Here is a 223,225-nt window from a genome sequence, read left to right as displayed (position 1 = left end):
GATGTCGACCCGACGGCGCTCACCGCTCGGGATGTCGAGGGTCTGCCGTGCGGTTCCCGCGCCCGCCGTCGGTTGCCAGGCGTCGCGGAGAAGCGCGTGCAGTTCGCGGGACCCGTGATTGTGCACGGCGACGCTGACCGGCACCGCCTCGCCCAGCCGTGCACGAGCGGGCACGCGCCGGGTCACGGTCACCGACCGCGGACTCGCGCTGAAGACGACGTCGATGACGACCAGAACCACGCAGAGGCCCAGCCACGCGCCGAGCACCGCGTACGGCGGAAAACCCGCGAGCCCGGCGATGACCAGCGGCACGACGCCCGCAGCCACGGCGAGCGCGAGGCGACCCGTGACGAACACTTAGATCGGTACCCGGGTCTGCTGCACCACGGAGGTCAGCACGGCATCCGCCGAGACGCCCTCCATCTGCGCGTCCGGGCGCAACTGCAGACGGTGGCGCCAGACCGGTACGAGCATCGTCTGCACGTGATCGGGCGTGACCGCCGTCGAGCCGTTGAGCCAGGCCCAGGCCTTCGCCGCCGCGAGGAGGCCCGTCGAGGCGCGCGGGCTGGCCCCGAGCTCGACCGATGGGGACTGCCGCGTGGCGCGGGCGAGGTCGACGACGTAGGCGAGGACGTCGTCCGTCACCTCGACGCGTCCCGCGGCGACTTGCGCTGCGCGGATCTCGTCGGCGGTGACGACGGCTTCGACGCCGGTGAGCTCGCGTGGCGAGAAGCCGGAGGCGTGCTTGCGCAGCACGGCCACCTCGGCGTCGCGCTCGGGCATCCCGACCACGAGCTTCATGAGGAACCGGTCGAGTTGAGCCTCGGGAAGCGAGTACGTGCCCTCGTGCTCGATGGGGTTCTGGGTCGCCGCGACGAGGAACGGGTCGGGGAGGGCGCGGCTCGTGCCGTCGGCCGACACCTGGCGCTCCTCCATCGCCTCGAGGAGCGCCGCCTGCGTCTTCGGGGGCGTGCGGTTGATCTCGTCGGCCAGCAGGATGTTCGTGAACACCGGGCCGGCGCGGAAGTCGAACTCTCCCGTGCGCGCGTCGTACACGAGCGATCCGGTCACGTCACCGGGCATCAGGTCGGGAGTGAACTGCACGCGCTTGGTGTCGAGGCCGAGGGCCCGGGCGAACGAGCGCACGACCAGGGTCTTCGCGACGCCCGGGACGCCCTCGAGCAGCACGTGTCCCCGGGCGAGCAGAGAGACCAGCAGGCCGGTCACCGTGCCGGCCTGTCCGACCACGGCCTTGTCGACCTCGCTGCGCACGCGGTGCATCGCCCCGCGCAGGGCCGTGTCATCGGCGGGATTGTACTCAGCGGTCACGGGTGTCCTCGGCTTCCGTCGTGGATGGAGTGTGTGCGGATGGTGCGTCCGTCGCGCGGGCGGTTCGATGCGTCTTCTCGACGGCCTCTTCGAGGTCGGCGAGGCGCCGAGCGAGCTCGACGAGTGCGGCGTCGTCGGTGGGCAGCGGGCCGGCGAGGAGCGCCTGGAGCGTGCCCCGGGGAATGCGCAGACGATCGGATGCCGCATCGGCGACCTCGTCGGATGTCGCGCGTGCCGTCAGCCCGAGTCGCCGGGCCAGGCGCCGCTGCGCGCCGTCGCGGATCGCGAGCGCTGCGTGCGGGGCATCCGCCGCCTTCGCCGTCAGACGTGCGCGACCGTGCATCGTCTCGGAAGCGCGGACCGTGACCGGCAGCGTCTCGGCGACCAGCGGACCGAACCGTCTGCCGCGCCACAGGGCGGCGGCAGCCCCGGACAGCATCAGCAGGATGATTGCCGGGGTGACCCACGGTGGCGTCAGAGTGCCCAGCGTCTCGGGAGACGTCGCCTCGAGGTCGGAATCGCCGAGCGAGGGGACGTACCAGACCACGCGATCGGTCTGGCCGAGCAGGGCGAGCCCGAGCGCGGCGTTGCCGTTCTCGGCGAGATAGGCGTTGCTGAACAAACGGGAGCCGTCGACGATCGAGGTGCGTCGACCATCGCTGTCGTTGATGAGCACGGCCGCGCCCTCTTCGTCTCCGAAGCACCACTCCACGCCGGAGTCAGGAGTCATCAGTCGATCGGGTTCGATCGTGCCGACCTCGGCGAACTCGCCGGCGGTGCACTGCGCGTCGACCTCGGCGAGCGGCGCCGAGGAGTAGGCACCGAGATCGAGGTCGTCGAGCAGGTGAGCTCCCACCGAGAGGAAGACGACACGGTCGGCCGGCCCCATCAGCTCGGCGAGACCCTCATCGCTGAGTGTGTACGGATTGGTCATGACGAGCGTCGTGCTCTCGTCCAGAGCGTCACGCGCCTCGACGTGCGAGCGATACACGTCGACCTCGACCCCCTGGTCCCGCAGGATCTCGGCGAGCGCCAGCGCGCCCGCATCTCCACGGCCCTCGGGGTCGAGTGAACGGCGCTCACTCGGGGCGGTCGCGGCGATCTGGAGCCCCACCCACGCCACACCGACGACGAGGGCGGCGACGACCACCCAACCGATGATCGAGCGCAGGCGTCTCGTCGGTTCCGCGGTGTGAGGGGTGATCCGCTCCTCGGTGACGGTCATGCGGTCACCACCGCCGGCCTGCGGGACCGCAGGCGCTCGTCGGTGGCGGCCAGGGCGGCGTACGACTCGGGCGTCGCGGGGTGGCGCAGATAGCGGACGTCGTCGAACGCTGTCGCGGCGCTGCGCATCGGTGCCGACTCGTCGGGGAAGACCGCGCTGGCCTCTCGGGCGATGGCCTGGGCGGTGGCGCCCGGAGCAGGGTCGATGATGTCGCGCTCGAGGAGGTCACGGGCGATCGCGCGGAACCTCAGGACGGTGGCGGCATCCCAGTCCTCGGCACGGGCGCTGCGTTCCGCCTCGGCGCGCAACTGGGCCGCCGAGCGGTCGTCATCGACACCGAGGAGGTCGGTGCGGGCCCGGGCGACGGAGCGGGAGCGTCGCGGGCGCCCCCAGACGATCAGAGCGACGATCAGCGCGGCACCGATCAGGACGCAGACGATGACGAGGGCGGAGGGACCGACGGCTGCGCCGTTGTCGGAGCTGAAGAGGTTGTCGATGAATCGGCCGATGTCCCGCGCGAGGTAGTCGAACCACGAGGGCTCGGCATCGGCGTAGCGCGGATTGCTCAACTCTTCTTCGGCCCAGCGGCGTGCGTCGTCGCCGTCCGGGACGAACAGGTCGTCGAACGGTCGGATCATGCCCGGGGGTCACCGTCGCCCGGAGCGGTCCACGGTGCCGCCGCCGCGGGTGGTGTCGCGGGAGCGGGCGGTGCGCTGTACGCCGGGGGTGCGGGCGGTGCGGTGTACACGGGGGGAGTGGGCGGGGCGCCGTAGGCCTGCGGTGCGGGCGCGTACCCGTACTGCGGGGGCTGCGGCGGGGAGGAGGGCTGGCCCGGCTGCTGCTGCGCGTATCCGTACGGTCCGGGATACCCGGGCTGTTGCGGCGCACCCGTGGGTGCCGGGTAGGCGTACGACTGCGAGAGGAGGACGTAGTCGGGGACGGCCTTGGGCGGGGGTGCGCTCGAGACGGCCCGCGCCGGGTCGACCGCGTAGGGGTCCCCGAGCTGCTCCTCGGTCCACCCCATGTCGCTGCGCTCCACGTAGGAGACGAGAGTCTGGTCGAGCCCCTCGTACCGCATGCGGGAGTCGAGGTAGATGAGAGCCGCGCTCGTGCTCTGCACGACCAGAGTGATCGCCTGGAGCACGAGGGTGAGGATCTGCGGTGCGAGGAGCAGGAGGATCATCCCGATGATCGCGCTGGGCTCGGGGTCGCCGGTGGGCACGAGCACCGTGCCAAACATCTGGGCGAACAGCTGCGCGGGCACGGCCACCACGTTCATCGCGATGCCCATGATGAAGCTGATGAGGAAGCTCACACCGAAGGCGACCCAGAAACGGCCGCGGATCAGCCGCCACGAGCGCACGATCGCGTCCTTGAGCCGCGCGCGCTCGAACACCAGGATCGAGGGCACGAGCATCAGCTTGGTGCTGAGCCAGACGTAGAGGGGGATGCAGGCGAGGAAGAAGAGGACCACGACCAGCACGATGAGGCCGACCGTCTCGGGGGAGGCTCCCATCCCGCCCGCGATGCCACCGGCGATGATCCCGAACAGGATGAGCGCGACCACGATGACGAGGCCGAACACGGCGACGATGACGAGCGCCGAGTATGCGACGAGACGCCAGAAGGCCGGAGTCATCCGGCGCCACAGCATTCGCAGCGTGGCCTTCTTGCCGATCGTGGCGTAGCTGACGTCGGCGGCGATCACGCCCTGCATGATCGCGGTGACGGCGACCGAAGCGAGACCGACCAGGATGCCGGCGATGATGTTGATCGCGATGGTTCCGGCAGCGATCGCCTCGAAGTCGGGGCTCGCGGTCGACACGGTCTCGAGTCGTGAGAAGGTCGTGAAGAGGACGAGCCCCATCGCGAGCGCCGCGAGGATGAGGACGGCGAGCTGGAGGATGACGGCGAAGCCGAACAGAACCTTGGGGTTGTGTCGCAGCGCGGCGAACGCCTTCCCGAGCAGCATTCCGAACGTCATCGGATGCAGGGGGATGATGCCCTTCTTCCGGGCAGGGGTCCAGGTCTGGGCGCTCACAGCACTTCCCTCCGTCGTGCGCCTCCATCGTGCCATATCCCCGGTGTTGGCGCGCAGACCTGGGGAACGTGAGACCGAGTGCCATAAGGTAACAGTTATGACCTCACGCATCCTTGTGGTCGATGACGACACCGCGCTCGCCGAGATGATCGGCATCGTGCTGCGCACCGAAGGATTCGAGCCCGTGTTCTGCGCCGACGGAGCACGTGCCGTCGACGAGTGGCGCGCACAGCGCCCGGACCTCGTCCTCCTCGATCTGATGCTCCCCGGCATGGACGGGATCGAGATCTGCACGCGCATCCGCGCCGAGTCCGGTGTGCCCGTCATCATGCTCACGGCTCGCACCGACACCGCTGACGTCGTGCGGGGTCTCGAGGTGGGCGCAGACGACTACATGGTCAAGCCGTTCAACCCGAAGGAATTGGTCGCCCGCATCCGCACGCGGCTCCGTCCCGTGCCGCAGACGACCAGCGAGCAGCTCCGCGTCGGCGATCTGACCGTCGACGTCGATGCGCACGAGGTGCGCCGCGGCACGGACCCGATCGCCCTCACCCCTCTCGAGTTCCAGCTGCTCGTCGCTCTCGCCTCCAAGCCGCAGCAGGTGTTCTCCCGCGAGATGCTGCTCGAGCAGGTCTGGGGCTACCACTACAAGGCCGACACGCGTCTCGTGAACGTGCACGTGCAGCGACTGCGCGCGAAGGTCGAACTCGATCCCGACAACCCGCGGATCGTGATGACGGTCCGCGGAGTCGGCTATCGCGCCGGGAGCGCTGTCTGACACGCCCATGGCCGTGACGACAGCCACCACCACGGCGGTCGCCGTCCTGCGCGATTGGCGCGGCTGGCCGACGGTTCTGGGATCCCTGTGGCGCAGATCGCTGCGGTTCCGCACCCTTGCGGTGACCCTGCTCGCGACCTCCCTCGCGATCCTCATCACCTGCGTCACCATGGCGCTCGTGATCCAGAACGACCTCTTCGTCTCACGCAAGAACCAAGCGCTCGAAGACGCCCGACGCGCGGTCGACGTCGCCCAGAGCACGCTCGACGTCGCCGAGGTCGGAGACGACCCGGCAGCCCTCGCCGACCTGTGGAACACGATCCAGGCCGGATTCGCGCAGAACTCGAACGCCGATCAGCTCACCGGCATCCGGATCGACGCCGATGCGAACGGCGTCCGCCTCAACGGCTTCACGGCCGGACTCAGCGCGAGCCTGCTCAGCGACGGCCTCCGCGCACGCGTCGTGGAATTCGACGACCGCCAGGCCTGGCAGTCGGTCGCCCTCCCCGTCGAAGGCGGGGGAGAGGTGCCGGGCATCATCGTCGGGCAGCAGGTCGTCGTACCCGAGGCGGGCCCCTTCGAGATCTATTTCGCATACGACCTCTCGGATGCCGACCAGACCCTCGTGTTCGTGCAGCGGACTCTCTGGATCGCGGGGATCGGCCTGGTCGCCATCGTCGCGGCCATCTCGTGGATCGTCCTGCGCACGGTCTCGACGCCGATCATCCAGGCGGCGGAGACGAGTGCGCGACTCGCCTCGGGCGATCTGGCCGTGCGCCTGGAAGTGCACGGTGAGGACGAACTCGCGACGCTGGGCCGCTCGTTCAATGCGATGGCCGACAGCATCGAGGCGCAGATCAAGGAGCTCGGGGAGCTGTCGATGGTGCAGCAGCGGTTCGTGTCCGACGTCTCGCACGAGCTTCGCACGCCGCTGACGACGATCCGTCTCGCCGCCGACATGCTCAACGATCAGCGTGCGGACTTCGACCCGGTCACGGCGCGGGCGGCCGAGCTCATGCACGCCCAGGTGCAGCGCTTCGAGACATTGCTGTCGGACCTCCTCGAGATCAGCCGATACGACGCAGGGTCGGTGCAGCTCGAGCTGGAGGCGACGAGTCTCGCGCACGTCGCCGAGGACGTCATCGAGCAGATGCGTCCTCTCGCCGACGGTCACGGCACGGAGCTGCGGCTCGTCGCTCCGGGGGGATATTCCCCGGTCGACATGGATCCGCGTCGGGTGCGCCGCGTGCTCCGCAACCTCATCGGCAACGCGATCGAACACGGCGAGGGGCGTCCTATCGTCGTCACCGTCGACAGCAACCAGCACGCGGTCGCCGCCGGGGTGCGCGACTTCGGGTTGGGGATGGACCCGACCGATGCCGAACGCGTGTTCGACCGGTTCTGGCGCGCCGATCCGTCGCGTCAGCGCACCATCGGGGGCACCGGACTCGGGCTGTCGATCGCGCTCGGCGATGCCACGCTCCACGGGGGCACCCTGTCGGTGTGGTCGGAGCTCGGCGCCGGCACCAACTTCGTGCTCACCCTTCCTCGCCACGGCACGACGCTCGACGGGCCGAGCCCTGTTTCCGTCGAACCCCAGGACTCCCTCGCCGAACTCGGCGATGCCACGCAGCCTCTCTCGCTCACGGACGTGCGACGCGAGATGCTCGACGGGGGTGAGGCCCCGTGAGTACTGCACGGATGAGGAACCTCCTGCGGGGCATCGCGCTCGCCGCAGCGAGCCTGGTGCTGCTCACCGCGTGCACCGGTCTGCCGACTTCCGGTGACGTGAACGTGGGCCTGGAGCTGGGCGAGTCGCCCGACGACGCGGACTTCCTCCCTCTCGCCTCCGGCCCCGCGCCGGGCGCGGGCCCCCGGGAGATCGTCGAGGGCTTCATGGAGGCGGCGATCACACCGGCCGAGAACTGGGAGATCGCCCGCCGGTTCCTCACTCCCGACATGCAGCGGTCCTGGCGCCCCAGCACGGGTGTGGCCGTCGACGCCTCCGCCACGGACCGGGCCGTATCCTCCTCGGTGCTGGACGAGGACGTCGACGACGCGGATGCCGCAGACGTGCAGGTGCAGCTCGACCAGGTGGCGAGCGTCGACTCCTCCGGGGAGTACTCCTCGGCGGCGGGGCCGGCGAACCTCGCGTTCGCCCTGGAGCGCACCGATGCGGGGGAGTGGCGCATCTCGCAGGCGCCCGATGGCATCGTCATCGATGAAGAGCGCTTCTCGACGGTGTTCGAGGGGTATCCCCTCCAGTACTTCGACCGCACCTGGTCGCGACTCGTGCCGGATGTGCGCTGGTTCCCGCGTCGCACGAGCATCGCGACGACCGTGGTGCAGGCTCTGATCAGCGGGTCGCCGAGTTCGTGGCTCGAGCCCGCCGTGCAGACGGCCTTCCCCGCCGATGTGCAGCTCGCGCAGGATGCCGTGCCGATCAACGCCAATCAGGTGGCGGAAGTCGCCCTGACCCGCCCGGCCGCGGCTCTCGAGACGCAGACGCTCGCCCGGATGCGCACGCAACTGCAGGAGACCCTGCGCGCATCGGGGGTGCACGTGTCGCAGGTGCGGTTCACGGTCGACGGTCGCACGCTCGACGCGGGGGTCGTGAACGTCGTCGTGCCCCCGCAGGAATCCGGGCCGCTCGTGCTCACCGACAGCGCATTCGGCACCATCGTGGGAGACGAGGTCTCCCCGATCGACGGACTCAGCGACGAGATCCTGAGCATCCCGGAGCCGATCGCCGCGATCGACGTCGCGGCGGACGACGGGATGGCGGTGGTCCAGCTCGTCGATGGACGCGCGTATCTGGTCGGCGACGGCCGACTCGATGAACCCGATGTGCGGGGCGGTCTCATCGCTCCGTCGCTCGATCCGTACGGCTACACCTGGACGGTGCCGACGGCGAGTCCCACCGACGTGCTCGTCTGGGGCAGCGACCGGATGTCGCATCCCGTGGCGAACGCGTGGCCCGACGCCTCGGCCGTGCTGCAGATGCGGGTATCGGCGGACGGCTCGAGGATCGCCGCGGTGATCGAGGTGGGCAGTCAGCGCTGGGTCGTGGTCGCCGCGGTCGTGCGTGATGAGAGCGGTCTTCCGACCGAGCTGGGACCGATGAAGCAGCAGACCCGTGTCGACGGCGATGTGCAGGGACTGGTCTGGGTCGGCGACTACCGCCTGGCGGTGCTGGCGGACTCGCCGAGTCCCGACCTGCTCACCCAGGTGGTCGGCGGGACCGCGACGGTCGAATCCGCCCCGACCGGCGCGACCGCGCTCTCCGGCGCCAGGACCGTATCGGGCGTGCGGGTGCTGTCGACAGACGGCGCCCTCCTCGCGCACGCCGGATCGGCGTGGCGAGAGGTCGCGACCGGCGTACGCGTGCTGGCCACGCGCGCGGGGCAGTGACGCCCCTCTCTTCCTGCACCGGCGTGGGACAGCCCTGTCCTGTTCCGAAACGTGGGCGTCCGGGAGGACGATCCGCCGTCGGCGCGTGAAGATCGACGGATGCCTGCGATCTCGAACCTCGCATCCCTCGGGGATGAACTGCTCGCCTTCCTCCTTGCCGCATCGTGTGCGGGCTGCAGTGCAGGAGGGACGGTGCTCTGCGCAGGGTGCCGTGCCGAGCTGCGCCCCGTGCCCCGGACGGTGCGCACGCCGGGCGGACTCGAGGTGCGGGCGGCTCTGGATTTCACGGGTGTCGCCGCACGGTGCATCCGGCGGCTGAAAGGCGAGGGCGAGACTCTGCTCGCGGCCCCGCTCGGCGCCGCGCTCGCCGGGGTGCTGGCGCCGCTGGTGGCGGACGTGCGTCATGTCGTGCCGGTGCCTACGTCGGGGTCGGCCTTCCGGAGACGGGGCTATCGGGTGCCGGAGCTGCTGCTGCGCAGAGCCGGTGCCGCTCCGGCCTCGTTGCTGCGGGCAGTCGCACGTCGGGCGGATCAGCGCGGCCTCGATGCCCGGGCGCGAGCCGCGAACGTCCGGCGCAGCATGACCGCCCGTCGGCGTGGCGGCGGTGCTCCCGTGCTGGTGGTGGACGATGTCGTGACCACCGGGGCGACGCTCGACGAGGCCGCGCGAGCGCTCACCGAGGCGGGCTATAAGGTCGTCGGTGCCGTCGCGCTCGCCGCCACGCCGCGTCACGGGAGACTCATCGGAGACTCTTCCACGACACGGAGGAAGTGACCCGTGACATCCGCTCCCAAGCGGACTAGCGTGGGGGGTCACAAGGCGACCACGGTCCGCCCTTGGCCGGGAGGACCGGGACAAGGAGGCAGCAATGGAAACGAGCATCGTTGGCGTCGGAGTGGGTATCACCGATCGCTTCCGAACCGTTGTCGAAGAGAAGATCGCCAGGATCCAGACATTCGCGGCTCGCGCGCAACGACTGGATGTGAAGGTCACCCACCGGGTCTACCGCAACGGTCAGGTGCCGGAGGAGACCGTCGAGCTCACGCTGGTGAGCAAGGGCCCGGTCGTCCGTGCCGAGGCGACCGACGGCGACAAGTTCGTCGCACTCGACCTCGCGGTTGACAAGATGGCCGAGCAGTTGCGCCGTGCCAAGGAGAAGCGAGTCGATGGGCGGCAGCACCCTCGCGGCGCGCACTTCGAGAAGGGCAGCGGCGCCCTCGAGGGGATCGATGTCGAGCCGGCATCCGTCGACGTCCTGCGGGCCGTGGCCACCGGCAACATCCCGGTGCAGAACGACGAGGAGGAGGCCTACTCGCCCGTCGTCATCCGCACGAAGAACTTCGATGCCGAGTGGATGACGGTCGAAGAGGCCGTCGACCGGATGGAACTGGTCGGACACGACTTCTTCCTGTTCGTCGACGCTCGTACCGATCACCCGAGCGTGGTCTACCGCCGCAAGGGCTGGGACTACGGTGTCATCGCGTTGAGCGCGCAGGCCCCGCCTGCTGAGGCTCTCGCCTCCTGATAGCACGGAAGCGGCCCGGCCCCGAGAGGGGACCGGGCCGCTTTTCTCGTGTGCGGAGCGTCAGTCGAAGATGCCGTCGAGGAGACTGCCGATGACGAGGCCGCCGAGGATGCCGGAGGCGATGTCGCCGCCCCCTCCGCGTCGGCCGCCGCCGCCCCAACCGCCGCCGCCCCATCCGCCGTCGCCGCCCCAGCCCTGATCCTGCGGGCGGGAGGAGTCGATATCGCGCTGCGCGAGCTGGAGCGCCTCGGACGCGAGGTGCGCCACGCGTCGCGCGACGAGGAGCGCCTGCTCGCGCGTCTCTTCGGCGGGCAGGAGGTCGTTCAGATCCACCCGCAGCCGCTCGGATTCGGCAAGGCGCGTGCGGGCGTCGGCGCCGATCCACCCGCGGTGGCCGGAGATCAGACCGCGGGCGACTCCGAGCTGGCGGTCGGCGTCATCGATGGCGTGCTGCACCTGGGCGACAGAGGGGAGCGGGTTGGCGGCACGGTGCTCGGCGGTCGCGATCGCCTCGTCGAGGCCGGTGTTCGCGTCGCGCAGGCGAGAGAGTTCGGCGAACGGATCGTTCGGAGTTCCCGAGGGGGTGAGAGCGCTCAGCGCTTCCTGGAGGGCGGAGACCGCGGCGGCGACCGCGGGAACCTGCGGTGCGTTGCGCGCGGCGATCAGGTCGCCGCGTGAGTCGGCGATGACCTCGGCCAGAGTGGACTCCGCGCGCAGCGCTTCGATCTCGAAATCCTCGACGGCGTCGAGCAGGGTGGCGGCGCGTCGGGTCGCCTCGGTGGCGGTCTCGAGCGCGAGATTCGCCTCCTCGTTCTGCTTGGCGGCGCGGCGACGCTCCGAGACCGATGCCCCGTGCACAGCGAAGGCGATGAGCTGCTCGGCCTCGCGCGCGCTCGCGGTGATCTGCGTCATCGCCGAGGGGGCGTAGCGGGAGGAAAGACGCTCGATCGTGGCGGTCGTCGCCGGGATGCGCGCACTGAGAGTCTCGGCATCCGCCCGCACCTTGGCGATCACCTCGGGTGCCCGCCGCACCTTCGCGACCGACTCGGCGAGGACGGTGGTCTTCTCGTCGAGGAGATCCTGCGCCCAGTCGCACAGTTGGATGATGCGCGCGTTGCGCGTGCGCAGCTCCTCCGGGGTGTCGGGGATCTCGTCGTGGTTGAGCTGGTGCAACTGGAACGCTTCGCGCAGGTGGGTGCGGACGGCGGCGAGTGCCTTCTTCAGATCGCCGGTCAGGGATTCCCCGAGCTCGGCTTCGGCGAACGCCAGCTCGTCGGATGTCGATCGAATCCGCTCATCGGCGGAGACGAGTGCCTGCTCCGCCCGGCGTGCGAGATCTGCGTCCTGGACCGCGAGGGCTTCCTGTTCGCGTTTGCGTCTGCCCCAGATACCTGCCATGACCCGATCCTACTTTCCACGGACGAGCGGATGCCTGTGCATCCGCTCCAGGCGAACGCGGGTTTCGCGGCAATGCCTCAGATCAGCACCGCGTCGCCGGTGCTCTTCGACGGGCGACCGCGCTTGGGGCGCTCCTGCGTGAGGCCGAGGGCGAGGGCGTGCCGGGGGTGCGCCGCGAGCCGCTCCTCGAGATGGGTGAGCCAGCGATCCTCCGCCTCCGCCGCGAAGATCAGGGAGTCCATGACGAGCGAGCGGGCGAGCTGCTCGGCGTCGTCCGCATCCCCGATGTTCGTCGCCTCCGCGCGCAGGCGGACCAGGTTCCCCCGCGTCTCGGCGCGCTGCGCCCGGATGGCCGCACGCGCGTCGACGCCGGGCAGTGTGGCCGCCACGGCCAGCTTGATCGCGACCTCGTCGCGGACGGCGGTCGTGCGGACGACGGGGGAGGAGAGCCATCGCGCGACCTCGGCCGATCCGTCGGCGGTGATCTGCCAGTAGATGTGGCCCTGGGCATCCGCATCGAGTCTCGTGACGAGCCCGTCCCGCTCGAGTCGTTCGAGCGTGTTGTAGATCTGGCCGACGTTGAGCGGCCAGCGCGACCCCGTGCGTCGATCGAACTCGTGCCGCAGCTGGTAGCCGTAGCACGGCCCCTGGTCGAGGATCGCGAGCAGACTCTGCCGAACGGACATCGCCACCTCCTGAAGTGTTTTCCCAGCATATGCATACCTGGAAAAGCGTGGGAGCGCGGCCATGCAGGCGACGTGGAGGTCACGGCCCGGTAACATGACAACATATGCCTGGGGCACGCTCCGTCGTGCGCCGGCACTTTACCCACCAACAGGGAGATGACATCCGTGGCCAATCCTCTTGAGAAGCTGCTGCGCGCCGGCGAGGGGCGGGTCATCCGCCGCCTGAACCAGGTGGTCAAAGCCGTGGGAGCGCTGGAAGAGGACATCTCCAAGCTCACCGACGACGAGCTGCGCAACGAGACCGCCGAACTGCGTGCACGTTTCGAGAAGGGCGAGACGCTCGACCAGCTGATGCCCGAGGCGTTCGCCGCCGTCCGCGAGGCGGCCAAGCGCACGCTCGGCATGCGCGCCTACGACGTGCAGATCATGGGTGGCGCCGCGCTCCACCTCGGCAACATCGCCGAGATGAAGACGGGTGAAGGAAAGACGCTCGTCGCGACGTTCCCCGCCTATCTCAACGCGATCGCCGGCAAGGGCGTCCACGTCATCACGGTCAACGACTTCCTCGCGAGCTACCAGGCCGAGCTGATGGGACGCGTGTACCGCGCCCTCGGCATGACCACGGGCATCATCGTCTCGGGCCAGACCCCGGCCGTGCGCCGCGAGCAGTACGCCGCAGACATCACCTACGGTACGAACAACGAGTTCGGCTTCGACTACCTGCGCGACAACATGGCATGGCGCAAGGAGGACCTCGTCCAGCGCGAGCACTTCTTCGCCGTCGTCGACGAGGTCGACTCGATCCTCATCGACGAGTCCCGCACCCCGCTCATCATCTCCGGTCCGTCCTCCGGCGAGGCCAACCGCTGGTTCGCCGAGTTCGCGAAGATCGCCCGTACCCTCGAGGTGGGCGTCGACTACGAGGTCGACGAGAAGAAGCGCACCGTGGGAGTGCTCGAACCCGGCATCGAGAAGGTCGAGGATTACCTCGGCATCGACAACCTCTACGAGTCGGCGAACACCCCGCTCATCTCGTTCCTGAACAACTCGATCAAGGCGCTCGCGCTGTTCAAGAAGGACACCGACTACGTCGTGATGAACGACGAGGTCATGATCGTCGACGAGCACACCGGTCGAATCCTCGTCGGACGCCGCTACAACGAGGGCATCCACCAGGCGATCGAGGCGAAGGAAGCGGTGCCGGTCAAGGCCGAGAACCAGACGCTCGCGACCGTGACCCTGCAGAACTACTTCCGTCTCTACGAGAAGCTCGCCGGTATGACCGGTACGGCCGAGACCGAGGCCGCGGAGTTCATGTCGACGTACAAGCTCGGCGTGATCCCGATCCCGACGAACCGGCCGATGATCCGCAAGGACCAGCCCGATCTGGTCTACAAGAACGAGACCGCGAAGTTCGCTCAGGTCGTCGAGGACATCGCCGAGCGCCACGCCGCAGGTCAGCCGGTCCTGGTCGGTACGACGAGCGTCGAGAAGAGCGAATACCTCTCGCGTCTGCTCGCGAAGAAGGGCGTGAAGCACGAGGTGCTCAACGCGAAGAACCACGCGCGCGAGGCCGAGATCGTCGCCCGCGCCGGACGTCTGGGAGCGGTCACGGTCGCGACGAACATGGCCGGTCGTGGTACCGACATCATGCTCGGTGGAAACGCCGAGTTCCTCGCGGTCCAAGAGCTCAAGTCGAAGGGCCTCGACCCTGTCGAGACGCCCGAGGAGTACGAAGCGGCCTGGGACGAGACCTATGAGTCGATGAAGGGCATCGTCGCAGAGGAGGGCGAGAAGGTCACCGAAGCCGGCGGTCTCTACGTCCTCGGAACCGAACGGCACGAGTCGCGTCGAATCGACAACCAGCTGCGTGGTCGTTCCGGCCGTCAGGGCGACCCGGGCGAGAGCCGGTTCTACCTCAGCCTCACCGACGACCTCATGCGCCTCTTCCAGTCGGGGGCCGCCGAAGCGATCCTCTCGCGCACGAACTTCCCCGACGACGTGCCGATCGAATCGGGTCTGGTCTCGCGTGCCATCCGCAGCGCGCAGTCGCAGGTCGAGGCGCGCAACGCCGAGATGCGCAAGAACGTCCTGAAGTACGACGACGTCCTCAACCGTCAGCGCGAGGCCATCTACGCCGATCGCCGGCACATCCTCCAGGGCGATGACATCGCCGGTCGGGTGCAGCACTTCATCGAGGATGCCATCAGCGGCGTCGTCCGCGATCACACGGGCGAGGGCCACAACGAGAGCTGGGACTTCGACGCTCTGTGGACCGAGCTCAAGACCCTGTACCCCGTGAGTGTCACGATCGACGAGGTCGTCTCCGAGGCGGCCGGTCGCAAGGGTGGCATCACCGCGGACGGACTGACCCGCGAACTGCTCTCCGACGCGAAGATCGCGTACGAGGCCCGCGAGGAGACGCTCGGCGAGGCGGCGACGCGCGAGCTCGAGCGACGCGTGGTGCTGCAGGTTCTCGACCGTCGCTGGCGCGACCACCTCTACGAGATGGACTACCTCAAGGACGGCATCGGACTGCGGGCGATGGCTCAGCGCGACCCGCTCATCGAGTACCAGCGCGAGGGGTACGCGATGTTCCAGTCGATGATGGGACAGATCAAGGAGGAGTCCGTCGGCTACCTCTACAACCTCGAGGTCGAGGTGCGCCGTGCGGGCGACTCGCAGGTGACCGAGGTCGAGGCGAAGGGTCTCGCCGAGGGAGCCACCGAACAGCGTCTGGAGTACTCGGCCGCCAACGACGCCGGCGAGGTCGAGGTCCGCAACGATCGCGGTCAGGTCCAGCAGGCGGCGACCGACCGCCTGCGGCAGGCCGCCGCGCGCACGCAGGCACCGCAGGCCGAGCCCGAGGAGGCCCCGCGCGGAGCATTCGGCCAGCGCACGGATGCTCCGGCTCCGGCCGCCGGCAACCGCGAGCAGCGTCGGGCGCAGGGCAAGAAGAAGAAGTAGATCTCACCCGGAGAAGAGGGCCAGTCCATGTGGATTGGCCCTCTTTTCGTCCCTGTAGGCTTGGGCGATGACACCAACGCGCCACTTCGACCAGTCGTCGAAGCTCAAGAACGTCCTGTACGAGATTCGCGGAAACGCCCTCGTCGAGGCGGCGCGATTGGAAGCAGAGGGTCACAAGATCCTCAAGCTGAACACCGGAAATCCTGCGATCTTCGGCTTCGATGCGCCGCAGCAGATCGTCCAGGACATGCTCGCCGCACTGCCGACCGCACACGGGTACAGCGACAGCAAGGGCATCGTCTCGGCGCGCCGCGCGGTCGTCAGCCGCTACGAGGAGATCGAGGACTTCCCGCGCTTCGGACCGGAGGACGTCTTCCTCGGGAACGGCGTCTCCGAGCTCATCACGATGACCATGCAGGCGCTTCTCGACGAGGGCGATGAGGTGCTGATCCCGGCGCCGGACTATCCGCTCTGGACCGCGATGACGAGCCTGGCCGGAGGGACGCCGACCCACTACCTCTGCGACGAGGACAACGGCTGGCAGCCGGACCTCGAGGACATCCGCTCGAAGATCACGCCGCGCACCAAGGCGCTCGTGATCATCAACCCGAACAACCCCACGGGTGTCGTCTACTCCCGCGAGGTCCTCGAGGGGCTCGTGCAGATCGCGCGGGAGAACCAGCTGCTGCTGCTCTCGGACGAGATCTACGACCGCATCCTTTTCGACGGCGCGGTGCACATCCCGACCGCGACGCTTGCGCCCGACCTGCTCTGCCTGACCTTCAACGGTCTGTCCAAGACCTACCGTGTGGCCGGGTATCGCTCGGGTTGGCTCGTCATCACCGGGCCGCAGCAGCACGCGAAGGGCTTCCTCGAGGGCATCACCCTCCTCGCCTCCACCCGTCTGTGCCCGAATGTGCCCTCGCAGCATGCGGTGCAGGCGGCGTTGTCGGGAGTGCAGTCTATCGACGCGCTGATCGCGCCGAGCGGGCGGCTGCACGAGCAGCGCGATGTGGCCTGGCAGGGTCTCGAGTCGATCCCCGGCGTATCGTGCGTCAAGCCCGAGGGTGCGCTCTACGCGTTCCCGCGACTCGATCCGAACGTGCACGAGATCCGCGACGACGCGCGACTGGTGTACGACCTGCTGGTCTCCGAGCAGATCCTCCTCGTGCAGGGCACCGGGTTCAACTGGCCGACTCCCGATCACCTCCGCATCGTCACGCTCCCCGAGCCGCGCGTGCTGAGCGAAGCAGTCGAGCGGCTCGGGAACTTCCTCGCGAGCTATCGGCAGAACTAATCGTCGGCGCGGCGCCCGGGGCCAGCACGGCCGCCAGGCGCCGCGCGCCGGCGACGAGTGCTGATCGCGGGGTCAGATCCGACATCGGTCGGGCGTGCAGGAGAGCGGCGTCCGCCGCGCGCTGGTCGTGCGGAAGGAACAGCGGATCGGTGATGCCGGCGAACCGATCGAGCGTGTTCCGGATCTGCCCGCGGGCATCCAGGCCCAGGGGCCCCGGGCGAACCTGATTGACGACGACGGTGACCGGCGTCGGCGTCGTCAGGTTGCGCAGCTCGGCGTAGTCGCGGAGGAATCGGCTGACGCCGAGGGGGTCCGCCGACGCGACGGCGATGATCGCATCCGCCTCGTTCAGGGCGGCCGTCGTGGCGGCGTGCAGGCGGGGGCCGAGAACGTCGTACGTGGCTTCTTCGTCCGCATCGAACGAACCCGCCACATCGATGACGGTCTCCTCGGTCCATTCCCGGCAGGTCTGCAGGGCACGGGTGAGGCGGGAGGCCGAGAGTTCCGGCCATCGGCTGGGGCGATTGATGCCGGGGAGCACATCGAGGTCTCCGGCGCTCGTCGGCACCACGGTGGCGAGGCGGGTGAGTTCCGCGCTGTCGAGCCCGCCGAGCTCGGCACGGCGGCAGGCGGCGGCGATCCCGGGAGCGTCATCGCCGAGACCCAGGAGCAGCGCGAGGGAGGGCGCGACGGTGTCGGCGTCGACGAGGGCGGTGCGTCGACCGAGACGCGCGAGTTCGACGGCCAGCAGCATCGCAACGGTCGAGCGTCCGGGGGAGCCGTGCGGCCCCCACACGGCGATCAGACGATGCGGGAGGTCGCCGCGCGCGCGGTCCTGGATCGTTGCGGGTGTCCGGAGCGCGCGTGAGATCTGCCAGCCGGTGGCATCGACGGGCAACCCGGGCCCGATGCCGAACTTCTGGAGCAGGCGACTCTCCGCACCGCCCAGGGCGAGGATCCGTACGCCCGCCCGGTCACAGGCCGACACCAGCTCGGGCGTGAGGGTTTCTCGGCTCGCGGGCATCACGAGCGCCTGGGCGCCGGAGAGGAGCGTCGTCGCCGAGGTCGCCGAGACGATCGCGATGATGTGCTCGCCCTCGAGTTCGAGCTCGCGGGCGAGAGCGCTCGCGCGCGGCTCCTCGACGGCGAGGATCAGTCCCGTCATGACCCCGCACCGACCGGCACGACCGAGAGGGCTGCGCCGCCCGAGATCGCTGCGAGCACGTCGGCGACAGCGGCGCGGTCGACCACGATCTCGACGGCGCTGCGCGAAGCGGAGAGCATCCCCTCGGAATCGAGCACCTCCGCCACGATCGCATCGGCGACGAGGATGCGCGGCGCGTCATGCGTGCGGCCGTCCTCGAGCAGCGGCGCCTGCCAGAGCTCGACGACCATGCCCGCGTCGACGCCCTCGGGGATGCTGATGCTGCTCTCGATGACGAGCGTGGTGCTCCGACTGTCGTCGGCCCTCCCGGATGCCGTGTGCGGGACGAGTTCGCCCTCCGCGATGGTCCGAGCGGCGACCTGGCCGGATTCGAGATCCTGGGGCTGCAGATAGTCGTCGGTCAGCGCTCCGAGGGAGACGTCGACGACGCGGAAGTCCGCGGCGGTGATCGCCTCGCCCTGGATGATCGTGCGGTCGGCCTGCAGGATCGGCGTCGCGGAGTCCGCGGAGGACACGATCAGCCACACTCCGGTGATGGAGACCCCGACGAGGGCGATGCCGATGAGGAAGCGGAGGTCGCCCCAGAAGGCGCGACGCGGCCGAGAGAAAGTGCTCATGGCGACCCATGCTCACAGATATCCGCGAAACGGTCCGAGAGTTATCCACAACGGCGATGCCCGGACGCGGTGCGGATGCCGTGCGGGGCAGAATGGGTGCATGCCCGATCCGTCTCGCGTCGCTCCGCGCTACCTCGCCCCCGCGCAGGTGGCGGAGTTGTTGAGCGTCGAGATCGACGAGGTGATCGAGCTCGTCCTGGCCGGACGTCTGCGTGGCGCTCAGCTCGGTGTCCCCCCACGATGGCGCATCGAGGAATCGAGTATCGAGGGGTATCTGGCCGCGCAGTCGGAGGATTCCCGTCGGATGGCGCTCTGGCGTCAGTCACAGGAGGCGAGCTTCCCCGAGATCTGGGGAGCCTCCACCGCTCACAGACGCTGATCGCCGGCGAGCCGGATGGCGACCAGGGCCTCGAAGGGCACGATCCGGAAGCTCTGCACCGCACTCGCCAGTCTCGCGGTGCCCGCATCGTGCACAGCGAGATCGAGGTGATCGGCGCCCGCACGATCGATGGTCCCGTGCACGTCGTCGCCCCTCGTGGTGCTGACGTGGAGCGCGACGCGTCGGCGCGCCAGGTCGCGGAGCACGAACCCGAGGGTCATCCTCTCGCGCAGGATGCTGGGGGGATCGGCGTCCTCTTCGAGACTGCTCAACAGCATTCCGTGATCGCTGCCGAGGCTCTGGATCGCGCGCAGGGGGACGACGAGCATCGACCGGGAGGCGAGAGCACCGAGCGCGGTGGAAATCTCGGCCGCGAGCCAGTCGGCGCCCACGGTGCGCAGGATCACCGGCATCCGTCGCCCGTTCGCGAGCTCGATCACGATCGACGCACGCCGTGCGCTCATCGCACGCAGGCGCGTTCGCAGCGCGAGCTGTGAGATGCGCACACGCTCCGACTCCGCATCGAGAGCGACGCGCTCCGCCTCCCACTCCGACGCGAGCTGACCCTCGAGGTCCTCAAACAGCCTGTCCCAGTTCATCGGATCGAGCGTAGGGGAGGGCGAAGGGCGACATACGAGTTATCCACATACCTCTGTCGAAGGGCCCTGCGCGCGGGCTTCCGCGTGCTCTACTGGCTCGCGTTCCCCGACTGAGAGTGTGACGATGACGCTTCATGAGTACTTCGCGCGGCAGCCGACCCCGACCGTCGAGCTGCCCGATCCGGCCCCGCTGCTGCGCAGCCTCACCCAGGGTGTGCTCGAGGTGCTCGCCGGTGTGCGGGAGGTCGATCAGCTCGCTCGATGGTTCAGTGAAGACGCCTACCGCAGCCTGGTCACGCGATCGAACCTCTCGGCACGGGCGCGCAGCGCACGTGGAGTGGTGCCGGCCCGCCCCACCTTCGAGATCCGTTCCCTGCGCATCTCCGCTCCCGTCGACAGCGTGATCGAAGCGGTCGTCATCGTGGCAGGCCCCGGACGCACGCGTGCCGTCGCCGTGCGCCTGGAGGGGTTGGATCGGCGCTGGCGCGCGACGTCGCTGGCGATCCTCTAGAGCGAAGGACCGTAGGCTGGTGGGGTGTCGACCCTCACTGATCTCGCCCATGCCCAGGGCCGTCTGAACGACGGCGATGTCGAGTGGCTGCATCGCCTGGCCGGGGACGGTCAGCTGCTCGCCGATCTCTCATCGGCCGACATCGTCGTCTGGGTGCAGACCGACGACGGCTCCTTCATCGCGGTGGCCCATGCCCGCCCGAGCGGCGCGGCGACCCTCTTCTACCGGGACATCGTCGGGGAGCGCGTGCGTCCGCAGTGGCGTACCCAGGTGCAGGGGGCGTTCGACACCGCGGAGATCGTGGACTCGTCCTCACCCGATTGGTTCGAGGAGACGCCCACGCGGGTGCGCGCCGTGCCGATCGTGAACGCGCGGCGCTCGGGCGACGTGCCACCGTCCGTCATCGGTGTCGTCACCCGGCACACGAACCTCGGTGAGGCGCGCACGCCCTCCCGTCAGCAGATCACGTTCGACGACTGCGCCAACGATCTGTTCCGGATGATCGCCGACGGCAGCTTCCCGGATCTCGCGGCTCCGACCTCGCCGCGCCGCGGCGCTCCCCGTGCCTCGGACGGTCTGATCCGCATCGACGTCGACGGCATCACCACGTTCGCGAGCCCGAACGCCTTGTCCGCGTTCAACCGCATGGGATTCGACGACGAGCTCGAGGGCGAGTCCCTCGCCGAGGTGACCACACGTCTCGTCCCGCCCTCCCGGCAGGTCGACGAGTCGCTCCCCGTCGTCGTGACCGGACGGGCGCCGTGGCGCACCGACATCGAGGCGCGTGGGGTGACGGTCTCCCTCCGAGCGATTCCGTTGAAGGATCACGGCACGCGGATCGGCGCGATCCTGCTCTGCCGCGACGTCTCGGAGCTGCGTCATCAGGAGCAGGAACTCATCACCAAGGACGCGACGATCCGCGAGATCCATCACCGCGTCAAGAACAACCTGCAGACGGTGGCCTCCCTGCTGCGCATCCAGGCGCGCAGGACGCACTCCGACGAGGCCAGGGATGCGCTCACCCAGGCGATGCGACGCGTCGACGCGATCGCGGTCGTCCATGACACGCTCGCCCAGGGACTGACCCAGAAGGTGGACTTCGACGAGGTCTTCCATCGCGTCCTCAAGCTGGTCGCCGAGGTCGCCTCCGCTCCGAACACACGGGCGCAGACGCAGTCGACCGGTCGGTTCGGCGTGCTGCCGAGCGAGTACGCGACCCCGCTGGCGCTCGCGCTCACCGAGGTCGTCACCAACGCCGTCGAGCACGGGCTCGCGGGCCAGGAGGGCCTCGTCACGATCGACGCGGCACGCACCGAGGAGAATCTCCGGGTCACGGTGCACGACACCGGACACGGGCTGCCGGAGGGGCGGATCGGTCAGGGCCTCGGCACGCAGATCATCCGCACGCTCATCCAGGGCGAGCTCGGCGGCACGATCGAGTGGCGCGGCAGCGAGGGCGAGGGGACCTCCGTGGTCATCGACATTCCGCTGCGGTGGTTGCAGAAGTGAGCCGTCGAGGGAGCTGAGGGCACACGAAAGCCCCGCCGGACGAGGAGTTCTCGACGGCGGGGCTTTCGTGATGCGTCAGGAGGCGCGGCGGGCGCGTGCGGCGCGGCGCTTGAGGGCGCGGCGCTCGTCTTCGGAGAGGCCGCCCCAGACACCCGAATCCTGGCTGGACTCGAGTGCGTACTGCAGGCAGATCTCGGTGACCGTGCAGGTGGCGCAGACGGTCTTCGCCTTCTCGATCTGGTCGACGGCCGGGCCGGTGTTGCCGACCGGGAAGAACAGCTCGGGATCGACGGTCAGGCAGGCGGCTTTGTCGCGCCAGTCCATGGGGGCTCCTCGGTGTGGATTTCAGAATCGCGATGCGATGTCTCGATTCGGGTGACGGCTCGGGATCCGTTACCCTGTGTGAGATGCGGACGGTTGCCCGCGAAGTGTGATGCGGGCAGAGAGCCCGCCCCACGCCGCTGTGGGAGCACATGACTGTTTCTATTGTGTTACAGGAAACCTTCGAAATCAAGGCTTTTTGCCATTCACTCTCGATTCCCAGGAGACTCCGTGCGCGCACCCGGACTCGCCCTCGCCGCCGCGGCGGTGCTCGCCGCCGAGGGGGCCGCTCTCGTGGTCTTCGCCCTGATCGAGCTGATGGGGATCGGTGCCGGCGACGCGGCATCCGTGCCCACGGCTTTCGCGCTGATGGTGCTCACCCTGATCGGTGCGGCGGCGCTCTTCGCCTTCGCCTGGGGTGCCCGCGCGGGGCGCTCGTGGGCGCGATCCGGGGGCGTGGTGTTCCAGATCCTCGCGGTCGTGATCGCTCTCGCGTCACTGACCCTGCAGCCGATCCCGTGGGCGTTCGTGCTCGGGGCGGGTCTGCCGGGACTGCTCGGGTTCGTGCTCCTCATCGCGAGCACGCGGCGCGAGGCCGAGCTGCACGAGAACGACGGGCCCGCGGGCGACTGACGCGCCTCAGGCGTCGATACCGAGCAGCTTCCTCAGCCGGGCCACGTGTCCGGTCGCCTTCACGTTGTAGAGGGCGTGGGCGATCGCGCCGTCCTCGTCGATGACGAACGTGGAACGGATGACGCCCTCGATGACCTTGCCGTAGTTGACCTTCTCGCCCCAGGCGCCGTAGGCGCTGTGCACGGCGTGGTCGGGGTCGCTCAGAAGCGTGAAGGTCAGGCCGTCGCGCTCGCGGAAGGTCGCGAGCTTCTTCGGCTCGTCGCGCGAGATGCCGATCACGCGGTAGCCGGCGCCCTGGAGCGAGGAGATGCTGTCGCGGAAGTCGCACGCCTGCGTGGTGCAGCCGGGGGTCATCGCGGCCGGATAGAAGTAGAGCACCGTCTTCTCGCCGCGCAGATCGGAGAGCGAGACGCTCGTACCGTCCTGGTCGAGAAGGGTGAAATCGGGGGCGGGCGTTCCGGCTTCGAGGCGCTGAGTCACCCGTCCAGCCTATCGGCCGGTCGCCTGCTCCGCCTTGTCGGCGAACGTCTGCAACAGGCGTTGCAGAGAGTCCAGGCGGGCGAGGCCCGTCTCGCTGAGTTCGCCGCGCTCGGCCGCCTCGATGAGGGCGCAGTCCGGGGCATCCGCGAGGTGCGTGCATCCGCGCGGGCAGTTCTCCGCGATCTCGGCGAGTTCGGTGAAGGCCGCGAGGATGTTCTCGGGCTTCACATGCCCGAGGCCGAACGATCGCACACCCGGGGTGTCGATGACCCATCCGTTGCCGGTCGGCCCCTGGTAGCGCAGAGAGACCGTCGACGACGACGTGTGCCGACCGCGTCCCGTCACCTGGTTCACATGCCCGGTCGCCCGACCGGCGGTGGGGACGAGCGCGTTCACGAGCGTCGACTTGCCGACACCCGAGTGACCGACGAACACCGTGGAGTGCCCGACCAGCGCGGACCCGATCTCGTCGATCGGCATGACGTCCTGGGCACTGGTGAAGACGGTCAGATCGAGTCCGTCGAAGTGCGACAGGAAGTGCGCGGGGTCGGCCAGATCGGTCTTGGTCACGACGAGGAGCGGGCGGATGCCGGCATCGAGGGCGGCGACGAGATAGCGGTCGACGAGGCGTTCGCGGGGTTCCGGATCGGCGGCCGCGACGACGATGAGCATCTGATCGGCGTTCGCGACGATCACCCGTTCGACCTGATCGGTGTCGTCGGCGCTGCGGCGCAGGAGCGACGTGCGATCGACGATCCCGACGATGCGGCCGAGCGTGCCGTCCTCCCCGGAGAGGTCGCCGACGACGCGTGCCCGGTCACCCGTGACGATGGGGTTCCGGCGCAGTTCCCGGGCGCGGGCAGCGGTGATCGTGCGCTCGGTCGGGGAGTCCTCGTCGAGCAGCACGGAGTAGCGGCCGCGATCCACGCCGAGCACACGACCGATCTCGGCATCCTCGTGCGCAGGCCGACGCTTGGTCCGGGGCCTGTTCGCCTTCGGATTGGGGCGAGAGCGGATCGCGCTTTCGTCGTAGTCCTCGAAGTCGTCCTCGAGGTCGTCGTCGCCGTCGAGCCAGCTCACGCGGCCGCGCCTCGCAGCATCCGCTCCCACAGCAGCGTGAACTCGGGCAGCGTCTTCGCGGTGGTGCCGATGTCGTCGATCTCCACTCCGGGCACCCGGAGCCCGATCAGCGCGCCGGTGGTCGCCATCCGGTGGTCGTGGTGAGCGGCCCAGGTGCCGCCGTGCAGCGGGCGGGGGATGATCCGCAGACCGTCGGGGAGTTCCTCCGCCTCGCCGCCGAGCGCGCGGAGGTTGTTGATGAGAGCGGCGATCCGATCGGTCTCATGCAGGCGGATGTGACCGATCCCGCGGATCGTCGTGGGGCCGTCGGCGAAGGCCGCGAGGCCGACGAGGGTCGGGGTGAGTTCGCTCGCCGCCGACAGGTCGAGGTCGAGGCCGCGGATGACGCCGCCGGAACGGACGGTCAGAGCTCCGCCGTGCCGGCTGGCGTGGGCGCCCATCGCCTGGAGGATCTCGGGCAGCAGCGCTCCGGGCTGGGTGGAGTGCGCCGGCCAGCCGGTGATCGACACCGCCCCTCCGGTCACCATCGCCGCCGCGAGGAACGGGGCGGCGTTGGAGAGATCCGGTTCGATGGCGATCTCCTTGGCGCGCGGAACGCCGGCTTCGACGAGCCATTCCCCGGTCGCCGGACGTTCGATGCGGATGCCGCGACGGCTGAGGGCCTCGATCGTCATGTCGATGTGCGGGAGGCTCGGCAGGTGCTCTCCGGTGTGCACGAGGTGCAGGCCGACGTCGAAGCGCGGAGCGGCGAGCAGCAGACCCGAGACGAACTGGCTCGAGGCGGAGGCATCGATCTCGACGCGTCCACCGCGGATGCGTCCGTGCCCGCGGATGGTGAACGGCAGCGCCCAGGTGCCCTCGTCGTCGATGTCGACCCCGAGGTCGCGCAGGGCGCTGATCAGGCCGCCCATGGGGCGGTGCAGGGCAGTCTCGTGCGCGGTGAGGTGCACGTCGTGGGCCGCGAGGCCCGCGAGGGGCGCGATGAACCGCATGACCGTGCCGGCCTGGCCGCAGTCGACCGTGGTGCCCCCGGAGAGCTTCGCAGGGGTGACGACGAGGTCGGGTCCGAACTCGCCCCCGGCATCCACCTCCTCGATGCCGACGCCGAGCGCACGCAGCGCGTCGACCATCCGGCGGGAGTCGTCGGAGTGCAGTGGACTGATCAGACGACCGGGGCCGTCGGCGATCGCGGCGATGATGAGCTCACGGTTCGTGAGGGACTTCGAGCCGGGGATCGTCAGCGTCGCGTGGATCGGATCGTCGAAAACCGGCGCGGTGTAGGCGCCCGTGACGGGGGGAGGGGAATACCTGTTGGCGCTCATCGGTTTCCACCTTAGTGAACGGCGGCGTACCCGCCGAGGAGGAGAGCAGGATGCTGGCGACCTTGGAGCGTGGGTCGGTGGACATCAGCGGCCTAGACTGGCCCGTGATGGATGACACCGCAACCGCAGCGACCTCGAGCGACTCTCAGCGTGAGTTCGAGGAACAGGCGATCCCGTTCATGGATCAGCTGTACGCCGCCGCCATGCGCATGACGCGCAATCCCGCTGACGCCGCCGACCTCGTGCAGGAGACGTTCGTGAAAGCGTACGGCTCGTGGGCGACCTTCTCGCAGGGGACGAACCTCAAAGCGTGGTTGTACCGGATCCTCACGAACACGTACATCAACATCTACCGCAAGAAGCAGCGCGAGCCGTTCCAGGGCACGATCGACGAGCTCGAGGACTGGCAGCTGGGCGGCGCGGAATCGACGACCGCGTCGCACAGCAGGTCTGCGGAGGCCGAGGCGATCGATCACATGCCGGCGTCCGTCGTGAAGGACGCCCTGCAGGCGGTCCCCGAGGACTTCCGGTTGGCGGTGTACCTCGCGGATGTCGAGGGCTTCGCCTACCAGGAGATCGCCGACATCATGAAGACCCCCATCGGCACCGTGATGAGCCGTCTGCACCGTGGCAGACGGATGCTGCGGGAGCTGCTGGCAGATTACGCCGCGGAGCGGGGCATCGCCGCGGCTGAGAAGAGGAGCGGGAAATGAGCGACTGCGGTTGCGACAAAGCGCGTCAGGATCTGGAGGAGTACCTCCGCAACGAGGTGTGCAAGACCGAGCACACCGAGATCCGAGAGCACCTCGAGAACTGCCCGTCGTGCCGCGATGAGGTCCTCGTGGCGAAGACGCTCACCGAGGTCATCGCGCGCGCCTGCAAGGAGACCGCTCCCGAGGAGCTGCGTGATCAGGTGTTCGCCCGCCTGCGTGAGGCGCAGGCCGCGCAGCACTGACATCTCGGGCTCCGATGTCGTCAGCCACCCGTAGGGTGGAGGCATGACGCTCATCGACGCCCGCGACATTCCCGCCGACGCGACCTCCCGCGACCGACTGAACGGTTCGGGTCTCGATTATCGCGTGGTCGATCTGAGTGACGACGCGGCCGCGACGCCCTTCCTCCGCGCGGTCGGCCGCGGATTCCTCGGTGAGGAGTCGACCCCCGAGGCGCTCGCCCATAGCCGGCAGACCGTTTCGCAGCGTCGGACGACCGGGGTCTTCGAGACCGACGCGGCCTCCGGCGACCTCCCGGTCGCGACCATCGACTCGTGGGTGACGCCCTTGACGGTGCCCGGGGGAGCGGAGATCGGGATGTGGGCGATCAGCGGGGTGACCGTCGCCGCCACGCATCGGCGTCGGGGCGTCGCTCGTTCCCTCCTCGAGGGCGAGCTGCGCGCCGCCCACGGCGCGGGGATCGCGATCGCCGGGCTCACGGTGTCGGAGGCCACCATCTACGGCCGCTACGGCTTCGGGTCGGCGTTGCCGGCCGTGCGCTTCACCGTCGACACCCGGCGGGCGGGATGGGGCGGGCACGAACCGTCCGGACGCCTGGAGTACCGCGAGCGCGCGCAGCTCGTCGACGATCTCGCGACGGTCCACGAACGGGCCCGTCGCACGCGCGCCGGCCGCATCCGCGGGTGGGCGGGGCGATGGGAGCAGTTCGCCGGTACCGCCCCGGGCGAGACCGATCGCGACAAGGTGCGCGGTGTGCGCCACGTCGATGCCGACGGCGAGACCCGCGGTGTGCTCGTGTACACGGTGACCGATCGCAGCGGCAGCTTCCGATTCGGCCTGAACGTGCGGATGCTGGTGGCCGAGACCGCGGATGCCCGTGCAGCGCTGTGGCGGTTCGCCCTGCAGCACGACCTCGTCGACGAGGTCACCGCCGACCTGCAGACGGCGGATGACCCGCTGCCGTGGCTGGTGGCCGATCAGCGTGGCGTCACGCAGGAGGTGCACGACCACGGCTGGCTGCGAGTGCTGGATGTCGCTCGAGCACTGAGCGCGCGGAAGTACTCGGTTCCGGTCGATCTCGTGCTCCGCATCCACGACCCCCTCGGCTTCGCTGCGGGGGACTGGCGACTCCACGTCGACGTCTCGGGCGTGGCGACCGTCGAAGCGGCGGAATCCGCCGCACCGGATGCCGTCCTCGGCGTCGCCGCTCTGTCGTCGCTGTACGCGGGGGCGGTGCGCGCGACCGCGCTCGCCGGAGCGGGCCTCATCGATGCCGAGGCATCCGTCGTCGACCTCCTCGACCGTGCCTTCTTCACGTCTCCCGCGCCCTCGCTCGACATCTGGTACTGATCGCGCGGAGCGTACGCAGAAGGGCCCCCGACCGGAGTCGGGGGCCCTTCTGCGTACGAGTGAACGTCAGGCCGTGGTCAGCGCCTCGCGCAGGAGCGTGGCCTGCTCGGCGGCGTGCACCTTCGACGACCCGGTCGCGGGCGATGCCGACGCGGCGCGAGCGACGGGTCGGAATGCGCGGTCCCCGGGAACGTCCGCGAACGCGAGTGCCAGGAACGGCCAGGCGCCCTGGTTCTCCGGCTCCTCCTGCACCCACACGAGCTCGGCGTTCGGGTACGAGTCGGTGATGGCCTTGAGCTCGTCGATCGGCGTCGGGTAGAGCTGCTCGAGACGCACGAGCGCTACCTCGGGGTTCGGGTTCTTCTCGAGCTCGGCGCGCAGATCCCAGTGGACCTTGCCCGAGTGCACGAGCACGCGCTTGACGGCGCTGCGGTCGAGAGCGCGGTCATCATCGATCACCGGCTCGAAGCGCCCCTGCGTGAACGCCTCGACGGGGCTGGTCGCGCCGCGCAGACGCAGCATGGCCTTCGGCGTGAAGACGATCAGCGGCTTGCGCGGACGGGCGTACGCCTGTCGGCGCAGCAGGTGGAAGTACGAGGCCGGCGTCGACGGACGCGCGACGATCATGTTCTCCTGGGCGCAGAGCTGCAGGAACCGCTCGATGCGTGCCGACGAGTGGTCGGGCCCCTGGCCCTCGTAGCCGTGGGGGAGCAGCAGGGTGACGCTGGACTGCTGACCCCACTTCTGCTCGGCGGCCGAGATGTACTCGTCGATCACGGACTGGGCGCCGTTGACGAAGTCGCCGAACTGCGCCTCCCAGAGGACGAGGGCCTCGGGGGCCTCGACCGAGTAGCCGTACTCGAATCCGAGCGCCGCGTACTCGCTGAGCAGGGAGTCGTAGACGAAGAAGCGGCCCTGGGCGTCGGAGAGGTTGGAGAGCGGCAGCCACTCCTGGCCGTTCGCACGGTCGTGGAGGGTGGCGTGGCGCTGGACGAACGTTCCGCGGCGCGCATCCTGACCCGCGAGACGCACCGGGGTGCCTTCGACGAGGAGCGATCCGAACGCGAGCAGCTCGCCGAAGCCCCAGTCGATGCCTCCGTTGCGGCTCATGTCGAGGCGCTTCTCGAGCAGCTGCTGGATCTTCGGGTGCACGGTGAAGCCCTCGGGCTTGTTCACGAACGCATCGCCGATGAGCTGGATGACCTCACCCGCGACACCGGTGACATCCGGTGCGCCGACCTGGCCGTCGACCGGCGGCAGCTCGGGCGCGATCGGGGTGGCCCCGGTCTCGGCGGCATGCGTCTCGGCGAACGCGATCTCGAGCCGGTTCTGGAAGTCGGCCTTGGCCTCGTCGTACTCCTGCTCGGTGATGTCACCGCGACCGACGAGCGACTCGGTGTACAGACGGCGCACGGAACGCTTGGCCTGGATCAGGTCGGTCATCAGAGGCTGCGTCATCGAGGGGTCGTCGCCCTCGTTGTGACCGCGACGGCGGTAGCAGACGAGGTCGATCACGACATCGCGGTGGAAGCGCTCGCGGTACTCGAAGGCGAGCTGCGCGACGTGGATCACGGCTTCGGGGTCGTCGCCGTTCACGTGGAAGACCGGCGCCTGGATGGTCTTCGCGACATCCGTGGCGTACACCGAGGTGCGGCCGTCGTTCGGGGTCGTGGTGAAGCCCACCTGGTTGTTCACCACGACGTGGATCGTGCCACCGGTGCGGTAACCGCGCAGCTGCGACATCTGCAGGGTCTCGACGACGACGCCCTGACCGGCGAAGGCCGCGTCGCCGTGCACGAGGATCGGCAGCCAGGCGAACGTGCCGATCGGCTTGCGGTCCTGCTTCGCACGGACGATGCCCTCGAGCACGCCGTCGACGGTCTCGAGGTGCGAGGGGTTGGCGGCGAGGTAGACCGGGAGCTCCGATCCGTCGTCGGCCACGAAGGTGCCCTCGGTGCCGAGGTGGTACTTCACGTCACCGGAGCCGCGCTGGTTGCCCGGGGTCTGGGTGCCCTCGAACTCCTGGAACACCTGGCCGTAGGTCTTGCCGGCGATGTTCGTGAGCACGTTGAGGCGGCCGCGGTGCGCCATACCGATGGCGGCGCCCTCGAGGCCGGCGGTCGCGGCACCCTGGAGGATCTCATCGAGCAGCGGGACGAGCGACTCGCCGCCCTCGAGCGAGAAGCGCTTCTGGCCGACGAACTTCGTCTGCAGGAAGGTCTCGAACGCCTCGGCCTCGTTGAGCTTGCGGAGGACCCGCAGCTGCTCGTCGTGGCCGGGCTTCTGGTACTTGACCTCGACCTTCTCCTGGAACCAGCGGCGCTGCTCCGGGTCCTGGATGTGCATGTACTCGATGCCGAGCGTGCGGCAGTACGAGTCGCGCAGGACTCCGAGGATGTCACGCAGCTTCGCGACGCGACGTCCGCCGAAGCCACCGGTGACGAACTCGCGGTCGAGGTCCCAGAAGGTGAGCCCGTGGCTCTCGATCTCGAGGTCGGGGTGCGAGCGCTGGCGGTACTCGAGGGGATCGATGTCGGCCATGAGGTGGCCGCGGACGCGGAAGGAGTTGATGAGCTCCTGCACGCGGGACTGCTTGTCGACACGCTCGGCGAGGTCGACGGCGATGTCGGGGTTCCAGTGGATGGGTGCGTACGGGATGCGCAGCGCCGCGAAGATGTCGTCGTAGAAGCCGCGCTGCCCGATGAGGAGCTCGTGCACCTTCTTGAGGAACTCGCCCGATCCCGCGCCCTGGATGACGCGGTGGTCGTAGGTGCTGGTGAGCGTGATCGTCTTGCCGATCGCCAGCTCGTTGAGCGTCTTCTCGCTCGCGCCCTGGAACTCGGCCGGGTACTCGAGGGCCCCGGCGCCGATGATGCAGCCCTGGCCCTTCATCAGACGCGGGACGGAGTGCACCGTGCCGATGCCGCCCGGGTTCGTGAGCGAGACCGTCGTGCCCTGGAAGTCGCCGGCGGTGAGCTTGTTGTTGCGCGCGCGGGTGACCAGGTCTTCGTAGGCCGAGAGGTACTCGGTGAAGGTCATGGTGTCGGCGCGCTTGATGCTCGGCACCATGAGGGCGCGCGTGCCGTCGGGCTTCGGCAGATCGATCGCGATGCCGAGGTTGACGTGCGCGGGGGCGACGACGGAGGGCTTGCCGTCGACCTCGGCGTAGAACACGTTCTGGCTGCGGAACTCGTCGAGCGTGCGGATGAGCGCCCAGCCGATGAGGTGGGTGAAGCTGATCTTTCCGCCTCGGGTGCGCGCCATGTGGTTGTTGATGACGATGCGGTTGTCGATCATCAGCTTGGCGGGGATGGTGCGGACGCTCGTCGCGGTGGGGACGGTGAGCGACTCGTCCATGTTGGCCGCGAGGGTCTTGGGCATGCCTCGGAGGACGGTGACCTTGTCTTCCTCGGCCTCGTCCGCGGGGGCCGGGGACGGGTCCTTGGCGGCGGGCTTGGGCGCCTGCGCCGGGATCGGAGCCGCCGCTGCCGGCTTCGCCGTCGTGCGCGCCACGGGCTGCGATCCGATCACGGGGATCGGGGCCGTCACCGGGTGGGCGGGCTGCTCGGCCGCCGGGGTGCTGGCGGGGGCCGTCGCACCGGCGTTCTCGGAGTGGTACTTCTCGAGGATCGGCCACCATTCCTTGTCGACGGAATCGCGGTTCACCTTGAACTGCTCGTAGAGCTCTTCGACGAGCCAGGAATTGGCTCCGAACCCCCCGTCGCCCCCGACGCCGGTCACCTGGTTCGACACGCTCGATCGCCCTCTTTCATCGCTGAAGATTCACAGTGCTCGCGGGACGCAGGATGCGCCCAGGTCCGCACACTCTCGATCGACAAGCCTAACGTGTTTCCCGGTGCGAATCTTCGACGCCATGCCCAGGGAGTGCTCGATCTCGATACCGTGGAGTCATGGAGTTCTCAGGTGCGCAGCCGACCGTCGATCTGACCTATTCCGACGTGTTCCTCGTGCCGCGACGATCGTCGGTCACCAGCCGGCTCCAGGTCGACCTGGCGCCGCAGGACGGCACGCCCGCGACCCTGCCTCTCGTGGCGTCGAACATGAACTCCGTGACCGGGCCGCGCCTGGCCGCGGTGATGGCGCGACGCGGAGGTCTCGGGGTGCTGCCGCAGGACATGCCCCTCCAGGATCTCGACGCGGCGATCCGCGATGTGAAGGCGCAGCCGGTGCTGTGGGACACGGCTCTCGTCCTGCCGCCCCACGCATCGGTCGCCGACGCCCTCCGGCTCCTTCCCGCCGCGCCGGGGCACGGGATCGTGGTCGCGCACGGTGCCGCGCCGATCGGCGTCGAGGACATCCTCGGCATCCTTCCCGCGAATCGGCTGGCGACTGCTCTGCCGGACGCGCAGCTGGGCGACCTCGTGCATCGGGGGACGCCGTCGATCGACGCCGACGACATCGGATCCGAACGGCACGCCTTCGACGTGATCACCGAGGCCGGTGCCGAGATGGTCACGGTCGTGCACCACGGGCACCTCGTCGGGACGCTGAGCGCGCGCAGCGCCCTGCGCTCCACCCTCTACCGCCCCGCACTCGATGCCGACGGACGGCTCACCGTCGCCGCGGCGGTGGGGATCAACGGCGACGTCGCCGCGAAGGCGACCGCGCTCGCGGGCGCCGGGGTCGACGTGCTCGTGCTCGACACGGCGCACGGCCATCAGGACGGGATGCTGCGCGCCCTGCGCACCGTGTCCGATCTGAACCTCGGGCTCCCCATCGTCGCCGGGAACATCGTGACCGCCGACGGCGTGCACGATCTCGTGGATGCCGGAGCCTCGATCCTCAAGGTCGGCGTCGGCCCGGGCGCGATGTGCACGACCCGCATGATGACCGCCGTCGGCCGCCCTCAGTTCTCGGCGGTGCTCGAGACGGCGCAGGCGGCCCGCGAACTCGGTGCGCACGTCTGGGCGGACGGAGGGGTCCGGTACCCGCGCGACGTCGCCCTGGCGCTCGCCGCGGGCGCGGCATCCGTGATGATCGGCTCCTGGTTCGCCGGGACGATCGAGGCTCCGGGCGAATTGCAGCGCGACGCCGAGGGGCGCATCTTCAAGGAGTCCTGGGGGATGGCGTCGACCAAAGCGGTGCAGGCCCGCTTCGGCAGACTCGACGCCTACGAGCGGGCGCGCAAGGAACTCTTCGCCGAGGGCATCTCCTCGTCGAAGATCTACCTCGATCCGCTGCGGCCGGGCGTCGAGGACCTGCTCGACATGATCACCTCGGGCGTGCGCTCGTCGTTCACCTATGCCGGAGCATCCTCCGTCCCGGAGTTCCACGATCGCGCGCTGGTGGGTCTGCAGTCGGCCGCGGGCTACGAAGAGGGCAAGGCGCTGCCGGTGAGCTGGTAGCGGAATCGCGCGCGGGTGACGCGACCGCGCGCGAGCGCATTCGGTAGAATCGTCCACACTATGGACGACCCTCCCAGTTGCAGTAGATCGCCCCACCGTCCCCCTCTCCCACCGGAGAGGAACCTCTGATGGACTACGTCATGTTGGGCGTGGGGCTCCTGCTCACGATCGGCACCGGTCTGTTCGTCGCGAGCGAGTTCGCACTGGTCAATCTCGACCGCGCGGATCTCGAAGCGCGACAGGCGCGCGGTGAATCCCGACTCGCCCTCACGATCGGTGCTCTCAAGCACACCTCGACGCATCTCTCGTCGGCTCAGCTCGGCATCACGCTCACGACACTGCTGACCGGTTACACGATGGAGCCGGCGCTGTCGAACCTGCTGCGGCCAACCCTGGTCGCCTGGCACATTCCGGAGCCCGCCGTCGCGCCCATCGCCACCGTCGTCGCGATGTTCGTCGCCACGGTGCTGTCGATGATCCTGGGCGAACTCGTGCCCAAGAACTTCGCGCTCGCCCTGCCGCGCGCCACCGCCAAGCTCGTGGTTCCGTTCCAGGTCGCTTTCACCACCGTCTTCAAGCCCGCGGTCGTCGTGCTCAACGGCAGCGCCAACGGCGTGCTGCGCAGCATGGGCATCGAGCCGAAGGAAGAACTCTCCGGGGCGCGCAGCGCCGAGGAGCTCTCCTCGCTCGTGCGCCGATCGGCGAGCGCCGGTGTGCTCGAAGCCGACACCGCGACCCTGCTCGACCGCACCCTGACGTTCTCGCGCCTCACGGCGGCGGACGTCATGACCGCACGCCCGAGCATGCACGCGATCGCGGCCGGGGATTCGGCGGACGACGTCATCCAGCTCGCCCGTCGCACGGGGCACAGCCGGTTCCCCGTGTACGACGACGATCTCGACGACATCATGGGGGTCGTGCACCTGAAGGCAGCGATCTCGGTGCCGCGCGACCGTCGCGCCGAAGTGCCGGTCGGCGCGCTCGCGACCGACCCCCTGCGCGTTCCCGAGACCGTGCACATCGACGGTCTCATCTCCGAGCTCCGTGCCCGGGGCTACCAACTCGCGGTCGTCGTCGACGAGTACGGCGGGACCGCCGGTCTCGTCACCCTCGAGGATCTCGTCGAGGAGATCGTCGGCGAGGTGTCGGACGAGCACGATCGCACGCGCGCCGGCGTGATCCGCGGGCGCGACGGTCTCACCTTCCCGGGCGAACTGCGCCCGGACGAGCTGCGCAGCCGCGCCGGGATCGACGTGCCGGAGGGCGATGTGTACGACACGGTCGGCGGCTACGTGATGAGCGTCCTCGAGCGCGTCCCCGCGGTCGGCGACGAGGTGTCGCTCGACAGCGGCATGCTGCAGGTGGTCCGCATGGACGGCCGCCGGGTCGACCGCATCCGCTTCGTTCCGAGACCCGTCGATGCGGATGAGGAGGTGACCCGATGAGCGATTGGGGAGGACTCGCCTGGCTCGTCGTGCTGCTGGTCGCGAACGCTTTCTTCGTCGGCGCGGAGTTCGCGGTGATCTCGGCACGCCGCTCGCAGATCGAGCCGCGTGCCGAACAGGGATCGCGCGCCGCGAAGACGGCGTTGTACGCCATGGAGCACGCGACGCTCATGCTCGCGACCTCGCAGCTGGGCATCACCATCTGCTCGCTCCTGATCCTGAACGTCTCGGAGCCCGCGATCCACCATCTGCTGGCCGTGCCGCTGCACGCGCTCGGGTGGCCCGACGGCGCCGTCGATGCGGTCTCGTTCACCATCGCCCTGCTGATCGTGTCGTTCCTGCACGTGGTGTTCGGCGAGATGGTTCCCAAGAACCTCGCGTTCTCGGTGCCGGACCGCGCCGTGCTGATCCTCGCAACCCCGCTCGTGTGGGTGTCGAAGGTGTTCATGCCGGTGATCTGGCTGCTCAACGCGGCCGCCAACGGTGTGCTGCGACTCTTCCGCGTCGAGCCCAAGAACGAGGCGGCTTCGACGTTCACGCTCGAGGAGGTCGCGACGATCGTCGACCAGTCGCGCCGCGAAGGGGTGCTCACCGACACCGCGGGGACCGTCGCCGCCGCCGTCGAGTTCACCGACAAGAAGGCGCGCGATGTCGCGGTCCCGCTGGGCGACCTCGTCACGCTGCCGGCCACGACGACCCCCGACGACATCGAGAAGGCGGTCGCGCGATACGGGTTCTCCCGCTACGTGATCGTCGACACCGAGGGTGCGCCGATCGGCTACGTGCACCTGAAGGACATCCTCCGAGCTTCGGATGGCCCGGATGCCGAGGTGAAGATGGTCGAGCCGCTTCCCGCCAAGCGCATCCACCACATGGTGCCGGTGCAGGAGGACACCGACCTCGAGGACGCCCTCGCGGTCATGCGCCGCGCCGGCCGTCACCTGGCCAAGGTGCGCGATGCCCGGGGCGAGACCACGGCCGTGCTCTTCCTGGAGGACATCCTCGAGGAGCTGGTCGGAGAGGTGCAGGACGCGACGCGTCGCGTCCGCGGGCACTGATCATGCACACGAAGGCCGCCGACCCGATCACGGGTCGGCGGCCTTCATCGTGCGCGGATCGGCCGCGGGGCTTCAGCGCCAGCGCGCGCGGTCGTACTGCGGGGGCCAGGCGACGTCGACACCGAGATCGTGCGCGGCGCGCAGGCCGAAGTGCGGGTCGCGCAGCCACTCGCGTCCCGCGAAGATCGCATCGGCGGCGCCGTCGGAGAGCACCCGCTCCGCCTGCTCGGCGGCGGTGATCAGACCGACTGCCGAGACCGGGATGCGACCGCCCTGGCGGACGGTCTCGGCCAGCGGCACCTGGTATCCCGGGAACACGCTGATCTGCTGGTGGGCGACGAGACCGCCACTGGAGACGTCGATGAGGTCCGCGCCGTGCGCGGTCGCCCATTCCCCGACCTGCGTCGCCTCGTCGGCGGTGAATCCGCCCTCGGCGTGATCGGTGGCCGAGATGCGCACGAACACGGGGACTCCGGGACCCGCGACGTCGCGCACCGCATCGAGGATGCGTAGCAGCAGGCGAGCGCGGTTCTCGAGCGAGCCGCCGTAGTCGTCATCGCGCCGGTTCGACAGCGGCGAGAGGAACTGGTGCACGAGGTAGCCGTGCGCGCCGTGGATCTCCAGCACATCGAACCCGGCGTCGAGCGCGCGACGGGCCGCATCGGCGAAGCCGGTGACGACGCGTTCGATCCCCTCGGCATCGAGGGCCTCGGGCTCGGCGAATCCCTCGAACGCGAGGGCGGACGGCGCGGTCGTGGTCCAGCCGCCGTCGGCGACCGGAACCGATCCGCGCAGCTCCGCCCAGGGCCACCAGGTCGAAGCCTTGCGGCCGGCGTGGGCGAGCTGGATGCCCGCGAGCGAGCCGCGCTCGTGGATCGCCCGGATGATCGGCACCCACGCATCGCGCTGCTCGTCGTTCCAGAGTCCGACGTCGCGCGGTGAGATGCGGCCCTCGGGAACCACGGCGGTCGCCTCCGCGACGATCAGCCCGGCGCCGCCGGAGGCGAACTGCGCCAGATGCGTGTGATGCCATTCCTGCACCACACCGTCGATCGCGCTGTACATGCACATCGGCGACACCCAGAGACGGTTGGAGAACTCGACGGAACGGATGCTCAGGGGAGAGAAGAGAATGCTCACCGTTCGACGCTACCGTCGCTCGCACGGCCCGAGGGCCGTCGCACTAACGTGGAGTCATGGTCGAGGTTCGCGAGTGGTCCCGCAGCGATACGGCGCGGTTGTTCCGGGTGCCGTCAGCCGACGACGACAAGTACTCGCGCGGTGTCGTGGCACTGCGCACCGGCTCTGCGGCATACCCCGGCGCGGCGGTGCTGGGCGTCGAGGCCGCATGGCGCACCGGCGCGGGGTTCGTGCGCTTCGTCGGCGACGGCCGGGTGTCGGCCGCCGTGCTCGCTCGTCGTCCCGAGACGGTGACGGGGAGCGATGTCGGGCGCACGCGGGTGGACGTTTGGGTGATCGGGTCGGGGACGGATGCCGCGCATCGCAGCGCCGACGAGGAAGCGGCGCTGCGCGCCCTGCTGACCGGGAGCACCCGAGTCGTGGTCGACGCCGGCGCACTCGACCTCGTCGATCGCCCGACCGCTCCTGTACTGCTGACGCCCCACGCGGGGGAGTTCTCGAAACTGCGTGCGCGCCTGCGTCTGGCCTCTGCCGAGGAAGATCGCGCCGGCGGCGCCGCCGAGGTCGCTCGTGCGCTCGGCGTCACCGTGCTGCTGAAGGGCGCACGCACACTGATCGCGACGCCCGACGGGGGAGCGATCGCCGTCGCGGCGGGGACCGGCTGGCTCGCCACGGCGGGCACGGGCGATGTGCTGGGCGGAGTGCTCGGTGCGTTGCTCGCCGCGAACCCCGGTGCTCCTCTGGAAGAGGCCGCCGCCGCGGGAGCGTGGCTGCACGGCTACGCCGCACGGATCGCCTCCGGGAGCGCGAACGGTGAGCCGGGGCATCCGATCGTCGCGTCGGACGTCGCGCAGGCCCTGCCGCGCGCGATCGCGGACGTGCTGGCGTGAAGCAGGGGGCGGAACGACTCATCGCGCTCTGGGTCGTCTTCGTCGCGGTCCATGCCCTGACCGCGTGGCTGGGGTGGGTCTACCCGAGTCAGCCGATGGGCGATGTGGTGCTCGTCTACGAACCCTGGGCGACGGCGGCAGTGAGCGGCGGACCGATCGTCGGGATCACCGAGACCTGGGTGTACCCGCAGCTCGCCCTCGCGCCGATCCTCCTGGTGAAGGCGATGGCGGTGCCGTTCGTCGGACTCCTCGGCGTCTCCGGGGCATACCTCGTCGCCTGGGCGATCCTCGTGACCGCTCTCGACGCGCTCGCCTTCGCCGTGCTGCTCGGGCGCTCGCGGTCGGCACCGCGTCGCACCGCCGCATGGTTCTGGAGCGCCGCGCTGCTGCTGCTGGGGCCGATCGCGCTCTACCGGCTGGATGCCGTCACCCTGCCCATCGTCGTGATCGCCGGTCTCTGGCTCGTCTCGCGCCCCGCGCTCGCCGCAGCCCTCCTGACGATCGGCGCGTGGATCAAGATCTGGCCCGGAGCGGTGCTGCTCGCGGCACTGATCGCCGGGCGCCGTCGGCTGCGCATGATCGTCGCGGCTCTGGTGGTGACGACGGCCGTCATCGCCGGTCTGCTGCTGCTCGGAGCGCACGAGCATCTCTTCGGCTTCCTCACCGAGCAGGGCGGACGCGGTCTGCAGATCGAGGCGGTCGCCGCGACGCCTTTCCTGTGGGCGGTCCTCGGCGGTTCCGCGCGCATCGAGTACAGCTTCGACATCCTCACGTTCCAGGTCGCCGCGCCGGGTGCCGACGTCGTCGCCACGGCGCTCTCCGGAGTCATGGTCGCGGTGGTCGCCGGCATCCTCGCGCTCTCGGGCTGGAAGGCGATGCGCGGGGCCGCGTTCGCCCGGCTGCTCCCACCGCTCGCGCTCTCGCTCGTGGCGGCGCTCATCGTGACCAACAAGGTCGGCTCCCCGCAGTTCCAGGTCTGGCTGATCGCGCCCGTGATCCTCTGGCTCGTGTTCGACCGGGCGAGGGCGGTCCTGCCCGCGGTCGTGGTGCTCGCGCTCTGCGTCCTCACCTGCCTCGTCTATCCGCTCGGCTACGATGCGCTGCTGCAGGGGCAGGTGCTGCCGATCGTGGTGCTGTCGGTGCGCAACCTCCTGCTCGTCGTCCTCCTCGTGCTCGGCATCCGCGCCGTCGTGCTCACTCCCGTCGACGGCGAGGACCGGAGCCTATGATGCATCGTGTGGCAGCGGCGGTCGCGCAGGTCCTCGCCTCGATGCTCGGCTCGGACCCCGCCGGCCGAGAAGTCGCTCCCACCGCCATCGAAGAGACACGAGGTTCCCCATGCTGATCGCCTTCTCCGTCGCTCCCTCCGGCACCGGCCGCGAAGACGGCTCCGTCCACGTCGCCGTGGCCGCCGCCGTGCGCGTCGTCCGCGAGTCCGGGCTGCCGCACCGGACGACGAGCATGTTCACCGAGATCGAGGGCCCCGACTGGGACACCGTGATGGACGTCGTCAAGCGCGCCACCGAGGCGGTCATGCCCTTCGGCTCGCGCGTGTCCTTGGTGCTCAAGGCCGACATCCGCCCCGGCTTCACCGGCGAGCTCGACGGCAAGATCGAGCGTCTCGAGCGTGCGATCGACGAGGCCGAGTAGAACGCACACGTCGTTCAGGCGTGCATGCGGGCGCCCTTGAGCATGCGGTCGACGGCGTTGCGCGGACCCCGGAGCGCGAGCCCCACGAGATCGAGGTCGGCCGTTGCGACGGCCGCGACGGCGGCGCGATTGGCATCGTCGTGCCCTGTCGCGAAGAGCTCGCGGGTGTAGACCGCGAGCGCGACATCGTCTCGGGAGGAGGCACGATCGCGAACCGAGCGCAGGAGATCGGAGTTCCCGGTCATGACGAGAACGGGCTGACGCAGCATCGGCAGATACGTCGTGCCGTCGCGGTCGCGGTAGGGTCCGCCGGTGAGATCGGGTGCACTCACGGTGATGCCGGAGATCAGGAAAGCGGTCACGTTGAGCTCCTGCCAGGCGGCGAGGTCGTCGCCGAGGAGGACGACGACCTTCGTGTCGAAGCGGGCGGTCTGTTCAGCGGGGATGCTCGTCGGCAGTGCGGTGGTCATGTATCCACGATCGCGCCGGAAGCCCGCGGCGTCTTGTACGTTTCTTGCATGGTCGATCGCGTGCACGCCTGGCATCCCGAGGTGCCCGCGGTGCGGGAGGTGTATCACGCCTCCTTCGAGCACGCGTACCCGCTTCACGCCCACGACGTCTGGACGGCGATGCTCGTGGACGAGGGAGCGGTCGCCTACGGTCTCGATCGTTCGTCGCACATCGCCGCGCCGGGTGCGGTGACGCTGCTGCCCCCGGGCGTCCCGCACGACGGGCGTTCGACCGTGGACGGTCGCATCTATCGCAAACGTGTCGTGTACTTCGATCCGGCGTGGCTCCCCGCCGAGGCGGTGGGCAGGTCGGTCGTCCACCCGACGGTGCGCGACCCGCGAGCGACGGCGGCGGCGCGACGCATCCACGCCGCACTCGCCCTGCCCGGTGACCTGCTCGCCGCCGAGCAGTGGACGCTCGCGCTGAGAGGGCGCATCCTCGCCCATCTCGGGTCATCGACCGTTGCCTCTCGCGACACGCCGCTCGCTCGCCGCCTCCGGGCGCTCATCGACGATCGTTTCACGGAGTCCTTCACCCTCTCGGAGATCGCCACCGCATGGGGAGCGCATCCGAGCCATTTGACGCGTTCCTTCACGCGCACGTACGGCATCGCGCCGCATCAGTACGTGCTGAGCCGACGCATCGATCTCGCGCGAAGGCTCCTGGTCGACGGCATCCGACCGTCCGACGCCGCGGCGCAGGCCGGGTTCCACGATCAGGCCCATCTCACGCGACACTTCCGGCGCGTGCTCGGGACGACCCCCGGTGCCTTCGGGCCGTCGGCGGGCCGGTAGGCTGGACCGGTGAATCCCTCGACTGAATCGAGGGGTGCGGCGAAGAGGGCGCTCCTCTCTCTCGCCATCGGCAGTTTCGGCATCGGCATGACCGAGTTCGTCGTCATGGGCCTGCTCCCGAACATCGCCTCCGACCTGCTTCCCTCCCTCTGGGCCTCGAGCCAGGAGGATGCGCTGAGCCAGGCCGGATGGCTCATCTCGCTGTATGCGCTCGGCGTCGTGGTGGGCGCGCCGACCATCGCCGGTTTCGTCGCGCGCTTCCCGCGGCACCGCGTCATGATCGTCCTGGCGATCGCGCTCACGGTCTTCAACGCCCTCACCGTGGTGCTGCCGACGTTCGAGCTGGTCGGGGCGTCGCGCTTTCTCGCCGGCCTCCCGCACGGGGCCTACTTCGGCATCGGCGCTCTCGTCGCGGCCGACGTCATGGGGCCGGGCAACCGCGCCAAGGGCGTCGCCTTCATCCTCACCGGCCTCACGGTCGCGAACGTCGTCGGGGTTCCGCTCGGCACGTTCCTCGGCCAGGCCTGGGGATGGCGCGCCGCGTTCGGCGTCGTCGCCCTCGTCTTCGCCCTCGCGACGATCTGCATCGTGTTCTTCGTGCCCGAGCACCCGGGTTCCCCCGGCCGGACGATGCGTCAGGAACTGGGCGTCTTCCGCATCCGGCAGGTTTGGTTCACGCTGGGCATCGGCGCGATCGGCTTCGGCGGGTTCTTCGCCGTGTACAGCTACATCGCCCCGTTGGTGACCGAGGTGGCCGGGTCACCGGAGTGGGTGGTGCCGATCGTTCTGGTGCTCATGGGCATCGGCATGACGGTCGGAAACGTCGTGGGCGGTCATCTCGCCGACATCGATCTGCGGCGCACGCTGCTGTTCGGACTCGCGGCGATGGCGGTCGTCTTCGCCCTGCTCGCCGTGTTCTCGTTCTGGATCATCTCGCTGAGCCTCTTGGTGCTCATCGTCGGCTTCGTGTCGTCGGTGCTGAGCCCGACGATCCAGACCCGTCTCATGGACGTCGCCGGAGACAATCAGTCGATCGCCGCGGCCATGAACCATTCGGCGCTGAACATCGGCAACAGCCTCGGGGCGTTCCTGGGTGGCGTCGTGATCGCCGTCGGCTGGGGCTTCACGGCTCCCGCGTGGACCGGCGCCGTGCTCGCGATCGCCGGTCTGCTGATCGCGCTGCTCTCGTACCGCGTCGAGGCTCGTCGCTCCGCTGCCCTGGTGGGCGCATCGTCGTAGGGTGAGGGGATGCTCATCCCCGATGCTCTTCCGGTGGCCGGAACGGCCGTGCTGGTGCGTGACTCGACCGGCGGCCTCGAGGTGCTGGTGATCCGTCGGCCCGAGCGGGGTTCCTTCGCGGGCGCGTGGGTCTTCCCGGGCGGCAAGGTGGAGGAACACGATCGGCGACGCGGCTCCGCGGAGATCGACGACGCGCGACGCGCCGCCATCCGAGAGACGCAGGAGGAGGTCGGCCTCGAGATCGCCGGTCTGTCGGCGATGTCGCAGTGGCATCCGCCCGCCGAGGCGGCCACGCGGATCCGGACGTGGTTCTTCCTCGCTGCGGCACCGGATGCCACGCCCGTCCCGTCGCCCGACGAGGTCGTCGAGTACGCCTGGACGACGCCGGCACAGGCGCTCGAACGGCACGCGACGGGGGAGTGGACTCTGTTCCCGCCGACGTGGATGACACTCCACGGTTTGATCGCGGTCACGGACGCCGCTTCCGCGCTCGCCGCGCCGTCGACACCGGCCCTGTTCCGAACGCGCGTCATCCCGACGGATACCGGGCGCGACTTCGCCTGGGAGCAGGGTCGTCTGCTGACCGGGGGACTCCCGTGGCGGTTCGTCGAGGAGTGAGCCGGCGAGTGGGCCGTCGGGGCGTCAGCTGTCGAGCAGTCGCCGCAGGTGAGCGCCCACGGCCTCGTTCTCGATGAGGAACCCGTCGTGCCCGAAGTCGCTGTTCAGCACGACCGCGTCGTGGCCGTCGAGGGTGTTCGGGATGCTCCGGGCGATGCGGTGCTGGCCGTCCACCGGGAAGAGGCGGTCGCTGTCGATCCCCAGCACGAGCGTCGTCGCGGTCACGGTGCGCAGAGCCTCCTCCACGCCGCCGCGGTCGCGCCCGACGTCGTGCGAGTTCATGGCCTCGACGAGCGTGATGTAACTGTTCGCGTCGAAGCGGCGCGTGAACTTGTTGCCGTGGAAGTCGAGGTACGACTCGACGGCGAAGCGCCCGCCGTGCCCGAGCGGTGAGACCCCCGACTGCCAGGAGCGCTGGAACCGCTGATTGAGCTCGATCGGGCTGCGGTAGTTCAGCAGAGCCATCCGCCGGGCGAGGGCCAGACCCCGATGCGGGCCGTCGCCGTCGCCGAGGTCGTAGTACTCGCCGCCCTGGAAACGCGGATCCATGCGGATCGTCTCGAGCTGCACGGTGTTGAGCGCGATCTGGTCGGCGGTGGTCACGGGAGGCGACGAGAGCACGGCGAGCCGTTCGACCCGTTCCGGATGCGTCACCGCCCACTCGAGCGCGTGCATACCGCCCATCGAGCCGCCGATGACCGCGGCCCACGTGTCGATTCCCAGGGCATCGGCGAGGCGCACCTGAGCGGCGACCTGATCGCGGATCGTCAGGTACGGGAAGCGCGAGGCCCATTCGTAGCCGTCGGGGGCGACGCTCGCGGGTCCGGTCGAGCCCTGGCAGCCGCCGAGCATGTTGGGGGCGACGACGAACCAGCGGTCGGTGTCGAGGGGCGCGCCGGGACCTGTGAGCTCTTCCCACCATCCGGCGGTCGGATGCCCCGCACCGGCCTCGCCGCGCACGTGGCTGTCGCCGGTGAGGGCGTGCAGCACGAGCACCGCGTTGTCGCCCGCGGCGTTCAGCTCGCCCCACGACTCGTAGGCGATGCGGATGCTGGGGAGCTCGGCCCCGCTCTCGGTCCGGAATACGCCGGACCGCGCGAAGCGGCGTCCGCCTACGGGATCGCCGTCGCGCCAGGCACCGGTCGCCGGAGGTCGCGCGCGGAGGAGCCGGACGTCGGCCTCCGTCACGAGCGCCGAGGGCACCGTGTCTTCAGAGGTCGTCTGCCAGTCCATGCTTCCATTCTCGCGTGACCTGCGGGTCGGGCGGCGAACGTTACGCCGTCGGAAGACACGGATGCCCCGGACTCCGGGAGTCCGAGGCATCCGTGGTGGACGAATCGTCAGGCGCGAGCGGCCTCCGAGACGCGACGGGCAGCGGCCAGGGCCTGGTCGAGGTCGGCCTTGAGGTCGTCGACGTTCTCGATGCCGACCGAGAGGCGCACCAGGCCGGGCGTGACGCCCGCCGTGAGCTGCTGCTCGGGGGTGAGCTGCGCATGGGTGGTCGATGCCGGGTGGATGACGAGCGAGCGCACGTCGCCGATGTTCGCCAGGTGGCTGAACAGCGAGAGGCTGTTCACGAACTCGCGACCCGCCTCGACACCGCCCTTCAGCTCGAACGACAGCACCGCTCCGACGCCCTTGGGCGCGTACTCGTTGGCCTTGGCGTACCAGGGGGAGGACGGCAGCCCCGAGTAGTTGACGGTCGCGACGTCGTCGCGTCCGTCGAGCCACTCGGCGATCTCCTGCGCGTTCTGCACGTGGCGCTCGATGCGCAGCGACAGCGTCTCGACGCCCTGGATCAGGTTCCACGCGCTCTGCGGGGCGATCGCGGATCCGAGGTCGCGGAGCAGCTGCACGCGGGCCTTGATGATGTACGCGAGCGGGTCGCCGACCGCGGTCGTGTAGCTGGCCCCGTGGTACGAGGGGTCCGGAACGGTGAGCCCCGGGAACTTCTCGACGTTCTTCGACCACTCGAACGAACCGCCGTCGATGATCACGCCGCCGATCGTCGTGCCGTGGCCGCCGAGGAACTTGGTGACCGAGTGGATCACGATGTCGGCGCCGTGCTCGAACGGACGGATCAGGTACGGGGTGGCGATCGTGTTGTCGACGATGAGCGGCACACCGCTGGCGTGGGCGACGTCGGCGACGGCGCGGATGTCGAGGACGTTGATCTGCGGGTTGCCGATCGTCTCGGCGAAGAACAGCTTGGTGTTCGGGCGGACCGCGCGGCGCCATTCCTCGGGGTCGTCCTGGTTCTCGACGAACGTGACCTCGATGCCGAGCTTGGCGAGCGTGTACTTGAAGAGGTTGTAGGTGCCGCCGTAGATCGAGCTCGAGGCGACGAAGTGGTCGCCGGCCTCGGCGATGTTCAGGATCGCGAAGGTCGATGCCGCCTGGCCGCTCGAGAGCACCAGTGCTCCCGTGCCTCCCTCGAGGGCCGCGAGGCGCTGCTCGAGGACGTCCTGCGTCGGGTTCTGGATACGGGTGTAGATGTTGCCGAACTCGGCCAGGGCGAAGAGGTTCGCCGCGTGGTCGGCGCTGTCGAACACGTACGACGTGGTCTGGTAGATCGGCGTGGCACGTGCCTTCGTCACCGGGTCGGGCGCAGCGCCGGAGTGGATCTGCTTGGTCTCGAAACGCCAGGTCTCGGGTGCGGACATGTTGTTCCCCCTGGAACGATCGATGGTCGGATGGCGGATGCCGTTTCAGCGAGAGTACGGAATGTTCCCTCCTGTCAACAATGAGTGGGAAATGTGACGTAACAGTCCCGATCGGCGAAAAACCGCGGAACATCGTACGGTGGAGGCATGGTGAACAGACGTGCAGTTGTGACGGGAGCGAGCTCGGGGATCGGGGCGGCGACGGTGCGGGAGCTCCGCTCGCGCGGATGGGACGTCGTGGGCGTCGCGCGGCGGGAGGATCGCCTCACCGCCCTCGTGGCCGAGACCGGGGCATCCGCCATCGCCTGCGACCTGACCGACTCCGCCGCCGTCGATGCCCTCATCGCCGAGCTGGAGGCCAGCGGCCCCGTGCACGCGCTCGTGCAGGTGGCCGGGGGAGCGCGCGGGACCGACCGCATCGAGGATGCCTCGGTCGAGGACTGGCAGTGGATGTTCGACGCGAACGTGCTCTCGACGCAGCGGCTCGTGAAGGGCCTGCTTCCGCTGTTGCGCCGCGCCGCAGCAGCCGACGGCCACGCCGACACGGTGTTCGTGACGTCGACGGCGGCCCAGACCGCGTATGCGGGCGGAGCGGGGTACAACGCGGCGAAGGCCGCCGAGGCGATGCTCGTCCGGGTGCTCCGTCAGGAGCTGAACGGCGAGCCGATCCGCGTGGTCGAGGTCGCCCCGGGAATGGTGCACACCGAGGAGTTCACCCTCAACCGTCTCGGCGGGGACTCCGTCGCAGCCGAAGCCGTCTACGCCGGGGTCGAGGCTCCGCTCGTCGCCGGAGACGTCGCCGACGTCATCGCCTACGCGCTCGATGCGCCGGGGCATGTGAACCTCGACCTCGTCACGATGCGTCCGGTCGCGCAGTCGGCTCAGCACCTGCTGGCGCGCGGACCGCTGCGCGTGCGCTCCGCCGAATGACGATGCCCCGCACCCTCGCCGAGCTCGCCGCGGATGGCGAGATCGACCCGGGATGGGCGGAGGCGCTCGCGCCCGTGCAGCACGACATCACCGCCCTGGGCGAGCGTCTGCGCGGCGAGGTGCAGGCGGGGCGTGGATACCTTCCGGACGGCGCGAACGTGCTCCGGGCGTTCCGGCGACCGCTCGCCGATGTGCGGGTTCTCATCACCGGTCAGGATCCCTATCCGACCCCCGGTCATCCGATCGGACTCTCGTTCGCGGTCGACCGCGACGTGCGGCCGCTGCCGCGCAGCCTCGCCAACATCTACCGCGAGCGGGAGAGCGATCTCGGCATCCCGCCCGCGCCGCACGGCGACCTCTCGGCGTGGAGCGATCAGGGGGTGCTGCTGCTCAACCGGGTGCTGACCGTGCAGCCGGGCGTGGCGGGCTCGCACCGGCGGTGGGGGTGGGAGAAGGTCACCGAAGCCGCGATCCGGGCGCTCGTCGCGCGCGACCGCCCGCTCGTCGCGATCCTGTGGGGCAAGGACGCCGAGAACCTGCGTCCGCTCCTGGGGGCGACGCCGGTCATCGCGTCGGCCCACCCCTCGCCGCTGTCGGCGCGTCGCGGTTTCTTCGGGTCCCGCCCGTTCTCCCGCGCGAACGAGCTGCTCGAGGGCCTGGGAGCGGCGCCGATCGACTGGCGGGTAGAGGGCGAACGCCCCGGATCCCTAAGCTGAGCGCATGCAGTTCGAACCGGGGGACCGACGTCGCATCCTTCCGCGCCACCTGCGTCCTGCGGCGGCCCCCGAGATCTTCTCGTACACGATCCGTCCCGCCCGGCCCGGTGATCTGCCCTCCGTGCGCGAGATCTACAACCACTTCGTGAGCAACTCCGCCGTCACGCTCGACGAGAAGAGCAGCAGCATCCCGTACTGGCGCGACAAGTTCGCCCTGCTGGATCGGCTCGGGCTCCCGTTCCTCGTCGCGGTGTCACCTTCCGGGGTGGTCATCGGCTATGCGCTCGCGCAGCCCTGGGCGGGCAAGAACGCCTATCGCTACACGGTCGAGGACTCGATCTATCTCGGCCCTGGTGCCGGCGGAAAGGGCCTCGGTGGCGCGCTGCTCCAGGCGCTGATCGACGCCTGCGAGCAGTTCGGCATCCGCGAGATGGTCGCGGTCATCAGCGACAGCGGTGCCGAGGCGTCGATCCGTCTGCACGCTCGCCTCGGTTTCGTGGAGGCGGGGCGCATGGCCCGGGTCGGCCACAAGTTCGGTCGCGAGCTCGGCACCGTGTACATGAAGCGCGCGCTGAGACCGGTCGCGCGCCGCCGTCGGTTCCTCGCCGCCGGTCGCGGTCACTGATCGCGCGGGATGACCGGGATCGCGGCCAGCAGAGCCTTCGTGTAGTCGTGCTGCGGGCGCAGGAGCACGTCGCCGGTCGTGCCGCGCTCGACGATCCGGCCGTCCTTCATCACCACCACGGTGTCGCTGAGGCTCTGCACCACACCGATGTCGTGCGACACGAGTACGAGGGTGAGGTCGGTCGTCCGTCGCAGATCGACGAGGAGCTCGAGGATCTGCGCCCGTACTGTCACGTCGAGGGCCGAGAGCGGCTCGTCGCCGATGAGGATGCGGGGGCCGTGCACGATCGCGCGAGCCAACGCGATGCGCTGTCGCTGCCCGCCGGAGAACTCGTGCGGATATCTGTCGCCGGCATCGGGCTCCAGCCCGACCCGGGCGAGCACCTCCCGCACACGCGCCCGATGATCGCCGTCGATGCCGAGAGCCCACAGCGGCTCACGAACGATCTGCCCGGCGGTCATGCGCGGGTCGAGGGAGGCGTAGGGGTCCTGGAAGACGAGTCCCGTCTGTCGGCGCAGCCACCGGAGGGACGTCGCGGATGCCGAGGCGTCCACGCGCCGTCCGTCGACGGTCACCGTCCCCGATGTCGGTCTGTCGAGGCCCAGCAGCAGGCGCACCAGTGTCGATTTCCCCGAACCGGACTCGCCGATGATCCCGACGGACGAGCCCTCGATGATGTCGAGGTCGGTCGGCTCGAGCGCCGTCTGCCGACGTGTGCGCTCGAGGGGCGAGCGCTTCGGGACGATGAACTCGCGGGTCAGCCCGCGCGCTTCGACGAGACTCATGCGATGCCTCCGTCCGGGCGCCACAGCGTCGCCGTCGCATCGCGGAGCAGCCCCTGCGTGATCGGCGAGCTCGGTGCGGTGAGCAGCGTCGAGACCGGAGCGGACTCGACGACGCGCCCGTGTTCGAGAACCACGCCCTCGGTGGCGACCTGTGCGAGGACGGCGAGGTCGTGGGTGATGAAGACGAGCGACATGCCCTCGTCCTCGACGAGGTGCAGCAGGAGCGCCAGGATCTCGGACTGGATCGTGACGTCGAGCGCCGTGGTCGGCTCGTCGGCGATGAGCACGCGCGGGCGGCAGGCGAGTGCCATCGCGATCGCGACGCGCTGGCGCTGGCCGCCGGAGAGCTGGTGCGGGTAGCGATCGACGATCGACTCCGGATCGGGGAGCCGCACGCGGACGGCTTCCTGAACCGCGCGTGCGCGCGCTTCGCGTCGCCCGATGCCCTCGTGGATACGGATCGCCTCGGCGATCTGCCGACCGACCGTGCGGATCGGATTGAGGGCGGTGCGCGGCTCCTGGAACACGATGCCGATCTCGTCACCGCGCAGTCGGGCGAGCTCGCGGTCCGGCATCCCGATCAGTTCCGTGCCGTTCCAGCGGATGCTGCCCGCCGCCGTCGCGCCGTCGGGCAGGAGCCCGAGGATCGCGAGAGCGGTGAGCGATTTGCCCGACCCGGACTCGCCGATCAGGCCCAGACGGGCGCCGTCTGCGACCTCGAACGAGACGCCGTCGACGACGCGACGCCCGTCGATCTCGACGGTCAGGTCTTCGACGACGAGGCTCATGCGACCACTCCGGGGGTGTGCGTCTCGGCGCGGCGGTGGCGCAGCGTGGGGTCGGTGGCTTCGCGCAGGGCGTCGCCGAGGAGATTCAGGGCGAGGACCGTGAGGGTGATCGTGAGACCCGGCCAGATCACCGAGAGCGGGTGCACGCCGATGTAGCGCTGCAGGTCGGCGAGCAGCAGGCCCCAGCTGGGCTCGACGACCGACGCGCCGAAGCCGAGGTACGACAGTCCGGCTTCGGCCAGCACGGCGACGGCCATCGACCACGACAGCTGCACGATGAACACCGGAGCGACGTTGGGGAGGAGGTGGCGCAGCAGGCTCTGCGCGGGGGTGAGGCCGGATGCCTTCGCCGCGAGGATGAAGTCGCTCTGCTGCACCCTCCGCAGCTCGGGGCGGGTGACGCGCGCGATGTTCACGCCGAAGCCGATGCCCACGGCCCAGATCACGACCCAGAGGGAGCCGCCCCAGACCGAGGAGATCATCATCGCGATGAGGAGCACCGGGAAGGCGATCAGGATGTCGACCAGAACCGCGATCGTCTCGCGCAGCCACCGGGCGGTGAGGGCGCCGAGCGCGGCGAGGGCGATGCCGACGACGGTGGCGACGACTCCGGCACCGATGCTGACGAACACCGTCGTGCGCGCCCCCGCCATGATCAGGCTCAGGATGTCGCGCCCGGTGTCGTCGGTGCCCAGGAGGTGCGGCCAGCTCGGACCGAGCCACCGGTCGCTGATGGTCGAGGATTGCGGGTCGAACGGCGTCCAGAACAGCGCGACGAGGGCTGTCAGGCCGATGAGGGCGACGACGATCAGGCCGAAGGCGCCCGTCGGGGTCGCCCACAGGCGGCGGAGCCACAGCGGAGCCATCATGCCTCCCTCTGGCGCGGGTCGATCGTACGGTGGAGCAGGTCGACCAGGAATCCGATCACGAGCACGAAGCCGGTGAGCACGAGGAGTTCGCTCTGCACCTTGATGAGGTCGCGGGTGCCGACGTCCGCCACCAGCATCCGTCCGATTCCCGGGAGGGTGAACAGCTGCTCGATCACGACGGAGCCCACGATGATGCCGGCGACCTGCAGGCCGAGCACCGTGATGATCGACAGCCCGACGGCGGGGATGCCGTGTCGGATCAGCGCCTGCGTACGCGTGAGTCCCTTGGCCGCCGCCGTGCGGACGAAGTCCTGGCCGGCCGCCTGCAGGGTCGCACTGCGCACGAAGCGCATGAGCATGGCACCCTCCACGATCCCGATCGTGAGAGCCGGCAGGAGGAGCGCCTCGATGGCCTCGCCGGGCGTGCTCCACCCGGTGCGGGGGAAGCCCTGCGGGGGCAACCACCCGAGCCAGACCGAGAAGACGACGATGAGCATCATGCCGGCCCAGACGACGGGGACGGCGGCGAGGGTCTGCGCGCCGACACTCAGCGCGGTGCCGGCGCGCCGTCCGCGAGCCAGCGCGGCGAGGATGCCGAAGGGGATCGCGATCACGACGGCGATGAGGAGCGACATCAGCCCGAGCGGCACCGTGACCTGCGCCTTGAGCAGGAGCTCTTCACCGACCGAGGCGCCGGAGAGCAGTGACGTGCCGAGGTCTCCGCGGAAGATGCCTCCGATCCAGTCGGTGTACTGCGACAGGAGCGGCCGGTTCAGGCCGAGCGATTCGCGCAGCGCTTCGACCTCGGCCGGCGATGCCTGGGTGCCGGCGATGAGCTGGGCGACATCACCCGGGAAGACGCGCAGGGTGAGGAAGATGAGGGCGCTCGCGACGAGGAGCCCTGCGATGAGCAGGGCTCCTCGAACGAGCGCGTAACGGATCACGGAGGACGAGACCGCCGCTTACTCGGCGGACGAGACCGTCACGCCGGCCAGGTTGATGCGCGAGTTGATCGAGTCCTCGGGGAAGCCGGTGACGATCGGCGCGACCGCCGTGATCGTCTGGCCGTTGTACAGCCAGTCGGCCGCGTGGTCCTCCGAGACGATCCGCGCCGCCTGGGCGAGGAGATCGGCGGACTTGTCGGGGTCGACCTCGGCGAGGGCCTCGGCGTAGAGGCTCTGCACCTCGGCGTTGTCGTACCCGAAGTAGTAGTCCGGGTTCGCGAAGTTGCCGAAGTCACGCGGCTCGACGTGCAGCACGTAGCTGAGGTCGTAGTCGTGGTTCGTGTAGACGTCTTCGAGCCAGGTGGCGAACTCGACCGAGTCGACGTCGAGGGTGACGCCCACCTTCGCGAAGTCCGAGATGAGCACCTTCGGCACCGTGGTGCCGTAGAACGAGGGGATCGTGAGGGTCAGCTCGAGATCCTCCTGCCCGGCCTCCGCCAGGAGTTCCTTCGCGCGCTCGGGGTCGTAGGAGACGACATCGGAGAGGTCTTCGTAGCCCGGGTCGAGCTCGGGGATCGGTCCGTAGAGAGGGGTGCCCGCGCCGGCCGCCTCGATGAGCGCGTCGTGGTCGATCGCCAGGCGCAATGCCTCGCGCACGCGGACGTCGTCGAGCGGCGCCTTCGCGTTGTTGAACGCGAGCGTGGCCTTGTCGGTCGTGCGACCCGTGGTGAGGGTGAAATCTCCCGAGTCCTCGAGCTGCGACGCGAGGTTCGGGTCGACGGCGGTCAGCACGTCGACGTCGCCCGCGATCGCGGCGTTCACACCCGCGGTGAAGTCGGGGATGTACTGGAACTCGACCGACGCGACGCCGGCGGGCTCGCCCCAGTAGGCGTCGCTGCGCGCGAACGTGATCGTGCTGCCCTTGTTCCAGCGGGTGAGGGTGAAGGGGCCGGTGCCGTTCTCCGCCGTCTGCAGGTCGGTGGTGTCGCCGCTCTTGAACACCAGGCCGGCGGGACCGGTCAGGGCGAAGAGGAAGTTCTGGTTCGGCTCGGAGAGCACGATCTCGACGGTCTTCTCGTCGGGCGCGGTGATCGCGGAGACCGAGGCGAACTCCGCGTTGCCCTGGATGGTCTCGTCGGTGCGCACCTGCTCGTACGAGGCGACGACATCGGCCGACGTCAGGGGCGAGCCGTCGTGGAAGACCACTCCGTCGTTGAGGGTGAACGAGTAGGTCAGGCCGTCGTCGGAGACCGAGTAGTCCGAGGCGATGCGCGCCTCGATCTCGTTGTCCTGAGTGCGGGTGACCAGGCCCTCGTAGATGTTGTCGATGAGGATCTGCTCGAGTGCCGCGCCACTGGTGTGCCGGATGTCGAGGTTGGTCGGCTCGAGCACGAGACCCACGTGGAGGGTCGCGTCGGGGTCGACCTCACCGGTCGAGGTGGCGGCGGGCTGCGGACTGCCGGAGCACGCGCTGAGGATGACAGCGGTGGCGGCGAGCGCGGAGATGAGCGCTACGCGTCGGGAGCGTCGGAACATGATGGTTTCCTCTCGGTGCGGCAGGTGCTGTGTGCCGGTTGAACGAGCCTAGGGATGAGCGAGAAATCGAAGGGTGCGGTGTGGAACGCGACGTCACATTCCGTTTCACACCGACGCGGAGGCTGCGGCGACGAACTCGGCGAGCTCGACGGGAGCGGTCTCCTGAACGTTGTGGGTGGCATCGAACACCACGACGCGTGCGGTCGGGATGCGGCGCTGCAGGTCATCGGCATCCGCTTCGCTGACGAATCCCCGCGTCGCCCGGATCAAGGTCAGGGGAGCGCGGACGGCGGCGAGGTCGTCCCATCCCGTCTCGTGCAGGACGGACGGTGCCGCCGGGGTGCCCGGGGCGTGGGATGCGAGAGCCTGCGCGGCGAGGTGCGCGAAATGGTGCTTCCACTCGATGCGTCCGTCCGGTCGCACGCGGGTGTTCAGGAACACGCCTCGCTCGGTCTCGGGGCGTGTACCGCCGAACCCGAGCGCGATCGCCTTGTCGACGAGTTCATCGCGGGTCGCGAAGTCCACGGGCCCGGCGTAGAACTCGCGGAGGGCCGCGGGACCGGCGGAGGTGTCGATGCCGGGGGTGATGTCAACGACGATGAGCTCGGCGACGAGATCGGGGCGGCTCGCCGCCAGCGCCGCGCCGGTCAGGCCGCCCAGGGACTGTCCGACGACGATCTGCGGTACATCGGTCCAGGCATCGAGCGCCGCGGCCACGTCGACGGCGAGTGTGCGCGGCGTGTAGTCGAGGTCGTCGCGCCAGGACGAGTCTCCGTGCCCGGCGAGGTCGATCGCGAGGAGCGGGGTGCCGAGGGCGAGCGCTGTGGTGTCCCAGGTGTGCGCGTTCAGACCAGCACCGTGCAGTAGCGTCACACGGGCGGGTTCCGTCCCGAAGCGCAGCGCGCTGACCGTGCGGCCATCCGGCAGGGGGAGGGTGAGCCGTTCGACCGGGGGAACGGGGAGGCCGAGCGCCTCGGCCTGCGCGGGAAGATAGCTGAACTCGCTGATGTCGATCGCCACGCCCATATTCTGCGCCCCTGGAGCAAGCATCGCGAAATGGCGGACCAAAGTGAGCATCTAGAACCATCAAACGCTTGTCTAAAAGTTAAGCAAACAGCTTGCAGGATTGGCTTTGCGCATTTCTCGATGACGGGATGCGTCGGCCGTCCGACACCGGCAGCCGAATATCATGGAGTCATGAGCGAGACGCGAGTGCACCTCTCCAAGACCGAGCCGACCGCCTACCAGGCCCTCGATGCGTTCTCGCGCACCGTCGGAGAGATCTGCGCCGCCAATGGCATCGACGATCGTCTCAAGGAGCTCGTCATGATCCACTGCTCGCAGCTCAACGGCTGCGCCTACTGCACACGCATCCACGTCGACCGTGCCGAGGCTGCCGGTATCGACGCCGACACCATGATGCAGATCGCGACCTGGCGCGAGAGCGGCGTGTTCAGCGAGCGCGAACGCGCGGCGCTCGAACTCGCCGAGGCGTTCACGTTCATCTCGGAGGAGGGCGTGTCCGACGAGGTGTACAACCGCGTCGGTAGCGTGTTCACCGAGAAGGAGTACGCGGCCCTGAGCTGGGCGTGCGTGTCGATCAACGCGTTCAACCGCGTCGTGGTCGCCGGGCGATACCCCGTACCAGCCCGTTCGCCGCAGGCCCGGCCATGAGCGTGCTCGACGTCGGCGGCGTCAACAACGTACGCGACGTCGGCGGGATGCCGGCGGCAGGCGGTCGCATCCGTCAGGGCATCCTGTTGCGCTCCGGTCAGCTCTCCGGAGCGACGGCGAAGGGGGCCGAGGAGCTCCGCGGACGTGTCGCGCACATCGTCGATCTGCGCGACGGCGAGGAGGTGGCGGCGGAGCCCAGCGAGATCGTCGGTCCGGATACCACCCACCTCCCGCTGTTCCTGGGGTCCGTGCGCTCGTTCTTCGAGACCGACACGAGTCTCGAAGACCTCTACCTGCATCTCCTCGAGGAGAGCGGTGGGAGGCTCGTCGAGGCCATCCGCATCATCGCGGCGGGGGAGCCGACGCTCGTCCACTGCACGGTCGGCAAGGACCGCACGGGGGTGACGGTCGCACTGGCACTGTCGGCCGTGGGTGCCGATCGCGAGGCGGTGATCGAGGACTATGCGCTGACCGAGTCGCAACTCCCACCCGAGCGGAACCGACGGATCGCCGCATACCTGACCGAGCTCCACCCCGAAGCCGTCAACGCCGTCGCTCTCGCGACGCAGTCCCCGGCTCCGGTGATGCGCCGTCTTCTCGAGATGGTTGACGAGCGCTGGGGGTCGGCGGCCGACTATCTGCGGGCGCAGGGGATGACGGATGCCGAGCTCGCGGCGCTGACCGCGGCACTCGTCGAGCCCGTCGGCTGAGGCGAATCGCGGAGCAAGGTTAGGCATGCCTTCATCGGTGTTACGATGGAGGAACCATGGACACCTCGTTCGACATCCGCAGCACACGCGCAGCGCGCCGTGCCGCTCGTCAGCGCTCGCACCACCTCGTGACGGCCGATGAGAAGTCGCTCGTCGACCTCGAGATGTTCCTCTCCACGCTCCCGCTGTGCGCATCGGGTCGGATCTTCATCGAAGTTCCGACCGCTGCCGATATCCAGGTCATCGACGCGCCGGCACGCATGACCGTGACCTGGCTGGCACGCGCAGACCGCTCGGGTGCTCCGGGTTCCGGTCGTTCCTGCGCCCCGGGTCAGGCACTCGCGCGCGCCACGTGCGCGTGGGCCGACGAGATGCTCTGCGATGACGAGGTCTCCACCCAGGTCACGCTTCTCGGCGGTTACCTCGGCACCGCCGACATCGTCGATCACCTCACGACGAGCCTCGCGGTCGAGGCGACGTCGATCCACGCTCCCGAGCGCTTCGGTCTGCTCCCGATCGATCGCTGAACGTTCCGGTCGATCGCTGACCGTCAGCGGGAGCGGCGCACGTAGTTGCCGTCCTCCAGCCCGGCTTCGATCTCGAAGCGGTTGCGCAGCGGGTCGCGCCCGGCGACGAAGTAGAGCACCGGCATGAGGAAGCCGTACCGCAGCCACTGAGCCTTGTGGACCGCCTCGTGACGCAGGACGGCGTCGGTCGGACGCACGTCACCGGTGAGGAAGCATCCTCCGACGCACACGCCGCCGCGATTGAAGGTCCACGTGGGCATTCCCCGGAAGATCCAGAGTCCGCCGCGGCGTTCGACGGGGCCGGTGCTCCACAGCGACCCCCAGAGCCATCCCACGGCCGTCCCCCAGGCGTAGCCGATCCGGCTCACGGGGGAGCGGAGGAGGAAGGAGGGGATGCGGCGGTCGAAGCGTCGGCCGCGGGCCAGTGCCTCCTCGGCCGCGGGGCTCCAGTCCGTCGTCATGCGACGGCACCGATCAGACGCAGGATCGCACCGAGGTCGTCCACCGCGTCGGCGGGCGTGCGCGGGGCGAAGCCCGAGATCGTGGCACCCGCGAGCGGGATGTCTTCGCGGAGTCGGCGGATGGCCGAGGCGAGCGCCGCCGGGGTCGTGCCGAACGGCGCGGGATCGGAGACTCCGGTGATCTCGGCGGGATCGAGCACATCGACGTCGATGTGCACCCAGACACGTGAGGCGCCGGTCGCGCGGACGGCATCGAGCAGCGCGTCCGTGTCGTCGAGGTCGGCGACCTGCAGGTGGGCGAACGAAGAGATCTCGTCGACCTCGGCATCATCGAGGGCACGCATTCCGACCGTGACGATGCGTTCTCGGGGGAGGGCAGCGGTGAGCGCGAGTTGCGGCTCTCCCTCGCCCAGGATCGCGCGGAGCGCCATGCCGGAGAACGCCCCGGACGGAGAGGTCTCCGGCGTGTTCAGGTCGGCGTGAGCGTCGCACCACACCACGGCCAGGTCGTCGGTGCCGCCGGGCAGCGCGTCGAGGGCGGCGACGGTGATGCTGCAGTCTCCACCGATCAGCACGCTGTACTCGTCGGTGAGGTGCTCGCGGATCAGCTCGCGGGTGCGCAGCAGAGCGCTGAGCCGCCGCACACCGGTCCCCAGCGACTCGCCGGCTTCGACCGGCACGTCGAGGGTGGTCGTGCGGGCGCGCGGCAGGTCGCCGGCGATGGCCGATGCGCCGTCGACGAGGAGCATCGCGCGTGCGGCCGGTGATCCCTGCCATTGCGGGACGACGAGGAATCGCACCATGGGTGCCTCCCGGGAAAGAGGAAGTGCGGATGCCCCGGACGGTGAGTCCGGGGCATCCGCGGGGTGGATCAGTTGCCTTCGAGGGCCTGACGGGGAGCGGTGCCGCCGGCCTTCAGCTCGGCGAGGCGCGCCTCGACCTCGGTGAGCTCGCCGAGGTCCTCGAGGCTCTCGAACTGGGCGTCGAGGCTCGATGCCGCGAGCTCGATCTTGCCCTGCGCGATGGCCTCCTGACGGCGGACCTTGTCTTCGAAGCGGCCCAGCTCGCTCGTGGGATCGAGCACGTTGATCGATCCGACGGCGTCCTGCACCTTGGTCTGCGCCTCGGCGACCTTGGCGCGTGCGAGAAGCTCGCTGCGCTTGTTCTTGAGCTCGCCGAGCTTGTCCTTCATGCCGTTCAGGCCGCTCTTGAGCTTGTCGACGATCTCGGTCTGAGCGGCGATCTGCGGCTCTGCGCCGCGGGCCTCGCGCTCGGCGCTGATCTGACGCTGCAGCGCGATCTTCGCGAGGTTGTCGAACTTGTCGGCGTCGGCGGTGTCGCCGGAGCCGCGCATCTCATCGGCCTTGCGGCTGGCGGCGAGGGCCTTGTTGCCCCACTCGGTGGCCGACTGCACGTCTTCTTCGTGGTCGCGCTCGAGCAGGCGCAGGTTGCCGATCGTCTCGGCGATCGCGGACTCGGCATCGGCGATGCTGTTCGTGTAGTCGCGCACGAGCTGATCGATCATCTTCTGCGGGTCTTCGGCAGAGTCGAGGAGCGAGTTGATGTTCGCGCGGACGAGGGTCGAGATTCGTCCGAAGATGGACTGCTTGGTCATGCGAGGTTCCTTTCAGAGGGTCGGAATCGAAGTCTTGTCGAGTGGCCTATGAGGTTCAGAAGCGCCCACCTCCCGAGCGGCCGCTGCGCCCGCCGCTGGAGCGGCCGCCGCCGAAGCCCGAGCTGCGGAATCCACCGCCTCCGCTCGAGCGCCAGCCGCTGCTCCGGGAGGAGGATCGACTGCCACCACCTCCGCCCGCGAGGAGGCCGCCGATGATGCCGCCGAGGATGTCGCCACCGAGGCCGGAACCACCGGACGAGCCGGAGCCCCCGGAGCTTCCGAACGGTCCGCTGCCCCAGCCGTCGTATCCACGGGAGTCGTAGGCGGACACGTCGGCGGACGCGGAGGAGATCGCCTGTCGTGCGAGATCGAGGGCGCGGGTGGCCTCGGTGAGCGCGGCGTCGGGCGAGGTGGTGCGGAGGGCGACCGCCTGCGTGAGGCTCGCATCGGCCTGCGAGAGGCGGGTGCGGGCGGTGGACCCGACCGTTCCGCGTCGGGTCTCGATGAACTCCCGGGCGGTGCGGATCTCGGAGCCCGCCTGGGTCAGGGTCTGCTCGAGCATCTGCTCCGCGCGCCGAGTGCGCTCGAGCGCCTCGCGCCCCTGCGCGATCGCGGCATCGATCTGGGCGTTCGCGGCAGACAGGGCATCGAAAGCGCGCTGCGGATTGCGCGCTGTACCGGTGAGATCGGCCTGCGCGGCCTGCAGGTACTGCAGGGTCGTGGACGCGGCTGCGGAAAGTGCTCCGCCGGTGTCGGGGAGCTGCTGCGCGGCGGCGACATCGGACTGCAGCTCGGCCACGAGCGCCCGCGACTGTGTCTCGACGGCGGCGAGATCCGAGCCGAGGGCCGTGATCGCCTGCGCGAGTTGGGTCGCCTGGGCGACGGATTGCTCAGCCGTGCGGATGGCGAACGCCGCTTCGCCCGTGCGGCCGGCCGCGATCGCCTGGCCCGCCGCCTCGATCGCGTGGTCGGCGAGGCCCGCACGCTCCTGAGCCTGAACGGGGTTGTCGGCGACGGTGCTCAGCGCTTCGGCCGCGTAGGTCGCCGAGAGCGCCGCCAGGGCCGGCGCCGCTCCGGCGAGTACGGGCGCGAGTGCGGCGCGCTCGCGACGCACGCGTTCGAGTTCCTGCGGGGCGTTCTGCTCGAGCTTGCGGAGGGAGTCGAAGGCTTCGGTGTTCGCGTCGAGGACGTCGTCGATCTCGTCGGCGATCCGGATGATGCGGATGTTCCAGGCGCGCTGCTCGTGCACCGTGTCCTCGATCTCGTCATCGAGCTTCTGCTTGAGGTCGAAGGCCTCCGACAGCTTCGCCTTCGCCTGATCGACGGCGGTCGTGAACTCGGCCGTCGCGCTCTCACCGAACTGCGCGATCGCGAACCCCAGCTCCTCGCGGCTCGAGGTGATGGCGTCGTCGGCCTGCACGAGAGCGGAACCCGCCTGCGTCTGCACCTGCTCATCGGTCAGCGTCGAGAACGGGTCGGCGGGGTCCGGATGCTCCGGCATCGCCCCGCGCTTGCGGATCGCGGCCGCCCGGCGGCTCCGCCGGACGAGAGCGATGACCAGCCACGCCACGAGCGCGAGAGCGATGAGCCCGGCCACGACGAGGAACGCCTGCAGGGCGCCCGCGCCGCCATCGCCCTGGATCTCGTCGGCGGCGAGGAGTATCGCTCCGTCCCAGTCGTCCTGTGCGAGCAGGGGCTGGATCTCCTGCTCGATGTCGTCGAGGCGGGAGTTGCTCAACGGCCCGCCCTCGGCCGCGGAGATGTAGTAGCTGCGCTGATCGGTCGCGATCGCGAGCAGGTACTGATCGGGACCGAGGTTGCTGCGCGTCGCCGTCGTGTCCGCCCATTCGACGCGGTCGTTCGGCGAGGTGAACTCGTCGACGAAGACGACGAAGAGATCGGCGGACGAGTTCTCGGTGAGCTCCTGGAGCCGCGTTTCGACGGCGTCCTTCTCACTCGCGCTGAGGACACCCGCGGCATCGGTCACGTACCCCGAGTCGAGCGTGAGGGGATCGGTCGCGGAGGCGGCCCCGGAAGTGACAAGACCCGCCGCGACGGCGACGACCGCGGCGCTCAGCGCCAGCCACCGTGTCTTCATCGTTTTCCCTCCGACCGGCAGGCGAGCCCCATGCCCCGAGTCTATTCACACAGCCCGACACGCGACAGCATCCGAGAGCGGATCGCCGTTCGCCCTCAGCGGAGACGCATACGCTGGAAGGCATGGACGACAGGTACGGATCGGATGTGCTCGCATCGGGTTGGCGCGAGCGCGGTGCGAAGCAGGTGCCGACGGTCCCCGCCGAGCTCGATCTCGTCGTCGAGGTCGCCGACGACGGGTACTGCGGAGCGGTCACCCGCGTGCAGGGCGGAAACGTCGAACTCGAGGACTGGAAGGGCCGCAAGCGTCTGTTCCCGCTCGGCGGCGGCTTCCTCATCGAGGGCAGGCCTGTGCGGCTGGCGCCCCCGGTGCCGAAGACACAGGCACCGCAGCGCACGGCATCCGGATCCTTCGCCGTCGGAGACCAGCGCGCGCGCATCGCGTTGCCGAGCCGCATCCTCGTCGAGGGCAAGCACGACGCGGAGCTCGTCGAGAAGGTGTGGGGTGCCGATCTCCGCGTCGAGGGCGTCGTGGTCGAGTACCTGCAGGGCGTGGACCTCCTCGACGAGCTGCTCGCCGACGAGCCTCCGTCCGCGAAGCGGCGTTACGGCGTGCTCGTCGACCACCTCGTGCCGGGCTCGAAGGAGTCGAGGATCGCGGATGCCGTCGCCCGGGGGCCGCACGGGCGCCACGTGCGCATCGTCGGGCATCCGTTCGTCGACGTGTGGCAGTGCGTCACCCCGCGGGCACTCGGTATCACGCGCTGGCCCGAGATCCCGCGGGGCACGGACTGGAAGACCGGGATCTGCCGCGCCTTCGGATGGCCGCACGAGACCCAGGCCGACACCGCGCGTGCGTGGCAGCACATCCTGAGCAAGGTGCACAGCTACCGAGATCTCGAGCCGGCGCTGCTCGGCCGGGTGGAAGAACTCATCGACTTCGTGACGGAACCCGCGAGCTGACCCGCGCACCGGTCGAGGGGACGCACCCGGCTACCCTGGAAGCATGCCCGAACCCCGAACCTTCCGTGACGAGCCGGTGTCCTTCGTGCGCCGGAGCGGACGGATGTCCGAGGCGCAGGACCGCGCCTTCACCGACCTCGCCCCGCACTACCTGCTCGACGTGCCGCGGGCCGTCGCGTGGACCTCGGTGCACCCGGAGGCCCGCCTCGACGTGGCCGCCGAATACGGTCGCGACGCCCCTCTGATCGTCGAGATCGGCTCGGGGCAGGGGCACGCGATCGTCGCCGCTGCGGCGTCGCGGCCCGATGACGACTTCCTCGCCGTCGAGGTGTTCCGTGCAGGGCTCGCCCGCACCATGCTCGACGCCGACCGGGAGGGCGCGAAGAACCTGCGGGTCATCGAGGCGAACGCGCCCGAGGTGCTCTCGTCGTACCTGCCGGAGGCCGCCGCCGCGGAGACCTGGATCTTCTTCCCCGATCCGTGGCACAAGAAGAAGCACACGAAGCGTCGCCTCGTGCGTCCGGGATTCGCCGACAACGCGGCCAGGGCGCTCGTCGACGGCGGCCTGCTCCGTCTCGCGACGGACTGGGAGGACTACGCGCTGCAGATGCGCGAGGTGCTGGATGCCGAGCCGCTCTTCGAGCGCGCCTTCGAGGGGGAGTGGGCCGACCGCTTCGACGGACGCGTCATGACGGCCTTCGAGCGCAAGGGCATCGCGAAGGGGCGCGATATCCGCGACCTCGTCTACCGACGTCGCCCGCGCCCGTGACCGACGTGCGGAGCGACGTGCGCACCCGGGGCATCGTCCCGGCGGTGCTCGTCTGCGCCGCTGCGCCGGCGTTCTTCGTGGCGGAGATCGCCTGGCTCGGATGGGTGCTGCTGGCGATCGGGATCGGCGTCTCCTGGGCGATCGAACGCGGACGGGTCACGGCATCCGCCCCCTCGCTCACGCGCGACCTCTCGCTCATCGCCCTCGGCCTGCTCGTCGTGAGTGTGATCCCGCTGGCCGCCGAACTCGACAACCTTGCGATGCTGCGCTTCACCCTCGCGCTCGGCGGCGCGGTCGCTCTGCCCTATCTCGTGTCGCGCTTCGTCTATCGCGACCGGGCGATCTCTTTCCCGTGGCGGGCGCACCGCCGGTGGGGCCGGTTGCAGTGGGGCTGGCTCGTCGCCGTCCTCGTGCTCGGCTGGCTGATCCTGCCGTTCTACTTCATCACGAGCGGCGTCTACGCCAACTGGCCCGTCGTCGACACCCCCGATCTGATCGCGCGCCTCTTCGTCGGCGTCGGTGCGGTCGGCATCTGGGACGAGCTGTTCTTCATCTGCACCGTCTTCGCCCTGCTGCGCCGGCACTTCCCGGACGCGGTGGCGAACGTGCTGCAGTCGATCGTGTTCGTCTCGTTCCTCTGGGAACTCGGCTACCGGGAGTGGGGCCCTCTCCTGACGATCCCGTTCGCACTGCTGCAGGGGTTCATCTTCTTGCGCACCCATTCGCTCGCCTACGTGGTTACAGTGCACCTGCTGTTCGACGCCGTCGTCTTCGCCGTTCTGGTGCACGCGCACAATCCCGGACTGCTGCCGATCTTCCTCGTCTGAGGCCGCGCGCGAGGGCGCGAGTCTGCGACAATCGGAGGATGCTCATCGCCGGACTCGTCCTCGCCGCGGCCGCTGCCGCCTTCCACGTCTTCATCTTCGCGCTCGAGTCGCTGAAGTGGACCGAGCCCGAGACCCGCAAGATCTTCGGCGTCGCCAGCGAGGCGGATGCCGTCACGATGAAGCAGCTCGCCTTCAACCAGGGTTTCTACAATCTGTTCCTGGCGCTCACGACCCTCTTCGGCATCGGGTTCACGATGTTCGGGTTCGTCACGATCGGGCTGACCCTGGTCTTCGCCGGCACCGGGATGATGCTGGCCGCCGCTCTCGTGCTCGTGCTCGCGGACCGGACGAAGGCGCGTGCTGCGGCGATGCAGGGCACCCTGCCGCTCCTCGCGGTCGTCGTCACCGCGATCGGTGCATCGCTCGCCTGATCGCGGCACCGGATCGCCGGACGCCCGTCAGGCGCGCACGACGGCGGCGACGGCGCTGATCTCGATCAGCGCGCCGGGAACGCCGAGCGCGGAGACGATCGCGGCGGTCACCAGCGGAGGCTCGCCGTCTCGCGCGAGCCGTGAGGCGACCGCGCCGTAGGCGGCGCGAAGATCCGCATCCTGGTGGATCAGCACCGTCCAGCTGATCACGTCGTCGAGCGTCGCCTCGACCGCCGCCAGAGCGATCGCCGCATTCTCGACCGCGCGGATCGACTGCTCTGCGGCGTCGTCGGAGACGATCTTCCCGGACTCGTCGACGCCGTTCTGGCCGCCGACGTGGATCGTCGTCGCTCCCGGCGGGACGACCGCGACGTGGCTGAACGCGGGACTCATGACGAGCCCTGCCGGTCTGATCAGTGAGATGTCCATGAACGCAGTATGGGCCGGGTCGCCGACATCGGCGACCCGGCCCATACCGGTCGGAGGGCGTCAGAAGCGCAGCAGCACCTTGCCGACACGACCGGGGGTCTTGCTCAGGCGAACGGCATCCGCGACGTCGGCGGCGTCGAAGGTGCCGGCGACCGGGAGGGTGAGCGTACCGTCGGTGACGCGCTGGATCAGCTCGGTGAACAGTGCTCCGCGGGTGGACGCATCCATCGTCTGGATGACCTTGCTGCCCCAGAAGCCCTTCACCGTCGCCTGCTTGAAGATCACATCGGACGAGGCGATCTCCATGACGGGGGAGTTCATCGCGCCGAAGGCCACGAGCGTGCCGCCCTCGCCGATCAGCGACAGCACGTCGCCCGCCGACGATCCGCCGACCGAGTCGACCCCGGCGATGATCGCGGCACCGCCGGTCAGCGCGGCGGCCTGCTCGCGCCAATCCGTCTGGTCGGTCGCGATGACGTTCTCGATGCCCTGCGCGCGCAGCTCGTCGACGCCGGCCGAGCGCCGCACGAGGCCGAGCACGTTCACGCCGCGTGCGGCGCCGAGCTGGGCGAGCATGCGCCCGACGGCGCCGTTCGCCGCGTTCTGGACGATCCAGTCGCCCTCGTTCACATCGAGGAACTGCAGCAGGCTGATCGTGCTGAAGGGCATCGAGACCAGCTGCGCGGCGCTCTCATCGGAGAGGCCGTCGGGCACGGGGATGAGCCCTGCGGCGTTCGCGACGATGTACTCGGCCCAGGCGCCGAAGGTGCCACCCGTCGCGACACGCTGGCCGACGACGAGATGCTCGACGCCGTCGCCGAGGGCATCGACGACGCCGAGCGCCTCGGTGCCGGAGGCGGCGGGCAGCTCGGGCTTGAACCCGTAGGTGCCGCGCACCGTCCACAGATCGTGGTTGTGGATGGGGGAGAGGGCGACGCGCAGACGGACCTGGCCGGGCCCCGGCTGGGGAACGGGTCGCTCCTCGAGGGCGAGGACGTCTTCGGCTTCTCCGAAGGTGTGGTGGATGAGTGCGTGCATGGAGTTGCTCCTTCGGTCTCAGTCGTCGGAGACGGTGATCGTGACGTCGATGTTGCCGCGGGTCGCATTCGAATACGGGCACACCTGGTGCGCAGCATCCGCGAGGGCCTGCGCCTGCTCGTGGGGGAGCGTGGGGATCACGACCTCGAGTTCGACGGCGAGGCCGAAGCCGCCCTGGCCGTTCGAACCGATGTGCACGCGCGCGCCGACCGAGGAGTCCTCGATCTGGACCTTCTGCGCCCGGGCGACGGACTGCAGCGCGGAGTGGAAGCAGGCCGCGTAGCCGGCGGCGAACAACTGCTCGGGGTTCGCCCCGTCGCCGCTGCCGCCCATCGCCTTCGGAATGGCGAGATCGAACTCGACGCGACGGTCGTCGGTGGCGACGTGTCCGTTGCGGCCGGCGCCGGTGGCGAGTGCTTCGGCGGTGTACAGAGCTTCCATGGGTGTGTTTCCTTCCGGGAGGGTGGTCATTCGGAGCCGCGGGCGCGTGCGGCGTCGGCGGGAGTCGGGGTGGATGCCTGGAGGAGGCGCGTCAACTCGTGGAGCTCGGCGATCAGACGCAGCCGGTGCGCGTCGTCGTGGATGCCGGAGAACCCGGCGACCTCGGCCGGGATCTTCGCCAGGTCGCCGCGGAGCTCCTGACCCTCCGCCGTGAGCTGCACGGTCACGACCCGCTCGTCGGCGGAGCTGCGCTGCTTGCGCACGAGCCCCGACTGCTCGAGGCGTCGCACGAGCGGGGAGAGCGTGCCGGAGTCGAGTTGCATCGCCTCGCCGAGCGATCCGATGGTCTGCTCGCCCTCGTGCCAGAGGATGGCGAGCACGAGGTACTGCGGGTAGGTGAGGCCCCACGGGGCGAGCAATGTCCGGTACGCCTGGGTGGTCGCGCGTGCGGCGGAGTAGAGGGAGAAGCACACCATCTCGTCTGTCACAGCCATGCGTCAAGTATTGCACGCGATTAGATTGTGCACAATTGAATTGAAGGAGACTATCCCGCGGACTCGGGAGCGCGGCGCCGACGGACCTCGATCTCGGTCGGGATGCCGCGCGAGAAGAACAGTGACAGCAGGCTGATGACGATGAGTCCGAAGAAGGCGATGCGCAAGGATGACAACTGCGAGTCGCGGTAGATCTCGGCCAGTTGCTCTGCAGCAGCGTCGTCCAGACCGGCATCCTCGGCGATCTGCGCCACATCTGCGGCGGGGACGATCTTCACGCCGTTCTGCGTCGAGGTGCTCACCGTCTGCTTCGTCTCGGTGGGCAGGTCGCTGCCGGCGACTCCCGACGCGAACGATGTCGACAGCGCGCCGATCAGGATCGAACCGATCAGCGCGGTGCCGAGCGACGAACCGAGGTTCTGGAACACGCCCTGCAGACCGCCCACCTCGCTCGTCTCCTTCTCGGTGACGCTCGACATGTTCACATTGCCCAGCTGCGAGGCGAGCAGGCCCAGGGCCGCTCCCGAGAGGAACATCCCGAGCGCGAAGAGACCTCCGCGGAGATCGCTCGTCGCGGAACCGAGCAGGATGAACGCGCTGAAGACGAGCAGGAGCTGGCCGGTGCGCACGATCGCTCGCGGCGACATCCTCTTCGAGAGTGCGGTGCCGACGATCGAGAAGAGCACGAGCGCGACCGACAACGGGAAGATCCGGATCCCCGTCTGCAGTGCGTCGAGCCCCAACGTCATCTGCAGATAGACCGGGACCATGAAGAAGAGCCCGGCCGTCACCGTGTACTGCGCGCCGAGCACTGCGAGTCCGCTGCGCAGGGAGGTGAGGGTGAACATCTCGACGTTGAGCAGCGGCGGGCGGGCTGTACGGACGAGTCGACGCTGACGGACGACGAAGAGGGTGAGGAAGGCCACCCCCGCCACGATGAACCACGCGGTCAGCGAGATGCCGAGGGGAGCGACGCTCACGCCGCCGATCACCGGGATCTTCAGGGGGAGGATCCAGCCCCAGGTCTTGCTCTGCAGCATCCCGAGCACGACGAGGACGAGCCCCGCCGATGACAGGCCGACGCTGAGCACATCGATGCGGATGGGCCGGCGGCGGGTGGCGTCGGTGATGATCCGCGCGCACAGCACGACACCGAGCATGATGACGACTTCGGCGACGAAGACATAACGCCAATCGAAGTAGGTCGTGACGAAGCCGCCGATCAGCGGGCCGGCGGCGACGGCTGCGCCGGACACCGCGCCCACGACCGCGAAAGCGGTCACCCGGTCGCGGCCGTGGTAGTTGTCGGCGACGAGCGCGGCGATCGCCGGGATGACCAGCACCGCACCGAGTCCTTCGATCACCGACCAACCGAGGAAGAGGGTCTGCACGTTCGGGCTCAATGCCGTGACCAGCGAACCGACGGCGTAGACGCACGAACCGATGACGAAAGCCCGGCGACGCCCCCATACGTCTCCGAGCTTGGCGCCGAGCAGCATGAACGCGGCCATCGTGAGCGTGTAGAAGGTGATGGCGCCCTGCATGGCGGCGACGGTCGTGCCGAGGTCATCGACGACGGTCGAGATGGAGACGTTCATGACCGTTCCGTCGAGCACCATCACGAACTGCGCGCAGCCGAGCATGAGGACGACGTTCCACTTCTTCATGGGGTCTCCTTCGTCGGTGTCGGTGTCGACTGACCGGCGGTGCGCATGCCACTGGCGCCGCGCATGATGCGGGCGACCGCGGTGATGAGGAAGAGCTGCCCGGTGATCGCCTCGGTCACGGCGATCGCCTGCCCGTTCGCGCCCACCGGCACGAGGTTGCCGTAGCCGGTCGTCGTGAGCGTGGTGAAGGAGAAGAACAGCTGATTCGCGAGAGAGTCCTCGCCGGTGTCGCCGAAGAGGGGCGCCTGCGAGACCAGCGCCAGCAGGTTGAACGCGAACGCGAAGAACAGGCCGACGAGCACGTATGCGGCGATGGTGGCGAGCAGCGCCTCGAGATTGAGCCCGCGTCGCTTCACCTGATGGCCGATGATCGCGGTCGGAGACACGAGGAGAGCGAGCAACGTGGCGGCCGAGAGCACGATGTCGAGGACATGTCCTTTCGCCCCGAGGAGGGACGCCGCGATCGTCACCGCGGCGGATACCGCGAGGATCACCCAGCTGGCGCGCTGGACAGCCGTGCGCACATCGGTGATCCGGAACACCACGGCGACGGTGACGAGGATGATGAGGAAAGCGAGCGGACTCGGGTCAGGAGTGCGCTGGGCCGCGGAGAGAGCGTACGACGCCACGAGCAGCACGATGACGAGCGCGTATCCCGCGACACCGTCGATCTGCCCGATGTCCCACCGCGACCTGCGCGCTCGTGCGGCCGACGAGCTCCGCCGCGTCGTCGTCACGACGCCGATCCCGTCGACTCATCGGAGGGGAGCCGCCCCGAATCCAGAGCAGCCCGGAACGATGCGAAGTCCTGCTCGTTCTGATCCGCATACGAGTCGGCGAATGCGCACACGGCAGCCTCGAACCCGCGGCCCCGCCCGAGGTAGCCCGCGACCGCCAGCCGGTCTCCACCTCGCGCGTGGGCGCGGGCGAGCGTCTCGCCGCAGACTCGCGCGTAGAGTGCCGCGCCCCGCGGTGTCATGGTCTCGGGATCGATGCCGCCCTTCCAATCGTGAAGCTGGCGCACGGAGAAGTCCCGGCTGCGACCATCGAGACCGATGATGCGTTGCCACCCGAGGAAGATGTCGCTGGACGCCTGCATGAGGCGCTGCCCCCGCACGACCCGCTCGCCGGCGTTGTCGTATGCGCTCGGTTCGAGGAAACGTTCGAGCACGGAAGGCTGCGCCTCCTTGGCCTGCAGAAGCAGGGGATCATCGTCATCGCGACCGCTGAGCAGGATCACCCAGGCGCGGGTGCCGACGCTGCCGAGGCCCACGACCTTGCGTGCCATATGCCGGTAGCGGTACTCGGTGATCGGATGCCGGTCGCCGATGAGCGTGCGCTGATAGGCATCGAGGACCTCGCGCATGATGCCCACTTCGTCGGATGCGGCATCCGTCCCCGCGGCGAGATCCTCGATCGGCACGATCAACGGAAGGTTCGCGATGATGCGCAATCGTCCGTCGACGGTCTCGACCAGTTTGGAGAACGACCGCCGTCTGTCCCGCTTGCGTGCCTTCGACAGGGCGGCGTCCAGCCGGGCGACGGCTTCGTCATCCGCTCGCTGCCGTCGACGTTCGGATCGGATGCGCCGGCGCGCTCGCTCGGCATCGAATCGGTCGTACCAGGCATCGAGGACGGAGGCCTCGGCGGCATGGGCGATCGTGACCCGGTAACCGCGGACGGCCGCGGCGACGCAGCCACGGGTCGCCGACGGGGAGAACCCGCGCTGCCGTCCGGCCACGGCGAAGCTGGCAGCGAGTCGCTTCACGTCCCATTCGAACGGGCCGGGAAGCGTCTCGTCGAAGTCGTTCATGTCGAAGATGAGCTGCCTTTCCGGGGTTCCGAAGACTCCGAAGTTCGACAGGTGCGCATCACCGCAGAGCTGCACGATGATGCCGCTGTGAGGCATGGTCGCCAGATCGGACGCCATGAGCAGCGCGGCTCCGCGGTAGAAGGCGAACGGCGAGGTCGCCATGCGCTCGTACCGCAGCGGTACGAGTTCGGCGACTCGGGATTCCGCCTGCTCTTCGAGCAGCGATATCGGGTCGATGCGATCGGGCGGCGAGACCCACGGTCCCTGCCCCGATCGCGGGGCCCGTGCGCGCGCGTCTCGGCCCCTGCTGCGTCGAAGAACGAATTCGGGTGCGACCGCGGTCGGTGGTTCGGAGGAGCGCACGTCGGAGCCCGGGTTCTCGCCCATGTCAGACCTCGGCCCCGGTGACGCGATCGTCGGCGGGAGGTGTGTGCGATGAAACGACGTCTTCCGAAGCATCGTCGTCTGGAATGCCATCGTCGGTGGTCGGGGCGGGGCCGCCTGGAGGCCGCTCCGCGATCTCCAGGACGATGACGACGAGCGCGGCGAGGGCTACGGTCCACATGACGAGCCCTGGGGACAGAGGCCTCACCAGCAGGACGACGGCGGCACCGATCGCCGCGACGAGGAAGCGCAGAAATGCGTGGTGCGCGTGCATCCAAACCCCCACGCGCCCCGTCGTCACCCCGTACCGCTCCATCCCGCCGCGCACTCGGGCGGCTCCGCCCTGCGCGGCGGCGCGGAGACGACGCGGAACGTCGAACGGCCCCCCGAACCACGTGACCGCGGCGACGGCGACCGCGAGGACGAGCACGGCCACAGCGGTGTCACGCATGGGCCCGGCCACTGTTTCGTACATGACGCCGCCCGCATCGGGCGAGACCGGACCCGCGCGCAGGGCTCCGTCGAAGAAGATCCTTCCGATCGCGAAGCCCGCGAGGAGGATCAGCATCGACGTGGCGAGCGCCAGCGCCGCGACGATCGCTGCGCTCCACCGGCGGCGGGCGACCAGAGCCCCCGCGACGAGGAGAACGATGGCGATCCACGGCAGCCACAGTCCGGACGCGACGGCGAGGCCGTACGCGAGCTGCACGGTGGGGAGGGCATCGGATGTCGCGACGACGATCGTCCGATCGACGCTGGGGATCGCCGAGACGAAGCCGACCCCCTGTGCCAGCAGCACCTCCTTGACCTGATCGATGATGGGAGCGAGTTGGATGGCGATCGTGCCGCCGGATCCGAGTTCGATCGCGACGCTCGCATCATTGCGGAGGGCGCCCGTCACCTGCGAGTGGCTCACACGCAGTGCCGATGCCCAGACATCGGCGAACGCATCCGATTCGACGAACCGGCTGACCATCGTCGCCACGAGCGACTGCACGCCTTCGGCGGCTGGTCCCTTCAGCAACTCGAGTGCTCGCGTGGCGCTGTCGCCGGTGCCGAGATCGATGATCCCGTCGATCACATCGGACGTGAGAGCCGGGATGTCGACCTGATCGTCGATGACGTCGATGACCTGCGTCGTGACGAGAGCTTGCACCGCGGGGTCGTCGGCGAGGGGACCGAAGCTCTGCACGAATCGGTCGGTGTCGGTCAGCTGCACGTTCGCCCACGCGGCGACGACGGCGACGGGGGCGAGGAGTGCTCCCAGAAGGATCAGCACGGTGGCGAGGAGGGTGCGCCCCCACGCCCATCGATGCCGCCTCTCTCGGGGAGCCGCCGGACCGGTACCGCCCCCGCGAGGAAGGCTGTCTCGCAGAACCGAGTTCTCCGCCTCGAGGGCGGCCAGCCGGTGTTGCAGGTCTTCGATGGTCGGGGTGCTCATGGGGTCTCCGTGCTCAGGTCTTCGCGTCTTGTCGGGGAATCACGAGCTGCTTGATGATCAGCAGGATCGCCGCCGTCACCGGGATCGACACCAGAGCGCCGAGCAACCCGAGGAGGGTTCCGCCCACGAGCGCGCCGATGATGACGAGCGCGCCCGGTATCGCGATGGCCTTGTTCATGATCCGCGGGGTGAGGAGATACGCCTCGAACTGCATGTAGATGAGATACAGCACCGCGAAGATCAGAGCGATGACAGGGTTCGTGAACAGGGCGACCACGGAGGCGATGATCCAGTAGAGGACGGGACCGACCAGGGGGATCAGCGTGATGAGGAACGCGGCGAGTCCCATGAACGCCGGGAACGGCAGGCCGAGCACCAGATGCAGGAGGGTGGCGAACGCGGCGTTGCACGCGGCGAGGATCACCATGCCGATCAGATAGGCGCCGACGGAGTCCGTGATCTTCTCCGTGAGTTCGGCGACGGTCGGCCGGTCGCGTGCCGGTGCGAGGCGGTAGAAGCTGGTCTGGAAGGCGGTGAGGGACGCGAGGAAGTACAGGGTCAGCACGATGACGATGAGCATCCCCGAGATCGCATTTCCGACTCCGAAACCGACCGCGAGCACCCCGCCACCCACGGCGAGGAGGTTTCCAGGGTCGGCGAGGAAGGTCGAGAGCTGGTCGAGGGCGGTTCCGACCACGTCGCCGATCTGCGCTTCGAACCCGCGATACCAGTCGGAGTTCTGCAGCTGCGTGATGCCGGCCGGCACCGAACGGACGAACTCGGCCACCTGCCGGAGCGCAGGCGGCACGATGAAGACGATGACGACCACGAGGATGACGAGGAAGATGCCGAACACGATGGCGATCGCGCGGGGCCGGGACATGCCGTGCCCTTCGAGTCGCTTCACGACCGGGTCGAGGCCGAGTGCGATGAAGATCGCGAGTGCGATGTAGATGAGGATCGTCGACAGCGACGTGAGGGCGAGGCCGAGGACGAATGCAGCGAGGCCGCCGAGCACGAGCGCGAAGCCCAGCCCGAACGGGTGGTCCACCGAGGTGAGGATGCTGCGCCGACGGGCGAACTGCGGGAACGGCGCCGGCACGGGCACCGCCGGGTCGGCGGCGTCGGGTGCGGGCGTTGTCGCGTCGCTCATGGTGACACTCTGCGACCCGGGTTCTTCGGCCGCGTCATCCTTTGCGGGCGATTTGGAGGCGGGGCCTCGAGGCGTGCGTCCGGGCGAGTCAGAGGAAGCCGAGCTCCTGGGCCTTGGCGACGGCACCGTTGCGGTTGGCGACGTCGAGCTTGCGGTAGATGTGGGCGGTGTGCGTCTTGATGGTGTTCACCGAGACGAAGCATCGCGCCGCCAGTTCGGTGTTCGTCATCCGCGAGGGCAGGTAGGCGAGGATCTCGAGCTCACGATCGGTGAGTTGCTCGGCCAGTTGCGGCGATGCCGCGCGCGGCTGTCGCATCTCGTGCGCGCACCGGATGACGGTGGCGCGGAACGGCGACGGCACCCCGGGCAGCTCGGCGACCAGACGCACCGCCTCCGGGCCGATGCGCGGGAACACCGCGACGAGGTCATGCGGTTCCGCGGCCGACATCGCTTCGGAGAGCAGACGGGTCGAGAGCGTCGGATCTCCCTCCACGGACGCGAGCCATCCGCCGAGCACGAGACGCTCCACGCTCTCGCGGGGGAGTGCATCGTGGGTGGGTGTAGACATCTGGAGGCGCCGCCGCGCGAGGTCCGGTCGATGGTCGGCGAGCGCGCCGGCGATCCCTTCGGCGACGACGGGTGACCACGCCGCGGTCGGACCCTCGTCGAACGTCAGCGTTCCCTGTCCGCGCGTCATGCGCGCCGCCTCCGCGCGCAGCGCGAGGTCGACGATGGGAGGCGGACCACCGGGGCACTGCGGCCGTGCGTTGGTCGGATCGTCGGGATCGATCGACGCGCGGAGGAGATGCCCGATCCACAGCAGCTGCGACCGGCGGTTGGCTTCGGCGCGGACGATGCCTTCGTGCAGGTTCAGGGCGGCGTTGCGCGGTTCGCCTCTCTCGACGGCTGCCAGAGCGGCGGCGAGATAGGCATCGGCGGGCGCGGGGTGTGCGAGCAGCTGTGCGTCCGCCGCCAATTCGAGTGCCTCCTGCGCGAGGGTCGTTGCGGCGGTGATGCGGCCGCACCAGGCGTCGAGCAGTGCGATCGACCCGAGGAGATGAACGCGGTAGGGCGAGTACGACGATGCCGGGCCCGCGAGCGCATCGTCGAACCAGCGGCGTGCTCGCACGAAGTCGCCGGCGAGGAAATGGGCTCGGCCGCCGGACGTCCGCGCGAGAGTGTGCAGGAACGACGGATGCGTCAGACCAAGGAGATCGGGCGGATGCAATGACGGATCTCGTGTGAGGTGTTCGAGTGAGGTCTTCGCTGCGCGCAGGGCGATCTCGGGCTCGGAGCGGAACTGCACACGCGCGGCGATATAGGCGTGGAGCACGGCCGACTGGGCTGACGTGAGGTCATCACGTGTGGCCTGACCGCGGAGCACGTCCTCTCCCCGTACCGCGTCACCGCTCATGCCCAGCACGATTCCCCACAGGATCTCGGCATCCGGTCGCGTCGCACGCTTCTCGGCAGGAATGGCGTCCAACCACCTGCTCACAGAGAGCGTGCGGCTCCGCTCGAACACGTCGCGGCCGCTGGCGAGGATCAGGTCGAGTGCGCGATCCCATTCATGAGCGCGCAGGAGATAGTCCATGGCGGAGTCGAGGTCTCCGTCACGCAGGTGCCAATCCGCGGCCGCGATGAGCAGTCGGCTCTCTTCGGCGCCGTGTCGTGCGCGAAATCGGTAGTGCAGGAGATCGCGGAACAGGCGATGGAATCGGAACCACTCCTGCTGATCGTCGAGTGCGATGAGGAACATCGAGTCGTGCTGCAGTTTCTCGAACAGTTCGGCGGCATCGTCGATGTGCAGCACGGCCTCGATGAGGTCGGCCGACATCCGATCGAAGACGGACAACCGCAGCAGGAGATCCCGACGATCGGGAGGTTGCTGGGCCAGCGCCTGTTCGCCGAGGTAGTCGGAGATGAGGCGATCCGTTCCGCGGAGGTTGCGGGCGAACCGTTCCGGGTCGGCTTGGTCGCGCAGGCCCAAGGCGGTCAACTGCACTCCGGCTGCCCATCCTTCTGTCCTGTCCATGACGGCCGACAGGGTCGCTTCGCTCACGCGCGTTCCCACGATGCGCTCGAGCAACGTGCCCGCGCTCGCCGCGTCCAGTGCGAGGTCGGCCTGCCGGAGTTCGATGAGCGAGTGGCGCAGCCGGTGCCGACTCCAGGCGAAGCCGAGGTCCACCCGCGACGAGAGCACGATATGGCTCTGAGCGGGCAGATGGTCGGCCAGCCACCAGAGATCGGCGAGGAGTGCCGAGTTCGTGATCGCATGCGCGTCATCGATCACGACGGCAGTGCCCGCATGCTCGCGGAAGACGGCCGAGAGCGCGTCGAGTGCGGGTCGACCGATCGTCCTGCCGCTCAGGGCGTGCGGAGTGTTCAGGTCGTGAGGCGCATCGGTGTGCCCCCGGAATCCGTCGAGCAGACGATCGATGAAGTGCTGGGGGTCGTTGTCGGATGCGTGCAGTTCGAGCCAGATGAATCTCACGTCCGGGCGGGACATCGCCCACTGCGACAGCAGCACGGTCTTGCCCGATCCCACGGGGGCCACGAGAGTGCTCACCGGCGCGCTGAGGGCCGCGTCGAGCCGGCCGCGCAGACGCGGGCGGTCGACGGCGTGAACCGGCACAAGGGGGAGGACGGTCATCGCGATCCCGGCCAGTATCCCAGTACGCGACGAGATCATCCAGAGGGGGTGAGGACGGATGCTCGACGTACGCCGATCATGAGAGGGACCCCCGTCGGAGAAGACGCCGCGATTGTCGGCGAGGTAGCGAGGCCGGAATGGTTCAGACGTTCGAGGTGATCGTCCGCGGCCGGCTGAGCCCGGACATCGCGGAGGCGCTCGAAGGATTCGTCGTCGGAAACCGGGAGGGCGGGATCACGAGCATCGTCGGACCGGTGGTCGACCAACCGCGATTGCTGGCACTCCTCGGGGCGTTCGACGACCTGCACATCGAGGTGATCTCGGTGAATCCGGTCGACGAACGCGGGCCGGGGCATCCGGATCCTCGCGTCGAAGAGTCATCCGAGCAGGGTGACGCCGACGGACGGGCCTCTCACTAGCTTCAGTCCTGGCACGTCCGTGTCCCGAGCAAAGGAAGCACTATGAACATCTGGGATCTCATCGGCTGGTTCTTCTGGTCCTTCGTCTTCATCTCGTATCTGATGGTCGTTTTCACGATCATCGGCGACATCTTCCGCGACCACTCCCTCAACGGGTGGCTCAAGGCGGTCTGGATCATCTTCCTGGTCTTCCTGCCGTTCCTCACCGCGCTCGTGTACTTGATCGCCCGAGGACAGGGCATGGCCGAACGGCGGGCCGAGCAGATCGGGCAGCTGCGTGAGGCGCAGACCGCCTACATCCGAGAGACCGCGGGAACGGCATCGCCCGCCGACGACATCGCCAAGGCGAAGACGTTGCTCGACTCCGGGGCGATCACGCCGGGCGAGTACGAGTCGTTGAAGGCGAAAGCACTCGCACGGTGACCACGCGTCAGCCGAGCTGCTCCGCCTTCGGCGATGCCGTGGTGAATGCTCGCAGTGCGGTCACGGGCGCAGCGCCTCGCTCAGCCAGCGGGCGTAGAGCTCCCAGGGAGAACCGCCGGACGACAGCCCGGCGATATGCGCGCGCAACGGCGCCGTCAGCGTGAACCACTCGCCCCCCTCGCGCGCTTCGGCGAATTCGAGATGCCGTCGCCGCTCCACCGTGCGGTCGCCGCGCTCGAATGCGAGGAGTTCATCGTGGCGGATGCTCGCGAGCCGCTGCCGCGGGCGCATGCTCGTGCCGATCTTCACCCGTCGGTCGTACCGGAGGTAGTACACGACGTCGATGCGAGGACGCGGCAGGTCGGCGTCGGGCACATCGCCGTAGCGCCACCCGCACGTTGCGCACTCCCACGCACCGCCGGTGCGGGTCCCGGAGACGCTGCCGCAGAGGTGGCACGGCCCCGGAAGAGTACGCGGTGTCGGCATGGATCCACGATAGGCAGGGGTACCGACAGTCCCCGGTTACACCTTTCCCGTCCGCGGGCGCAAGGGGTGACGCGTGGGCCCGCTCATGTGACAGGTTGGGCGCATGGTCCGCACTGGGAGAACCGCATGAGCTCTGCTGCAGAATCGGCACCGCCCACGGCATCCATCCCCATCCTCACCCAGGAGCCGTTCCCCGACACCCCGGGCAGTCCCGCGCCCGAGTGGTTCAAGACCGCGGTGTTCTACGAGGTCCTCGTCCGCTCGTTCAAGGACGGAGACGGCGACGGGTCGGGTGACTTCCGCGGACTGATCGACAAGCTCGACTACCTGCAGTGGCTCGGGGTGGACTGCCTCTGGATCCCGCCGTTCTTCCCCTCCCCGCTGAGAGACGGCGGGTACGACGTCGCCGACTACACGGGCATCCAATCCGACCTCGGCACCACGGCTGACTTCCAAGAGTTCCTCGACGCCGCCCATGCGCGCGACATGCGGGTGATCATCGACTTCGTCATGAACCACACCAGTGACGAGCATCCGTGGTTCCAGGCGAGCCGGAACGATCCCGACGGGCCCTTCGGAGACTTCTACGTGTGGAGCGACACCGACGATCTCTACGAGGACGCGCGGATCATCTTCGTCGACACCGAACCCAGCAACTGGACCTGGGACCCGGTGCGCCAGCAGTACTTCTGGCACCGCTTCTTCTCCCACCAGCCCGACCTCAACTTCGACAATCCGAAGGTGCACGAGGCGATGATCGACGCCATGCGCTTCTGGCTCGACATGGGGCTGGACGGATTCCGCCTCGACGCCGTCCCGTATCTCTACGAGCGCCCGGGCACCAACGGCGAGAACCTGCCCGAGACCCATGACTTCCTCAAGAAGGTGCGGCGGATCGTCGACGACGAGTACCCCGGTCGGGTGCTGCTCGCCGAGGCGAACCAGTGGCCGGCCGACGTCGTCGACTACTTCGGCGACCCCGAGGTCGGCGGCGACGAGTGCCACATGTGCTTCCACTTCCCGGTGATGCCGCGGATCTTCATGGCGGTCCGACGGGAGTCCCGGTACCCGATCAGCGAGATCCTCGCCGAGACGCCCTCGATCCCGTCGGGGTGCCAGTGGGGGATCTTCCTTCGCAACCACGACGAGCTCACGCTCGAAATGGTGACCGACGAGGACCGCGACTACATGTGGAGCGAATACGCGCAGGATCCCCGGATGAAGGCCAACATCGGCATCCGCCGTCGCCTCGCGCCGCTCCTCGACAACGACATCGATCGCATCGAGCTGTTCACGGGACTCCTGCTGTCGCTGCCCGGATCGCCGGTGCTGTACTACGGCGACGAGATCGGGATGGGGGACAACATCTGGCTCGGCGATCGCGACGGCGTGCGCACTCCGATGCAGTGGACCTCGGATCGCAACGCGGGCTTCTCGACCGCCAACCCCGGACGGCTCTCCCGTCCGATCGTGCAGGATCCCGTGTACGGGTACCTCGCGGTGAACGTCGAAGCTCAGCAGGAGGACCGGTCATCGCTGCTGCACTGGACGCGGCTGATGATCCACGCCCGCAAGAAGCACCCGGCCTTCGGGCTCGGCAGCTTCAACGACCTCGGGGGATCGAACCCCGCCGTGCTGTCGTACACGCGCGAGCACACCAATGACGACGGCACCGTCGACGTCATCCTCTGCGTCAACAACCTGTCGCAGTTCCCGCAGCCGGTCGAACTCGACCTCCGTCGCTTCGAGGGGATGGTGCCGGTCGAGCTGGTCGGCGGCGTGCCCTTCCCCCGCGTCGGCGAGCTGCCGTATCTGCTGACGCTCGGCGGACACGGGTTCTTCTGGTTCCAGCTGCAGGAACCCGCCGACGATGCGGATGAACGGGGGATGCTGTGAATGTCGTCGCTCCGGGAGTCCTGGAGGACTATCTCGTACGCACCCGCTGGTTCGCCGGCAAGAGCCGACCGTTCCGCGTATCGCGGGTTCGGCGGATCGCTGACCTCGAGGGCCCGGATCAGGGCGTGCGGGTGGCGGTCTTCCTCGTGACCGTCGACTACTCCGACGGCGAGGCGGGTCACGAGACCTATCAGGTACCCCTGTCGATCTACGACGAGCCGCAGGAGGCGATCGCCCACGCGTTCATCGGGGCGGCGGAGGACGAGGGGCGCATCCGGCACGTCTACGACGCGGTGCACGATCGTTATGCCATGGCGCTCTGGCTCGACGGGCTCGTGGCGGCGGAGCACAGCGCGACGTTCGACCGCGGAGGACTCCGTTTCCATCGCGTGCCGGGAACCGATCCGCTCGACCCGGGGCTGCGGGCATCCCCGCTGAGCGGCGAGCAGTCCAACTCGTCGATCCGGTTCGACGACGTCGCGATCATGAAGGTGTTCCGCAAGGTGACCCCCGGCGCGAATCCCGACATCGAGATCCATCGGGAACTCACCCGGCAGCACTCGGAGCACGTCGCCGCGCTCTACGGCTGGGTCGAGGCCGATGTCGACGGCGAGACCGTGCAGCTGGCGATGATGCAGGAGTTCCTGCGCACCGCTTCCGACGGGTTCGAACTGGCGACCGGGAGCGTGCGATCCCTGCTCGCCAACCCGTCGCAGAGCGTCGAGGAGTCGGGAGCGGACTTCGCCGGCGAGGCCGCGCGCCTCGGAACTGCGGTCGCCGAGGTGCACGCGGCGTTGCGCGGACGGTTCCCGTCGGAGACGCGTGATGCGGCCGCCGCGCAGGCCCTGGCGCGTGCGCTGGAGGATCGCCTCGACCACGCACTCGGTGTCGTGCCGGAACTCGCACCGTACGCCGAGCGCCTTCGGGCGATGTACGCGACGGTGGCCGCGCTCGGCCGGCTCGACGTGCAGCGCGTGCACGGCGACCTTCACCTGGGGCAGACCCTGCGCACCGCGCACGGGTGGCGCATCGTCGACTTCGAGGGTGAGCCGGGGCGCCCGTTCGCGGAGCGCTCGCTCCCCGATTCACCCTGGCGCGATGTCGCCGGGATGCTGCGCTCCTTCGACTACGTGCCCGGCACGGTGGCCCTCACGCAGGCGACGGAGGAGGGGGCCGATCCGGATGCCGAAGACGATCTGCGCGCCGATCTCGCTCGTGAGTGGGCGCGTCGGGCGCGGGGGCATTTCCTCGACGCCTACGTCGGCGCGCTCTGCCGTACCGAGTCGGTCGGGGCGGATGCCGCGGCACCGGGGGAGGAGGAGCAGATCCTCGCCGACAACCGCACGCTGCTCGACGCATACGTCGCCGACAAGGCCGTGTACGAGGCCGTGTACGAGAAGCGCAACCGCCCCGCGTGGATCGCGATCCCGCTCGCCGCGCTCGCCGACGTGGTCTGACGACGCGCTTCGGTGGGTCTGCTCCGGTGGATCAGGATGCCGAGAGTACCGAGAGCACGTTGCCAGCCGGATCTCTGAACCAGGCGATGTCCGGCCCGCGATCGGGCCCGCCGCGCATGATCCCCTTGGCGTCGGTGCCCATCTCGTCGTCGTAGATCTTCGTGACCACGCCCCGGGCGTTCAGATCGTCGACCGCGGCCTCGACGTCGTCGACGGGGAAATTGAGGATCGTGAAGCTGGCCGGTGTGTGATCGGGTTTGGCGTACACGAGGATCGACCCTCCGTCGGGCAACCGGATGTCGAGGAACCCCATCGCGTTGGTCGTGACGTCCAGGCCGAGGGTGTCGCCGTAGAAGGCGCGGGCGGCGTCGATCGAGTCGACGCTGAACCCGCTGAACGGATGCGTGATCTGGAAAGCGGTCATGGAATCAGCATGCGCTCGCCGCGGTGGCGTGTCCAGAGGCGGAGTCCGGGATGGAGCGACGCCTCGCCGAGTGTCGACTATTCACTATTCGCTGTATAGTCACTGCATGCTGACCATTGCCTCCCGGATCGATGTGATGAACCGTCTCGGCCGCGCCATGGCCGATCCCACGCGTTCGCGGATCCTCCTGCAGCTTCTCGACGGCCCCGCGTACCCTGCGCGCCTCTCGGAGACGCTCGCCCTCTCGCGCACGAACGTCTCGAATCATCTGTCGTGCCTGCGGGGATGCGGGATCGTGGTCGCGACGCCGGAGGGGCGGCAGACCCGCTACGAGATCGCCGACCCCCACGTGACGAAGGCGATCACCCTTCTGGTGAACACCGTGCTCGCGGTAGACGACGGCGAACCGTGCGCCGACGAGAACTGCGACGTGCCGCTGTGCTGTTCACCCGCCGATGTCGACCTGTGACGCGTGCTGCGGTCCGGTGATCGCAGCGGCAGGGGCGGTCGGGCACACGGATGCCGAGCATGAGGTTCGTCCGCCGCTCTGGCGTGATACCGCGCTGCTCCCGTCCGTCATCGCCGGCGTGGTGCTGCTCGCCGGCTACGTGCTCGAGTGGAGCGGGTTCCCCATCCCGGCCCTCGTGCTGCAGGGGGTCGCCCTCCTCGCCGGCGCCTACACCTTCGTGCCCGGAGCGCTTCGCCGCCTGGCGCGGGGGCGCCTCGGCGTCGGGCTGCTGATGACCATCGCGGCGATCGGAGCGGTGGCTCTCGGTCACGTGGGAGAGGCAGCGGCATTGGCTTTCCTGTTCTCCCTCGCCGAGGCGCTGGAGGATCGCGCGATGGACCGAGCGAAGGAGGGCCTCCGCGCTCTTCTCTCGCTCGTCCCCGAGACGGTGCGCGTGTCGAGGCTGAGCGGCGACGCGAGCATCCCTGCCACGGAGGTGCGCGAGCTCGACGTCCTCGTCGTCGGGGCGGGAGAGCGGATCGCGACAGATGGCGTGGTCGTGGACGGGCGCTCGAGCATCGACACGTCCGCGGTGACGGGCGAGTCGATCCCGGTCGCGGTCGGTCCGGGGGAGGCGGTGCCGGCGGGTTCGGTGAACGGATCGGCGACGCTCCGCATCGAGGCGACGGCCGACGGACGGGACAACTCCCTCACCCGGATCGTCGAGCTCGTCGAGCAGGCGCACGCCCGCAAAGGCGAGCGTGCGCGCCTGGCCGACCGGATCGCCCGCCCGCTCGTGCCGGTGGTGCTCATCGTCGCCGCCCTGATCGTCGTGTTCGGGTTCGTTGTCGGGGACCCCGGTCTGTGGGTCGAGCGCGCACTCGTCGTTCTCGTGGCCGCATCCCCCTGCGCTCTGGCCATCGCCGTTCCCGTGACCGTCATCAGCGCCATCGGCTCGGCATCGAAGTTCGGCGTCGTCATCACCTCGGGCGAGGCGTTCGAGCGGTTCGGAACCATCCGCACGATCGCATTCGACAAGACCGGCACGCTCACCCGCAACGAGTCCGAGGTGGTCGCCGTCGCCGCGGCCCCCAGTCGCACGCGCGAGGAGGTCCTCGGCCTCGCCGCCGCGCTCGAGAGGACGAGCACGCACCCGCTCGCCGCCGCGATCGCACGCGCGGCGGCGGACGCTCCCGCGGCGACCGAGGTCGTCGAGGATGCGGGCCACGGTGTGACGGGTCGGGTCGGGGCCACTCGCGTCCGCGTCGGAAGTGTGCGGTGGCTCTCCGAACTGGGCGACCTCGAGGGCGCCGCCGAAGGGATGGCGGACGACGGGATGACCGTGGTCGTGGTCGAGGTCGATGCACGGATCGCGGGGGTCATCGGTGTACGCGATGAGCTGCGCCCCGAGGCGGCGGAGACCATCTCGTTGCTCGAGGAGCAGGGTGTTCGCGTCATGATGCTCACGGGCGACAACGAGCGCACCGCCCGCGCGCTCGCCGCCCGCGCGGGAGTGAGCGACGTCCGTGCGGAGCAGCTCCCCGCAGACAAGGCGGCCGCCGTCACCGCCCTCCTCGCCGAGGGGCCGACGGCGATGGTCGGTGATGGCATCAACGACGCTCCGGCACTCGCGACTGCGACCGTCGGCATCGCCATGGGAGCGGGCGGTTCGGCGGCCGCCGTCGAATCCGCCGACATCGCGTTCACCGGCCACGACCTCCGCCTCCTGCCCGCAGCCCTCGCCCACGCGCGCCGCGGGCGCCGAATCATGACCGTCAACATCGGCCTCGCCCTGGCGATCATCGTGGTGCTGTTCCCGTTGGCCCTGTTCGGAGTGCTCGGCCTGGCCGGCGTGGTGCTCGTGCACGAGATCGCCGAAGTCGTCGTCATCCTCAACGGGGTGCGGGCCGCCCGGCGGACGGCATCCGTTCCCCGCTGACCGCATCACCCGGAAACGGAAGAAGGACCGCCCTCACGGACGGTCCTTCTTCGCGTATACGTGCCCCCGACAGGAGTCGAACCTGCGACCTACGGTACCGGAAACCGGCGCTCTATCCACTGAGCTACGGAGGCGTACCGAACGACGATATCACTGCTCGGGGGTGGTCTCCGACTCGCCGGCGATCGTGACCGGCGCGCCGCTGAGCGCATCGAGCGCGGCGGCGACGCGTTCGGCGAGGTAGCGGTGCCCGGCGGAGGACGGATGCTTGCGCCCTACCTCGACGTCGATGACCTCGAGGTAGTTCTGATCGGTGATCCAGTCCTCGGCGACGGGGGAGACGTACCACCAGCCGCGGGCAGCGGCGAGATCCGCGAGGTCGGCGTCGATGCGCGCGGTGCCGGCACCGACGGGGAGCTCGTGCGGGGCGGGCCCGAGGATCACGATCGTCGCCTCGGGGTACTTCGCCGCCATCGCATCCCAGGCCGCGTTCACTGCCTCGCGGTATCCGGCCGCGCCCTGCTCGCGGTCGTTGATCGAGCCCTGCAGGATCACGAGGTCGGGAGACAGCGCGGGATCGAGCGCCGCGATGCGCTCGCCGAAGGCGGGTCCGTCGAGTCCGGGCTTGAGATAGCCGCTGCCGCGCACACCCTTCACGATCGTCTCGCCGTCGAGCAGATCGGCGAGGAGATACGCGTATCCCTCGGTCGGGACGGTGGCGGCCGAGCCGTACGTCCAGGAGTCGCCGAAGACGAGCACGGTCGGGTGCTCCGGCAGGACGAGCGGAGCCGGTGCGATCGCGGCGGCGGGCTCGCCTTCCGCGGCGCCGACGGGGGCGGTCGAGGGGAGCGGTGCCCAGGGGCGCCAGACGCCGAGGACGCCCGCGACGACGGCGACGGCGAGCACGGCGGCGACGCCGGCGAAACGCAGTCGGCGGCGGGCGGGAGCGACGGTCATGGCATGAGGGTAAGTCACAGATCGGTCTGCGCAAATTCGACACCGTCCCGAGCCGTAAACTTGGTGTTCTATGAATCCTGAAACGCTCGCCGAAGCCCTCCTCGCAGTCCTCGCTCCGATCGCGGACGAGCGACGCCCCGGCGAGCCCCTCGGGCTCTCGGCATCCGACATCGTCCTGGAGCGTCCGCGCAACCGCGACCACGGCGACTGGGCCTCGAACATCGCGATGCGCCTCGCCAAGCCGTTCGGCACGAACCCGCGCGAACTCGCGCAGCAGATCGCCGACGGTCTGGTCTCGGTCGACGGCATTGCCACCGCCGAGGTCGCGGGCCCCGGATTCATCAACATCCGTCTCGAGGCCGCCGCAGCGGGCGCGCTGGCGAAGACGATCGTCGACGCGGGCGTCGCCTACGGCACGAACACCTCGCAGCAGGGCGTGAGCGTGAACGTCGAGTTCGTCTCGGCGAACCCGACCGGACCGCTGCACATCGCCCACACGCGCTGGGCGGCGCTCGGTGACGCGATCGTCCGTCTGCTCCTCGCCAGCGGTGCGCACGCCGTGCGGGAGTACTACATCAACGACGCCGGCGCGCAGATGGACCGCTTCGCATCGTCGCTGGTCGCCGCCGCGAAGGGCGAGCCGACCCCCGAGGGCGGATACCCGGGGGAGTACATCACGGCGCTCGCAGGTCGCATCCTCGAGGCGCGCCCGGATCTGCTCGACCTCTCCGACGAGGAGCAGCTCGCGGTCGCCGGCGACCTCGGATACGAATATCAGCTCGCCGAGATCAAGAGCTCGCTCGACCGGTTCAACGTGCCGTTCGACGTGTGGTTCTCGGAGCGCACGCTGCACGCCAAGGACGCGTCGGGCACGAGCCTGATCGACCAGGCGGTCGAGCGCCTGCGCGAGCAGGGCCACGTCTTCGACGAGGACGGCGCCGTCTGGGTGCGCACCACGGACTTCGGCGACGACAAGGATCGGGTGATCCGCCGCTCGAACGGCGAGTACACCTACTTCGCCGCGGATGCCGCCTACTACCTCAACAAGGGCGACCGCGGATTCGAGAACAAGATCTACCTCCTCGGCGCCGACCACCACGGGTACGTGCACCGCCTCAAGGCGGTCGCCGGTGCGGCGGGCGAGGATCCGGAGCGCAACGTCCAGGTGCTCATCGGGCAGATGGTGTCGATCAACGGCGCCCGCCTCAGCAAGCGCGCCGGCAACATCATCGAGATGGACGACCTGCTCGAGTGGCTCGGCGCCGACGCCCTGCGGTATTCGCTCGAGCGCTCGCCCGCGGACTCGCCGCTCGATCTCGACCCCGAACTGCTGCAGAAGCGCACGAACGACAACCCCGTCTTCTACGTGCAGTACGCGCACGCCCGCACGCACAACGTCAGCCGCAACGCGAACGACTCGGGCGTCGACCGCTCCGAGTTCGCCCCCGAGACGCTGACGCACGAGTCCGAGGCGGCGCTGCTCGGCGCGCTCCAGGAGTTCCCGCGCATCGTGGCGTTCGCCGCCGAGGTGCGCGAGCCGCACCGCGTCGCCCGCTACCTCGAGGAGCTCGCGGGCCTCTACCACCGCTGGTACGACAACTGCCGCGTGATCCCGCAGGGCGACGACCCGATCGAGAGCGTGCACCGCACGCGTCTGTGGCTCAACGACGCCGCCGGACAGGTCTTCCGCAACGGGCTCGACCTCCTGGGCGTCTCCGCACCGGAGCGCATGTAACCCCCCGTCCGCACCACCGAGGTAGGGCAGGATGACCCCATGAGCGAAGACAACCGCACGCTGCCGTACCCGGAGCCGGATGCCGAGCATCCGACGCTCGTCCTCCCGGGCGCCGGGACCGGGACCGACGACGGCGTCGCGAGCGCTCCGCAGCGTCGTCGCCGACGCTGGCCGTGGGTGGTGCTCATCGTCGTCGTCGTGCTCGCGGGACTCGTGGTCGCGGCGGAGTTCGTCGCGCGGGCGATCCTTCCGGGAGTCGTGCGCTCGCTCGTCATCGACCAGCTCGACCTCCCCGCCGATCAGCAGCTCGACGTCGACGCCGACGGCATCCTGCTGCCGCAGCTGATCGGCGGACGTCTCGACAGCCTGCACCTGTCGACCGACGCGGTCACCCTCGAGGGGATCACCGGTGCGGTCGACGTGACCGCGACGGGGGTGCCCCTGCGCGGCGGCGATCTCGCGGGCGCATCGGGCACGATCCGCATCGACGAGGATCAGTTCACCTCGCTGCTGGCGACCACCGACCTGCCGGTCGACACGGTCGCTCTCGACGAACCGAACGCCACCGTCAGCGGGTCGATCACCGTTCTGGGCCTCGCCGTCCCGATCTCGCTCACCCTCACGCCCGGAGCGCTCGAGGGCGACCTCGAACTGACGCCGGTGTCGTTGAGCGTCGGCGGGATCGAGATCGACGCCTCGCAGGTCGGATCGAACCTGGGGTCCATCGGCGCGGATCTCACCCAGCCGCAGCGGATCTGTATCGCCGATCAGCTCCCGGCTGGCCTCACGCTCACCGGGCTGGAGATCGACGGATCCGTGGCCGTGATCGACATCGACGTCGACGGAGCCATCGTCACCGACGAGAGCCTGCTCGAGAAGGGCACCTGCCCGGCCGGATGAGTCAGGCGTCGCGGGCGGCTTCCTGAGCGGCGCGCAGTTCGTCGGTCGCGATCTTCACATCGATCTCGGCCCGCTGCACACGACGCTGCGGGAAAGTGGTCGCGCCGAAACGAGCGCGCACCCGGTCCTGCCGCTCCTCCTCGCCCGTGACGATGTAGGCGCACGAGATGAGCATGACCTGCGCCGACAGGTTGAGCCAGATCAGGAGGGCGAGCAGCGACGCGAACGAGGCCAGCAAAGGATTGCTGGTCGCGCCGCCGACGAAGAGCGAGGAGAGCTCCTGGAGCACCAGGAGGCCGACGGCGCCGAGAAGGGCACCGCTCCAGAGGGACCGCGCCGACGGGCGGACCCCGGAGAGCACGAGGAACACGGCGATGAGCAGAGCGGTGTTCAATGCGAAGACGATCGCCAGCGAGAGGATCCGCACGCCCCAGGTCGCCAGCGCGGAGTCGGTGGGGATCCCGAGCAGATCGCTCACCCAACCGACGCCGATCCGTCCGACGATGGAGAGGAACGCCGCCGCGATGAACGCCGCACCGATGCCGATCGCCAGGGCGAGGTTGCGCAGGATCACCCAGATGAACAGGACGTCGCTCTGCGCGGTGCCCGAGATCACACGAACGGCGGTGCGGAGCGACCCCACGGCACCCAGGGCGGCGCCGATCAGGGCGATCGCCGACACCGCACCCGCCAGCGAGAACGAGATCGGTTCGCGGAGATCGGCCGGATCGATGACTCCGTCCTCGCCGATCAGGCCGGGCACGACGGATTGCACGGCGTCGATGATCGCGTTCCAGGCCTGCGGGTTCCCGGCGAGCCACAGTGCGGCGATCGAGAATCCCAGGAGCACACCGGCGAACACGCTGAACAGGGCGCGGTAGGTGACGCTGTCGGCGAGCATCGGGCCGCGGCGCTCGCTGTAGAGGAGGAAGGCCCGCACGGGCTTGCGCTGGAGCGCCCAGCGCGTCACGGCTGCGATGGCACGCGGGATCGGCCCGGGGCGGGCAGGGGCTTCGGACGTCGACGGGGCTTCCACGTTCCCACCCTACGAGTGAGCGCCGGCCGCCGTCACAGGGGTTGCGGGACGGGCGTCACCATGGCTAGGGCGGCATGCGCCGTGCCCTAGAATCGGGGTCAGTCTCGTCGTGCGCTTCCCGCCCGAGTCCCGCTCCACGATTGGTGTTCCTTGCTTCCCGCTGCCGATTCGCTCGCGCCCGAGTGGCTCGCCGTTCCCGATGACGCGAATGATCTCGCGGCCGGTGTCTGGCCCGCGCGCGCCGCCCGAGACGCCGACGGCGTCCTGACCCTCGCCGGGGTGGATGCCGCGACCCTCGCCCGCACCTACGGCACCCCCCTTCTGGTGCTGGACGAGGACGAGGTGCGTCAGCGCGCACGGGAGTTCCGCCGGGCCTTCGACCAGGCGGCGTCGGAGCACGGCACGGTCGCGCAGGTGTACTACGCCGGCAAGGCGTTCCTCAGCGCCACCGTCGCGCGCTGGGTGGTCGACGAGGGACTCCGTGTCGACGTGTGCACCGGGGGAGAGCTCGAGGTCGCGCTGGCCGCGGGAGTCGCACCGGCATCCATCGGCTTCCACGGCAACAACAAGTCGACGCGCGAGCTCGAACGAGCGGTCGAGGTCGGTGTGGGCAGCATCATCGTCGACAGCGCGATCGAGATCGAGCGACTCGCGGCGATCACCGCCCGCGTGGACGCGGTGCAGCGTGTGCTCGTGCGCGTGATCAGCGGCGTGCACGCCGAGACCCACGACTTCCTCGCCACCGCGCACGAAGACCAGAAGTTCGGATTCCCGCTCGAGGATGCCGAGGTCGCCGTTGCTCGCATCCGAGAGATCCCCGGGCTCGACTTCGTGGGTCTGCACTGCCACATCGGGTCGCAGATCTTCGGCGTCGCCGGGTTCCGCGAGTCCGCCTCGCGCGTGCTCGAGCTGCACGCGGCCCTGCTCGAGGGCGGTGCGGTCCCGCAGATGAACCTGGGAGGCGGCTTCGGCATCGCCTACGTCCGCAGCGACGACCCCACTCCGATCGACGTCCTCGCCGGTGAGATCGTGTCCGCCGTCGCCGAGGGCTGCGCCGCGCGCGGCATCGCCGTGCCCGCGCTCTCGTTCGAGCCCGGTCGCGCGATCGTCGGAACGGCGGGCGTCACGCTCTACGAGGTCGGCACGACCAAGGACGTCACCATCGACTCCGGTGCCGTCCGGCGCTACATCAGCGTCGACGGCGGGATGAGCGACAACGCTCGCCCCGCGCTCTACGGGGCGCAGTACTCCGCGCGCATCGCCTCGCGCGTGGGGATCGGCGCCCCGCAGCTGAGTCGCGTGGTCGGCAAGCACTGCGAATCCGGCGACATCGTCGTCGATCACGAGTACCTGCCCTCCGATCTGGTACCGGGCGACCTGCTCGCCGTGCCGACGACGGGCGCGTACTGCGTCTCGCTGTCGAGCAACTACAACCATGTTCCGCGTCCGCCGGTCGTCGCCGTGCGCGACGGTCGCTCGAGGGTCATCGTCCGCGGTGAGACCATCGACGATCTCCTCTCCCGTGACGCGGGCATCGACGGGGCGAACGCCCCCGAGGGAGAGAAATGACCCACCTCCGAAGGAGCAACAATGGCTGAGTACCGACGACTTCGAGTGGCGCTTCTCGGCGCCGGAGCGGTCGGATCCCAGGTCGCCGACCTCCTGCTGCGCCACGGCGACGAGCTCGCCGACCGTGCGGGCGCCTCGCTGGAGCTCGCCGGCATCGCCGTGCGCGACGTCGATGCTCCGCGCGACGTCGACCTTCCGCGCGAGCTCTTCACCACGGATGCCGAGTCGCTGATCCTCGGATCCGACATCGTGATCGAGCTCATGGGTGGTATCGAGCCCGCACGCACGAGCATCCTGCAGGCGATCGGCTCCGGCGCCGATGTGGTCACGGCCAACAAGGCACTCCTCGCCACGCACGGTCCGGAGCTCTTCGAAGCCGCCGACCGTGTCGGTGCCTCGGTGCACTACGAGGCCGCTGCGGCCGGCGCCATCCCGATCATCCGCCCGCTGCGCGATTCACTCGCCGGCGACCGCATCGTGCGCATCATGGGCATCGTGAACGGCACGACGAACTACATCCTCGACCGCATGGACACCGAGGGCGCCGACTTCGCCGACGTGCTCGCCGACGCGCAGCGTCTCGGATACGCGGAGGCCGACCCCACGGCCGACGTCGAAGGCTACGACGCGGCGCAGAAGGCCGCGATCCTCGCGAGCCTGGCTTTCCACACCGCCGTGCCGCTCGACGCGGTCTACCGCGAGGGCATCACCACCGTCACCGCCTCGATGATCGAGGAGGCCCGTGCCGCGGGCTTCGTGATCAAGCTCCTCGCCGTGTGCGAGCGCCTCGACGTCGACGGAACCGAATCGATCTCGGTGCGCGTGTACCCGGCACTGGTACCGCACTCGCACCCGCTGGCGTCGGTGCACGGCGCCAACAACGCGGTGTTCGTCGAGGCCGAGGCCGCCGGTTCCCTGATGTTCTACGGCGCGGGCGCCGGTGGAGTGCAGACCGCGTCGGCCGTGCTCGGTGACGTCGTCTCCGCCGCTCGCCGCCATATCGCCGGCGGCGTGGGCGTCGGCGAGTCGACGCGGGCGAACCTGCCGGTCGTGCCCATCGGGCACGTCACGACCCGTTACCAGGTCACCCTCGAGGTCGCGGACGCTCCGGGTGTGCTCGCCACGGTCGCCGGCATCCTGAGCGACGGGGGCGTCTCGGTCGCCACGATCGTCCAGACGGTCGAGGGCGACGAGGAGCCCACCGCGCGACTCATCATCGGCACGCACCGGGCAGCCGAGCAGTCGCTCAGCGCCGCGGTCGCGGCACTCGCCGACAGCTCGGTCGTCGAGCGCGTCGTGTCGGTGCTGCGCGTGGAAGGCGAGTGACGGTGGCGGAAGGGCGCACGATCGAGGTCCGCGTTCCCGCCACGAGCGCGAACCTCGGGCCGGGATTCGACACCCTCGGCCTCGCACTCAGCGTCTACGACTCCCTCGTCGTCACCGAGCTCCCGGCGGGTGAACTCGACATCGAGGTGTCGGGTTCGGGCGCCGAGGAGATTCCGCGCGACGCGTCGAACCTGATCGTCCGCACGGTCGAGCACGTCTACGCCGATGCCGGCCGGCCGATGCCGGGGCTGCGGATCGTCGCCGAGAACGGCGTGCCGCACGGCCGCGGCCTGGGATCCTCCGGCGCGGCCGTGGTCGCCGGGGTCCTGATCGCGAAGGGCCTCCTCGCCGGAGACGTCGAGATCGGCGACTCCGATCTGCTGCGACTCGCGACCGAGCTCGAGGGGCACCCCGACAACGTCGCGCCCGCCCTCTTCGGCGGCCTGACGATCGCCTGGATGAGCGAGCGCGGTGCGCAGCACAAGAAGCTCCTCGTGCACCGGGGCGTCTCGCCCCTCGTGCTCGTGCCGGCGTACACGATGTCGACGTCGCAGGCGCGCTCTCTGCAGCCGCCGCAGGTGTCCACTGCGGATGCCGTGTTCAACGTGTCGCGTTCGGCGCTGTTGATCGCGGCGCTGACGCAGAGCCCCGAGCTCCTCCTCGACGCGACCGCCGATCGGCTGCACCAGGATTACCGCGCCGAGGCGATGCCCGAGACGCAGCGGCTGGTGCAAGCCCTGCGTGCCGCCGGTTTCGCCGCCGTGGTCTCCGGTGCCGGCCCCAGTGTGCTGGTGCTCGCCGACGGGCCGGGAAGTCGTCAGGACGCGGTCGAACTGGCCGGGCGAGTGACCGACACTCCGTGGGAATCCCTCCTGCTCGCCGTCGATGTGCGTGGTGGTACAGTGGGGGATCGAGCGGAGGGCTCCACGTAACGTCTTCGTGAATCTGGCCCCATTGCAACTCTTGCAAGACCCGCACGTCCAACCTCATGGCACAAGTGCCCAGGCCGGCTGGCGCCGAGCGTCAGCCCGTGCGAACGCGCGCAGCACCCGTTGCGCGTGTGGACCGCTCACTACCCCCGAGAAATAGAGGGAGTACTCGTGGAGAACTTCTCCGAGACCCAGAACGACCAGGCCGCCCCGGTCGTCGATGCCCCGGCAGCAGCCGGCACCGATGCATCCGCTGAGGCGGCACCCGCCCGCAAGCGCGCACCGCGACGTGCGACGACGGCGACCGCCGCCGCGAAGGCCGAGAAGGCGGCAGAGGCCGCGCCGGCCGCCGACGCGGCACCGGCCAAGGCAGATGCCGCAGGCGACAGCGCCGAGGCCGCTCCGAAGGCCAAGGCGCCGCGCCGCAGCCGCGCCAAGAAGGCGGATGCCGAGGCCCCCGCCGCGGAGTCCGCGGGCGAGACGCCCGCTGCGGAGAAGGCTGCCGAGAAGGCGGCTCCCGCCCAGGCCTCCGACGAGAAGTCGACGGAGAAGCCCGCTGACGCCGGTGCTGCGGATGCTTCCGCCGAGCAGGCCCCCAAGACCACGGGACGCGGTCGCCGCGCCCCGAAGAAGACGGCGGAGTCCGACGCTTCGGCCTCCGACGCCCCTGCCGCCGATTCCGCTGCCTCCGACAACGGTCCCGCCGCGGACAACGCCGGTGAGGGTGGCGACGGCGGAGACGAGCAGAGCGGTCGCGGCCGCAGCCGCAACCGCAGCCGCAACCGCGGACGCGGCCAGAACGGCTCCGGTGCCGCGCAGGAGCAGCAGGCGCAGCCCGCCGGCGACGACGAGCAGGGCGGCAACGGCCGCAACCGTCAGCGCAACAAGCGCCGCGGCAACGCGCAGACCGACGAGTTCGACACCGAGATCGGTGAGGACGACGTCCTGATCCCGGTCGCCGGCATCCTCGACGTGCTCGACAACTACGCCTTCGTCCGCACGACCGGTTACCTCGCCGGCCCCAGCGACGTCTACGTCTCGCTCGGGCAGGTCAAGAAGTACAACCTGCGCAAGGGCGACGCGGTCGTCGGCTCGATCAAGCAGCCCCGCGAGGGCGAGCAGCAGGGGCGCCAGAAGTACAACGCCCTGGTCAAGGTCGACTCGATCAACGGGCTGTCGATCGACGATGCCGCCACGCGCGTCGAGTTCGGCAAGCTCACGCCGCTCTACCCGCAGGAGCGCCTGCGCCTCGAGACCGCGCCCGAGAAGCTCACGCAGCGCATCATCGACCTGGTCGCGCCGATCGGCAAGGGCCAGCGCGGCCTGATCGTCGCGCCGCCGAAGGCCGGTAAGACGATCGTCCTGCAGCAGATCGCCAATGCGATCGCGCAGAACAACCCCGAGGTCCACCTCATGGTCGTGCTCGTCGACGAGCGCCCCGAAGAGGTCACCGACATGGAGCGCACGGTCAAGGGCGAGGTCATCGCCTCGACGTTCGACCGTCCGGCCGAGGACCACACCACGGTCGCCGAGCTCGCCATCGAGCGTGCGAAGCGCCTGGTCGAGCTCGGTCGCGACGTGGTCGTGCTGCTCGACTCGATCACCCGTCTCGGCCGCGCGTACAACCTGGCGGCTCCGGCTTCCGGCCGCGTGCTCACCGGTGGCGTCGACGCGTCGGCGCTCTACCCGCCCAAGCGCTTCTTCGGCGCCGCGCGCAACATCGAGAACGGCGGATCGCTCACGATCCTCGCCACGGCTCTCGTCGAGACCGGCTCCAAGATGGACGAGGTCATCTTCGAGGAGTTCAAGGGCACCGGCAACAGCGAACTGCGCCTGTCGCGTTCGCTCGCCGACAAGCGCATCTTCCCGGCCGTCGACGTGAACGCGTCGAGCACCCGTCGCGAAGAGATGCTGCTCTCCTCCGACGAGGTCAAGATCACCTGGAAGCTCCGTCGCGCCCTCGCCGGCCTCGACACCCAGCAGGCCCTCGAGGTCGTGCTCGGAAAGCTCAAGGAGACGCAGTCGAACGTCGAGTTCCTCGTGCAGATGCAGAAGTCGATCCCGACCCTGCCCGCAGGTTCGCACGACAACAACATCCGCTGAGCGGAGAGTCCGTGTTCGAGTCCGTCCAGGCTCTGATCGACGAGCACCGCCGGGTCCAGGAGGAACTCTCCGACCCGGCGGTGCACGCCGACGCCGCGCGTGCCAAGCGTGTGAACCGCCGCTATGCCGAGCTGTCGCGCATCGTCGCCGCGTACGAGGCGTGGGTCGCGGCATCCGACGACCTGGATGCCGCGCGCGAGCTCGCTCGTGAGGACGAGGCCTTCGCGGCGGAGGTCCCCGGACTCGAGGCCGGACTGCAGGCCGCGCAGGAGAAGCTCCGGCGACTCCTCATCCCGCGTGACCCGGATGACGCCCGTGACGTGATCATGGAGATCAAGGCGGGGGAGGGCGGCGCCGAGAGCGCGCTCTTCGCGGCCGATCTGCTGCGCATGTACGTGCAGTACGCGGCGTCGATGGGATGGAAGACCGAGCTGCTCGAGCGCAACGAGTCCGACCTCGGTGGCTATAAGGACGTCCAGGTCGCGATCAAGGGCTCCTCCACCGACCCGGCGCAGGGCGTCTGGGCGCACCTCAAGTACGAGGGTGGTGTGCACCGCGTGCAGCGCGTGCCGGCGACCGAGTCGCAGGGACGCATCCACACCTCGACCACCGGTGTGCTCGTCTTCCCCGAGGTCGACGAGCCCGACGAGATCGAGATCAACCAGAACGATCTCAAGATCGATGTCTTCCGCTCTTCGGGGCCGGGTGGGCAGTCGGTCAACACGACCGACTCCGCGGTGCGCATCACGCACGTCCCGACGGGCATCGTCGTCTCGATGCAGAACGAGAAGTCGCAGCTGCAGAACCGCGAGGCGGGAATGCGCGTGCTCCGTGCGCGGCTGCTCGCGAAGCAGCAGGAGGAGCTCGATGCGGCGGCATCCGATGCTCGACGGTCGCAGATTCGCGGTATGGACCGGTCCGAGCGGATCCGCACCTACAACTTCCCCGAGAACCGCATCGCCGATCACCGCACGGGATTCAAGGCCTACAACCTCGATCAGGTGATGGACGGCGCGCTCGGACCGATCATCGACTCGGCGATCACGACCGACGAAGAGGCCCGGCTCGCCGCCGTCGGCACCGAGTCCTGATCCGCACGCCCCCGGAGCGCTAGGCTCGGCGCGTGATCACATTCCTCTTCCGCACCCTCATCTACATCGTGTCCGCGGGGCTCGGGCTGATCGCCGCCGATCTCCTGCTCGACGGGTTCCAGATCGAGTGGTCGAAGTGGTGGGGCTTCGTGCTCTGCATTCTGATCTTCGCGCTGCTGCAGAGCATCCTCTCGCCGTGGATCAGCAAGATCGCCGACCGCTACGCGCCGGTGCTGCTCGGTGGAATCGGCATCTTCTCGACCCTGGTGGCGTTGATCATCGTCGTGCTGCTGCCCATCGGCGGTCTGCGCATCGTCGATGTCACCGGCTGGTTGCTCGGCGCGGTGATCGTCTGGCTCATCACGGCGCTGGGCACGGTGCTGCTGCCGCTGATCTTCCTCAAGCGCCGAGTCGGCGACGCGCGCGAGAAGCGCGATCGTCACGCACGCTGACCGGACTCAGATCGAGTAGTCCGGCACGGTGAGCAGCGCGCGCGTGTCTTCGCCGCTCGCGCGCTGACGCGGTTTGGCCGGGACGCCGACGAGCACGCTGTCCGCGGGCGCATCCCGGGTGACGACGGCGTTCGCTCCGACGAAGGAGTGCGCCCCGATCGTCACGGGTCCGAGGATCTTCGCTCCGGCTCCGACGGCGACACCGTCGCCGAGTGTGGGGTGGCGTTTGCCGGTCGAGCGCGAGCGCCCACCGAGCGTGACCCCGTGGTACAGCATCACGTCGTCGCCGATCTCCGAGGTCTCGCCGATCACGACGCCCATGCCGTGGTCGATGAAGAAGCGGCGGCCGATCCGGGCCCCCGGATGGATCTCGATGCCCGTGAACCAGCGGGTGAGCTGCGAGTTGGCGCGTGCGAGGAAACGCAGCCGCCGTCGCCACAGCGCATGCGAGACGCGGTGCGCCCAGATGGCATGGAGTCCGGGGTACAGCAGTGCGACCTCCGCGGCGCTGCGGGCAGCAGGATCGCGGAGCCGGGCAGCGGCGATGTCCTCGCGCATTCGACCGATCATGCGGTGGTCGTCAGTCCTCGCGCAGGTCCGCGAACAGCGCGGTCGACAGGTAGCGCTCCCCGGTGTCGGGAAGGACGACGACGATGTTCTTCCCCGCGTTCTCGGGGCGGGAAGCGACCTGCAGGGCTGCCCACGTCGCTGCGCCGCACGACATGCCGACGAGGAGACCCTCGCGGGCGGCCAGCTCCCGAGCCACCCGGATGGCGTCGTCGAACTCGACGGGGATCACCTCGTCGATCACCTCACGGTCGAGGATCGCGGGGACGAAATTCGGCCCGATGCCCTGGATCTTGTGCGGGCCGGGGTGGCCCTCGCTGAGCATGGGGGAGTCCTTGGGCTCGACGGCGATGACCTGTACACCGGGCTTGGCGGCCTTGAGCGCCTGTCCGGTGCCGGTGACGGTGCCACCGGTGCCGACGCCGGCGACGAAGATGTCGACCTCGCCGTCCGCGTCGCGGAGGATCTCCTGTGCGGTGGTCTCACGGTGGATCTGCGGGTTCGCGGCGTTCTCGAACTGCCGCACCCACACCGCGCCCGGGGTGTCGGCGACGATCTGCTTCGTGATCTCGATCGCACCGCTCATGCCCTTGGTCGGGTCGGTGAGGACGATCTCTGCGCCGAAAGCCTTGAGCAGCACACGGCGCTCCTTCGACATGGACGCGGGCATGGTGAGGATCACCTTGTAGCCGCGCGCTGCCCCGACCATCGCCAGGGCGATGCCGGTGTTGCCGCTGGTCGACTCCACGATCGTGCCGCCCGGCTGCAGTTCACCGGATGCTTCGGCGGCGTTGATCATCGCGATGCCGATGCGGTCCTTCACGCTGGAGGCGGGGTTGTAGTACTCGAGCTTCGCGAGGACGGTGGCGCCGAGGCCCTCGGTCACGCGGTTCAGACGGACCAGCGGCGTGTTGCCGAACGCGGTCGTGATGTCGGAGTGGATGCCGGGCATGGAGGAGCCTTCCTGTGCGGGTCGCTTCGCTCTCAGCCTATGGGAGGGGTACGGGGGAGAGGGCAATGTGACACCCGGCGGGCGCTCTACGCTGGAGATCATGCCCGACACGTCTTTCGCCGCACTCGTCCGTGCGGCAGCTCAGCGCCTCGCCGATGTCGGTGTGACCGATCCACTCGTCGACGCGGAGCTCCTGGTCGGCCACGTGCGGGGTCTGCGTCGCGGCGAGGTGCAGGCGGCCGTCGTCCGAGGCGACGTGATGAGCGACGCGGATGCCGAGCGGCTCCATGCGCTCGTGACGCGCCGGGAGTCGCGGGAACCCCTGCAGCACATCACCGGCACCGCGCCGTTCCGGCATCTCGAACTGGCCGTAGGCCCCGGGGTGTTCGTCCCCCGACCCGAGACGGAGATGGTGGTGCAGCACGCGATCGACGCGCTCCTGCACGCACCCGATCCGCAGCCGATCGGCATCGATCTCGGCACGGGCAGCGGGGCGATCGCACTCGCGATGGCGACCGAGGTGCCGCACGCACGGATCTACGCCGCGGAGCTCTCGCCCGAGGCGCACGCGTGGGCGAGCCGCAACACCGCCGATGCCGAGAACCTTACGCTGGTGCTCGCCGACATGGCGGATGCCTTCCCCGACCTCGCCGGTGCCGCCAGCGTCGTCATCTCGAACCCGCCGTACGTGCCGGACTCGGCGATCCCGCGCGACCCCGAGGTGCGCCTCTTCGACCCGGCGATGGCGCTGTACGGCGGCGAGGACGGTCTCGATCTCGTGCGCGCGCTCAGCACCAATGCTCTGCGGCTCCTCCGTCCCGGCGGGCTGCTGGTGATCGAGCACGGTGAACTCCAAGGGGCCGAGATCCGCGGCATCCTCGAGCGCGACGACTGGCGTGCCGCGGCGACGCACCGCGACCTCACCCTGCGCGACCGCGCCACCACGGCCATCCGTCCCTGATCCGCTCTCTCGGCGGCCTCCCGTAGAATCGGAACGACATGTCCTCCATCTTCGACTGCGGCGACGAGGCGCAGCTGCTCGCCGGTATGCGCCATGCACGCCAGGCGATCGGCCGCGGTGAACTCATCGTCATGCCCACCGATACCGTCTACGGCGTGGCCGCCGACGCCTTCTCGCCCGCTGCCGTGCAGCGGCTGCTCGATGCGAAGGGACGGGGGCGCGATCAGCCGCCGCCCGTCCTCATCGGCAGCAAGGAGACGCTGACGGCTCTCGCGGAGTCGGTCCCGGAGCCGGTTCAACGCCTCGTCGACGCCTTCTGGCCCGGCGGGTTGACCATCGTGCTCCCTGCTCAGCCCTCGCTCGTCTGGGATCTCGGCGAGACCCGGGGAACCGTCGCCGTGCGGATGCCCGAGGGGCGCGTGGCGCTGGAGCTGCTGGCCGAGACCGGACCGCTCGCGGTCTCGAGCGCGAACCTCACGGGTCAGGCCGCAGCGATCTCGGCCTTCGACGCCGAGAAGATGCTCGGCGACAGCGTCGCCGTCTACCTCGCAGACGGAATGAGCCGCGACGGTGTGGCCTCGACGATCGTCGATGCCACCTCGCTCGTTCGTCCGCCGGCGGATTCGGATGCCGGACGCGTGCGCATCCTGCGTAACGGGGCGATCAGCCGGGAGCAGCTGGAGGAGGTGCTCGGCGATCTGCTCGAGCCCGCTCCGGAGCCGGATTCCGCGGCGCCCGCGCCTCGACAGGACGGGGATTCGTGAAGCAGTACCTCTTCACGATCATCCTGACCGCCGCGATCACCTTCGTACTGACCTGGGCGGTCCTGCGGGTGAGCCTGCGGTTCAAGCTGTACCCCGAGATCCGTGATCGCGATGTGCACACGCGTCCCACTCCGCGGCTCGGCGGGGTCGCGATCTTCCTCGGCATCGCCGCCGCGATGGGGATCTCGGCAGCGAACCCCTTCTTCCAGAGCATCTGGATGCCGCCGCAGACGATGTGGTCCATCCTCGGAGCCGCACTGCTGATCGCCGTGATCGGCGTCGTCGACGACCTGTGGGACCTCGACTGGATGATCAAGCTCGGCGCGCAGTTCCTCGCGGCCGGGATCCTCACGATCGGGGGAGGGCTGCAGATCCTCTCCCTCCCGTTCGGCGATCTCATCGTCTTCTCGAGCTGGCTGAGCATCACGATCACGATGTTCGCGATCGTCGTGGTCATGAACGCCGTCAACTTCATCGACGGCCTCGACGGCCTCGTCGCCGGGGTCTGCCTCATCGCCAACGGCGTCTTCTTCGCCTACTCCTACATCTTCACGCGCGACTCCGGTGCCTCGAGCTACTTCAACCTCTCGACCTTCATCGCCGCCGTCCTCATCGGCGCCTGCATCGGTTTCCTGCCCTGGAACTGGAGTCCGGCGAAGCTGTTCATGGGCGACTCGGGCGCACTCGTGCTCGGCCTGCTGATGGCCGTCTCCGCGATCTCCCTCACCGGGCAGATGGACCCCTCCGCGCTCGACCCCGAGCGTCTCGGGCGGTCCCAGCTGCTCGGTGCGTTCATCCCGATCCTGCTGCCGCTGATGGTGGTGCTGCTGCCGTTGCTCGATTTCGGCCTGGCGGTGCTGCGCCGCATGCACGCCGGCAAGTCGCCGTTCTCGCCGGACCGCAAGCACCTGCACCACCGTATGCTCGACCTCGGTCACCGCGACCGTGATGCCGTCCTCATCTTCTACGCCTGGACGGCGGTGATCTCGCTCGCCGTCCTCCTCATGTACGTAGGCGCCCGCGAGGACTGGCCGGGCCAGTACCTTCCCGGTGTGGGATTCGGTGTGGTCGGGATCGCGGCCTGCCTGGTTCTCACCCTGAAGCCCTCGCGACGTGCGATCGCCGCAACCCCCGACTCCGACCCGACCCCCGTGGAGCCCTCATGAGTCCGAACCCCGTTTCCAGCACGCCGATCCTGCGACGCACTCTCATCTGGTCGGGAGTCGCCACCGTGGTCCTCGCGATCGCCGCGGCGGTCGTGGGCTACCTCGTCGGGCAGGAGAACGGACTGATCAGCGGCCTGCTCGGTGTGCTCATCGCCGCCGTGTTCCTCGGGATCACCGATGCGAGCATCCTGATCGCGAACCGGTGGTTCGGCGAGCCGCTCTACGTCCAGTTCTTCTTCGCGATCGTGCTCGGCGGGTGGCTGCTCAAGCTGATCGTGTTCTTCCTCGGCGTCATCGTCCTCAAGGACCAGCCCTGGCTCGACCCCGTGATCTTCTTCGTCGCGATCGTCGCCGGCGTGCTGATGTCGCTGATCGTCGACGCCGTCGTCCTCATGACGATGCGCCTGCCGAATGTCAGCGATGCATCGCTTCCCTCGGTCGCCCCGGAGGACGTCGCTCCGGGGGCCCCGACCGCCGACGAGGACCCTCAGAGGTCTTAGGGCCGCCTCATACTCTGATAGTGTTGAAACGTGCCCGCCGCTCGCCCGCGAGCGCTTGCGCTGTGAAGCACACCGACCATCGTCGCCCCGGTTCTGACCGGTGCCCCGAAGCTGGAGCCCGCGCTGTTTAATCTTGCTGCGACCCTGACGCCACGACTTGCCACCGATGACGAGTTCCACGCTCCGTCGATCGCGGAGTTCTTCCCCGATGCGGTGTTCCAGATCGGCGACCTGGTCATCCACCGCATCCACCTGATCCAGTTCCTGGCCACGATCGCGGTCGTGCTGATCCTCTGGCTCGGAACGCGCAACATGCGCGTCGTCCCCGGGCGCTTCCAGAGCCTCGTCGAGATGGGCCTCGACTTCGTGCGAGTTAACGTCGCCGAGGACCTGCTCGGGCGCAAGGACGGCCGTCGCTTCCTGCCGATCCTCGCCACCATCTTCTTCATGGTGCTGTTCATGAACATCACGGGAATCATCCCGTTCCTGAACATCGCGGGTACGAGCATCATCGCGGTCCCGCTGCTGCTGGCCGTCGTCAGCTACGTCACCTTCATCTACGCCGGCATCAAGAAGAGCCCCAAGGGCTTCTTCAAGAACTCGCTGTTCCCGTCGGGCGTCCCCCCGTTCCTCTACATCATCGTGACGCCGCTCGAGTTCCTCTCGACGTTCATCATCCGGCCCGTCACGCTGACCCTCCGACTGCTGATGAACATGATCGTCGGGCACCTGATGCTCGTCCTGTTCTTCTCCGCAACGCAGTTCTTCGTCATCACTCTCGGAGGGTGGTGGACGGCACTCGGCGCGGGCACGCTCGCGTTCGGCTTCGCGTTTACCCTGTTCGAGATCCTGGTGGCGTTCCTGCAGGCCTACGTCTTCACCATCCTCACCGCGGTCTACATCCAGCTCGCGGTCGCAGAAGAGCACTGAGCGGGTCGGCAACAACCGCCTTCCCACCCAACGAAAGGAAAAACCCGTGGACGCAACTACGGTTCTCGCTGAAATCTCCGGCAACATCGGCACCGTCGGCTACGGCCTCGCGGCTATCGGACCGGCCATCGGCGTGGGTATCGTCGTCGGCAAGACGATCGAGGGCGTCGCCCGTCAGCCCGAGCTGGCCGGTCGCCTCCAGGTCCTCATGTGGATCGGTATCGCCTTCACCGAGGCGCTCGCCTTCATCGGCATCGCGACCTACTTCATCTTCCAGTCCTGACAGACACCCTCTGCGATAAGGAGACAGGATGCTGAACGCTCTTGTCACGTACGCGGCGGAGGAGGCGGACCACAATCCGCTCATCCCCGCCTGGTACGACATCATCTGGTCGGCGGTCTGCTTCGTCGTGATCCTGGTCGTCGTCTGGAAGGTGGCGCTTCCCAAGCTCTACACCCTCCTCGACGCTCGCTCCAACGCGATCGAGGGCAACATCGCCAAGGCCGACGAGGCCCAGAAGCAGGCCGAGGCGGCTCTCGAGGAGTACACCCGTCAGCTCGCCGAGGCACGCACCGAGGCCGGTGAGATCCGAGAGGCCGCCCGCGAGGACGGCAAGAAGATCGTCGCCGAGGCCAAGGATGCCGCTTCGTCCGAAGCAGCTCGCATCACGGCGACCGCGCACACGCAGATCGAGGCCGAGCGTCAGACCGCTCTCGTTTCGCTGCGCAGCGAGGTCGGCACGCTGGCCATCGACCTCGCCGGTGGCGTCGTCGGTGAGACGCTCTCCGACGATGCCCGCGCGACGGCGGTCGTCGACCGCTTCCTCGCCGACCTCGAAGCATCCGAGAAGGCGGCTCAGTAATGGGCAGCGCGACCACTCAGGCACTCGCGGCATCCATCCAGACGCTTGCCGCAGCGAAGGACGTCACCCTCGACACCGCGCGGGAGCTCTTCGCCGCCGCGCACGCCGTGGGCGATTCGTCTCAGCTGAGCGGCGCGCTGGCTGACCCGGCGGCCCCCGCAGCGGCACGGCAGAACGTCGTGACCGCGGTGTTCGGCGGGCTGTCGGCGAACACGCAGGCCGTGCTCAAGACGGTCGTCTCGGAACGCTGGTCCAACGCCGACGAGCTCGTCGACGGCATCGACGAGCTCGCGATCCGTGCCTCGGCGATCGCCGAGGCAGGCGCCGACATCGAGGGGGAGCTGTTCGGCTTCTCCCGCGTCGTCGCCGCGAACCCCGAGCTCGAGCTCGCACTGGGAAGCCGTCTCGGCGGTCAGGACGCGAAGTCGGCTCTCGTCGAGCGTCTGCTCTCCGGAGCGACCAGCGCCCCCGCGGCCCTGATCGTCTCCTCCCTCGTGCGTCAGCCGCGCGGGCGGCGGATCCGTCAGCTCCTCAACCGCGCCATGCGGATCGTCTCCGACCAGCGTGACCGCGTCGTCGCGACGGTCTACAGCGCGAGCGAGCTGAACGACGCGCAGCGCGCCCGCCTCGGCGAAGCGCTCTCGCGACGCTACGACGGTCAGGTGGCGCTCAACGTCGTCATCGACCCGACGATCATCGGTGGTCTGCGCGTGCAGATCGCCGACGACGTGATCGACGGCAGCATCTCCGCACGACTCGCCGACCTTCGCCAGAAGCTCGCGGGCTAACACGACTTCGCGCGGGGAACCGCGCACCCAGATACAAAGGGAAGACAATGGCAGAACTATCGATCAGCCCCGACGTCATCCGTGACGCGCTGAAGGACTTCGCCGCCGCTTACGAGCCCACCGGGGCCGCGGCGACCGAGGTCGGCACGGTCATCGACGCCGCTGATGGCATCGCGCACGTCGAAGGACTGCCCGGTGTCATGGCGAACGAGCTCGTGATCTTCGCCGACGGCACCAAGGGCCTCGCCCAGAGCCTCGACGAGCACGAGATCGGCGTCGTGGTCCTCGGCGACTTCGCCGGCATCGAGGCCGGTCAGGAGGTCACCCGCACGGGTGAGGTCCTCTCCGTCCCCGTCGGCGACGGCTACCTCGGCCGCGTCGTAGACCCGCTCGGAAACCCGATCGACGGCCTCGGCGCGATCGCCACCGAGGCCGTCCGCGAGCTCGAGCTGCAGGCGCCCGGCGTCATGCAGCGCAAGTCGGTGCACGAGCCGATGCAGACCGGCATCAAGGCCATCGACGCGATGATCCCCGTCGGCCGCGGCCAGCGTCAGCTGATCATCGGTGACCGCCAGACCGGTAAGACGGCCATCGCGATCGACACGATCATCAACCAGAAGGCCAACTGGGAGTCGGGCGACGTCAACAAGCAGGTTCGCTGCATCTACGTCGCCATCGGCCAGAAGGGCTCGACCATCGCTTCGGTGAAGGGCGCGCTCGAAGAGGCCGGTGCTCTGGAGTACACCACGATCGTGGCCGCTCCGGCATCCGACCCCGCGGGCTTCAAGTACCTCGCCCCCTACACCGGTTCGGCCATCGGTCAGCACTGGATGTACGGCGGCAAGCACGTCCTCATCATCTTCGACGACCTGTCGAAGCAGGCCGAGGCCTACCGCGCCGTCTCCCTTCTGCTGCGCCGCCCGCCGGGCCGCGAGGCTTACCCGGGTGACGTCTTCTACCTGCACTCGCGTCTGCTCGAGCGTTGCGCGAAGCTGTCCGACGAGCTCGGCGCCGGTTCCATGACGGGCCTCCCGATCATCGAGACCAAGGCGAACGACGTCTCGGCGTACATCCCGACCAACGTGATCTCGATCACCGACGGCCAGATCTTCCTGCAGTCCGACCTCTTCAACGCCAACCAGCGTCCGGCGGTCGACGTGGGTATCTCGGTGTCGCGAGTCGGTGGTGACGCTCAGGTCAAGTCGATCAAGAAGGTCTCCGGAACGCTGAAGCTCGAGCTCGCGCAGTACCGCTCGCTCGAGGCGTTCGCGATGTTCGCCTCCGACCTCGACGCCGCCTCGCGTCGTCAGCTGTCGCGCGGTGCACGTCTGACCGAGCTGCTCAAGCAGCCGCAGTACTCGCCGTACCCGGTCGAGGAGCAGGTCGTCTCGATCTGGGCCGGAACCAACGGCAAGCTCGACACGATCGAGGTCGAGGACGTCCTGCGCTTCGAGCGCGAACTGCTCGACTACCTGCGTCGCAACACCTCGGTGCTCGACACCCTGCGTGAGACCAACGTCCTCAGCGACGACACGGTCGCGGAGCTCGAGAAGCACACGGATGCCTTCGTCCTGGAGTTCCAGGGTGGCAAGGGACACGCCATCGGCGCCCCGGGTCACGAGGAGCACGCCGCTGCGGAGGCAGACGACGTCAACCAGGAGAAGATCGTCAAGGGTCGTCGCGCGTAATCGCGTGAGGTACTGATTTCATGGGCGCTCAACTCAGGGTCTACAAGCAGAAGATCAGTTCTGCTCAGACGACCAAGAAGATCACGAAGGCGATGGAACTCATCGCGGCTTCGCGCATCCAGAAGGCGATGGCACGCGTCAAGGCGTCCACCCCCTTCGCGCGAGCTGTGACGAGGGCCGTGTCCGCCGTCGCGACGCACTCGAACGTCGACCACCCGCTCACCCGTGAGCCCGAGAACATCAGCCGCTCCGCGGTCGTGATCTTCTCGTCGGACCGCGGTCTCGCCGGTGCCTTCAACTCGCAGATCCTCCGTGAGGGTCTCGAGGTGGCGGAGCTGCTGCGCGGTCAGGGCAAGGAGCCGGTGTTCTACCTCGTCGGTCGCAAGGCCGTCGGCTACTTCCAGTTCCGTCGCATCGCGGCGGCAGCGGAGTGGACCGGCGACACCGACACCCCGTCGTTCCACACGGCCGAAGAGATCTCGTCGACTCTGCTCGACGCGTTCTCGCGCGGCGGTGCGGGCGGCGGCGTCGACGAGATCCACCTCGTGTACAACCGCTTCGTCAGCATGATGACGCAGTCGCCGGAGTCCGTGCGCCTGCTTCCGCTGGAGATCGCGGAGGCCGACGAGTCGGAGGCGGGCAGCGCTGTCTACCCGCTCTACGAATTCGAGCCCGACGCCGAGACCGTGCTCGACGCGATCCTGCCGGTGTACATCCAGAGCCGCGTCTTCAACGCCCTCCTGCAGTCGTCTGCCGCCAAGCAGGCTGCGACGCAGAAGGCGATGAAGTCCGCCAGCGACAACGCCGACAAGCTCATCACCGACTACACCCGTCTGCGCAACAACGCGCGCCAGGCGGAGATCACGCAGCAGATCGCGGAGATCGTCGGCGGCGCCGACGCCCTCTCGTCTGGCAAATAGACCATCAGGAAAGAGACGAAGAAATGACCACCACCGCTACGGCTGACCAGCCCGCGACCGCGGTCGTCGGGCGCGTCGCACGCGTCAACGGTCCGGTTGTCGACATCGAGTTCCCGCACGACTCGATCCCCGGCATCTACAACGCGCTGAAGACGACGATCACCATCGGCGAGGAGTCGACCGAGATCACCCTCGAGGTCGCTCAGCACCTCGGTGACGAGCTCGTCCGCGCCATCGCCCTGAAGCCGACCGACGGCATCGTCCGCGGCCAGGAGGTTCGCGACACCGGAGAGGCCATCTCGGTCCCGGTCGGCGACATCACCAAGGGCAAGGTCTTCAACGTGATCGGCGAGGTCCTCAACGGCGAGCCCGGTGAGACCCTCGAGGTCACGGAGCGCTGGCCGATCCACCGCAAGGCGCCCAACTTCGACCAGCTCGAGTCGAAGACCACGATGTTCGAGACGGGCATCAAGTCCATCGACCTCCTCACCCCGTACGTCCAGGGTGGAAAGATCGGTCTGTTCGGTGGAGCCGGTGTCGGTAAGACCGTCCTCATCCAGGAGATGATCCAGCGTGTCGCGCAGGACCACGGTGGAGTCTCGGTGTTCGCCGGTGTCGGTGAGCGCACCCGTGAGGGCAACGACCTGATCCACGAGATGGAAGAGGCGGGCGTCTTCGACAAGACCGCGCTCGTGTTCGGCCAGATGGACGAGCCGCCGGGGACGCGTCTTCGCGTCGCACTGTCGGCTCTGACGATGGCGGAGTACTTCCGCGACGTGCAGAAGCAGGACGTGCTGCTCTTCATCGACAACATCTTCCGCTTCACGCAGGCCGGTTCCGAGGTCTCCACGCTTCTCGGCCGTATGCCGTCCGCCGTGGGTTACCAGCCGAACCTCGCCGACGAGATGGGTGTGCTCCAGGAGCGCATCACCTCGACGCGTGGTCACTCGATCACCTCGCTGCAGGCGATCTACGTGCCGGCCGATGACTACACCGACCCGGCTCCGGCGACCACCTTCGCCCACCTCGACGCGACGACCGAGCTCTCTCGTGAGATCGCTTCGAAGGGTCTGTACCCGGCCATCGACCCGCTGACCTCGACGTCGCGCATCATGGACCCCCGCTACCTGGGCGAGGACCACTACCGCGTCGCCACGACGGTCAAGCAGATCCTCCAGAAGAACAAGGAGCTGCAGGAGATCATCGCCATCCTCGGTGTCGATGAGCTCTCCGAGGAGGACAAGATCGTCGTGTCGCGTGCGCGTCGCATCCAGCAGTTCCTCTCGCAGAACACCTACATGGCCAAGAAGTTCACGGGTGTCGAGGGTTCGACCGTCCCGCTCAAGGAGACCATCGAGTCCTTCGATGCGATCACCCGCGGTGACTTCGACCACGTGGCCGAGCAGGCCTTCTTCAACGTCGGTGGTATCGGCGACGTCGAAGAGCGCTGGGCGCAGATCCAGAAGGAGAACGCCTGACCATGGCGCTCAACGTCAGCCTCGTCTCCGCCGACGCGGAGGTCTGGACGGGGGAAGCGAGCCTCGTGATCGCCAAGACCGTCGAGGGTGAGATCGGCTTCATGTCCGGTCACGAGCCGGTGCTGGCCATCCTCGCCGAGGGCCAGGTCCGGATCACCCAGACCGATGGCACCAAGGTGCTCGCGAACGCGCAGGACGGGTTCCTCTCGATGGAGGGCAACGTCCTGACGATCGTCGCCGGCAACGCGGCGCTCATCGCCTAGCAGTCGACTACATGCGTCCGCCTCGGACCCGGTCTCCGGGTTCCGAGGCGGACGCATCTGCATTCCCCGAGGACTCATGAAGATCCTTCTCCCTCCATCCGAGACCAAGCATCCCGGCGGTACCGGTGATCCACTCGATCCCGCGGCACTGGCCCTGCCGGGTCTGCACGACCATCGCACGGCGGTGATCGACGCTCTCGTCGATCTCGCGGCCGATGAGGAGCAGGCTCGACGGGTGCTGAAGCTGAGCGAACGCCAGGTGGGCGACATCGCCCATAATCGGATGCTGCGGAGCGCACCGACGATGCCCGCGATCGACCGCTACACCGGAGTGCTCTTCGATGCGCTCGACGCGCGCACGCTCTCTGCGGCGTCACGCCGCTGGCTGGGGGAGCACGTGTGGATCCACTCGGCGCCGTTCGGGCCGGTCGGAGCGCTCGACGGCATTCCTCCCTACCGGCTCGCGGCGGGCACCGCCCTCCCGGGACTGGTGGCGATGCGCCGGCACTGGGCCGATGCCACCAGCGCCGCCCTCGCCGAAACGGAACCCGCGTTCGTCCTGGATCTGCGGAGCGAAGCCTACGTCGCACTGGGACCGATTCCCACTTCCGTGCCGTCGGCCTACGTCCGGGTCGTCACCGACGACGGCGACGGGGGAGCGCGGGCTCTCAACCATTTCAACAAGAAGTCGAAGGGTCAGCTCGTCCGCGCTCTTGCGGAGAGCCGGCCGCGGATCGGCTCGTTGCGATCGCTCCTCACCTGGGCATCGAAACACGACATCGTCCTTCGGCGCACCGAAGACGACCGGGTGCTCGAGCTGGTCGTCACGGAGTGACGCCCGTCCGCGCATGGGGAGATGTCCCCGTGCGTGTCGTTGCCGCGTCGTTATCTGCACCGCTATGGTGGGTCTCGCGGCGTGGATTGCGCCACCAATTCGGATCCGGAGGGGATCATGAATCCTTACTACGACTCGAGCTACTGGGCATTCCTCGGTGGCGTCATCATCTTCAGCGTCATCATCGGCCTCGCCGCCTACGTGCTCGTCTCCCTCTTCTTCATGAAGATCTTCGAGAAGGCCGGTGTCGAGGGCAAGTGGCGCGCGTGGGTGCCTGTGTACAACTACATGGTCTTCGCGAAGCTGGGCGACATGTCGCCCTGGCCGGTGCTGATCGTGATCGGTCTTTCGTTCATCCCGTACCTGAACTTCCTCACCGGACTCGCGGCGGCAGCGCTCTTCGCCGTCATCGCGTGGCGCGTCGGACTCAAGCTCCAGAAGGATGCGGTGTGGGTGGTCCTGTGGATCTTCCTCTCCATCGTCTGGCTCGGCATCAACGCGTTCGACAAGTCGCGATGGAACCCGAACATCCAGCCCGCTCCGTGGGCCGGAAACGGATTCTTCGCCGACCGCACCGTCTGGGCGGGCATCCCCGTCCAGCCTTCTGCCGCCGCCCCGCAGGCCGGATACGGCGCTCCCGGTTACGGCGCGGCTCCGCAGGGGTACGCACCTCCCGCTCCGCAGGGCTACGCCCCGCCGGCTCAGCCCGGATACGCACCTCCCGCACAGCCCGGATACGGCACCCCCGCGGCGCCCCCGGCGAGTGCACCCGCGACCCCGCCCGCGCCGCCTGCTCCGGCCGCGCCGCCCGCGACTCCGCCGGCACCGCCCGCCGCTCCGCCGGCACCGCCCGCTGCTCCGCCGGCACCGCCGACGGACCCCACGCAGCCTCCGGCCTGATCGTCCCGTGCGAAGAGCCCTCGACCTCACGGTCGGGGGCTCTTCCCGTCTTCGCGGCGCTTCGGCCCGTCGCCGAAAACCGGCACGCCGCTGGGATAGCGTGAGGGCATGGTCATGTCACAGCGCCGCGTCGGTGCGTCCGGACTCCTCGTCTCCGCCACCGGCCTCGGATGCAACAACTTCGGGCGGGCCGGCACCGCCACCGAGACGATCGAGGGCACGCGCGAGGTGATCTCCGCGGCGATCGCCAACGGCATCACCCTGTTCGACACGGCGGACATGTACGGCGCCGTGGCCGGAACGAGTGAGACGCTCATGGGGGAGGCCCTCCAGGGGCGACGCGACAGCGTCGTGCTCGCGACGAAGTTCGGTCACGAACGCGACATGGGCTACGCCTTCCCCGCAGCCCGAGGATCTCGGCGCTACGTCCGTCGCGCGGTCGAGGAGTCCCTGCGTCGTCTGCAGACGGACTGGATCGATCTGTATCAGTTGCACCTGCCCGATCCCGAGACGCCGATCGCCGAGACCACCGATGCTCTCGACGAGCTGGTCCGTGAGGGCAAGGTCCGCTATTACGGTCACTCGAACTTCACCGGTTGGCAGATCGCCGAGGCCGAGTTCACCTCCACCGCTCGCTCGAGCGGTCGCTTCGTCTCGGCGCAGAACCACTACTCGCTGCTCGCCCGTGCCGCCGAGAGGGAGGTCCTCCCCGCGGTCGAACGGTACGGGCTGGGCTTCTTCCCGTTCTTCCCCCTCCACAACGGGCTGCTCACGGGCAAGTTCACCCGCGAGGGTGGACCCGCGAGCAGCCGGATCATGTCGTCTCGGCGTCACGTATGGGAGAACGCGCCGTGGGAGGCGTTGGAGGCGTATCGCGTGTTCTGCGAGGAACGCGGGATCACGATGGTCGAGGCGACGTTCGGCTGGTTGCTGTCCCGTCCCGCGGTCTCCAGTGTCATCGCGGGCGCGACGTCGGCGGCGCAGGTGGAGTCGAATGCGCGCGCCGGCGATGCATGGCGACCCGACGCCGAGGAGCTCGCCGTCATCGATGCGCTCTTCCCCCTGCCTCAGGACCCGGGGGCGCAGGTGTGAGCGCAACCAGCGATTCGACTACGATGTGTGAGTACCTCGCGGCCGTCCGATCCGCCGTGGGACCATCGGAGGCAGCACGTGGCTGAGACGACAACGACGACGCGTAGCGTCACGGTCGCGCAGCGCCCGCTGCTGCTCTCCTGGGCGGGCACGACTGATCAGGGGCGCCGCCGCGACACGAATCAGGATGCATTCCTTGCGGAGTATCCGCTGTTCATCGTCGCCGATGGAATGGGTGGACACGCAGGAGGCGAGATCGCCAGCCGCAGCACGGTTCAGCGGCTGCAGGCACTGGTCGATGACGGATCCGTGGAGCGGCCGGCGATCGAGAAGGCGCTCGAACTCGCGGTGGCGGACATCGCGGATCACCCCGAGACCACCGACGAGGGAACCGGGACCACGCTGACCGGCGTGTTCCTGGAGCTTCAGGACGGGGAGCCGCACTGGGTGTCGCTGAACATCGGCGACTCACGCGTGTACCTCCTGCGCGACGATCGCCTCGTGCAGGTGACCACCGATCACTCGGTCGTCCAGGAACTCATCACGGCGGGGAAGCTGAGCCCGGAGGAAGCGGAAGGGCATCCCTACAGCAACGTGATCACACGCGCGGTCGGGGCGAGCGAGCTGACGCCGCCGGACTACCTGACGATCGAGGTCCGCGCCGGCGATCGGTTCGTGATCTGTTCCGACGGACTCACCAAGGAGCTCACCGACTACGGCATCCAGCACTTCCTGCGGGAGAACCCCGAACCGGGGCCGGCCGTCGACGCGATGCTCGCCGCGGCCCTCGAGAACGGCGGCCGAGACAATGTCACCGTCATCATCGTCCAGGTGACCGATCCTGCGGACTCCTCCTCCACAACGGACGAGAACGGCGAATAGCCCCGATCGCCTGTGAGCGGAGACCCTCCGCCGATCCCCATGCCGTCGAATGGAGGGCATGGATCCCCTCCCGATCGTGCTGCCGGCCACGCAGGTCCCGCCTCGACGCGCCCCTTTGCCGTTCCTCGCCGCCGGTATGCCCGTCGTCGCCGGCGTCGTTCTCTGGCTGATCACCGGCTCGCTCTTCTCCCTCTGCTTCGCCGCGCTCGGCCCCGTGATGATGGTGGCCTCGCTCGTCGATTCGGGACGCGGTCGTCGTCGGGAACAGCGACGCATCCTCGAGGAGGATGAGCGGTCATGGGCGGTGGCGGAGGAACAGCTCTCCTCGATGCACGGGGAGGAGAGACACCGCCGCTGGGGTCAGCACCCCGACGCGGCCACCTGCACGCAGGAACCGCCGCTGCGCGGCACGGAGCCGCCCGAGGCGAGGACGCCCGTCGTGGTCGGTTCCGGTGCTGTCGCCAGCATCATCCGTACGACCGGTGGTGACGGTGAGCGGGCACGTGAACTCCAGGAACGTGCGCGTGTGCTCGAGTCCGCTCCGATCATCGTTCCCCTGGGCGCGGGAATCTGCGTGCGGGGCCCGCAGCCTCTCACCCTCGCAGTGGCGCGTGCGCTGGTTCTGCAGCTCTCTCTGCGGTTCGCGCCGGGACAGCTGAAGCTCGTCGGCGAGGGGTTCCCCGACGGGGACTACGCCGGGCTTCCGCACTCGTCGTCCCTCCGGCGAGGATTCCGCCTCGGTGTCGGACCCGCGTCGATCCGGGAGGTCGAAGCGGACGCGACGATCTGGCTGGCGCGGTCCGGCGAAGAAGTACCCGACGGCATCCTCACCGTCCTGGATCTGCAGGAACCGCGGGAGGCCGCGCTCCGAACCCCGGAGGGCGTCGTCACGATCGCCGCCGAAGGGGTGTCCCGCCAGCAATTCGAGACGATCGCCGCCCGCCATCTCGCCTCCGACGACGAGGCGGATGCCGTGCCGGAGGCGGTGGAGTTCGCTCAGCTCGTGCAGACACCGGCCGAATCAGGGCTGCGGGCGGTCATCGGTCGAGGAGCCGGTGCGGACGGAGAGGTCGACATCGTCGAAGACGGTCCGCACGCCATCGTCACCGGCACCACGGGTACCGGCAAGAGCGAGCTGCTGGTGACCTGGGTCACCGCGATAGCCGCGTCGTACGGCCCTGAGCGAGTGAACTTCGTCCTGGCCGACTTCAAGGGCGGAACGGCGTTCGAACCGCTCCGGGCGCTGGCCCAGGTGACCGCGGTCATGACGGATCTCGACGAGGCGGGAGCGCGACGCGGCGTGGAGAGCCTGCGCGCCGAACTGCGCCGTCGGGAGGGCGCTCTCGCCGCAGCCGGTGCGCGCGATATCGCCGACGTGGAGATTCCGCGACTCCTGATCGTCGTGGACGAATTCGCGGCCCTCCTGCAGGACCATCCTGATCTCGGCGCGGTGTTCACCGACATCGCCGCGCGAGGCCGCGCGCTGGGGATGCATCTGATCCTCGGCACCCAACGCGCCTCCGGGGTGGTGAGGGACTCCCTCGCCGCGAACTGCCCGTTGCGGCTCAGCCTTCGGGTCAGCGATCCGTCCGACAGCCGCGCGATGATCGGGACGGCGGCCGCGGCGGAGATCCCCGGGGGAGTGAGCGCCCGAGGCCTCTGCCTCGTGCGCCGCCCGCAGGACGACGATGCCGAACCCCTTCGCGTCGCGTTGACCCGTGAAGACGACCTGAGCGGGGTGGCGAATCGCTGGGCGCACCTGCCCAGGCCCGCGAGTCCCTGGCTGCTTCCGCTCGCCGAGGTGATCCCGCTGCCGGAGGATGCGACGAGGCCGGGGAGCTCGGAGATCCTCTGGGGAGTCGCCGACGTCCCGGAGTCGCAGGAGCAGCCGCGGCTCGTCATCCGGGCGGGCCAGGATCGCGGGATCGCCGTGATCGGCGCTCCCGGGTCGGGGCGCACCGCCGCTCTCCGCGTGCTCGCCGCACAGGTCCCGGAGGCGCTGTGGATCCCCGCCGACCCGGAGCGGATGTGGGACGTCGTGCAGTCGCTGGTCGAGGGACGCACACGGATGCCCGCGCTCGTCCTCTGCGACGACCTCGACGCCCGTGCCGCGGAGCTGCCGCCCGAGTATGCGCAGACTCTGGTGCAGCGGTGGGAGCAGATCCTGCGCGGTGCGACCGGGAGTAGCGTCGTGATCACGGCGACGCGGTCGAGCGGAGCCGTCGGGCGCGTGCTCGACGCGCTGCCGCGCCGAGCCCTGCTGCGCGCCGCGAGCAGGGTCGATCACGTCGCCGCCGGCGGCGAGAGCGCGACGTTCGACGAGCGTCGTCCACCCGGCCGCGCTCGCCTCGACGGGCACGAGACGCAGTTCTTCTGGAAGCCCGACGGAGCTGCGAGTGACGGGCGCGCGATCGGTGGTAAGGGGCCGGAGCGCTGGGAGCCGGGAGCGGGGCTCCATGCCATCGTCACGGCCGGGGCCGCGTCGCTCGTCTCCGCGGTTCAGCAGGCGTACCCCTCCGCGCGGGTGAGCGTGATCGGGTCGGGGGCCATCGTCGGTGCCGGTCAGGGCTTCACGCAGATCCCGGGCGGAGAACACGAGCCGGTCGTCCTTCTCGGCGACGCCGATGCCTGGCAGCGCGAGTGGTCGCTCTGGCAGCGCGTCCGCACGGAAGGCGAGGTGCTCATCCGCGCGGAGCGGCCTTCGGATCTCCGGCAGCTGGTCGGGCTCCGGGAACTGCCGCCGTTCGCGCGGCTTCACGCCGGACGGGTGTGGGCGGTGCGTGGAGCCGAGGCACCGCGACGACTCGTGGTTCCCGCGCTCCTCGGCGAGCGGGAAACGTGGAGACGTGAGCCCGCGCCCGTGACGGCAGCGAGCGTCGGTGCGCAGCCGCCAGCGGACCAGCCCCGCACACGGCGGAGCCTGCGGGAACGTCGGGGATGAGGCGTCAGATACCGGGGGAGACGAGAACCCGACCGACCGGCTGTCCGCCGCCGAGCACGTCGAGCGAGAGCACGTCGGCCAGGTCGGCGACATCACGATCCGTGAGTGCCCCGGCTCGCGCGAGCAGCGTCGCAGCCACGATGGTCGATGCGCGTGCTCCGCCGTCGAGCATCTTCAGGGCGACGGTCGTGCCGTTGGGGGCCACCATGACCATGACGCCCTCGGCACCTCCCTTGGCGAAGACTCCGAGCTTCTCGATGGCGACGGTGTCGGGCCGTCCGGGACCCTCGATGGTCCAGGGGTGCTCGCGCACCGCGCGCACCAGGGAACCGGCGACGCGATGGAGGGCGAACGGCGAGCGATCCGATGCCGTGCCGATCCGGTGGATCGCGCGGGCGAGGCCCGTCAGCGTCATCGCGTAGACCGGTGCGCCGCAGCCGTCGATCGACGTGTGGGAGATCTTCTCGCCGGTGAGACGCTCGATCACCTCGCGGATGTGCGCCTGCAGAGGGTGGCCCTCCTCCAGATACCCTTCCGTGGGCCAGCCGGTGGCGATGCAGGCGCGCAGCATCGCGGCGTGCTTGCCCGAGCAGTTCATCCGCACGCTCGCCTGCTGACCGTGCTCCCGCACCATCTCGTCGCGGGTCGCCTGGTCGCTCGGCCAGGCCGGCGGGCAGGCGAGCGCGTCTTCGTTCAGACCACCGGCCGTCAGCATCTCCCGCACCGCGGCGGCATGCCGATCGGTGCCGATGTGACTCGCCGTCGACAGAGCGAGGTGCTCGCCCTCGAGCGCGGCTCCCGCCGTGATGCAGGCGACCGCCTGCAGGGGCTTCATGCTGGAGCGCGGCAGGATGAGCGCATCGGCGTTGCCGAGACGCGCGACCACCTCTCCCTCAGAGGAGAGCACCACCGCCGCTCCCGCGTGTCGCGACTCGACGAAGCCGCTCCGCTCTACGACGGCGAGTTCGACGGAATCCTGAACGGTGAGAGTCTCCAGCACCCGTCCAGACTATCCCCGCCGCCCGACGAGTCGCCGAAGCGAGTGCGGCGCCGGGAGTGTCGGCTACCGGTGGCACACTGGGGAGCATGGCAGAACACGCAACGCGCATCCTCGGAGAGCACCGTTATGCGCTCACGAGCATCTGGACCGGCAACACCGGGACCGGCACGAGCGGCTACCGCGACTATCGGCGCGACGTCGAGATCTCCGTCGAGGGAAAGCCGATGCTCCTCGCTTCCGCCGACAAGCCTTTCCGCGGCGACCCCGCGCGATGGAATCCCGAGGACCTCCTCGTCGCATCGCTGTCGGAATGCCACCTGCTCTCGTACCTGCACGCGTGCGTCACCGCGGGCGTGGTCGTCCTCTCCTACCGCGACGACGCGACCGGCACGATGCGCGAAGACGGCGCGGGCGGCGGAGCGTTCTCCGAGGTCACGCTGCACCCGCAGGTCGTCGTCGCCGACGCTTCCATGATCGAGGCCGCGGAGCGCGCGCACGTGCAGGCCAACGAATGGTGCTTCATCGCGAACTCGATGAACTTCCCCGTGCGGCACGAGGCCACGGTGACCGCCCTCGGCTGAGCGCTCGACGACCGTCAGCGACGCTCGTGCGGCAGAGCCTGCTTGATCTTCTCGATCGCTCCCTGCGCGGGAGCTTCGTTGTATGCCCCGGCGAGCTCCTGGCCAGAGAGCGCGTGGATCGCGGCCATGATCTCGTCGGTCGCGAGACGACGCGCTCGACCACTCGTCGCGGGGCCGTGCGGGGCGAGATCGAGGGGTTCGCCGAAACGCACCGTGATGCGCTCCTTCGTCGTGGGGATCTTCGCGCCGACCGGCATCACCTTGTCGGTTCCGATGAGCCCGACGGGGACGACGGGCGCTCCGGTCTGCAGAGCCAGGAAGGCGACGCCCGTGCGGCCCTTGTAGAGCCGACCGTCGGTGGAACGGGTGCCCTCCGGGTAGAGCGCTACGGCGAGTCCCTCATCGAGCAGCTGGCGCTGCAGGTCGAGTGCGTCCAGAGCAGCCTGTCCGGCACCGCGGCGTACCGGTATGGCTCCGATGGATTCGAAGAAGGTCTTGCTGAGCCAGCCCTTGGCGCCGGTGCCCTCGAAGTAACTGGATTTCGCGAGGAAATGCACCGGACGGGGGGCTGCAACCGGGATCGCGATGGAATCGATGAAGGACAGGTGGTTGCTGGCGAAGATGACGGCCCCGGTGCGCGGGACGTTCTCCTTGCCCTCGACGCGCGGACGATAGATCAGCCGTGCGAGCGGGCTGATGATGCTGCGCCCCAGCGCGTAGGCGAATCCGGCGTGACGAGGCTCCGCTGACTTCGAGGTCTCTGCGGTCTCTGCGGGGGACGATTCCGGGTCCACGGACGGCTCAGAGGTCATCAGAGAAGGCTACTCCGAGATCCATGCCGGCACTGGAATGAAGCGGTTGTGTCGCGTCTCCCAGCGCGGGCCAAGCGAAATGCGAGAGGATGAAGCGTCCCGCCCGCGATCTCGAAGGCTCAACTGTGCGCAAGCGTCCGCTCCTCCTCCTGTCCACCGTCGCCGCGGCGACCCTTCTCCTGGCCGGCTGCTCCGGCAGCGCTGAGCCGGAGAGCTCGGCCACGCCGCAGGAGACCGCGGGAGCGACGTCGTGCCTCGCCGACCTCGCATCCGGTGCCGGATCCGACGCCGTCACGGTCGAGGGAACGGACGGCGACGCGAAGGTGACGGTCCCCGCAGGCACCGAGATCACCGAGCCCGAGCGTTCGGTGATCACCGAGGGCGACGGCGACGAGGTGCTTCCCGGCGACCTCGTCTCGCTGCGTTACCAGCTCGTCGACGCGACGACCAACGAGGTGCTGAGCAGCTCCGAGCGCGGCCCGGACGGCATCCTCTCCGCGTTGCTCGCCTCGCAGCAGCAGCAGATCTCCGACCCCACGCAGTCGACCGTGTTCACGGTCGCAGCGGAGTGCCTCCCCGTCGGGTCGAGCGTCGTGCTCACCCTCCCCGCCTCGCAGGAGGGCCTGAACCCGAGCGTGCTCTACGTCCAGACGATCGAGAAGCTCCCGACCATCGCATCGGGTACGGACGTCGAGCCCGAAGCGGGGATGCCCACCGTCGAGCTCGACGCGGACGGCGCCCCCACCATCACTCTCCCCGACGGCGACGCTCCGGCCGAGACGAAGGTCGCGGTCCTGAAGCAGGGCGACGGCGCGACGGTCGCCGAGGGTGATCTCGTCACTGTTCAGTACCGCGGCATCAAGTGGTCGGACGGGGAAGAGTTCGACTCCAGCTGGAGCCGCGGAGCGGCGCCGGCGCAGTTCCCCACGACGGGTGTCGTAACCGGCTTCAAGAAGGCGCTCGAAGGCCAGAAGGTCGGATCGCAGGTCATCGTGACGATGCCGCCGTCCGAGGCGTACGGCGCGAGCGAGGGCAACGAACTCCAGAACGAGAGCCTCGTGTTCGTCGTGGACATCCTCGCGACCACCCCGCCGGAGCAGGTCCAGCAGTAAGCGGCGGAGCCGAGGGCGTGTCATAGGCTGACGACATGCAGCGCATCATCGTCCTCGGCTCCACCGGTTCCATCGGCACGCAGGCGCTCGACGTCATCCGTGCCAACCCCCGCCGTTTCGAACTGGTCGGTCTCGCTGCAGGCTCGAACGCAGAGATGCTGGGCGAGCAGGCCGAGAGCTTCCGTGTCGAGAGCACCGCTCTGGGGGCGGTCGAGGCCGAGCAGCTCGTGCGCGACGTCGACGCCGACGTGGTGCTGAACGCGATCACGGGATCGATCGGCCTCGGCTCGACACTCGCCGCTCTGAAAGCCGGACGCACGCTCGCCCTGGCGAACAAGGAGTCCCTCATCGTGGGCGGCGAGCTGGTGCTCGCCGCGGCACGGCCCGGGCAGATCGTGCCCGTCGACTCCGAGCACTCCGCGATCGCGCAGGCGCTCCGCAGCGGAACGCACGCCGAGGTGCGTCGGCTCGTCGTCACGGCATCCGGCGGTCCCTTCCGCGGGCGCACCCGGCAGGAGCTCGCCGAGGTCACGCCGGCCGAAGCCCTGGCCCACCCGACCTGGGATATGGGGCGCATGGTCACCACCAACTCCGCCACCCTCGTCAACAAGGGCCTCGAGGTCATCGAGGCGCACCTGCTCTTCGACATCGCCTACGACGACATCGACGTCGTGGTGCACCCGCAGTCGATCGTGCACTCGATGGTCGAATTCATCGACGGCTCGACCATCGCCCAGGCATCGCCGCCCGACATGCGCCTGCCGATCTCGCTGGGACTCGACTGGCCGAACCGCGTCGGCGGGGTGGGGCGCCCCCTCGATTGGAGGACGGCGTCCTCCTGGACCTTCGAACCTCTCGACGAGGAGGCCTTCCCCTCCGTCGCGCTCGCGAAGACCGTCGGACGTGCGGGAGCGACGTTCCCCGCCGTCTACAACGCCGCGAACGAGCAGGCGGTCGACGCCTTCCACGAAGGACGACTGCCGTTCCTGGGAATCGTCGACACGATCGCCCGCGTCGTCGATGCGCACGAACCGCCCGAGCAGCTCACGGTGGAGTCGCTCGCCGCGGCCGAACTCTGGGCGCGGCAGAAGGCGGACCGGCTGATCGCCGCCGCCTGAGCCTCACTCCTCGTCGGGGTAGGGCACGGGCCAACGCGAGTCCGGCACCGGCCACCCGGCCGCGCGCAGAGCGCGGCGGGCGAGTTCCCTGGCCGAGTACGGCGTGCGCACACCGCGGATATCGCGGTAGTCCTGGTGCCCGGGCCCTGCCCAGAGGATCGCATCGCCGTCCCCGACGAGCTCGACAGCGGCGACGATGGCCGTCTCCGGTGGCGAGTACTCGTGGATCTCGGCATCCGGGCGTGCTTTCCGTGCGCCCGCCACCAGCGTCGCACGGATCGACTCGGGATCCTCGAAGCGGGGGTGGTGATCGGTCACGACGAGGATGTCGCTGCCCTGCACGGCCGTGCGGGCCATGTCGAATCGCTTGCTCGCGTCGCGGTCGCCATCGGCGCCGAACAGCATGACGACGCGTCCCGGCGTCACGCGACGCACGGCGGCGAGTGTCTTCTCGAACGCGTCGGGGGAGTGGCCGAAGTCGACGAAAACGGCCGGGCCGCGTTCGCCCGACACGAGCTGCGTGCGCCCGGGCAGATACGCGCGGATGCCGCCGTCGCGCTCGAGGGCCGTGACGATCCGCTCCCAGGTGTAGCCGCCTTCGAGGAGCATCACGATCGCCAGTGCGGCATTCGCGGCCATGTGCGGGCCGATCACCGGGACCGTCGTCGTGAGGGTTCCCGCGGGGCCCGCGAGGGTGAAGGTGGTGCCGGCGGCGCGCTCGTCGTCGATCGTGACGACCCAGTCCGCTTTCGCTGCGACCTCCGGGTCGGCGGCGATCAGCGGGGTGCCCACCGTCACGACCGGGATCTCGGCGCGTTCGACGACGATCGCGCCGGAGGGGGAGTCGAGGCAGATGACGCCGCGCTTCGACCGGTCGGGGCGGAAGAGCGGCAGCTTGGCCTCGAAGTACTCCTCCATGTCGGCGTAGTCGTCGAGGTGGTCGTGGCTGAGGTTGGTGAAGCCGGCCACGTCGAAGTGGATGCCGTCGACGCGGTGGCGCGAGAGCGCCTGGGCGCTCACCTCCACGGCCACGGCCTCGACCTCGCGCTCGCGCATGAGGGCGAGGAGGGCGTGGAACTCGGATGCTTCGGGCGTCGTCAGTCGCGAGACGATGACCTCGCCCGCGATGTGCCGTTCGGCGGTCGAGGAGAGCCCGGTGACGACGTCGATCTGGTCGAGGATACCGGCGAGCAGATGGGAGACGCTCGTCTTGCCGTTGGTCCCGGTGGTCGCGAAGAGCAGGGGGAGCGGATCGTCGGCCCCGGTGCCGTAGACCCAGGCGCTCAGGTCGCCCAGGACCGCACGCGGATCGTCGACGATCAGGATCGGGAGACCGACCGACTCGGCGATCGCGGCGCCGTCGTCGTCGGTGATGATCGCGACCGCGCCCTTCTCGGCGGCCGCGGCCGAGAACTCGGCGCCGTGGCGGTTCACGCCCCGGATCGCGACGAAGGCCTCTCCCGCGCGGAGGTCGGCGGTCGCGAGGGTGATGCCGCTGACGGCCACCCCCTGCAGCTCGCCGCGCGTGTCGCGAGCGAATCGGGAGGCGAGTTCGGACAGCTGACGCCGGGGCGGGTTCGCGGGGCGGAGCACGGGAGGCAGGCTCGGTTGTTGTTCAATCGACATGTCTCTTCCATGATCTCACGTGCCGGGCGTATTCCTAGGCTCCAGGCAGTAGCGTTGGCGCGTGGAAACCCTGCTCTATGTGGGTGGCATCCTGTTCATGCTGGTCGGGCTCGCGCTCTCGATCGGACTGCACGAGATCGGTCACCTCCTGCCCGCGAAGCTCTTCGGCGTGCGCGTCGGCCAGTACATGATCGGCTTCGGGCCGCGCATCTGGTCGCGCCGGATCGGCGAGACGGAGTACGGGTTCAAGCTGCTGCCGATCGGCGGGTTCATCTCGATGTCGGGCATGTACCCGGCCTCGAAGAACTCCCGCGCAGCAACAGGGATCTTCCGGTCGCTCGTCCAGGACGCGCGCGCCGCGAACGACGAGACGATCGCGGCGGGCGAGGAGGACCGCGTCTTCTACAAGCTCCCGGTCTGGAAGCGTGTCATCGTCATGCTCGGCGGGCCGTTCATGAACCTCGTTCTGGCGCTTCTCATCTTCACGGTTCTCGCTTCCGGGATCGGACTGCAGCAGGGCACCACGACGATCTCGTCGGTGACGGAGTGCGTGCTGCCGGCCGGTTCGTCGCAGACCGAGTGCACGGCCGACGACCCGGCCTCACCGGCGGCCGAAGCCGGGATCCTGCCCAACGACATCCTCGTCTCGATCGACGGCACCCCGGTGTCGACCTTCGCCGAGGCCACCGCGATCGTGCAGGCGGCGCCGGGCGAGACGCTCGACGTGGTCGTGCGGCGCGGCGGCACCGAGCAGAACCTCGAGATCACCCCGATCGTCGCCGAGCGCACGCTGACGGATGCCAGTGGCCGTCCGATCCTCGACGATGCCGGGGATCCGGTGGTGAAGGAGGTCGGCTACGTCGGGATGTTCGCGCAGATGGGCTACGTCCCGCAGCCGCTGTCGGTCGGACCCCAGATGGCCATCGAGAACGTGGGCCGTGTCGCGAATCTGATCGCGACGCTGCCCGTGCGCCTCTGGGACGTCGGCGTCTCCCTGTTCACCGGGAGCGAGCGTGATCCGAACGGACCGCTCAGCGTCGTCGGCGTCGGGCGGCTCGCCGGTGAGGTCGCCGCGACCGATGCGCCGGTGCTCAACCGTTTCGCCGTGCTGCTGAACCTGCTCGGCTCGTTGAACATCGCCCTCTTCGTCTTCAACCTGATCCCGCTGCTGCCGCTCGACGGCGGTCACATCGTCGTCGCGCTGTGGGAGGGGATCAAGCGCGGATGGGCGCGACTGTTCCGCCGCCCGCCACCGGCACCGGTCGACGCCACGAAGCTGGTGCCGCTCACCGTCGTGGTCGCGGTCCTGCTGATCGGGATGGGCGCACTTCTGCTCCTCGCCGATCTGTTCAACCCGGTGAACTTCCTGCAGTAGGGTCCCCGCTCAGCGGAGTGCGTGAGCGACGAGGCGTTCCAGGGTGCGGATGCCGTCGCGCGACAGGATCGACTCGAGGTGCCCCTGCACCGATGAGAAGCGCGGCCCACGCAGAGCGTAGACGTCGCCGCTGGTGGAATCGGCCGAGACCTCGGCGTCGCCGATGACGGTCGCACCGGGGGAGACCCGCGCGGTGAACGTGTTGTAGAAGCCGATCGACGCGTCCTCCCCGAAGACCGGGACCGACTTCTGCAGACCCTGGTGGGGGGCATCCAGCGGGGTCAGCGCGATGCCGAGGGAATCGGCGAGGATCTGGTGGCTGAGGCAGACCGCGAGGAGCGGTGCCCCCGCCGAGCGGCGGCGCGCGACGACGTCGCGCATCCGCGAGATGCGCGGGCTCTCGGTGTCGCGCGGGTCTCCCGGACCGGGACCCGCGACGACCAGGTCGACCGCGTCGATATCGGCGTCGTGCACATCGCTCCACGCGGCGATCCGCACGTCGAGACCCAGGTGCCGCAGCTGATGCGCCAGCATCGTGGTGAAGCGGTCCTCCGCATCGACGACGAGTGCGGTGCGCCCGGCGAACGGACCCGAATCGTCATCGCCCTGCGGGTTCAGCCAGAAATCCGCCAGGCGTGCGTTCCGCGAGGAGAGCAGCGCCGCGACCGTGGGGTCGTCGGCGAGCGTCAGCGGGGCGCCCGGGGCATCCGCATCGCTGCGCTCCTCGGCGACACGGTCCCGATCGATCGCCCCGATGGCGCCGAGCACACCGGCAGCCTTCCCATGGGTCTCGCTGACCTCACCGTGCGGATCGGAGTGGCGCACGAGCGTCGCTCCGACGGGCACCCGCACCTCCCCGCCCTTCAGGTACACGGTGCGGATGAGAATGGGGGCGTCGAGGTCATGACCGCCGTCGACGTTCGGGGTGAAGAGCGCGGCGACGCCGGAGTAGTAGCCACGCGGTTCGCGTTCGTGCCGGTGGATCACCGCGCAGGCGTTCTGCATGGGAGACCCGGTGACGGTGGGGGCGAACATCGTCTCGCGGAGGATGTCGCGCGGGTCGAGTCGGCTCCGGCCCCGCAACATGTACTCGGTGTGCGTGAGCCGGGACATCTCCTTGAGGTGCGGTCCCGTGATGCGACCGCCGTCGGAGCAGACCGCGCTCATCATCTTGAGCTCTTCGTCGACGACCATGAAGAGCTCCTCGGTCTCCTTCGTCGATGACAGGAAGTCGACCAGTGTCTCCTTGGTCGCTCCTCCCGCGGGGTGGCGGAACGTGCCGGAGATCGGATTCATCGTGACGATTCCGTCGCGTGCGACGACGTGCGCCTCGGGGCTGGCGCCGACGGCGATGTGACCGGGGGTGAAGACGGCGAAAGTCCAGTAGGCGCCGCGCTCGTGCGTGAGCAGTGCGCGGAACCAGGTGAGGGCCGCGGTGCGCTCGTCGACGTCGATGCGTGCGGTGAAGTCGCGCCGGATGACGAAGTTCGCGCCCTCGCCGCGGCCGATCTCGTCGGCGATGACGCGTTCGACGATCGCGGCGTACTCGTCGTCGGCGATGTCGAAGCCGTCGTCGTGCAGGGGGATCCGCGCTTCGGGCAGCGCGGTGAGGAGGTCGGGCGTCGGGAGGTGCAGATGCTCGTCGACGACGATGCAGCGCAGCGGCGCACCGTCGTCCTGCGAGACGAAACCGCGCTCGCGCACCTGGCGATACGGAACGAGGGCGAACACCTCGCGGGCGGCTCCGTCGACGGTCAGCGGGATGTCGGCGAGCAGATCGACGTCGACCACCTCGCCGGTGAGCAGCTCGACGGTGTCGGCGCCATCGCGCGCGATCAGCACGAAGGAAGAACGCGGGTCGGCCGTGAGCGCGGCGAGTCGTGAGAGGGTCATCGATGTCTCCTGTGCAGGGCTCCGGCTCGGCGCAACGAAAAGACCGCCCCGGAGGCGGTCTGGATTCGTGGGAACGCGAACACACCGCCTAGGAGGCGGGCCACCAGGTGAAGTTCGCGAGCATGGGGCGAAACTACCACACCGGGGGTGCGCCGGCCGGGCGGATGACGGCCCGTTCCCCCGGCTCCGCTTCCAGCCTGCGCCCATCCTGGCGGCGTAGTCTGGAGCAGTGCCAGCAGTGAACCTCGGAATGCCGAAGATCCCCGAAGTCCTCGCCCCGCGCCGCAAGTCTCGCCAGATCAAGGTGGGCAAGGTGCTCGTGGGTGGGGATGCTCCCGTCACCGTTCAGTCGATGACGACGACGAAGACGACCGACATCAACGGGACCCTCCAGCAGATTGCCGAGCTCACGGCGTCCGGCTGCGAGATCGTGCGCGTGGCCGTTCCCCACCAGGACGACGCGGACGCGCTCAAGATCATCGCGATGAAGAGCCAGATCCCCGTGATCGCCGACATCCACTTCCAGCCGCGCTACATCTACACGGCGATCGACGCCGGATGCGGTGCCGTGCGGGTGAACCCCGGCAACATCCGCGAGTTCGACGGCAACGTCGGGAAGATCGCCGAGGCGGCGAAGGCCGCGGGCGTCTCCCTGCGCATCGGCGTGAACGCCGGTTCGCTCGACCGGCGCATCCTCGCCAAATACGGCAAGGCCACCGCCGAAGCACTCGTCGAGAGCGCGGTCTGGGAGGCCTCGCTGTTCGAGGAGCACGATTTCCACGACTTCAAGATCTCCGTCAAGCACAACGACCCGATCGTGATGGTGAAGGCATACCGTCAGCTCGCCGAGCGCGGCGATTGGCCCCTCCACCTCGGCGTCACCGAGGCGGGACCGGCGTTCCAGGGCACGATCAAGAGCGCCACCGCGTTCGGCATCCTCCTCGGCGAGGGGATCGGCGACACCATCCGCGTCTCGCTCTCCGCCCCGCCGGCCGAAGAGGTCAAGGTCGGGCATCAGATCCTGCAGTCGCTGAACCTGCGCGAGCGCAAGCTCGAGATCGTCTCCTGCCCCTCGTGCGGCCGTGCGCAGGTCGACGTCTACACGCTCGCCGAGAACGTCACCGAGGGCCTCAAGGACATGACGGTGCCGCTGCGCGTGGCCGTCATGGGCTGTGTGGTCAACGGGCCGGGCGAGGCGCGCGAAGCAGACCTAGGAGTCGCGTCGGGCAACGGCAAGGGCCAGATCTTCGTCAAGGGTGAGGTCATCAAGACCGTGCCCGAAGCCGACATCGTCGCGACGCTGATCGAGGAGGCGAACCGGATCGCCGCCGAGATGGGTCCCGAAGCCCCGCTCGGCACCGCGCAGGTCGTCACCGTCTGACCCGGCAGGGAGAAGCAATGTCGTCGACAGTCGTGTCGTTCGCCGGCGGTTCCGTCCGGGGCGAGAGCGTCATCACCCGTATCGAGCCGGTCGACGACGGCGCCGTCGTCGTCGTCGAGGCGACGCCCTTCCACCCGGTCGATCACACGTGGCCCGATCAGCCGGGCGATACGGGAACGATCGTCGTGGGCGAGGAGAGCGTCTCGGTCGCGGAGGCGATCATGGCCGCCGTCAGCGATGAGGGCGACTTCGCGATCGGCGCGGCGATCCCGGTGCGACGCGGGGCCGACGGGTGGACGTGGTTGGTCGCCCATCGCCTCGACGGCTCGGCGCCTGCGGGATTCACGGAGGGCGCGGCGGCCCGGCTCGTGGTCGACGAGCCGCGCCGAGCGGGACTCAGCCGTGGTCATACGGCCTGCCATCTCGCGTCGCTGGCGCTCGATCTGGCCGTCGCCGACCTGTGGCGCAAGGACCCGGGAACCGATGCCCTCGGTGCGCCCGACTTCGAGGGGCGGGCGAATCAGTCCAGCCGTATCCACGAGGACGGCAGCGTCGACGAGTATCGCCTGGGCAAGAGCCTGCGGCGCGCCGGCTTCGATACCGAGACGTTCGCGGCGACGCTCGCCGAGCGGGAGGCATCGATCAACGCGCAGTTGACCGCGTGGGTGTCCTCTGCCGCGGGCAGCCGGATCGTCACCGAGGGACCGGCGATCGTCGACCGGCGCCGGTGGCACTGCGAGCTCCCCGAGGGGGAGGCGGTGATCCTTTGCGGCGGTACGCACGTGGATTCGCTGGCGGCGTTCGAAGCGATCCGGGTGTCGCTCGATCTGAGCGATCCGCAGCTGCTCGTGATGACGACGACCGTCGTCCCCGCGGCCTGACGCACGGTCAGTCCAGGGAGAACTCGATCTCGCCCGCACCGATGTCCGCACGCGCGACGCGCAGGCGGACGACGTCTCCCGGGCGCGCATCGATCGGAACGGGTGCGGATGCCGTGACGGCGGGGTCCGCCAGCTGGATCCGCGCGCGCTCCCCGCGGAGCTCGATGATCGTCGCATCGACCCGGGAACCCACCAGCGGGGTGATGAGCGCGGCCTCGACGGCGTTCACGGTGGCGGCGTCGAGCCGGGAGGCGCGCTGCGACGAGTCCTGCATCAGACCGGGCAGGTCGGCGAGCGAGTCCCGCACCCACGAGGGCACGGCTTCACCGCGGGACACGGCGAGGCAGATCGTCAGCGTCCATCGGTCGACGAGTCGGCGCAGCGGCGCCGTCGCGTGGGCGTAGGGCGCGGCGATCGCGGCCTGCACCGTGTCGGTCGGTGTCGAGCCGTCAAAGGTCACGTAGCCGGCACCTCGGAACAGGGTCGCGGCCGCCTGCAGCACGGGAAGTGTCAGCGGGTCGGTGCGATCCAGGTCCCGGAGGAAGTCGCCGTAATCGCCGGTGGCCCAGGGCCGTCCCAGCGCCGCCGTCTGTCGGCGGAACGTGTCGAACGCCGCGTCGTCGGGGCGGGGCATCGTGCGCAGGATCCCCACCTCCGCCTCGAGCATGAGCGAGGCGGCCGCCATGCCCGTCATGAGCGACAACTGCGCGTTCCACTCCTCGACGGGGAGGGGGCTGCGCCGCCGGATCGCGTATACGCCGGCGTCGGTCCGGACGACCTCTTCGTCGGGCAGGTTCAGGCTGGCGCCGCCCCGGGCTCGCTCCTGCGCGATGCGCAGCCGGCCGATCTCGGGCAGGAGGGAGACGGGTCCGTCCTCGTCACGGTCGACCGCATCCTGGGCGCCGGCGTACTCGAGTTGCACCCGCGACCGGATCAGCGCTCGTTCGAGTGAGGTGCCGACGACGGTTCCGTCACCGTCGAGACCGAAGGTCCATACGAGAGCGGGGCGATCGACGTCGGGGAGCAAGGAGGCGCGGTCCTCGCTCAGCACGGGCGGATGCAGCGGGATCGATCCATCGGCGGCGTAGAGCGTCTGGCCGCGGCGCCGCGCCTCGACATCGACGGCGCCCCCGGGGGAGACGAAGCCGGGGACATCCGCGATCGCGTAGCGCACGGTGTACCCGCGGCCGGCGCGCTCGAGATGGAACGCCTGGTCGAGATCGCGGGAGCCGGGCGGGTCGAGCGTCGCGAACGGCACATCGCGCAGGTCGAGCTCGGGCGGCGGCGAGGGGGAGGAGAGTGCTTCGTCGAGCGCTTCGGCGGGAAAGTCGACCGGGGCATCGAGGTCTGCACGCAGTGCCGAGAGCGCGACGGCGAGCTCGGTCTGCGCGGCGGAGGGGTCGACGTGCGAACGACGCTGCGGCATGCGTCCACACTAGGCGGATCCTCATGCGGAGGATCGTCACGGGGCGATTTCCGGCGGCCCGATCGTCGGGGGTTCGCGTTAGCGTGGAGGACATGACCACTTCAGCCAAGGCTCAGACCCTCGTCGACCTCTATGACGCCCCCGAGATCCTCCGCGTCGTGAACGTATGGGATGTGGTGTCCGCGCGAGCGGTCGCCAAGCTCCCCGAGACCCGGGCGATCGCGACGGCCGGTCACGGCATCGCCGCATCGTTCGGCTACGACGACGGCACGATCCCGCGCGACATCATGCTCGACATGGTCGGCCGGATCGCGGCATCCGTCCACGTGCCGGTCACCGCCGACCTCGACGACGGTTACGACGACGCGGGGGAGACCACCCGTCTCGCCATCGCCGCCGGTGTCGTCGGCGCGAACGTCGAGGATCGCCTCAAGCCCCTCGACGAGTCGGTCGCCGTGGTGGAAGCCATCGTCAAGGCGGCCGAGGCGGAGGGCGTGCCGTTCGCCCTCAACGCACGCACCGACGCGTTCGTCCGCGCCGGCGGGCGCCCGGTCGAACAGAGCGTCGCCGACGCGATCCAGCGCGGTCGCGCGTTCATCGATGCCGGCGCCACGTCGGTGTTCGTACCCGGCATCCTCGACGCCCACGTCACTCGCCAGCTGGTCGAGGGCATCGGCGAGCGGAAGGTGAGCGTGATCGGCTTGCCGGGCGCGCTCAGCGCCGCCCAGTACGAGAAGCTCGGCGTCGCCCGTATCTCCTACGGCCCGCTCCCGCAGCGAGCCGCGTTGACGGCGCTGCAGGAGCTCGCCGCCAGCCTCTACAAGGGTGGCGTCGTGCCCGAGGGGCTCCCGGCGCTCAACTGAGTCATCGGCCGAAAGACGACGGCCACGGGTCAGTAGACTTGGCCCGTGGTCACTCGTCTTTCGAACTTCTTCCTCCGTACTCTCCGTGAAGACCCTGCAGGTGCAGAGGTCGCCAGTCACAAGCTGCTGATCCGCGCCGGCTACATCCGGCCGCAGGCGGCGGGCATCTTCGCGTGGCTGCCACTGGGACTGCGGGTCAAGTCGAAGATCGAGACCGTCGTGCGCGAGGAGATGGCCGCGGCCGGCGCGCAGGAGGTTCACTTCCCGGCGCTCATGCCGCGCGAGGCCTATGAGGCGACGGGGCGCTGGGACGAGTACGGCGACCTGCTCTTCCGCCTGAAGGACCGCAAGGGGGGCGACTATCTGCTCGCGCCCACCCATGAGGAGGCCTTCACGCAGCTCGTGAAGGATCTCTATTCGTCGTACAAGGACCTGCCGCTGACGATCTACCAGATCCAGGACAAGTACCGCGATGAGGCCCGCCCGCGTGCCGGTCTGCTGCGCGGACGCGAGTTCACGATGAAGGACGCCTACTCCTTCGATGCATCCGACGAGGGGCTGGAGGCCAGCTACCAGGCGCAGCGCGATGCGTACGAGCGCATCTTCCAGCGGCTGGGGCTCGAGTACGTGATCGTCCAGGCGGATGCCGGGGCGATGGGCGGCTCGCGCAGCGAGGAGTTCCTGCACCCGACCCCGGTCGGCGAGGACACCTTCGTGCGCAGCGCCGGCGGATACGCCGCGAACGTCGAGGCGTTCACCACCGCCGTGCCCGACGCCGTCGCCTTCGACGCCGATGCCGCGCCGATCGTGTTCGACTCGCCGGACACCCCGACGATCGACACGCTCGTCGCGCATTCCAACGCGGTTCTCGACGGGGAGTACTCGGCGGCGGACACGCTCAAGAACGTCGTCCTCGCCCTCACGCACCTCGACGGCACGCGCGAGCTGGTCGTCGTCGGCATCCCGGGCGACCGCGAGGTCGACGAGAAGCGAGCCGAGGTGGCCTTCGCGCCGGCCGAGGTCGAGACCGCCACCCCGGAGGACTTCGCGAAGCATCCGCTGCTCGTGAAGGGCTACATCGGCCCGTGGTCGAGCACGGGCGCGGTGCTGGGCGAGGAGTCCGCCACCGGGATCCGCTATCTCGTCGACCCGCGGGTCAGCGAGGGCACCAGCTGGATCACCGGGGCGAACATCGACCAGAAGCACGCGCACTCGGTGGTCGCCGGGCGCGACTTCACAGCCGACGGCATCGTCGAGATCGCCAACGTGCGCGCCGGCGACCCCGCCCCCGACGGCTCCGGACCCGTGGAGCTCGCGCGCGGCATGGAGATCGGGCACGTCTTCCAGCTCGGGCGCAAGTACGCCGAGGCGCTCGGTCTCAAGGTGCTCGACGTCAACGGCAAGCTCGTCACGGTCACGATGGGCTCGTACGGCATCGGCGTCACGCGCATCCTGGCGATCATCGCCGAGCTCAACAACGACGACAAGGGGCTCATCTGGCCCGCGTCGGTCGCGCCCTTCGACGTGCAGGTCGTCGCCGCCGGCCGCGACCAGATCGCGTTCGACGTCGCGGCGGAGCTCTCGTCCGCTCTGGAGGGCATCGGGCTCGACGTGCTCTACGACGATCGCCCCAAGGTCTCACCCGGTGTGAAGTTCGGCGATGCCGAGCTCGTGGGCGTGCCGAAGATCGTGATCGTCGGGCGCGGCGCGGCCGAGGGCCAGGTCGAGCTGTGGGATCGCGCCACGGGTGACCGCGAGGCCGTGTCGATCGCCGAAGCCGTCGAACGACTCTCCCGCTGACGATCGAACGAACGCCGCGTCCCGTCGGGGCGCGGCGTTCGCGTTCTCGGTGTGGCACCTCGCGCCCGCTCAGCGGGTCGTGACACGCTGGACGCATGATCGACGAACCGCTCCCCGACGCCCTGAGTGCCGAGATCAACGCCGTGCTCGACGATGCCGGAGTGCATGCCGACCGTCGGCTCGTGATGAGGATGCTGCGCACCGCGATCCTGCTGGGGGAGGACGGCACCGACCGTCTCGACCTCAAGATCGCTTCAGCGGCGCTCGCGGAGATGCGCGACGCGTTCCGACTGTTCGCGCCGTACCGCGGTGTGCCCAAGGTCACGGTCTTCGGATCCGCTCGCACGCGCACCGACGATCCGCTCTACCGGCAGGCCCGCGACGTCGCGGCGGCGCTGGCGACCGATGGATGGATGGTCGTCACGGGTGCAGGGCCGGGGATCATGCAGGCCGCGGCGGAGGGAGCCGGGCCCGCACTCTCGCTCGGTGTCTCGATCCGCCTGCCCTTCGAAGAGAAGCCCAACGGGATCGTGTCGTCCGGTCAGGACCACGTCGTGGCGATGAAGTACTTCTTCACCCGCAAACTGATGCTCATCAAGGAGTCGGAGGGGTTCATCTGCCTGCCCGGCGGGTTCGGCACGCTCGACGAGATGTTCGAGCTCCTCACCCTTCAGCAGACGGGCAAGGCGGAGCCGATGCCGATCGTGCTCCTCGACGAGACCGGCGGGCGATTCTGGGAGGGGCTGCGCAGTTTCGTCGACGAGCACCTCGCGCCGGCAGGGGTGATCTCGGAGGGCGATTTCGATCGAGTGGTGATCACGGACTCCGTCGAAGCCGCGCGGGCAGAGATCACGGGGTTCTGGCGCAACTACGATTCGCTGCGCTGGTTCGGGGACACGCTGGTGCTGCGGCTCCGGGCGGAACCGACGGATGCCGAGCTCGCCGACCTGAACGAGCGCTTCGCGTCGATGTTGGCGTCCGACCGCATCGAGCGCGCCACCCCGCGATCCGTGGAGATCGCCGATGGCGATGCCGTCGACCTTCCTCGCCTGGCGCTCCGCCTCGATCAGCGACGCGTGGGCGACCTGTTCCGATTGATCGGCGCGATCAACGCCCTGCCCTCCGCGGATGCGCTGCCGGAGAGGTCGCCGTCGGCCTGACGTGGCGACCCGTGGCAGGGGCGGGGTATCGTTGTACGGATGTCGCGTGTGTGATTCCGCGCGACGAGAGCTGAATAGGGAGCCGTCATGGATATCGAACTGAGCCTGCTGCGTGGAATCGAGAAGGAGAAGGGGATCCCCTTCGACGAACTCGTCGCGATCATCGAGCAGGCGATCCTGACCGCCTACTCCAAGCACGTCTCGGCCGAGGGCGACCTTCCCGAGGGCGTGCGCGTCGACCTCGATCGCAAGACCGGTCACGTCGCCGTTCTGCAGGCGGTCTCCGACGACGAGGGCGCCATCATCGGCGAGGAGGACGCCACGCCGAGCGACTTCGGCCGCATCGCCGCTTTCGCCGCCAAGCAGGTCATCAGCCAGCGCCTCCGCGACATCGCCGATGAGGCCGTGCTCGGCGAGTTCCGCGGCAAGGAGGGCGACATCGTCGCGGGCGTCATCCAGCAGGGTCCGAACCCGCGGATGATCCATGTGGATCTCGGTTCCGTCGAGGCCATCCTGCCCCCCGAGGAGCAGGTTCCCGGCGAGGAGTACACGCACGGATCGCGCATCCGCGTCTACGTGACGAGTGTGGCGAAGGGGCTGAAGGGCCCGCAGATCACCGTCTCGCGCACGCACCCCGGTCTCGTCCGCAAGCTCTTCGCGCTCGAGGTCCCCGAGATCGCGGCCGGCCTCGTCGAGATCGTCTCCCTGGCCCGCGAGGCGGGGCACCGCTCGAAGATCGCGGTCAAGGCCAACGACCCGTCCATCAACGCCAAGGGTGCCTGCATCGGCGAGCTCGGCCGCCGCGTGCGCGCCGTCACCGAAGAGCTGTCGGGGGAGAAGATCGACATCGTCGACCACGACCCGGAGCTCGCGGCTTTCGTCGCGAACGCGCTCTCCCCGGCGAAGGTGACGAGCTCGTTCATCCTCGACGCCACCACCAAGGCCGTGCGAGCCCTCGTTCCCGATTACCAGCTCTCGCTGGCGATCGGCAAGGAGGGGCAGAACGCCCGTCTCGCCGCGAAGCTCACGGGCGCCAAGATCGACATCCAGCCGGACAGCGTCCTGGACTGAGCGCCCACCGTCCGCTCGGCACGCGCCGCCCGCGTGCCGAGCGAGAGGAAACGCAGGTGTAAGATGGAACCCGTACGAACGTGCGTCGGCTGTCGCATGCGTGCTCCCCGCTCCGCCCTCCTCAGGGCGGTGTCCCAGAACGGCATCCTCATCATCGATGAGCGCGCCGTCCTGCCGGGGCGAGGCGCGTGGATGCATCCGACGCAGGAATGCATGGCGTCCGCACTGCGGCGCCGCGCTTTCGGACGAGCACTCCGTGTGTCCACCCCTGTGGACACGCAGACCATCGAGAAACGGCTGAACGGCTATGGAAACAAAGTGAACGGCTCGAAATGAGACCCGTCCGCGACTAATGGTCTGCCCTGTCTGGGCAGACTGCCCCAGACAGGAGAATTGTGGCTGGTAAACCACGCGTACACGAGATCGCCGCCGAACTCGGCGTCGACAGCAAGGTCGCACTTGCAAAGCTGAAGGAACTCGGCGAATTCGTCAAGAGTCCCTCATCGACCATCGAACCGCCGGTGGCGCGCAAGCTGCGCGCGGCGATCGATGCCGACCCCTCGCTCAAGGCATCCGCTGAGACTGCTCCGGCTGCGAGCCCCGCCGCCAAGCAGGCAGCCGCCAAGCCGGCAGCGGCCAAGCCGGCCGGCAAGTCGGCGCCGACCCCGGGCCCCAAGCCCGGTCCCAAGCCCGCACCCGCACCGGTCGTCGAGACGCCCGCTGCGGAGGCTCCCGTTGCGGAGTCGTCCGCGCCCGCCCCGGCGGCCCCTGCACCGGAGGCGCCGGCACCCGCCGCGCCCGCCGGTGACAGCGGCGCGCCCAAGCCCGGCGCTCCGCGCCCGGGGAACAACCCGTTCTCCTCGGCCCAGGGCATGGGACAGCGTCCCACCGGTCCTCGCCCGGGCAACAACCCCTTCGCTTCGGCGCAGGGCATGGGACAGCGCCCGACTCCGGGCAACATCCCGCGCCCGCAGGCGCCTCGCCCCGGGGCACCCCGTCCGGGTGCTCCGCGTCCCGGCTCGCCCCGTCCCGGTGCCCCTCGCGGTGGCCAGGGCGGTCGTCCCGGTGCTCCGTTCCAGCAGCGTCCCGGCGGCCCCGGTCGTCCCGGTGGCGCCGGTGGACCCGGTGCCGGTCCCGGCGCACGTCCCGGTGGTGGCTTCGCCGGTCGTCCCGGTGGCGGCGGCGGTCGTGGCCGTGGTCCCGGCGGTGGTACCGCCGGTGCGTTCGGTAAGGGTGGCGGCAAGAGCAAGCAGCGCAAGTCGCGGCGGGCGAAGCGGCAAGAGTTCGAGATGCGGAGCGCCCCGGTCGTCGGCGGCGTCAACGTCACCCGTGGAAACGGGGAGATCATCCGCATGCGCCGTGGTGCGTCGATCGCGGACTTCGCCGACAAGATCGAGACGCTGACCGGTTACACGGTCCAGCCCGGAACCCTCGTCACGATCCTCTTCAACCTGGGTGAGATGGCCACGGCCACCGAATCCCTGGACGAGGCCACGTTCGAGGTCCTCGGCGAGGAGCTCGGCTACAAGATCCAGATGGTCTCGCCCGAGGACGAGGACAAGGAGCTCCTCGAGGGCTTCGGTCTCGACCTCGAGAAGGAGCTGGAGGAGGAGAGCGACGACGACCTCGAGATCCGTCCGCCGGTCGTCACCGTCATGGGTCACGTCGATCACGGTAAGACCCGACTGCTCGACGCGATCCGTCAGACCAACGTCATCGAGGGCGAAGCCGGCGGCATCACCCAGCACATCGGTGCCTACCAGGTGTGGACGGAGCACGAGGGCATCGAGCGTGCCATCACCTTCATCGACACGCCGGGTCACGAGGCCTTCACGGCCATGCGTGCCCGTGGTGCCCAGGTCACCGACCTCGCGATCCTCGTGGTCGCGGCCGACGACGGCATCATGCCGCAGACGGTCGAGGCGCTCAACCACGCCCAGGCGGCGAACGTGCCGATCGTGGTCGCGGTGAACAAGGTCGACAAGCCCGACGCCAACCCGTCGAAGGTGCGCCAGCAGCTCACCGAGTACGGGCTGGTCGCCGAGGAGTTCGGTGGCGACGTCATGTTCGTCGACGTCTCGGCGCGTGCCAACACCGGCATCCAGGAGCTCCTCGACGCCGTGCTGCTCACGGCCGACGCGGGTCTCGACCTCACCGCCAACCCGAACAAGGCCGCTCGTGGTGTCGCCATCGAGGCGAAGCTCGACAAGGGCCGCGGTTCGGTCGCGACGGTGCTCATCCAGTCCGGAACGCTCCGCGTCGGAGACGCGATCGTCGCCGGCACCGCCTACGGACGTGTGCGTGCGATGGCCGACGAGAACGGCGAGCAGGTCCTCGAGGCCTACCCGTCGCGTCCGGTCCAGGTTCAGGGTCTGAACTCGGTGCCCCGCGCCGGTGACGTGTTCATCGTCACCGACGAGGACCGCATGGCTCGCCAGATCGCCGAGAAGCGTGAAGCGGTCGAGCGCAATGCGCAGCTGGCCAAGGCCCGCAAGCGCATCTCGCTCGAGGACTTCACCCGTGCGCTCGAAGAGGGCAAGGTCGAGTCGCTCAACCTCATCATCAAGGGTGACGTCTCGGGTGCCGTCGAGGCGCTCGAGGAATCGCTGCTCAAGATCGAGGTCGACGACTCCGTCCAGCTGCGCATCATCCACCGCGGTGTGGGTGCGATCACCGAGTCCGACGTCAACCTCGCGACGATCGACAACGCGATCATCGTGGGCTTCAACGTCCGCCCCGACACGAAGGCGCGCGAGCGCGCCTCCCGCGAAGGCGTGGACATCCGGTTCTACTCGGTCATCTACAACGCGATCGACGAGATCGAGAACTCCCTCAAGGGAATGCTCAAGCCGGAGTACGAAGAGGTCCAGTCGGGTGTCGCCGAGATCCGCGAGGTGTTCCGCTCCTCGAAGTTCGGCAACATCGCCGGTGTCATCGTGCGATCGGGAACGATCACGCGAAACGCCAAGGCCCGCGTCATCCGCGACGGAGTCGTCCTCGCGGACGGCCTGGCGATCGAATCGCTGCGTCGCTTCAAGGACGACGTCACCGAAGTGCGTACGGACTACGAAGCCGGTATCGGCCTCGGCAAGTACAACGACATCCAGATCGGTGACGAGATCGAGACGACCGAGCTGGTGGAGAAGCCGCGCGGCTGATCCTCGTTGAGTCGCTCCGGCGATGGATGCCATCGGGATAACGGGAACCCCCAAGACCCCGACTATCCCGATGGCATCCATCGCCTCCGCAACAGTTTCACGCCGCTTCGGCGGTTGAAGAGAGAGAATCAAGCATGGCTGGAGAACGACAGGCTCGCCTCGCCGACCGGATCCGCGTGATCCTCGCCGAGCGGCTCGAGAAGGGGCTGCGCGACCCGCGGCTCGGCTTCGTGACGATCACCGACGTACGCGTGAGCGGTGACCTCCAGCACGCGTCGGTGTTCTACACCGTCCTCGGCACCGAGGAGGAGCGCATCGCCAGCGGCGCGGCGCTGACCTCGGCCACGGGGATGCTGCGCAGCGAGGTGGGGCGACAGCTCAGCACCCGTCTGGTGCCCACGCTGGAGTTCATCCCCGATGCGCTCCCGGAGAACGCCGACCACATCACCGCGCTGCTGCGTCAGGCTCAGGAGCGCGACGCGGAGGTGGCGAAGCTCGCCTCCTCCGCCTCGCACGCCGGCGACGCCGACCCGTACGTGCGCGCGGAGGACGAGGACTCCGACCGCTGATCCCGCCGGCGCGGAGACGCGTTGGGTATATCGGTCGATGACCGTCGCGGTCGCGGTTCTGCTTGCTACCGTCGCACCGGATGAGAAGCGTCTCATCCGGTGCGAGGGGGTGCATCATCGACGGCGCAGTGGTGTCCGGAGGAACGAGTCACGCGTGGGCGACGGTCGGTCCGTTGCTCGGCGAGCTGATCGACGAACAGATCGGGTGCGCGCCGCACGTGCTGTCGCGCCTCATGGTCGATCTGCACGCGAGTGCGCCCACGATCCGTCAGGTGGCGGCCGCGTTGACGCGCGGGCAGCGCCAGGGGCTGCTTCCGCTGCCGTCTCCTCTCCCGATGGTGCCCGCCGTCGTCGAGGCCTTCCGAGGGCTCGATCTCTCGGCGCGTGATCGTGCTCTTCTCTTCGCGCTGGCCGTGACGCTGACCGACGAGCTGGAGCCGCTGCTGGCCTTCGACGGACGCACGGCCGAGGATCTCGCGGCATCCGCGATCGGCGGGCATCTCGACCTGCACGCCGGCCGCATCCGTCTGCAGGACCGGCGACTCGCGATCTGGATATCCGACGGCATGGGGTCGGGTGAGGCCGCCCGGGTGCACGCGCGTCTGCACGAGGTTTTCGCGCGGCAGCGGCGCACGATCGAGGCGGACTGGCATCGAGCGCGCGCGTCGCTGGAGATGGACCCCGGATCCGCCCGCGAACTCACGCGGATCGCGAGAGGGCTGTCGGAAGCGGGGCACGCCGATCGCGCCCTGATGATCGCGCGCGAGGCGGCCGCGCACGCCGCGGGACGGGATCTCGACGAAGCCCGGATGGTCGCCGGCGCGGCCGCGATCGGGGGCGGGTACGCGCTCGAGGCTGCCGCCTGGCTGGGCACCCTGTTCCCGCACGGAACGGAGCGCTATCGGTTGCAGGGCCTCGCCGGCCTGCTCATCGCACAGGCTCACCTGCAGGGGTCGGTTCCCGAGTTCGACCTGGAGGCGCTGCGCCCGGCCACGGATGCACCGGAGGACTGGTACTCGATCGCTCGGGGAGCGGCGCTGGCCGTGCCCCTGTGCGCGGAGCGCGGTGACCGACGGGGCATGCGCGCCTGGCGGGAGTCGCTGCGGTACGCCTCTGCCCGGGTCGGTGTCGAGTCGAAGCTCCGAGACCCCGCAGTCGCCCTCGCGTGGCTGCTCGTGGGCGAGTCCGAAGAAGACGATGCCGAGGGCACGGGCCCGGTGACGGGAGGCCTGATGCGCGCGCTGACCTCCGCTCTCGACGGACGGATCGACGTCGGGCTGCGTCTGCTCGCGCATGAGGACGCGCTCGCGTCGGGTGTGGATCCGCTCGTGGAGGGATTCGAGCGGAGTCCGCTCGTCGATGCGTACCGCGCGGTCGCGCACGCCCTGCTCCTGGTCTGGCGCGGTGACATGGGCGAGGCACGCGAGCATCTGCTCACGGCATCCATGACGCTCCCGGTGAGCATGCCGTTCGCCGGACTCGGTGTCGTTCTCGCCCGCAGGCTCGACCTCGCCGTGCTCGGAGAACTGGGACCGTTCGCTCGTGCGCTGACCTGTGCGCTGCCGTCGGCTCAGCGGATCGATCTGCTGGTCGATCAGGGCATCGAGGCGTTCCTCGACGGAGACTTCGACGGAGCCGCCGGATTCGTCCGGCTGTGGCGCGAGCTCGGGGCACCGCAGACGTCGTTCGCCGTTCCCGGGCTCGAGGAGATCCGCCCGGGCGGTGACGAGGAACCGGCCGTGCGTCTCATCGAGCCCCCGGAGGTCAGCCTCGCCCGCTCGCTCCGTACACGCGTCGCCACCGCTCCCGATGTGCGCTGGCACTCCGAGCGCGACGAGGTCCTGCGCGCGGCCCGCACTCTGCGGTCGCCGTTCGCGCGCGCTCGCATCGAGGCGATGCTCGGTACCCGTGCGGCGATCCGCGGGGAGGCGGTCGTCGCTCGCGAGCACCTGCGCACGGCCCTCAGCCTGTTCGAGCTCTCGGGGGCTCACGCCTGGGCGCGATCGGTCGTGCGCCGGATCGCGACCCTCGACGCCGATGACGCATCTTCGGCGATCGATCCACTGGCGGCGTGCCGGGCAGCATGGTCGCAGCAGCTCACCGCGCGCGAGCTCGAGGTCGCGATGCGGGCGGCGGCCGGCGCGAGCAACCGGGAGATCTCGGAAGCGCTGGTGGTGTCCGTGCGCACGGTCGAGGTGCACATCGGACGGGCGTTCGCGAAGCTTGGCGTACGCTCGCGGGTCGAACTCACCGTGCTGGCTCACCGGACCAATCAGCTGCTGTGAGGAGTCAGTGCGGTAGCGCGATCTCTCCGTTCCCGGCCTCGGCGAGCCCGTCCGCGACGAGCGAGTCGATCGCGCGATCCCGTTGCAACGGATCCGGCCAGTCCGGCAGCAGATCCTCCAGGGCGATCCCTGCGGGGGCGATCTCCCTGAGCACGCGCAGCACCGCGCCGCGCGCCTGCCGATCCGATCCTTCGTAGGCCGCCTGCTTTCGGCGCGTGTCCACCGTCGCGGGACTCCCCGCGGCGAGCCACGCGCACCGGTCGGCGATCGGGCACTCCTCGCAGATCGGCGCGCGTGCGGTGCACACGGTGGCACCGAGCTCCATGACGGCGGCGTTGAACACCGCGGCGGCGGAGTCGTCCACCGGCATCTGCGCCTCCATCAGGGCGAGGTCGCGCCGTGAGGGAGGGCCCGGGTGCGCGATGCCGTCGACGGCGCGCGCGAGCACCCGGCGCGTGTTGGTGTCGACCACCGGATGCCTGTCGCCGTAGGAGAAGACGGCCACCGCGCGGGCGGTGTAGTCGCCGATCCCGGTGAGCGCGAGCAGCGCGGGGACGTCTCGGGGCACCGTTCCGTCGTGCTCGCGGACGACCTCCGTCGCCGCACGGTGGAGCCAGAGCGCGCGGCGCGGATAGCCGAGGTTCGCCCATTGCTGCACGACCTCGGCGGGGGAGGCCGTGGCCATGTCCGCCGGCGACGGCCAGCGTTCCAGCCACGCATCGAGACGGGGGATCACGCGGGCGACGGGCGTCTGCTGCAGCATGAACTCGCTCACGAGCACGCCCCAGGCGCCGAAACGCTCGTGGAACTCCGGCCGACGCCAGGGCAGATCGCGAGCCGCGGAACGGTACCAGTCGATGACCGGGGCGGCGATCTCCCGGTCGCGGTTCTCGGGCGTCTCCGGCATCCGACAAGCCTATTCGAGCCGCGACCGCGTGTTCGCCCGTGCGGCCGGGCACCGTAGGCTGGAGGGATGGTTCTGCCGGGCATCCTCCTCGTCGACAAGCCCGCAGGGCTGACCAGCCACGACGTCGTCGCACGCACGCGTCGTGCGTTCGGCACCCGCAAGGTCGGGCACGCCGGCACGCTCGACCCGATGGCGACCGGACTGCTCGTGATCGGCATCGAGGGGGCCACCCGGCTCCTCACCCACATCGTGGGCGCCGGCAAGACCTACGAGGCGACCATCCGTCTCGGACAGGCCACGGGCACCGACGACGCCGACGGAGAGATCACCGCGTACGCGGATCCCGCCGCCTGGGCGGACGTCTCCGACGCACGCATCGCCACGGAGATCTCGGCCCTGACCGGTGAGATCTCGCAGGTTCCCAGCGCGGTGTCCGCGATCAAGGTCGACGGTCGCCGCGCATACGATCGCGTCCGTGCGGGGGAGGAGGTCGTCCTCGCCGCGCGGAACGTCGTCGTCTCGCGCTTCGATGTCGTCGGCGACAGAGCGGGTGACGGCATCCGCGATCTCGACGTGATCGTGGACTGCTCGTCCGGTACGTACATCCGGTCGCTGGCCCGCGACCTCGGTGCCGCGCTGGGCGTCGGCGGGCACCTCACCGCGCTGCGGCGCACCCGGGTGGGGTCGTTCGACGTCGCGGATGCCGTCGACATCGATTCCCTCGAGGGGGCTCCGGTCCTCACCCCTGCGCAGGCCGCGGAGCTCATCCTGCCCGTGCTGTCCGTCTCCGCCGAGGAAGCGCGGGATCTGCGCCACGGGAAGCGACTCGCCGGCCAAGCCGGCCGGATCGATGCACCGCTGGTCGCGGCCATCGACGACGAGGGCGTTCTCGTCGGTGTCGTCGAGAAACGCGGAGGCGACCTCAAGAGCGCCATGAACATGCCGGAGAGTGCCCGATGATCCTGTGGTTCACCCTCGCCCAGATCGTGGTGGCGGTCGTCGCCGGAGCGTTCTGCGTCGTGGCGGGACTCGCCGGCCGTCGCCCGAGCGACTGGTCCGTCGGCGCCGTCGCCCTCGTCGAGGCCCTGCTGGTCGCCCAGGTGGTCACCGCGATCATCGCTCCGCTCGTGGGGAACCCGCCCACGGGGGATCTCCTCGAGTTCTGGGTCTATCTCGTCTCCGCCGTGCTCCTGCCGGTCGGGGCCGTGCTCTGGGCGTTGATGGAGCGCAGCCGCTGGAGCACCGTCATCCTCGGAGTTGCCGCCCTGGCCATCGCGATCATGGTGTGGCGCATGCACGTCATCTGGACCGTGCAGATCGCGTAACCCGGAGCCGCACACGGACGTCGGTCCCCTCTGGCGCATCTAGGATGGAATGCGCTATGAGCACCACCGCCCCCACCACCAGGATGACCGGAATCGGTCGCGTCCTCGTGATCGTCTACGCCGTCATGGCGCTCGCGGCCACCGGCCGGAGCTTCGTGCAGATCTTCCGACGGTTCGACGAGGCTCCTCTCGCGTACTCGCTCTCGGCCGTCGCCGCCGTCGTCTACATCCTCGCGACCCTGGCGCTCGTGCTCGCGAGGCGGCGCGGCTGGTACACGGTGGCCTGGGTGGCGATCGTCTTCGAGCTCACGGGTGTCCTGGTCGTGGGTCTGCTCAGCATCCTGATCCCCGAGCAGTTCCAGCACGAGACCGTGTGGTCGCTGTTCGGACGCGGATACCTCTTCATCCCGCTGGTGCTCCCGGTGTTCGGCATCTGGTGGCTGCGGACCAACCGGCCGGACGTCGCACGGACGACCGTCGAGGTCGACGCGTGATCGTCTTCCGCGATCTCGCCGAGGTCCCGGAGGGCTTCGGCCCCAGCATCGTGGCGATCGGCAAGTTCGACGGGGTGCACGCCGGCCATCGTGCCGTGATCCGACGGCTCGAGGAACGAGCGGCCGAGACGGGCGCGCGTTCCGTCGCCGTCACCTTCGACCGCAACCCGCTGGCGATCCTGCGGCCCGACCGCTGCCCCGAGAACGTCGTGACGGTGGAGCGCAAACTCGAGCTCCTCGGCGAGCTCGGTCTGGACGCCACGCTGCTGCTCACCTTCGACGAGGAGATGGCCTCGCTCAGCGCCGAGGACTTCGTGACCGAGATCCTGGTCGCGGCTCTCGGGGTCTCGACCGTCCTCGTGGGCGAGGACTTCCGCTTCGGGAACCGCGGTGCGGGCACCCCCGAGCTGCTGCGCGAGATGGGGCCCAGCCACGGGTTCACCGTCGAGGTGGTCGATGACGTCTACCTTCCCGGCTCCGCACGACGGGTGTCGTCGACGTGGATCCGCGAGCTCCTCATCGCCGGCGATGTGACCGGCGCCGCACGGGTGCTCGGACGCTCGCCCGATGTGCGCGGCGTCGTCGTCCACGGCCTCAAGCGGGGACGGGAGTTGGGGTACCCGACCGCGAACCTGTCGGCCGTCGTCGATGCGTTCGTCCCGGCCGACGGCGTGTACGCCGGATGGTTGATCGACCACGACACGAGCATCCGTCACCCCGCCGCGATCTCCGTCGGGACGAACCCGACCTTCGACGACGTGCTCGAGCGTCAGGTCGAGGCGCACGTGCTCGGCGAGACCGGTCTCGACCTCTACGGGCACGACGTCACCGTCGAGTTCACCGAGCGCCTGCGCGGCATGGTCGCCTTCGAGGGCATCGAGAAGCTCACGGCGCAGATCGCCGCCGACGTGAGCGATGCGGAGCGCGTGCTGCGCGAGCACACCGCCTGATCGGTCCGCCGCGCGCGTCGCCACGAGGGTTCCCCGCCCGGGATGGCGTAGAGTGGTCGCAGTCATCGTCGAATCTTCCGCGTCCTGCGCGCATCGGCGAGATGATCGATCTACATCCGCACGGTCCTGGCTCACGCCACACGCGGACAACAGAGCGCCGGAGCCCCTGGGGCGTTCCGGCCTTCACGCTCAGGAGGAGCATGCCGACCACGGCAACCGCCGCCACACGGCGCAAGAAGTCGTCTCGTCGCGATGACGAGGCGCCCCTCATCCCGATCCTCGCGCGCAAGGTGCGCGAGATCGAGGCCAAGTCCCAGCGCGGAAAGCTGGGACCGACCAACCGCGTCAAGTTCCAGGTGATCGCGTTCCTGGTACGCGAAGAGCGCGCCAGGGTCAAAGCGGATGCCGACATCGGTGATGCCGCACGCGCCGAGCTGCTCAAGCGGCTCGACGGCGTCGCGACCATCCTCGCCAAGACGGCGGCGCGCGACACGTCGCTCATCCAGCTGCTCGAAGCGGACCAGGCGACCTCGCCGGTCGCCAAGCGCATGCGCCGCGACTGGCTGCTCGAGTCCGGTGCGGAGCTCGCTCCGGAAGAGTTGATCATCGCCGATGCCGCGCCGGTTCAGATCTCCGTCGTTCCCGCGGCCATCGCCGAGCGTCAGGTGACCCCGCCGTCGGTCGAGGCCCGCCAGCTCGCGAACCCGTTCCTCGCCCCCGATCTCACGCCGCGCGTGACCACCACCCCGCGCCGTCGCCTCGACGGCTGGGAGCTGATGGGCCCGCTGTACAAGGCGTTCGAGACCGGTGCGGGCGGCTCGGCCGCCAGCATGGAGCTGCCTCCGGCACCCGAGTACGACCACATCTCGCCGAAGGGTCTCGAGGTGATGGTGCATCAGTCCCGCTTCCTCGAGGCGGTTCGCGACGGGCATCGCAGCTTCCTCCTGGCCGATGAGCCCGGCCTCGGCAAGACCGCCCAGTCGGTTCTCGCCGCCTCGGTCGCGGGCGCCTACCCGCTCCTGGTCGTGGTCCCGAACGTCGTCAAGATGAACTGGGCGCGCGAGGTCGAGCGGTGGACGCCGCAGCGGCGTGCGACCGTGATCCAGGGCGACGGCGACGACATCGACGCCTTCGCCGACATCTTCATCGTCAACTACGAGATCCTCGATCGCCATCTCTCGTGGCTGTCGTCGATCGGACTGCGCGGCATGGTCGTCGACGAGGCGCACTTCATCAAGAACCTGTCGTCGCAGCGCTCGCAGAACGTGCTGTCCTTGGCCTCTCGTGTGCGCGAGCGCACGCCCGGCGGGAAGCCGCTCATGCTGGCCTTGACCGGTACGCCGCTGATCAACGACGTCGAGGACTTCGACGCGATCTGGCGGTTCCTCGGCTGGACCACGGGGGAGAAGCCCGGTCCGGAGCTCATGGAGAAGCTCGACGCGACCGGATTCACCCCGGCGGACAAGGCGTTCTACCCCGAGGCGCGCGACGCCGTCATCTCGATGGGGATCGTCCGCCGCAAGAAGAAGGACGTCGCAGCCGACCTGCCCGACAAGCTGATCGCCGATCTCCCCGTGCAGCTCGACGACGAGTTCGGGCGGAGCATCCGCCAGGCCGAGCGCGAGCTGGGGGAGCGTCTCGCCGCCCGCTACCGTCGGATCATCGAGGCCCGTGGCGATCGCGGCCTCGCGCCGGGCGAGATCGACGACGACATCGTGCGTCTCGTCGCCCAGAACGAGCTCGAGGAGTCGAAGGCCGCCGGAACCGGGGGCGACAACGTCTTCACCATGGTCCGGCGTATCGGCCAGGCCAAGGCGTCGCTCGCCGCCGACTATGCGGCGCAGCTTCAGCGCTCGGTGGGCAAGGTCGTGTTCTTCGCGAAGCACATCGACGTGATGGATCAGGCGGAGGCGCACTTCGCCGCAGCGGGCATCCGCTCGGTCTCGATCCGTGGCGACCAGACGACGACGGTCCGTCAGCAGGCGATCGACGACTTCAACGGCGACCCCGAGGTCGGCATCGCGGTCTGCTCCCTCACGGCAGCGGGCGTCGGTCTCAACCTGCAGGCGGCGTCGAACGTCGTGCTCGCCGAGCTGTCGTGGACGGCGGCCGAGCAGACGCAGGCCATCGACCGCGTGCACCGCATCGGTCAGGACGAGCCGGTCACCGCGTGGCGCATCATCGCCGCGCACACGATCGACACGAAGATCGCCGAGCTCATCGATCAGAAGCAGGGCCTGGCCGCTCGTGCGCTCGACGGCGAGGCCGTCGACGATGCGGCAGCCGAGCCCGTGCAGCTCGGGGCGCTCATGCATCTGCTACGGGAGACGCTGCGCAGCGCGTGAAAAGTCGTTAAGAATCACGATTCTTGATCGCGATTCGAGGGCCGAGAAGGGCCATTCGGAGAAGTTGTGCCGGATGGTCCTTTTTCGTCGGCAAGATCTCCGGTTTTCGACGTGCTCGAATGGCGCTCGACGGGCGCATGGCACTAGTGTCGATCGCAGGCAGCGTCGCCTTTCCCCTTTCCTTCTCCCGAGCGTCTGAGGCAACAGCATGAAGATCGGAATCCTGACGAGCGGTGGCGACTGCCCCGGACTCAACGCGGTGATCCGCGGCGTCGTGCTCAAGGGCACGACCACTTACGACATCGAGTTCGTCGGCATCCGCGACGGCTGGCGAGGGGTCGTCGACGGCGACTTCTTCCCGCTCACGCGTCACGAGGTCAAGGGCCTCTCGAAGGTCGGCGGAACGATCCTCGGCACCAGCCGGACGAACCCGTACGAGGGGCCGCGGGGCGGCGCCGAGAACATCGCGAAGACGCTCGCGGCGCACAACATCGACGGCATCCTGGCGATCGGCGGAGAGGGCACGCTCGCGGCCGCCAACCGTCTCGCGAACGACGGCATCAACGTGATCGGTGTGCCGAAGACGATCGACAACGATCTGCGAGCGACCGACTACTCGTTCGGCTTCGACACCGCGGTGAACATCGCCACCGATGCCATGGACCGCCTGCGCACCACCGGCGATTCGCATCAGCGCTGCATGGTGGCCGAGGTCATGGGCCGCCACGTCGGGTGGATCGCTCTGCACGCGGGTATGGCCGCCGGCGCGCACGTCATCTGCATCCCCGAGGTACCGATGTCGATCGACGAGATCACCGCTCTCGTCTCGAGCGCGCACGACCGCGGTCGTGCGCCGCTCGTCGTCGTCTCCGAGGGCTTCACGCTCACCGGGATGGACACCGCCTACAGCGACAAGGGGCTCGACGCGTTCAACCGTCCCCGGCTCGGTGGCATCAGCGAGGTGCTCGCCCCCGAGATCGAGCGCATCACCGGTATCGAGACGCGTTCGACGGTGCTCGGACACATCCAGCGCGGAGGGTCGCCTTCCGGATTCGACCGGGTCCTCGCGACACGCCTCGGCCTGCACGCGGCGGATTCGCTCGTCGCCGAGTCCTGGGGCCGCATGGTCTCGCTGCGCGGCACCGACATCGTCGAGGTGCCGTTCGCCGAGGCGCTGGGCGAGCTGAACACGGTTCCCCGCAGCCGGTACGACGAGGCCGCAGCCCTCTTCGGCTGAGCGCGTCAGCTCGAATCAGGCGATCGCGCCGCATCGGGCCGCTCCTCGACGGAACGGACCCATGCGGCGCGATCGCCTTCTCTTCGCGCGGTCAGTCGGCGAGGCCGAGCGTGTCGAGCAGCCAGGCGAGCTCGAACGCACGCTCGCGCCAGGAGTTGTAGCGCCCGCTGACCCCGCCGTGCCCGGCGACCATCTCGCACTTGAGCAGGACGTCGGATGCTCCGGCCTCCCGCAGGCGGGCGACCCACTTCGCCGGTTCGACGTAGAGGACGCGCGTGTCGTTGAGCGACGTCACCGCGAGGATGCGCGGGTACTGCACGCCGTCGCGGACGTTCTCGTACGGCGAGTAGGACTTCATGTACGCGTAGACGTCGGCGTCGTGGAGTGGATCGCCCCACTCGTCCCACTCGATGACGGTGAGGGGGAGCGACGGATCGAGGATGGTCGTGAGGGCGTCCACGAACGGGACGGCGGCGAGCACGCCGGTGAACAGTTCGGGAGCGAGGTTGGTGACGGCGCCCATCAGGAGTCCGCCGGCGCTGCCGCCCTCGGCGACCAGGCGGTCGGGAGCGGTCACCCCGGTGTCGACGAGGTGACGCGCGCTCGCGACGAAGTCCGTGAAGGTGTTGCGCTTGTGCAGCAGCTTGCCGTCCTCGTACCACTGGCGGCCCATCTCGCCGCCGCCGCGGACGTGCGCCACGGCGAAGACGACGCCGCGATCGAGTTCCGACAGGCGGGCCACCGAGAACCCGGGATCGATCGAGTGCTCGTAGGAGCCGTAGCCGTAGAGGTGCAGAGGGCGCGGAGTTTCGCCGGGGGCGCCGAACTCCTTCTTCCACACCAGCGAGATCGGCACTCGGGTGCCGTCGTCGGCCGTCGCCCAGTCCCGCCGCTGCCCGTACTCGGTCGGGTCGTAGCCGCCGAGCACGGTGACGCGCTTGCGGAGCAGCAGCTCCTTCGTCGCGAGGTCGAGGTCGTACACGGTGCCCGGAGTGACGAACGACGTGTATCCGAGGCGGAGGAAGGGGGAGTGCCACTCCGGGTTGCCGCTCACTCCGGCCGAGTACAGCGGTTCGTCGAAGGGGATGTCCGCGACGGCGTCCGTCGTATAGTCGAGCAGACCCACCCGCTCCAGGCCTTCCGCCCGGTACTCGACCGTCGCGAAGTCGCGGAACGCATCGACGCCGAGCAGCCGCCGACCGGGCTCGTGAGACAGGATGATGCGCCGTGCGCCCTGGGGTGCATCGGCCGCGACCGAGACCAGCTCGAAGTCGAGGGCATCGTCGTTGTGGAGGATGAGCAGTCGGTCCTCACCGTCGACGACCGCGTGCTCGACCGAGTACTCGACGCCTTCGGCGCGCGGCCAGACGATCTGTGGCTCCGCCGTGAGAGGCCCGGCGAGATCCACCAGGTACTCCTCGCTCGTGATGCTCGAGCCGACGCCGATGACCAGGTACTTCCGGCTGCGGGTGATGCCCGCGCCGAGCCAGAACTTCTCGTCGGGTTCGTGGAACAGCTGGACGTCCTCGGTCACCGGGGTTCCGAGCGCGTGCAGCCAGAGAGTGTCGGGACGCCAGGCGTCGTCGCGCGTCGTGTAGAGGATGGCCGAGCCGTCGGGCGTGAAGAACGCGCCGGCGGTGTTCGGGATCTCGTCGGCCAGGGTCTCGCCGGTGGTGAGGTCGCGCACACGGATCGTGTAGACCTCGTCGCCCTCGAAGTCGGTCGACCAGAGCAGCTTCGTCGCGTCGTCGGAGGTGTCGAACGCTCCGAGGGAGAAGAACTCGTGACCCTCGGCCTCGACGTTCCCGTCGAGGAGCACGACCTCGCCGGGAACGGCGACGTTCGGCGTCAGCTGCGGGGGAGTCCAGTCGTCGGCGTCGGCCGCCGCACGGCAGTGGATCGGGTACTGCGCCCCCTCGACCGTGCGGCTGTAGTACCACCAGTCGCCGCGGCGGGTCGGCACCGAGAGATCGGTCTCCTGCACGCGGCCCCTGATCTCCTCGAACAGCGTCTCGCGGAGTCCGGCGAGGTGCGCGGTCTCGGCATCCGTGTGCGCGTTCTCGGCCTCGAGGTGCGCGACGACCTCGGGGGACTCCTTCTCGCGCAACCATTCGTACGGGTCGTCGAACGTGTCGCCGTGGTGGGTGCGGAGGGTCGAGCGTCGGTCTGCGATCGGGGCGTTGGTCACCGCTCCACGCTATCCCAGGTCGAGTTGACCGGCACCGGGGACGGTGGGAGGATTCAACGGGGCCGGTTAACGGAAGTCAAACCCACGGTGAACTCTTCGTTCGTCACGTCGATCTCGTCGACATCTCCCTCTTCCTCAACGACCGAAAGCGAACGGTGGAAACCGCAGCCCTCCTCGTCGTGCTGGTGATCCTGCTGGCACTCTTCTTCGACTTCACTAACGGCTTCCACGACACCGCGAACGCGATGGCCACGCCCATCGCCACCGGTGCCCTCAAGCCCAAGACCGCCGTGCTCCTCGCCGCGGTGCTGAACCTCGTCGGCGCCTTCCTGTCGACCGAGGTCTCCAAGACCGTCTCGCACGGGATCATCCACGAGGACGGCATCCAAGCCGCCGTCTTCCTGCCGATGATCTTCGCCGGGCTCATCGGCGCGATCACCTGGAACATGCTCACGTGGCTGCTCGGGCTGCCCTCGAGCTCGTCGCACGCGCTGTTCGGCGGTCTCATCGGCGCCACGCTGGTGGGCGTGGGCGTGCAGGGAATCGACTTCGGGATGGTGCTGTCGAAGATCATCCTTCCCGCCCTGATCGCGCCGGTCACCGCCGGGATCATCGCCTTCGTCGCCACGAAGGCGGCGTACTCGATCACGCGTCGCTACGACGGCAAGCCCGACGGCCGTGACGGTTTCCGCTGGGGGCAGATCTTCACGTCCTCGCTCGTCGCACTCGCGCACGGAACCAATGACGCGCAGAAGACGATGGGTGTCATCACCCTCGCCCTCATCACCGTGGGATGGCAGAACGCAGATCAGGCCGACCCGTACCTCTGGGTGATCATCGCCTGTGCGGTGACGATCGCTCTCGGCACGTACCTCGGCGGATGGCGGATCATCCGCACCCTCGGCAAGGGCCTCACCGACGTGAAGCCGGCGCAGGGCTTCTCGGCCGAGAGCGCGACGGCGGCCACGATCCTCGCCTCGAGCGCATTCGGCTTCGCGCTCTCGACGACGCAGGTCGCCTCCGGCTCGGTGATCGGTTCCGGTCTGGGCCGCCGCGGGTCGACGGTGCGCTGGCGGACGGCCGGTCGTATCGCGATCGGTTGGCTCCTCACGCTTCCGGCCGCCGGCGCGGTCGGCGCGCTGGCGGCGCTCATCGCCCTCTGGCTCGGAGGCTGGGGCATCGCGATCGACGCGGTCCTCGCCCTCGCCGTCATCATCGGGCTCTTCCTGCGCTCGCGGCGTGACGCGGTCACGCCCGCGAACGCGATGAGCGATGTGGCCGAGTCCGGCCTCGCGATCGATCTGCCGGATGCCCCGCCGCCCACGCGCCGCCAGCAGCGGATCGAGCAGGCCAAGGCCGAAGCCAAGGCCCGCAAGCAGGCGAAGGCGGATGCGCGTGCGCAGGGCAAGAACGGCACGCGCACGAAGAGCACGACCGCGGTCCGCGACGAGGCCGGCACCGAGAAGGGAACGGGCGAATGAGCGTCTCCATCGATTGGCTCGCCTTCTTCCAGGTGTTCGTCGCGGCGCTGATCGGCGCCGTCGCGATCGTCACCTTCTACGCCTTGGGTCTGCGCCTGCTGGTGCGCAGCGGGCACGCTCCCGTCGTGAGCCCCGCGGAGTTCACGGACGCGATCACGGTCATCACCGAGAAGGACCTCCGGCGAGCCGAGAAGCAGGCCGCCAAGGCGGCGCGCAAGAGTCCGCTCACCGACGGGCAGAAGCGCCTGTCGCTCGTCGGCGCGTACGGATGCTTCGCCCTCTGCGCGCTCGCGGTCGTCGCCGGCATCATCATCATCGTCGTCGGCCACTGACGGGCCAGGGCGCTCCGGCGTCCCACCCCCCCCGTCGTAGGCTGGTGCCATGCCAGGGCCCTACGTCTTCGGTCGGCATCAGCCGGCGTCGCACACGATCATCCATGTCAGCGACCCGCACTTCCTCGCCGGAGGCGCGCGCTTGGGCGGGCGCTACGACGTCGACGACACGTTCGCGCGCACGCTGGTCGCCATCCGAGCGGTTCACCCCTATCCGGCAGCGCTCGTCCTCACCGGTGACCTGACCGATCTGGGGGAGCCTGACGCCTATCGTCGCCTGCGTGCCGCGGTCGAGCCGGTCGCCCGGGAACTCGGGACGCAGGTGATCTGGGTCGCGGGCAACCACGACGAGCGACCCGCGCTGCGGGAGGGACTGCTGGACGCGCCCGCGACGGAGGAGCCCGTCACGGGTGTCTGGGAGATCGATGGCCTGCGCATCATCGCGCTCGACACCTCGGTGCCCGGCTGGCACCACGGCGACCTCGACGACGGCCAGCTCGCCTGGCTCGCCGACGTTCTGCGGACCCCTGCTCCGCAGGGCACGCTGTTGGCCATGCACCACCCGCCCCTGCCGAGCCACCTCCCGCTGTTCGACATCCTCGAGCTGCGCCATCAGGAGAAGCTCGAGGCCGTGATCCGGGGGAGTGATGTACGCGGCATCCTCGCCGGCCACCTCCACTACTCGTCGACCGGGGTGTTCGCCGGGGTGCCCGTGAGCGTCGCCTCCGCCACCTGCTACACCATGAACGTCGCGCGTCCGGCGGCCGAGGTCAACGGGATGGATGCCGCGCAGGCGTTCAACCTCGTGCACGTCTACCCCGACACCATCACGCATACCGTCGTGCCGGTGACGACGGCGCCCACCGGCGAGTACTTCTCGGAGGCGTGGCTCGAGAAGATGGCGGCGCTGGATCCCGAGGCGCGTCTGGAGGCGTTCTCGCGGAAGCCGACGCGCTGATGCGGTGCCCCGAGCGCGGCGAAGGCGCGGGCGTAGACTGGAGTCATCCCCCACTCCACTCATTCGCCACGACCCACAAGGATGTGACATGGCATCTGCCGCGCCGACCCTGACCCGTACTGAGACCGACTCCCTCGGGAGCATGGAGATTCCCGCCGACGCGTACTGGGGCATCCACACCGCCCGCGCCGACGAGAACTTCCCGATCACGAAGCGCCCGATCTCGGTCTACCCGGATCTCGTTCGCGCCCTCGCGATGGTCAAGCAGGCCAGTGCCCGCGCGAATCGCGAGATCGGAGTGCTCGATCCGGAGCGGGCGGATCTGATCGACCGCGCGGCCCAGCGCGTCATCGACGGCGAGTTCCACGACCAGTTCACGGTCGGGGTGATCCAGGGCGGTGCCGGCACCTCGACGAACATGAACGCGAACGAGGTCATCACCAACATCGCGCTCGAGATGGCGGGACACGAGAAGGGCGACTACGCGTTCCTCTCGCCGATCGACCACACCAACCGCAGCCAGTCCACCAACGACGTGTACCCGACCGCCGTGAAGATCGGCCTGTCGCTGACCCTGCGGGCGCTGCTCGAGGAGCTCGACCTGCTGCGCCGATCGTTCCTGGCGAAGTCAGGGGAGTTCCACGACGTACTGAAGGTCGGACGCACGCAGTTGCAGGACGCCGTGCCGATGACGCTCGGCCAGGAGTTCCACGGTTTCGCGACGACCCTCGGCGAGGATCACAGCCGGCTCACCGAGAACGCCTCGCTCATGTTCGAGATCAACATGGGCGCGACGGCGATCGGCACCGGCATCACGACCCACTCCGACTACGCGCCCGCCGTCCTCAAGCACCTGCGTGAGATCACCGGCCTCGACCTCGAGACCGCCACCGACCTCGTCGAGTCGACGAGCGACACCGGTGCATTCATGTCGTTCTCGTCGTCGCTCAAGCGCAACGCCATCAAGCTCTCGAAGATCTGCAACGACCTGCGCCTGCTCTCGTCGGGGCCGCAGGCCGGTTTCGGCGAGATCAACCTCCCCGCCCGCCAGGCGGGCTCGAGCATCATGCCGGGCAAGGTCAACCCCGTGATCCCCGAGGTCGTCAACCAGGTCGCCTTCGCCGTCGTGGGCGCGGACATGACGGTGACGATGGCGGTCGAGGGCGGGCAGCTCCAGCTCAATGCCTTCGAGCCGGTGATCGCGCACTCGATCTTCCAGTCGATCACCTGGATGCGCCAGGCGATGTGGACCCTCCGGGTGAACTGCGTCGACGGCATCACGGCCAACCGCGACCGCCTCGGGACCATGGTGGGTGCCTCGGTCGGCGTGATCACGGCGCTCACCCCCTTCATCGGGTACGCGGCCGCGGCAGCGCTCGCGAAGACCGCTCTGCTCACCAACCGGAGCGTCGCCGACCTGGTCGTCGAGGCCGGCCTCATGTCGCGGGAAGAGGTCACCAAGCAGCTGTCGCCCGCGCGTCTGTCCGGACTCGAGGCCGTCACGGCCGCGATCCCGATCATCCCGACCGACGATCTCATCGAGATCTGAGCGGAGACGGAAGAAGGGCGGATGCTTCGGCATCCGCCCTTCTGCGATTCCGCGTCCCGACGACGATCAGTCGAGGATGCGGCAGTGCGTCGTGAGTTCGCCGATGCCGTCGATGCCGACGGTGACGGTCGAACGGTCGCGGAGGAAGATCTGCGGATCGCGGGAGTAGCCGGCACCGCCCGGGCTGCCGGTGGAGATGAGCGTGCCGGGCAGCAGCGTGAGCGACTGCGAGAGGTGCGCGATGAGCGTCGCGACCGAGCGCACCATCTGGCCGGTCGTCGCGTCCTGCACGGTGTGACCGTCGACGACGGTCCAGATGTGCAGATCCTGCGGGTCGGCGATCTCGTCGGCGGTCACCGCGAAGGGACCCGTCGGAGTGAAGCCGTCGAAGGACTTGCAACGCGACCACTGCGCCTCCGCGAACTGGATGTTCCGCGCGGTGATGTCGTTGACGACCGTATAGCCCCAGACGTGGGAGAGTGCGTCGCTCGCCGCGACGTTCTTCGCCGGGGTGCCGATCAGAACACCGAGCTCCGCCTCGTAGTCGACCGCTTCGCTGAGGGCGCGGGGCCAGGAGGTCGTCTGCTGGTGACCCGTCAGCGAGTTCGGCCACAGGGTGAAGACGGTCGGTGCGGCGTCGGTCTTGAGACCCAGCTCGCTCGAGTGGGCCGCGTAGTTCAGTCCCACGGCCAGCACGGCCGGGGGCGCCAGAACCGCCGAGGCGAACGACCAATCGGCGAGCGGATGCCGGGGCGCGGCGCCGTCGGCGAGGGCAGAGCGGAGCAGGTCGAGTGCGGTGTCCCCGCGTTCGATGAGCTGCTGCAGCGTCGCCGGAGCGTCGGTGAGGAGGTCGGAGACGAGGATGGCGTCGGCGTCTTCCACCACGGCGAGAACCGCAGAGGGGGAATCCGGACGGCGCAGATGAGCGAACCGCATGCCTCTACGCTACCCGGTGGCTGCGCCCTGTCCGCGGAGGCGTCCGGTATACCGCTACCGGCATCGCTGCGGCCCCTATGCTCGTGGCTATGAGTTTCGGAGGACCGTCCCAGCCGCAGCAGCCCTCGCCGTACACCCCGCCGCCGGCCCCGCAGCAGCCTCCCGCTCCGCAGCAGCCCCCGGCGGTGCACCAGCCTCCAGCCGTGCAGCAGCCTCCCGCCCCGCAGCAGGGGCCGGCCCCCCAGTTCTCGCAGCAGCAGTACGCGCAGTCGGCCTACACCCCCCGACAGTTCTCGCAGCAGCCGGCCTATGCCTCGGCTCTCGCGCAGCCGACGCCGTACACTCCGCCCGCTCCGGCCGCGCCCTCTCCCGCCGAGGGGCTGCCGGCGCTCCCCGTGCCGACGCGCAAGGGACGCAGCGTATCGATCTGGCTCTTCGGATTCCTCGGGCTGCTCCTCCTGGCGCTGATCGGGTACTTCGTCGTGGCACTCGGGCCCTCGGCATCCGTCATCGGGCTGGTGCTCGCACTCATCCCGCTCGCGATCGTGTTCCTCGGCGTGAGACTGATCGATCGATGGGAGCCCGAGCCCAAGAGTCTCGTGATCTTCGCGATCGCGTGGGGTGCCGTCGCCGCGGTCGGCCTCACACTGCTGGTCGATCTCGCGCTCACCTTCGCCTTCGGTTTCCGCTCGGAGGAGCTGGCCGCGGTCGTGCAGGCGCCCATCGTCGAGGAGTTCTGGAAGGGATTCGGCGTCTTCCTCATCTTCCTGGTGGCACGTCGCGCGTTCGACGGTCCGATCGACGGCGTCGTCTACGGCGCGCTCGTCGGCGCGGGGTTCGCGTTCACCGAGAACATCCAGTACTTCGCGATCAGCCTGATCGAGGGCGGGGGAGAGCAGCTCTCGGTGACCTTCGTCGTGCGCGCGCTCCTCTCCCCGTTCGCCCATGCGATGTTCACGTCACTGACGGGCCTGGCGATCGGGCTCGCAGCACGCCGTCACTCCTCGGCATGGGCTGCCCTCGGCGCGGGGCTCCTCGGCCTGCTGGGCGCGATCCTGCTGCACGCGTTGTGGAACGGATCCGCGACCTACGCCGACTTCTTCCTGCTGTATTTCACGCTGCAGGTCCCGCTGTTCGCCGGCTTCATCATCGGCATCGTCGCGCTGCGCCGGGAGGAGGCGCGACTGACGAAGGCGCGTCTGGGCGACTACGCGGCAGCCGGGTGGTTCACTCCCGAGGAGGTCACGATGCTGGCGACTCCGGCGGGGCGCAAGGTCGGGATGGCCTGGGCGGCGCGGTTGCGCGGAGATCGTCGACCCCTGATGCGCGAGTTCATCAAGGACGCGACGACACTGGCATCCGTCCGCCAGCGGGCGATCACCGGACGGGATCCGCTCGCGTCGGAAGACGAGCGCGCGCTCCTCATCCGGACCCGCGCGACGCGCGCCGCGCTGCTCGCGTACTGAGCGACCCGGGGTGTGGCTCCGCCCCGGACAGACTCAGCGCCCGGTGCTGCGGCGATGCCTGCATGTCTCCCGGGCGCTGAGTTGGCTTGAAACCAGGGTGCACCCGCCTCCCGGGAGTGTCAAGGGCGACTTCCTCGGATGTTCGCTGTGAGCAGGTGCGGTCGCGTTGACCGGTCGCCGTCCACTCGGGTTGGATGGAGTCATGACTGATCGTACGAAGCCCGAGTTCGACGCCCCCACCGGTCCTGCCCCCGCAGAGCTGGTCATCCGCGACATCATCGAGGGTGACGGCACCGAGGCCAAGCCCGGCGACACCGTCACCGTGCACTACGCCGGTGTCGAGTTCGAGTCCGGCGAGGAGTTCGACTCCTCGTGGGGCCGCGGTGAGACCATCCAGTTCCCCCTGCGCGGCCTGATCCAGGGCTGGCAGGACGGCATCCCCGGCATGAAGGTCGGCGGCCGTCGCGAGCTCACCATCCCGCCGCACCTCGCCTACGGACCGGCCGGGGGAGGACACTTCCTCTCCGGCAAGTCGCTGATCTTCATCATCGACCTCGTCGCCGTCGGCTGATCCCACGACGTTCACGAAGACGCCTCGTCCCGTTCGCGGGCGGGGCGTCTTCCGTTGCACTCAGGAGATTCTTATTCATGGGAATATATCTTTCGAGAGCACGGTTCCCTTTCCTGTCGCCATTCGAGCGGCCCCCACGTCCCAAGGAGATCCCATGACCAGCATCGACATCCCCGGCTACCGCCCCGGCACCTACGTCCTCGACCCCTCCCACAGCGAGGTCACCTTCAGCGTCCGTCACATGATGATCTCGAAGGTGCGCGGCACCTTCGGCGTGAAGAGCGCGACGCTGACCGCTCCCGAGAACCCGCTCGAGACCACGGTCGAGGCGAGCGTCGACGTCTCGTCCGTCGACACCAAGGACGAGGGTCGCGACCAGCACCTGCGCTCGGCCGACTTCTTCGACACCGAGAACTTCCCGACCATGGACTTCGTCTCCACCGGTGCCCGTGCTGAGAACGGCGAGCTGTACGTCGACGGTGACCTCACCATCCGCGGCATCACCAAGCCCGTCAGCTTCGAGGTCGACTTCGGTGGCTTCGGTTCCGACCCGTGGGGCAACTACAAGGCCGGCGCGTCGGCCAAGGCCGTCATCAACCGCGAGGACTTCGGCCTGACGTGGAACGCCGCCCTCGAGACCGGCGGCGTGCTCGTCGGCAAGGACGTCACGATCAACCTCGACCTGCAGGCTGCACTGCAGCAGGACTGATCCGCGTGCGATGAGGACCCCGGGCCGTTCACGGCTCGGGGTTCTCTGCGTCGTAGTCGCGGAAGCGCGCGCTGCGCCGCACGAGGACAGCAACCAGCGCGATCACGATCACCCCGCCCAGCACGGGCGGGAACCAGAGCGCTGTGAACGTCGAGAGGGTTCCCGCGTACAGCGCGCCGACCCGGGGCCCGCCCGCCACGACGACGATGAAGACGCCCTGGAGGCGGCCGCGCATGGCATCGGGCACGGCCGCCTGCATCATGGTGTTGCGGTAGATCGAGCTCACGTTGTCGGCCGCTCCGGAGAACGCGAGCGCGATGCACGCCACCACGATGAGGGCGATGTTCGGTGCGGCCTCGGAAGCCGGCGGGAGGAAGACGCCCGTGAGCAGGACGATCCCGAACGCCAGGATCGACGCGCCGTACGCCTGGACGGCACGGGCGATGCCGCGTCCGTGCCAGCGGTACTGCACCACGCGGCCGGAGAACAGGCTCGAGGCGAAGGTGCCCAGTGCGACGGCGGCGGTGAGGAGGCCCGTCGTCACGGCGCCGCCGCCCAGCAGGATCGTGCCGAGGGCGGGGAAGAGCACGAGCGGCTGGCCGAAGGTCATCGCGATGATGTCGACGATGTACTGCATGCGGATGTTGCCGGCCCGTCGGAGGAATCGCCAGCCATCGACGAGGGAGGCCAGTCCGGGGCGCACGATGTCGCCCTCGGGGCGGAGTGCGGGCAGGGTCCAGAGTCCGAGGAACATCGACAGCATGAGGACGACGTCGATCGTGTAGGTCCATCCGTACCCGGTCAGGGCGACCAGGATCCCGGCGAGGGCCGGGCCCGCCATGACGGTGAGACCCATCGAGATCCCGTTCAGAGCGGATGCCGGCGCGAGCAGGTCGCGCGGGATCAGGCGCGGAACGATGGCGGTGCGGGTCGCCATGCCGACCGAGTTCGCGGCCGCGGTGATCATGCTCAGGGCGTAGAGCCACCAGATCGTCTCCGAGCCGGTCCACGTCAGCGCGGCGAGCAGCGCCGTGGACGCGAAGGTGACCGTCGCGGCGATGAGTGCGACGCGTCGTCGGTCGAACGCGTCGGCGAGCATGCCGCCATAGAGTCCGGCGAGGATCATCGGGACGAGCCCTGCGACCGCGATCATCGAGACCGCGAAGGTGCTGCCGGTGAGGCTGAACACGTGCAGCATCACGGTGACGAGTGTCAGCTGCCCGCCGATGCCGGCGAGGGCCGATCCGATCCACATCCGAGCGAACGCGGGGCTCGCCTTCAGAGGGGAGAGGTCTATGAGATGTCCGCGTGATCCGCTCATCGCGATGCCTGGCCGTGCTGCACCTCTCGAGCGTATCCGAGGGGGAACGGGTGGGCGCGGATCGCGGTCGTCGGCAGGGGGCTGGGGCTGGTAGACTCTTCAGGTTGCCGTTTGATCGGCCGCGGATAAAGAGAGCCCTCGCATCAGGCGTCGGGCGCCGCGCAACAAGCTGAAAGGGGATCGAATCTATGGCACTCGAAGCAGACGTCAAGAAGGCGATCATCGAAGAGTACGCGACGCACCCCGGTGACACCGGATCCCCCGAGGTGCAGGCCGCAATGCTGACGCAGCGCATCAAGGACCTCACCGAGCACCTGAAGGAGCACAAGCACGACCACCACTCGCGTCGTGGTCTGTTCCTGCTCGTCGGTCAGCGCCGTCGTCTCCTCGGCTACCTCCAGAGCGTCGACATCGAGCGTTACCGCTCGCTGATCGCTCGCCTGGGTCTTCGCCGATAAGGCAGAGCACGCCAGCGTACAATCGCGCAGAACATTCTTGAGAAGGCCGCCCCAGGTGTGGGGCGGCCTTCGTCATTTCCCGGAGGGGTTGATCTCGCTCCCGCTTTCCCGGAGGAAAGTAAGAAGCGGTGACCGGTCGTCGGCAGCGCGCCGTCGATCGGCGGGCGCTCGCGTGGTTGCAGATCGTCGGTGCGGTGGTCACGGCCGCCTTCCTCGTGGCCGGCGTGATCGCACTTCGCCGGCCGGCGGACGGCGGAGCGCAGGCCCTTCTGTTCGCCTTCCTCGTCTACGGTCAGATCTTCAGCGGCTCCGCTCAGCGCAGCGGACTGCAGTGGCGTTTCACCCGCGGGCAGTGGCCGTTGGTGGTCTCCGGTGCAGCCGCGATGGTCCTTGCACTCGTCGCCTTCGGGTTCGCCGTTTTCGTGCCCGACGTTCCGTGGTGGGTGACGGTGCTCCCCGGCGCACTCGTCCTCCTCGTCTTCGGCGGGTACGGGGCCGTGCGACTGGCGCGCGCGTCGAGCGACCCGCCCGGACCGGACGTACCCCGCGTGCCTCTACCGAGGGGTGCCCGTGTCGGCACGCTCGGCGTCGGTATCGTTCTCGGAGCGCTCCTGATGCTCTCCGTCGCCCCGGCGGGCGTCCTCGCGAGCGTGCTCCTGCTGCTGCTCGCCCTGTGCGTGCTCGCCTGGTTCTGCGCCGGTGCCACCGATCTCGGTCTTCCCGCCATCGGTGCGCTCTGGCGGTGGCCGCACGAGGTGGGTCTCGCGATCGGCTTCACCCTTCTGGTCGGGCTGACGGTCTTCGACGTCGGGCGCGCGGAGGGTGGAGCGACGGCGGGTGTGATCGCCGGATGCGGCGTCGTGCTGCTCTTCGTCGGATTGACGTTCGTGCCGGGGCGTGGCGCGCGTGGCTGACCGGTCAACCCATCCGCGCACGCGACTCGATGACAACTTCGCGTCGCCGCTCCGGTTCTCGCTGTTGGCGACGCTGAGCGAGGGAATCGAACTCGATTTCGCGACGCTGCGCGAGATCCTGCAGTGCGCCGATTCGCCGCTGAGCAAGTCGATCAGCCACCTGCACGCCGCAGGTTACGTCACGGTGCGCAAGGCGAGTCTGGGGAGCAGGCAGCGAACGTGGGTGCGCTCGACCGGCGAAGGGCGGGAAGCCTTCGCCGGTCATCTCCAGGCGTTGCGGGAGATCGTCGCACTCGGCGGCGGCGCATCGCTGTGAGAGTCAGGCGTCGGCGCCCACGAGGTCGGCATGATGGATCGCCGCGACGTCGGGGTGTGCGCGCAGCCGCGACTTGAGCGCGTTCTCGCCGTAGAGAGCGTGGATCGGGTTGCTCGGATCCTCGGTCACCCCCGTGGCCTCGGCGGCGAGATCGGCGGGGAGCTCGATCAGCGGCAACCGCTTGTCGAGCGCGGGGTTGAAGAAGAACGGGATCGAGATGCGCTCGTTCGGCGCCTGCGGAGAGACGACGCGGTGGTTGGTGGCCTTGAGATAGCCGCCGGTCGCGTACTCGAGGAGCTCGCCGATGTTCACGACGAAGGCTCCGGGCACCGGGGGAGCGTCGACCCACTCGCCGTCGCGCTCGACCTGCAATCCGCCCTTGCCGGGCTCGACCCACAGCAGCGTGAGCACACCGGAGTCCTTGTGCGCACCGACGCCCTGCTGGGGTTCCGGCTCATGCGTGCCCGGGTAGCGGACGATCTTGATCAGGGTGGAGGGTTCACCGAAGTGCTCGTCGAAGTACGACGAGTCCGCACCGAGGGTCTCGGCCCACGCGCGCAGGAGCTTGCGCGCGACCTCCGAGAGGGTCGCGTGCCACTCGGCGACGATCTCCTGCAACTCGGGCTGCGCGGCGGGCCAGAGGTTCGGTCCGATGAGGCGGTTGAACGCCGGGCCGCCGTCGATCGCGTCGCGCTCGGGGCCGATGTCGATCTGCTCGCGCCAGTCGACCTTGCCCTGCGTCCGCTCGCCACCGATGCGCGTGTACCCGCGGAAGTGCGGGCTGTTGACGTTCTCGATCGCCAACTTGTCGGCCTCGGGCAGTGCGAAGAAGTCCAGCGCGGCCCGGTGCAGTCGTGCCTCGAGGGCGGGGGAGATGCCCGTGCCGGTGAGGTAGAAGAACCCGACATCGTGCGTGGCGGCGCGCAGGTCCTCGCGGAAGCGCGCGGCGGCCGCGGGTCCCTCGTCGAGCTGGGACAGGTCGAGGATCGGGAGCGAGAGTTCAGCCATGGCACGAGAGTACGTCGCCGCCGCGCCGGGACGGGCGTGTGTTGCGGAGGATTACCGCGGTGCTAAAGTCTCGTAGGTAAGGGATGCCTTACCTCAGTAATATTCTGCAGAGAGATCCCTCCGTGCTCGCCACTCTCCTCATCGGCCTCCGTGAAGGCCTGGAAGCCGCCCTCGTCGTCGGCATCCTCGTCGCCTACCTCGGACGACTCGGCCGGCGTGACGTGCTGCCGCGGCTGTGGGCCGGCGTCGGCCTGGCGGTCGCCCTCGCGCTCGGCATCGGCGCCGTCCTGACCTTCGGGGCGTACGAGCTCACCTTCGTGGCGCAGGAGCTGATCGGCGGGCTGCTCTCGCTGCTCGCGGTCGCCATGGTGACGTGGATGATCTTCTGGATGCAGAAGGCCGGGCGCACGATGAAGGCCACGCTCGAGGGCGGCATCGACCGTGCGCTCACGCAGGGCGGGCTGTGGGCCCTCGTCGCGATCGGCTTCGTCTCGGTCGCCCGCGAGGGGATCGAGACCACCCTGCTGCTGTGGTCGATGGTGCAGTCGTTCGGCGACGCGCCCTCCGCTCTGCTCGGAGCACTCCTCGGACTCGCCGCCGCGGTGGTGATCGGTGCTCTGATCGCGCGCGGTGCCGTGAGCCTCGACCTGCGGCGCTTCTTCGCCTGGACCGGCGGCTTCCTGGTGATCGTCGCCGGAGGCGTGCTCGCCTACGCGTTCATGGATCTGCAGGAGGCCGGGGCACTGCCCGGGCCGTTCACGGCCGCCGCCCCCATCGATGCGGTGACCGGTGCCGTGGCCGTCGGCTGGCAGGCGTTCCCGTTCGGGTGGGCGTTCGACGTGACGTCGGCGATCGCTCCCGACAGCGCGTGGGCCGCCATCCTGCAGGCCACCGTCGGCTTCATGCCGCGGATGACCTGGCTGCAGGTGACCGCCTGGGCCGTCTACATCGCGGTCGTCGGCTTCCTCTTCGTGCGCGGTCTCCGCTCGCGTCGTCCCTCGGCATCCGCTCCGCTCGTCTCGTCGAACGCCGCGGACGCATCGGTTTCCTCACCCACACAGCAAGGAGCAGCATGACCACCTCCCACCGGATCCTCGGCGCCGTCGCCGCGACGGGCGCGGCCGCGCTCGTGCTCAGCGGCTGCGTCGCGAAGAGCGATGTCACCGCCGGCGCGGCCTTCGACGTCTCATCGACCGACAGCGCCTGCTCGGTATCGGGCACCTCGGCCGAGAGCGGCACCCTGACGTTCGAGGTCACCAACGACAGCGGTCAGGTCTCGGAGTTCTATCTGCTCGCCGACGACGGGCTGCGAATCGTCGGCGAGGTCGAGAACATCGCGCCCTCCGCCTCGCGCACCCTGACCGTCGTGGCTCAGCCGGGCGACTACTTCACGCTCTGCAAGCCCGGGATGATCGGCGAGGGCGTCGGCAAGTCGCCGTTCACCGTCACCGGTGAGCGCGTCACGGTCGACGGTCCCGACGCCGAGCAGAAGCAGCAGGCCGTCGACCTCTACGCCGCCTTCGTGAAGGACCAGGTCGGCCAGCTCGTTCCTGCGGTCGAGGACCTCGTCGCAGCATACGAGGCGGGCGATGACGACACCGCTCGGAGCCTTTTCCCCCTCACGCGCGCCTTCTACGAGCGCATCGAGCCGGTCGCCGAGGCGCTGGGCGACCTCGACCCGCGCATCGACTACCGCGAGGTCGACGCCGTGGCCGAGGGGCTCGACTGGACGGGCTTCCACCGCATCGAGAAGGACCTCTGGGTTCCCGCGCAGGACGCGTTGAACGCGGACGGCGAGACGCCGGCCTGGCAGGATTGGGCGCCGTCGACGACCGAGGAGCGCGCCGACTTCGGCGACCTGCTGCTGGCCGACGTGCAGGAGCTGTACGACTACGTGCACTCCGACGACTTCACCGAGACGCTCGACGATCAGGGGATCGGCGGAATCTCGAACGGCGCCATCGCGCTGCTCGACGAGGTCGCGACGGGCAAGATCTCCGGCGAGGAGGACTGGTGGTCGGGCACCGACCTCTACGACTTCGCCGCGAACGTCGAGGGATCGAAGATGGCGTTCTCGCTGGTGCAGGACTTCGCCGAGGCGCAGGGCGACGACGGGGCCGCGCTCGTCGCGGAGATCGAGTCCGGCTACGCGGCGCTCGAGGAATCGCTCGCGGCGCACGGCTCGCTGACCGACGGCTTCGTCGGGTACTCCGAACTCACGGATGCCGACAAGCGCGAGTTCACCGACCTCATCAACGCGCTCGCCGAGCCGCTCTCGCAGCTCACCGGCACGGTTCTCGACTGAGCACCGGGATCGACGGAAGGGTACGATCACGCACGTGAACGACACAGGAGCGGATGCCGCGGCCGACTCGTCCTCCGACGAGGCGGTGGCCGCGGCATCCGCTCCGACCGGCCTCAGCCGCCGGGGCCTGCTCGGCCTGGCGATCGGCGGGGGAGTCGCGGGCCTGGCCGTCGGTGCGGGCGCCGGGCTGTCCGGCGGCGTCGCCCTCGGGCGCGCCCGGGCCGCCGAGGACGCCCTCGCCGCCTATGACTTCTTCGGGGAGCATCAGGCGGGGATCACGACGCCGGTGCAGGATCACCTGCATTTCGCGTCGTTCGACATGATGCCGCGCACGGATCGCGACGATCTCGTCTCACTCCTGCAGGACTGGACGTACGCGGCATCGCGCATGACCCAGGGCCTCGACGTCAGCGCGACGGGAGCGGTCGGCGGGTCGGCGGAAGAGCCGCCGGACGATACCGGCGAGGCGCAGGGCCTCCCTGCTTCCGGGCTCACGATCACGATCGGCTTCGGTCCCGGTCTGTTCGAGAACGAAGACGGCGACCGGTACGGGATCGCCGCGTCCCGTCCCGCCGCTCTCGTGCGGCTTCCCGCCTTCCTCGGCGACGACCTCGACCCGCAGGCCTCGCACGGAGACCTCTGCATCCAGGCCTGCGCCGACGATCCCCAGGTGGCCGTGCACGCCATCCGCAACCTCAGCCGCATCGCCTTCGGCCGCGCGCGTCTGCGCTGGTCGCAACTGGGCTTCGGTAAGACGTCGCGCACGACAGCGGCGCAAGCCACTCCGCGCAATCTCTTCGGATTCAAGGACGGCACCGCGAACATCCTCGCCGACGACACCGCCGCGCTCGACGCCCACGTCTGGGTCGCGGACTCCGACGAACCGGCCTGGATGGCGGGCGGGTCCTACCTCGTCGCCCGCAAGATCGCGATGCTCATCGAGACCTGGGATCGCGTGCGGCTGTCGGAGCAGGACACGATCATCGGACGGGACAAGGGGGAGGGTGCGCCGCTCTCCGGGGGCACCGAACTCACCGAGCCCGACTTCTCCGGATCCGCGATCGACGCCAACGCGCACGTGCGGCTCGCCCACCCCGAACAGAACGGCGGCATCCGGATCCTGCGGCGCGGGTACAACTACGTCGACGGGAACAACGACCTCGGGCGGCTGGACGCCGGGCTCTTCTTCCTGTCGTACCAGCGCGACCCCGCGCAGTTCATCACGCTGCAGCGCCGGCTGTCGACCGACCTCATGAACGAGTACCTGCGCCACGTCGGCTCGGGGATCTGGGCGATCCCACGCGGGGCGACCGCGGGGTCGTACATCGGGGCGGAACTCTTCGCCTGATCCGCCGCCGGGCGCGGGCGGCGGAGCGGGTCACTCCGCGATCATGCGCATGATCGCGGCGGTGGCGGCATCCGCCCCGAAATGGTCCTGGGCGGTGATCGTGACGACGGCGTCGCCGGCGAAGATCACCAGCTGCCCGTAGGCGCCGTGCAGGCGCCATCCCGCGCCCGGCCCGTCCCACCCGGCCAGCGCGTACCTCTCGTAGCCGGGGTTCTGGCCGCACGCGAGCCACTCGGAATGCATCCGGTCGATCCAGTGCGCGTCGATCAGGCGGTGCCCCTGCCACTCTCCACGATCTCGGATGAGGCGTCCGATCCGGGCCATCTCCTCGGTGCGCAGGAAGAGTCCGCCACCCGCGACGATTCGGCCGTTCGGGCAGCGCTCCCACTCCGTGTCGATGATGCCGAGCGGCGCGAACAGGCGCGGTTCGAGGTAGGCGTGCACGTCGCCCACGTGCTCGGCGAGCACGCGCATCGCCGTGTACGTGCTCGCGTTCGAGTACTGGAAGGCGCGTCCGGGCGTCGGTCGGCGAAGGAACTCCGCCGCGAGGTCGGGCCAGTCCGTCATCATCGTCTCCGACCACGGGAGATCGATTCCGCTCGACATGGTGAGCAGGTCGCGCAGCGTGACCTCCTCGACCCCGGCGCCGAGCTCCCATCCGGGAAGGGAAGCCGCCACGGGTTCGTCGACGGAGATCAACCCTTCGTCGGCGGCGATGCCTGCGGCGAGCACGCACACGCCCTTGGCGACCGACTGGATGTCGATCCGCTCGTCGGGCGCCCAGCGATGCTCGGCGGTCTCGTCGCCGATGAGGACGTGCAGACCGAGGGCGCCGAACCCGTCGGTCTCGATCTCATCGACGATGCGGTCGCGGAGGGTCGAGGCTCGGGTCACGTCGTCCAGGCTATCGCGGCCGTCGCGAGCCGGTCGGGTCGTTGCGCCGTCCCTCGCGGGAGGTCAGCTCGGGGTCGCGGAAGAGCCACTTCGGTCGCGGCTCGACGAGGGGGCGGAACACCCGCCGGACGGGCTTCGTGGCCAGCGCGAGCGCGACGACGACCGAGAGCAGTGTGACGAGCGGCAGCCAGATCCAGGTGGGTTCGAGGTCGCGCAGGATGCCGGACTCGCGGAACGGGTAGAGGACGAAGGAGTGCAGGAGAAAGACGTACATCGTGTACTGGCCGAACGTGGTCCACCAGTACGTGCCGCGGGGGATCAGCGCGAAGAACGCCGCGCACAGCAGCACCGCGAGCAGCATCAGCGCGATGCGCACACCGCCGGCCCACCACTGCTCGCCGCCGAGCCCGAGGTCGGCGTAGGAGTCCTCGTAGAAGAGCCAGTGGCGCAGATCGAACTCCTGCCAGAACGGGAGCCAGTTCCAGGCCGCCCACCCGGTGCCCGCGAGCACGGCGACCGCGACGACCCGGATCCACCACGGGCGGAAGTCGAGCAGGCGCAGACGGGCCACGACGTCCCGTTCGCGCAGCCACCAGCCGAGGGTGAAGAAGGGCAGAAGGCCGAGCGTGCGCGAGAGCGAGAAGGTGCTGTCGATGTTGGGGAGGTAGCCCACGCCGATCGAGATCGCGACGGTCCAGAGCAGCGGCCAGCGCAGCAGCGCGAGGTAGGGGAGGACGAGGCGGAAGATCCCGAGAGCGAGGAGGAACCAGAGCGTCCAGGACGGCTGCGTCGGGTTGGGGTTCGCCTGGCCCTCGACGAGCCACTTCGTGAGCGTCCAGAGCGTCTCGAAGATGATGTACGGCAGGAGGATGTCGGTGATCACTCGAGCCATCTGCGTCTTGGTCGGCGAGCCCGACTTCGAGAAGTATCCCGAGATGATCGCGAACGCCGGCATGTGGAAGGCGTAGAGGGCGAGGTAGAAGGCGAACGCGATGTCGGAGTCGTAGATGAGACGCTGGATCGCGTGGCCCAGCACCACCAGCACAATGCAGGCGTAGCGGGCGTTGTCCCAGAACGGGACGCGGCGTCGGGGGCGCGGAGTGGTTCCTGTCGCCGGCGGTGTGGAGTCCGCTCCGGTGGTGCTCATGCTCCGAGGCTACCGTCGGGAATAAAGTTGGTGCGATCGCGTTGACTCATATACATTCAAGTGAATAGAACCGGGTGCAATCATCGGGTTCGGAGAAGTTGGAGAGAAATCATGAGCGAGCAGTCAGGGGCACCCGCGATGCAGTTCGGCATCATGTCGGTGAGCGACATCACGCGCGACCCCACCACCGGAGTGACGCCGAGCGAGCAGGAGCGCATCAAGGCGACGCTGGCGATCGCGAAGCACGCCGAAGAGGTCGGCCTCGACGTCTTCGCCGTCGGCGAGCACCACAACCCTCCGTTCTGGTCGTCCAGCCCCACCACGTTCCTCGCCGCCCTCGCGGCGCAGACCGAGCGTCTCATCGTCTCCACCTCGACGACGCTCATCACGACCAATGACCCCGTGCGCATCGCCGAGGAGTACGCGATGCTCCAGCACGTGTCCGACGGTCGGATGGACCTCATGCTCGGGCGCGGTAACACCGGCCCCGTCTACCCCTGGTTCGGCCAGGACATCCGCCAGGGTCTGCCCCTCGCGATCGAGAACTACGCGCTGCTGCACAAGCTGTGGCGCGAGGACGTCGTCGACTGGGAGGGCAAGTTCCGCACGCCGCTGCAGGGCTTCACCTCCACCCCGCGCCCGCTCGACGGCATCGCGCCGTTCGTGTGGCACGGATCGATCCGCACGCCGGAGATCGCCGAGCAGGCCGCGTACTACGGCGACGGCTTCTTCGCGAACAACATCTTCTGGCCCAAGGAGCACTACCAGCGCCTGATCGAGCTGTACCGCCAGCGCTACGCCCACTACGGCCATGGCACGCCCGAGCAGGCGATCGTCGGTCTCGGCGGACAGGTCTTCATGGCGGCCAAGTCGCAGGACGCGGTGAACCAGTTCCGCCCCTACTTCGACAATGCACCGGTCTACGGTCACGGTCCGAGCATGGAGGACTTCACCGAGATGACGCCGCTCACGGTCGGATCGCCGCAGCAGGTCATCGACCGTTACGCCGGCATGCGCGACCACTACGGCGACTACCAGCGTCAGCTGTTCCTGATGGACCACGCGGGTCTCCCGCTCAAGACCGTCCTCGAGCAGCTCGATATCCTGGGTGGCGAGGTCGTGCCCGTCCTGCGCAAGGAGCTGGCGGAGAACCGCCCGGAATCGGTGCCGGATGCTCCGACGCACGCCGCGCGAGTGAAGGCGGAGTTCGGCGACGGACCCACCCGCCAGGCCCGCCCGGGTGCGAACCGCGGAGACAACCTCACCGGCGACAGCCCCTACCAGGACACGCCGGCCCCCGCCGGTGCGTCGTTCGGCCTCGGCCGCAAGGAGGCGTGAGATGACCACGCGTCGGATCGCCGTCGTCTCGGCCGGACTCTCGAACCCGTCGTCCACACGGATGCTCGCGGATCGTCTCGCCGCCGAGACCGTGAGAGAACTCGCCGCTCGCGAGATCGATGCGACGGTCGACGTGATCGAACTGCGCGACTACGCGCACGACATCACGAACAACCTGCTCACGGGGTTCGCTCCTCCCGCCCTCGAGACCGCGATCAACACGGTCGTCTCGGCGGACGCCCTCATCGCGGTGACGCCGATCTTCTCGACGAGCTACTCGGGACTCTTCAAGTCGTTCATCGACGTGCTCGACCCCGACGCGCTCACGGGAAAGCCGGTGCTCATCGGTGCGAATGCGGGCACGGCCCGTCACTCGCTCGCGATCGACTACGCCATCCGGCCGCTCTTCGCCTACCTCCACGCCGACGCGGTCTCGACCGGCGTCTTCGCGGCCTCGAGCGACTGGGGCGGCGCGGGTGACGACGTCGCCCCGCTCGCCAAGCGCGTCGAGAAGGGTGCGCGCGAGCTGGCCGACGTCATCGCTCGCCGGGAGGCGGCGGTCGCGACCGATCCGTTCGACCCCGCGACCTACCTCGGCGAGGGACGCTCGTTCGGGCACATGCTCGGAGGCCTCGCCGGCGAGTGAGCGCGAGGCATGACGCCATCGACAATGTCCGTGGGGCATCGTACGGTGGCGTCATGTCAGCCTCCGAAGCAATCGCCGCCCTCCGTCGTTCGTTCGCGGGGCGGATGCTGCTGCCCGACGATGCCGGTTTCGACGCCGCACGGGCGCCGTGGAACCTCTCGATCGATCAGCACCCCGCGCTGGTGGCGAATCCTCGAGACGTCGACGATCTCCGGGCGCTGCTCGTCGCGGCACGCGAGACCGGGATGCCCCTCGCGGTGCAGCCCGGCGGTCACGGGGCGGGGAGCGATGTGACCGGGGCGATCCTGGTGCGCATGGCCGACTTCGACATGCTCGACATCGACACGGCTGCCGGGACCGCCGTCGTCGGTGCCGGTGTGCGGTGGGGGCGCGTTATCGAGGCGCTCGAGGGCTCGGGATGGGTCGCTCCGGCGGGGAGCAGCCCGGTCGTCACCGTGGCCGGTTACACGCTCGGCGGCGGTCACTCCCTGTTCAGCCGCACGGCGGGTCTCGGGTCCGACAACCTGCGTGCGGCGTGGGTGCTGCGCACCGACGGGCGCCACGAGCGCGTCGACGACGGGAGCGACCCCGATCTCATGTGGGCACTGCGCGGCGCGGGCGGGGTCGTCGGCGTCGTCACGGCGCTCGAGATCGATCTGGTGCCCGCCCCCGCCGTCTGGGGCGCGACGCTGGTCTTCGACGTCGCGGATGCCGAGGCGGTCCTCCGCGGTGTGCGCGACCTGGCCCCGGTCGCACCGCCGACGCTGAACGCGTCGGTCACGTCGACCCGCATGCCCGACGCGCCGCAGCTGCCCGAAGCGATTCGCGGCAAGAGCTTCGTGACGGTGCAGCTCATCTCGACCGCGGGCCCGGCCGATGATCTGCTCGAGCGCCTACGGAGCGTCGCGCCCGTGCAGCGAGAGGCGGTGGGGGAGACCTCTCCCGTCACCATCGCTGCACAATCGGGGGAACCGACCGAGCCCACGCCGAGCCGTGGTGCCTCGGCGGCGCTGGCCAGTCTCGACGACGACACGATCGATGCGCTCCTCTCGTTCCGTCGGCACGACGACCAGTGGCCGGTGATCGGAATCGAGTTCCGCATGCTCGGAGGGGCGCTGGCAACACCGCGGCGCGCGGGATTCGCCGGTCTCGAATCGGCCGGATGGCTCGTGTACGCGCTCGCTCCGCTGTTCCCGGGCGCTCCGGTTCAGCCCGGTGATGCGAGCCTCGCGCGTTTCCGCGAGATCGTCGCACCGGCATCCGCCGAGCGCACGGTTCCCACCTTCCTCACGCCCGGGCAGACGCTGGCCGGGGCGGCGACCGGCGAGGCGCTCGTACGCCTGCGTGCGGTGCGGGAGCGGTTCGACCCGGATGGCCTCCTCCACCACGGACGTCTTCCGCGCTGAGCGCCCCGCATGCACGGCAGCCGGTGCAGGCGTGAGCTCAGGTTCCGTCGCCTCGTCGCCACGTGTACTCGGTCTCTGGGCGACCGCGGGCGCCATAGCGTGCCCCGCGGTCGGCGAGGCCCTCAGCGGCGAGGTGTTCGAGGTACCTCCGAGCGGCGACGCGCGACATCCCCAGCTCGGCCGCAGCCTCGCTCGCCGAGAGCGGTCCGCTGCGCCGCAGCGCGGCCGTCACCCGATCCAGAGAGGAGGGTGAGAGGCCCTTCGGCAGGGGAATGCTCCCGGTCGACCTCTCCAGCAGCGCGTCGATCTCGGCCTGGGTCGCTTCTCCGTCCGTCGCCCGCGCCTGCGTGCGATGCGCGCGGTACTGCGCCAGTCGCTCCTGGAAGACGGAGAACGAGAACGGTTTGACGAGGTACTGGAAGACACCGAGCGCCGCCATCTGACGGACCGTCTCGGCGTCTCGCACCGCGGTGATCGCGATCACGTCGACGGCGGCGGAGCGGGCGCGGAGGGTGCGCAGCACATCGAGTCCGGAGCCGTCCGGCATCGTCACGTCGAGGAGCACGAGGTCGAATCCGTCGCCGTTCGCGCGGTCCAGGATCGCCTGCACCGCGGCGCGTGCTCCGGTGCACTCCCCGGCGACGACGAACCCGTCGAGCCGCTCGATGTAGTTCCGATGCAGCTCAAGCGTGAGGGCGTCGTCATCGACGAGCAGCACGCGGATCATCGCCTGCCCCGCCCGCGCGCAGCCGGAAGGGTCACGTGGAAGGTGGTCGGATCGTCGCGGACCTCGATCCGGCCACCGGCATCGAGCACGAGAGCGCGCACGAGCGTCAACCCGACCCCTCGCCCTGCGACGCCCGCCTCCTTCGTCGAGAATCCGGAGGCGAAGATCTCGTCGCGCAGCGATGGGGGGACACCGGGGCCGCTGTCGGCCACGTCGAGCTCGATCCCGTCGCTCGGCGAGCGACGCAGTCTGACCGACACCCACCTGTCGTCGGCATCCGTCACGGCATCCATCGCGTTGTCGATCAGATTGCCCAGGACCGACACGCTGTCGACGGACGACAGCGGCGTCGGCGGAGTGTCGGGCGCGATGGTCATGCGCCAGTCGATTCCGCGCTCCTTCGCCTGGGAGGCCTTGCCGAGCAGCAGTGCTCCGACGGTGGGGTCGCCGTGCCGGCGGGCGGTGACCTGGTCCACCAGCGACTGGCTCTGCCGCGAGGTCTCGGTGAGGATCTCGATGGCCTCGTCGATGCGCCCCAGTTCGAGAAGCGCGACAGCGGTATGCATGCGGTTGCCGTGCTCATGTGTCTGAGCGCGCAGCGCGTCGCCGAGCGTACGGATCGACTCGTAGGACGACACGGCGTCTCTCACCTGACCCGGAGGCAGATCCCCGGCGATCCGTCGAGTGATCCGCCGTGCCGCCCAGGCGCCGAGTGCCCCGGCCGCCACGAGGGCGGCGGTGATGCCGAGGGAGAGGGGAAGGCGTCGCAGCAGCGTTTCGCTGATGGTTTCTGTGGTGACGCCCGCGGCCACCCAGCCGAGGAGACTCCCGTCCGCACCCGTCACCGGGACGATGGTGCGGACCGAGGGGCCCAGTGTGCCGGTGAACTCCTCGGTGAGAGGCGCCGGGCGATCGGGGATGGTGCCGAGGTAGGGCTTCCCGATCTCATCGAGATCGGGATGGGTCACGCGGATGCCGGTGGTCGTCATGATCGTGATGAAGTCGAGCCCCGCGGCGTCGATGACCTCCAGGGCGTACGGCTCGAGCGTGCGCGTCGCGCGTTCCCGGTCCGCCTCCGCGAGCGACGACGAGACGAGCGGTGACGCGGCGAGCGCGACGGCGGTGGACGCGGTCACCCGCTCGGCCTCCGCACGCGTGGCGCGCTGCGCTTCGACGACCAGGAACAGCGCCACCAGGGCGCCGATGACGACGGCGGACACCAGCAGGACGAGGAACACGCGCGAGGCCGCGCTGCGGTCGGTGCGGGCGTGCGACATCGCGTCTCCCTTCGTCTGCGGTGGCGAATGTGACCAATACGACCACAAATGGTGCCGTCGCGGGAAGTCGGCGAACGTGGGCACACCGCCGGCGACGACGCCGGTCCCGAACGACGACGTTCATCTCCGAGGAGGAACAATGGCCATCACCACCGGATTCACTCTGCCCGGCTTCCACTGGAGGCGCGGCAAGCAGTCCTGGGACCGTCACACCTGGCTCTACGTGTCGGTGATCATCGCGGTCGTGCTCGGCGCACTCGTCGGGCTGATCTGGCCCGAGGTCGGGCAGAGCTTCGAGCCGCTCGGCAAGGGATTCGTGGCGCTGATCAAGATGATGATCGCCCCGATCATCTTCTGCACGATCGTCGTCGGGGTCGGGTCGATCGCCAAGGCCGCGACGGTCGGGAAGATCGGCGGACTCGCGCTGCTGTACTTCATGGTGATGTCGACCTTCGCCCTGGCCATCGGGCTGGTCGTCGGCAACCTCATCCACCCGGGATCGGGCCTCGACATGGCCGGCGCGACGTACGACGCCGACACGGCGGAGGCGAAGAGCACCCAGGACTTCATCCTCGGGATCATCCCGGCGACGTTCTTCTCGGCGTTCACCGGAGAGAGCGTGCTGCAGGTGCTCTTCATCGCGCTGCTCACGGGCTTCGCGCTACAGGGGTTGGGCGACCGCGGCGCACCGATCATGGACGCGGTCAAGAACCTCCAGAAGGTCGTTTTCCGCATTCTCGGGATGATCCTCTGGCTGGCACCACTCGGCGCGTTCGGAGCGATCGCCGCGGTCGTCGGCAAGACGGGCATCTCGGCGATCTGGAGCCTCGGCATCCTGATGGTGGCGTTCTACATCACGTGCATCCTGTTCATCGTCGTGATCCTGGGCGTTCTGCTCTACGCCGTGACGCGGGTCAACATCTTCCGGTTGATGAAGTACCTGGGCCGGGAGTACCTGCTGATCGTCGGCACGTCGTCGTCGGAGTCGGCCCTTCCGCGGCTGATAGCGAAGATGGAGCACGTCGGGGTGTCGAAGCCCGTCGTCGGCATCACCGTTCCCACCGGTTACTCGTTCAACCTCGACGGAACGGCCATCTACCTCACCATGGCCTCGCTGTTCATCGCGACCGGCATGGGGCAGCCGATGTCGATCGGCGAGCAGATCGGTCTGCTGGTCTTCATGATCATCGCGAGCAAGGGAGCGGCCGGGGTCACCGGCGCGGGACTCGCGACGCTGGCCGGTGGACTGCAGGCCTACCGTCCCGATCTCGTCGACGGCGTGGGCGTGATCGTCGGCATCGACCGGTTCATGTCCGAAGGACGCGCTCTCACCAACTTCACCGGCAACGCGGTCGCGACGCTCCTGATCGGCACGTGGACCAAGCAGATCGATCGCGATCGGGTCGGTCGGGTGCTCAGGGGCGACCTGCCGTTCGACGAATCACTGCTGGACGGGGTCGACGACCACGGGATGTCCGACGGCAGCGAGGCTGCTGACGTGCACGAGCTCAAGGAATCCGCGCTCGACGAGATGTCGGCGAAGGAGGAGCGCGCGCGTCGGCGTGCGCTGCAGAGCTGACTCGAACACCGGATGAAGGATGCGGGAGCCGACGGACATGTCGGCTCCCGCATCGGTGGTCAACCGCTCTTGCGTCGGAACTCGCGCCGCGTCTGCGGGGCCGCACCGCCGTGGACGGCGGAATCGCCATCCAGGTGGGACTCGCCCTGGCGGTGCTGCGCGTTCTTCTTCTCGAGCGCTTCCTTGAACTTGCGCTTCATCTCCTCGGAGGAGGAGGTGGCGCCTTCTTCGGTGCTCATGTCCGCCAGCCTAGGCCACCGGCGTCTCGTCCGGGAGGTCTCGCCTGCTGCGGCGCGTGATGAGATCGATGAGCAGACCGAGACCGATCGCCACCGCGACCGACACGGGGACCGCCACGATCGGTCCGCCGGGGAGGACTGCGGCGACGGCTGCGCCGACCGAGGCCTGGTAGGCGGCCCATCCGAGTGCTGCCACGGTGACCAGGGCGAGGTAGCGCGGAGGATGCACGCGAGAAGCTCCGGCCACGAGGTTGATCGCGAGACGGGCGAACGGAACGAACCGTGCGGTGAAGAGAACCGTGGCCATCCCGCCGTCCAGTCTGCGGCGGGCCCAGTCGAGCGCCCGTCGGACGCGCGGCGCGCGCATCCAGCCCCAGCGTTCGGTTCCGACGAAGCGCCCGATCAGGTAGCACGCGATGTCGCCGAGTGCCGCCGCAGCTGCGGCGCAGACGATGACGGCCCAGAGCGGGGGAGCGCCCGTCGAGACGGATGCCGCGCCCAGAGCCGTCACCGCGACCTCTCCGGGGATCACCACCAGGAAAGCGTCACCGAACACGAGGAGGCACATGACCGCGAGCGCCCAGGGGCCGGCGAGGACATCGGCGAGGAGATCGGTGGGCACGTCCTCAACGGTGCCCTCCGGCGGTGAACGGCAACTGAAATCCGGATAGCCGGTGACGGGCTTTCGTGCATCCGGTGAACATCTGGTGCGCGCCCCGCGAATCGGCCTCGACCGTCGATCGCTGCCTCCATCCTGGGGGTGTGAGAGTCGCGATCGTGACAGAGTCCTTCCTTCCGCACATGAACGGTGTGACCGGATCCGTCCTGCAGATCCTGCGTCACCTCGAACGACACGGGCACGATGCCCACGTCATCGCCCCCGCCGCGAACGGCATGCCGCAGGACATGCACGGTGCCCCGATCGAGGCGATCCCGAGCCTCGCACTCCCGGGGTACCGCAACGTCCGCGTCGGCACCTCGCCGGCCTCGCGCCTGGCGGTCTCCCTCCGGCGCTTCCGCCCGGACGTCGTGCACCTGGCGTCACCGTTCGCGCTGGGATGGCGGGGCGTGCTCGCCGCAGAACGGCTCGAGGTGGCGTCGGTCGCGGCCTACCAGACCGACGTCGCGGCCTACACCGAGCGCTATCGCGTCGCCGCGACGACGGGGATCGCACAGACGCACATCGCCCGGCTCCATCGGCGCGCGACGCTGACCCTCGCCCCCTCGTCGGAGTCCGCCCGGCAACTCGAGCACCTCGGCGTCGACCGGCTCCGCCGGTGGGGGAGAGGCGTCGACGCGGAACGCTTCCAGCCCGCACGCCGTGATGAGAATCTGCGCGCCCGGTGGGGTGGGGAGGTCGTCATCGGGTACGTGGGCCGCCTCGCCCCGGAGAAGCAGGTCGAGGACCTCGTCGCTCTGCGTTCCCTCCCCGGCGCGCGCCTCGTCATCGTCGGAGACGGACCGAGCAGAGCGCGCCTGCAGGCGATGCTGCCGGATGCCGTCTTCCTCGGTCATCTCGACGGCGATGCGCTCGCCACCGCCGTCGCCTCGTTCGACGTCTTCGTGCATCCCGGGGAGAGCGAGACCTTCGGACAGACGTTGCAGGAAGCGCACGCGAGCGGTGTGCCCGTGGTGGCCACCGGTCGCGGCGGGCCCCTCGACCTCGTCCGGATGGGGATCGACGGATGGCTCTACCGCCCGGGAGACCTCGACGACCTGCGGATGCGGGTGGCCGACCTGGCGGGCGACGCCCGCAAACGCCGGGCGTTCGGTGAAGCCGGCCACGACGCGGTGCAGGAGCGTTCCTGGGACAGCGTGTGCGGACGCCTCCTCGAGCACTTCGACGAGGCCCGCACGTTGAAGCGGGTCGACACCTCGCTCCGCGCTCGCCGCAGCATCCGACCCGAGACGCCCCTGCCCGTCGTCCCCGCACGGTGGCAGAGGTACATCGCCCTCGGCGACTCCCTCACCGAGGGGCTGTGCGATCCCGCCCCCGACGGCGCGCTGCGCGGATGGGCCGACCGCCTCGCCCTCCTGCTGGCCTCGCGGGGAGGGCTCCACTACGCCAATCTCGCCATCCGCTCCAAGCGGGTCGCCGATGTGTGCGGCCCTCAGCTGGACCGCGCCCTGCAACTCCGTCCCGACCTGGTCTCCGTGCTCATCGGTGCCAACGACCTGGTGAAGCACCGCGTCGACATCCCCGCGCTCGCCGCGGAGCTCGAGCGTGCGATCGTGCGTCTGCGGGCGACGGGAGCCACGGTCGTCCTCGTGACGCCGTTCCTGCCGGGTCGGCGTGCGGCGGCGATCTACACGGCCCGGTTCGCGGCGTTCGCCACGGCGCTCGGCGGCATCGCCGCGCGTACGGGCTCGGTGCTGATCGACACCGACCTGCACCCGGCGCTGCGCGAGCGCGAGCACTGGGGGGAGGACCTCGTCCACCTCAGCAGCAGTGGTCACCGCTTCCTGGCGTATCGCGCGGGCGAGATCCTCGGGGTTCCGCACGCCGAGGCCCTCGGCGCCCTCGACGCCTCACTGCACGAGCAGATCGACATCGGTACCGGACTGTGGTGGTCCCGCCATGCCCTGCCCTGGGTGTGGCGGCGGCTGCACGGCCGTGCAGCCGGCGACGGCCGTGTCGCGAAGCACGACGACTACGTCTACCTGGGGCGCTCGACGGCGCAGCGCGGCGTACCGGCGGGGCGGGGGTGAAATCGGGCGTCCCTGGTAGGCTTGGGAAGGCTGACCTGTGTCGGCCGGACAACTTCACATCGACTCATGGAGCGATCGGCGGAGGAGCTGGTCCCCTGTGGTGGGTTCCTCGGCAGACGTCATGTCGGGTGGCTTTCTACTGGTGGCCAGCGCAGGCGACATTCGCGAGAGTGCTCGCGCGCCCTTATCCTGCCGTTCCGCTCCTTCATGAACACGCTCGCGCGTCACACGGATTCGCGAGTCTAAACAAAGAAGGAGAGACCTCTTGGAAGGTCCTGAAATCACCGCCACCGAGGCCGTTCTCGACAACGGCCGCTTCGGCACCCGTACCATCCGCTTCGAGACCGGCCGCCTCGCGCAGCAGGCTCAGGGCGCAGTCGCCGCGTACCTCGACGGCGAGACCATGCTCCTCTCGGCCACCAGCGCCGGCAAGCACCCGCGTGAGGGCTTCGACTTCTTCCCGCTGACGGTCGACGTCGAGGAGCGCTCCTACGCCGCCGGCAAGATCCCCGGCTCGTTCTTCCGTCGCGAGGGTCGTCCCTCCACCGAGGCGATCCTGGTCTGCCGTCTGATCGACCGTCCGCTGCGTCCGTCGTTCGTCGACGGCCTGCGCAACGAGGTCCAGATCGTCATCACCGTCCTCTCGATCGCTCCGGGAGAGTTCTACGACGCTCTCGCGATCAACGCGGCATCCGCGTCGACGCAGATCTCGGGTCTCCCGTTCTCCGGCCCCGTCGCCGGTGTGCGCCTGGCGTTCATCCCCGGCCAGGGCGAGCACGCCGACCAGTGGGTCGCGTTCCCGACGGCCGAGCAGGTCAGTGAGGCCGTGTTCGACCTCATCGTCGCCGGTCGCGTGGTCACCAAGGCCGACGGCACCGAAGACGTCGCGATCATGATGGTCGAGGCCGAGGCGACCGAGGGCAGCTGGAACCTCATCAAGGCGGGCGCCACCAAGCCCGACGAGGCCGTCGTCGCCCAGGGCCTCGAGGCCTCGAAGCCGTTCATCGCGCAGCTCGTCAAGGCTCAGGCCGAGCTCGCCGCCACCGCGTCCAAGGAGCCGGGCGTGTACCCGGTCTTCCCGCCGTACTCGAGCGAGGTCTACGACTTCGTCGCGGGTCGTGCGTACGACGAGCTGGTGAACGTCTACCAGATCGCCGACAAGACCGAGCGCCAGAACGCCGACGACGCGATCAAGGACCGCGTCAAGGCGGAGCTCATCGCGGCGACTGAGGCTGGTGAGCTGCCCGCTGGCGCACCCCTCGAGTTCTCGGGTGCGTACAAGTCGGTCACGAAGAAGATCGTCCGCGGTCGCATCCTCACCGAGAGCGTCCGCATCGACGGTCGCGGCCTGGCCGACATCCGTCCGCTCGACGCCGAGGTGCAGGTCATCCCGCGCGTGCACGGCTCCGCGATCTTCCAGCGCGGCGAGACCCAGATCATGGGCGTCACCACGCTGAACATGCTCAAGATGGAGCAGCAGATCGACTCGCTGTCGCCCACGACGAGCAAGCGCTACATGCACCACTACAACTTCCCGCCCTACTCGACCGGTGAGACCGGCCGCGTGGGTTCGCCGAAGCGTCGCGAGATCGGGCACGGCTTCCTCGCCGAGCGCGCACTCGTGCCGGTGCTGCCGAGCCGCGAGGAGTTCCCCTACGCGATCCGTCAGGTCTCGGAGGCGCTCAGCTCCAACGGTTCGACGTCGATGGGCTCCGTCTGCGCGTCGACCCTCTCGCTGCTGAACGCGGGTGTGCCGCTGCGCGCCCCCGTCGCCGGTATCGCGATGGGTCTCGTCTCCGACGAGGTCGACGGTGAGACCCGCTACGCCGCCCTCACCGACATCCTCGGTGCGGAGGACGCGCTCGGCGACATGGACTTCAAGGTCGCCGGTACCAGCGAGTTCGTCACGGCGATCCAGCTCGACACGAAGCTCGACGGCATCCCGTCGTCGGTGCTCGCGGGCGCGCTGACCCAGGCGCGCGACGCGCGTCTGACGATCCTCAACGTCCTCAACGCCGCGATCGACGCGCCCGACGAGATGGCGCCGACCGCGCCGCGCGTCATCAGCGTCCAGATCCCGGTCGACAAGATCGGCGAGCTGATCGGCCCGAAGGGCAAGACGATCAACGCGATCCAGGACGAGACCGGCGCGCAGATCTCCATCGAGGAGGACGGCACCGTCTACATCGGCGCGACCGACGGCCCCTCGGCCGAGGCCGCCCGCGCTCAGGTCAACGCGATCGCCAACCCGACCAACCCGGAGGTCGGCGAGCAGTTCCTCGGCACCGTCGTGAAGATCGCCACCTTCGGTGCGTTCGTCTCGCTGCTGCCCGGCAAGGACGGCCTGCTGCACGTCACCGAGGTGCGCAAGCTCGCCGGTGGCAAGCGCGTCGAGAACGTCGACGACGTGCTCTCGGTCGGTCAGAAGATCCTCGTGAAGATCACGAAGATCGACGACCGTGGCAAGCTCTCGCTCGAGCCCGTGATCGACGAGGCCCCCGCGGCCGACGCCGCTCCGGCCGAGGAGGCCGCGGCCGAGTAATCGGCTCCGTACGACGAGGCCCGGTGCCTTCCCGCAGGGGAGGGCATCGGGCCTCGTCGTTCTCGTGATCGAACTGTTATGGGAAGTTTGCCCGCCGTTCCGCGGATTGGTCGGCGAGTTCGCCGGTTTCGCATACCCTCGAAGTACGCACCGGGGGGTGCATGAATGCAGGTACGAAGATCGGATCGCACCGATCGACGTGGGGGTGAGAGTATGCGATTGTTCGGCGTAGGCGCAGGCGCCCCGGATGATCGCGCGCTCGCGCAGGGTGCGGAGCATCCTTCCGCCCCGATCCCGATCGTGGGTCCGGGGGTCGGCGAGACCATCCGCGTCCCGCTCGGTGAGACCGGGCTCGAGACATTCCCGCTCATGCTCGGCGCCGCCGAGTTCGGGTGGAACGTCGATCTCGAGACGAGCCACGGCATCCTCGATCGCTACATCGAGTTCGGCGGCAACGCCGTGCACACCGCCGACGGGTTCTCGGGCGGTCGCAGCGAGCACATCATCGGTCAATGGTTGCGGTCCCGCGGGCTGCGCGACGAGGTCGTGCTGAGCGCGCGCATCGGCGCGCACGCAGACAACCCGGGGCTCGGGTCGGTCAACCTCGTGCGCGCGGTCGAGGGGTCGCTGACGCGGTTGGGTACCGAACGCATCGACGTGCTCTACCTCGATGCCACTCTCGACGCCACGACGAATCTCGAAGACACCCTCGCGACCGTGGAGTGGCTGGTCGACGCCGGCAAGGTGGCGGCCGTCGGCGCGTTCGGATTCGCACCGGAGCGTCTGGTCGAGGCGCGCATCCTCGCGTCGGCGGGCTATCCGCGCATCGAGGTCGTCGACGCCCCGTACAACCTGATCCGCCGCCAGTCGTTCGAAGGTGATCTCCGCCTCGTCGCCGGTGCGCAGAACCTCGCCGTGACCCCGTCGCACGCGCTCGAGCACGGATTCCTCTCGGGCCGCCACCGGAACAAGTCCGTCGCCTCCCGCGGAGTGCGGGGCGAGCAGCTGCGGGGCAACCTCAACCGTCGCGGCATCCGCATCCTCCGCGCGCTCGATCAGATCGCGGAGGAGCTGAGCGTGCCGGTCGCCGCTGTCTCGATCGCCTGGTTGCTCGCCCAGAGGTCGATCGTGGCACCGATCGTCAACACCTTCGCCGCCGAGCACGTCGACGAGCTCATGCAGGGGGCGGGCGTCGCCCTGTCGCGCGCGCAGCTCGCCGACCTCGCGCGAGCAGGCACCTGAGCGGCTTCACACGACTGTCATATGCGTGGCATAGGGTGGAGTGAGAGCCCGGCAGATGCTGGCGATGAAGCGAGCGAGTAGTGACGCACTATATCTATCTGGTCAGACACGGTGAACATCAGGATGCCGAGCACGGCCTGGCCGACGGACCCCTTTCCCCGCGTGGACAGCGCCAAGCCGAATTGATCGCCGACCGCCTGGGCGGACTCCCGCTCGATGCCGTCTGGCACTCTCCACTGCTGCGGGCGAACGAGACGGCACGGGCGATCGCGGCCCGCCTGCCCTCCGTCGATCCCAAGCCGACCTCGTTGCTGTTCGACTGCGTCCCGACCGGCATGACCGAGGAGACTCCGGCCGCGTTCGAGCCGTTCTTCGGATCGATCACCGACGCGGAGATCGAGGCCGGCGGCGCGCAGATGTACGACGCCGTCAATGAATTCCTCGTGCGCAAGACCGGCGAGGTGCACGAGGTGCTCATCACCCACAACTTCGTGATCTCGTGGTTCGTGCGCGAAGTGCTCGGGGCACCGGAGTGGCGGTGGATGACGTTGAATCAGGCCCACTGCGGTCTCACCGTCATCGCGCAGAAGCAGGGCCGTCCGTGGACGCTGCTGAACCACAACGACACCGGCCATCTGCCCATGGAGCTCCGCACGGGTATTCCGGACGCGATCCCGGTCTGAGTCGGCGGCGGTTACCGCGCGCCCCCGGCCGTGGCGCGCAGTGCCCGAAATAGACTGGTACCCATGACCACGCAGGTAGCAATCGTCGGCGGGACCGGCAAGCTCGGGGCGATCATCCACGCCGTCATCGACGACCTGGACGGGTTCGAGGTGAGCCGCATCCTGTCCTCGTCGAGCGACCTGTCGGAGCTCGTGGGTGCCGACCTGGTGATCGACGCGTCGACGCCCCAGGTGAGCATCGACGTCGTGCGCTCGGCGGTCGAGCACGGGCAGAACGTACTCGTCGCGACATCGGGCTGGTCGGCCGAGCGCATCGCGCTCGTGCGACCTCTGGTCGAAGCCGCAGGAACCGCCGCGGTGTTCATCCCCAACTTCTCGCTCGGTTCGGTGCTCGGTTCCGCTCTCGCCGCTGCGGCGGCACCGTTCTTCGACTCCGCCGAGATCGTCGAGGCGCATCGCGAGACGAAGATCGATTCGCCCAGCGGCACTGCCGTGCGCACCGCCGAACTCATCGCGGCCGCGCGTTCCGAGCAGGGGCCGGTGAGCGCCCCGCACGCCGATCAGCGGGCCCGAGGTCAGCAGGTCGGCAGCGTCCCGATCCACTCGCTCCGTCGTCCCGGCGTCATCGCGAAGCAGGAGGTGGTGCTCGCGGGCCCCGGCGAGTCGCTGACGTTCACGCACGACACCGTCGAGCCCGCCCTCGCCTATGCCCCCGGCATCCGCCTCGCGGTTCCGTTCGCTCGGGACGCGACGGGAGTCGTCGTCGGTCTCGAGAACATGATCGACATCGGCATCCGCTCATGATCTCCCGCATCGGCGTCGGAGTGATGGCCCTGTGCCTCGCGCTCTACATCGTCGTGGTGGGCTATCGCGCCGTGCTGATGCTCGGCACCGGCGAGCCGATCGCGATCGCGATCGGCGTCGCGCTGCTCGTCATGCCGTTGATCGGCGCCTGGGCGCTGATCCGCGAGATGCAGTTCGGCTTCGCCGCGGACCGGCTCGGGCGCACGCTCGATGCCGAAGGCGGGATGCCGGAGGCGGAGACGGAGCTGACCCCGAGCGGACGCATCGCCCGGGCGGATGCCGACCCGATGATCGAGCGATACACCGCCGCGGCGGAGGCCGCACCGGAGGAGTGGCGCGCGCGATTCCGGCTGGGTGTGGTGCAGGATGCCGCGGGGCGGCGCAAGGACGCCCGCGCGAGCATCCGCGAGGCGATCAGGCTCTCGCGCGGCTGATCGCCGGCGACTCAGGCCAGAGTGGCTTCGAGGGTGATGTCGATGCCCGCGAGCGCCTGAGAGACCGGGCATCCGGACTTCGCCTCTTCGGCGATCTCCTGGAATGCCTCGGGGGAGAGCCCGGGCACCACCGCGTTGACGTTGAGGTGGCTGCCGGTGATGCCGACGCCCGGCTTGAAGGTGACGGATGCGCTCGCGTTCACGCGCTCCGGCGGGGTGCCGTTCTCGCTCAGCGCGTGAGCCAGAGCCATGCTGAAGCACGACGCGTGCGCGGCGGCGATGAGCTCCTCCGGCGTCGTGGTGGTGTCGCTGCCCTCACTGCGTGCCTTCCAATCGATGGGGAAGGTGCCGAGCTTCGACGACGAGAACGCGACGGTGCCGGAGCCCTCCGCCAGTGATCCGGTCCAGGTGGTGGTCGCTTCGCTGGTGACGGGCATGATTCCTCCGGTTCTCGCACTGCGGATGCGCAGCGTCGCGTCGTCGCCAGCCTAGCGAGCGGCGCTCTCCGGGGGAACGTGTCAGGCCGTGCGCGTGCGTCCGAGGAGTCCCGCGCGCTGGAGCAGCAGGTACAGCTGGCAGCCGAGGCACAGGCCGATCGCGGCGTTCAGGAACGCGGCGATGAACGCGGCGGCGGTGGCGATCGGGAGAGCCCAGGGCACACCTGCCAGCTGGAGGACGAGGCCGATGGTCACGACGAACAGACCGACTCCCTGCGCGAAACGCGGCGGACGGGGGTCTTCGAGCTCGGTCGGGGGCGCGAGACGCGGACGGATCGCGCGGCGGAAGAGCACTCCCCACGGGGCGGTCGCGGGGGAGAGGATGCTCCAGAGGAAGAGCAGCGCGATCACCGCGGCGAGAAGGAAGGCGGGATCGAGTGCGCGATCCGAGACCGGTGCATCCGCGATTACCCATTGGCTGCCGGACGTGAACGTCGAGTCGGAGAGAGGCTGGTAGGCGAACCACCCGAAGGTCGCCACGCCCCGAGCCGTCGCGAGTCCGGTGAGTCCGAGAAACGTTGCGATCAGCAGCAGGACGGCCGTGATGGTCGCGGCGAAACGCGGACCGCGGGGATCGATGCCGGCGGGAGAGGACATGGATGCTCCTGACGTCGTCTCAGAGGGAGGCGAGGGCTTCGGTGAGGGCGCGTCGCTGCGGCACGCCGTGGAATCGGGAACGCACGGCGCCGGATTCGTCCACGAGGAACGTGGTCGGCGTCTGGAGCACGTGATAGCGCGAGGAGAGGTCGGGGCGGTGGGTGAGGTCGACCTCGACGTGACGGAGGCCGTCGCCCTCCTCGGCATAGGAGCGCAGCATCCGGCGGACCTGCGGGCAGCGGGCGCACATCTCGGTGCTGAACTGCACGAGCGTGGCTTTCGATCCGAGCTCGGCGGGAACGGCATCCTGTGCATCGAATCGCAGCGCTCCGCCCGCCCTGCGGCGTCCGTCCCGACGCTTCGCGACTGCGCCGATCACGACCGCGAACGCCACGAGCGCGGCGAGGATCGCGAGGGCGACGACGGGAGACATGCATCGAGGCTACGGCGCGGGTGCGGGTGGAGGGGTCGATGTGTCCGACGATGACGGCAGCGAGCGGATGCACCTCCGCCCGTGTCGTGATGCGGGAAGGTATTCTGGCTCTCATGAGCGCAGCCGTCCCGACGCCGTACGAAGACCTCCTCCGCGACGTCCTCGAGAACGGAACGCACAAGTCCGATCGCACCGGTACCGGGACGACGAGCGTGTTCGGACGGCAGATCCGCTTCGACCTGTCGCAGGGTTTCCCGCTGATCACCACCAAGCGTGTGCACTTCAAGTCGATCGCCTACGAGCTGCTGTGGTTCCTGCGCGGCGAGTCGAACGTGCGATGGCTGCAGGAGAACGGCGTGACGATCTGGGACGAGTGGGCGGACGACGCCGGGGAACTCGGTCCCGTCTACGGCGTGCAGTGGCGTTCGTGGCCGACACCGGCGGGGGAGAGCATCGATCAGCTGGCGGAGGTCATCGAGCAGATCCGCCGCTCGCCGGATTCCCGTCGCCTGATCGTGTCGGCCTGGAACCCCGCCGACATCCCCGACATGGCCCTCGCGCCCTGCCACGCGCTCTTCCAGTTCTACGTCGCCGACGGAAAGTTGTCCTGCCAGCTCTACCAGCGCAGTGCCGATATGTTCCTCGGCGTCCCGTTCAACATCGCGTCCTACGCGCTCCTCACCCTGATGATCGCCCAGCAGGTCGGTCTCGAGCCCGGCGACTTCGTGTGGACGGGCGGCGACTGCCACATCTACGACAATCACATCGAGCAGGTCACCGAGCAGCTCACCCGCGACCCGTACCCGTATCCGACGCTGCGCTTCGCGCGCACGCCCGAATCGATCTTCGACTACACGTTCGAGGACTTCGTCGTCGAGGACTACCAGCACCACGCTCCGATCCGCGCGGCGGTCGCGGTATGACCTGGGTCGGCCTGATCTGGGCGGAGGCGGCCGGTGGCGTCATCGGCGCCGAAGGTGGCATGCCGTGGCACGTTCCCGAGGACCTGGCGCACTTCAAGGAGGTCACGCTGGGTGCCCCCGTCGTGATGGGGCGCAAGACGTGGGACTCGCTGCCCGAGCGGTTCCGCCCGCTGGCCGGCCGGGAGAACATCGTCATCACCCGCCAGCAGGACTGGAGCGCCGAAGGGGCACGCCGCGCGGCGACCGTCGCCGAGGCGGTGCGCGGCCAGGACCGGGTCTGGATCATCGGGGGAGCCGAGATCTTCCGGCAGGTGATCGGCGACGCCGATCGGCTCGAGGTCACCGAGCTCGACCTCGACGTCGACGGCGATGCTTACGCGCCCGCGAAGACCGGATGGCGCCTGGTCGACGAGGGGGAGTGGCTCACCTCCCGCACCGGCGTGCGCTACCGCTTCCTCGGATACGAGCGCTGATGCCCACCGCGCTGATCACGGGAGCGAGCGCCGGCCTCGGGGCCGAGTTCGCACGTCAGCTCGCGCGGCGCCGCGCCGACCTCGTGCTGGTCGCGCGGTCGGAGGAGGCCCTGTCGTCGTTCGCGGCCGAGCTGCGCAGCGAGTTCGGTGTCGCCGTCGAGGTGCTTCCGGCCGATCTCGCGATCGAGGAGGGCGTCGAGCGGGTCGAGCAGCGACTCGAGCGCGCGGACGACCCGATCGACCTGCTCGTCAACAACGCCGGGTTCGGCTTGCCCCTGCAGTTCGCCGACAACGACATCGCCGACGAGGTGCGTCACCTGCGGGTGCACGTCGAAGCCTCGATGCGCCTCATGCACGCCGCGCTGCAGACCATGCGCGGTCGGGGAGGGCGCATCATCAACGTGGCCTCGGTGGCCGGATTCATCTCGCGTTCGACCTATTCCGCCTGCAAGGCGTGGCTGATCCAGTTCAGCCGGTGGGCCAACGCCGAATACGCACGGGACGGGGTCAGCGTGACCGCGCTGTGCCCCGGGTTCACCCACACGAGCTTCCACGAGCGGATGGGCCTGGCTCCGGGGCACGAGGGCGTTCCGGCGATCATGTGGCTCGACGCGCGCGACGTGGTGCGCGAGGGACTGCGAGACGCCGCGCGCGGGAAGTCCGTGTCGGTGCCGTCGCTGCGGTACAAGGTGATCGTGGCCGTGGCGGGTCTGCTTCCGCGGTCGGTCACGGCAGGGATAGCTCGGCGCGGACGGGTCTGACGATCCGGCTCAGCGGAATCGTCCCAGGCGGATACCGGCGAGGGCGAGGGCACCGATCGTCTCGCCGTCCCTGATGCGTCCCTCGGCGATCATCGCGAGCGCATCGGCGAACGGCACCCAGGAGACCTGGTCGATGCCCTCCTCGCGCTGACTCTCCGCGGCCGTCGCCGGGTCGGACGCGGTCAGTCCACGGGCCAGGAAGACGTGCTCCGGAGCATCCGCGACGCCGTTGAGCGCGTTCATGATGCCGAGCTCGTGCCATTCGGATGCCGTGAACCCGGTCTCCTCGAGGAGTTCGCGTCGCGCGGCGACGAGCGGATCCTCGCCGTCGCTGCCGCCGGCGGGCACCTCGACGGAGATCCCCGTCGTGTAGCGCTCGAGGGTGACGAGACAGACGCGCTCCTCGTCGTCGAGCGCGACCACGAAGACGGCGGGATGCTGCATCCGCACGACCCCGTAGATGCCGTCGTCCCCGCCGGGGCCGGTGACCTTGTCCTCGCGTACCTCGATCCAGCGGTTGGCGTAGACGGTGTCGGACTCGTGCGTGACCCATGCCATGCCACGAGCCTAGTTCGCGGCCGCGTCCTCGTGAGGTCGGGCCGAGACGATACTCTGGTTGCATGACGCACTCGGGCAACCCTTTCGGACAGGTTCTCGTCGCGCTCGTCACTCCGATGACGGCCGACGGCGAAGTCGACTGGCCCGCCGTCGAGAAGCACATCGATGACGTCATCACCGCCGGTGCTGACGGTGTCGTCGTGACGGGAACGACCGGCGAGACCTCGACCCTGACGGACCCCGAGAAGCTCAAGCTCGTCGAGATCGGCAAGTCCGTCTCGGCCGGTCGCGCCAAGATCATCACTGGGGGCGGGTCGAACGAGACCGCCCACGCGATCGAGCTGTACAAGGCGAGCGAGAAGGCCGGCGCCGACGGCATCATGATCGTCACGCCGTACTACAACAAGCCGACTCAGGCCGGCATCCTCACGCACTTCCGTCTGGTGGCCGATGCCACCGACCTGCCGGTGATCCTGTACGACATCCCCGGGCGCACCGGTGTGCCGATCAAGTACGAGACCATCCTCCGCCTGGCGAAGCACCCGAACATCCTCGCGGTGAAGGACGCCAAGGGCGACTTCTCCGAGGTGAGCCGAGTGCTCAACCAGACCGATCTCATGTACTTCTCGGGTGACGACGCGAACGTACTCCCGCATCTCGCCATCGGCGCGACGGGCCTGATCGGTGTGACCGCGAACATCACCGCGACTCCGTACCGCACGATCGTCGACGCCGTGAACCGGGGCGATCTCGCCACCGCGACCGCCGAGCACAAGCGTCTCGAGCCTCTCGTGCGCGCCGTGATGACCCACGTTCCCGGAACGGTCGCCGCCAAGTACATCCTCCACGGCCTCGGCCGGATCTCCAGCCCGCGCGTGCGTCTTCCGCTCGTCGGGCCGGAAGAGTGGGAGGCCGCACTCATCGAAGACGAGCTCGATCTCGTCGCCGGCGTCCCGGGCGCCGATTTCTCGAACTTCCGCCCCGACCGCAACGCGGCCGCCGGTGGTGCCCTGCCCAAGGTGCACGGCACGACGCGCTGAGTCGCGTCGCCATGAACGAACGGACGCGCCGAGTGTCCGACTGAGGAGACAGCATGTCCATTCCCCTGGCCGAACCGTCCGCTCTCGACGAAGGAACGCTGCGGGTCATCCCGATCGGCGGTCTCGGCGAGATCGGTCGGAACATGACGATGTTCGAGTACGACGGCAAGATCCTGATCGTCGACTGCGGTGTGCTCTTCCCGGAGGAGCACCAGCCCGGCGTCGATCTGATCCTCCCGGACTTCGAACCGATCCGCGACCGCCTCGACGACATCGTCGGCGTCGTGCTCACGCACGGGCACGAAGATCACATCGGCGCGGTTCCGTACCTCCTGCGCCTCAAGGGCGACATCCCTCTGATCGGGTCGGGTCTGACCCTGGCGCTCGTCGAGGCGAAGCTCAAGGAACACCGCATCAAGGCGTTCACGCTGACGGTCAAGGAAGGTCAGCAGGAGAAGGTCGGCCCCTTCGATCTCGAGTTCGTGGCCGTGAACCACTCCATCCCCGATGCTCTGGCCGTCGCCATCCGCACGCCGGCGGGCATGGTGCTCGCCACCGGTGACTTCAAGATGGACCAGCTCCCGCTCGACGGACGCATCACCGATCTCCGCGCGTTCTCGCGTCTGGGGGAGGAGGGAGTCGACCTCTTCCTGGTGGACTCGACCAATGCGGATGTGCCCGGCTTCACCCCGACCGAGCGTTCGATCGGCCCGGTGCTCGACCAGGTGATCGGCAAGGCTCCGCGACGGGTGATCGTGGCGAGCTTCTCGAGCCACGTGCATCGCGTGCAGCAGGTCATCGACGCGGCCCACGCCCATGGGCGGCGCGTGGCGTTCCTCGGCCGCAGCATGGTGCGCAACATGACCATCGCCGAGCAGCTCGGGTACCTGAAGGTGCCGGCCGGTGTGCTCATCGACTTCAAGAAGGCGCGCGACCTCCCCGACGAGCAGATCGTCTACATGTCGACCGGTTCGCAGGGCGAGCCGATGGCGGTGCTCAGCCGCATGGCGAACATGGATCACGCGATCGAGGTCAGCGAAGGCGACACCGTCATCCTCGCCTCGAGCCTCATCCCGGGCAACGAGAACGCCGTCTACCGCGTGATCGACGGCCTCACCAAGCTCGGTGCGAACGTCGTGCACAAGGCGAACGCCCGCGTGCACGTCTCGGGACACGCCGCGGCGGGGGAGCTGCTCTACTGCTACAACATCCTCAAGCCCAAGAACGTGCTGCCGGTGCACGGCGAGTACCGTCACCTCATCGCGAACGCCAAGCTGGCGCAGGACACGGGGATCGCCGAGGAGCGCACGATCATCGCCTCCAACGGCACCGTCATCGACCTGCGCGACGGCGTGGCGTCGGTCGTCGGACAGCTCGACCTCGGCTTCGTGTACGTCGACGGCTCGACGGTCGGCGAGATCACGGATGCCGATCTCAAGGACCGTCGGATCCTGGGCGAGGAGGGCTTCATCTCGGTCATCGTTGTGGTGGATGCCGCGACCGGACGCATCATCTCCGGGCCGGAGATCCACGCGCGCGGTGTCGCCGAGGACGACTCGGTCTTCGACGACGTGACGCCGAAGATCGTCGCTGCGCTCAAGGAGGCCTCCGGCAACGGCGTGCGCGACACCCACGCACTCTCGCAGGTCGTGCGTCGCACGATCGGCCGGTGGGTCAACCAGCGTCTGCGCCGCCGTCCGATGATCGTCCCTCTCGTGATCGAGGCGTGATCAGCGGGATCGGCTGAAAGCCGCGTCGATACGCGGGAATGTCGGCCGTGGGCCGTAACGTGAGGGCATGGCCAGGAGTACGACCAAGTCCGAGCGCGCGTCCGGGAGCGCGCCGTCCCGCCCCTCGCGGCGGGCGGCTCCCCAAGCCTCGCCTGCGCCCAAGAATCCGGCAGCGAAGAAGCCCGTCCCGAAGAAGTACATCGACGAGCTCGACAAGCCGCCGGTGGCGGTCCGGGCGTGGACGGGGCTCGCACACGGCGTGGGCGGGCTCTTCCGCGCCTTCGGCCCGGAGACGCTGGAGAAGGACGACCGTCGTGACGGCTTCCCGTTCCTGCTGGTGCTGCTGGCGATCCTCGGTGCGGTGAACGAGTGGTTCTTCATCGGCAACGAGGTCGCCGCGAACATCAGTGCGTACTCGGTGGGGATGCTCGTCGGGCGGATCGCCTTCTTCATGCCGGTGCTCCTGCTCCTGCTCGCCGGTTGGCTGTTCCGCCATCCTTCGTCGGTCCACGACAACGGTCGCATCGGCATCGGATTCGGTCTCTTCGTGCTCGCCCTCGCGGGCATCAGCCATGTCGCCGCCGGTGCTCCGGACGGCGCGGGAACCGCCGCGCGCGCGCACCCGAACATGGGAATGGCCGCCATCAGCGAGGCGGGGGGAGTCTTCGGCTGGCTCGTCGGTGAGCCGCTCGCGCTGGTGCATCCCGCCGTGGCGTACGTCGTGCTCGGGCTCATCATCGTGCTGAGCATCTTGATCCTCACCAAGACGCCGCCCAACCGCATCGGGCGACGCCTCGGCGACCTCTACGCCTGGATGTTCGACGCCGAGCGTCCTCAGCCGGCGGCCGAAGCGCCCGAGATCGACGATGCCGACAAGACCGACGACGAGAACGTCCTGCCGTGGTGGCGGCGCAACAAGAGCGGCCGTGAGGAGGACCCCGACGAGGGCACCCTCGGCTCCGACGACATCACTGCGCTCCTCTCGACGGCGGAGCCGACCCCGGCATACGACCAGGCCGTCGTCGTCGAGAACCCGTACGACTCCGCCACCGAGGTTCTGTCCGACGTGCGCTCCGTCGCCGATTCCCTCGCCGAGCAGCAGACGACGGCCCTCCTCGACGACGATTCCGACACCGGTGAGGTGCCCGAGCTCCCGGGCCTCGACGGCTTCGGGACCGAGGGCCCGGGAGACCGCGGCCCCCAGGCGCCGGTCGCGCCGTACATCCTCCCGTCGCCGGGCCTCCTGGTCGAGGGGCCGCCCCCGGTCATGCGCTCCGAGGCGACCGACAAGGTGATCGAACAGATCACCAGCGTGCTCACGCAGTTCAAGGTCGACGCGAAGGTCACCGGCTTCTCGCGCGGACCGACGGTGACGCAGTACGAGGTCGAGGTGGGCCACGGCGTCAAGGTCGAGAAGATCCTGCAGCTGAGCAACAACTTCGCCTACGCCGTCGCCTCGAACGACGTGCGCATCCTTTCGCCGATCCCCGGTAAGAGTGCGATCGGTATCGAGATCCCGAACGCCGACAAGGAGATGGTCGCGCTCGGCGACGTGCTCCGTTCACCGGCCGCGCAGAAGAGCACGCACCCGATGACGATCGGCGTGGGCAAGGACGTCGGCGGCAACATCGTCATCGCGAACCTGGCGAAGATGCCCCACCTCCTGGTCGCCGGTTCCACCGGTTCCGGAAAGTCCAGCTTCGTGAACTCGATGATCACGAGCCTGCTGATGCGTGCGCGCCCGGCGGACGTGCGCATGGTGCTGATCGACCCGAAGCGCGTCGAGCTCACCAGCTACGCGGGTGTGCCGCACCTGATCACTCCGATCATCACCAACCCGAAGAAGGCGGCCGAAGCGCTGCAGTGGGTCGTCAAGGAGATGGACATGCGGTACGACGACCTCGCGTCGTTCGGATTCCGTCACATCGACGACTTCAACCGCGCGGTGCGCGCCGGCGAGGTCGAGGTACCCGTCGGCAGCGAGCGCGTGCTCAAGCCGTATCCGTACCTCCTCGTCGTGGTCGATGAGCTCGCCGACCTCATGATGGTCGCCCCGCGCGACGTCGAGGACTCGATCGTGCGCATCACCCAGCTCGCGCGCGCATCCGGTATCCACCTGGTGCTCGCGACCCAGCGCCCGAGCGTCGACGTCGTGACCGGTCTGATCAAGGCCAACGTGCCGTCGCGCCTCGCGTTCGCGGTGACGAGCGTCACCGACAGCCGCGTCATCCTCGACAGCCCCGGTGCCGACAAGCTCATCGGTCAGGGTGACGCGCTGTTCTCGCCGATGGGGTCCTCGAAGCCGTTCCGTCTGCAGGGAGCGTGGGTCGATGAGAAGGAGATCGACGCCGTCGTCAAGCATGTGACGCGTCAGGCACGGCCCGAGTACCGCAACGACGTCCAGGAGGCACTGGAGCCGCGCAAGAAGGAGGTCGACGAAGACATCGGCGACGACCTCGAGCTGCTGTTGGCCGCCGCCGAGCTGGTCGTCTCCTCGCAGTTCGGTTCGACCTCGATGCTGCAGCGCAAGCTCCGCGTCGGCTTCGCCAAGGCCGGACGCCTGATGGATCTGCTCGAGTCGCGCGAGATCGTCGGCCCGTCCGAGGGTTCCAAGGCTCGTGACGTGCTCGTCACGGCGGAGCAGCTCGGGGGAGTGATGGCGAAGCTGCGCGGTGAGGACGTTCCCGCGACGCCCAACGCGGCGCCGGCGGCTCCCGCCCCGGCACCGGCGGCGGCGATGGCCTCCGATCCTCTCGACGCGCAGTTCGAGGGTCTTCCCGTCGTCGAGGCCGAGGGCGATGAAGACGCCTGGGGCCTGACGGGACGCGACTGATGGCGATTCCTCGGCAGCTGCCCAACGCGATCACCATCGCGCGCATCCCGCTCGCGGTGGTGTTCTTCGTACTGCTCCTGCTCGGGGGTACCTACGGGGTTCCCGATCTCGCGCTGCGCTGGACTGCGGCCATCCTGTTCATCTTCGCCATCTCGACCGACTGGGTCGACGGCTACCTCGCCCGCCGCTACGAGATCGTCAGCGATTTCGGCAAGCTCTGGGATCCGATCGCCGACAAGCTGTTGACGGGCGCGGGTTTCATCGGACTCGCGATCCTCGGCGAGGTGTCCTGGTGGATCGTCGCGATCATCCTCGTTCGCGAGTGGGGCATCACGATCCATCGCCTGATGATCGTCAACGAGCACGTCGTCGCCGCGGCATGGATGGGCAAGGTCAAGACCGCTGTACAGGGTGTCGCTCTCGCCTGGGCGCTGATGCCTCTGCACGTGGTGATCGGCCTTCCCGCCTGGACCCTCATCACCTTCGTGCTCATGCTCGTGGTGCTGGTGCTGACCATCTGGAGCGGGATCGACTACGTCGTCGCCCAGGTGCGCGGGGCGCGTCGGAGTCGATGACCGATCTCGCGGCATCCGTGATCGAGACGCTCGGGCGTCGCGGCTGGACACTCGGCGTGGCGGAATCGCTCACGGGCGGGGCGGTGATCGCCGAACTCGTCGGCGTGCCGGGTGCGTCCTCCGTGGTCCTCGGCGGAGTGGTGGCGTACGCGACGCCGGTCAAGCACACGCTGCTCGGCGTGGACGAGCCGCTTCTCGATCGCGAGGGCCCGGTGCATGTTGAGGTCGCGCGGCAGATGGCACGTGGTGTCCGGCACGCCGTGAGCGTGGACGGCATCGACGCGGCGGTCGGCGTCGCGACGACGGGAATCGCCGGCCCCGTCTCGCCCGACGGGCAACCGGTCGGAACCGTGCACATCGCCGTCGCCACGCCGGAGCGCATCGAGGCGCAATCGTTCCTCTTCCCCGGTGACCGGAATCGGATTCGGTCGGCGTCCGTTCGAGCCGCCCTCGAGATGCTCCGAGAGCTGTGCCGGGAATAGTCGCCGTCGCGACGAGGTTATTGATTTCGTGCTCACACTCAAACCACAGAGTGCAGTTGTAGATTTTATGAAGGTCGGCGAGGTTATACTGGCCATCACTTCGGGGGAGACTCCGAGAAACCGATTGGGGAGGAGGTTCCGATGATTCTTGTACGACAGGAAATCGGCGATGTGCTGAGGGACTTCCGTCTGCAGAAGGGGCGCACCCTTCGGCAGGTCGCGAGCAAGGCTTCCGTGGCGCTCGGCTATCTGAGCGAAGTGGAGCGCGGTCAGAAGGAAGCGTCGAGCGAGATCCTCGCCTCCGTCGCCGATGCGCTCGACGTCCCCATCTCCACCATCATGCGCGAGGTCGGAGATCGCATCTCCGTGCTCGAGGGCATCCAGGTGTTCCCCGACGTCGTTCCCGACGATCTGGTCGCCTCGATCGAGCCCGAGCTCTCGCTCCACTGATCCCACGCACCCCGTCGTTGCGCGATGCGTCGAAGTGAGTTCCTGCGTGCCGTCGAGGACGAGTTCCCCGGCCGCACGTCGTCGGTGTTGAACGATCTGGTGCTGACCCCGCTCGCCGGTCGCACGGCGAAAGAGGCTCTGGCTGCGGGGATACCCCCGCGAGAGATCTGGTTCGCGCTCTGCGACGAGATGGAAGTGCCCGAGAACCGACGGCACGGTGCCGGCCGGCTGGAGCCGCGTCGGCGCTGAGTTCGCGCATGCGTTCGATCGATGTCGAGATCGGATGCCGGGATGCGGCGTGTCGTCGAATATTCGTTCGAAGCGGGCGTAGTCTTCTGCACAGTGGTTCAGACGTTCGTGTTCTCCACTGTTCGTGTGACTCGACGACGCAATGTCGGAGGCTCCTCGTACGGTGAAGACATGGCCACCGAGCCATACGCCTTGTCGGAGAGTTGCTTCCAGCCGGAAGCGCCGCGACAGCCTACAGGCGGCACCACGCGAAGCAGAAGGAGCACGACATGCCATCTCCCGCCGACCGCGAGAAGTCCCTCGAGACCGCACTCGCCCAGATCGACCGCCAGTTCGGAAAGGGCTCGGTCATGCGGCTGGGCAGCGACGAGCGCGCACCCGTCGCAGTCATCCCCACCGGCTCCATCGCCCTCGACGTCGCTCTCGGCGTCGGAGGCCTCCCGCGTGGCCGCATCGTCGAGATCTACGGCCCGGAGTCCTCGGGTAAGACCACGCTCACGCTGCACGCGATCGCCAACGCCCAGCGCGCCGGTGGTATCGCGGCGTTCATCGATGCCGAGCACGCGCTCGACCCCGATTACGCCGCCAAGCTCGGCGTCGACATCGACGCCCTGCTCGTCTCGCAGCCCGACACGGGTGAGCAGGCGCTCGAGATCGCCGACATGCTCGTGCGCTCCGGTGCCATCGATCTGATCGTCATCGACTCCGTGGCAGCGCTCGTGCCCCGCGCCGAGATCGAAGGTGAGATGGGCGACTCGCACGTGGGTCTGCAGGCGCGACTGATGTCGCAGGCGCTTCGCAAGCTCACCGGTGGTCTTAACCAGACCAACACCACGATGATCTTCATCAACCAGCTGCGCGAGAAGATCGGTGTGTTCTTCGGCTCTCCCGAAACGACCGCCGGTGGTAAGGCGCTCAAGTTCTATGCATCGGTTCGCCTCGATATCCGTCGTATCGAGACCCTGAAGGACGGCACCGACGCGGTGGGTAACCGTACCCGCGTGAAGGTCGTCAAGAACAAGATGGCCCCGCCCTTCAAGCAGGCGGAGTTCGACATCCTCTACGGAGTGGGCATCTCGCGCGAGGGTAGCCTGATCGACTTCGGTGTCGAGCACGGAATCGTCAAGAAGTCGGGGTCGTGGTACACCTACGACGGTGACCAGCTCGGCCAGGGCAAGGAGAACGCCCGTACGTTCCTGCTGAACAACACCGACGTGGCACTCGCCATCGAGACGCAGATCCTGCAGAAGCTCGGCATTGGTGGCGCGGCTGCTCCCGCGGCTCCGGCAGATGAGCTCGCCGAGCGTCGCCCGGCCTGATCATGAACGGTGAGAACGGGGGCGGTCCGCATCAGGACATCGGGCGGATCGCCCCCGTCATCCCTCTTTTCGGAGCGCGGGGCGTCACCCCGCCGACCGCGACCGCGAAGACTCCCGATACAGCGGTGGAGCCACCCGCTCCAGTATCCGCTTCCGTCTCACTCGTGTCGTTCGTCGACGACCGAATTCCCGGCGACGATGCGCTGGACCCGGTCGAGGTTCGAAAAGCGGCCGAAGAGAGTCTGGTGCGCAAGCTCCGTACTCGATCGCTGTCGGTCTCCGAGGCCCGGCAGGTCTTGAGGACTCACGGGCTCGATGGCACACAGATCGACGACGTCATCGACGACTTCCTCCGGCGCCGGTACCTCGATGATCACGAGCTCGCGCAGATGCTCGTGGCCGCGGGGGTCGATCGCAAGGGCCAGGGTCGCGTCGCCATCTCCCGCTCGCTCTCGCAGCGCGGGATCCCGCGCGACGTGATCGCCGCAGCGCTCGACGAACTGCCGGACGACGACGCGGAGCGCGCGCTGGAGTTCGCTCGCACCAAGGCCCGCTCGCTCAGCCGCCTCGACCACGACACCGCTCTCCGGCGTCTGCTCGGACAGCTCGCTCGTCGTGGGTACGGCGGATCCGTCGCGACGAACGCGGCGAAGACGGCGTTGAACGAGGCATCGTTCGGGACGAAGAGCTCTGGCGTGCGCTTCGTCGAGTCGGACTGACGCGTCAGCCCGGAGGAGCCGTCTCCCGCTCGTACAATGGAGAGATCATGACTACTCCGCGCAGTGAACCGACGATCATCACCTCGTCGTCGGCAGCCGTCGACGCCGACGGTCGTCAGAGATCCTACGAAGTACGCACGTTCGGCTGCCAGATGAACGTGCACGATTCCGAGCGTCTCTCCGGCTCACTGGAGAGTGCAGGCTACGTTCGCGCCGCGGCCGGTGACGAAGCCGATGTCGTCATCATCAACACCTGCGCGGTGCGCGACAACGCGGCGGGGAAGCTCTACGGAACACTCGGCCAGCTCGCAGGCGTCAAGCGCCGCAAGGACGGAATGCAGATCGCGGTCGGCGGATGTCTCGCGCAGATGGACAAGCAGACCGTGCTCGACAAGGCTCCGTGGGTCGATGTCGTCTTCGGCACGCACAACATGGGTTCGCTGCCGCGTCTCCTCGAGCGCGCACGCCACAACGGCGATGCCGAACTCGAGATCCTCGAGTCGCTCGAAGTGTTCCCCTCCACGCTCCCCACCAAGCGCGACGCCGCGCACAGCGGCTGGGTGTCGATCTCGGTGGGCTGCAACAACACCTGCACCTTCTGCATCGTGCCGAGCCTGCGCGGCAAGGAGAAGGACCGGCGTCCCGGCGACATCCTCAACGAGATCCGACTGCTCGTCGAGGACGGAGCGATCGAGGTCACCCTCCTCGGACAGAACGTCAACTCCTACGGGGTCGAGTTCGGTGATCGTCAGGCGTTCAGCAAGCTGCTGCGTGCTGCCGGCGAGATCGAAGGGCTCGAGCGCATCCGCTTCACCAGCCCGCATCCCGCCGCGTTCACCGACGATGTGATCGATGCGATGGCCGAGACGCCCAACGTGATGCCGCAGCTGCACATGCCGTTGCAGTCCGGCAGCGACCGCATCCTCAAAGCCATGCGCCGCTCCTACCGCAGTGAGAAGTTCCTCGGCATCCTCGATCGGGTGCGCGATCGGATGCCCGACGCGGCCATCACGACCGACATCATCGTCGGTTTCCCCGGCGAGACCGACGAGGATTTCGAAGACACGATGCGCGTCGTCGAGCTCTCCCGGTTCTCCAGCGCCTTCACGTTCCAGTACTCGATCCGGGAGGGCACCCCTGCCGCGACGATGGAGGATCAGGTTCCCAAGGCCGTCGTGCAGGAGCGCTACGACCGCCTGCTCGCGTTGCAGGAGCGGATCTCGCTCGAAGAGAACCAGAAGCAGGTCGGTCGGTCCGTCGAGGTTCTCGTCTCGACGGGCGAGGGGAAGAAGGACGCCGAGACGCATCGGCTCACCGGACGCGCTCGGGACAACCGTCTCGTGCATTTCGAGGTCACACCGGGCTCCGACCTGCCCCGTCCGGGCGATGTCGTCACCGTGACGATCACCCACGCGGCGCCGTTCCATCTCCTCGCTGATGAGCCGACCGGTGCGCCGTTGCAGATCCGCCGCACGCGTGGAGGCGACGCCTGGGATCGCGCGCAGTCCGAGTCGTGCGCGGTCCCCGCTCCGGTGGGCGACGGCGGTCCGCGTGCCGTTTCCCTCGGGCTCCCCACCCTGCGTGTCGGAGTGTGAACGACTCCGTCGATACTGCGCCCGAGGCGGCGCCGCGTCTCTGGGCGGTGGTCGGTGCCACCGGTACGGGCAAGAGCGAACTCGCACTGAACATCGCCGAGGGACTGAGATCACGCGGAAATCCGGCTGAGATCATCAACGTCGACGCGATGCAGCTGTATCGCGGTATGGACATCGGCACCGCCAAGCTTCCTCTCGATGAACGACGCGGAATTCCGCACCATCTCTTCGACGTCCGCGAGGTCGACGAGGAGGTGGCGGTCGCCTGGTACCAGCCCGAGGCGAGGGCCGCCGTCCTCGACGTGCAGAGCCGCGGTGGAGACGCGATCCTCGTCGGCGGGTCGGGACTCTACGTCTCGAGCGTCGTCTTCGACTTCCGGTTCCCGCCCCGTGACGAGTCCGTTCGCGTGCGCCTCGAAGCGGAACTCGCCGAACACGGAGCGGACGCCCTGCTCTCTCGGCTGAAGGTAGCGGACCCTGCGACGGCGGCGCGTATCGATCCGAAGAACTCCCGCCGCATCGTGCGTGCGCTGGAAGTGCTCGAACAGGGAGCCACCACACACGGCGCCGCTCTGCCGACCACGCCGACGCTCTGGCAGCGGAGCACGCGCGTGATCGGTGTGCACGTCGAACGCTCCGCACTCGTCGAACGGCTCGATGCCCGCGTGGAGCGGATGTGGGCCGAGGGGCTTCTCGGAGAGGTGGAGCGGCTCCGCTCTCAGGGACTCGAACGAGGCGTCACTGCCAGCCGCGCGATCGGTTATGCGCAGGCGCTGGGTCAACTGGACGGTCGTCTCGACCAAGCCGAAGCCATCGCCGAAACCCAGGCGCTCACCCGCCGTTACGCGCGGCGACAGGTGTCGTGGTTCAAGAGGTACCCCGCGATCGAATGGGTCGAGCATCCGATCGATGTCGCGGCGCTGATCGCCGACTGACCGATGTCGGTGGCCGCTGGGATCATGACCACATGGCGACCCATTTCTACACGGCCTCGAGCCTCGACGGTTTCATCGCGACGGCGGATCACTCCCTCGAGTGGCTGCTGAGCCAGGACTTCGACCAGTACGGTCCCATGGCCTACCCGGCGTTCGTCGAGGGGATCGGTGCTCTCGCGATGGGCGCATCGACCTACGAGTGGCTGTTGCGCGCGCAGGGCGAGGAACCCTGGCCCTATACGCAGCCCACCTGGGTGTTCACGCATCGAGAGCTCGCTGTTCCCGCCGGCGCCGACGTGCGTTTCGTCCAGGGAGAGGTCAGCGACGCGCACGCGGCGATGCGGCTCGCAGCCGGCGGCGATGACATCTGGGTCGTCGGTGGTGGCGACCTCGCCGGCCAGTTCGCCGACGCCGGTCTGCTCGACGAGGTGTGGATCCAGTTCGCCCCCGTGACGCTCGGGGCTGGGGCGCCCCTGTTTCCCCGCGCCCTGGAGTTCGAGCTGCTCGACGTGGCTCGTAACCGCGGCTTCCTCTGCGGTCACTACCGCGTCGTCGGGTAGCGCCCGCCCCGGATAGGCTCGTTCTTCGGCGCGATCCGGGAGGCGTCGATGAACAGGAGCACCATGGCGTGGAACGTGCGGGCATTCGAACTGGCCGACACCGATGCGGTCATCGAGCTGTGGACCGAGGCCGGACTCACCCGGCCCTGGAACGATCCCCGCCTCGACATCGAGCGCAAGCTGCGAGTGCAACCCGAACTGTTCCTCGTCGCGACCGACCCGGAAGGCGTGACGGTCCTCGGTTCGGTCATGGCCGGGTACGACGGCCATCGCGGGTGGCTCTACTACCTCGCCACAGCGGCTTCCCACCGTGGCCGAGGCATCGCGCGTGAACTGGTCGCCGAGGCGGAGCGGCTGCTGCTGGCTCTCGGATGCCCGAAGGTGCAGCTCATGGTCCGCGAGGGCAACGAAGGGGTGCTGGGCTTCTACGATGCGCTCGGATACGAGCGGTTCGCGGTGGCGAACACCGGCAAGCGGCTCATCGCCGACGCATAGCCGAGATCCCTAGACTGGGAGCATGGTCGCATTCACCAAGGGTCACGGCACGGGCAACGATTTCGTCATCATCGCCGACCCCGACGGTGCTCTCGACCTCACCGCCGATCAGGTCGCGGCACTCTGCGACCGTAACTTCGGTATCGGCGCCGACGGTGTCCTGCGAGTCGTCCGTTCCGCCGCGATCGCCGACGGTGCTGCAGCGCTGGCCGAGGAGCCGGATGCCGAGTGGTTCATGGACTACCGCAACGCCGACGGTTCGATCGCCGAAATGTGCGGCAACGGCATCCGTGTCTTCGCGCACTACCTCCTGTGGGCGGGCCTCACCGTCATCGAGTCGGGGTCGACGCTCCCGATCGGAACCCGCGCCGGGGTGCGCGACGTCACCCGCAGCGAGAACGGGTACCAGGTCGACCTCGGCCGCTGGCGTCTCGACGGCGACGATCCGCTGGTGACCGCCAGCGGGCTCGCGGTCACCCGACCCGGTCTGGGAATCGACGTGGGAAATCCGCACGTCGTCGTGGCCGTCGCGAGCGAGGCGGAACTGGCTTCTCTCGACCTCCACCGACCTCCCCTCCTCGATCCGCTCCCGCCCGCCGGTGCCAACGTGGAGTTCGTCGTGCCGGGCGAACCCCTGGTGCGCGACGGCATCGGCCATGTGCGCATGCGGGTGTTCGAGCGCGGGGTGGGCGAGACTCTCAGCTGTGGAACGGGCGTGGCCGCCACGGCTCTCGCCGTTCGTCACTGGGCGGGGGAGCAGGCGCCCGACAACTGGCGCGTCGAGGTTCCCGGCGGGACGCTCGGAGTGCGGATGTTCGCCGCCGAGGACGGAGAGCACGTCGCTCTCGCCGGTCCCGCCCAACTCGCCTTCCACGGCGAGATCGAGCTCGCCTGAGCACAGCGCCCCGCCCGCGGGCCGGCGAGCGGTCGCTGACGCCTCAGGCGATCGTGATGGGCTCGGTCGGGGGAGTCCCGTGCTTGCGCACCTTGAGCACCCGGTAGCCCTTGCTGGTCGCGGTGCGATAGACCGTGAAGCCGGGGTGGAACGTCGAACCGATCCAGCGCTGGAGGGAGTCGGCGCCGAGGTTTCGCTGCACGACCAGCCAGGCGTCGCTGCGCTCGTCGAGGCGCGGAATCCACTTCTCCAGCAGATCGTGCAGAACGTTCTTGCCCACTCGGATCGGCGGGTTCGAGCGGATCGTCCGGAAGGTCACATCGGCGGGAACATCCTCGGGCAACGAGGCGTTGACATTGGTGAGCCCGAGAGACGCCGCATTGCGGCGGACGAGATCGAGGGCACGCTCATTCACATCCACGGCCCAGACCTTCGCGTGGGGCGCGGCGAGTGCCATCGACAGCGTGATGGGACCCCAGCCGCTGCCGAGGTCGAGAAGATTGCCCCCCGGAGGAACGGGAGGCATGTTGGCGAGAAGCACTGACGTACCGGCGTCCAGGCGATCCGGGCTGAAGACACCGCCGGCGGTGGTGAGTTCGAGCTCGCGGCCTGCGAGCGTCACGCGGATCGTTCGCAGGTTCTCAGGACTGGCCGGGGCCGCAGTGAAGTAGTGATCGGACCCCATACGGTGAGCGTACCGGAGAGCGCGGGCTAAGGTTAAGGCTCGAAACGAAAGCAAGAGATCAGGGACGGATGACGGAAACCACCACACAGCACGAAGACGGCGATGCACTCGATCGTGTGCTCGCTCACGCCGAGAGTCGCTCGGAAGTCCGCGTGTTCGGAGCAGCACAGGCGCTGCAGGACCGGTCGACGGCGGCGCACGCCGCATCGGACGGTGACCAGTGGGACCTGGAGGATCGTCATGCGCTTCGTCGTGTCGGCGGCCTCTCGACCGAACTCGAAGACGTCACCGAGGTCGAGTACCGGCAGCTCCGACTCGAGAACGTCGTGCTCGTCGGGGTCTACCCGCAGGGGGCGCAGACCGACGCCGAGAACTCCCTCCGCGAACTCGCGGCCCTTGCCGAGACCGCGGGCGCCGTCGTGCTCGATGGTGTTCTGCAGCGTCGGCCCCACCCTGACGCCGCCACCTACCTCGGTCGCGGAAAGGCCCAGGAACTCAAGGACATCGTGGCCGCTGTCGGTGCGGACACGGTCATCGCCGACACGGAGCTGGCGCCGAGCCAGCGCCGTGCGCTCGAGGACGTCGTGAAGGTCAAGGTCATCGATCGCACGACCGTGATCCTCGACATCTTCAGCCAGCACGCCAAGAGTCGTGAGGGCAAGGCGCAGGTCGAACTCGCCCAGCTCGAGTACCTCCTGCCGCGTCTGCGCGGCTGGGGTGACTCGATGAGCCGTCAGGCGGGTGGACAGGTCGGAGCCGGGGGCGCCGGAATGGGCTCGCGCGGCCCGGGTGAGACGAAGATCGAGCTCGATCGCCGACGCATCCGCACGAAGATGGCGCTTCTGCGTCGTCAGATCCGCGACTTCGGTCCGGCTCGCGAGGCGAAGCGCGCGGAGCGCAAGCGCAACACGATCCCCTCCGTGGCGATCGCCGGGTACACGAACGCCGGCAAGTCGAGCTTGCTCAACGCTCTGACGAGCGCCGGCGTGCTCGTCGAGAACGCCCTGTTCGCGACGCTGGATGCGACCGTCCGTCGCTCCGAGACCGCTGACGGACGCGTGTTCACGCTGACCGACACGGTCGGGTTCGTCCGCAACCTGCCGCATCAGCTCGTCGAGGCTTTCCGGTCGACGCTCGAGGAGGTCGGTGACGCCGACGTCGTGCTCCACGTCGTCGACGGCTCCCACCCCGATCCGGCCGGTCAGTTGCAGACCGTTCGCGATGTGATGGGCGACGTCGGTGTGCGCGACATGCCCGAGCTCGTCGTGTTCAACAAGGCCGACCTGATCGATGACGACGAGCGACTCGTGCTGCGCGGTCTCGAGCCGAAGGCGCACTTCGTGTCGTCGCGCTCGGGGGAGGGCATCGCCGAGCTTCGTGCCGCGATCGAGGAGGCGCTCCCGAAGCCGGCCGTCGAAGTGCACGCCGTGGTTCCGTACGATCGGGGCGACCTGGTCGCCGCGATCCACGAGACCGGGATGCTGTTGGCCGTCGACCATCGCGAAGAGGGCACCGCGGTGCACGCTCGGGTGTCGGAGCGGCTCGCCGCCGATCTCGCGCCCTACGCGAGCTGAGGCCGACCGCAGCGGTCAGGAGGCGATGAACCGCCCCTCGACCGTGGCAGACACGACGATCTCCTCCGGTTCGTACTCCATTCCGGGTGAGGCGTCTGCCATCGCGAAAGCCGCCCCGCGCGCCTTCAGCATGGGTGCCGCGGGCTGCGCCTCGCGATTCGAGATGAGTCCGACATCGGCGATCTCGACGGGCGTGACCGAATCGCGTCCGAGGGCGCCGGCGTAGGCCTCGGCGCGGGTGACGGCGACACCGACGGCCGCGGCGGCGACCTCGCGCTCGATGCGAGCCCGCGTCTCGGGCGTGAGGTGCCAGTTCACCCAGCCGACCTCGACGCCGTCCCAGGCGGAGATGTCGGACACCCAGATCGACAACTCGGATGCTTCGGTGAACGTCGCTGTGAAGTCGATGCTCGCGTAGTACACCGGAGCGAGTCGCTTGCCCTCGTTGTTCCACGGGCGTTCGGCGCGCACCGAGAGGCGCTTGCTCGACCAGTCGACGACTGTCTGAGCGTGGCTGCGCTCGGTGATGCTCACCCGCAGCGGCTCGGCGAGACGCATGACCGTGTCGACGACCGCCGCCCGCTCGGGGCCCTCGGAGCGGACGGTGACGCGGATGGTGGCGCGCTCCGGCGCGACACGCGCCTCGTGCTCGCCGCGGACGGTGACGGTGACATCGCTCATGGGGCCGACTCTACGCCAGGCACCCGACGCGCGGATGACGGCGACTGCTCAGCGCCGGGAATGGCAGGTGCCCAGGATCCGTTGTATCCTGTGAAGCCGGGTGCCACGGCATCCGGATGAAAACTCCACAGTGCGACAGCGGCTCCTTCGAGAGAAGGACCACGGGGCTGATCGGTTTCGACAGCGCCTGTGAATCTACGAGAAGCGGGCCGAGGATGCAGAGTTATCTCGTAAACGCTCTCTGCAAAACAATAGTTGCCGAAACCAAGCGCAACGACTTCGCCCTCGCTGCATAAGCGAGCCCGATAGTCCGTCAGGCCGTATGTGATTCCGATACGGATCCTGGCGTCATCTAGGAATCTTGCTGCGTGGTGGCGTCTGGACGCCACGTGGGACTCTTCCCAGGCTGGGCTCGTCGACTTAGGTGTCTGTGACAAAGGTCGGAGCCGAGCAGAACGTCTTCACAGACTGCGCCCGGAGAAGGCGTGGAGACTCAGCGTTGGACGGGGGTTCGATTCCCCCCAGCTCCACCAGGTCGCTGTCGCGAAGGAGAAGGCCCTCGGGTTCCCACCATGTGTGGGAACCCGAGGGCCTTCTTCGTGGGGCGACGGCGGTTACTTCTCCGCCGACACGTCGTCACCGTGCGTCGGCGGTACCGTGGGCGGCTCGCCCTTGGCATCTTCTGCGCCGAGGTTGTCGTTCTCCTCGGGGCCCGGGGACTGCTCCGTGCTGATGTCGTTGCGATCGCTGTCTGCGTTCATGGCGTCACCTTCTTTCTCGGTCGGATGGGGGAGTGACGCGGCGCTCTAGAGCGGGATCGTCGGTTCCTGCGGGTTCGGCGCCAACGGCTCCTCCGGGTTCGGCGCGAGCGGTTCGTCCGGAACGGGGGCGAGAGGCTCGCCCGGTGTGGGATCGAGCGGCTCGGGCCTGGTGGGCTGCTCGCCCGGTGCGAGCGGAGTGGAGAACGGGTCGGACATGTGCGCTCCTTCCGCGGCGCGGTCTGCGTCGCTGGTGTTCAGAGAACCATGCACAGCCATCCTCGTCTCCTCCCTTGCCCTTTTCTCTCGGATGTGATGCCGTGCAGGCCTTCCGCACGAGGGGTCCATGGTGCACTCTGGGAGCGACCGAGAGGGCCAGTCATGGGAGAGTTCGTCATCGGAGCGACGATCGAGGGTGCCGAGCCGGTGCAGCTCGACCCACGACGATTCAACCGGCACACCTTCTGGTGCGGCCAGAGCGGCAGCGGCAAGACGTACGCACTGGGCGTGGTGCTCGAGCAGTTGCTCCTGCACACGGAGCTCCCCGTGCTCGTCTTCGATCCCAACGCGGACTTCGTGCGGTTGCGTGAGATCCGCCCCGGCACCGACGACGCAGCGGCGCGCCGACTCGGCGATCTCGATGTCCGTGTGTTCCGTTCCGGCCGTGCGGAGGGCGAGCGTCTGCGGGTGCGCTACGTGGACCTCTCGCCGGCAGCCAAGGCCGCTGTGCTGCGCATCGATCCGATCGCGGATGCCGAGGAGTACAACGCGCTGCTGCACACGCAGGTGTCGTCCGGGCAGTTCGATTCGGCGGAGATGATCCGCGGCCTCCGCGAGAGCGGGGAGGCGGTGAAGGTGCGACTCGCGAATCGCATGGAGAACCTCCAAGTGCTCGAGTGGGAGCTGTGGTCGCGTGGTGCGGCATCCGTCGTCGACGTGATCAGCGAGCGCCCGAGGGTGACGGTCCTCGACCTCGGAGGCTTCGATCATCCGGCCGAACCCGGCGTCGCCGCCCTGGCCGTTCTGGAGGATCTCTGGGCGCGTCGGGAAGAGCGCCGACCGCTGCTGATCGTGATCGACGAAGCTCATAACCTCTGCGTTCCGGAGCCGACGACGGCTGTGGAACGGGAGTTGACGGCACGCCTCGTGCAGATCGCCGCTGAGGGGCGGAAGTTCGGGCTGTGGCTCTTCCTGTCGACACAGCGCCCCACGAAGATCCACCCGAACGTGCTGTCGCAGTGCGACAACCTCGGGCTGATGCGCGTCAACGCTCCACGCGATCTCGCCGAACTCGCCGAAGTGTTCGGGTTCGCCTCGGAGCACGCCATCCGTCGTGCGCAGACCTTCACGCAGGGTCAGGCGCTGTTCGCCGGCGGTTTCATCGCCGAGCCGACGTTCGTGCAGATGGGAGCGCGTCTCACCGAGGAAGCGGGCCGCGACGTCCGTGTACCGATGGCGTGAGCGTCGACGCGCTCAGGACTCCTCGGGGATCGGCGTCTGCACGGGGATGGCTCCGGTCCGCAGACGCTCGACGGTCTCCTTCTCGACGAGAACCGGCACGTAATCCTGGATGCGCCCGCCGCTGAGGCGTTCGTGCTCCTCGTGGGCGATGTGCTCGATGCTCTCCCTCGGAACGTCGGGGAATCGGGTGGCGATCCGGTCGAGCATCGCGGCGGTGTTCGCTTCGTCGTTGCGTTCGCTCATGGGCCGATTGTCTCCCGGCTGCCCGGCATCCGCAATGGAGTCCCCTCAACCGGCGCCTTCGATGAGGAGGAGGCCCTGCTTGGTGTCGGCGAGCTTCACCCACCCATCGCCGAACAGGTAGGTCATGCCGTACCCGTCGTCGTCCGTGCCCATCGCGTACTGCGGATCCTCGGTGATGTAGACGCCCTCGGGACCGTCTTCGCGATGCCACCCCGCGGCCAGGAGCGACGTCTGCGCATCGCTCGCCGCGCCCGCGCTCAGCTCGGCCCAACCGTACAGCTGGCCGTGATCGGAGGCGACGGCGTAGTCGCCCCAGAAGCACAGCAGCCCCTCGTCCTCCGGGATGGTGGTGTCGCCGATGACGAAGTCCTTGGTCTCGGCCGTCCACCCCGCCTCGGTCAGGGCCGCGACCGTGCCGGACGAGATCATCGACTCGCACGTGAGCGCTGCGGAGGTGGGTTCAGGGTTCGGCGTCGCGGCCGGCTCGACGCTCGCCTGCGGCGCCGGCGTCGCGGGATCGGTCGTCGGGGTCGGGGCGGTCTCGCCAGGGGCGGAGCACGCCGTCAGAGCGGCGAGGAGGAATGCTGCTCCGGCGGTGATGGAAACGATGCGGGGAGGGATCATCGCGGGCCTCGGGAGATCAGGGATGCAGGAAGGTGAGGAAGGCGTCGTGCAGGATGCCGTTGGTGGCGAGTGTCGAGCGCGTCGAGATCGTCTCGGCCCCCGCGTAGTCGGTCATCGTGCCGCCGGCCTCGCGGACGATCGGCACCGCGGCCGCGATGTCGTACTCCTTGACATCGAACTCGGCGACCATGTCGAGGCGTCCCTCGGCCAGGAGCATGTACGAGAAGACGTCGCCGTAGGCGCGGTCGCGCCACACCCGATCCGCGAGCGCGATGAGAGTGTCGATGCGTCCGGCATCCGCCCACTGCGCGATGCTCTGGAAGCTGACGCTGGCGTCGTCGAGCGACGAGACGGAGGAGACGTGCAGTCGGCGCGGCTCGTTCTCCGTCGCCGTCCAGGCACCCTCGTCGGGGGAGGCCCACCAGCGTCGGCCGAGCGCGGGCATGCTGACGACGCCGACCTGCGGAACGCCGTCGACCGCGAGGGCGATCATCGTGCCCCAGAGCGGCACACCGCGCAGGAAGTTGGCGGTGCCGTCGATCGGATCGATGATCCACTGGCGGTGAGTGTCGCCCTCGGCACCGAACTCCTCGCCGAAGATGCCGTCCTCCGGGCGCTCGGTCGCGAGGATGTCGCGGATCGCGCGTTCGGTCGCGAGGTCGGCATCGGTGACGTGGGAGTTGTCGGCCTTGGTCGAGATCTGCAGATCGGCGGCGTCGAACCGGGGGAGCGACTGCGCATCGGCCGCGTCGGCCAGACGCAGGGCGAGTTCGAGATCGCTGCGGAAGTCGGATGCGCGGGGGATGGCGGTCACGCCACCAGCGTAGTCGCCCGTTCCGAGGGTCTCGATCGGGGCATGACCGTGCGGTGACGCGGCCGAGAAGACGTGCCCGAGAAGCAGAAAAGCCCCGAAGACTGGCGAGAGTCAACGAGGCTGATCCGTGCACCCCCTGGGACTTGAACCCAGAACCCACTGATTAAGAGTCAGTTGCTCTGCCGATTGAGCTAGAGGTGCGTGGCCCGGGATGACCCCGACCGAGGAATTACATTACCAGGGGATCGACGCGGTGCGAAATCGAGCCCGCACCCCCGGGAGTGTCGCAGCGATCGAGGTGGCGCGACGCTCCCGGGCGGATGATCAGGCGGCGTCGCCGACGAGGATCGCCTGGGCGTCTTCGGCGGCGGGAACCGCACCGTGCGAGTCGATGTGGGCGAGAGCACGCCGTCCCAGGAAGACCGTGAGAGCGGCGATCAGGACGGATGCCGCGGCGAACAGGTACGGGACCGTCACGTTGAACGAGTGCCACAGCAGTGCGGCGAGGGGAGGGGCCATCGCCCCGCCGAGGAAGCGCACCGCCGAGTACGACGACGAGGCGACCGAACGGGGAAGGTCGGTGGCCTCCATGACCGCCTCGGTGAGCACGGTGTTCATGATGCCGAGCAGGAGGCCGCCGATGATGATGCACACGACGAGGGCCGCAGGGTCGACGGCGAGGAGGCCGGCCGCGACGAGATCGACCGCCAGCAGGGGCAGCACGGTCACGATGATGCGGGTCCGCGGCATCCGGCGCATGAGGAGCGGAGCGACCCAGACGCTCGTGATCGCGAGCGCGACGCCCCAGCCGAAGAACGTGAAGCCGATGCCGAGTGCGCCGAAGCCGAGGGGGAAGGGCGAGAAGGCGAGGAGCACGAAGAAGCCGATGTTGTAGAACAGCGCGGCGACGGCGAGGATCGCGAGCGCCGGGCGGCGGAGCGCGGTGAAGGGAGCCGAGAACGGCACCGGAGTGCGCTTCTCTGCGGGGCCGCGCAGCAGCACGAGGACCGCGACGAACGCGATCGCCATGAGGGCGACGACGCCGAAGAAGGGTCCGCGCCAGCTCATCTCGCCGAGGAGCCCGCCCAGGAGCGGACCGATCGCGATGCCGAGACCCAGTGCCGCCTCGTAGAGGATGATCGCGGCGCTGCTGCCGCCGGACGCCGCGCCGACGATAGTCGCGAGAGCGGTGGAGATGAAGAGCGCGTTGCCGAGGCCCCACCCGGCGCGGAAGCCGATGACGGCGTCGACGCTGCCGCTGAGGGCGCAGAGCAGGGCGAACGCGACGATGAGCGCGAGTCCGATGAGGAGAGTCGCCTTCGCGCCGATCCGGCTCGAGATCCAGCTCGTGACGAGCATCGCGAGGCCCGTGACGAGCAGATAGCTCGTGAAGAGGAGTTCGGTCTCGACGGGCGAGGCCTGCAGGGACTCCGCGATCGCCGGGAGGATGGGGTCGACCAGTCCGATGCCCATGAACGCGACGACGCAGGCGAAGGCGACGGCCCACACCTGCGCGGGTTGCTTCCAGACGGAGGGGGTGGCGGTCGTGTTCACTGCGAGGAGTCCTTTCGGTCGGTGGGGTCGGTGTGCGCGGCGAGGATCTCGGCCGCACGGGTCAGGGTCGCCCAGTCGGCGTCGTCGAGCGCGTGGAACCGCGGCGCGAGCGTGTCGCGGAACTCATCGCGCCAGGCGGCGAGAGCACGGGCTCCGGCGTCCGTCGCCTCGACGACCACCGCGCGGGAGTCGGCGGGGTCGGGGGAGCGGCGCACCAGTCCGTCGCGCTCGAGCGCGCCGATCAGGCGGGTCATTCCCGGTTGCGTGGTGCGAGCGGCTGCGGCGAGTTCGCCGACTCTCGAGGCGCCCTGTCGGCCGAGCAGGCTGAGCACCCGCCACTGGGCGGCGGGTGCCTCGTTGCCGGCATCCTGCGCGGCGATGCGGCCGAGCGCATACGCCGAGAGCACGATGGAGGGGATCACTTCCGCACGTTGCATACCAAAGAGTATATACCCGTTGGTATGTAATGGGTGTCAGTGGCGAGCCCCCGCGATCCTCGCCGAGAGTTCGTGGGCGTGAGCGAGCAGCGTGCGGCCGAGGTGCGCGAGGCGATCAGGGCCGAAGCGGAACTCCACGCCCGTCAGGCTCAGCGCCCACTCCGGACGGCCGTGGCGATCGAACACGGCCGCGCCGATGCCCCAGCTGCCCTCCACGATGAGGCCGGGATTGACCGCGAAGCCGCGTTCCTTCGTGTCGGCGAGGCGCGCACGCAGCGGCTTCTGCGCATGCGGTCGGCCCCACGTCGACGCGAGCTCCAGATGCCGACCGAGATACGCATCCACATCGTGGTCGGGAAGGAACGCCAGGATCGCGAGGCCCGCGCTCGCCACGCCGAGGGGGAAGCGCACGCCCTCGCTGAGCACGAACGAGCGGATCGGGAAGGCGCCTTCCTCTCGGAGGAGGCATACGGTCTCATCGGCCCGTCGAACCGAGAAGAACGCACTCTCCTCGGTCTTGACGGCGAGCGAGCGCACGATGTCGCGCGCGAGAGCGGTGACGTCGTAGCGCGCGGCTGCGGCGTTGCCCATGAGGTACAGCTCGGGCCCGGGCATCCAGCGGGCGGTCGTGTCGTCCCGATCGACGAGTCCCTCGGCGCGGAGCGCGCTGAGCAGGCGATGCGTCGTCGACCTCGACAGGTCGGCGGCGTGGGCGAGCTCCTGGAGCGCCATCCCTTCGGGGCGCCCGCCCGAGACGAGGCGGAGGAGTCCGGCCGCCCGTGCGATGGCCTGCGCTCCCGGCACGCTCGTCGACGCTCGTTCCATAATGTGGACGCTACTCGGCGAAACGTCCACATCGCAAGCATCCGCTGTCGCTCCCACCGCGCGACCGTCAAGCTGGACCCAACGCCCGTTCGAAGGAGTACGCGTGATCGACAAGCATTGGCCCTCTGCCGCGGAGGCGGTCGCCGACATCCCCGACGGAGCGTCCCTCGCCGTCGGCGGGTTCGGCCTCTCCGGGAACCCCATCGCCCTCATCGAAGCTCTGCTCGCCCAGGGGACGACGGACCTGAGTGTCGTCAGCAACAACTGCGGCGTGGACGACTGGGGTCTCGGCATCCTGCTCGGGGCGCACCGCATCCGCAAGATGACGTCGTCGTACGTGGGCGAGAACAAGGAGTTCGAGCGTCAGTTCCTCACCGGTGAGCTCGAGCTCGAGCTCACCCCGCAGGGCACCCTCGCCGAGAAGCTGCGTGCCGGCGGGTCGGGGATCGCCGCCTTCTTCACGCAGACGGGCGTCGGCACGCAGGTCGCCGAAGGGGGTCTGCCGCGCAGATACGCTCCCGACGGCACGATCGCCGTCGCCTCGCCCGCCAAGGACGTGCGCACCTTCGGCGAGGGGGACGACGCCCGCGAGTACGTGCTGGAAGAGGCGATCACCACCGACTTCGCCCTCGTGCACGCTGCCGTCGGAGACCGCCACGGCAATCTCGTCTTCACCAAGGCCGCACGCAACTTCAATCCGCTCGCCGCGATGGCGGGCCGTATCTGCATCGCGCAGGTCGAGCGCCTCGTCGAACCGGGCGAGCTCGACCCGGACGGGGTGCACCTGCCCGGCGTGTACGTGCACCGCGTCGTCGAGGTCGGACCCGACATCCCCAAGCGCATCGAGCGACGCACCGTCGCCACGGAAGGAGCCTGACATGGCGCTCACCCGAGACCAGATGGCCGCCCGCGCCGCCGGAGAGCTCGAGGACGGCTCGTACGTGAACCTCGGCATCGGGCTTCCCACCCTCGTCCCGAACTTCGTACCGACGGGCGTCACCGTGGTGCTGCAGTCCGAGAACGGCATCCTCGGCGTCGGCCCGTACCCGACGGAGGATGCCGTCGACCCCGATCTCATCAACGCGGGTAAGGAGACGGTCACCGTGCTCGCGGGATCGGCGTTCTTCGACTCGGCGACGAGTTTCGGCATGATCCGCGGGGGCAAGATCGACGCCGCGATCCTCGGCGCCATGCAGGTGTCGGCCACCGGAGACCTGGCGAACTGGATGATCCCCGGGAAGATGGTCAAGGGCCCCGGCGGGGCGATGGACCTCGTGCACGGCGCCGCACGCGTCATCGTGCTCATGGAGCACGTCGCGAAGGACGGATCCGCCAAGATCGTCGATCGGTGCTCCCTGCCGCTCACCGGTCGGGGGGTGGTCGACCGCATCATCACCGACCTCGCGGTGATCGATGTGACCGAGGCCGGCCTCGTGCTCGTCGAGACGGCCCCCGGAGTCACCGCCGACGAGGTCATCGCCGCCACCGAGCCCCCGCTGACACTGTCGCCCGCGCTCGCCGGTCTGAGAGGCTGAAGGACATGCACGACACCGATATCGTCATCGTCTCCGCCGCCCGCACCCCGCAGGGTCGTCTCAAGGGTCAGCTCGCGGCCTTCACGGCCCCGCAGCTGGGCGCCTTCGCGATCCGCGGTGCGCTCGAGCAGGCATCCATCCCCCCGGAGGACATCGACGCCGTCATCGTCGGGCAGGTCCTCTCGGCGGGATCCGGGCAGAACGCCGCACGCCAGGCGGCCATCGGGGCGGGCATCGGCTGGGACGTGCCCGCGCACACCGTCAACAAGGTGTGCCTCTCGGGCCTCACCGCGATCATCGACGCCGCTCGCATGATCCGCACGGGAGACGCCGAGGTGGTCGTCGCGGCCGGCATGGAGTCGATGACCCGCGCCCCGCACCTGCTCATGGGGTCACGCGACGGATGGACCTACGGCAGTGTCGAGGTGCTCGACCACATGGCCTACGACGGGCTCACCGACGCCTATGACCGGGAGAGCATGGGAGCGTCCACCGAACGGCACAACGCCCGATACGAACTCACGCGCGAGGCTCAGGACACCGTCGCCGCGCTCTCGCATCAGCGTGCGGCGGCCGCCCAGGCTGCGGGCGTGTTCGACGACGAGATCGTCACGGTCTCGGTGCCTCAGCGCCGCGGGGAACCCCTGCTCGTCACCGCCGATGAGGGAATCCGCCCCGACACGACGGTGGAGTCGCTCGCAGGACTCCGTGCCGCCTTCGCGGAAGGGGGCACGATCACGGCGGGCAACTCCTCGCAGATCTCCGACGGAGCCTCTGCCGTCGTCGTCACGACGCGCGCGCTCGCCGCGGAGAAGGGATGGCCCGTCCTCGTGACGGTCGGCGCAAGCGGCCAGACCGCCGGGCCGGACAACTCCCTGCAGGCGCAGCCGGCGCGCGCGATCGAACGCGCGTGCGAGAAGCAGGGGATATCGCCGTCCGATCTCGATCTGGTCGAGATCAACGAGGCGTTCGGCGCCGTGGTCGCGCGTTCGCAGGTCGAACTCGGCCTGGATCCCGCGCTCGTCAACATCCACGGGGGAGGGATCGCGATCGGGCATCCGATCGGCGCATCCGGTAATCGCCTCGTCGTGCACCTGGCGCACGAACTGGCGCGTCGCGGCTCCGGCACGGCGGCCGTCGGCCTCTGCGGCGGTGGCGGTCAGGGAGAGGCGCTGATCCTCACCCGGTGACACGCGGACTCAGGAGGAGCGGCGGCGCGTGCGCTTCTGCGCCGCCGCCTTCTGCGCCTGCTTCTCGTCGCGGTTCGCGCGCTTCGCCTGCGCGGGGGCGAGGGGCGAATCCAGGGCGACCTCGAGACCGCGGTCGAAGCGGCGGGTGTCGCGCACGGCGCCGATCGCGAGGGCGAAGGTGATGGCCCAGCTGATCCAGGCGAGCGCAGCGCGCCAGGTGACGGGGGACTCGCGGGTGCCGCGGAGGAGCGAGACACCGGTGGTGATCGCTCCGAACAGGCCCGTGCTGAACAGATAGCGCATGCCCCTACGCTACCGCCCGACTCCCGGTCGGGGCGGGGGATTGACACGAACGCCGGATGCCGGGCATACAGCCCCTTCGGATCGGCACTCGCTATCATGGGTGTCAGTCGCGGCTCGTCCGCGACCGTAGAACCGTGTATCTACCGGCCGTCGGCACTCCGACGGACAGCGGCGGCACCCGACCACCGCGTCCGCGGGCGCGCGAGAGCCATGACCCAGACACACACCTCCACCGAGCCGAGCCTCTTCCGTCTCGCCGGCTTCCCCTACTTCCTCATCGCCTTCATCGCGAGACTGCCCTTCGCGATGATGGTCGTCGGCGTGCTGACCGTCGTCGTCTCGGCGCGCGGATCGCTGTCGCTCGGCGGGCTCACCTCCGCCGCGGTCGGCCTCGGCACCGCGTGCTTCGGCCCGCTCCTCGGTGCCGCCGCGGATCGCTACGGCCAGCGGACCGTGCTGCTGATGCTCGCCATCGCGAACGGCACGATGATGGTCGTGTTCACCCTCGTCGTCTACGGCGACGCGGTCGACGGCCTCGTCCTCCTGGCCGCAGCCGGCATCGGGGCGACGGCCCCGCAGGTCTCGCCGCTGTCGCGTGCGCGGCTGGTCACGATGATCAGCGAGCGGATGCCGGAGACCCGCCGGGCCCGCACGGTCTCGGGCACCATGGCCTACGAGTCCGCCGCCGACGAGACGGTGTTCGTCTTCGGACCGTTCATCGTCGGCATCCTCGCGTCGCTGATCGCGCCGTGGGCTCCTCTCGTGGGCGCGGCGGTCCTGACGATCGTCTTCGTCGGTGCGTTCGCCCTCCACCCGAGCGGTCGACACGTCGCCGCCGTGCGCGGGGCCGACGGGGCAGCGCCCTCGGCGGTGTCGGAACTCTTCCGCCCGCAGCTCGTCATCGTCGTGATCGGCATCCTCGGCGTCGGCATGTTCTTCGGCACCATGCTCACCTCGCTGACGTCGTTCATGGCGGACCGGGGCGCCTCCGAACAGGCGGGTCTGCTCTACGGTGTGATGGGCGTCGGCTCGGCCGTTCTGGCGCTCGGCGTCGCGTGGCTTCCGGTCCGCTTCTCGCTCCGCGCCCGGTGGCTGGTCTTCTCGGGCATCCTCTTCGCGGGCTCGCTCCTGCTGGGCGTCGTGGATTCTCCCGCGATGATGATGCTCGCTCTCGGCATCATGGGGGTCGGCATCGGCCCGACGCTCGTCACGCAGTACAGCTTCGGCGCCGCGCGCAGCCCGCTCGGACGTTCGGCGACGGTCATGACGATGCTCGGCTCGGGGATCGTCGTCGGCCAGTCGATCGGTGCGGCCGTCGCCGGTGAGCTCGCCGAGAACGTCGGCACCTCGGCGGCGCTCGTGCTGCCGATCGTCGCGGCCGGGGTCGCGTTCGCAGCGGGTCTCGTCAACTGGGTGCTCAGCCGCACGCGTGCGCGGAACGTGGTCGTCGCGGCGTGACGCGGTGAACCGGGGCCGCGAACCTCGATAGCCTGGGGGTACCCCCTGGTGTGAGGAGCCATCTTGGCCGCTGCAGAGTTCGTCGTCGTCGCCAACCGTCTTCCCGTCGATCGGGTCGAGGGCCCCGACGGGGAGGAGACCTGGCGCACGTCGCCCGGCGGACTCGTCGCGGCTCTCGAGCCGATGATGCGCAGCACCCGCGGCGCGTGGGTCGGCTGGGTCGGCCAGCCCGACGTCGAGCGTGACCCCTTCGAGGCCGACGGCATCCACCTCATCCCGGTGTCCTTGAGTGCGCAGGAGGTCGCGGAGTACTACGAGGGCTTCGCCAACGACACCATCTGGCCGCTGTACCACGACGTCATCGCGCCCCCGCAGTTCCACCGCGAGTGGTGGGACGCCTATGTCACCGTCAACCGGCGCTTCGCCGAGGCGGCGGCCGCCGCGGTCGCGGAAGACGGCACGGTGTGGGTGCACGACTACCAGCTGCAGCTCGTTCCGCAGATGGTGCGTGAGCTCCGCCCGGACGTCACGATCGGGTACTTCCACCACATCCCCTTCCCCGCGCATGGCCTCTATGCGCAGCTGCCCTGGCGCGACCAGGTGCTGCAGGGCCTGCTCGGAGCCGACGTGATCGGGTTCCAGCGCGCGCAGGACGCCACCTACTTCCTCACCGCCGTGCGGCGCCGCCTGCGTTACGAGGTCAAGGGCGCGAACATCGCCGTCCCGCAGGACGACGGCTCGATCCGGACGGCCGTCGCCCGCGCCTTCCCGATCTCGATCGACACCGCTCCCTACCTGGATCTCGCTGCGAACCCCGCCGTCCAGGCCAGAGCCGCGGAGATCCGTGCGAGCCTCGGCAACCCGAAGCGCATCCTGCTGGGCGTCGATCGCCTCGACTACACCAAGGGCATCCGTCACCGGATCAAGGCCTACGGCGAGCTCCTCGCCGAGGGGCGTCTGAGCGTCGACGACGTCACGCTCGTGCAGGTCGCGAGCCCCAGCCGCGAGCGCGTCGACGCGTACGTGCACCTGCGCGACGAGATCGAGCTGGCCGTCGGGCGCATCAACGGCGACAACGACACGATGGGGCACACCGCGATCCGCTATCTGCACCAGGGATATCCCCGCGAGGAGATGGTCGCGCTGTACCTCGCGGCCGATGTCATGCTCGTCACCGCTCTGCGCGACGGCATGAACCTGGTCGCGAAGGAGTACGTCGCCACGCGCGTCGACAACCGGGGGGTGCTCGTCCTCAGCGAGTTCACGGGCGCCGCCGACGAACTCCGCCAGGCGGTGCGCGTCAACCCGCACGACATCGAGGGCGTCAAGGCAGCGATCATGACCGCGGTCGAGATGACACCGGCCGAACAGGGCAAGCGCATGCGCTCGCTCCGTCGCCGCGTGCTCGAGAACGACGTGGACGCCTGGTCGTCGTCGTTCCTCTCCGCGCTCGACGACGCACGCCGTTGAGCCGCCCCGCATCTTCCCGCCCCCACGACTGGAGACACCCATGACCAGCCCCTGGATCCCCGGAACCCCCTCGCCCGAACTGAGCGCGCTCGCGCGTACCGAGCGTCTCGTCGTCGCCCTCGACTTCGACGGCGTCGCCTCGCCGCTCGTGCCCGATCCCATGGCAGCTCGCGCGCTGCCGGAGACCGTGGAACAGATCCGTCGTCTGACGGCCCTGCCCGACACGATCGTCTCGTTCGTCTCCGGGCGCAGCCTGCACGACCTCCGCATCATCACCGAGCACGAGGACGACTCGCCGGTCGCCCTCGCGGGATCGCACGGCGCGCAGTACTGGTTCCCCGGCGAGGGCGAGGCCGCACCGACCGGCGACGCCACCGAGGAGGGTGCCCGAGAGGAACTCTGGGCGGCCGCTCGTCCGATCATCGACCGCTACGAAGGCGCCGAGTTCGAGCCGAAGACCTTCGGCATGGGCGTGCACACGCGTCGGGCGGATCGGGAGACCGAGGAGAAGCTCTTCGCCGAGATCGACGCGCTCGCCGCCGAGCGGTTCCCGCACTGGCGCCGCCGCGCGGGCCATCGCGTGCTCGAGTTCTCGTCGCGGACGGAGGGCAAGGACGCCGCGATCGGAGTGCTCCGCGAGCGCTTCCACGCCACCGGCATCCTCTTCGCCGGCGACGACGTCACCGATGAAGACGCCATGCGCGTGCTGCAGCCGGGCGATCTCGGCGTGCGTGTCGGCCCGGGGGAGAGCGCCGCGGCGCTGCGCGTCGACGGACCCGTCGATGTCGCACGCCTTCTCGGCGCGCTGGCGGACGAGCGGGCCGCCGGGCGGGAATAGACTGCCTGCATGTCTCCGCACGATCCTGCCAGCGCGTCCATCGACATCAAGCCCCGCAGTCGTGTCGTCACCGACGGCATCGAAGCCACGACCTCACGAGGCATGCTGCGTGCCGTCGGCATGGGCGACGAGGACTGGGAGAAGCCCCAGATCGGCATCGCCTCGAGCTGGAACGAGATCACGCCCTGCAACCTGAGTCTCGACCGGCTCGCGCAGGGTGCGAAGGAGGGCGTGCACTCGGGCGGCGGCTACCCGCTGCAGTTCGGCACGATCTCCGTCTCCGACGGCATCTCGATGGGCCACGAGGGCATGCACTTCTCGCTCGTCTCGCGCGAGGTCATCGCCGACTCGGTCGAGACGGTCATCATGGCCGAGCGCCTCGACGGAACCGTGCTGCTCGCGGGCTGCGACAAGTCCATCCCCGGCATGCTCATGGCGAGTGCGCGCCTGGGGCTGTCGAGCGTGTTCCTCTACGCCGGCTCGATCGCGCCGGGATGGGTGAAGCTCTCCGACGGCACCGAGAAGGACATCACGATCATCGACTCCTTCGAGGGCGTCGGCGCCTGTCGTGCGGGTCGCATGACGGAGGAGGACCTGAAGCGCATCGAGTGCGCCTTCGCTCCCGGAGAGGGTGCCTGCGGCGGCATGTACACCGCCAACACGATGGCCTCGGTGGCCGAGGCCCTGGGGCTCAGCCTTCCCGGCTCCGCGGCGCCGCCCTCGGCCGACCGTCGCCGTGACTACTTCGCCCACCGCTCCGGCGAGGCCGTCGTCAACCTGCTGCGCCAGGGGATCACCACGAAGGACATCCTGACGAAGGAGTCGTTCGAGAACGCGATCGCCCTCGCGATGGCGCTCGGCGGTTCGACCAACGTCGTGCTGCACCTGCTGGCGATCGCTCGCGAGGCCGAGATCGACCTGAGCCTGCACGACTTCAACCGCATTGGCAGCAAGACGCCGCACGTCGCCGACATGAAGCCCTTCGGCAAGTACGTGATGAACGACGTCGACCGCCACGGCGGCATCCCCGTGATCATGAAGGCGATGCTCGACGAGGGCCTGATCCACGGCGACGCGCTCACGGTCACCGGCAAGACGGTCGCCGAGAACCTGCGCGACCTCAACCCCGATCCCGTCGACGGCGACGTCATCCACACGTTCGACAACCCCATCCACGCGTCCGGCGGCATCACGATCCTGCACGGCTCGTTCGCCCCGGAAGGAGCGGTCGTGAAGTCCGCAGGCTTCGACGCTGACGTGTTCGAGGGCCCGGCGCGCGTGTTCGAGCGCGAGCGCGGAGCGATGGATGCTCTGGCGAACGGCGAGATCAACGCCGGCGACGTCGTGGTGATCCGCTACGAGGGCCCGAAGGGCGGGCCGGGCATGCGCGAGATGCTCGCGATCACCGCGGCCATCAAGGGCGCGGGACTCGGAAAAGATGTACTACTCTTGACGGACGGACGATTCTCAGGCGGCACAACCGGCCTGTGCATCGGCCACATAGCACCCGAAGCGGTGGACGCAGGTCCTATCGCCTTCGTGCGCGATGGTGATCTGATACGGGTCGATATCGCAGCTCGCTCTCTCGACCTACTCGTCGACGAGGCGGAGCTCGCCTCCCGCCGCTCTGGCTGGGAGCCGCTTCCCCCGCGCTATACCCGTGGCGTTCTTGCCAAGTACTCACGCCTCGTGCGGTCCGCCGCCGAAGGCGCGACGACGGGCTGATCCCGACTCGTTCGGCACGCAGCATCGTCGTCTCCGGCATCCGATGCCCTACAGATCACCAGAAGGAAAGTCATGACTGCTGACTCCGTCTCGGCTGTGCCGAGGCCGCCCGCCCGTCAATCCAATGCCCCCGAGATCACCGGCGCCGAGGCCGTCGTCCGTTCGCTCGAGCTGCTCGGGATCACCGACGTCTTCGGGCTTCCCGGTGGCGCGATCCTGCCCGTGTACGACCCGCTCATGGACGCCTCCGACCTGCGTCACATCCTCGTGCGGCACGAGCAGGGTGCCGGCCACGCCGCCGAGGGCTATGCATCCGCCTCCGGCAAGGTGGGCGTCTGCATCGCGACGTCCGGACCCGGAGCCACGAACCTCGTCACCGCGATCGCCGACGCCTACATGGACTCGGTGCCCCTGCTGGCGATCACCGGACAGGTGTTCTCGACGCTGATGGGAACGGATGCCTTCCAGGAGGCCGACATCGTGGGAATCACGATGCCGATCACGAAGCACTCCTTCCTGGTGAAGGACGCCGCCGACATCCCCGGCGCGATCGCCGCCGCATACGAGGTGGCATCGACCGGCCGTCCCGGTCCCGTGCTGGTCGACATCACGAAGGACGCGCAGCAGGCGATCGCGCCGTTCGTCTGGCCGCCCAAGGTCGATCTGCCCGGTTACCGCCCCGTCACCAAGGCGCACGGCAAGCAGATCCAGGCCGCAGCCGCCCTGCTCGCCGAGGCCAAGAAGCCCGTGCTCTACGTCGGCGGCGGCGTGATCCGCGGACGCGCGTCCGCCGAACTGCTCGAACTCGCCGAGTCGACCGGTGCGCCCGTCGTGACGACGCTCATGGCCCGCGGTGCATTCCCCGACTCGCACCCGCAGCACCTGGGCATGCCGGGCATGCACGGCACGGTCCCAGCCGTGCTCGCGCTGCAGGAGGCCGATCTGCTGATCTCGCTCGGCGCCCGCTTCGACGACCGTGTGACCGGTAAGGCTGCGCTCTTCGCGCCGAACGCGAAGGTCGTGCACGTCGACATCGATCCCGCCGAGATCTCGAAGATCCGCATCGCGGACGTGCCGATCGTCGGCGACGTGCGCGACGTGCTCGTCGACCTCGAAGCCGCCTACCGCGGCGCGATCGGCAGCGCGAAGCCCGACACCGAGGAGTGGTGGTCGTACCTCGACGGACTCCGCAACGAGTTCCCGCTCGGCTACACGCCTCCGACCGACGGCCTGCTCGCGCCTCAGCACGTGATCCAGCGCATCGGCGAGCTGACGGGTCCCGAGGGCATCTACGCGGCCGGCGTCGGACAGCACCAGATGTGGGCGGCGCAGTTCATCAAGTACGAGCGCCCGAACGCCTGGCTCAACTCCGGCGGCGCCGGGACCATGGGGTACTCCGTGCCCGCGGCCATGGGTGCCAAGGTCGCCGAACCCGACCGCGTGGTGTGGGCGATCGACGGCGACGGATGCTTCCAGATGACCAATCAGGAGCTCGCGACCTGCGCGATCAACAACATCCCGATCAAGGTCGCGATCATCAACAACTCCTCGCTGGGCATGGTGCGCCAGTGGCAGACCCTGTTCTACGACGGGCGCCACTCCAACACCGACCTGAACACCGGGCACGGCACGGTCCGCATCCCCGACTTCGTGAAGCTCGCCGAGGCCTACGGATGCCTCGCGATCCGCGTCGAGAAGGAGGACGAGGTCGATGCGGCGATCCAGCTCGCCCTCGAGACGAACGATCGCCCCGTCGTGATCGACTTCGTCGTCAGCGCCGATTCCATGGTGTGGCCGATGGTGCCCCAGGGCGTCAGCAACAGCTACGTCCAGTACGCCCGCGAGCACGCGCCCGCATTCGACGAGGAGGACTGACCATGTCGACCCACGTGCTGAGCCTCCTGGTCGAGGACACCCCCGGCCTCCTCACCCGCGTCGCAGGGCTCTTCGCCCGGCGCGGATTCAACATCCACTCGCTCGCCGTCGGCGTGACCGAGGTGCCCGGCATCTCGCGCATCACCGTCGTCGTCGATGTCGACGAGCTGCCGCTCGAGCAGGTCACCAAGCAGCTCAACAAGCTGATCAACGTGATCAAGATCGTCGAGCTCGACTTCGCCACCTCGGTGCAGCGCGAGCACATGCTCGTGAAGGTGCGCACCGACAACGCCACCCGCTCGAACGTGATCGAGGTCGTGAACCTCTTCCGCGCCTCGGTGGTCGACTACGCCGCCGACGCGCTCGTGATCGAGGTCACGGGCGACAAGGGCAAGGTCGACGCGATGCTCCGCGCGCTCGAGCCCTTCGGCATCAAGGAGATCGCGCAGTCGGGCCTCCTCGCCATCGGCCGCGGCGGCAAGAGCATCACCGAACGCGTCCTGCGCGGCTGACCCAGACCACCCCATCCATCCGCTCCACCGCCGTCCGGCACGGAGCGAGAAGAACCGCCACGAACAAGGAGAAACACACAGTGAGCACCGAGATCTTCTACGACGCCGACGCCGACCTGTCCCTGATCCAGGGCAAGAAGGTCGCCATCGTCGGTTACGGCTCGCAGGGCCACGCCCACGCGCAGAACCTGCGCGACTCGGGCGTCGAGGTCGCGATCGCCCTCAAGGAGGGCTCCAAGTCGGCTCCGAAGGCCGAAGAGGCCGGCTTCGCGGTCAAGACCGTCGCCGACGCCACCGCCTGGGCCGACGTCATCATGATCCTCGCGCCGGACCAGCACCAGCGCACGATCTACAGCGAGTCGATCGCCCCCAACCTGACCGCGGGCAAGACCCTCGCCTTCGCGCACGGCTTCAACATCCGCTTCGGCTACATCGATGCTCCCGAGGGCGTCGACGTGATCCTCGTCGCCCCGAAGGCGCCGGGCCACACCGTCCGTCGCGAGTTCGTCGCCGGTCGCGGCATCCCCGACATCATCGCCGTCGAGCGCGACGCCTCGGGTAAGGCCTGGGACCTCGCACTCTCCTACGCGAAGGCCATCGGCGGCACCCGCGCCGGCGTCATCAAGACGACCTTCACCGAGGAGACCGAGACCGACCTGTTCGGCGAGCAGGCCGTGCTCTGCGGTGGCGTCAGCCACCTCGTGCAGGCCGGTTTCGAGACGCTGACCGAGGCGGGCTACCAGCCGCAGATCGCGTACTTCGAGGTGCTCCACGAGCTCAAGCTCATCGTCGACCTCATGTGGGAGGGCGGCATCGCCAAGCAGCGCTGGTCGATCTCCGACACCGCCGAGTTCGGCGACTACGTCTCGGGCCCGCGCGTCATCGACGAGCGCGTCAAGGAGAGCATGAAGGGCGTGCTCGCCGACATCCAGTCGGGTGCGTTCGCGAAGCGCTTCATCGACGACCAGGACAACGGAGCCGAGGAGTTCCTGGCGCTGCGCGCCAAGGAGGAGCAGCACCCGATCGAGGTCACCGGTAAGGAGCTGCGTTCGCTCTTCGCATGGAAGCAGCAGGACGAGGACTACATCGACGGCAGCGCTGCGCGCTGATCGACCGATAGACGAGAGCGGGCGTCCCGGAAGGGGCGCCCGCTCTTTCGCGTCCGGTGGTGGTCAGGGGCGGGTGAGCTCCTCGAGCACCTCGACGACGTGGCGGTACGGCTGTCCCGTGGCACGGGTCATCCCGATCTCGCACGTGCGGTTCGCGGAGACGAAGGCGTCGAAGCCGCCCCGATCGGCATCGGCCGCACGTACCTCCTCCGATTCGACCGCGGTCGCGCTGGCAGTGAGCTCGGGGTGCAGCATGCCCCGATCTCCGGCGAAGGCGCAGCATCCCCAGCCGTCGGGAACGAACACGTCCGTGGCGACGGCCGCGGCGATCTCGGTCAGCGCGCCGGTCGCTCCGAGTGCGGTCGTCGAGCAGGTCGGATGCACCGCCACGCTGTCGAGCTTCGCCTGAACGGTCACGCGGGGGAGCACCTCCCGAGCGATGTAGGTCGTCGCGTCCTCGATGACGAGGCCGGCGTACTCCGGATACTCGGAGACGGACTTCGCGAGCATCGTGTGGAGCCCCTCGGTGCAGGAGGCGGCATCGCACACGACCGGAAGCTCGCCGAATCGGCTCGCCTCCCAGAGGCTCGACAGCACGCGCTTCGTCATGCGGTCGTAGCCGGCGAGGTGCCCCTTCGACTTCCAGGGCGTGCCGCAGCACATTCCGCCGGCATCCTCCGGGATCACCACGGCGATCCCGGCCCGATCGAGAAGCGCGCGGACCGCGTCCCTCGACCCCTCTCCGTGCCCCTCCGCGCCGAACATCGTGCCGATGCACGCCCCGAAGAACACGGCACGGGCGTCGGACGGGTTCTGGGCGGACGGCGCCTTCGTACCGCCGCGCGGGAGTCCGCCGTCGTAGAGAGGGACGGTATCGGATCCCAGGATCGCTCGTCCGACCCGGGTCGCACCGGTCACGATCGGGGCGGGCAGGGCGGAGGCGATGGTCAGCGCCGTACCGCCGACGCGCGTCACGGCGCCCCAGCCCTTCGCCGCGGCATCCCAGAGGCCGTCCTCGATCTTCGACGCTTCCTCGGCGCGCAGGCGACGGACGAGATCGCCGGTGTTGATGTCGACGGGGCACGCGACTGCGCACATGCCGTCGACCGCACAGGTCTGCACTCCGTCGTAGTCGTAGTCGGCGCGCAGGTCCTCGAGAAGCGCGGTGTCTCCCTGCTCCTCGGCCCAGGCCATGTCGCGCCGCAGTACGATGCGCTGGCGCGGGGTGAGGGTGATGCTCTTGCTCGGGCACGTCGGCTCGCAGTAGCCGCATTCGACGCACCGGTCGACCTCCTTCTCGACCGTCGGCACGCGCTTGAGGTCGCGGAGGTACGAGTCCGGGTCGTCGGAGAGCACGACGCCCGGATTGAGGATGCCGGCGGGATCGAAGAGACGCTTGATCGACCACATCATGTCGGTCAGCTCATCGCCGTACTGACGGCGGACGAACGGCGCCATGATGCGCCCCGTCCCGTGCTCCGCCTTCAGCGAGCCGCCCTGGCCGAGCACGAGCTCGACGAGGTCGTCGGTGAAGCGCCGGTAGCGCGCGACGCTGTCGGGATCGTCGAAGCGTTCGTTGAGCAGGAAGTGCACGTTGCCGTCCTTGGCGTGACCGAAGATCACCGAGCCCTCGTAGTCGTGCGCGGCGAACAGCTCGATCAGGCGCTCGCAGGTCACCAGCAGACGGTCGACCGGCACGACGATGTCTTCGAGCAGCGCGGTGGTGCCGGACGGACGTGCTCCGGCGACAGCGGTGTAGAGGCCCTTGCGCACGTGCCACAGCGCCGCGCGCTCCGAGGCATCGGTGGTGAGCGCCGCCTCGATCGCGAGGGGGAGGTCGGCGAAGTGTGCGAGCGCGGTCGCACTGTCGATCGCCAACTGCTCGGTGCTGCCGGCATGGACCTCGACGAGGAGTGCCGCGTGCTGATCGACATCGATGTCGGCGATCGCGGCGGGCACGTCGCCGAGCCCCTGTGCGACGCGGAGTGAGGCGGCATCGAGGAGCTCGATCGTGGCGAGCCCGAGGTCGCCGAGCCCGGGGAGGGCGGCCATCGCATCGGAGAGCGTGGTGAACACGAGCAGGCCGGTGGCGATCGCGGGACGGATCGGGATGGTGCGGAAGCGCGCCTCGGCGACGAAGGCGAGTGTGCCCTCCGAGCCGATCACGAGGTGCTCGAGGATGCGGACCGGGGTGTCGAAGTCGAGGAGGGCGTTGATGCCGTAGCCCATCGTGTTCTTCATCGAGAACTGGCGGCGCACGAAGGCGACGTTCTCGGGGGAGGACAGCAGCTGTGCGCGGAGGGCGAGGAGCCCCGCGGCGAGGTCGGGATCGGAGTCGCGCAGGCGCTCATCGGCGTCGGGAAGTGCGGTGTCGAGGACGGTGCCGCTCGGCAGGACGAGGAGGAGAGACTCCACGGTCCGGTAGGAGTTCTCGACGATGCCGCAGGCCATACCGCTGGAGTTGTTCGCGACGACACCCCCGATCGTGCAGGCGATCTCGCTGGCGGGGTCGGGGCCGAGCTTGCGACCGTGGCGCACCAGACGCGTGTTCACCTGGCGCACGGTGGCGCCGGGGCCGACCCGCACCGAGGCGCCGTCGTCCTCGACGCGGATGTCGCGGAACCCGCTGCGCGTGTCGACGAGGATGTCGCCGCTGACGCCCTGTCCCGAGAGGCTCGTGCCCCCGGAACGGAACGTGAGCGTGCGCCCCGCTGCGCGTACGGCCTCGAACACCCGGGCGACTCCCGCGGCGTCGGTGGGGGAGAGCACGGCATCCGGCACGAGCAGGTAGTGGGAGGCGTCGTGCGCCCGGGCGAACCGGTCGATCGAGCGGGCGTGCACCTCGGTCGACGGTCCGAGGATCGTCGGATCGAGTGGTTCGGCGAGAGTGATCGACACGGGAGGCTCCTCGGCGCTGATGGAAGATTGTCAGACAAGTGTACCGATGACCACGATCTCGCTAATCTGAGTGGGTGAACAGTCCCACGGATGCCCCGCTCGCAGTCGTCGGCGTCGTCGATGCTGTCACGTCACGGCTGCGGGATCGCATCCTGAGCGGGGACCTCCGCTCAGGCTCGGCGCTCACCGAAGCGTTCGTGTCGGAGGAGTACGCGGTCGCTCGGCCGAGCGCGAAGGCCGCGATCGAGCAGCTCGTCGCCGCGGGCCTCCTCGAGCGCACCGCGCACCGCAGTGCCCGTGTCGTGGCGATCGACCCGGAGACCGTGCGCGACGTCTATCGCACCCGGACGCGACTGGAGAGCGCGGCGTTGCGAGAGCTCGCCGGCACGCGCACGGTACCGGCTGCGGCGATCGCGGCGAACGCCGAGATCCAGGCGATGCCCGCGGGGCCCGATCCCGCCACCGTCGATCCCGATCTGCGCTTCCACACGGCGCTGATCGATGCCCTCGGCAGCGCTCGAACGGGCCGGATGTACCGCAGTGTGCTCGACGAGGCGCGGATGTGCATGGCGCAGGTGCAGGGCCGTCGTCTGCTCGAGGCCGGCGTCATCGCCGCCCAGCATGCCGAGATCCTCGACGCTTTGGCGGCCGGTGAAGCAGAGCGGGCCACCGCCGTTCTCGGCATTCACCTCTCGTCGGCGCAGGAGCGTCTCGTCGACGCTCTCGGCGCGGACTGAGCGACGAATCCGGCGATCAGCTCGCCGGGGCCTCTTCGACGACGAGCGGGGCCTCCGCCGGGTCCGCCCACACCGGTGCGGGCAGCACGGTGTCGACCTGTCCGGCCTGGATCGCGCGGAGAGCCTCGGTGATCTCCTCGTCGTTCTCGGGGACCGGGAGGCCGCAGGCGCGCAGCTCGGAGCCGAACTGGAGGGTCAGGCGGATCTTGCCGGCCTCGACCGCTTCGGCGGTGGTGCCGGTGCGGATCTCGCTGCCGGTCTGGATCGCCGACACCTCGTCGCACACGTGATAGACGGCGCCGCCGTCGACCCACACGACCTCGTCCTTGCCCAGCAGCTGGATCACCGCGGACTGATCGGCCGTGTACTGCTCGACGGAGGGCGGGTCGAAGTCGACGCCGATGAACACCGCGATCGCCGCGAGCACGATGCCGACGATGCCCGCCGTCGTCTTCTGGCCCTTGTCCATGTCCTTGTTGAGGAAGACCAGGATGATCAGGGGCAGGAACGCCACGACGGCGATGATCGCGCCGAGCTGATTCTGCACGAAGAAGCGCACGGTGTCGGATCTCCGCGCGGGATCCAGGCGATTGGCCTTCTTCCAGAGCACCGACCCGGTGATCGAGAGTGCGGCGATGACGACGAGCAGCACGAGCAGCGCGATGAACGCCCACTGCGGGAACTGCGCCGTGACGCCCTGCTCCTCGAGCAGACCGGTGTCGGGGTCGCGGACGAACGTGCCGTCCTCGCCGACGAACACGCGCTGACGGAGCAACCAGAAGATGCCGACGGCCTCACCGACGATCGCGAGGAGCCACAGCGCTCCGGCGATCCAGCGGAAGCGGGTGGCCTTCGCCTTCGCTTCGGGGGTCGGCTTCCAGTTCGCGGGCGGTTCGACACCCTCTGCATTCGTTGTGCGCTGCTCAGCCACGATGGCCCCCTCCTCGGTCGTGACGCCGAGCCTAGTGGACGAGGTGTCCTACGCTGGAGACATGACCTCCGATTCCGATGACGCCCTGAACTGGGACGGGGATGACGACGCGTCGCTCGCGCGTCCGGCTCCGGTGAGGCGCGAGAAGATCGCCGCCGAAACGC

At 69.1% G+C, this 223,225-nt stretch carries 216 protein-coding genes, 2 tRNA genes and 1 other RNA gene (2 of these 219 only partly in view); 139 read left to right on the top strand and 80 right to left on the bottom strand.

From position 1 onward, the window contains the following. The 5 genes in view from ACI2JZ_RS04460 to ACI2JZ_RS04440 are tightly spaced (at most 37 nt apart) and all read right to left on the bottom strand, a layout consistent with a single transcriptional unit that may run on beyond the window. Positions 1 to 357: the 5' end (the start) of a DUF58 domain-containing protein gene (locus tag ACI2JZ_RS04460; protein ID WP_247622870.1), read on the bottom strand. 951 nt of this gene lie to the left of the window's left edge; 357 of the gene's 1,308 nt are visible here — the first part of the coding sequence; its start codon is at positions 355 to 357; its stop codon lies off the left edge, out of view. Continuing rightward, on the bottom strand, positions 358 to 1,281 hold the full coding sequence (locus tag ACI2JZ_RS04455) for an AAA family ATPase (RefSeq protein ID WP_404596775.1): 924 nt from the start codon (positions 1,279 to 1,281) through the stop codon (positions 358 to 360). Positions 1,282 to 1,318: 37 nt separating this feature from the next. Beyond that, the gene (locus ACI2JZ_RS04450) at positions 1,319 to 2,554 is read right to left on the bottom strand and encodes a DUF4350 domain-containing protein (protein ID WP_404596623.1); all 1,236 of its coding nucleotides are present in this window, start codon (positions 2,552 to 2,554) and stop codon (positions 1,319 to 1,321) included. Continuing rightward, positions 2,551 to 3,192: a DUF4129 domain-containing protein gene (locus ACI2JZ_RS04445; RefSeq protein WP_404596622.1), complete on the bottom strand. Its 642-nt coding sequence runs from the start codon at positions 3,190 to 3,192 to the stop codon at positions 2,551 to 2,553. Before ACI2JZ_RS04445 ends, ACI2JZ_RS04450 begins: the two co-directional genes overlap by 4 nt. Continuing rightward, positions 3,189 to 4,595 carry a hypothetical protein gene (locus ACI2JZ_RS04440; RefSeq protein WP_404596621.1) on the bottom strand — a complete coding sequence of 469 codons (1,407 nt, stop codon included), beginning with the start codon at positions 4,593 to 4,595 and terminating at the stop codon, positions 3,189 to 3,191. The genes ACI2JZ_RS04445 and ACI2JZ_RS04440 overlap by 4 nt, the downstream gene beginning before the upstream one ends. Positions 4,596 to 4,692: 97 nt before the next feature. Here ACI2JZ_RS04440 and mtrA point away from each other — a divergent pair, with 97 nt between their 5' ends. The 5 genes from mtrA (at position 4,693) to hpf (ending at position 10,309) form a co-directional block, all read left to right on the top strand. Further along, a complete protein-coding gene (gene mtrA / locus ACI2JZ_RS04435; RefSeq protein ID WP_247632497.1) occupies positions 4,693 to 5,373 on the top strand; it encodes an MtrAB system response regulator MtrA in 681 nt (226 codons plus the stop codon). A gap of 7 nt (positions 5,374 to 5,380) precedes the next feature. Beyond that, positions 5,381 to 7,063 (top strand): MtrAB system histidine kinase MtrB, encoded by a 1,683-nt coding sequence (mtrB, locus tag ACI2JZ_RS04430; protein ID WP_247622865.1) that lies wholly within the window; start codon positions 5,381 to 5,383, stop codon positions 7,061 to 7,063. A gap of 11 nt (positions 7,064 to 7,074) precedes the next feature. Next, positions 7,075 to 8,784, top strand: coding sequence for an LpqB family beta-propeller domain-containing protein (locus ACI2JZ_RS04425; RefSeq protein ID WP_404596620.1), 1,710 nt, complete (start codon positions 7,075 to 7,077; stop codon positions 8,782 to 8,784). A gap of 99 nt (positions 8,785 to 8,883) precedes the next feature. Then, positions 8,884 to 9,558: a ComF family protein gene (locus ACI2JZ_RS04420; RefSeq protein ID WP_404596619.1), complete on the top strand. Its 675-nt coding sequence runs from the start codon at positions 8,884 to 8,886 to the stop codon at positions 9,556 to 9,558. A gap of 94 nt (positions 9,559 to 9,652) precedes the next feature. Next, a complete protein-coding gene (gene hpf / locus ACI2JZ_RS04415) occupies positions 9,653 to 10,309 on the top strand; it encodes a ribosome hibernation-promoting factor, HPF/YfiA family (RefSeq protein ID WP_404596618.1) in 657 nt (218 codons plus the stop codon). Positions 10,310 to 10,369: 60 nt separating this feature from the next. Here the strand turns inward: hpf and ACI2JZ_RS04410 are convergent, their stop codons facing one another. Both ACI2JZ_RS04410 and ACI2JZ_RS04405 read right to left on the bottom strand, forming a co-directional pair. After that, complete coding sequence (locus ACI2JZ_RS04410; RefSeq protein WP_247632493.1) at positions 10,370 to 11,707, bottom strand: hypothetical protein; 1,338 nt, start codon at positions 11,705 to 11,707, stop codon at positions 10,370 to 10,372. 77 nt (positions 11,708 to 11,784) lie between these two features. After that, positions 11,785 to 12,393, bottom strand: a complete 609-nt coding sequence (locus ACI2JZ_RS04405) for a helix-turn-helix transcriptional regulator (RefSeq protein ID WP_404596617.1) — start codon at positions 12,391 to 12,393, stop codon at positions 11,785 to 11,787. 165 nt (positions 12,394 to 12,558) lie between these two features. Between ACI2JZ_RS04405 and secA the strand changes: the two genes are divergently transcribed. Next, entirely contained in the window at positions 12,559 to 15,360 is a 2,802-nt protein-coding gene (gene secA / locus ACI2JZ_RS04400) for a preprotein translocase subunit SecA (RefSeq protein WP_247622860.1), read from the top strand. 67 nt (positions 15,361 to 15,427) lie between these two features. Beyond that, positions 15,428 to 16,657: a pyridoxal phosphate-dependent aminotransferase gene (locus ACI2JZ_RS04395; RefSeq protein WP_247632490.1), complete on the top strand. Its 1,230-nt coding sequence runs from the start codon at positions 15,428 to 15,430 to the stop codon at positions 16,655 to 16,657. Here ACI2JZ_RS04395 and ACI2JZ_RS04390 read toward each other — a convergent pair. Both ACI2JZ_RS04390 and ACI2JZ_RS04385 read right to left on the bottom strand, forming a co-directional pair. Continuing rightward, positions 16,578 to 17,822, bottom strand: a complete 1,245-nt coding sequence (locus ACI2JZ_RS04390; protein ID WP_404596615.1) for a CpaE family protein — start codon at positions 17,820 to 17,822, stop codon at positions 16,578 to 16,580. The two genes, ACI2JZ_RS04395 and ACI2JZ_RS04390, sit on opposite strands and share 80 nt — an antisense overlap. Continuing rightward, positions 17,819 to 18,439, bottom strand: a complete 621-nt coding sequence (locus tag ACI2JZ_RS04385) for an SAF domain-containing protein (RefSeq protein WP_404596614.1) — start codon at positions 18,437 to 18,439, stop codon at positions 17,819 to 17,821. The genes ACI2JZ_RS04390 and ACI2JZ_RS04385 overlap by 4 nt, the downstream gene beginning before the upstream one ends. Before the next feature lie 100 nt (positions 18,440 to 18,539). On the opposite strand from ACI2JZ_RS04385, the gene ACI2JZ_RS04380 reads away from it, so the two are divergent. After that, entirely contained in the window at positions 18,540 to 18,818 is a 279-nt protein-coding gene (locus tag ACI2JZ_RS04380; RefSeq protein WP_404596613.1) for a helix-turn-helix domain-containing protein, read from the top strand. Here ACI2JZ_RS04380 and ACI2JZ_RS04375 read toward each other — a convergent pair. Further along, on the bottom strand, positions 18,806 to 19,417 hold the full coding sequence (locus tag ACI2JZ_RS04375; RefSeq protein ID WP_404596612.1) for a hypothetical protein: 612 nt from the start codon (positions 19,415 to 19,417) through the stop codon (positions 18,806 to 18,808). The two genes, ACI2JZ_RS04380 and ACI2JZ_RS04375, sit on opposite strands and share 13 nt — an antisense overlap. Positions 19,418 to 19,541: 124 nt before the next feature. Here ACI2JZ_RS04375 and ACI2JZ_RS04370 point away from each other — a divergent pair, with 124 nt between their 5' ends. Next, positions 19,542 to 19,928: an Rv3235 family protein gene (locus ACI2JZ_RS04370; RefSeq protein WP_404596611.1), complete on the top strand. Its 387-nt coding sequence runs from the start codon at positions 19,542 to 19,544 to the stop codon at positions 19,926 to 19,928. 24 nt (positions 19,929 to 19,952) lie between these two features. Further along, complete coding sequence (locus ACI2JZ_RS04365; RefSeq protein ID WP_247622853.1) at positions 19,953 to 21,437, top strand: sensor histidine kinase; 1,485 nt, start codon at positions 19,953 to 19,955, stop codon at positions 21,435 to 21,437. 75 nt (positions 21,438 to 21,512) lie between these two features. On the opposite strand, the gene ACI2JZ_RS04360 is transcribed toward ACI2JZ_RS04365, so the two are convergent. Beyond that, positions 21,513 to 21,761: a WhiB family transcriptional regulator gene (locus ACI2JZ_RS04360; protein WP_028503730.1), complete on the bottom strand. Its 249-nt coding sequence runs from the start codon at positions 21,759 to 21,761 to the stop codon at positions 21,513 to 21,515. Between the two features lie 228 nt (positions 21,762 to 21,989). On the opposite strand from ACI2JZ_RS04360, the gene ACI2JZ_RS04355 reads away from it, so the two are divergent. Further along, positions 21,990 to 22,391 (top strand): hypothetical protein, encoded by a 402-nt coding sequence (locus ACI2JZ_RS04355; protein WP_404596610.1) that lies wholly within the window; start codon positions 21,990 to 21,992, stop codon positions 22,389 to 22,391. Between the two features lie 6 nt (positions 22,392 to 22,397). Here ACI2JZ_RS04355 and bcp read toward each other — a convergent pair whose 3' ends face one another. The 3 genes from bcp to aroA are packed head-to-tail and all read right to left on the bottom strand — an operon-like array spanning position 22,398 to position 25,273. Next, positions 22,398 to 22,871, bottom strand: coding sequence for a thioredoxin-dependent thiol peroxidase (bcp, locus tag ACI2JZ_RS04350; protein WP_247622851.1), 474 nt, complete (start codon positions 22,869 to 22,871; stop codon positions 22,398 to 22,400). 9 nt (positions 22,872 to 22,880) lie between these two features. Beyond that, entirely contained in the window at positions 22,881 to 23,951 is a 1,071-nt protein-coding gene (gene rsgA, locus ACI2JZ_RS04345) for a ribosome small subunit-dependent GTPase A (protein ID WP_247622850.1), read from the bottom strand. Next, entirely contained in the window at positions 23,948 to 25,273 is a 1,326-nt protein-coding gene (gene aroA / locus ACI2JZ_RS04340; protein ID WP_404596609.1) for a 3-phosphoshikimate 1-carboxyvinyltransferase, read from the bottom strand. Before aroA ends, rsgA begins: the two co-directional genes overlap by 4 nt. A 50-nt stretch (positions 25,274 to 25,323) precedes the next feature. Here aroA and ACI2JZ_RS04335 point away from each other — a divergent pair, with 50 nt between their 5' ends. The 3 genes from ACI2JZ_RS04335 to ACI2JZ_RS04325 are packed head-to-tail and all read left to right on the top strand — an operon-like array spanning position 25,324 to position 27,576. Continuing rightward, entirely contained in the window at positions 25,324 to 25,986 is a 663-nt protein-coding gene (locus tag ACI2JZ_RS04335; protein WP_281731228.1) for a sigma-70 family RNA polymerase sigma factor, read from the top strand. Next, positions 25,983 to 26,228: an anti-sigma factor gene (locus ACI2JZ_RS04330; protein WP_247622847.1), complete on the top strand. Its 246-nt coding sequence runs from the start codon at positions 25,983 to 25,985 to the stop codon at positions 26,226 to 26,228. Before ACI2JZ_RS04335 ends, ACI2JZ_RS04330 begins: the two co-directional genes overlap by 4 nt. Before the next feature lie 43 nt (positions 26,229 to 26,271). Continuing rightward, entirely contained in the window at positions 26,272 to 27,576 is a 1,305-nt protein-coding gene (locus ACI2JZ_RS04325) for a GNAT family N-acetyltransferase (RefSeq protein ID WP_404596608.1), read from the top strand. 66 nt (positions 27,577 to 27,642) lie between these two features. On the opposite strand, the gene ACI2JZ_RS04320 is transcribed toward ACI2JZ_RS04325, so the two are convergent. Then, positions 27,643 to 31,329 carry a multifunctional oxoglutarate decarboxylase/oxoglutarate dehydrogenase thiamine pyrophosphate-binding subunit/dihydrolipoyllysine-residue succinyltransferase subunit gene (locus ACI2JZ_RS04320; protein WP_247955938.1) on the bottom strand — a complete coding sequence of 1,229 codons (3,687 nt, stop codon included), beginning with the start codon at positions 31,327 to 31,329 and terminating at the stop codon, positions 27,643 to 27,645. 158 nt (positions 31,330 to 31,487) lie between these two features. Between ACI2JZ_RS04320 and ACI2JZ_RS04315 the strand changes: the two genes are divergently transcribed. From ACI2JZ_RS04315 to ACI2JZ_RS04305, 3 genes are all read left to right on the top strand, one after another. Beyond that, positions 31,488 to 32,942, top strand: a complete 1,455-nt coding sequence (locus ACI2JZ_RS04315; RefSeq protein ID WP_404596607.1) for a GuaB1 family IMP dehydrogenase-related protein — start codon at positions 31,488 to 31,490, stop codon at positions 32,940 to 32,942. Between the two features lie 128 nt (positions 32,943 to 33,070). Continuing rightward, the gene (locus ACI2JZ_RS04310; RefSeq protein ID WP_404596606.1) at positions 33,071 to 34,387 is read left to right on the top strand and encodes a hemolysin family protein; all 1,317 of its coding nucleotides are present in this window, start codon (positions 33,071 to 33,073) and stop codon (positions 34,385 to 34,387) included. Beyond that, a complete protein-coding gene (locus ACI2JZ_RS04305) occupies positions 34,384 to 35,445 on the top strand; it encodes a hemolysin family protein (RefSeq protein ID WP_247622842.1) in 1,062 nt (353 codons plus the stop codon). Before ACI2JZ_RS04310 ends, ACI2JZ_RS04305 begins: the two co-directional genes overlap by 4 nt. 72 nt (positions 35,446 to 35,517) lie before the next feature. On the opposite strand, the gene ACI2JZ_RS04300 is transcribed toward ACI2JZ_RS04305, so the two are convergent. Further along, positions 35,518 to 36,585 carry an NADH:flavin oxidoreductase/NADH oxidase gene (locus tag ACI2JZ_RS04300; RefSeq protein ID WP_404596605.1) on the bottom strand — a complete coding sequence of 356 codons (1,068 nt, stop codon included), beginning with the start codon at positions 36,583 to 36,585 and terminating at the stop codon, positions 35,518 to 35,520. Positions 36,586 to 36,641: 56 nt separating this feature from the next. Here ACI2JZ_RS04300 and ACI2JZ_RS04295 point away from each other — a divergent pair, with 56 nt between their 5' ends. From ACI2JZ_RS04295 to ACI2JZ_RS04285, 3 genes are all read left to right on the top strand, one after another. Further along, a complete protein-coding gene (locus ACI2JZ_RS04295) occupies positions 36,642 to 37,475 on the top strand; it encodes an NAD(P)H-hydrate dehydratase (RefSeq protein WP_404596604.1) in 834 nt (277 codons plus the stop codon). Further along, complete coding sequence (locus tag ACI2JZ_RS04290) at positions 37,472 to 38,704, top strand: hypothetical protein (protein ID WP_404596603.1); 1,233 nt, start codon at positions 37,472 to 37,474, stop codon at positions 38,702 to 38,704. Before ACI2JZ_RS04295 ends, ACI2JZ_RS04290 begins: the two co-directional genes overlap by 4 nt. Before the next feature lie 109 nt (positions 38,705 to 38,813). Then, on the top strand, positions 38,814 to 39,125 hold the full coding sequence (locus ACI2JZ_RS04285; RefSeq protein ID WP_247622837.1) for a thiamine-binding protein: 312 nt from the start codon (positions 38,814 to 38,816) through the stop codon (positions 39,123 to 39,125). A 14-nt stretch (positions 39,126 to 39,139) separates the two neighbouring features. On the opposite strand, the gene ACI2JZ_RS04280 is transcribed toward ACI2JZ_RS04285, so the two are convergent. Further along, positions 39,140 to 39,595, bottom strand: a complete 456-nt coding sequence (locus ACI2JZ_RS04280; RefSeq protein WP_404596602.1) for a DUF2000 family protein — start codon at positions 39,593 to 39,595, stop codon at positions 39,140 to 39,142. A gap of 48 nt (positions 39,596 to 39,643) precedes the next feature. On the opposite strand from ACI2JZ_RS04280, the gene ACI2JZ_RS04275 reads away from it, so the two are divergent. The 3 genes from ACI2JZ_RS04275 to ACI2JZ_RS04265 are packed head-to-tail and all read left to right on the top strand — an operon-like array spanning position 39,644 to position 42,286. After that, on the top strand, positions 39,644 to 40,429 hold the full coding sequence (locus ACI2JZ_RS04275; protein ID WP_404596601.1) for an AraC family transcriptional regulator: 786 nt from the start codon (positions 39,644 to 39,646) through the stop codon (positions 40,427 to 40,429). Positions 40,430 to 40,438: 9 nt separating this feature from the next. Further along, complete coding sequence (locus tag ACI2JZ_RS04270) at positions 40,439 to 41,668, top strand: MFS transporter (protein ID WP_404596600.1); 1,230 nt, start codon at positions 40,439 to 40,441, stop codon at positions 41,666 to 41,668. Positions 41,669 to 41,677: 9 nt separating this feature from the next. After that, positions 41,678 to 42,286 carry an NUDIX hydrolase gene (locus tag ACI2JZ_RS04265; protein ID WP_404596599.1) on the top strand — a complete coding sequence of 203 codons (609 nt, stop codon included), beginning with the start codon at positions 41,678 to 41,680 and terminating at the stop codon, positions 42,284 to 42,286. A 24-nt stretch (positions 42,287 to 42,310) separates the two neighbouring features. Here the strand turns inward: ACI2JZ_RS04265 and ACI2JZ_RS04260 are convergent, their stop codons facing one another. Next, on the bottom strand, positions 42,311 to 43,519 hold the full coding sequence (locus ACI2JZ_RS04260) for a homoserine O-acetyltransferase (RefSeq protein WP_247632469.1): 1,209 nt from the start codon (positions 43,517 to 43,519) through the stop codon (positions 42,311 to 42,313). Between the two features lie 107 nt (positions 43,520 to 43,626). Continuing rightward, positions 43,627 to 44,949, bottom strand: coding sequence for a bifunctional o-acetylhomoserine/o-acetylserine sulfhydrylase (locus tag ACI2JZ_RS04255; protein ID WP_247632468.1), 1,323 nt, complete (start codon positions 44,947 to 44,949; stop codon positions 43,627 to 43,629). A gap of 147 nt (positions 44,950 to 45,096) precedes the next feature. On the opposite strand from ACI2JZ_RS04255, the gene ACI2JZ_RS04250 reads away from it, so the two are divergent. Genes ACI2JZ_RS04250 through ACI2JZ_RS04240 form a run of 3 tightly spaced genes read left to right on the top strand, consistent with a single transcriptional unit; the run spans position 45,097 to position 47,220 of the window. Further along, complete coding sequence (locus tag ACI2JZ_RS04250; protein WP_247955949.1) at positions 45,097 to 45,879, top strand: SDR family oxidoreductase; 783 nt, start codon at positions 45,097 to 45,099, stop codon at positions 45,877 to 45,879. A 2-nt stretch (positions 45,880 to 45,881) separates the two neighbouring features. Further along, positions 45,882 to 46,595 carry a uracil-DNA glycosylase gene (locus ACI2JZ_RS04245; protein ID WP_247624701.1) on the top strand — a complete coding sequence of 238 codons (714 nt, stop codon included), beginning with the start codon at positions 45,882 to 45,884 and terminating at the stop codon, positions 46,593 to 46,595. Between the two features lie 4 nt (positions 46,596 to 46,599). Next, the gene (locus ACI2JZ_RS04240; protein ID WP_247632465.1) at positions 46,600 to 47,220 is read left to right on the top strand and encodes a GNAT family N-acetyltransferase; all 621 of its coding nucleotides are present in this window, start codon (positions 46,600 to 46,602) and stop codon (positions 47,218 to 47,220) included. Here ACI2JZ_RS04240 and ACI2JZ_RS04235 read toward each other — a convergent pair. The 6 genes from ACI2JZ_RS04235 to ACI2JZ_RS04210 form a co-directional block, all read right to left on the bottom strand. Further along, complete coding sequence (locus tag ACI2JZ_RS04235) at positions 47,214 to 48,005, bottom strand: ABC transporter ATP-binding protein (protein ID WP_404596597.1); 792 nt, start codon at positions 48,003 to 48,005, stop codon at positions 47,214 to 47,216. The two genes, ACI2JZ_RS04240 and ACI2JZ_RS04235, sit on opposite strands and share 7 nt — an antisense overlap. Continuing rightward, positions 48,002 to 48,793, bottom strand: coding sequence for an ABC transporter ATP-binding protein (locus ACI2JZ_RS04230; protein WP_404596596.1), 792 nt, complete (start codon positions 48,791 to 48,793; stop codon positions 48,002 to 48,004). The genes ACI2JZ_RS04235 and ACI2JZ_RS04230 overlap by 4 nt, the downstream gene beginning before the upstream one ends. Continuing rightward, a complete protein-coding gene (locus ACI2JZ_RS04225; protein ID WP_372491556.1) occupies positions 48,790 to 49,662 on the bottom strand; it encodes an ABC transporter permease in 873 nt (290 codons plus the stop codon). The genes ACI2JZ_RS04230 and ACI2JZ_RS04225 overlap by 4 nt, the downstream gene beginning before the upstream one ends. Continuing rightward, the gene (locus tag ACI2JZ_RS04220; RefSeq protein ID WP_247955953.1) at positions 49,659 to 50,606 is read right to left on the bottom strand and encodes an ABC transporter permease; all 948 of its coding nucleotides are present in this window, start codon (positions 50,604 to 50,606) and stop codon (positions 49,659 to 49,661) included. The genes ACI2JZ_RS04225 and ACI2JZ_RS04220 overlap by 4 nt, the downstream gene beginning before the upstream one ends. 18 nt (positions 50,607 to 50,624) lie before the next feature. Beyond that, positions 50,625 to 52,142, bottom strand: a complete 1,518-nt coding sequence (locus ACI2JZ_RS04215) for an ABC transporter substrate-binding protein (protein WP_404596595.1) — start codon at positions 52,140 to 52,142, stop codon at positions 50,625 to 50,627. A gap of 105 nt (positions 52,143 to 52,247) precedes the next feature. Further along, complete coding sequence (locus tag ACI2JZ_RS04210) at positions 52,248 to 53,168, bottom strand: alpha/beta fold hydrolase (protein WP_404596594.1); 921 nt, start codon at positions 53,166 to 53,168, stop codon at positions 52,248 to 52,250. Positions 53,169 to 53,339: 171 nt separating this feature from the next. Here ACI2JZ_RS04210 and ACI2JZ_RS04205 point away from each other — a divergent pair, with 171 nt between their 5' ends. From ACI2JZ_RS04205 to ACI2JZ_RS04195, 3 genes are read left to right on the top strand one after another with little or no spacing between them, the layout of a single operon-like run. After that, complete coding sequence (locus tag ACI2JZ_RS04205) at positions 53,340 to 53,816, top strand: carboxymuconolactone decarboxylase family protein (RefSeq protein WP_247622822.1); 477 nt, start codon at positions 53,340 to 53,342, stop codon at positions 53,814 to 53,816. Continuing rightward, positions 53,813 to 54,526 carry a tyrosine-protein phosphatase gene (locus ACI2JZ_RS04200; RefSeq protein ID WP_247622821.1) on the top strand — a complete coding sequence of 238 codons (714 nt, stop codon included), beginning with the start codon at positions 53,813 to 53,815 and terminating at the stop codon, positions 54,524 to 54,526. The genes ACI2JZ_RS04205 and ACI2JZ_RS04200 overlap by 4 nt, the downstream gene beginning before the upstream one ends. A gap of 56 nt (positions 54,527 to 54,582) precedes the next feature. Further along, positions 54,583 to 55,053, top strand: a complete 471-nt coding sequence (locus ACI2JZ_RS04195) for an SIP domain-containing protein (protein ID WP_336640581.1) — start codon at positions 54,583 to 54,585, stop codon at positions 55,051 to 55,053. 23 nt (positions 55,054 to 55,076) lie between these two features. On the opposite strand, the gene ACI2JZ_RS04190 is transcribed toward ACI2JZ_RS04195, so the two are convergent. From ACI2JZ_RS04190 to ACI2JZ_RS04175, 4 genes are all read right to left on the bottom strand, one after another. Then, positions 55,077 to 55,514: a Fe-S oxidoreductase gene (locus tag ACI2JZ_RS04190; RefSeq protein WP_404596593.1), complete on the bottom strand. Its 438-nt coding sequence runs from the start codon at positions 55,512 to 55,514 to the stop codon at positions 55,077 to 55,079. Further along, the gene (locus tag ACI2JZ_RS04185) at positions 55,511 to 56,317 is read right to left on the bottom strand and encodes an arginase family protein (RefSeq protein ID WP_247622818.1); all 807 of its coding nucleotides are present in this window, start codon (positions 56,315 to 56,317) and stop codon (positions 55,511 to 55,513) included. The genes ACI2JZ_RS04190 and ACI2JZ_RS04185 overlap by 4 nt, the downstream gene beginning before the upstream one ends. Positions 56,318 to 56,385: 68 nt before the next feature. Beyond that, positions 56,386 to 57,129 carry a PspA/IM30 family protein gene (locus tag ACI2JZ_RS04180; protein ID WP_247622817.1) on the bottom strand — a complete coding sequence of 248 codons (744 nt, stop codon included), beginning with the start codon at positions 57,127 to 57,129 and terminating at the stop codon, positions 56,386 to 56,388. A 55-nt stretch (positions 57,130 to 57,184) separates the two neighbouring features. Next, the gene (locus ACI2JZ_RS04175) at positions 57,185 to 59,227 is read right to left on the bottom strand and encodes a TPM domain-containing protein (protein ID WP_404596592.1); all 2,043 of its coding nucleotides are present in this window, start codon (positions 59,225 to 59,227) and stop codon (positions 57,185 to 57,187) included. A gap of 122 nt (positions 59,228 to 59,349) precedes the next feature. Here ACI2JZ_RS04175 and ACI2JZ_RS04170 point away from each other — a divergent pair, with 122 nt between their 5' ends. From ACI2JZ_RS04170 to ACI2JZ_RS04155, 4 genes are read left to right on the top strand one after another with little or no spacing between them, the layout of a single operon-like run. Continuing rightward, positions 59,350 to 60,189, top strand: a complete 840-nt coding sequence (locus tag ACI2JZ_RS04170) for a DUF3097 domain-containing protein (RefSeq protein ID WP_404596591.1) — start codon at positions 59,350 to 59,352, stop codon at positions 60,187 to 60,189. A 43-nt stretch (positions 60,190 to 60,232) separates the two neighbouring features. Then, complete coding sequence (gene trmB / locus ACI2JZ_RS04165; protein ID WP_336640576.1) at positions 60,233 to 60,958, top strand: tRNA (guanosine(46)-N7)-methyltransferase TrmB; 726 nt, start codon at positions 60,233 to 60,235, stop codon at positions 60,956 to 60,958. A gap of 5 nt (positions 60,959 to 60,963) precedes the next feature. Continuing rightward, positions 60,964 to 61,785, top strand: a complete 822-nt coding sequence (locus ACI2JZ_RS04160; protein WP_372491579.1) for a CPBP family intramembrane glutamic endopeptidase — start codon at positions 60,964 to 60,966, stop codon at positions 61,783 to 61,785. 38 nt (positions 61,786 to 61,823) lie between these two features. Then, a complete protein-coding gene (locus ACI2JZ_RS04155; protein WP_336640575.1) occupies positions 61,824 to 62,216 on the top strand; it encodes a DUF1304 domain-containing protein in 393 nt (130 codons plus the stop codon). Between the two features lie 27 nt (positions 62,217 to 62,243). On the opposite strand, the gene ACI2JZ_RS04150 is transcribed toward ACI2JZ_RS04155, so the two are convergent. From ACI2JZ_RS04150 to ACI2JZ_RS04105, 10 genes are all read right to left on the bottom strand, one after another. Next, positions 62,244 to 62,645, bottom strand: a complete 402-nt coding sequence (locus ACI2JZ_RS04150) for a RidA family protein (RefSeq protein WP_404596590.1) — start codon at positions 62,643 to 62,645, stop codon at positions 62,244 to 62,246. Between the two features lie 60 nt (positions 62,646 to 62,705). After that, positions 62,706 to 63,683, bottom strand: a complete 978-nt coding sequence (locus ACI2JZ_RS04145; protein WP_404596589.1) for a zinc-binding dehydrogenase — start codon at positions 63,681 to 63,683, stop codon at positions 62,706 to 62,708. A gap of 18 nt (positions 63,684 to 63,701) precedes the next feature. Next, complete coding sequence (locus tag ACI2JZ_RS04140) at positions 63,702 to 64,124, bottom strand: organic hydroperoxide resistance protein (RefSeq protein WP_247622809.1); 423 nt, start codon at positions 64,122 to 64,124, stop codon at positions 63,702 to 63,704. Between the two features lie 26 nt (positions 64,125 to 64,150). Further along, positions 64,151 to 64,618, bottom strand: a complete 468-nt coding sequence (locus ACI2JZ_RS04135; protein ID WP_404596588.1) for a MarR family winged helix-turn-helix transcriptional regulator — start codon at positions 64,616 to 64,618, stop codon at positions 64,151 to 64,153. A 50-nt stretch (positions 64,619 to 64,668) separates the two neighbouring features. Further along, positions 64,669 to 66,285, bottom strand: coding sequence for an MFS transporter (locus tag ACI2JZ_RS04130; protein WP_404596587.1), 1,617 nt, complete (start codon positions 66,283 to 66,285; stop codon positions 64,669 to 64,671). Next, positions 66,282 to 67,022, bottom strand: coding sequence for an ion channel (locus ACI2JZ_RS04125; RefSeq protein WP_404596586.1), 741 nt, complete (start codon positions 67,020 to 67,022; stop codon positions 66,282 to 66,284). Before ACI2JZ_RS04125 ends, ACI2JZ_RS04130 begins: the two co-directional genes overlap by 4 nt. Next, complete coding sequence (locus tag ACI2JZ_RS04120) at positions 67,019 to 68,485, bottom strand: DUF2252 domain-containing protein (protein ID WP_404596585.1); 1,467 nt, start codon at positions 68,483 to 68,485, stop codon at positions 67,019 to 67,021. The genes ACI2JZ_RS04125 and ACI2JZ_RS04120 overlap by 4 nt, the downstream gene beginning before the upstream one ends. Before the next feature lies 1 nt (position 68,486). Beyond that, positions 68,487 to 69,923 carry a hypothetical protein gene (locus ACI2JZ_RS04115; RefSeq protein WP_404596584.1) on the bottom strand — a complete coding sequence of 479 codons (1,437 nt, stop codon included), beginning with the start codon at positions 69,921 to 69,923 and terminating at the stop codon, positions 68,487 to 68,489. A gap of 13 nt (positions 69,924 to 69,936) precedes the next feature. Continuing rightward, positions 69,937 to 71,076: an AI-2E family transporter gene (locus ACI2JZ_RS04110; protein ID WP_404596583.1), complete on the bottom strand. Its 1,140-nt coding sequence runs from the start codon at positions 71,074 to 71,076 to the stop codon at positions 69,937 to 69,939. An 88-nt stretch (positions 71,077 to 71,164) separates the two neighbouring features. Further along, positions 71,165 to 73,729 carry a LuxR C-terminal-related transcriptional regulator gene (locus tag ACI2JZ_RS04105; protein ID WP_404596582.1) on the bottom strand — a complete coding sequence of 855 codons (2,565 nt, stop codon included), beginning with the start codon at positions 73,727 to 73,729 and terminating at the stop codon, positions 71,165 to 71,167. 137 nt (positions 73,730 to 73,866) lie between these two features. Here ACI2JZ_RS04105 and ACI2JZ_RS04100 point away from each other — a divergent pair, with 137 nt between their 5' ends. Together ACI2JZ_RS04100 and ACI2JZ_RS04095 are read left to right on the top strand one after the other, a co-directional pair. Next, positions 73,867 to 74,148 (top strand): hypothetical protein, encoded by a 282-nt coding sequence (locus ACI2JZ_RS04100; RefSeq protein ID WP_404596581.1) that lies wholly within the window; start codon positions 73,867 to 73,869, stop codon positions 74,146 to 74,148. Between the two features lie 42 nt (positions 74,149 to 74,190). Then, a complete protein-coding gene (locus ACI2JZ_RS04095; RefSeq protein WP_404596580.1) occupies positions 74,191 to 74,571 on the top strand; it encodes an SHOCT domain-containing protein in 381 nt (126 codons plus the stop codon). A 60-nt stretch (positions 74,572 to 74,631) separates the two neighbouring features. Here ACI2JZ_RS04095 and ACI2JZ_RS04090 read toward each other — a convergent pair whose 3' ends face one another. Next, positions 74,632 to 75,057 carry a GIY-YIG nuclease family protein gene (locus tag ACI2JZ_RS04090; protein WP_404596579.1) on the bottom strand — a complete coding sequence of 142 codons (426 nt, stop codon included), beginning with the start codon at positions 75,055 to 75,057 and terminating at the stop codon, positions 74,632 to 74,634. Positions 75,058 to 75,183: 126 nt separating this feature from the next. Here ACI2JZ_RS04090 and treS point away from each other — a divergent pair, with 126 nt between their 5' ends. After that, positions 75,184 to 76,953, top strand: coding sequence for a maltose alpha-D-glucosyltransferase (gene treS / locus ACI2JZ_RS04085; protein WP_336640561.1), 1,770 nt, complete (start codon positions 75,184 to 75,186; stop codon positions 76,951 to 76,953). Further along, positions 76,950 to 78,410 carry a maltokinase N-terminal cap-like domain-containing protein gene (locus ACI2JZ_RS04080; RefSeq protein ID WP_336640560.1) on the top strand — a complete coding sequence of 487 codons (1,461 nt, stop codon included), beginning with the start codon at positions 76,950 to 76,952 and terminating at the stop codon, positions 78,408 to 78,410. The genes treS and ACI2JZ_RS04080 overlap by 4 nt, the downstream gene beginning before the upstream one ends. 31 nt (positions 78,411 to 78,441) lie before the next feature. Here ACI2JZ_RS04080 and ACI2JZ_RS04075 read toward each other — a convergent pair whose 3' ends face one another. Next, on the bottom strand, positions 78,442 to 78,834 hold the full coding sequence (locus tag ACI2JZ_RS04075) for a VOC family protein (RefSeq protein WP_336640559.1): 393 nt from the start codon (positions 78,832 to 78,834) through the stop codon (positions 78,442 to 78,444). Between the two features lie 106 nt (positions 78,835 to 78,940). Here ACI2JZ_RS04075 and ACI2JZ_RS04070 point away from each other — a divergent pair, with 106 nt between their 5' ends. Beyond that, entirely contained in the window at positions 78,941 to 79,303 is a 363-nt protein-coding gene (locus ACI2JZ_RS04070) for an ArsR/SmtB family transcription factor (RefSeq protein WP_404596578.1), read from the top strand. Further along, positions 79,290 to 81,221, top strand: a complete 1,932-nt coding sequence (locus ACI2JZ_RS04065) for a heavy metal translocating P-type ATPase (protein WP_404596577.1) — start codon at positions 79,290 to 79,292, stop codon at positions 81,219 to 81,221. The genes ACI2JZ_RS04070 and ACI2JZ_RS04065 overlap by 14 nt, the downstream gene beginning before the upstream one ends. 61 nt (positions 81,222 to 81,282) lie before the next feature. Here the strand turns inward: ACI2JZ_RS04065 and ACI2JZ_RS04060 are convergent. Further along, a tRNA-Arg gene (locus tag ACI2JZ_RS04060) sits at positions 81,283 to 81,355 on the bottom strand. Positions 81,356 to 81,371: 16 nt separating this feature from the next. Further along, complete coding sequence (locus ACI2JZ_RS04055; protein ID WP_404596576.1) at positions 81,372 to 82,178, bottom strand: SGNH/GDSL hydrolase family protein; 807 nt, start codon at positions 82,176 to 82,178, stop codon at positions 81,372 to 81,374. A gap of 70 nt (positions 82,179 to 82,248) precedes the next feature. Between ACI2JZ_RS04055 and argS the strand changes: the two genes are divergently transcribed. Continuing rightward, positions 82,249 to 83,913: an arginine--tRNA ligase gene (gene argS / locus ACI2JZ_RS04050; protein WP_336640556.1), complete on the top strand. Its 1,665-nt coding sequence runs from the start codon at positions 82,249 to 82,251 to the stop codon at positions 83,911 to 83,913. 39 nt (positions 83,914 to 83,952) lie between these two features. Then, positions 83,953 to 84,813, top strand: a complete 861-nt coding sequence (locus tag ACI2JZ_RS04045) for a DUF2993 domain-containing protein (protein ID WP_404596575.1) — start codon at positions 83,953 to 83,955, stop codon at positions 84,811 to 84,813. A 1-nt stretch (position 84,814) separates the two neighbouring features. Here the strand turns inward: ACI2JZ_RS04045 and ACI2JZ_RS04040 are convergent, their stop codons facing one another. After that, positions 84,815 to 85,849 (bottom strand): YhjD/YihY/BrkB family envelope integrity protein, encoded by a 1,035-nt coding sequence (locus ACI2JZ_RS04040; protein ID WP_404596574.1) that lies wholly within the window; start codon positions 85,847 to 85,849, stop codon positions 84,815 to 84,817. 150 nt (positions 85,850 to 85,999) lie between these two features. Here ACI2JZ_RS04040 and lysA point away from each other — a divergent pair, with 150 nt between their 5' ends. The 6 genes from lysA (at position 86,000) to ACI2JZ_RS04010 (ending at position 93,319) form a co-directional block, all read left to right on the top strand. Further along, positions 86,000 to 87,418, top strand: a complete 1,419-nt coding sequence (lysA, locus tag ACI2JZ_RS04035) for a diaminopimelate decarboxylase (RefSeq protein WP_247632441.1) — start codon at positions 86,000 to 86,002, stop codon at positions 87,416 to 87,418. A gap of 21 nt (positions 87,419 to 87,439) precedes the next feature. Next, positions 87,440 to 88,744, top strand: coding sequence for a homoserine dehydrogenase (locus tag ACI2JZ_RS04030; protein WP_247955967.1), 1,305 nt, complete (start codon positions 87,440 to 87,442; stop codon positions 88,742 to 88,744). Then, on the top strand, positions 88,741 to 89,676 hold the full coding sequence (gene thrB, locus ACI2JZ_RS04025) for a homoserine kinase (protein WP_247622791.1): 936 nt from the start codon (positions 88,741 to 88,743) through the stop codon (positions 89,674 to 89,676). The genes ACI2JZ_RS04030 and thrB overlap by 4 nt, the downstream gene beginning before the upstream one ends. A 168-nt stretch (positions 89,677 to 89,844) precedes the next feature. Beyond that, positions 89,845 to 91,776: a transcription termination factor Rho gene (gene rho, locus ACI2JZ_RS04020; protein ID WP_404596573.1), complete on the top strand. Its 1,932-nt coding sequence runs from the start codon at positions 89,845 to 89,847 to the stop codon at positions 91,774 to 91,776. An 11-nt stretch (positions 91,777 to 91,787) separates the two neighbouring features. Continuing rightward, positions 91,788 to 92,867: a peptide chain release factor 1 gene (gene prfA / locus ACI2JZ_RS04015; RefSeq protein ID WP_404596572.1), complete on the top strand. Its 1,080-nt coding sequence runs from the start codon at positions 91,788 to 91,790 to the stop codon at positions 92,865 to 92,867. A 32-nt stretch (positions 92,868 to 92,899) separates the two neighbouring features. Next, positions 92,900 to 93,319, top strand: a complete 420-nt coding sequence (locus ACI2JZ_RS04010) for a hypothetical protein (protein WP_404596571.1) — start codon at positions 92,900 to 92,902, stop codon at positions 93,317 to 93,319. Between the two features lie 6 nt (positions 93,320 to 93,325). On the opposite strand, the gene epsC is transcribed toward ACI2JZ_RS04010, so the two are convergent. Both epsC and cysK read right to left on the bottom strand, forming a co-directional pair. Beyond that, positions 93,326 to 93,889, bottom strand: a complete 564-nt coding sequence (gene epsC, locus ACI2JZ_RS04005; RefSeq protein WP_404596570.1) for a serine O-acetyltransferase EpsC — start codon at positions 93,887 to 93,889, stop codon at positions 93,326 to 93,328. 10 nt (positions 93,890 to 93,899) lie between these two features. After that, complete coding sequence (gene cysK / locus ACI2JZ_RS04000; RefSeq protein ID WP_404596569.1) at positions 93,900 to 94,838, bottom strand: cysteine synthase A; 939 nt, start codon at positions 94,836 to 94,838, stop codon at positions 93,900 to 93,902. Positions 94,839 to 94,938: 100 nt separating this feature from the next. Between cysK and prmC the strand changes: the two genes are divergently transcribed. The 17 genes from prmC (at position 94,939) to ACI2JZ_RS03915 (ending at position 111,809) form a co-directional block, all read left to right on the top strand. Beyond that, positions 94,939 to 95,799, top strand: a complete 861-nt coding sequence (gene prmC / locus ACI2JZ_RS03995) for a peptide chain release factor N(5)-glutamine methyltransferase (protein WP_404596568.1) — start codon at positions 94,939 to 94,941, stop codon at positions 95,797 to 95,799. Positions 95,800 to 95,837: 38 nt separating this feature from the next. Next, positions 95,838 to 96,563 (top strand): L-threonylcarbamoyladenylate synthase, encoded by a 726-nt coding sequence (locus ACI2JZ_RS03990; RefSeq protein ID WP_404596567.1) that lies wholly within the window; start codon positions 95,838 to 95,840, stop codon positions 96,561 to 96,563. Further along, on the top strand, positions 96,560 to 97,729 hold the full coding sequence (locus ACI2JZ_RS03985) for a glycosyltransferase family 4 protein (RefSeq protein WP_247622783.1): 1,170 nt from the start codon (positions 96,560 to 96,562) through the stop codon (positions 97,727 to 97,729). The genes ACI2JZ_RS03990 and ACI2JZ_RS03985 overlap by 4 nt, the downstream gene beginning before the upstream one ends. Further along, on the top strand, positions 97,726 to 98,229 hold the full coding sequence (locus tag ACI2JZ_RS03980) for a hypothetical protein (RefSeq protein WP_404596566.1): 504 nt from the start codon (positions 97,726 to 97,728) through the stop codon (positions 98,227 to 98,229). Before ACI2JZ_RS03985 ends, ACI2JZ_RS03980 begins: the two co-directional genes overlap by 4 nt. A 123-nt stretch (positions 98,230 to 98,352) precedes the next feature. Next, complete coding sequence (gene atpB / locus ACI2JZ_RS03975) at positions 98,353 to 99,159, top strand: F0F1 ATP synthase subunit A (protein ID WP_372491578.1); 807 nt, start codon at positions 98,353 to 98,355, stop codon at positions 99,157 to 99,159. Between the two features lie 46 nt (positions 99,160 to 99,205). Then, entirely contained in the window at positions 99,206 to 99,442 is a 237-nt protein-coding gene (gene atpE, locus ACI2JZ_RS03970) for an ATP synthase F0 subunit C (protein ID WP_045258877.1), read from the top strand. Positions 99,443 to 99,470: 28 nt separating this feature from the next. Next, positions 99,471 to 100,022, top strand: a complete 552-nt coding sequence (locus ACI2JZ_RS03965; RefSeq protein WP_247622780.1) for a F0F1 ATP synthase subunit B — start codon at positions 99,471 to 99,473, stop codon at positions 100,020 to 100,022. After that, a complete protein-coding gene (locus ACI2JZ_RS03960; protein ID WP_247622779.1) occupies positions 100,022 to 100,810 on the top strand; it encodes a F0F1 ATP synthase subunit delta in 789 nt (262 codons plus the stop codon). Before ACI2JZ_RS03965 ends, ACI2JZ_RS03960 begins: the two co-directional genes overlap by 1 nt. 47 nt (positions 100,811 to 100,857) lie before the next feature. Beyond that, positions 100,858 to 102,498, top strand: a complete 1,641-nt coding sequence (gene atpA / locus ACI2JZ_RS03955) for a F0F1 ATP synthase subunit alpha (RefSeq protein WP_247622778.1) — start codon at positions 100,858 to 100,860, stop codon at positions 102,496 to 102,498. Positions 102,499 to 102,518: 20 nt separating this feature from the next. Then, positions 102,519 to 103,418 (top strand): F0F1 ATP synthase subunit gamma, encoded by a 900-nt coding sequence (locus ACI2JZ_RS03950; RefSeq protein WP_247622777.1) that lies wholly within the window; start codon positions 102,519 to 102,521, stop codon positions 103,416 to 103,418. 23 nt (positions 103,419 to 103,441) lie between these two features. Then, complete coding sequence (gene atpD / locus ACI2JZ_RS03945) at positions 103,442 to 104,896, top strand: F0F1 ATP synthase subunit beta (RefSeq protein ID WP_247622776.1); 1,455 nt, start codon at positions 103,442 to 103,444, stop codon at positions 104,894 to 104,896. Between the two features lie 2 nt (positions 104,897 to 104,898). Beyond that, positions 104,899 to 105,159, top strand: a complete 261-nt coding sequence (locus ACI2JZ_RS03940) for a F0F1 ATP synthase subunit epsilon (protein ID WP_247622775.1) — start codon at positions 104,899 to 104,901, stop codon at positions 105,157 to 105,159. Positions 105,160 to 105,235: 76 nt separating this feature from the next. Further along, the gene (locus ACI2JZ_RS03935; RefSeq protein WP_404596565.1) at positions 105,236 to 105,994 is read left to right on the top strand and encodes a YaaA family protein; all 759 of its coding nucleotides are present in this window, start codon (positions 105,236 to 105,238) and stop codon (positions 105,992 to 105,994) included. Between the two features lie 117 nt (positions 105,995 to 106,111). Next, positions 106,112 to 106,894: a large exoprotein gene (locus ACI2JZ_RS03930; RefSeq protein ID WP_404596564.1), complete on the top strand. Its 783-nt coding sequence runs from the start codon at positions 106,112 to 106,114 to the stop codon at positions 106,892 to 106,894. Positions 106,895 to 107,002: 108 nt separating this feature from the next. Next, entirely contained in the window at positions 107,003 to 107,986 is a 984-nt protein-coding gene (locus ACI2JZ_RS03925) for an aldo/keto reductase (RefSeq protein WP_404596563.1), read from the top strand. Between the two features lie 78 nt (positions 107,987 to 108,064). Continuing rightward, the gene (locus tag ACI2JZ_RS03920; protein WP_336640546.1) at positions 108,065 to 108,868 is read left to right on the top strand and encodes a protein phosphatase 2C domain-containing protein; all 804 of its coding nucleotides are present in this window, start codon (positions 108,065 to 108,067) and stop codon (positions 108,866 to 108,868) included. Positions 108,869 to 108,926: 58 nt separating this feature from the next. Continuing rightward, positions 108,927 to 111,809 carry an FtsK/SpoIIIE domain-containing protein gene (locus tag ACI2JZ_RS03915; protein ID WP_404596562.1) on the top strand — a complete coding sequence of 961 codons (2,883 nt, stop codon included), beginning with the start codon at positions 108,927 to 108,929 and terminating at the stop codon, positions 111,807 to 111,809. A 4-nt stretch (positions 111,810 to 111,813) separates the two neighbouring features. On the opposite strand, the gene ACI2JZ_RS03910 is transcribed toward ACI2JZ_RS03915, so the two are convergent. Beyond that, complete coding sequence (locus tag ACI2JZ_RS03910; RefSeq protein WP_404596561.1) at positions 111,814 to 112,809, bottom strand: asparaginase; 996 nt, start codon at positions 112,807 to 112,809, stop codon at positions 111,814 to 111,816. Positions 112,810 to 112,895: 86 nt separating this feature from the next. Here ACI2JZ_RS03910 and ACI2JZ_RS03905 point away from each other — a divergent pair, with 86 nt between their 5' ends. Further along, positions 112,896 to 113,390, top strand: a complete 495-nt coding sequence (locus tag ACI2JZ_RS03905) for an OsmC family protein (RefSeq protein WP_247622769.1) — start codon at positions 112,896 to 112,898, stop codon at positions 113,388 to 113,390. 14 nt (positions 113,391 to 113,404) lie between these two features. Here ACI2JZ_RS03905 and ACI2JZ_RS03900 read toward each other — a convergent pair whose 3' ends face one another. After that, positions 113,405 to 114,202 (bottom strand): lysophospholipid acyltransferase family protein, encoded by a 798-nt coding sequence (locus tag ACI2JZ_RS03900; protein WP_404596560.1) that lies wholly within the window; start codon positions 114,200 to 114,202, stop codon positions 113,405 to 113,407. A gap of 89 nt (positions 114,203 to 114,291) precedes the next feature. Between ACI2JZ_RS03900 and ACI2JZ_RS03895 the strand changes: the two genes are divergently transcribed. Next, the gene (locus tag ACI2JZ_RS03895) at positions 114,292 to 115,314 is read left to right on the top strand and encodes an FKBP-type peptidyl-prolyl cis-trans isomerase (RefSeq protein ID WP_247632426.1); all 1,023 of its coding nucleotides are present in this window, start codon (positions 114,292 to 114,294) and stop codon (positions 115,312 to 115,314) included. A 35-nt stretch (positions 115,315 to 115,349) separates the two neighbouring features. Further along, positions 115,350 to 116,432, top strand: coding sequence for a 1-deoxy-D-xylulose-5-phosphate reductoisomerase (dxr, locus tag ACI2JZ_RS03890; protein WP_404596559.1), 1,083 nt, complete (start codon positions 115,350 to 115,352; stop codon positions 116,430 to 116,432). A gap of 3 nt (positions 116,433 to 116,435) precedes the next feature. On the opposite strand, the gene ACI2JZ_RS03885 is transcribed toward dxr, so the two are convergent. After that, entirely contained in the window at positions 116,436 to 118,058 is a 1,623-nt protein-coding gene (locus ACI2JZ_RS03885) for a Mur ligase family protein (protein ID WP_404596558.1), read from the bottom strand. Positions 118,059 to 118,119: 61 nt separating this feature from the next. On the opposite strand from ACI2JZ_RS03885, the gene ACI2JZ_RS03880 reads away from it, so the two are divergent. Next, positions 118,120 to 119,433 carry a M50 family metallopeptidase gene (locus tag ACI2JZ_RS03880; protein ID WP_336640541.1) on the top strand — a complete coding sequence of 438 codons (1,314 nt, stop codon included), beginning with the start codon at positions 118,120 to 118,122 and terminating at the stop codon, positions 119,431 to 119,433. Positions 119,434 to 119,442: 9 nt separating this feature from the next. Here ACI2JZ_RS03880 and ACI2JZ_RS03875 read toward each other — a convergent pair whose 3' ends face one another. Next, positions 119,443 to 121,326, bottom strand: coding sequence for a chorismate-binding protein (locus ACI2JZ_RS03875; RefSeq protein WP_404596557.1), 1,884 nt, complete (start codon positions 121,324 to 121,326; stop codon positions 119,443 to 119,445). 250 nt (positions 121,327 to 121,576) lie between these two features. On the opposite strand from ACI2JZ_RS03875, the gene ispG reads away from it, so the two are divergent. Then, positions 121,577 to 122,707 carry a flavodoxin-dependent (E)-4-hydroxy-3-methylbut-2-enyl-diphosphate synthase gene (ispG, locus tag ACI2JZ_RS03870; protein ID WP_247624699.1) on the top strand — a complete coding sequence of 377 codons (1,131 nt, stop codon included), beginning with the start codon at positions 121,577 to 121,579 and terminating at the stop codon, positions 122,705 to 122,707. A 17-nt stretch (positions 122,708 to 122,724) separates the two neighbouring features. Continuing rightward, entirely contained in the window at positions 122,725 to 123,588 is an 864-nt protein-coding gene (locus ACI2JZ_RS03865) for a hypothetical protein (protein WP_404596556.1), read from the top strand. A gap of 7 nt (positions 123,589 to 123,595) precedes the next feature. Here the strand turns inward: ACI2JZ_RS03865 and ACI2JZ_RS03860 are convergent, their stop codons facing one another. Next, positions 123,596 to 125,014: an RNB domain-containing ribonuclease gene (locus tag ACI2JZ_RS03860; protein WP_404596555.1), complete on the bottom strand. Its 1,419-nt coding sequence runs from the start codon at positions 125,012 to 125,014 to the stop codon at positions 123,596 to 123,598. 92 nt (positions 125,015 to 125,106) lie between these two features. Between ACI2JZ_RS03860 and ACI2JZ_RS03855 the strand changes: the two genes are divergently transcribed. The 8 genes from ACI2JZ_RS03855 to ACI2JZ_RS03820 all read left to right on the top strand — a co-directional run bounded on the left by ACI2JZ_RS03855 (position 125,107) and on the right by ACI2JZ_RS03820 (position 135,920). Further along, on the top strand, positions 125,107 to 125,877 hold the full coding sequence (locus ACI2JZ_RS03855) for an isocitrate lyase/phosphoenolpyruvate mutase family protein (protein WP_247632419.1): 771 nt from the start codon (positions 125,107 to 125,109) through the stop codon (positions 125,875 to 125,877). 45 nt (positions 125,878 to 125,922) lie between these two features. Then, the gene (locus ACI2JZ_RS03850; RefSeq protein ID WP_404596554.1) at positions 125,923 to 127,677 is read left to right on the top strand and encodes a proline--tRNA ligase; all 1,755 of its coding nucleotides are present in this window, start codon (positions 125,923 to 125,925) and stop codon (positions 127,675 to 127,677) included. Between the two features lie 95 nt (positions 127,678 to 127,772). Continuing rightward, entirely contained in the window at positions 127,773 to 128,837 is a 1,065-nt protein-coding gene (locus ACI2JZ_RS03845) for a TIGR00730 family Rossman fold protein (RefSeq protein WP_404596553.1), read from the top strand. 87 nt (positions 128,838 to 128,924) lie between these two features. Next, a complete protein-coding gene (gene nusA / locus ACI2JZ_RS03840) occupies positions 128,925 to 129,908 on the top strand; it encodes a transcription termination factor NusA (protein WP_247622757.1) in 984 nt (327 codons plus the stop codon). Between the two features lie 63 nt (positions 129,909 to 129,971). Further along, positions 129,972 to 130,244, top strand: a complete 273-nt coding sequence (locus ACI2JZ_RS03835; RefSeq protein WP_404596552.1) for a YlxR family protein — start codon at positions 129,972 to 129,974, stop codon at positions 130,242 to 130,244. Between the two features lie 59 nt (positions 130,245 to 130,303). After that, on the top strand, positions 130,304 to 133,066 hold the full coding sequence (gene infB / locus ACI2JZ_RS03830) for a translation initiation factor IF-2 (RefSeq protein WP_404596551.1): 2,763 nt from the start codon (positions 130,304 to 130,306) through the stop codon (positions 133,064 to 133,066). A 134-nt stretch (positions 133,067 to 133,200) separates the two neighbouring features. Beyond that, positions 133,201 to 133,635: a 30S ribosome-binding factor RbfA gene (gene rbfA, locus ACI2JZ_RS03825; protein ID WP_247622754.1), complete on the top strand. Its 435-nt coding sequence runs from the start codon at positions 133,201 to 133,203 to the stop codon at positions 133,633 to 133,635. Between the two features lie 128 nt (positions 133,636 to 133,763). Beyond that, positions 133,764 to 135,920 carry a LuxR C-terminal-related transcriptional regulator gene (locus ACI2JZ_RS03820; protein WP_404596550.1) on the top strand — a complete coding sequence of 719 codons (2,157 nt, stop codon included), beginning with the start codon at positions 133,764 to 133,766 and terminating at the stop codon, positions 135,918 to 135,920. A gap of 4 nt (positions 135,921 to 135,924) precedes the next feature. Here the strand turns inward: ACI2JZ_RS03820 and ACI2JZ_RS03815 are convergent, their stop codons facing one another. After that, the gene (locus tag ACI2JZ_RS03815; RefSeq protein ID WP_404596549.1) at positions 135,925 to 136,827 is read right to left on the bottom strand and encodes an A/G-specific adenine glycosylase; all 903 of its coding nucleotides are present in this window, start codon (positions 136,825 to 136,827) and stop codon (positions 135,925 to 135,927) included. A gap of 66 nt (positions 136,828 to 136,893) precedes the next feature. Here ACI2JZ_RS03815 and truB point away from each other — a divergent pair, with 66 nt between their 5' ends. The 6 genes from truB to ACI2JZ_RS03785 all read left to right on the top strand — a co-directional run bounded on the left by truB (position 136,894) and on the right by ACI2JZ_RS03785 (position 143,178). Continuing rightward, on the top strand, positions 136,894 to 137,787 hold the full coding sequence (gene truB / locus ACI2JZ_RS03810; protein WP_404596548.1) for a tRNA pseudouridine(55) synthase TruB: 894 nt from the start codon (positions 136,894 to 136,896) through the stop codon (positions 137,785 to 137,787). After that, positions 137,784 to 138,152 carry a hypothetical protein gene (locus tag ACI2JZ_RS03805; protein ID WP_247622750.1) on the top strand — a complete coding sequence of 123 codons (369 nt, stop codon included), beginning with the start codon at positions 137,784 to 137,786 and terminating at the stop codon, positions 138,150 to 138,152. Before truB ends, ACI2JZ_RS03805 begins: the two co-directional genes overlap by 4 nt. A gap of 56 nt (positions 138,153 to 138,208) precedes the next feature. Beyond that, positions 138,209 to 138,646, top strand: coding sequence for a hypothetical protein (locus ACI2JZ_RS03800; protein ID WP_247622749.1), 438 nt, complete (start codon positions 138,209 to 138,211; stop codon positions 138,644 to 138,646). Beyond that, the gene (locus tag ACI2JZ_RS03795) at positions 138,643 to 139,596 is read left to right on the top strand and encodes a bifunctional riboflavin kinase/FAD synthetase (RefSeq protein ID WP_247622748.1); all 954 of its coding nucleotides are present in this window, start codon (positions 138,643 to 138,645) and stop codon (positions 139,594 to 139,596) included. Before ACI2JZ_RS03800 ends, ACI2JZ_RS03795 begins: the two co-directional genes overlap by 4 nt. A 200-nt stretch (positions 139,597 to 139,796) precedes the next feature. After that, a complete protein-coding gene (locus ACI2JZ_RS03790) occupies positions 139,797 to 141,941 on the top strand; it encodes a DEAD/DEAH box helicase (RefSeq protein WP_247622747.1) in 2,145 nt (714 codons plus the stop codon). A 208-nt stretch (positions 141,942 to 142,149) separates the two neighbouring features. Then, entirely contained in the window at positions 142,150 to 143,178 is a 1,029-nt protein-coding gene (locus ACI2JZ_RS03785; protein ID WP_247622746.1) for an ATP-dependent 6-phosphofructokinase, read from the top strand. A 91-nt stretch (positions 143,179 to 143,269) separates the two neighbouring features. Here the strand turns inward: ACI2JZ_RS03785 and ACI2JZ_RS03780 are convergent, their stop codons facing one another. After that, the gene (locus tag ACI2JZ_RS03780) at positions 143,270 to 145,366 is read right to left on the bottom strand and encodes a S9 family peptidase (protein WP_404596547.1); all 2,097 of its coding nucleotides are present in this window, start codon (positions 145,364 to 145,366) and stop codon (positions 143,270 to 143,272) included. Between the two features lie 155 nt (positions 145,367 to 145,521). Between ACI2JZ_RS03780 and ACI2JZ_RS03775 the strand changes: the two genes are divergently transcribed. The 4 genes from ACI2JZ_RS03775 (at position 145,522) to ACI2JZ_RS03760 (ending at position 149,686) form a co-directional block, all read left to right on the top strand. Next, a complete protein-coding gene (locus ACI2JZ_RS03775) occupies positions 145,522 to 146,847 on the top strand; it encodes an inorganic phosphate transporter (protein WP_247632408.1) in 1,326 nt (441 codons plus the stop codon). Further along, positions 146,844 to 147,179 carry a peptidase gene (locus ACI2JZ_RS03770; protein ID WP_247622743.1) on the top strand — a complete coding sequence of 112 codons (336 nt, stop codon included), beginning with the start codon at positions 146,844 to 146,846 and terminating at the stop codon, positions 147,177 to 147,179. Before ACI2JZ_RS03775 ends, ACI2JZ_RS03770 begins: the two co-directional genes overlap by 4 nt. Positions 147,180 to 147,228: 49 nt before the next feature. After that, entirely contained in the window at positions 147,229 to 148,137 is a 909-nt protein-coding gene (locus tag ACI2JZ_RS03765) for a phosphodiesterase (protein ID WP_404596546.1), read from the top strand. 88 nt (positions 148,138 to 148,225) lie between these two features. Next, positions 148,226 to 149,686, top strand: a complete 1,461-nt coding sequence (locus ACI2JZ_RS03760; RefSeq protein ID WP_247622741.1) for an aspartate ammonia-lyase — start codon at positions 148,226 to 148,228, stop codon at positions 149,684 to 149,686. 66 nt (positions 149,687 to 149,752) lie between these two features. Here the strand turns inward: ACI2JZ_RS03760 and ACI2JZ_RS03755 are convergent, their stop codons facing one another. Next, complete coding sequence (locus ACI2JZ_RS03755; RefSeq protein WP_336640526.1) at positions 149,753 to 150,622, bottom strand: fumarylacetoacetate hydrolase family protein; 870 nt, start codon at positions 150,620 to 150,622, stop codon at positions 149,753 to 149,755. Positions 150,623 to 150,711: 89 nt separating this feature from the next. Between ACI2JZ_RS03755 and ACI2JZ_RS03750 the strand changes: the two genes are divergently transcribed. The 3 genes from ACI2JZ_RS03750 to ACI2JZ_RS03740 all read left to right on the top strand — a co-directional run bounded on the left by ACI2JZ_RS03750 (position 150,712) and on the right by ACI2JZ_RS03740 (position 153,368). Further along, positions 150,712 to 152,088, top strand: coding sequence for a PrsW family intramembrane metalloprotease (locus ACI2JZ_RS03750; RefSeq protein ID WP_404596545.1), 1,377 nt, complete (start codon positions 150,712 to 150,714; stop codon positions 152,086 to 152,088). Positions 152,089 to 152,290: 202 nt separating this feature from the next. Continuing rightward, positions 152,291 to 152,659 carry an FKBP-type peptidyl-prolyl cis-trans isomerase gene (locus ACI2JZ_RS03745; protein ID WP_247622738.1) on the top strand — a complete coding sequence of 123 codons (369 nt, stop codon included), beginning with the start codon at positions 152,291 to 152,293 and terminating at the stop codon, positions 152,657 to 152,659. A 154-nt stretch (positions 152,660 to 152,813) separates the two neighbouring features. After that, complete coding sequence (locus tag ACI2JZ_RS03740; protein WP_247632403.1) at positions 152,814 to 153,368, top strand: YceI family protein; 555 nt, start codon at positions 152,814 to 152,816, stop codon at positions 153,366 to 153,368. A 28-nt stretch (positions 153,369 to 153,396) separates the two neighbouring features. Here ACI2JZ_RS03740 and ACI2JZ_RS03735 read toward each other — a convergent pair whose 3' ends face one another. Beyond that, a complete protein-coding gene (locus ACI2JZ_RS03735) occupies positions 153,397 to 154,689 on the bottom strand; it encodes an MFS transporter (RefSeq protein WP_404596544.1) in 1,293 nt (430 codons plus the stop codon). A 188-nt stretch (positions 154,690 to 154,877) separates the two neighbouring features. Here ACI2JZ_RS03735 and rpsO point away from each other — a divergent pair, with 188 nt between their 5' ends. The 3 genes from rpsO to ACI2JZ_RS03720 all read left to right on the top strand — a co-directional run bounded on the left by rpsO (position 154,878) and on the right by ACI2JZ_RS03720 (position 156,377). Then, positions 154,878 to 155,147: a 30S ribosomal protein S15 gene (rpsO, locus tag ACI2JZ_RS03730; protein WP_017203073.1), complete on the top strand. Its 270-nt coding sequence runs from the start codon at positions 154,878 to 154,880 to the stop codon at positions 155,145 to 155,147. A 128-nt stretch (positions 155,148 to 155,275) separates the two neighbouring features. Then, positions 155,276 to 156,061 carry a hypothetical protein gene (locus ACI2JZ_RS03725; RefSeq protein WP_404596543.1) on the top strand — a complete coding sequence of 262 codons (786 nt, stop codon included), beginning with the start codon at positions 155,276 to 155,278 and terminating at the stop codon, positions 156,059 to 156,061. Further along, entirely contained in the window at positions 156,045 to 156,377 is a 333-nt protein-coding gene (locus ACI2JZ_RS03720) for a transcriptional regulator (protein WP_404596542.1), read from the top strand. The genes ACI2JZ_RS03725 and ACI2JZ_RS03720 overlap by 17 nt, the downstream gene beginning before the upstream one ends. A 3-nt stretch (positions 156,378 to 156,380) precedes the next feature. Here ACI2JZ_RS03720 and ACI2JZ_RS03715 read toward each other — a convergent pair whose 3' ends face one another. Next, the gene (locus ACI2JZ_RS03715) at positions 156,381 to 157,385 is read right to left on the bottom strand and encodes an isopenicillin N synthase family oxygenase (protein WP_247632399.1); all 1,005 of its coding nucleotides are present in this window, start codon (positions 157,383 to 157,385) and stop codon (positions 156,381 to 156,383) included. A 122-nt stretch (positions 157,386 to 157,507) separates the two neighbouring features. On the opposite strand from ACI2JZ_RS03715, the gene efeU reads away from it, so the two are divergent. From efeU to efeB, 3 genes are read left to right on the top strand one after another with little or no spacing between them, the layout of a single operon-like run. Next, positions 157,508 to 158,461 (top strand): iron uptake transporter permease EfeU, encoded by a 954-nt coding sequence (gene efeU, locus ACI2JZ_RS03710; protein ID WP_404596540.1) that lies wholly within the window; start codon positions 157,508 to 157,510, stop codon positions 158,459 to 158,461. Further along, positions 158,458 to 159,690 (top strand): iron uptake system protein EfeO, encoded by a 1,233-nt coding sequence (efeO, locus tag ACI2JZ_RS03705; RefSeq protein ID WP_247622731.1) that lies wholly within the window; start codon positions 158,458 to 158,460, stop codon positions 159,688 to 159,690. The genes efeU and efeO overlap by 4 nt, the downstream gene beginning before the upstream one ends. A gap of 34 nt (positions 159,691 to 159,724) precedes the next feature. After that, positions 159,725 to 161,038, top strand: a complete 1,314-nt coding sequence (gene efeB / locus ACI2JZ_RS03700; protein ID WP_404596538.1) for an iron uptake transporter deferrochelatase/peroxidase subunit — start codon at positions 159,725 to 159,727, stop codon at positions 161,036 to 161,038. Between the two features lie 30 nt (positions 161,039 to 161,068). On the opposite strand, the gene ACI2JZ_RS03695 is transcribed toward efeB, so the two are convergent. After that, the gene (locus tag ACI2JZ_RS03695; protein ID WP_404596537.1) at positions 161,069 to 161,932 is read right to left on the bottom strand and encodes a serine hydrolase domain-containing protein; all 864 of its coding nucleotides are present in this window, start codon (positions 161,930 to 161,932) and stop codon (positions 161,069 to 161,071) included. Between the two features lie 10 nt (positions 161,933 to 161,942). Beyond that, on the bottom strand, positions 161,943 to 163,079 hold the full coding sequence (locus tag ACI2JZ_RS03690) for an acyltransferase family protein (RefSeq protein ID WP_247622728.1): 1,137 nt from the start codon (positions 163,077 to 163,079) through the stop codon (positions 161,943 to 161,945). Positions 163,080 to 163,190: 111 nt separating this feature from the next. On the opposite strand from ACI2JZ_RS03690, the gene ACI2JZ_RS03685 reads away from it, so the two are divergent. Genes ACI2JZ_RS03685 through ACI2JZ_RS03675 form a run of 3 tightly spaced genes read left to right on the top strand, consistent with a single transcriptional unit; the run spans position 163,191 to position 166,469 of the window. Next, the gene (locus ACI2JZ_RS03685; RefSeq protein WP_247622727.1) at positions 163,191 to 164,417 is read left to right on the top strand and encodes an LLM class flavin-dependent oxidoreductase; all 1,227 of its coding nucleotides are present in this window, start codon (positions 163,191 to 163,193) and stop codon (positions 164,415 to 164,417) included. 1 nt (position 164,418) lies between these two features. Then, on the top strand, positions 164,419 to 165,063 hold the full coding sequence (locus ACI2JZ_RS03680; protein WP_247622726.1) for an FMN reductase: 645 nt from the start codon (positions 164,419 to 164,421) through the stop codon (positions 165,061 to 165,063). A gap of 53 nt (positions 165,064 to 165,116) precedes the next feature. Further along, the gene (locus tag ACI2JZ_RS03675; RefSeq protein ID WP_404596536.1) at positions 165,117 to 166,469 is read left to right on the top strand and encodes an FAD-binding oxidoreductase; all 1,353 of its coding nucleotides are present in this window, start codon (positions 165,117 to 165,119) and stop codon (positions 166,467 to 166,469) included. Positions 166,470 to 166,506: 37 nt separating this feature from the next. Here the strand turns inward: ACI2JZ_RS03675 and ACI2JZ_RS03670 are convergent, their stop codons facing one another. Both ACI2JZ_RS03670 and ACI2JZ_RS03665 read right to left on the bottom strand, forming a co-directional pair. Next, positions 166,507 to 167,196 (bottom strand): response regulator, encoded by a 690-nt coding sequence (locus ACI2JZ_RS03670; RefSeq protein ID WP_404596535.1) that lies wholly within the window; start codon positions 167,194 to 167,196, stop codon positions 166,507 to 166,509. Next, positions 167,193 to 168,473 (bottom strand): ATP-binding protein, encoded by a 1,281-nt coding sequence (locus ACI2JZ_RS03665; RefSeq protein ID WP_404596534.1) that lies wholly within the window; start codon positions 168,471 to 168,473, stop codon positions 167,193 to 167,195. The genes ACI2JZ_RS03670 and ACI2JZ_RS03665 overlap by 4 nt, the downstream gene beginning before the upstream one ends. Before the next feature lie 139 nt (positions 168,474 to 168,612). Here ACI2JZ_RS03665 and ACI2JZ_RS03660 point away from each other — a divergent pair, with 139 nt between their 5' ends. Then, the gene (locus tag ACI2JZ_RS03660) at positions 168,613 to 170,052 is read left to right on the top strand and encodes a cation:dicarboxylate symporter family transporter (RefSeq protein ID WP_247622722.1); all 1,440 of its coding nucleotides are present in this window, start codon (positions 168,613 to 168,615) and stop codon (positions 170,050 to 170,052) included. 59 nt (positions 170,053 to 170,111) lie between these two features. Here the strand turns inward: ACI2JZ_RS03660 and ACI2JZ_RS03655 are convergent, their stop codons facing one another. Then, positions 170,112 to 170,291 carry a DUF5302 domain-containing protein gene (locus ACI2JZ_RS03655; RefSeq protein WP_247622721.1) on the bottom strand — a complete coding sequence of 60 codons (180 nt, stop codon included), beginning with the start codon at positions 170,289 to 170,291 and terminating at the stop codon, positions 170,112 to 170,114. 10 nt (positions 170,292 to 170,301) lie between these two features. Then, complete coding sequence (locus ACI2JZ_RS03650) at positions 170,302 to 170,913, bottom strand: DedA family protein (RefSeq protein WP_404596533.1); 612 nt, start codon at positions 170,911 to 170,913, stop codon at positions 170,302 to 170,304. A 155-nt stretch (positions 170,914 to 171,068) separates the two neighbouring features. Here ACI2JZ_RS03650 and ACI2JZ_RS03645 point away from each other — a divergent pair, with 155 nt between their 5' ends. From ACI2JZ_RS03645 to ACI2JZ_RS03620, 6 genes are all read left to right on the top strand, one after another. After that, complete coding sequence (locus tag ACI2JZ_RS03645; RefSeq protein WP_404596532.1) at positions 171,069 to 173,000, top strand: GDSL-type esterase/lipase family protein; 1,932 nt, start codon at positions 171,069 to 171,071, stop codon at positions 172,998 to 173,000. A 265-nt stretch (positions 173,001 to 173,265) separates the two neighbouring features. Beyond that, positions 173,266 to 175,542 carry a polyribonucleotide nucleotidyltransferase gene (locus ACI2JZ_RS03640; protein WP_247632386.1) on the top strand — a complete coding sequence of 759 codons (2,277 nt, stop codon included), beginning with the start codon at positions 173,266 to 173,268 and terminating at the stop codon, positions 175,540 to 175,542. A gap of 213 nt (positions 175,543 to 175,755) precedes the next feature. Continuing rightward, on the top strand, positions 175,756 to 176,784 hold the full coding sequence (locus ACI2JZ_RS03635) for an aldo/keto reductase (RefSeq protein ID WP_247622717.1): 1,029 nt from the start codon (positions 175,756 to 175,758) through the stop codon (positions 176,782 to 176,784). Between the two features lie 80 nt (positions 176,785 to 176,864). After that, positions 176,865 to 177,467 (top strand): histidine phosphatase family protein, encoded by a 603-nt coding sequence (locus ACI2JZ_RS03630; protein WP_247622716.1) that lies wholly within the window; start codon positions 176,865 to 176,867, stop codon positions 177,465 to 177,467. A gap of 63 nt (positions 177,468 to 177,530) precedes the next feature. Continuing rightward, positions 177,531 to 178,271 carry a 4-hydroxy-tetrahydrodipicolinate reductase gene (gene dapB, locus ACI2JZ_RS03625; RefSeq protein WP_247622715.1) on the top strand — a complete coding sequence of 247 codons (741 nt, stop codon included), beginning with the start codon at positions 177,531 to 177,533 and terminating at the stop codon, positions 178,269 to 178,271. Further along, positions 178,268 to 178,705: a hypothetical protein gene (locus ACI2JZ_RS03620; RefSeq protein WP_247622714.1), complete on the top strand. Its 438-nt coding sequence runs from the start codon at positions 178,268 to 178,270 to the stop codon at positions 178,703 to 178,705. The genes dapB and ACI2JZ_RS03620 overlap by 4 nt, the downstream gene beginning before the upstream one ends. An 11-nt stretch (positions 178,706 to 178,716) precedes the next feature. On the opposite strand, the gene ACI2JZ_RS03615 is transcribed toward ACI2JZ_RS03620, so the two are convergent. The 3 genes from ACI2JZ_RS03615 to ACI2JZ_RS03605 form a co-directional block, all read right to left on the bottom strand. Continuing rightward, a complete protein-coding gene (locus tag ACI2JZ_RS03615) occupies positions 178,717 to 179,142 on the bottom strand; it encodes an OsmC family peroxiredoxin (protein ID WP_404596531.1) in 426 nt (141 codons plus the stop codon). Positions 179,143 to 179,223: 81 nt separating this feature from the next. Beyond that, a complete protein-coding gene (locus tag ACI2JZ_RS03610) occupies positions 179,224 to 179,799 on the bottom strand; it encodes a DUF4395 domain-containing protein (RefSeq protein ID WP_404596530.1) in 576 nt (191 codons plus the stop codon). Positions 179,800 to 179,818: 19 nt separating this feature from the next. Next, positions 179,819 to 180,232, bottom strand: a complete 414-nt coding sequence (locus ACI2JZ_RS03605; RefSeq protein WP_247622711.1) for a thioredoxin family protein — start codon at positions 180,230 to 180,232, stop codon at positions 179,819 to 179,821. 113 nt (positions 180,233 to 180,345) lie between these two features. Between ACI2JZ_RS03605 and ACI2JZ_RS03600 the strand changes: the two genes are divergently transcribed. Genes ACI2JZ_RS03600 through ACI2JZ_RS03590 form a run of 3 tightly spaced genes read left to right on the top strand, consistent with a single transcriptional unit; the run spans position 180,346 to position 182,389 of the window. After that, on the top strand, positions 180,346 to 181,155 hold the full coding sequence (locus ACI2JZ_RS03600; RefSeq protein WP_247622710.1) for a thymidylate synthase: 810 nt from the start codon (positions 180,346 to 180,348) through the stop codon (positions 181,153 to 181,155). Beyond that, positions 181,152 to 181,628: a dihydrofolate reductase gene (locus tag ACI2JZ_RS03595; protein WP_247956007.1), complete on the top strand. Its 477-nt coding sequence runs from the start codon at positions 181,152 to 181,154 to the stop codon at positions 181,626 to 181,628. The genes ACI2JZ_RS03600 and ACI2JZ_RS03595 overlap by 4 nt, the downstream gene beginning before the upstream one ends. Continuing rightward, complete coding sequence (locus tag ACI2JZ_RS03590; protein ID WP_247632379.1) at positions 181,628 to 182,389, top strand: SDR family oxidoreductase; 762 nt, start codon at positions 181,628 to 181,630, stop codon at positions 182,387 to 182,389. The genes ACI2JZ_RS03595 and ACI2JZ_RS03590 overlap by 1 nt, the downstream gene beginning before the upstream one ends. A 9-nt stretch (positions 182,390 to 182,398) precedes the next feature. On the opposite strand, the gene ACI2JZ_RS03585 is transcribed toward ACI2JZ_RS03590, so the two are convergent. Continuing rightward, a complete protein-coding gene (locus tag ACI2JZ_RS03585; protein ID WP_247622707.1) occupies positions 182,399 to 182,947 on the bottom strand; it encodes an NUDIX domain-containing protein in 549 nt (182 codons plus the stop codon). Positions 182,948 to 183,009: 62 nt separating this feature from the next. Here ACI2JZ_RS03585 and dapA point away from each other — a divergent pair, with 62 nt between their 5' ends. From dapA to dapF, 14 genes are all read left to right on the top strand, one after another. After that, the gene (gene dapA, locus ACI2JZ_RS03580; protein WP_247622706.1) at positions 183,010 to 183,987 is read left to right on the top strand and encodes a 4-hydroxy-tetrahydrodipicolinate synthase; all 978 of its coding nucleotides are present in this window, start codon (positions 183,010 to 183,012) and stop codon (positions 183,985 to 183,987) included. A 53-nt stretch (positions 183,988 to 184,040) separates the two neighbouring features. Further along, positions 184,041 to 185,717: a ribonuclease J gene (locus ACI2JZ_RS03575; RefSeq protein WP_247622705.1), complete on the top strand. Its 1,677-nt coding sequence runs from the start codon at positions 184,041 to 184,043 to the stop codon at positions 185,715 to 185,717. A gap of 67 nt (positions 185,718 to 185,784) precedes the next feature. Next, complete coding sequence (locus ACI2JZ_RS03570) at positions 185,785 to 188,550, top strand: DNA translocase FtsK (protein WP_404596529.1); 2,766 nt, start codon at positions 185,785 to 185,787, stop codon at positions 188,548 to 188,550. Beyond that, positions 188,550 to 189,125: a CDP-diacylglycerol--glycerol-3-phosphate 3-phosphatidyltransferase gene (gene pgsA / locus ACI2JZ_RS03565; RefSeq protein ID WP_247622703.1), complete on the top strand. Its 576-nt coding sequence runs from the start codon at positions 188,550 to 188,552 to the stop codon at positions 189,123 to 189,125. Before ACI2JZ_RS03570 ends, pgsA begins: the two co-directional genes overlap by 1 nt. After that, on the top strand, positions 189,122 to 189,607 hold the full coding sequence (locus ACI2JZ_RS03560) for a CinA family protein (protein ID WP_404596528.1): 486 nt from the start codon (positions 189,122 to 189,124) through the stop codon (positions 189,605 to 189,607). The genes pgsA and ACI2JZ_RS03560 overlap by 4 nt, the downstream gene beginning before the upstream one ends. Positions 189,608 to 189,748: 141 nt before the next feature. Next, complete coding sequence (locus tag ACI2JZ_RS03555; protein WP_060925763.1) at positions 189,749 to 190,057, top strand: helix-turn-helix domain-containing protein; 309 nt, start codon at positions 189,749 to 189,751, stop codon at positions 190,055 to 190,057. A gap of 24 nt (positions 190,058 to 190,081) precedes the next feature. Then, complete coding sequence (locus ACI2JZ_RS03550) at positions 190,082 to 190,306, top strand: DUF3046 domain-containing protein (protein ID WP_247632374.1); 225 nt, start codon at positions 190,082 to 190,084, stop codon at positions 190,304 to 190,306. A gap of 269 nt (positions 190,307 to 190,575) precedes the next feature. Continuing rightward, positions 190,576 to 191,625: a recombinase RecA gene (gene recA, locus ACI2JZ_RS03545; protein WP_247622700.1), complete on the top strand. Its 1,050-nt coding sequence runs from the start codon at positions 190,576 to 190,578 to the stop codon at positions 191,623 to 191,625. Positions 191,626 to 191,789: 164 nt separating this feature from the next. Further along, positions 191,790 to 192,344 (top strand): regulatory protein RecX, encoded by a 555-nt coding sequence (locus tag ACI2JZ_RS03540; protein ID WP_404596527.1) that lies wholly within the window; start codon positions 191,790 to 191,792, stop codon positions 192,342 to 192,344. A 47-nt stretch (positions 192,345 to 192,391) separates the two neighbouring features. Beyond that, positions 192,392 to 193,939, top strand: a complete 1,548-nt coding sequence (gene miaB / locus ACI2JZ_RS03535) for a tRNA (N6-isopentenyl adenosine(37)-C2)-methylthiotransferase MiaB (RefSeq protein ID WP_404596526.1) — start codon at positions 192,392 to 192,394, stop codon at positions 193,937 to 193,939. Beyond that, the gene (miaA, locus tag ACI2JZ_RS03530) at positions 193,936 to 194,874 is read left to right on the top strand and encodes a tRNA (adenosine(37)-N6)-dimethylallyltransferase MiaA (RefSeq protein ID WP_404596525.1); all 939 of its coding nucleotides are present in this window, start codon (positions 193,936 to 193,938) and stop codon (positions 194,872 to 194,874) included. The genes miaB and miaA overlap by 4 nt, the downstream gene beginning before the upstream one ends. Positions 194,875 to 194,906: 32 nt before the next feature. Further along, a complete protein-coding gene (locus tag ACI2JZ_RS03525; RefSeq protein ID WP_404596524.1) occupies positions 194,907 to 195,434 on the top strand; it encodes a dihydrofolate reductase family protein in 528 nt (175 codons plus the stop codon). 48 nt (positions 195,435 to 195,482) lie between these two features. Then, positions 195,483 to 195,929: a GNAT family acetyltransferase gene (locus ACI2JZ_RS03520; protein ID WP_404596523.1), complete on the top strand. Its 447-nt coding sequence runs from the start codon at positions 195,483 to 195,485 to the stop codon at positions 195,927 to 195,929. A gap of 22 nt (positions 195,930 to 195,951) precedes the next feature. Further along, a complete protein-coding gene (gene dapF / locus ACI2JZ_RS03515; RefSeq protein ID WP_404596522.1) occupies positions 195,952 to 196,824 on the top strand; it encodes a diaminopimelate epimerase in 873 nt (290 codons plus the stop codon). Positions 196,825 to 196,867: 43 nt separating this feature from the next. Here dapF and ACI2JZ_RS03510 read toward each other — a convergent pair whose 3' ends face one another. Beyond that, positions 196,868 to 197,509 carry a class I SAM-dependent methyltransferase gene (locus ACI2JZ_RS03510; protein WP_247622693.1) on the bottom strand — a complete coding sequence of 214 codons (642 nt, stop codon included), beginning with the start codon at positions 197,507 to 197,509 and terminating at the stop codon, positions 196,868 to 196,870. A gap of 68 nt (positions 197,510 to 197,577) precedes the next feature. On the opposite strand from ACI2JZ_RS03510, the gene hflX reads away from it, so the two are divergent. Then, a complete protein-coding gene (gene hflX, locus ACI2JZ_RS03505) occupies positions 197,578 to 199,083 on the top strand; it encodes a GTPase HflX (RefSeq protein WP_247622692.1) in 1,506 nt (501 codons plus the stop codon). A gap of 15 nt (positions 199,084 to 199,098) precedes the next feature. On the opposite strand, the gene ACI2JZ_RS03500 is transcribed toward hflX, so the two are convergent. Further along, entirely contained in the window at positions 199,099 to 199,764 is a 666-nt protein-coding gene (locus ACI2JZ_RS03500; protein WP_404596521.1) for an SIMPL domain-containing protein, read from the bottom strand. Between the two features lie 163 nt (positions 199,765 to 199,927). Between ACI2JZ_RS03500 and ssrA the strand changes: the two genes are divergently transcribed. Further along, positions 199,928 to 200,297: a transfer-messenger RNA gene (ssrA, locus tag ACI2JZ_RS03495) on the top strand. Positions 200,298 to 200,378: 81 nt separating this feature from the next. On the opposite strand, the gene ACI2JZ_RS03490 is transcribed toward ssrA, so the two are convergent. Both ACI2JZ_RS03490 and ACI2JZ_RS03485 read right to left on the bottom strand, forming a co-directional pair. Beyond that, the gene (locus ACI2JZ_RS03490; protein ID WP_247622690.1) at positions 200,379 to 200,525 is read right to left on the bottom strand and encodes a hypothetical protein; all 147 of its coding nucleotides are present in this window, start codon (positions 200,523 to 200,525) and stop codon (positions 200,379 to 200,381) included. Positions 200,526 to 200,570: 45 nt separating this feature from the next. Next, complete coding sequence (locus ACI2JZ_RS03485; RefSeq protein ID WP_247622689.1) at positions 200,571 to 200,741, bottom strand: hypothetical protein; 171 nt, start codon at positions 200,739 to 200,741, stop codon at positions 200,571 to 200,573. A 162-nt stretch (positions 200,742 to 200,903) separates the two neighbouring features. On the opposite strand from ACI2JZ_RS03485, the gene ACI2JZ_RS03480 reads away from it, so the two are divergent. After that, positions 200,904 to 201,983 carry an ATP-binding protein gene (locus tag ACI2JZ_RS03480; RefSeq protein WP_404596520.1) on the top strand — a complete coding sequence of 360 codons (1,080 nt, stop codon included), beginning with the start codon at positions 200,904 to 200,906 and terminating at the stop codon, positions 201,981 to 201,983. 12 nt (positions 201,984 to 201,995) lie between these two features. Here the strand turns inward: ACI2JZ_RS03480 and ACI2JZ_RS03475 are convergent, their stop codons facing one another. From ACI2JZ_RS03475 to ACI2JZ_RS03445, 7 genes are all read right to left on the bottom strand, one after another. Next, positions 201,996 to 202,226: a three-helix bundle dimerization domain-containing protein gene (locus ACI2JZ_RS03475; RefSeq protein ID WP_247632363.1), complete on the bottom strand. Its 231-nt coding sequence runs from the start codon at positions 202,224 to 202,226 to the stop codon at positions 201,996 to 201,998. Positions 202,227 to 202,271: 45 nt separating this feature from the next. After that, positions 202,272 to 202,850 carry a hypothetical protein gene (locus ACI2JZ_RS03470; RefSeq protein WP_404596519.1) on the bottom strand — a complete coding sequence of 193 codons (579 nt, stop codon included), beginning with the start codon at positions 202,848 to 202,850 and terminating at the stop codon, positions 202,272 to 202,274. A gap of 16 nt (positions 202,851 to 202,866) precedes the next feature. After that, positions 202,867 to 203,664: an inositol monophosphatase family protein gene (locus ACI2JZ_RS03465; RefSeq protein WP_404596518.1), complete on the bottom strand. Its 798-nt coding sequence runs from the start codon at positions 203,662 to 203,664 to the stop codon at positions 202,867 to 202,869. A 128-nt stretch (positions 203,665 to 203,792) separates the two neighbouring features. Then, positions 203,793 to 203,865 (bottom strand) — tRNA-Lys (locus tag ACI2JZ_RS03460). 123 nt (positions 203,866 to 203,988) lie between these two features. Beyond that, positions 203,989 to 205,218: an MFS transporter gene (locus ACI2JZ_RS03455; RefSeq protein WP_404596517.1), complete on the bottom strand. Its 1,230-nt coding sequence runs from the start codon at positions 205,216 to 205,218 to the stop codon at positions 203,989 to 203,991. Next, entirely contained in the window at positions 205,215 to 205,655 is a 441-nt protein-coding gene (locus tag ACI2JZ_RS03450; RefSeq protein ID WP_247622678.1) for a MarR family winged helix-turn-helix transcriptional regulator, read from the bottom strand. The genes ACI2JZ_RS03455 and ACI2JZ_RS03450 overlap by 4 nt, the downstream gene beginning before the upstream one ends. Before the next feature lie 36 nt (positions 205,656 to 205,691). Continuing rightward, the gene (locus ACI2JZ_RS03445; RefSeq protein WP_404596516.1) at positions 205,692 to 206,480 is read right to left on the bottom strand and encodes an IclR family transcriptional regulator; all 789 of its coding nucleotides are present in this window, start codon (positions 206,478 to 206,480) and stop codon (positions 205,692 to 205,694) included. A 103-nt stretch (positions 206,481 to 206,583) separates the two neighbouring features. Here ACI2JZ_RS03445 and ACI2JZ_RS03440 point away from each other — a divergent pair, with 103 nt between their 5' ends. Genes ACI2JZ_RS03440 through ACI2JZ_RS03430 form a run of 3 tightly spaced genes read left to right on the top strand, consistent with a single transcriptional unit; the run spans position 206,584 to position 209,205 of the window. Further along, the gene (locus ACI2JZ_RS03440; RefSeq protein WP_404596515.1) at positions 206,584 to 207,357 is read left to right on the top strand and encodes a CoA transferase subunit A; all 774 of its coding nucleotides are present in this window, start codon (positions 206,584 to 206,586) and stop codon (positions 207,355 to 207,357) included. A 1-nt stretch (position 207,358) separates the two neighbouring features. Next, positions 207,359 to 208,015, top strand: coding sequence for a 3-oxoacid CoA-transferase subunit B (locus ACI2JZ_RS03435; RefSeq protein ID WP_404596514.1), 657 nt, complete (start codon positions 207,359 to 207,361; stop codon positions 208,013 to 208,015). A 5-nt stretch (positions 208,016 to 208,020) separates the two neighbouring features. Beyond that, a complete protein-coding gene (locus tag ACI2JZ_RS03430; protein WP_404596513.1) occupies positions 208,021 to 209,205 on the top strand; it encodes an acetyl-CoA C-acetyltransferase in 1,185 nt (394 codons plus the stop codon). Between the two features lie 9 nt (positions 209,206 to 209,214). On the opposite strand, the gene ACI2JZ_RS03425 is transcribed toward ACI2JZ_RS03430, so the two are convergent. Then, positions 209,215 to 209,508 (bottom strand): hypothetical protein, encoded by a 294-nt coding sequence (locus ACI2JZ_RS03425; RefSeq protein WP_247622673.1) that lies wholly within the window; start codon positions 209,506 to 209,508, stop codon positions 209,215 to 209,217. Between the two features lie 210 nt (positions 209,509 to 209,718). Between ACI2JZ_RS03425 and ACI2JZ_RS03420 the strand changes: the two genes are divergently transcribed. From ACI2JZ_RS03420 to ilvC, 7 genes are all read left to right on the top strand, one after another. Then, complete coding sequence (locus ACI2JZ_RS03420; RefSeq protein WP_404596512.1) at positions 209,719 to 210,966, top strand: MFS transporter; 1,248 nt, start codon at positions 209,719 to 209,721, stop codon at positions 210,964 to 210,966. A 63-nt stretch (positions 210,967 to 211,029) separates the two neighbouring features. Next, positions 211,030 to 212,436, top strand: a complete 1,407-nt coding sequence (locus tag ACI2JZ_RS03415) for a trehalose-6-phosphate synthase (RefSeq protein WP_336640491.1) — start codon at positions 211,030 to 211,032, stop codon at positions 212,434 to 212,436. A 40-nt stretch (positions 212,437 to 212,476) separates the two neighbouring features. Then, positions 212,477 to 213,274 (top strand): trehalose-phosphatase, encoded by a 798-nt coding sequence (gene otsB, locus ACI2JZ_RS03410; protein WP_404596511.1) that lies wholly within the window; start codon positions 212,477 to 212,479, stop codon positions 213,272 to 213,274. Positions 213,275 to 213,283: 9 nt separating this feature from the next. Next, positions 213,284 to 214,999, top strand: coding sequence for a dihydroxy-acid dehydratase (gene ilvD, locus ACI2JZ_RS03405; protein WP_247622669.1), 1,716 nt, complete (start codon positions 213,284 to 213,286; stop codon positions 214,997 to 214,999). A gap of 72 nt (positions 215,000 to 215,071) precedes the next feature. Continuing rightward, entirely contained in the window at positions 215,072 to 216,874 is a 1,803-nt protein-coding gene (locus tag ACI2JZ_RS03400) for an acetolactate synthase large subunit (RefSeq protein WP_247622668.1), read from the top strand. Positions 216,875 to 216,876: 2 nt separating this feature from the next. Continuing rightward, positions 216,877 to 217,386, top strand: a complete 510-nt coding sequence (ilvN, locus tag ACI2JZ_RS03395; protein ID WP_247622667.1) for an acetolactate synthase small subunit — start codon at positions 216,877 to 216,879, stop codon at positions 217,384 to 217,386. Positions 217,387 to 217,466: 80 nt separating this feature from the next. After that, positions 217,467 to 218,495: a ketol-acid reductoisomerase gene (gene ilvC / locus ACI2JZ_RS03390; protein WP_247622666.1), complete on the top strand. Its 1,029-nt coding sequence runs from the start codon at positions 217,467 to 217,469 to the stop codon at positions 218,493 to 218,495. Positions 218,496 to 218,558: 63 nt separating this feature from the next. On the opposite strand, the gene ACI2JZ_RS03385 is transcribed toward ilvC, so the two are convergent. Continuing rightward, entirely contained in the window at positions 218,559 to 221,393 is a 2,835-nt protein-coding gene (locus ACI2JZ_RS03385) for an FAD-binding and (Fe-S)-binding domain-containing protein (RefSeq protein ID WP_404596510.1), read from the bottom strand. Between the two features lie 74 nt (positions 221,394 to 221,467). On the opposite strand from ACI2JZ_RS03385, the gene ACI2JZ_RS03380 reads away from it, so the two are divergent. After that, on the top strand, positions 221,468 to 222,130 hold the full coding sequence (locus tag ACI2JZ_RS03380) for a GntR family transcriptional regulator (protein ID WP_247956037.1): 663 nt from the start codon (positions 221,468 to 221,470) through the stop codon (positions 222,128 to 222,130). A gap of 16 nt (positions 222,131 to 222,146) precedes the next feature. Here the strand turns inward: ACI2JZ_RS03380 and ACI2JZ_RS03375 are convergent, their stop codons facing one another. Further along, positions 222,147 to 223,061 carry a hypothetical protein gene (locus ACI2JZ_RS03375; protein ID WP_247622663.1) on the bottom strand — a complete coding sequence of 305 codons (915 nt, stop codon included), beginning with the start codon at positions 223,059 to 223,061 and terminating at the stop codon, positions 222,147 to 222,149. 61 nt (positions 223,062 to 223,122) lie between these two features. Here ACI2JZ_RS03375 and ACI2JZ_RS03370 point away from each other — a divergent pair, with 61 nt between their 5' ends. Then, positions 223,123 to 223,225, top strand: the 5' end (the start) of a protein-coding gene (locus tag ACI2JZ_RS03370) for a hypothetical protein (protein WP_404596509.1). 389 nt of this gene lie beyond the right edge of the window; the window shows 103 of its 492 coding nt (coding positions 1–103); its start codon is at positions 223,123 to 223,125; the stop codon falls past the right edge of the window.

This window comes from Microbacterium sp. NPDC087868, assembly GCF_044900755.1.
In the GTDB taxonomy this organism is placed as follows: domain Bacteria; phylum Actinomycetota; class Actinomycetes; order Actinomycetales; family Microbacteriaceae; genus Microbacterium; species Microbacterium galbinum.
Note: the sequence above shows the minus strand (reverse complement) of the source record. Positions and strands in the feature narration are given on the sequence as shown.

Excerpts from the sequence above, each read along its gene's own strand:
- ACI2JZ_RS04455 (WP_404596775.1), bottom strand. The coding sequence starts at position 1,281 with ATGCACCGCGTGCGCAGCGAGGTCGACAAGGCCGTGGTCGGACAGGCC.
- ACI2JZ_RS04450 (WP_404596623.1), bottom strand. The coding sequence starts at position 2,554 with ATGACCGTCACCGAGGAGCGGATCACCCCTCACACCGCGGAACCGACG.
- ACI2JZ_RS04445 (WP_404596622.1), bottom strand. The coding sequence starts at position 3,192 with ATGATCCGACCGTTCGACGACCTGTTCGTCCCGGACGGCGACGACGCA.
- mtrA (WP_247632497.1), top strand. The coding sequence starts at position 4,693 with ATGACCTCACGCATCCTTGTGGTCGATGACGACACCGCGCTCGCCGAG.
- mtrB (WP_247622865.1), top strand. The coding sequence starts at position 5,381 with ATGGCCGTGACGACAGCCACCACCACGGCGGTCGCCGTCCTGCGCGAT.
- ACI2JZ_RS04425 (WP_404596620.1), top strand. The coding sequence starts at position 7,075 with ATGAGGAACCTCCTGCGGGGCATCGCGCTCGCCGCAGCGAGCCTGGTG.
- ACI2JZ_RS04420 (WP_404596619.1), top strand. The coding sequence starts at position 8,884 with ATGCCTGCGATCTCGAACCTCGCATCCCTCGGGGATGAACTGCTCGCC.
- hpf (WP_404596618.1), top strand. The coding sequence starts at position 9,653 with ATGGAAACGAGCATCGTTGGCGTCGGAGTGGGTATCACCGATCGCTTC.
- ACI2JZ_RS04410 (WP_247632493.1), bottom strand. The coding sequence starts at position 11,707 with ATGGCAGGTATCTGGGGCAGACGCAAACGCGAACAGGAAGCCCTCGCG.
- ACI2JZ_RS04405 (WP_404596617.1), bottom strand. The coding sequence starts at position 12,393 with ATGTCCGTTCGGCAGAGTCTGCTCGCGATCCTCGACCAGGGGCCGTGC.
- ACI2JZ_RS04395 (WP_247632490.1), top strand. The coding sequence starts at position 15,428 with ATGACACCAACGCGCCACTTCGACCAGTCGTCGAAGCTCAAGAACGTC.
- ACI2JZ_RS04390 (WP_404596615.1), bottom strand. The coding sequence starts at position 17,822 with ATGACGGGACTGATCCTCGCCGTCGAGGAGCCGCGCGCGAGCGCTCTC.
- ACI2JZ_RS04385 (WP_404596614.1), bottom strand. The coding sequence starts at position 18,439 with ATGAGCACTTTCTCTCGGCCGCGTCGCGCCTTCTGGGGCGACCTCCGC.
- ACI2JZ_RS04380 (WP_404596613.1), top strand. The coding sequence starts at position 18,540 with ATGCCCGATCCGTCTCGCGTCGCTCCGCGCTACCTCGCCCCCGCGCAG.
- ACI2JZ_RS04375 (WP_404596612.1), bottom strand. The coding sequence starts at position 19,417 with ATGAACTGGGACAGGCTGTTTGAGGACCTCGAGGGTCAGCTCGCGTCG.
- ACI2JZ_RS04370 (WP_404596611.1), top strand. The coding sequence starts at position 19,542 with ATGACGCTTCATGAGTACTTCGCGCGGCAGCCGACCCCGACCGTCGAG.
- ACI2JZ_RS04360 (WP_028503730.1), bottom strand. The coding sequence starts at position 21,761 with ATGGACTGGCGCGACAAAGCCGCCTGCCTGACCGTCGATCCCGAGCTG.
- aroA (WP_404596609.1), bottom strand. The coding sequence starts at position 25,273 with ATGAGCGCCAACAGGTATTCCCCTCCCCCCGTCACGGGCGCCTACACC.
- ACI2JZ_RS04335 (WP_281731228.1), top strand. The coding sequence starts at position 25,324 with ATGCTGGCGACCTTGGAGCGTGGGTCGGTGGACATCAGCGGCCTAGAC.
- ACI2JZ_RS04330 (WP_247622847.1), top strand. The coding sequence starts at position 25,983 with ATGAGCGACTGCGGTTGCGACAAAGCGCGTCAGGATCTGGAGGAGTAC.
- ACI2JZ_RS04325 (WP_404596608.1), top strand. The coding sequence starts at position 26,272 with ATGACGCTCATCGACGCCCGCGACATTCCCGCCGACGCGACCTCCCGC.
- ACI2JZ_RS04315 (WP_404596607.1), top strand. The coding sequence starts at position 31,488 with ATGGAGTTCTCAGGTGCGCAGCCGACCGTCGATCTGACCTATTCCGAC.
- ACI2JZ_RS04310 (WP_404596606.1), top strand. The coding sequence starts at position 33,071 with ATGGACTACGTCATGTTGGGCGTGGGGCTCCTGCTCACGATCGGCACC.
- ACI2JZ_RS04305 (WP_247622842.1), top strand. The coding sequence starts at position 34,384 with ATGAGCGATTGGGGAGGACTCGCCTGGCTCGTCGTGCTGCTGGTCGCG.
- ACI2JZ_RS04295 (WP_404596604.1), top strand. The coding sequence starts at position 36,642 with ATGGTCGAGGTTCGCGAGTGGTCCCGCAGCGATACGGCGCGGTTGTTC.
- ACI2JZ_RS04285 (WP_247622837.1), top strand. The coding sequence starts at position 38,814 with ATGCTGATCGCCTTCTCCGTCGCTCCCTCCGGCACCGGCCGCGAAGAC.
- ACI2JZ_RS04280 (WP_404596602.1), bottom strand. The coding sequence starts at position 39,595 with ATGACCACCGCACTGCCGACGAGCATCCCCGCTGAACAGACCGCCCGC.
- ACI2JZ_RS04275 (WP_404596601.1), top strand. The coding sequence starts at position 39,644 with ATGGTCGATCGCGTGCACGCCTGGCATCCCGAGGTGCCCGCGGTGCGG.
- ACI2JZ_RS04265 (WP_404596599.1), top strand. The coding sequence starts at position 41,678 with ATGCTCATCCCCGATGCTCTTCCGGTGGCCGGAACGGCCGTGCTGGTG.
- ACI2JZ_RS04260 (WP_247632469.1), bottom strand. The coding sequence starts at position 43,519 with ATGGACTGGCAGACGACCTCTGAAGACACGGTGCCCTCGGCGCTCGTG.
- ACI2JZ_RS04255 (WP_247632468.1), bottom strand. The coding sequence starts at position 44,949 with ATGTCCGCACCCGAGACCTGGCGTTTCGAGACCAAGCAGATCCACTCC.
- ACI2JZ_RS04250 (WP_247955949.1), top strand. The coding sequence starts at position 45,097 with ATGGTGAACAGACGTGCAGTTGTGACGGGAGCGAGCTCGGGGATCGGG.
- ACI2JZ_RS04245 (WP_247624701.1), top strand. The coding sequence starts at position 45,882 with ATGCCCCGCACCCTCGCCGAGCTCGCCGCGGATGGCGAGATCGACCCG.
- ACI2JZ_RS04240 (WP_247632465.1), top strand. The coding sequence starts at position 46,600 with ATGCAGTTCGAACCGGGGGACCGACGTCGCATCCTTCCGCGCCACCTG.
- ACI2JZ_RS04235 (WP_404596597.1), bottom strand. The coding sequence starts at position 48,005 with ATGAGTCTCGTCGAAGCGCGCGGGCTGACCCGCGAGTTCATCGTCCCG.
- ACI2JZ_RS04230 (WP_404596596.1), bottom strand. The coding sequence starts at position 48,793 with ATGAGCCTCGTCGTCGAAGACCTGACCGTCGAGATCGACGGGCGTCGC.
- ACI2JZ_RS04225 (WP_372491556.1), bottom strand. The coding sequence starts at position 49,662 with ATGATGGCTCCGCTGTGGCTCCGCCGCCTGTGGGCGACCCCGACGGGC.
- ACI2JZ_RS04215 (WP_404596595.1), bottom strand. The coding sequence starts at position 52,142 with ATGTTCCGACGCTCCCGACGCGTAGCGCTCATCTCCGCGCTCGCCGCC.
- ACI2JZ_RS04210 (WP_404596594.1), bottom strand. The coding sequence starts at position 53,168 with ATGGGCGTGGCGATCGACATCAGCGAGTTCAGCTATCTTCCCGCGCAG.
- ACI2JZ_RS04205 (WP_247622822.1), top strand. The coding sequence starts at position 53,340 with ATGAGCGAGACGCGAGTGCACCTCTCCAAGACCGAGCCGACCGCCTAC.
- ACI2JZ_RS04200 (WP_247622821.1), top strand. The coding sequence starts at position 53,813 with ATGAGCGTGCTCGACGTCGGCGGCGTCAACAACGTACGCGACGTCGGC.
- ACI2JZ_RS04195 (WP_336640581.1), top strand. The coding sequence starts at position 54,583 with ATGGACACCTCGTTCGACATCCGCAGCACACGCGCAGCGCGCCGTGCC.
- ACI2JZ_RS04190 (WP_404596593.1), bottom strand. The coding sequence starts at position 55,514 with ATGACGACGGACTGGAGCCCCGCGGCCGAGGAGGCACTGGCCCGCGGC.
- ACI2JZ_RS04185 (WP_247622818.1), bottom strand. The coding sequence starts at position 56,317 with ATGGTGCGATTCCTCGTCGTCCCGCAATGGCAGGGATCACCGGCCGCA.
- ACI2JZ_RS04180 (WP_247622817.1), bottom strand. The coding sequence starts at position 57,129 with ATGACCAAGCAGTCCATCTTCGGACGAATCTCGACCCTCGTCCGCGCG.
- ACI2JZ_RS04175 (WP_404596592.1), bottom strand. The coding sequence starts at position 59,227 with ATGAAGACACGGTGGCTGGCGCTGAGCGCCGCGGTCGTCGCCGTCGCG.
- ACI2JZ_RS04170 (WP_404596591.1), top strand. The coding sequence starts at position 59,350 with ATGGACGACAGGTACGGATCGGATGTGCTCGCATCGGGTTGGCGCGAG.
- trmB (WP_336640576.1), top strand. The coding sequence starts at position 60,233 with ATGCCCGAACCCCGAACCTTCCGTGACGAGCCGGTGTCCTTCGTGCGC.
- ACI2JZ_RS04155 (WP_336640575.1), top strand. The coding sequence starts at position 61,824 with ATGCTCATCGCCGGACTCGTCCTCGCCGCGGCCGCTGCCGCCTTCCAC.
- ACI2JZ_RS04150 (WP_404596590.1), bottom strand. The coding sequence starts at position 62,645 with ATGGACATCTCACTGATCAGACCGGCAGGGCTCGTCATGAGTCCCGCG.
- ACI2JZ_RS04145 (WP_404596589.1), bottom strand. The coding sequence starts at position 63,683 with ATGCACGCACTCATCCACCACACCTTCGGAGAAGCCGAAGACGTCCTC.
- ACI2JZ_RS04140 (WP_247622809.1), bottom strand. The coding sequence starts at position 64,124 with ATGGAAGCTCTGTACACCGCCGAAGCACTCGCCACCGGCGCCGGCCGC.
- ACI2JZ_RS04135 (WP_404596588.1), bottom strand. The coding sequence starts at position 64,618 with ATGGCTGTGACAGACGAGATGGTGTGCTTCTCCCTCTACTCCGCCGCA.
- ACI2JZ_RS04130 (WP_404596587.1), bottom strand. The coding sequence starts at position 66,285 with ATGAAGAAGTGGAACGTCGTCCTCATGCTCGGCTGCGCGCAGTTCGTG.
- ACI2JZ_RS04120 (WP_404596585.1), bottom strand. The coding sequence starts at position 68,485 with ATGGGCGAGAACCCGGGCTCCGACGTGCGCTCCTCCGAACCACCGACC.
- ACI2JZ_RS04115 (WP_404596584.1), bottom strand. The coding sequence starts at position 69,923 with ATGAGCACCCCGACCATCGAAGACCTGCAACACCGGCTGGCCGCCCTC.
- ACI2JZ_RS04110 (WP_404596583.1), bottom strand. The coding sequence starts at position 71,076 with ATGAGCGACGCGACAACGCCCGCACCCGACGCCGCCGACCCGGCGGTG.
- ACI2JZ_RS04105 (WP_404596582.1), bottom strand. The coding sequence starts at position 73,729 with ATGACCGTCCTCCCCCTTGTGCCGGTTCACGCCGTCGACCGCCCGCGT.
- ACI2JZ_RS04100 (WP_404596581.1), top strand. The coding sequence starts at position 73,867 with ATGGTTCAGACGTTCGAGGTGATCGTCCGCGGCCGGCTGAGCCCGGAC.
- ACI2JZ_RS04095 (WP_404596580.1), top strand. The coding sequence starts at position 74,191 with ATGAACATCTGGGATCTCATCGGCTGGTTCTTCTGGTCCTTCGTCTTC.
- ACI2JZ_RS04090 (WP_404596579.1), bottom strand. The coding sequence starts at position 75,057 with ATGCCGACACCGCGTACTCTTCCGGGGCCGTGCCACCTCTGCGGCAGC.
- treS (WP_336640561.1), top strand. The coding sequence starts at position 75,184 with ATGAGCTCTGCTGCAGAATCGGCACCGCCCACGGCATCCATCCCCATC.
- ACI2JZ_RS04075 (WP_336640559.1), bottom strand. The coding sequence starts at position 78,834 with ATGACCGCTTTCCAGATCACGCATCCGTTCAGCGGGTTCAGCGTCGAC.
- ACI2JZ_RS04070 (WP_404596578.1), top strand. The coding sequence starts at position 78,941 with ATGCTGACCATTGCCTCCCGGATCGATGTGATGAACCGTCTCGGCCGC.
- ACI2JZ_RS04065 (WP_404596577.1), top strand. The coding sequence starts at position 79,290 with ATGTCGACCTGTGACGCGTGCTGCGGTCCGGTGATCGCAGCGGCAGGG.
- ACI2JZ_RS04055 (WP_404596576.1), bottom strand. The coding sequence starts at position 82,178 with ATGACCGTCGCTCCCGCCCGCCGCCGACTGCGTTTCGCCGGCGTCGCC.
- argS (WP_336640556.1), top strand. The coding sequence starts at position 82,249 with ATGAATCCTGAAACGCTCGCCGAAGCCCTCCTCGCAGTCCTCGCTCCG.
- ACI2JZ_RS04045 (WP_404596575.1), top strand. The coding sequence starts at position 83,953 with ATGAGCGAAGACAACCGCACGCTGCCGTACCCGGAGCCGGATGCCGAG.
- ACI2JZ_RS04030 (WP_247955967.1), top strand. The coding sequence starts at position 87,440 with ATGGCTGAGTACCGACGACTTCGAGTGGCGCTTCTCGGCGCCGGAGCG.
- epsC (WP_404596570.1), bottom strand. The coding sequence starts at position 93,889 with ATGATCGGTCGAATGCGCGAGGACATCGCCGCTGCCCGGCTCCGCGAT.
- cysK (WP_404596569.1), bottom strand. The coding sequence starts at position 94,838 with ATGCCCGGCATCCACTCCGACATCACGACCGCGTTCGGCAACACGCCG.
- prmC (WP_404596568.1), top strand. The coding sequence starts at position 94,939 with ATGCCCGACACGTCTTTCGCCGCACTCGTCCGTGCGGCAGCTCAGCGC.
- ACI2JZ_RS03990 (WP_404596567.1), top strand. The coding sequence starts at position 95,838 with ATGTCCTCCATCTTCGACTGCGGCGACGAGGCGCAGCTGCTCGCCGGT.
- ACI2JZ_RS03980 (WP_404596566.1), top strand. The coding sequence starts at position 97,726 with ATGAGTCCGAACCCCGTTTCCAGCACGCCGATCCTGCGACGCACTCTC.
- ACI2JZ_RS03965 (WP_247622780.1), top strand. The coding sequence starts at position 99,471 with ATGCTGAACGCTCTTGTCACGTACGCGGCGGAGGAGGCGGACCACAAT.
- ACI2JZ_RS03960 (WP_247622779.1), top strand. The coding sequence starts at position 100,022 with ATGGGCAGCGCGACCACTCAGGCACTCGCGGCATCCATCCAGACGCTT.
- atpA (WP_247622778.1), top strand. The coding sequence starts at position 100,858 with ATGGCAGAACTATCGATCAGCCCCGACGTCATCCGTGACGCGCTGAAG.
- ACI2JZ_RS03950 (WP_247622777.1), top strand. The coding sequence starts at position 102,519 with ATGGGCGCTCAACTCAGGGTCTACAAGCAGAAGATCAGTTCTGCTCAG.
- atpD (WP_247622776.1), top strand. The coding sequence starts at position 103,442 with ATGACCACCACCGCTACGGCTGACCAGCCCGCGACCGCGGTCGTCGGG.
- ACI2JZ_RS03940 (WP_247622775.1), top strand. The coding sequence starts at position 104,899 with ATGGCGCTCAACGTCAGCCTCGTCTCCGCCGACGCGGAGGTCTGGACG.
- ACI2JZ_RS03935 (WP_404596565.1), top strand. The coding sequence starts at position 105,236 with ATGAAGATCCTTCTCCCTCCATCCGAGACCAAGCATCCCGGCGGTACC.
- ACI2JZ_RS03930 (WP_404596564.1), top strand. The coding sequence starts at position 106,112 with ATGAATCCTTACTACGACTCGAGCTACTGGGCATTCCTCGGTGGCGTC.
- ACI2JZ_RS03925 (WP_404596563.1), top strand. The coding sequence starts at position 107,003 with ATGGTCATGTCACAGCGCCGCGTCGGTGCGTCCGGACTCCTCGTCTCC.
- ACI2JZ_RS03915 (WP_404596562.1), top strand. The coding sequence starts at position 108,927 with ATGGATCCCCTCCCGATCGTGCTGCCGGCCACGCAGGTCCCGCCTCGA.
- ACI2JZ_RS03905 (WP_247622769.1), top strand. The coding sequence starts at position 112,896 with ATGGCAGAACACGCAACGCGCATCCTCGGAGAGCACCGTTATGCGCTC.
- ACI2JZ_RS03900 (WP_404596560.1), bottom strand. The coding sequence starts at position 114,202 with ATGACCTCTGAGCCGTCCGTGGACCCGGAATCGTCCCCCGCAGAGACC.
- ACI2JZ_RS03895 (WP_247632426.1), top strand. The coding sequence starts at position 114,292 with ATGAAGCGTCCCGCCCGCGATCTCGAAGGCTCAACTGTGCGCAAGCGT.
- dxr (WP_404596559.1), top strand. The coding sequence starts at position 115,350 with ATGCAGCGCATCATCGTCCTCGGCTCCACCGGTTCCATCGGCACGCAG.
- ACI2JZ_RS03885 (WP_404596558.1), bottom strand. The coding sequence starts at position 118,058 with ATGTCGATTGAACAACAACCGAGCCTGCCTCCCGTGCTCCGCCCCGCG.
- ACI2JZ_RS03875 (WP_404596557.1), bottom strand. The coding sequence starts at position 121,326 with ATGACCCTCTCACGACTCGCCGCGCTCACGGCCGACCCGCGTTCTTCC.
- ispG (WP_247624699.1), top strand. The coding sequence starts at position 121,577 with ATGCCGAAGATCCCCGAAGTCCTCGCCCCGCGCCGCAAGTCTCGCCAG.
- ACI2JZ_RS03865 (WP_404596556.1), top strand. The coding sequence starts at position 122,725 with ATGTCGTCGACAGTCGTGTCGTTCGCCGGCGGTTCCGTCCGGGGCGAG.
- ACI2JZ_RS03860 (WP_404596555.1), bottom strand. The coding sequence starts at position 125,014 with ATGCCGCAGCGTCGTTCGCACGTCGACCCCTCCGCCGCGCAGACCGAG.
- ACI2JZ_RS03855 (WP_247632419.1), top strand. The coding sequence starts at position 125,107 with ATGACCACTTCAGCCAAGGCTCAGACCCTCGTCGACCTCTATGACGCC.
- ACI2JZ_RS03845 (WP_404596553.1), top strand. The coding sequence starts at position 127,773 with ATGATCGACGAACCGCTCCCCGACGCCCTGAGTGCCGAGATCAACGCC.
- nusA (WP_247622757.1), top strand. The coding sequence starts at position 128,925 with ATGGATATCGAACTGAGCCTGCTGCGTGGAATCGAGAAGGAGAAGGGG.
- ACI2JZ_RS03835 (WP_404596552.1), top strand. The coding sequence starts at position 129,972 with ATGGAACCCGTACGAACGTGCGTCGGCTGTCGCATGCGTGCTCCCCGC.
- rbfA (WP_247622754.1), top strand. The coding sequence starts at position 133,201 with ATGGCTGGAGAACGACAGGCTCGCCTCGCCGACCGGATCCGCGTGATC.
- ACI2JZ_RS03815 (WP_404596549.1), bottom strand. The coding sequence starts at position 136,827 with ATGCCGGAGACGCCCGAGAACCGCGACCGGGAGATCGCCGCCCCGGTC.
- truB (WP_404596548.1), top strand. The coding sequence starts at position 136,894 with ATGGTTCTGCCGGGCATCCTCCTCGTCGACAAGCCCGCAGGGCTGACC.
- ACI2JZ_RS03805 (WP_247622750.1), top strand. The coding sequence starts at position 137,784 with ATGATCCTGTGGTTCACCCTCGCCCAGATCGTGGTGGCGGTCGTCGCC.
- ACI2JZ_RS03800 (WP_247622749.1), top strand. The coding sequence starts at position 138,209 with ATGAGCACCACCGCCCCCACCACCAGGATGACCGGAATCGGTCGCGTC.
- ACI2JZ_RS03790 (WP_247622747.1), top strand. The coding sequence starts at position 139,797 with ATGCCGACCACGGCAACCGCCGCCACACGGCGCAAGAAGTCGTCTCGT.
- ACI2JZ_RS03785 (WP_247622746.1), top strand. The coding sequence starts at position 142,150 with ATGAAGATCGGAATCCTGACGAGCGGTGGCGACTGCCCCGGACTCAAC.
- ACI2JZ_RS03770 (WP_247622743.1), top strand. The coding sequence starts at position 146,844 with ATGAGCGTCTCCATCGATTGGCTCGCCTTCTTCCAGGTGTTCGTCGCG.
- ACI2JZ_RS03765 (WP_404596546.1), top strand. The coding sequence starts at position 147,229 with ATGCCAGGGCCCTACGTCTTCGGTCGGCATCAGCCGGCGTCGCACACG.
- ACI2JZ_RS03760 (WP_247622741.1), top strand. The coding sequence starts at position 148,226 with ATGGCATCTGCCGCGCCGACCCTGACCCGTACTGAGACCGACTCCCTC.
- ACI2JZ_RS03755 (WP_336640526.1), bottom strand. The coding sequence starts at position 150,622 with ATGCGGTTCGCTCATCTGCGCCGTCCGGATTCCCCCTCTGCGGTTCTC.
- ACI2JZ_RS03750 (WP_404596545.1), top strand. The coding sequence starts at position 150,712 with ATGAGTTTCGGAGGACCGTCCCAGCCGCAGCAGCCCTCGCCGTACACC.
- ACI2JZ_RS03745 (WP_247622738.1), top strand. The coding sequence starts at position 152,291 with ATGACTGATCGTACGAAGCCCGAGTTCGACGCCCCCACCGGTCCTGCC.
- ACI2JZ_RS03740 (WP_247632403.1), top strand. The coding sequence starts at position 152,814 with ATGACCAGCATCGACATCCCCGGCTACCGCCCCGGCACCTACGTCCTC.
- ACI2JZ_RS03735 (WP_404596544.1), bottom strand. The coding sequence starts at position 154,689 with ATGAGCGGATCACGCGGACATCTCATAGACCTCTCCCCTCTGAAGGCG.
- rpsO (WP_017203073.1), top strand. The coding sequence starts at position 154,878 with ATGGCACTCGAAGCAGACGTCAAGAAGGCGATCATCGAAGAGTACGCG.
- ACI2JZ_RS03715 (WP_247632399.1), bottom strand. The coding sequence starts at position 157,385 with ATGGCTGAACTCTCGCTCCCGATCCTCGACCTGTCCCAGCTCGACGAG.
- efeO (WP_247622731.1), top strand. The coding sequence starts at position 158,458 with ATGACCACCTCCCACCGGATCCTCGGCGCCGTCGCCGCGACGGGCGCG.
- ACI2JZ_RS03690 (WP_247622728.1), bottom strand. The coding sequence starts at position 163,079 with ATGAGCACCACCGGAGCGGACTCCACACCGCCGGCGACAGGAACCACT.
- ACI2JZ_RS03685 (WP_247622727.1), top strand. The coding sequence starts at position 163,191 with ATGAGCGAGCAGTCAGGGGCACCCGCGATGCAGTTCGGCATCATGTCG.
- ACI2JZ_RS03680 (WP_247622726.1), top strand. The coding sequence starts at position 164,419 with ATGACCACGCGTCGGATCGCCGTCGTCTCGGCCGGACTCTCGAACCCG.
- ACI2JZ_RS03675 (WP_404596536.1), top strand. The coding sequence starts at position 165,117 with ATGTCAGCCTCCGAAGCAATCGCCGCCCTCCGTCGTTCGTTCGCGGGG.
- ACI2JZ_RS03670 (WP_404596535.1), bottom strand. The coding sequence starts at position 167,196 with ATGATCCGCGTGCTGCTCGTCGATGACGACGCCCTCACGCTTGAGCTG.
- ACI2JZ_RS03665 (WP_404596534.1), bottom strand. The coding sequence starts at position 168,473 with ATGTCGCACGCCCGCACCGACCGCAGCGCGGCCTCGCGCGTGTTCCTC.
- ACI2JZ_RS03660 (WP_247622722.1), top strand. The coding sequence starts at position 168,613 with ATGGCCATCACCACCGGATTCACTCTGCCCGGCTTCCACTGGAGGCGC.
- ACI2JZ_RS03655 (WP_247622721.1), bottom strand. The coding sequence starts at position 170,291 with ATGAGCACCGAAGAAGGCGCCACCTCCTCCTCCGAGGAGATGAAGCGC.
- ACI2JZ_RS03635 (WP_247622717.1), top strand. The coding sequence starts at position 175,756 with ATGCGATTGTTCGGCGTAGGCGCAGGCGCCCCGGATGATCGCGCGCTC.
- dapB (WP_247622715.1), top strand. The coding sequence starts at position 177,531 with ATGACCACGCAGGTAGCAATCGTCGGCGGGACCGGCAAGCTCGGGGCG.
- ACI2JZ_RS03620 (WP_247622714.1), top strand. The coding sequence starts at position 178,268 with ATGATCTCCCGCATCGGCGTCGGAGTGATGGCCCTGTGCCTCGCGCTC.
- ACI2JZ_RS03615 (WP_404596531.1), bottom strand. The coding sequence starts at position 179,142 with ATGCCCGTCACCAGCGAAGCGACCACCACCTGGACCGGATCACTGGCG.
- ACI2JZ_RS03610 (WP_404596530.1), bottom strand. The coding sequence starts at position 179,799 with ATGTCCTCTCCCGCCGGCATCGATCCCCGCGGTCCGCGTTTCGCCGCG.
- ACI2JZ_RS03605 (WP_247622711.1), bottom strand. The coding sequence starts at position 180,232 with ATGTCTCCCGTCGTCGCCCTCGCGATCCTCGCCGCGCTCGTGGCGTTC.
- ACI2JZ_RS03600 (WP_247622710.1), top strand. The coding sequence starts at position 180,346 with ATGAGCGCAGCCGTCCCGACGCCGTACGAAGACCTCCTCCGCGACGTC.
- ACI2JZ_RS03595 (WP_247956007.1), top strand. The coding sequence starts at position 181,152 with ATGACCTGGGTCGGCCTGATCTGGGCGGAGGCGGCCGGTGGCGTCATC.
- ACI2JZ_RS03590 (WP_247632379.1), top strand. The coding sequence starts at position 181,628 with ATGCCCACCGCGCTGATCACGGGAGCGAGCGCCGGCCTCGGGGCCGAG.
- ACI2JZ_RS03585 (WP_247622707.1), bottom strand. The coding sequence starts at position 182,947 with ATGGCATGGGTCACGCACGAGTCCGACACCGTCTACGCCAACCGCTGG.
- dapA (WP_247622706.1), top strand. The coding sequence starts at position 183,010 with ATGACGCACTCGGGCAACCCTTTCGGACAGGTTCTCGTCGCGCTCGTC.
- ACI2JZ_RS03575 (WP_247622705.1), top strand. The coding sequence starts at position 184,041 with ATGTCCATTCCCCTGGCCGAACCGTCCGCTCTCGACGAAGGAACGCTG.
- ACI2JZ_RS03570 (WP_404596529.1), top strand. The coding sequence starts at position 185,785 with ATGGCCAGGAGTACGACCAAGTCCGAGCGCGCGTCCGGGAGCGCGCCG.
- pgsA (WP_247622703.1), top strand. The coding sequence starts at position 188,550 with ATGGCGATTCCTCGGCAGCTGCCCAACGCGATCACCATCGCGCGCATC.
- ACI2JZ_RS03560 (WP_404596528.1), top strand. The coding sequence starts at position 189,122 with ATGACCGATCTCGCGGCATCCGTGATCGAGACGCTCGGGCGTCGCGGC.
- ACI2JZ_RS03555 (WP_060925763.1), top strand. The coding sequence starts at position 189,749 with ATGATTCTTGTACGACAGGAAATCGGCGATGTGCTGAGGGACTTCCGT.
- ACI2JZ_RS03550 (WP_247632374.1), top strand. The coding sequence starts at position 190,082 with ATGCGTCGAAGTGAGTTCCTGCGTGCCGTCGAGGACGAGTTCCCCGGC.
- recA (WP_247622700.1), top strand. The coding sequence starts at position 190,576 with ATGCCATCTCCCGCCGACCGCGAGAAGTCCCTCGAGACCGCACTCGCC.
- miaB (WP_404596526.1), top strand. The coding sequence starts at position 192,392 with ATGACTACTCCGCGCAGTGAACCGACGATCATCACCTCGTCGTCGGCA.
- ACI2JZ_RS03525 (WP_404596524.1), top strand. The coding sequence starts at position 194,907 with ATGGCGACCCATTTCTACACGGCCTCGAGCCTCGACGGTTTCATCGCG.
- ACI2JZ_RS03520 (WP_404596523.1), top strand. The coding sequence starts at position 195,483 with ATGAACAGGAGCACCATGGCGTGGAACGTGCGGGCATTCGAACTGGCC.
- dapF (WP_404596522.1), top strand. The coding sequence starts at position 195,952 with ATGGTCGCATTCACCAAGGGTCACGGCACGGGCAACGATTTCGTCATC.
- ACI2JZ_RS03510 (WP_247622693.1), bottom strand. The coding sequence starts at position 197,509 with ATGGGGTCCGATCACTACTTCACTGCGGCCCCGGCCAGTCCTGAGAAC.
- hflX (WP_247622692.1), top strand. The coding sequence starts at position 197,578 with ATGACGGAAACCACCACACAGCACGAAGACGGCGATGCACTCGATCGT.
- ACI2JZ_RS03500 (WP_404596521.1), bottom strand. The coding sequence starts at position 199,764 with ATGAGCGATGTCACCGTCACCGTCCGCGGCGAGCACGAGGCGCGTGTC.
- ACI2JZ_RS03490 (WP_247622690.1), bottom strand. The coding sequence starts at position 200,525 with ATGAACGCAGACAGCGATCGCAACGACATCAGCACGGAGCAGTCCCCG.
- ACI2JZ_RS03485 (WP_247622689.1), bottom strand. The coding sequence starts at position 200,741 with ATGTCCGACCCGTTCTCCACTCCGCTCGCACCGGGCGAGCAGCCCACC.
- ACI2JZ_RS03480 (WP_404596520.1), top strand. The coding sequence starts at position 200,904 with ATGGGAGAGTTCGTCATCGGAGCGACGATCGAGGGTGCCGAGCCGGTG.
- ACI2JZ_RS03475 (WP_247632363.1), bottom strand. The coding sequence starts at position 202,226 with ATGAGCGAACGCAACGACGAAGCGAACACCGCCGCGATGCTCGACCGG.
- ACI2JZ_RS03470 (WP_404596519.1), bottom strand. The coding sequence starts at position 202,850 with ATGATCCCTCCCCGCATCGTTTCCATCACCGCCGGAGCAGCATTCCTC.
- ACI2JZ_RS03450 (WP_247622678.1), bottom strand. The coding sequence starts at position 205,655 with ATGCAACGTGCGGAAGTGATCCCCTCCATCGTGCTCTCGGCGTATGCG.
- ACI2JZ_RS03445 (WP_404596516.1), bottom strand. The coding sequence starts at position 206,480 with ATGGAACGAGCGTCGACGAGCGTGCCGGGAGCGCAGGCCATCGCACGG.
- ACI2JZ_RS03435 (WP_404596514.1), top strand. The coding sequence starts at position 207,359 with ATGGCGCTCACCCGAGACCAGATGGCCGCCCGCGCCGCCGGAGAGCTC.
- ACI2JZ_RS03430 (WP_404596513.1), top strand. The coding sequence starts at position 208,021 with ATGCACGACACCGATATCGTCATCGTCTCCGCCGCCCGCACCCCGCAG.
- ACI2JZ_RS03425 (WP_247622673.1), bottom strand. The coding sequence starts at position 209,508 with ATGCGCTATCTGTTCAGCACGGGCCTGTTCGGAGCGATCACCACCGGT.
- ACI2JZ_RS03420 (WP_404596512.1), top strand. The coding sequence starts at position 209,719 with ATGACCCAGACACACACCTCCACCGAGCCGAGCCTCTTCCGTCTCGCC.
- otsB (WP_404596511.1), top strand. The coding sequence starts at position 212,477 with ATGACCAGCCCCTGGATCCCCGGAACCCCCTCGCCCGAACTGAGCGCG.
- ilvD (WP_247622669.1), top strand. The coding sequence starts at position 213,284 with ATGTCTCCGCACGATCCTGCCAGCGCGTCCATCGACATCAAGCCCCGC.
- ACI2JZ_RS03400 (WP_247622668.1), top strand. The coding sequence starts at position 215,072 with ATGACTGCTGACTCCGTCTCGGCTGTGCCGAGGCCGCCCGCCCGTCAA.
- ilvN (WP_247622667.1), top strand. The coding sequence starts at position 216,877 with ATGTCGACCCACGTGCTGAGCCTCCTGGTCGAGGACACCCCCGGCCTC.